The 226,667-nt window shown below is 62.8% G+C and carries 212 protein-coding genes and 4 tRNA genes (2 of these 216 only partly in view); 137 read left to right on the forward strand and 79 right to left on the reverse strand.

Translation table 11 applies throughout. The features are described 5' to 3' along the window. Positions 1 to 322: the 5' portion of a M48 family metalloprotease gene (locus GL4_RS08410; protein WP_045366620.1), read on the reverse strand. Its footprint begins 1,109 nt before the window's first position; the window shows 322 of its 1,431 coding nt (coding positions 1–322); it begins with the start codon at positions 320 to 322; its stop codon lies beyond the left edge, outside the window. 269 nt (positions 323 to 591) lie between these two features. On the opposite strand from GL4_RS08410, the gene GL4_RS08415 reads away from it, so the two are divergent. Further along, entirely contained in the window at positions 592 to 1,701 is a 1,110-nt protein-coding gene (locus tag GL4_RS08415) for a pyridoxal phosphate-dependent aminotransferase (RefSeq protein ID WP_045369793.1), read from the forward strand. An 81-nt stretch (positions 1,702 to 1,782) separates the two neighbouring features. On the opposite strand, the gene GL4_RS08420 is transcribed toward GL4_RS08415, so the two are convergent. Beyond that, on the reverse strand, positions 1,783 to 4,665 hold the full coding sequence (locus tag GL4_RS08420) for an Rne/Rng family ribonuclease (protein WP_045366624.1): 2,883 nt from the start codon (positions 4,663 to 4,665) through the stop codon (positions 1,783 to 1,785). Positions 4,666 to 5,322: 657 nt separating this feature from the next. Here GL4_RS08420 and GL4_RS08425 point away from each other — a divergent pair. The 3 genes from GL4_RS08425 (at position 5,323) to prfB (ending at position 10,571) form a co-directional block, all read left to right on the forward strand. Next, positions 5,323 to 6,555 (forward strand): N-acetylmuramoyl-L-alanine amidase, encoded by a 1,233-nt coding sequence (locus GL4_RS08425; RefSeq protein ID WP_082025575.1) that lies wholly within the window; start codon positions 5,323 to 5,325, stop codon positions 6,553 to 6,555. Between the two features lie 147 nt (positions 6,556 to 6,702). After that, complete coding sequence (locus tag GL4_RS08430; protein ID WP_082025576.1) at positions 6,703 to 9,330, forward strand: penicillin-binding protein 1A; 2,628 nt, start codon at positions 6,703 to 6,705, stop codon at positions 9,328 to 9,330. Between the two features lie 121 nt (positions 9,331 to 9,451). Further along, a protein-coding gene (gene prfB / locus GL4_RS08435; RefSeq protein WP_425283168.1) for a peptide chain release factor 2 occupies positions 9,452 to 10,571 on the forward strand; the annotation gives its coding sequence in 2 pieces (ribosomal slippage) (positions 9,452 to 9,517 and positions 9,519 to 10,571; 1,119 coding nt in all). Positions 10,572 to 10,655: 84 nt separating this feature from the next. Here the strand turns inward: prfB and GL4_RS17765 are convergent. Next, complete coding sequence (locus GL4_RS17765; protein WP_172653324.1) at positions 10,656 to 11,060, reverse strand: bactofilin family protein; 405 nt, start codon at positions 11,058 to 11,060, stop codon at positions 10,656 to 10,658. A 636-nt stretch (positions 11,061 to 11,696) separates the two neighbouring features. Here GL4_RS17765 and GL4_RS08445 point away from each other — a divergent pair. Beyond that, positions 11,697 to 15,383: a YhdP family protein gene (locus tag GL4_RS08445; RefSeq protein ID WP_045366636.1), complete on the forward strand. Its 3,687-nt coding sequence runs from the start codon at positions 11,697 to 11,699 to the stop codon at positions 15,381 to 15,383. Here the strand turns inward: GL4_RS08445 and tyrS are convergent. Together tyrS and GL4_RS08455 are read right to left on the reverse strand one after the other, a co-directional pair. After that, positions 15,380 to 16,633, reverse strand: a complete 1,254-nt coding sequence (gene tyrS, locus GL4_RS08450) for a tyrosine--tRNA ligase (RefSeq protein ID WP_045366639.1) — start codon at positions 16,631 to 16,633, stop codon at positions 15,380 to 15,382. The genes GL4_RS08445 and tyrS overlap by 4 nt on opposite strands. A 144-nt stretch (positions 16,634 to 16,777) precedes the next feature. Further along, positions 16,778 to 17,461, reverse strand: coding sequence for an alpha/beta hydrolase (locus GL4_RS08455; RefSeq protein WP_045366641.1), 684 nt, complete (start codon positions 17,459 to 17,461; stop codon positions 16,778 to 16,780). Positions 17,462 to 17,770: 309 nt separating this feature from the next. Between GL4_RS08455 and GL4_RS08460 the strand changes: the two genes are divergently transcribed. From GL4_RS08460 to GL4_RS08490, 7 genes are all read left to right on the forward strand, one after another. Next, the gene (locus GL4_RS08460) at positions 17,771 to 18,922 is read left to right on the forward strand and encodes a cysteine desulfurase family protein (RefSeq protein WP_045366644.1); all 1,152 of its coding nucleotides are present in this window, start codon (positions 17,771 to 17,773) and stop codon (positions 18,920 to 18,922) included. Between the two features lie 54 nt (positions 18,923 to 18,976). After that, positions 18,977 to 20,449, forward strand: coding sequence for a Fe-S cluster assembly protein SufB (sufB, locus tag GL4_RS08465; RefSeq protein ID WP_045366647.1), 1,473 nt, complete (start codon positions 18,977 to 18,979; stop codon positions 20,447 to 20,449). A gap of 63 nt (positions 20,450 to 20,512) precedes the next feature. Then, positions 20,513 to 21,271, forward strand: coding sequence for a Fe-S cluster assembly ATPase SufC (gene sufC / locus GL4_RS08470; RefSeq protein WP_045366649.1), 759 nt, complete (start codon positions 20,513 to 20,515; stop codon positions 21,269 to 21,271). A 12-nt stretch (positions 21,272 to 21,283) separates the two neighbouring features. Beyond that, positions 21,284 to 22,630: a Fe-S cluster assembly protein SufD gene (gene sufD, locus GL4_RS08475; RefSeq protein WP_045369796.1), complete on the forward strand. Its 1,347-nt coding sequence runs from the start codon at positions 21,284 to 21,286 to the stop codon at positions 22,628 to 22,630. An 18-nt stretch (positions 22,631 to 22,648) separates the two neighbouring features. After that, entirely contained in the window at positions 22,649 to 23,899 is a 1,251-nt protein-coding gene (locus GL4_RS08480; RefSeq protein ID WP_052464794.1) for a cysteine desulfurase, read from the forward strand. A 32-nt stretch (positions 23,900 to 23,931) separates the two neighbouring features. Continuing rightward, complete coding sequence (locus tag GL4_RS08485) at positions 23,932 to 24,423, forward strand: SUF system Fe-S cluster assembly protein (RefSeq protein WP_425283169.1); 492 nt, start codon at positions 23,932 to 23,934, stop codon at positions 24,421 to 24,423. 82 nt (positions 24,424 to 24,505) lie between these two features. Further along, entirely contained in the window at positions 24,506 to 24,871 is a 366-nt protein-coding gene (locus tag GL4_RS08490; RefSeq protein WP_244462593.1) for a HesB/IscA family protein, read from the forward strand. A 19-nt stretch (positions 24,872 to 24,890) separates the two neighbouring features. Here GL4_RS08490 and GL4_RS08495 read toward each other — a convergent pair whose 3' ends face one another. Then, on the reverse strand, positions 24,891 to 26,336 hold the full coding sequence (locus GL4_RS08495; RefSeq protein WP_045366656.1) for a DEAD/DEAH box helicase: 1,446 nt from the start codon (positions 26,334 to 26,336) through the stop codon (positions 24,891 to 24,893). A 245-nt stretch (positions 26,337 to 26,581) separates the two neighbouring features. Between GL4_RS08495 and GL4_RS08500 the strand changes: the two genes are divergently transcribed. Then, positions 26,582 to 27,055 (forward strand): methyltransferase family protein, encoded by a 474-nt coding sequence (locus tag GL4_RS08500; protein WP_045366659.1) that lies wholly within the window; start codon positions 26,582 to 26,584, stop codon positions 27,053 to 27,055. 31 nt (positions 27,056 to 27,086) lie between these two features. On the opposite strand, the gene parE is transcribed toward GL4_RS08500, so the two are convergent. From parE to phnD, 6 genes are all read right to left on the reverse strand, one after another. Further along, the gene (gene parE / locus GL4_RS08505; protein WP_082025580.1) at positions 27,087 to 29,153 is read right to left on the reverse strand and encodes a DNA topoisomerase IV subunit B; all 2,067 of its coding nucleotides are present in this window, start codon (positions 29,151 to 29,153) and stop codon (positions 27,087 to 27,089) included. A 150-nt stretch (positions 29,154 to 29,303) separates the two neighbouring features. Next, entirely contained in the window at positions 29,304 to 31,400 is a 2,097-nt protein-coding gene (locus GL4_RS08510; RefSeq protein ID WP_045366664.1) for a PhoX family protein, read from the reverse strand. Positions 31,401 to 31,473: 73 nt separating this feature from the next. Then, positions 31,474 to 32,289 carry a phosphonate ABC transporter, permease protein PhnE gene (gene phnE, locus GL4_RS08515; RefSeq protein ID WP_045366666.1) on the reverse strand — a complete coding sequence of 272 codons (816 nt, stop codon included), beginning with the start codon at positions 32,287 to 32,289 and terminating at the stop codon, positions 31,474 to 31,476. After that, a complete protein-coding gene (gene phnE, locus GL4_RS08520) occupies positions 32,289 to 33,092 on the reverse strand; it encodes a phosphonate ABC transporter, permease protein PhnE (RefSeq protein ID WP_045366668.1) in 804 nt (267 codons plus the stop codon). Before phnE (GL4_RS08520) ends, phnE (GL4_RS08515) begins: the two co-directional genes overlap by 1 nt. Continuing rightward, the gene (gene phnC, locus GL4_RS08525) at positions 33,089 to 33,919 is read right to left on the reverse strand and encodes a phosphonate ABC transporter ATP-binding protein (protein WP_045366671.1); all 831 of its coding nucleotides are present in this window, start codon (positions 33,917 to 33,919) and stop codon (positions 33,089 to 33,091) included. Before phnC ends, phnE (GL4_RS08520) begins: the two co-directional genes overlap by 4 nt. A gap of 102 nt (positions 33,920 to 34,021) precedes the next feature. Further along, positions 34,022 to 34,966 carry a phosphate/phosphite/phosphonate ABC transporter substrate-binding protein gene (gene phnD, locus GL4_RS08530; protein WP_082025782.1) on the reverse strand — a complete coding sequence of 315 codons (945 nt, stop codon included), beginning with the start codon at positions 34,964 to 34,966 and terminating at the stop codon, positions 34,022 to 34,024. Between the two features lie 140 nt (positions 34,967 to 35,106). Between phnD and GL4_RS08535 the strand changes: the two genes are divergently transcribed. Then, the gene (locus tag GL4_RS08535) at positions 35,107 to 35,661 is read left to right on the forward strand and encodes a thioredoxin family protein (RefSeq protein ID WP_045366673.1); all 555 of its coding nucleotides are present in this window, start codon (positions 35,107 to 35,109) and stop codon (positions 35,659 to 35,661) included. 102 nt (positions 35,662 to 35,763) lie between these two features. Then, positions 35,764 to 36,069, forward strand: coding sequence for a hypothetical protein (locus GL4_RS08540; RefSeq protein WP_045366675.1), 306 nt, complete (start codon positions 35,764 to 35,766; stop codon positions 36,067 to 36,069). Between the two features lie 164 nt (positions 36,070 to 36,233). Here the strand turns inward: GL4_RS08540 and glnA are convergent, their stop codons facing one another. After that, positions 36,234 to 37,643, reverse strand: coding sequence for a type I glutamate--ammonia ligase (gene glnA, locus GL4_RS08545; protein ID WP_045366677.1), 1,410 nt, complete (start codon positions 37,641 to 37,643; stop codon positions 36,234 to 36,236). Positions 37,644 to 37,758: 115 nt separating this feature from the next. Next, positions 37,759 to 38,097, reverse strand: coding sequence for a P-II family nitrogen regulator (locus GL4_RS08550; RefSeq protein WP_045366679.1), 339 nt, complete (start codon positions 38,095 to 38,097; stop codon positions 37,759 to 37,761). 292 nt (positions 38,098 to 38,389) lie between these two features. On the opposite strand from GL4_RS08550, the gene GL4_RS08555 reads away from it, so the two are divergent. The 7 genes from GL4_RS08555 to GL4_RS08585 all read left to right on the forward strand — a co-directional run bounded on the left by GL4_RS08555 (position 38,390) and on the right by GL4_RS08585 (position 45,661). Then, a complete protein-coding gene (locus tag GL4_RS08555) occupies positions 38,390 to 39,877 on the forward strand; it encodes an NAD(P)H-hydrate dehydratase (protein ID WP_172653325.1) in 1,488 nt (495 codons plus the stop codon). A gap of 132 nt (positions 39,878 to 40,009) precedes the next feature. After that, positions 40,010 to 41,740, forward strand: a complete 1,731-nt coding sequence (locus tag GL4_RS08560; protein ID WP_045366682.1) for a tetratricopeptide repeat protein — start codon at positions 40,010 to 40,012, stop codon at positions 41,738 to 41,740. Between the two features lie 54 nt (positions 41,741 to 41,794). Then, positions 41,795 to 42,523, forward strand: a complete 729-nt coding sequence (locus GL4_RS08565) for a (5-formylfuran-3-yl)methyl phosphate synthase (protein ID WP_045366684.1) — start codon at positions 41,795 to 41,797, stop codon at positions 42,521 to 42,523. A 61-nt stretch (positions 42,524 to 42,584) separates the two neighbouring features. Next, a complete protein-coding gene (locus GL4_RS08570) occupies positions 42,585 to 42,989 on the forward strand; it encodes a dihydroneopterin aldolase (RefSeq protein WP_045366686.1) in 405 nt (134 codons plus the stop codon). Between the two features lie 2 nt (positions 42,990 to 42,991). Beyond that, complete coding sequence (locus GL4_RS08575; protein WP_045366688.1) at positions 42,992 to 43,654, forward strand: amino acid kinase family protein; 663 nt, start codon at positions 42,992 to 42,994, stop codon at positions 43,652 to 43,654. An 11-nt stretch (positions 43,655 to 43,665) separates the two neighbouring features. Continuing rightward, on the forward strand, positions 43,666 to 45,066 hold the full coding sequence (locus tag GL4_RS08580) for a DUF6513 domain-containing protein (RefSeq protein WP_045369803.1): 1,401 nt from the start codon (positions 43,666 to 43,668) through the stop codon (positions 45,064 to 45,066). Between the two features lie 19 nt (positions 45,067 to 45,085). Then, positions 45,086 to 45,661, forward strand: a complete 576-nt coding sequence (locus tag GL4_RS08585; RefSeq protein ID WP_045366690.1) for a DUF447 domain-containing protein — start codon at positions 45,086 to 45,088, stop codon at positions 45,659 to 45,661. A gap of 4 nt (positions 45,662 to 45,665) precedes the next feature. Here the strand turns inward: GL4_RS08585 and GL4_RS08590 are convergent, their stop codons facing one another. Next, positions 45,666 to 46,733, reverse strand: a complete 1,068-nt coding sequence (locus GL4_RS08590; RefSeq protein WP_045366692.1) for a GlxA family transcriptional regulator — start codon at positions 46,731 to 46,733, stop codon at positions 45,666 to 45,668. 132 nt (positions 46,734 to 46,865) lie between these two features. Here GL4_RS08590 and GL4_RS08595 point away from each other — a divergent pair, with 132 nt between their 5' ends. Continuing rightward, a complete protein-coding gene (locus tag GL4_RS08595) occupies positions 46,866 to 47,438 on the forward strand; it encodes an OsmC family protein (RefSeq protein WP_197539031.1) in 573 nt (190 codons plus the stop codon). Positions 47,439 to 47,478: 40 nt separating this feature from the next. Here GL4_RS08595 and GL4_RS08600 read toward each other — a convergent pair whose 3' ends face one another. The 3 genes from GL4_RS08600 to GL4_RS08610 form a co-directional block, all read right to left on the reverse strand. Then, positions 47,479 to 47,991, reverse strand: a complete 513-nt coding sequence (locus GL4_RS08600) for a DUF1697 domain-containing protein (RefSeq protein WP_045366694.1) — start codon at positions 47,989 to 47,991, stop codon at positions 47,479 to 47,481. A gap of 21 nt (positions 47,992 to 48,012) precedes the next feature. Then, a complete protein-coding gene (locus GL4_RS08605) occupies positions 48,013 to 49,176 on the reverse strand; it encodes an acyl-CoA desaturase (protein ID WP_045369807.1) in 1,164 nt (387 codons plus the stop codon). A 107-nt stretch (positions 49,177 to 49,283) separates the two neighbouring features. After that, on the reverse strand, positions 49,284 to 50,300 hold the full coding sequence (locus tag GL4_RS08610; protein ID WP_045366696.1) for a hydantoinase/oxoprolinase family protein: 1,017 nt from the start codon (positions 50,298 to 50,300) through the stop codon (positions 49,284 to 49,286). A gap of 98 nt (positions 50,301 to 50,398) precedes the next feature. Between GL4_RS08610 and GL4_RS08615 the strand changes: the two genes are divergently transcribed. Beyond that, positions 50,399 to 51,181 (forward strand): HisA/HisF-related TIM barrel protein, encoded by a 783-nt coding sequence (locus tag GL4_RS08615; protein WP_045366698.1) that lies wholly within the window; start codon positions 50,399 to 50,401, stop codon positions 51,179 to 51,181. 107 nt (positions 51,182 to 51,288) lie between these two features. Here GL4_RS08615 and fae read toward each other — a convergent pair whose 3' ends face one another. The 8 genes from fae to GL4_RS08655 form a co-directional block, all read right to left on the reverse strand. After that, positions 51,289 to 51,798 (reverse strand): formaldehyde-activating enzyme, encoded by a 510-nt coding sequence (gene fae / locus GL4_RS08620; protein WP_045366700.1) that lies wholly within the window; start codon positions 51,796 to 51,798, stop codon positions 51,289 to 51,291. A gap of 210 nt (positions 51,799 to 52,008) precedes the next feature. Beyond that, on the reverse strand, positions 52,009 to 52,857 hold the full coding sequence (locus GL4_RS08625) for a triphosphoribosyl-dephospho-CoA synthase (RefSeq protein ID WP_342016305.1): 849 nt from the start codon (positions 52,855 to 52,857) through the stop codon (positions 52,009 to 52,011). Continuing rightward, positions 52,854 to 53,789 (reverse strand): RimK family alpha-L-glutamate ligase, encoded by a 936-nt coding sequence (locus GL4_RS08630; protein ID WP_244462594.1) that lies wholly within the window; start codon positions 53,787 to 53,789, stop codon positions 52,854 to 52,856. The genes GL4_RS08625 and GL4_RS08630 overlap by 4 nt, the downstream gene beginning before the upstream one ends. A gap of 17 nt (positions 53,790 to 53,806) precedes the next feature. Beyond that, complete coding sequence (gene mch / locus GL4_RS08635; RefSeq protein WP_045366702.1) at positions 53,807 to 54,772, reverse strand: methenyltetrahydromethanopterin cyclohydrolase; 966 nt, start codon at positions 54,770 to 54,772, stop codon at positions 53,807 to 53,809. A 111-nt stretch (positions 54,773 to 54,883) separates the two neighbouring features. Continuing rightward, the gene (locus GL4_RS08640; RefSeq protein WP_208430878.1) at positions 54,884 to 56,005 is read right to left on the reverse strand and encodes an ATP-grasp domain-containing protein; all 1,122 of its coding nucleotides are present in this window, start codon (positions 56,003 to 56,005) and stop codon (positions 54,884 to 54,886) included. A 7-nt stretch (positions 56,006 to 56,012) separates the two neighbouring features. Then, positions 56,013 to 56,912: an NAD(P)-dependent methylenetetrahydromethanopterin dehydrogenase gene (locus GL4_RS08645; protein WP_244462595.1), complete on the reverse strand. Its 900-nt coding sequence runs from the start codon at positions 56,910 to 56,912 to the stop codon at positions 56,013 to 56,015. A gap of 111 nt (positions 56,913 to 57,023) precedes the next feature. Continuing rightward, positions 57,024 to 58,079: a beta-ribofuranosylaminobenzene 5'-phosphate synthase family protein gene (locus GL4_RS08650; RefSeq protein WP_045366708.1), complete on the reverse strand. Its 1,056-nt coding sequence runs from the start codon at positions 58,077 to 58,079 to the stop codon at positions 57,024 to 57,026. Positions 58,080 to 58,115: 36 nt separating this feature from the next. Next, positions 58,116 to 58,499 carry a nuclear transport factor 2 family protein gene (locus GL4_RS08655; protein WP_045366710.1) on the reverse strand — a complete coding sequence of 128 codons (384 nt, stop codon included), beginning with the start codon at positions 58,497 to 58,499 and terminating at the stop codon, positions 58,116 to 58,118. A gap of 128 nt (positions 58,500 to 58,627) precedes the next feature. On the opposite strand from GL4_RS08655, the gene GL4_RS08660 reads away from it, so the two are divergent. From GL4_RS08660 to pabB, 6 genes are all read left to right on the forward strand, one after another. Next, positions 58,628 to 59,014 (forward strand): 4a-hydroxytetrahydrobiopterin dehydratase, encoded by a 387-nt coding sequence (locus GL4_RS08660; RefSeq protein ID WP_045366712.1) that lies wholly within the window; start codon positions 58,628 to 58,630, stop codon positions 59,012 to 59,014. A 180-nt stretch (positions 59,015 to 59,194) separates the two neighbouring features. Next, positions 59,195 to 60,268, forward strand: coding sequence for a molybdopterin-binding domain-containing protein (locus GL4_RS08665; RefSeq protein ID WP_045366714.1), 1,074 nt, complete (start codon positions 59,195 to 59,197; stop codon positions 60,266 to 60,268). Beyond that, a complete protein-coding gene (locus GL4_RS08670; RefSeq protein ID WP_045366716.1) occupies positions 60,268 to 61,905 on the forward strand; it encodes a formylmethanofuran dehydrogenase subunit A in 1,638 nt (545 codons plus the stop codon). Before GL4_RS08665 ends, GL4_RS08670 begins: the two co-directional genes overlap by 1 nt. Before the next feature lies 1 nt (position 61,906). Then, positions 61,907 to 62,815 carry a formylmethanofuran--tetrahydromethanopterin N-formyltransferase gene (fhcD, locus tag GL4_RS08675; RefSeq protein ID WP_197539032.1) on the forward strand — a complete coding sequence of 303 codons (909 nt, stop codon included), beginning with the start codon at positions 61,907 to 61,909 and terminating at the stop codon, positions 62,813 to 62,815. Further along, on the forward strand, positions 62,812 to 63,615 hold the full coding sequence (locus GL4_RS08680) for a formylmethanofuran dehydrogenase subunit C (RefSeq protein ID WP_045366718.1): 804 nt from the start codon (positions 62,812 to 62,814) through the stop codon (positions 63,613 to 63,615). Before fhcD ends, GL4_RS08680 begins: the two co-directional genes overlap by 4 nt. Before the next feature lie 92 nt (positions 63,616 to 63,707). Beyond that, complete coding sequence (pabB, locus tag GL4_RS08685; protein ID WP_045366720.1) at positions 63,708 to 65,531, forward strand: aminodeoxychorismate synthase component I; 1,824 nt, start codon at positions 63,708 to 63,710, stop codon at positions 65,529 to 65,531. Between the two features lie 115 nt (positions 65,532 to 65,646). On the opposite strand, the gene GL4_RS08690 is transcribed toward pabB, so the two are convergent. Further along, a complete protein-coding gene (locus GL4_RS08690; protein WP_156137472.1) occupies positions 65,647 to 66,132 on the reverse strand; it encodes a hypothetical protein in 486 nt (161 codons plus the stop codon). Between the two features lie 396 nt (positions 66,133 to 66,528). Between GL4_RS08690 and GL4_RS08695 the strand changes: the two genes are divergently transcribed. Next, complete coding sequence (locus GL4_RS08695) at positions 66,529 to 67,500, forward strand: AEC family transporter (protein ID WP_045366724.1); 972 nt, start codon at positions 66,529 to 66,531, stop codon at positions 67,498 to 67,500. Here the strand turns inward: GL4_RS08695 and GL4_RS08700 are convergent. Beyond that, positions 67,497 to 68,054, reverse strand: coding sequence for a sigma-70 family RNA polymerase sigma factor (locus GL4_RS08700; RefSeq protein WP_045366726.1), 558 nt, complete (start codon positions 68,052 to 68,054; stop codon positions 67,497 to 67,499). The two genes, GL4_RS08695 and GL4_RS08700, sit on opposite strands and share 4 nt — an antisense overlap. 1 nt (position 68,055) lies before the next feature. Then, positions 68,056 to 68,295: a NepR family anti-sigma factor gene (locus GL4_RS08705; protein WP_045366728.1), complete on the reverse strand. Its 240-nt coding sequence runs from the start codon at positions 68,293 to 68,295 to the stop codon at positions 68,056 to 68,058. A gap of 236 nt (positions 68,296 to 68,531) precedes the next feature. Here GL4_RS08705 and GL4_RS08710 point away from each other — a divergent pair, with 236 nt between their 5' ends. Then, positions 68,532 to 69,323 (forward strand): response regulator, encoded by a 792-nt coding sequence (locus tag GL4_RS08710; RefSeq protein ID WP_045366729.1) that lies wholly within the window; start codon positions 68,532 to 68,534, stop codon positions 69,321 to 69,323. Positions 69,324 to 69,355: 32 nt separating this feature from the next. On the opposite strand, the gene GL4_RS08715 is transcribed toward GL4_RS08710, so the two are convergent. Beyond that, positions 69,356 to 69,565: a DUF3309 family protein gene (locus tag GL4_RS08715; protein WP_052464265.1), complete on the reverse strand. Its 210-nt coding sequence runs from the start codon at positions 69,563 to 69,565 to the stop codon at positions 69,356 to 69,358. A 126-nt stretch (positions 69,566 to 69,691) separates the two neighbouring features. On the opposite strand from GL4_RS08715, the gene GL4_RS08720 reads away from it, so the two are divergent. From GL4_RS08720 to GL4_RS08740, 5 genes are all read left to right on the forward strand, one after another. After that, the gene (locus tag GL4_RS08720; RefSeq protein ID WP_052464267.1) at positions 69,692 to 70,039 is read left to right on the forward strand and encodes a response regulator; all 348 of its coding nucleotides are present in this window, start codon (positions 69,692 to 69,694) and stop codon (positions 70,037 to 70,039) included. 87 nt (positions 70,040 to 70,126) lie between these two features. Further along, positions 70,127 to 70,282 carry a DUF1328 family protein gene (locus GL4_RS17205; RefSeq protein WP_045369819.1) on the forward strand — a complete coding sequence of 52 codons (156 nt, stop codon included), beginning with the start codon at positions 70,127 to 70,129 and terminating at the stop codon, positions 70,280 to 70,282. Positions 70,283 to 70,307: 25 nt separating this feature from the next. Beyond that, positions 70,308 to 71,141, forward strand: a complete 834-nt coding sequence (locus GL4_RS08730) for a sensor histidine kinase (protein ID WP_156137474.1) — start codon at positions 70,308 to 70,310, stop codon at positions 71,139 to 71,141. A 157-nt stretch (positions 71,142 to 71,298) separates the two neighbouring features. Beyond that, on the forward strand, positions 71,299 to 71,802 hold the full coding sequence (gene msrB, locus GL4_RS08735) for a peptide-methionine (R)-S-oxide reductase MsrB (protein WP_045369824.1): 504 nt from the start codon (positions 71,299 to 71,301) through the stop codon (positions 71,800 to 71,802). Positions 71,803 to 72,205: 403 nt separating this feature from the next. Continuing rightward, positions 72,206 to 73,429 carry an efflux RND transporter periplasmic adaptor subunit gene (locus GL4_RS08740; protein WP_052464271.1) on the forward strand — a complete coding sequence of 408 codons (1,224 nt, stop codon included), beginning with the start codon at positions 72,206 to 72,208 and terminating at the stop codon, positions 73,427 to 73,429. Here the strand turns inward: GL4_RS08740 and GL4_RS08745 are convergent. The 3 genes from GL4_RS08745 to GL4_RS08755 all read right to left on the reverse strand — a co-directional run bounded on the left by GL4_RS08745 (position 73,411) and on the right by GL4_RS08755 (position 78,345). Continuing rightward, the gene (locus GL4_RS08745) at positions 73,411 to 76,536 is read right to left on the reverse strand and encodes an efflux RND transporter permease subunit (protein WP_045366731.1); all 3,126 of its coding nucleotides are present in this window, start codon (positions 76,534 to 76,536) and stop codon (positions 73,411 to 73,413) included. The two genes, GL4_RS08740 and GL4_RS08745, sit on opposite strands and share 19 nt — an antisense overlap. A 202-nt stretch (positions 76,537 to 76,738) precedes the next feature. After that, positions 76,739 to 78,007, reverse strand: a complete 1,269-nt coding sequence (locus GL4_RS08750; RefSeq protein WP_052464273.1) for an MFS transporter — start codon at positions 78,005 to 78,007, stop codon at positions 76,739 to 76,741. A 262-nt stretch (positions 78,008 to 78,269) separates the two neighbouring features. Then, positions 78,270 to 78,345, reverse strand: a tRNA-Asn gene (locus tag GL4_RS08755). 227 nt (positions 78,346 to 78,572) lie between these two features. Between GL4_RS08755 and GL4_RS08760 the strand changes: the two genes are divergently transcribed. After that, positions 78,573 to 78,827, forward strand: coding sequence for a hypothetical protein (locus tag GL4_RS08760; RefSeq protein WP_045369830.1), 255 nt, complete (start codon positions 78,573 to 78,575; stop codon positions 78,825 to 78,827). A 21-nt stretch (positions 78,828 to 78,848) separates the two neighbouring features. On the opposite strand, the gene GL4_RS08765 is transcribed toward GL4_RS08760, so the two are convergent. Then, positions 78,849 to 78,922, reverse strand: a tRNA-Cys gene (locus GL4_RS08765). 374 nt (positions 78,923 to 79,296) lie between these two features. Between GL4_RS08765 and GL4_RS08770 the strand changes: the two genes are divergently transcribed. The 5 genes from GL4_RS08770 to GL4_RS08790 all read left to right on the forward strand — a co-directional run bounded on the left by GL4_RS08770 (position 79,297) and on the right by GL4_RS08790 (position 88,080). Next, a complete protein-coding gene (locus GL4_RS08770) occupies positions 79,297 to 80,760 on the forward strand; it encodes a TolC family outer membrane protein (protein ID WP_244462596.1) in 1,464 nt (487 codons plus the stop codon). 150 nt (positions 80,761 to 80,910) lie between these two features. After that, positions 80,911 to 82,170, forward strand: coding sequence for a DUF2497 domain-containing protein (locus GL4_RS18100; protein ID WP_045366735.1), 1,260 nt, complete (start codon positions 80,911 to 80,913; stop codon positions 82,168 to 82,170). Between the two features lie 158 nt (positions 82,171 to 82,328). Next, entirely contained in the window at positions 82,329 to 85,064 is a 2,736-nt protein-coding gene (locus GL4_RS08780) for a valine--tRNA ligase (protein ID WP_045366737.1), read from the forward strand. A gap of 318 nt (positions 85,065 to 85,382) precedes the next feature. After that, the gene (gene ilvD / locus GL4_RS08785; RefSeq protein WP_045366739.1) at positions 85,383 to 87,107 is read left to right on the forward strand and encodes a dihydroxy-acid dehydratase; all 1,725 of its coding nucleotides are present in this window, start codon (positions 85,383 to 85,385) and stop codon (positions 87,105 to 87,107) included. Next, complete coding sequence (locus GL4_RS08790) at positions 87,094 to 88,080, forward strand: tetratricopeptide repeat protein (protein WP_052464275.1); 987 nt, start codon at positions 87,094 to 87,096, stop codon at positions 88,078 to 88,080. Before ilvD ends, GL4_RS08790 begins: the two co-directional genes overlap by 14 nt. A 40-nt stretch (positions 88,081 to 88,120) precedes the next feature. Here the strand turns inward: GL4_RS08790 and xth are convergent, their stop codons facing one another. Both xth and erpA read right to left on the reverse strand, forming a co-directional pair. Continuing rightward, the gene (gene xth / locus GL4_RS08795; protein ID WP_045366741.1) at positions 88,121 to 88,903 is read right to left on the reverse strand and encodes an exodeoxyribonuclease III; all 783 of its coding nucleotides are present in this window, start codon (positions 88,901 to 88,903) and stop codon (positions 88,121 to 88,123) included. Positions 88,904 to 88,970: 67 nt separating this feature from the next. Further along, the gene (gene erpA, locus GL4_RS08800) at positions 88,971 to 89,303 is read right to left on the reverse strand and encodes an iron-sulfur cluster insertion protein ErpA (RefSeq protein WP_045366743.1); all 333 of its coding nucleotides are present in this window, start codon (positions 89,301 to 89,303) and stop codon (positions 88,971 to 88,973) included. 98 nt (positions 89,304 to 89,401) lie between these two features. On the opposite strand from erpA, the gene GL4_RS08805 reads away from it, so the two are divergent. The 14 genes from GL4_RS08805 to GL4_RS08870 all read left to right on the forward strand — a co-directional run bounded on the left by GL4_RS08805 (position 89,402) and on the right by GL4_RS08870 (position 104,722). Then, positions 89,402 to 90,610 (forward strand): deoxyguanosinetriphosphate triphosphohydrolase, encoded by a 1,209-nt coding sequence (locus GL4_RS08805; protein ID WP_045366745.1) that lies wholly within the window; start codon positions 89,402 to 89,404, stop codon positions 90,608 to 90,610. A gap of 82 nt (positions 90,611 to 90,692) precedes the next feature. Continuing rightward, positions 90,693 to 92,450 carry an arginine--tRNA ligase gene (argS, locus tag GL4_RS08810; protein ID WP_045366748.1) on the forward strand — a complete coding sequence of 586 codons (1,758 nt, stop codon included), beginning with the start codon at positions 90,693 to 90,695 and terminating at the stop codon, positions 92,448 to 92,450. Positions 92,451 to 92,741: 291 nt separating this feature from the next. Further along, positions 92,742 to 94,466, forward strand: a complete 1,725-nt coding sequence (locus tag GL4_RS08815; RefSeq protein WP_045366749.1) for an SPOR domain-containing protein — start codon at positions 92,742 to 92,744, stop codon at positions 94,464 to 94,466. Positions 94,467 to 94,517: 51 nt separating this feature from the next. After that, on the forward strand, positions 94,518 to 95,567 hold the full coding sequence (nagZ, locus tag GL4_RS08820) for a beta-N-acetylhexosaminidase (protein ID WP_045366750.1): 1,050 nt from the start codon (positions 94,518 to 94,520) through the stop codon (positions 95,565 to 95,567). Continuing rightward, positions 95,564 to 96,421, forward strand: a complete 858-nt coding sequence (locus GL4_RS08825) for a segregation and condensation protein A (protein ID WP_082025583.1) — start codon at positions 95,564 to 95,566, stop codon at positions 96,419 to 96,421. The genes nagZ and GL4_RS08825 overlap by 4 nt, the downstream gene beginning before the upstream one ends. Positions 96,422 to 96,844: 423 nt before the next feature. After that, a complete protein-coding gene (scpB, locus tag GL4_RS08830; protein ID WP_045369835.1) occupies positions 96,845 to 97,567 on the forward strand; it encodes an SMC-Scp complex subunit ScpB in 723 nt (240 codons plus the stop codon). Between the two features lie 76 nt (positions 97,568 to 97,643). After that, the gene (locus GL4_RS08835) at positions 97,644 to 98,771 is read left to right on the forward strand and encodes an ABC transporter ATP-binding protein (RefSeq protein WP_045366751.1); all 1,128 of its coding nucleotides are present in this window, start codon (positions 97,644 to 97,646) and stop codon (positions 98,769 to 98,771) included. Positions 98,772 to 98,893: 122 nt separating this feature from the next. Beyond that, entirely contained in the window at positions 98,894 to 99,121 is a 228-nt protein-coding gene (gene tatA, locus GL4_RS08840; RefSeq protein ID WP_045366752.1) for a twin-arginine translocase TatA/TatE family subunit, read from the forward strand. 63 nt (positions 99,122 to 99,184) lie between these two features. Continuing rightward, complete coding sequence (tatB, locus tag GL4_RS08845; RefSeq protein WP_052464277.1) at positions 99,185 to 99,691, forward strand: Sec-independent protein translocase protein TatB; 507 nt, start codon at positions 99,185 to 99,187, stop codon at positions 99,689 to 99,691. 32 nt (positions 99,692 to 99,723) lie between these two features. Continuing rightward, complete coding sequence (gene tatC / locus GL4_RS08850; protein ID WP_045369838.1) at positions 99,724 to 100,518, forward strand: twin-arginine translocase subunit TatC; 795 nt, start codon at positions 99,724 to 99,726, stop codon at positions 100,516 to 100,518. A 107-nt stretch (positions 100,519 to 100,625) separates the two neighbouring features. Next, on the forward strand, positions 100,626 to 101,921 hold the full coding sequence (gene serS / locus GL4_RS08855; RefSeq protein ID WP_045366753.1) for a serine--tRNA ligase: 1,296 nt from the start codon (positions 100,626 to 100,628) through the stop codon (positions 101,919 to 101,921). Between the two features lie 47 nt (positions 101,922 to 101,968). Further along, a complete protein-coding gene (surE, locus tag GL4_RS08860; protein WP_045366754.1) occupies positions 101,969 to 102,742 on the forward strand; it encodes a 5'/3'-nucleotidase SurE in 774 nt (257 codons plus the stop codon). A gap of 123 nt (positions 102,743 to 102,865) precedes the next feature. After that, positions 102,866 to 103,474, forward strand: a complete 609-nt coding sequence (locus GL4_RS08865) for a protein-L-isoaspartate(D-aspartate) O-methyltransferase (RefSeq protein ID WP_045366755.1) — start codon at positions 102,866 to 102,868, stop codon at positions 103,472 to 103,474. 129 nt (positions 103,475 to 103,603) lie between these two features. Beyond that, a complete protein-coding gene (locus GL4_RS08870; RefSeq protein ID WP_172653327.1) occupies positions 103,604 to 104,722 on the forward strand; it encodes a M23 family metallopeptidase in 1,119 nt (372 codons plus the stop codon). Between the two features lie 26 nt (positions 104,723 to 104,748). On the opposite strand, the gene GL4_RS08875 is transcribed toward GL4_RS08870, so the two are convergent. Continuing rightward, the gene (locus tag GL4_RS08875; protein WP_045366757.1) at positions 104,749 to 105,606 is read right to left on the reverse strand and encodes an ATP-binding protein; all 858 of its coding nucleotides are present in this window, start codon (positions 105,604 to 105,606) and stop codon (positions 104,749 to 104,751) included. Between the two features lie 139 nt (positions 105,607 to 105,745). Between GL4_RS08875 and yajC the strand changes: the two genes are divergently transcribed. Genes yajC through GL4_RS08895 form a run of 4 tightly spaced genes read left to right on the forward strand, consistent with a single transcriptional unit; the run spans position 105,746 to position 109,603 of the window. Further along, positions 105,746 to 106,093: a preprotein translocase subunit YajC gene (gene yajC / locus GL4_RS08880; protein ID WP_045366758.1), complete on the forward strand. Its 348-nt coding sequence runs from the start codon at positions 105,746 to 105,748 to the stop codon at positions 106,091 to 106,093. Positions 106,094 to 106,141: 48 nt separating this feature from the next. Further along, a complete protein-coding gene (gene secD / locus GL4_RS18015) occupies positions 106,142 to 107,755 on the forward strand; it encodes a protein translocase subunit SecD (RefSeq protein WP_045366760.1) in 1,614 nt (537 codons plus the stop codon). Positions 107,756 to 107,766: 11 nt separating this feature from the next. Continuing rightward, entirely contained in the window at positions 107,767 to 108,735 is a 969-nt protein-coding gene (gene secF / locus GL4_RS18020; RefSeq protein ID WP_045366762.1) for a protein translocase subunit SecF, read from the forward strand. Between the two features lie 52 nt (positions 108,736 to 108,787). Then, complete coding sequence (locus GL4_RS08895) at positions 108,788 to 109,603, forward strand: phytoene/squalene synthase family protein (RefSeq protein WP_045369839.1); 816 nt, start codon at positions 108,788 to 108,790, stop codon at positions 109,601 to 109,603. Between the two features lie 3 nt (positions 109,604 to 109,606). Here the strand turns inward: GL4_RS08895 and trmFO are convergent, their stop codons facing one another. After that, positions 109,607 to 111,037: a methylenetetrahydrofolate--tRNA-(uracil(54)-C(5))-methyltransferase (FADH(2)-oxidizing) TrmFO gene (gene trmFO / locus GL4_RS08900; RefSeq protein ID WP_045366764.1), complete on the reverse strand. Its 1,431-nt coding sequence runs from the start codon at positions 111,035 to 111,037 to the stop codon at positions 109,607 to 109,609. A gap of 244 nt (positions 111,038 to 111,281) precedes the next feature. Here trmFO and GL4_RS08905 point away from each other — a divergent pair, with 244 nt between their 5' ends. Beyond that, positions 111,282 to 112,043: a hypothetical protein gene (locus tag GL4_RS08905; protein WP_156137476.1), complete on the forward strand. Its 762-nt coding sequence runs from the start codon at positions 111,282 to 111,284 to the stop codon at positions 112,041 to 112,043. 12 nt (positions 112,044 to 112,055) lie between these two features. On the opposite strand, the gene GL4_RS08910 is transcribed toward GL4_RS08905, so the two are convergent. Both GL4_RS08910 and GL4_RS08915 read right to left on the reverse strand, forming a co-directional pair. Continuing rightward, positions 112,056 to 112,805 (reverse strand): ion transporter, encoded by a 750-nt coding sequence (locus GL4_RS08910; RefSeq protein WP_045369840.1) that lies wholly within the window; start codon positions 112,803 to 112,805, stop codon positions 112,056 to 112,058. Between the two features lie 237 nt (positions 112,806 to 113,042). Beyond that, a complete protein-coding gene (locus GL4_RS08915) occupies positions 113,043 to 113,486 on the reverse strand; it encodes a hypothetical protein (RefSeq protein ID WP_156137478.1) in 444 nt (147 codons plus the stop codon). Between the two features lie 180 nt (positions 113,487 to 113,666). Here GL4_RS08915 and GL4_RS08920 point away from each other — a divergent pair, with 180 nt between their 5' ends. The 13 genes from GL4_RS08920 to GL4_RS08980 all read left to right on the forward strand — a co-directional run bounded on the left by GL4_RS08920 (position 113,667) and on the right by GL4_RS08980 (position 123,510). After that, positions 113,667 to 114,518: an aspartyl/asparaginyl beta-hydroxylase domain-containing protein gene (locus GL4_RS08920; RefSeq protein ID WP_045366771.1), complete on the forward strand. Its 852-nt coding sequence runs from the start codon at positions 113,667 to 113,669 to the stop codon at positions 114,516 to 114,518. Between the two features lie 28 nt (positions 114,519 to 114,546). After that, entirely contained in the window at positions 114,547 to 115,029 is a 483-nt protein-coding gene (locus GL4_RS08925) for a YpsA SLOG family protein (RefSeq protein WP_045366773.1), read from the forward strand. Between the two features lie 132 nt (positions 115,030 to 115,161). Continuing rightward, positions 115,162 to 115,620, forward strand: coding sequence for a Gmad2 immunoglobulin-like domain-containing protein (locus GL4_RS08930; RefSeq protein WP_045366775.1), 459 nt, complete (start codon positions 115,162 to 115,164; stop codon positions 115,618 to 115,620). 130 nt (positions 115,621 to 115,750) lie between these two features. Then, positions 115,751 to 116,014, forward strand: coding sequence for a GlsB/YeaQ/YmgE family stress response membrane protein (locus tag GL4_RS08935; RefSeq protein ID WP_045366777.1), 264 nt, complete (start codon positions 115,751 to 115,753; stop codon positions 116,012 to 116,014). 412 nt (positions 116,015 to 116,426) lie between these two features. Then, positions 116,427 to 117,008 carry a cell wall hydrolase gene (locus GL4_RS08940; protein ID WP_208430879.1) on the forward strand — a complete coding sequence of 194 codons (582 nt, stop codon included), beginning with the start codon at positions 116,427 to 116,429 and terminating at the stop codon, positions 117,006 to 117,008. A 108-nt stretch (positions 117,009 to 117,116) separates the two neighbouring features. After that, complete coding sequence (locus tag GL4_RS08945) at positions 117,117 to 117,296, forward strand: hypothetical protein (RefSeq protein WP_045366779.1); 180 nt, start codon at positions 117,117 to 117,119, stop codon at positions 117,294 to 117,296. A 299-nt stretch (positions 117,297 to 117,595) separates the two neighbouring features. Further along, a complete protein-coding gene (locus GL4_RS08950; RefSeq protein ID WP_045366781.1) occupies positions 117,596 to 117,841 on the forward strand; it encodes a hypothetical protein in 246 nt (81 codons plus the stop codon). 101 nt (positions 117,842 to 117,942) lie between these two features. Next, positions 117,943 to 118,206 (forward strand): hypothetical protein, encoded by a 264-nt coding sequence (locus GL4_RS08955; RefSeq protein WP_045366783.1) that lies wholly within the window; start codon positions 117,943 to 117,945, stop codon positions 118,204 to 118,206. 207 nt (positions 118,207 to 118,413) lie between these two features. Beyond that, positions 118,414 to 119,829: a magnesium transporter gene (gene mgtE, locus GL4_RS08960; protein ID WP_172653328.1), complete on the forward strand. Its 1,416-nt coding sequence runs from the start codon at positions 118,414 to 118,416 to the stop codon at positions 119,827 to 119,829. Positions 119,830 to 119,940: 111 nt separating this feature from the next. Then, entirely contained in the window at positions 119,941 to 121,338 is a 1,398-nt protein-coding gene (locus GL4_RS08965; RefSeq protein WP_082025586.1) for a mechanosensitive ion channel family protein, read from the forward strand. Between the two features lie 72 nt (positions 121,339 to 121,410). After that, entirely contained in the window at positions 121,411 to 121,680 is a 270-nt protein-coding gene (locus GL4_RS08970) for an HdeA/HdeB family chaperone (RefSeq protein WP_052464284.1), read from the forward strand. Between the two features lie 127 nt (positions 121,681 to 121,807). Next, positions 121,808 to 122,308 carry a hypothetical protein gene (locus GL4_RS16725; RefSeq protein ID WP_052464287.1) on the forward strand — a complete coding sequence of 167 codons (501 nt, stop codon included), beginning with the start codon at positions 121,808 to 121,810 and terminating at the stop codon, positions 122,306 to 122,308. Further along, complete coding sequence (locus GL4_RS08980) at positions 122,305 to 123,510, forward strand: HlyD family secretion protein (RefSeq protein ID WP_045366789.1); 1,206 nt, start codon at positions 122,305 to 122,307, stop codon at positions 123,508 to 123,510. Before GL4_RS16725 ends, GL4_RS08980 begins: the two co-directional genes overlap by 4 nt. 14 nt (positions 123,511 to 123,524) lie before the next feature. On the opposite strand, the gene GL4_RS08985 is transcribed toward GL4_RS08980, so the two are convergent. After that, a complete protein-coding gene (locus GL4_RS08985; RefSeq protein ID WP_045369848.1) occupies positions 123,525 to 124,202 on the reverse strand; it encodes a DsbA family oxidoreductase in 678 nt (225 codons plus the stop codon). Positions 124,203 to 124,374: 172 nt separating this feature from the next. On the opposite strand from GL4_RS08985, the gene GL4_RS08990 reads away from it, so the two are divergent. Further along, positions 124,375 to 124,971 carry a L,D-transpeptidase gene (locus GL4_RS08990; RefSeq protein ID WP_244462597.1) on the forward strand — a complete coding sequence of 199 codons (597 nt, stop codon included), beginning with the start codon at positions 124,375 to 124,377 and terminating at the stop codon, positions 124,969 to 124,971. A gap of 137 nt (positions 124,972 to 125,108) precedes the next feature. Here the strand turns inward: GL4_RS08990 and GL4_RS08995 are convergent, their stop codons facing one another. Both GL4_RS08995 and GL4_RS09000 read right to left on the reverse strand, forming a co-directional pair. Beyond that, positions 125,109 to 125,309 carry a hypothetical protein gene (locus GL4_RS08995; protein ID WP_045366791.1) on the reverse strand — a complete coding sequence of 67 codons (201 nt, stop codon included), beginning with the start codon at positions 125,307 to 125,309 and terminating at the stop codon, positions 125,109 to 125,111. A 209-nt stretch (positions 125,310 to 125,518) separates the two neighbouring features. After that, positions 125,519 to 125,995, reverse strand: a complete 477-nt coding sequence (locus GL4_RS09000) for a hypothetical protein (RefSeq protein WP_045366793.1) — start codon at positions 125,993 to 125,995, stop codon at positions 125,519 to 125,521. Between the two features lie 275 nt (positions 125,996 to 126,270). Here GL4_RS09000 and GL4_RS09005 point away from each other — a divergent pair, with 275 nt between their 5' ends. After that, positions 126,271 to 128,016 (forward strand): putative bifunctional diguanylate cyclase/phosphodiesterase, encoded by a 1,746-nt coding sequence (locus tag GL4_RS09005; protein ID WP_052464294.1) that lies wholly within the window; start codon positions 126,271 to 126,273, stop codon positions 128,014 to 128,016. Positions 128,017 to 128,161: 145 nt separating this feature from the next. Here the strand turns inward: GL4_RS09005 and GL4_RS09010 are convergent, their stop codons facing one another. Then, positions 128,162 to 128,392, reverse strand: a complete 231-nt coding sequence (locus GL4_RS09010; protein ID WP_045366795.1) for a hypothetical protein — start codon at positions 128,390 to 128,392, stop codon at positions 128,162 to 128,164. Positions 128,393 to 128,783: 391 nt separating this feature from the next. Between GL4_RS09010 and GL4_RS09015 the strand changes: the two genes are divergently transcribed. Continuing rightward, entirely contained in the window at positions 128,784 to 129,098 is a 315-nt protein-coding gene (locus tag GL4_RS09015) for a hypothetical protein (RefSeq protein WP_156137483.1), read from the forward strand. A gap of 194 nt (positions 129,099 to 129,292) precedes the next feature. Here the strand turns inward: GL4_RS09015 and GL4_RS09020 are convergent, their stop codons facing one another. Beyond that, complete coding sequence (locus GL4_RS09020) at positions 129,293 to 130,189, reverse strand: radical SAM protein (protein WP_045366799.1); 897 nt, start codon at positions 130,187 to 130,189, stop codon at positions 129,293 to 129,295. Between the two features lie 233 nt (positions 130,190 to 130,422). After that, positions 130,423 to 130,857 (reverse strand): CBS domain-containing protein, encoded by a 435-nt coding sequence (locus tag GL4_RS09025; RefSeq protein WP_156137484.1) that lies wholly within the window; start codon positions 130,855 to 130,857, stop codon positions 130,423 to 130,425. Positions 130,858 to 131,165: 308 nt separating this feature from the next. Here GL4_RS09025 and GL4_RS09030 point away from each other — a divergent pair, with 308 nt between their 5' ends. The 4 genes from GL4_RS09030 to GL4_RS16730 all read left to right on the forward strand — a co-directional run bounded on the left by GL4_RS09030 (position 131,166) and on the right by GL4_RS16730 (position 134,062). Further along, positions 131,166 to 131,438 (forward strand): GIY-YIG nuclease family protein, encoded by a 273-nt coding sequence (locus tag GL4_RS09030; RefSeq protein ID WP_045369856.1) that lies wholly within the window; start codon positions 131,166 to 131,168, stop codon positions 131,436 to 131,438. A 714-nt stretch (positions 131,439 to 132,152) separates the two neighbouring features. Further along, complete coding sequence (locus tag GL4_RS09035; protein ID WP_045366801.1) at positions 132,153 to 132,737, forward strand: hypothetical protein; 585 nt, start codon at positions 132,153 to 132,155, stop codon at positions 132,735 to 132,737. After that, positions 132,730 to 133,326, forward strand: a complete 597-nt coding sequence (locus GL4_RS09040) for a hypothetical protein (RefSeq protein WP_045366803.1) — start codon at positions 132,730 to 132,732, stop codon at positions 133,324 to 133,326. The genes GL4_RS09035 and GL4_RS09040 overlap by 8 nt, the downstream gene beginning before the upstream one ends. A gap of 1 nt (position 133,327) precedes the next feature. Continuing rightward, positions 133,328 to 134,062 (forward strand): hypothetical protein, encoded by a 735-nt coding sequence (locus tag GL4_RS16730; protein ID WP_052464298.1) that lies wholly within the window; start codon positions 133,328 to 133,330, stop codon positions 134,060 to 134,062. A gap of 2 nt (positions 134,063 to 134,064) precedes the next feature. On the opposite strand, the gene uvrA is transcribed toward GL4_RS16730, so the two are convergent. Together uvrA and GL4_RS09055 are read right to left on the reverse strand one after the other, a co-directional pair. Further along, the gene (gene uvrA / locus GL4_RS09050) at positions 134,065 to 137,007 is read right to left on the reverse strand and encodes an excinuclease ABC subunit UvrA (RefSeq protein ID WP_045366805.1); all 2,943 of its coding nucleotides are present in this window, start codon (positions 137,005 to 137,007) and stop codon (positions 134,065 to 134,067) included. Positions 137,008 to 137,089: 82 nt separating this feature from the next. Continuing rightward, complete coding sequence (locus tag GL4_RS09055) at positions 137,090 to 138,658, reverse strand: AAA family ATPase (RefSeq protein WP_045366807.1); 1,569 nt, start codon at positions 138,656 to 138,658, stop codon at positions 137,090 to 137,092. 110 nt (positions 138,659 to 138,768) lie between these two features. On the opposite strand from GL4_RS09055, the gene GL4_RS09060 reads away from it, so the two are divergent. Beyond that, complete coding sequence (locus GL4_RS09060; protein WP_425283170.1) at positions 138,769 to 139,323, forward strand: DUF2585 domain-containing protein; 555 nt, start codon at positions 138,769 to 138,771, stop codon at positions 139,321 to 139,323. Positions 139,324 to 139,431: 108 nt separating this feature from the next. Here the strand turns inward: GL4_RS09060 and GL4_RS16735 are convergent, their stop codons facing one another. Then, positions 139,432 to 140,043 carry an MAPEG family protein gene (locus GL4_RS16735; protein WP_052464300.1) on the reverse strand — a complete coding sequence of 204 codons (612 nt, stop codon included), beginning with the start codon at positions 140,041 to 140,043 and terminating at the stop codon, positions 139,432 to 139,434. Positions 140,044 to 140,365: 322 nt separating this feature from the next. Between GL4_RS16735 and GL4_RS09070 the strand changes: the two genes are divergently transcribed. Continuing rightward, positions 140,366 to 140,839 carry a single-stranded DNA-binding protein gene (locus GL4_RS09070; protein ID WP_045366811.1) on the forward strand — a complete coding sequence of 158 codons (474 nt, stop codon included), beginning with the start codon at positions 140,366 to 140,368 and terminating at the stop codon, positions 140,837 to 140,839. A 108-nt stretch (positions 140,840 to 140,947) separates the two neighbouring features. Here GL4_RS09070 and GL4_RS09075 read toward each other — a convergent pair whose 3' ends face one another. Next, on the reverse strand, positions 140,948 to 141,436 hold the full coding sequence (locus tag GL4_RS09075) for a bacterioferritin (protein WP_045366813.1): 489 nt from the start codon (positions 141,434 to 141,436) through the stop codon (positions 140,948 to 140,950). A gap of 524 nt (positions 141,437 to 141,960) precedes the next feature. On the opposite strand from GL4_RS09075, the gene gyrA reads away from it, so the two are divergent. Then, complete coding sequence (gyrA, locus tag GL4_RS09080; protein WP_045366815.1) at positions 141,961 to 144,726, forward strand: DNA gyrase subunit A; 2,766 nt, start codon at positions 141,961 to 141,963, stop codon at positions 144,724 to 144,726. Between the two features lie 17 nt (positions 144,727 to 144,743). On the opposite strand, the gene GL4_RS16740 is transcribed toward gyrA, so the two are convergent. Then, positions 144,744 to 145,478, reverse strand: a complete 735-nt coding sequence (locus GL4_RS16740; RefSeq protein ID WP_052464302.1) for a Crp/Fnr family transcriptional regulator — start codon at positions 145,476 to 145,478, stop codon at positions 144,744 to 144,746. A 343-nt stretch (positions 145,479 to 145,821) separates the two neighbouring features. On the opposite strand from GL4_RS16740, the gene GL4_RS09090 reads away from it, so the two are divergent. The 7 genes from GL4_RS09090 (at position 145,822) to tgt (ending at position 151,135) form a co-directional block, all read left to right on the forward strand. Beyond that, the gene (locus GL4_RS09090; protein ID WP_045366817.1) at positions 145,822 to 146,538 is read left to right on the forward strand and encodes an OmpW/AlkL family protein; all 717 of its coding nucleotides are present in this window, start codon (positions 145,822 to 145,824) and stop codon (positions 146,536 to 146,538) included. 187 nt (positions 146,539 to 146,725) lie between these two features. Continuing rightward, positions 146,726 to 147,220, forward strand: a complete 495-nt coding sequence (gene coaD, locus GL4_RS09095) for a pantetheine-phosphate adenylyltransferase (protein WP_045366819.1) — start codon at positions 146,726 to 146,728, stop codon at positions 147,218 to 147,220. Between the two features lie 30 nt (positions 147,221 to 147,250). Beyond that, the gene (locus GL4_RS09100) at positions 147,251 to 147,895 is read left to right on the forward strand and encodes a peptidylprolyl isomerase (protein ID WP_082025589.1); all 645 of its coding nucleotides are present in this window, start codon (positions 147,251 to 147,253) and stop codon (positions 147,893 to 147,895) included. A 109-nt stretch (positions 147,896 to 148,004) separates the two neighbouring features. Continuing rightward, complete coding sequence (locus tag GL4_RS09105; RefSeq protein ID WP_425283193.1) at positions 148,005 to 148,412, forward strand: peptidylprolyl isomerase; 408 nt, start codon at positions 148,005 to 148,007, stop codon at positions 148,410 to 148,412. A gap of 38 nt (positions 148,413 to 148,450) precedes the next feature. After that, on the forward strand, positions 148,451 to 148,906 hold the full coding sequence (locus tag GL4_RS09110) for a DMT family transporter (RefSeq protein ID WP_208430880.1): 456 nt from the start codon (positions 148,451 to 148,453) through the stop codon (positions 148,904 to 148,906). Positions 148,907 to 148,922: 16 nt separating this feature from the next. After that, positions 148,923 to 150,008 (forward strand): tRNA preQ1(34) S-adenosylmethionine ribosyltransferase-isomerase QueA, encoded by a 1,086-nt coding sequence (gene queA, locus GL4_RS09115; RefSeq protein WP_045366823.1) that lies wholly within the window; start codon positions 148,923 to 148,925, stop codon positions 150,006 to 150,008. Continuing rightward, positions 150,005 to 151,135: a tRNA guanosine(34) transglycosylase Tgt gene (gene tgt, locus GL4_RS09120; protein WP_045366825.1), complete on the forward strand. Its 1,131-nt coding sequence runs from the start codon at positions 150,005 to 150,007 to the stop codon at positions 151,133 to 151,135. The genes queA and tgt overlap by 4 nt, the downstream gene beginning before the upstream one ends. A gap of 3 nt (positions 151,136 to 151,138) precedes the next feature. Here the strand turns inward: tgt and GL4_RS09125 are convergent, their stop codons facing one another. Further along, positions 151,139 to 152,092, reverse strand: coding sequence for a DMT family transporter (locus GL4_RS09125; RefSeq protein ID WP_045366826.1), 954 nt, complete (start codon positions 152,090 to 152,092; stop codon positions 151,139 to 151,141). Between the two features lie 156 nt (positions 152,093 to 152,248). On the opposite strand from GL4_RS09125, the gene GL4_RS09130 reads away from it, so the two are divergent. The 5 genes from GL4_RS09130 to GL4_RS09150 all read left to right on the forward strand — a co-directional run bounded on the left by GL4_RS09130 (position 152,249) and on the right by GL4_RS09150 (position 155,422). Next, the gene (locus GL4_RS09130) at positions 152,249 to 152,656 is read left to right on the forward strand and encodes a dihydrofolate reductase family protein (protein ID WP_045366827.1); all 408 of its coding nucleotides are present in this window, start codon (positions 152,249 to 152,251) and stop codon (positions 152,654 to 152,656) included. A 172-nt stretch (positions 152,657 to 152,828) separates the two neighbouring features. After that, positions 152,829 to 153,137: a hypothetical protein gene (locus GL4_RS09135; RefSeq protein ID WP_045366828.1), complete on the forward strand. Its 309-nt coding sequence runs from the start codon at positions 152,829 to 152,831 to the stop codon at positions 153,135 to 153,137. 208 nt (positions 153,138 to 153,345) lie between these two features. Next, positions 153,346 to 154,620, forward strand: a complete 1,275-nt coding sequence (locus GL4_RS09140; RefSeq protein ID WP_045366830.1) for a PQQ-dependent sugar dehydrogenase — start codon at positions 153,346 to 153,348, stop codon at positions 154,618 to 154,620. 107 nt (positions 154,621 to 154,727) lie between these two features. Then, a complete protein-coding gene (locus GL4_RS09145; protein ID WP_045366832.1) occupies positions 154,728 to 154,982 on the forward strand; it encodes a hypothetical protein in 255 nt (84 codons plus the stop codon). 224 nt (positions 154,983 to 155,206) lie between these two features. Beyond that, a complete protein-coding gene (locus GL4_RS09150; protein WP_045366834.1) occupies positions 155,207 to 155,422 on the forward strand; it encodes a hypothetical protein in 216 nt (71 codons plus the stop codon). A gap of 672 nt (positions 155,423 to 156,094) precedes the next feature. Here GL4_RS09150 and GL4_RS09155 read toward each other — a convergent pair. The 3 genes from GL4_RS09155 to GL4_RS09165 form a co-directional block, all read right to left on the reverse strand. Further along, positions 156,095 to 156,286 carry a hypothetical protein gene (locus GL4_RS09155; protein WP_045366836.1) on the reverse strand — a complete coding sequence of 64 codons (192 nt, stop codon included), beginning with the start codon at positions 156,284 to 156,286 and terminating at the stop codon, positions 156,095 to 156,097. Positions 156,287 to 156,537: 251 nt separating this feature from the next. Beyond that, positions 156,538 to 157,878 carry an ATP-binding protein gene (locus GL4_RS09160; protein WP_045366838.1) on the reverse strand — a complete coding sequence of 447 codons (1,341 nt, stop codon included), beginning with the start codon at positions 157,876 to 157,878 and terminating at the stop codon, positions 156,538 to 156,540. 6 nt (positions 157,879 to 157,884) lie between these two features. After that, positions 157,885 to 158,538, reverse strand: coding sequence for a response regulator transcription factor (locus tag GL4_RS09165; RefSeq protein WP_045366841.1), 654 nt, complete (start codon positions 158,536 to 158,538; stop codon positions 157,885 to 157,887). Positions 158,539 to 158,702: 164 nt separating this feature from the next. On the opposite strand from GL4_RS09165, the gene GL4_RS09170 reads away from it, so the two are divergent. The 5 genes from GL4_RS09170 (at position 158,703) to GL4_RS09190 (ending at position 164,299) form a co-directional block, all read left to right on the forward strand. Next, a complete protein-coding gene (locus GL4_RS09170) occupies positions 158,703 to 159,758 on the forward strand; it encodes an efflux RND transporter periplasmic adaptor subunit (RefSeq protein WP_045369867.1) in 1,056 nt (351 codons plus the stop codon). A 3-nt stretch (positions 159,759 to 159,761) separates the two neighbouring features. Beyond that, positions 159,762 to 162,926 (forward strand): efflux RND transporter permease subunit, encoded by a 3,165-nt coding sequence (locus tag GL4_RS09175; RefSeq protein WP_045366843.1) that lies wholly within the window; start codon positions 159,762 to 159,764, stop codon positions 162,924 to 162,926. Further along, positions 162,926 to 163,237, forward strand: coding sequence for a DUF3240 family protein (locus GL4_RS09180; protein ID WP_045366845.1), 312 nt, complete (start codon positions 162,926 to 162,928; stop codon positions 163,235 to 163,237). Before GL4_RS09175 ends, GL4_RS09180 begins: the two co-directional genes overlap by 1 nt. Next, positions 163,234 to 163,545 (forward strand): hypothetical protein, encoded by a 312-nt coding sequence (locus GL4_RS09185; RefSeq protein ID WP_156137486.1) that lies wholly within the window; start codon positions 163,234 to 163,236, stop codon positions 163,543 to 163,545. Before GL4_RS09180 ends, GL4_RS09185 begins: the two co-directional genes overlap by 4 nt. A gap of 172 nt (positions 163,546 to 163,717) precedes the next feature. Next, positions 163,718 to 164,299 carry a Spy/CpxP family protein refolding chaperone gene (locus GL4_RS09190; protein WP_045366849.1) on the forward strand — a complete coding sequence of 194 codons (582 nt, stop codon included), beginning with the start codon at positions 163,718 to 163,720 and terminating at the stop codon, positions 164,297 to 164,299. Between the two features lie 170 nt (positions 164,300 to 164,469). Here GL4_RS09190 and GL4_RS09195 read toward each other — a convergent pair. Beyond that, positions 164,470 to 164,545 (reverse strand) — tRNA-Lys (locus GL4_RS09195). A gap of 215 nt (positions 164,546 to 164,760) precedes the next feature. On the opposite strand from GL4_RS09195, the gene GL4_RS09200 reads away from it, so the two are divergent. The 5 genes from GL4_RS09200 (at position 164,761) to GL4_RS09220 (ending at position 169,709) form a co-directional block, all read left to right on the forward strand. Beyond that, positions 164,761 to 165,042 carry a DUF3311 domain-containing protein gene (locus tag GL4_RS09200; RefSeq protein ID WP_045366851.1) on the forward strand — a complete coding sequence of 94 codons (282 nt, stop codon included), beginning with the start codon at positions 164,761 to 164,763 and terminating at the stop codon, positions 165,040 to 165,042. Then, a complete protein-coding gene (gene mctP / locus GL4_RS09205) occupies positions 165,039 to 166,577 on the forward strand; it encodes a monocarboxylate uptake permease MctP (protein ID WP_045366853.1) in 1,539 nt (512 codons plus the stop codon). The genes GL4_RS09200 and mctP overlap by 4 nt, the downstream gene beginning before the upstream one ends. 63 nt (positions 166,578 to 166,640) lie before the next feature. Beyond that, positions 166,641 to 166,937: a hypothetical protein gene (locus tag GL4_RS09210; protein ID WP_045366855.1), complete on the forward strand. Its 297-nt coding sequence runs from the start codon at positions 166,641 to 166,643 to the stop codon at positions 166,935 to 166,937. Positions 166,938 to 167,345: 408 nt separating this feature from the next. Then, on the forward strand, positions 167,346 to 168,332 hold the full coding sequence (gene ypfJ, locus GL4_RS09215) for a KPN_02809 family neutral zinc metallopeptidase (RefSeq protein WP_045369868.1): 987 nt from the start codon (positions 167,346 to 167,348) through the stop codon (positions 168,330 to 168,332). Between the two features lie 162 nt (positions 168,333 to 168,494). Continuing rightward, entirely contained in the window at positions 168,495 to 169,709 is a 1,215-nt protein-coding gene (locus GL4_RS09220; RefSeq protein WP_045366857.1) for an amino acid ABC transporter substrate-binding protein, read from the forward strand. Positions 169,710 to 169,736: 27 nt separating this feature from the next. Here GL4_RS09220 and GL4_RS16745 read toward each other — a convergent pair whose 3' ends face one another. After that, the gene (locus GL4_RS16745; RefSeq protein ID WP_156137490.1) at positions 169,737 to 170,726 is read right to left on the reverse strand and encodes an SPOR domain-containing protein; all 990 of its coding nucleotides are present in this window, start codon (positions 170,724 to 170,726) and stop codon (positions 169,737 to 169,739) included. A 259-nt stretch (positions 170,727 to 170,985) separates the two neighbouring features. Between GL4_RS16745 and glmU the strand changes: the two genes are divergently transcribed. From glmU to GL4_RS09245, 4 genes are all read left to right on the forward strand, one after another. After that, a complete protein-coding gene (glmU, locus tag GL4_RS09230; RefSeq protein WP_045366859.1) occupies positions 170,986 to 172,335 on the forward strand; it encodes a bifunctional UDP-N-acetylglucosamine diphosphorylase/glucosamine-1-phosphate N-acetyltransferase GlmU in 1,350 nt (449 codons plus the stop codon). Between the two features lie 142 nt (positions 172,336 to 172,477). Beyond that, positions 172,478 to 174,298 carry a glutamine--fructose-6-phosphate transaminase (isomerizing) gene (gene glmS / locus GL4_RS09235; protein ID WP_045366861.1) on the forward strand — a complete coding sequence of 607 codons (1,821 nt, stop codon included), beginning with the start codon at positions 172,478 to 172,480 and terminating at the stop codon, positions 174,296 to 174,298. Between the two features lie 44 nt (positions 174,299 to 174,342). Beyond that, positions 174,343 to 175,413 carry a tetratricopeptide repeat protein gene (locus tag GL4_RS09240; RefSeq protein WP_045366863.1) on the forward strand — a complete coding sequence of 357 codons (1,071 nt, stop codon included), beginning with the start codon at positions 174,343 to 174,345 and terminating at the stop codon, positions 175,411 to 175,413. A gap of 235 nt (positions 175,414 to 175,648) precedes the next feature. Further along, positions 175,649 to 176,464, forward strand: coding sequence for a DUF502 domain-containing protein (locus tag GL4_RS09245; protein WP_082025592.1), 816 nt, complete (start codon positions 175,649 to 175,651; stop codon positions 176,462 to 176,464). Positions 176,465 to 176,506: 42 nt separating this feature from the next. Here GL4_RS09245 and GL4_RS09250 read toward each other — a convergent pair whose 3' ends face one another. From GL4_RS09250 to GL4_RS09270, 5 genes are all read right to left on the reverse strand, one after another. Further along, positions 176,507 to 177,928: a DUF1254 domain-containing protein gene (locus GL4_RS09250; RefSeq protein WP_045366865.1), complete on the reverse strand. Its 1,422-nt coding sequence runs from the start codon at positions 177,926 to 177,928 to the stop codon at positions 176,507 to 176,509. Between the two features lie 92 nt (positions 177,929 to 178,020). After that, a complete protein-coding gene (locus tag GL4_RS09255) occupies positions 178,021 to 179,646 on the reverse strand; it encodes a DUF1254 domain-containing protein (RefSeq protein WP_156137492.1) in 1,626 nt (541 codons plus the stop codon). Between the two features lie 104 nt (positions 179,647 to 179,750). Continuing rightward, positions 179,751 to 180,002 (reverse strand): hypothetical protein, encoded by a 252-nt coding sequence (locus GL4_RS09260; protein ID WP_045366869.1) that lies wholly within the window; start codon positions 180,000 to 180,002, stop codon positions 179,751 to 179,753. A gap of 32 nt (positions 180,003 to 180,034) precedes the next feature. Continuing rightward, positions 180,035 to 180,313, reverse strand: coding sequence for a hypothetical protein (locus tag GL4_RS09265; protein ID WP_045366871.1), 279 nt, complete (start codon positions 180,311 to 180,313; stop codon positions 180,035 to 180,037). Positions 180,314 to 180,371: 58 nt separating this feature from the next. After that, on the reverse strand, positions 180,372 to 180,896 hold the full coding sequence (locus GL4_RS09270) for a hypothetical protein (protein WP_045366873.1): 525 nt from the start codon (positions 180,894 to 180,896) through the stop codon (positions 180,372 to 180,374). A 93-nt stretch (positions 180,897 to 180,989) separates the two neighbouring features. Between GL4_RS09270 and GL4_RS09275 the strand changes: the two genes are divergently transcribed. Further along, on the forward strand, positions 180,990 to 181,955 hold the full coding sequence (locus GL4_RS09275; protein WP_045366875.1) for a helix-turn-helix domain-containing protein: 966 nt from the start codon (positions 180,990 to 180,992) through the stop codon (positions 181,953 to 181,955). 11 nt (positions 181,956 to 181,966) lie between these two features. On the opposite strand, the gene recG is transcribed toward GL4_RS09275, so the two are convergent. Further along, positions 181,967 to 184,111, reverse strand: coding sequence for an ATP-dependent DNA helicase RecG (recG, locus tag GL4_RS09280; protein WP_045366877.1), 2,145 nt, complete (start codon positions 184,109 to 184,111; stop codon positions 181,967 to 181,969). Positions 184,112 to 184,263: 152 nt separating this feature from the next. On the opposite strand from recG, the gene GL4_RS09285 reads away from it, so the two are divergent. Both GL4_RS09285 and mfd read left to right on the forward strand, forming a co-directional pair. Further along, positions 184,264 to 184,539, forward strand: a complete 276-nt coding sequence (locus GL4_RS09285) for an FAD assembly factor SdhE (RefSeq protein ID WP_045366879.1) — start codon at positions 184,264 to 184,266, stop codon at positions 184,537 to 184,539. A 28-nt stretch (positions 184,540 to 184,567) separates the two neighbouring features. Then, the gene (gene mfd, locus GL4_RS09290; protein ID WP_045366881.1) at positions 184,568 to 188,083 is read left to right on the forward strand and encodes a transcription-repair coupling factor; all 3,516 of its coding nucleotides are present in this window, start codon (positions 184,568 to 184,570) and stop codon (positions 188,081 to 188,083) included. On the opposite strand, the gene GL4_RS16750 is transcribed toward mfd, so the two are convergent. Beyond that, positions 188,080 to 189,690, reverse strand: a complete 1,611-nt coding sequence (locus GL4_RS16750; protein ID WP_052464315.1) for an AMP-binding protein — start codon at positions 189,688 to 189,690, stop codon at positions 188,080 to 188,082. The two genes, mfd and GL4_RS16750, sit on opposite strands and share 4 nt — an antisense overlap. Before the next feature lie 57 nt (positions 189,691 to 189,747). Further along, complete coding sequence (locus GL4_RS09300) at positions 189,748 to 191,481, reverse strand: extracellular solute-binding protein (protein WP_082025785.1); 1,734 nt, start codon at positions 191,479 to 191,481, stop codon at positions 189,748 to 189,750. 346 nt (positions 191,482 to 191,827) lie between these two features. On the opposite strand from GL4_RS09300, the gene GL4_RS09305 reads away from it, so the two are divergent. After that, complete coding sequence (locus GL4_RS09305; RefSeq protein WP_045366885.1) at positions 191,828 to 192,571, forward strand: invasion associated locus B family protein; 744 nt, start codon at positions 191,828 to 191,830, stop codon at positions 192,569 to 192,571. A gap of 151 nt (positions 192,572 to 192,722) precedes the next feature. On the opposite strand, the gene hspQ is transcribed toward GL4_RS09305, so the two are convergent. From hspQ to GL4_RS09320, 3 genes are all read right to left on the reverse strand, one after another. Continuing rightward, the gene (gene hspQ / locus GL4_RS09310; RefSeq protein WP_045369875.1) at positions 192,723 to 193,055 is read right to left on the reverse strand and encodes a heat shock protein HspQ; all 333 of its coding nucleotides are present in this window, start codon (positions 193,053 to 193,055) and stop codon (positions 192,723 to 192,725) included. 56 nt (positions 193,056 to 193,111) lie between these two features. After that, complete coding sequence (locus GL4_RS09315; RefSeq protein WP_082025593.1) at positions 193,112 to 194,029, reverse strand: lysophospholipid acyltransferase family protein; 918 nt, start codon at positions 194,027 to 194,029, stop codon at positions 193,112 to 193,114. Between the two features lie 192 nt (positions 194,030 to 194,221). Then, positions 194,222 to 195,466, reverse strand: coding sequence for an FAD-dependent monooxygenase (locus GL4_RS09320; RefSeq protein ID WP_045366887.1), 1,245 nt, complete (start codon positions 195,464 to 195,466; stop codon positions 194,222 to 194,224). 603 nt (positions 195,467 to 196,069) lie between these two features. Here GL4_RS09320 and GL4_RS09325 point away from each other — a divergent pair. From GL4_RS09325 to GL4_RS09340, 4 genes are all read left to right on the forward strand, one after another. After that, positions 196,070 to 197,419, forward strand: coding sequence for an OprO/OprP family phosphate-selective porin (locus GL4_RS09325; RefSeq protein ID WP_045366889.1), 1,350 nt, complete (start codon positions 196,070 to 196,072; stop codon positions 197,417 to 197,419). Between the two features lie 245 nt (positions 197,420 to 197,664). Further along, on the forward strand, positions 197,665 to 198,429 hold the full coding sequence (locus GL4_RS09330; protein WP_045366891.1) for a TerC family protein: 765 nt from the start codon (positions 197,665 to 197,667) through the stop codon (positions 198,427 to 198,429). A 253-nt stretch (positions 198,430 to 198,682) separates the two neighbouring features. Further along, positions 198,683 to 199,651 (forward strand): pentapeptide repeat-containing protein, encoded by a 969-nt coding sequence (locus GL4_RS16755; protein WP_052464320.1) that lies wholly within the window; start codon positions 198,683 to 198,685, stop codon positions 199,649 to 199,651. Positions 199,652 to 199,664: 13 nt separating this feature from the next. Continuing rightward, a complete protein-coding gene (locus GL4_RS09340; protein WP_197539034.1) occupies positions 199,665 to 200,696 on the forward strand; it encodes an alpha/beta fold hydrolase in 1,032 nt (343 codons plus the stop codon). Positions 200,697 to 200,704: 8 nt separating this feature from the next. Here GL4_RS09340 and GL4_RS09345 read toward each other — a convergent pair whose 3' ends face one another. Together GL4_RS09345 and GL4_RS09350 are read right to left on the reverse strand one after the other, a co-directional pair. Beyond that, on the reverse strand, positions 200,705 to 201,205 hold the full coding sequence (locus tag GL4_RS09345) for a GNAT family N-acetyltransferase (protein WP_045366894.1): 501 nt from the start codon (positions 201,203 to 201,205) through the stop codon (positions 200,705 to 200,707). A gap of 52 nt (positions 201,206 to 201,257) precedes the next feature. Further along, a complete protein-coding gene (locus GL4_RS09350; protein ID WP_156137494.1) occupies positions 201,258 to 201,419 on the reverse strand; it encodes a hypothetical protein in 162 nt (53 codons plus the stop codon). A 199-nt stretch (positions 201,420 to 201,618) separates the two neighbouring features. Here GL4_RS09350 and GL4_RS09355 point away from each other — a divergent pair, with 199 nt between their 5' ends. Next, entirely contained in the window at positions 201,619 to 202,158 is a 540-nt protein-coding gene (locus tag GL4_RS09355; RefSeq protein ID WP_045366898.1) for a tetratricopeptide repeat protein, read from the forward strand. 41 nt (positions 202,159 to 202,199) lie between these two features. Here GL4_RS09355 and GL4_RS09360 read toward each other — a convergent pair whose 3' ends face one another. Further along, positions 202,200 to 202,682: a macro domain-containing protein gene (locus GL4_RS09360; RefSeq protein WP_045366900.1), complete on the reverse strand. Its 483-nt coding sequence runs from the start codon at positions 202,680 to 202,682 to the stop codon at positions 202,200 to 202,202. Between the two features lie 131 nt (positions 202,683 to 202,813). Further along, positions 202,814 to 202,903 (reverse strand) — tRNA-Ser (locus GL4_RS09365). A gap of 84 nt (positions 202,904 to 202,987) precedes the next feature. Between GL4_RS09365 and GL4_RS09370 the strand changes: the two genes are divergently transcribed. The 3 genes from GL4_RS09370 to GL4_RS17505 all read left to right on the forward strand — a co-directional run bounded on the left by GL4_RS09370 (position 202,988) and on the right by GL4_RS17505 (position 205,656). Continuing rightward, a complete protein-coding gene (locus tag GL4_RS09370) occupies positions 202,988 to 203,938 on the forward strand; it encodes a YihY/virulence factor BrkB family protein (RefSeq protein WP_052464324.1) in 951 nt (316 codons plus the stop codon). A gap of 182 nt (positions 203,939 to 204,120) precedes the next feature. Continuing rightward, on the forward strand, positions 204,121 to 204,261 hold the full coding sequence (locus GL4_RS17210) for a DUF3096 domain-containing protein (protein ID WP_082025595.1): 141 nt from the start codon (positions 204,121 to 204,123) through the stop codon (positions 204,259 to 204,261). Positions 204,262 to 204,603: 342 nt separating this feature from the next. Further along, entirely contained in the window at positions 204,604 to 205,656 is a 1,053-nt protein-coding gene (locus tag GL4_RS17505) for a hypothetical protein (protein ID WP_045366902.1), read from the forward strand. A 32-nt stretch (positions 205,657 to 205,688) separates the two neighbouring features. On the opposite strand, the gene GL4_RS17510 is transcribed toward GL4_RS17505, so the two are convergent. Together GL4_RS17510 and GL4_RS09385 are read right to left on the reverse strand one after the other, a co-directional pair. After that, positions 205,689 to 206,576: an alpha/beta fold hydrolase gene (locus tag GL4_RS17510; protein WP_045366904.1), complete on the reverse strand. Its 888-nt coding sequence runs from the start codon at positions 206,574 to 206,576 to the stop codon at positions 205,689 to 205,691. A gap of 134 nt (positions 206,577 to 206,710) precedes the next feature. Further along, positions 206,711 to 209,404, reverse strand: coding sequence for a lytic transglycosylase domain-containing protein (locus tag GL4_RS09385; RefSeq protein WP_045366906.1), 2,694 nt, complete (start codon positions 209,402 to 209,404; stop codon positions 206,711 to 206,713). A gap of 393 nt (positions 209,405 to 209,797) precedes the next feature. Here GL4_RS09385 and dapA point away from each other — a divergent pair, with 393 nt between their 5' ends. Genes dapA through GL4_RS09400 form a run of 3 tightly spaced genes read left to right on the forward strand, consistent with a single transcriptional unit; the run spans position 209,798 to position 211,704 of the window. Beyond that, a complete protein-coding gene (dapA, locus tag GL4_RS09390; RefSeq protein ID WP_045366907.1) occupies positions 209,798 to 210,676 on the forward strand; it encodes a 4-hydroxy-tetrahydrodipicolinate synthase in 879 nt (292 codons plus the stop codon). Between the two features lie 21 nt (positions 210,677 to 210,697). Continuing rightward, complete coding sequence (smpB, locus tag GL4_RS09395) at positions 210,698 to 211,168, forward strand: SsrA-binding protein SmpB (protein WP_045366909.1); 471 nt, start codon at positions 210,698 to 210,700, stop codon at positions 211,166 to 211,168. A 17-nt stretch (positions 211,169 to 211,185) separates the two neighbouring features. Then, a complete protein-coding gene (locus GL4_RS09400) occupies positions 211,186 to 211,704 on the forward strand; it encodes a peroxiredoxin (protein ID WP_045366911.1) in 519 nt (172 codons plus the stop codon). Between the two features lie 40 nt (positions 211,705 to 211,744). Here GL4_RS09400 and GL4_RS09405 read toward each other — a convergent pair whose 3' ends face one another. The 3 genes from GL4_RS09405 to GL4_RS09415 all read right to left on the reverse strand — a co-directional run bounded on the left by GL4_RS09405 (position 211,745) and on the right by GL4_RS09415 (position 213,631). Next, positions 211,745 to 212,152, reverse strand: a complete 408-nt coding sequence (locus GL4_RS09405) for a DUF3775 domain-containing protein (protein WP_045366913.1) — start codon at positions 212,150 to 212,152, stop codon at positions 211,745 to 211,747. An 84-nt stretch (positions 212,153 to 212,236) separates the two neighbouring features. Next, positions 212,237 to 212,887: a uracil-DNA glycosylase gene (locus GL4_RS09410; protein ID WP_045366915.1), complete on the reverse strand. Its 651-nt coding sequence runs from the start codon at positions 212,885 to 212,887 to the stop codon at positions 212,237 to 212,239. Positions 212,888 to 213,010: 123 nt separating this feature from the next. Beyond that, positions 213,011 to 213,631 carry a LabA-like NYN domain-containing protein gene (locus tag GL4_RS09415; protein ID WP_045366917.1) on the reverse strand — a complete coding sequence of 207 codons (621 nt, stop codon included), beginning with the start codon at positions 213,629 to 213,631 and terminating at the stop codon, positions 213,011 to 213,013. Positions 213,632 to 213,729: 98 nt separating this feature from the next. Here GL4_RS09415 and folK point away from each other — a divergent pair, with 98 nt between their 5' ends. From folK to recO, 10 genes are all read left to right on the forward strand, one after another. Then, positions 213,730 to 214,296 (forward strand): 2-amino-4-hydroxy-6-hydroxymethyldihydropteridine diphosphokinase, encoded by a 567-nt coding sequence (folK, locus tag GL4_RS09420; protein ID WP_082025597.1) that lies wholly within the window; start codon positions 213,730 to 213,732, stop codon positions 214,294 to 214,296. A 48-nt stretch (positions 214,297 to 214,344) separates the two neighbouring features. Further along, positions 214,345 to 214,755 carry a DNA-directed RNA polymerase subunit omega gene (rpoZ, locus tag GL4_RS09425; RefSeq protein WP_045366919.1) on the forward strand — a complete coding sequence of 137 codons (411 nt, stop codon included), beginning with the start codon at positions 214,345 to 214,347 and terminating at the stop codon, positions 214,753 to 214,755. Between the two features lie 143 nt (positions 214,756 to 214,898). Then, entirely contained in the window at positions 214,899 to 217,124 is a 2,226-nt protein-coding gene (locus tag GL4_RS09430) for a RelA/SpoT family protein (protein ID WP_045366921.1), read from the forward strand. Between the two features lie 71 nt (positions 217,125 to 217,195). Then, positions 217,196 to 217,762 carry a DUF2062 domain-containing protein gene (locus tag GL4_RS09435; protein ID WP_156137496.1) on the forward strand — a complete coding sequence of 189 codons (567 nt, stop codon included), beginning with the start codon at positions 217,196 to 217,198 and terminating at the stop codon, positions 217,760 to 217,762. Between the two features lie 31 nt (positions 217,763 to 217,793). Beyond that, positions 217,794 to 218,579 carry a pyridoxine 5'-phosphate synthase gene (locus tag GL4_RS09440; RefSeq protein ID WP_045369882.1) on the forward strand — a complete coding sequence of 262 codons (786 nt, stop codon included), beginning with the start codon at positions 217,794 to 217,796 and terminating at the stop codon, positions 218,577 to 218,579. After that, a complete protein-coding gene (acpS, locus tag GL4_RS09445; RefSeq protein WP_045366923.1) occupies positions 218,576 to 218,980 on the forward strand; it encodes a holo-ACP synthase in 405 nt (134 codons plus the stop codon). Before GL4_RS09440 ends, acpS begins: the two co-directional genes overlap by 4 nt. A gap of 123 nt (positions 218,981 to 219,103) precedes the next feature. Next, positions 219,104 to 219,859 (forward strand): signal peptidase I, encoded by a 756-nt coding sequence (gene lepB / locus GL4_RS09450; protein ID WP_045366924.1) that lies wholly within the window; start codon positions 219,104 to 219,106, stop codon positions 219,857 to 219,859. A gap of 4 nt (positions 219,860 to 219,863) precedes the next feature. Next, a complete protein-coding gene (rnc, locus tag GL4_RS09455; RefSeq protein ID WP_045366925.1) occupies positions 219,864 to 220,577 on the forward strand; it encodes a ribonuclease III in 714 nt (237 codons plus the stop codon). Further along, the gene (gene era / locus GL4_RS09460; protein ID WP_045366926.1) at positions 220,570 to 221,484 is read left to right on the forward strand and encodes a GTPase Era; all 915 of its coding nucleotides are present in this window, start codon (positions 220,570 to 220,572) and stop codon (positions 221,482 to 221,484) included. Before rnc ends, era begins: the two co-directional genes overlap by 8 nt. A 61-nt stretch (positions 221,485 to 221,545) precedes the next feature. Next, positions 221,546 to 222,277: a DNA repair protein RecO gene (recO, locus tag GL4_RS09465; RefSeq protein ID WP_045366927.1), complete on the forward strand. Its 732-nt coding sequence runs from the start codon at positions 221,546 to 221,548 to the stop codon at positions 222,275 to 222,277. A gap of 23 nt (positions 222,278 to 222,300) precedes the next feature. Here recO and GL4_RS09470 read toward each other — a convergent pair whose 3' ends face one another. Continuing rightward, positions 222,301 to 223,830 carry an RNA-directed DNA polymerase gene (locus GL4_RS09470; RefSeq protein WP_172653329.1) on the reverse strand — a complete coding sequence of 510 codons (1,530 nt, stop codon included), beginning with the start codon at positions 223,828 to 223,830 and terminating at the stop codon, positions 222,301 to 222,303. Positions 223,831 to 224,082: 252 nt separating this feature from the next. Here GL4_RS09470 and parC point away from each other — a divergent pair, with 252 nt between their 5' ends. Beyond that, the gene (gene parC, locus GL4_RS09475) at positions 224,083 to 226,335 is read left to right on the forward strand and encodes a DNA topoisomerase IV subunit A (protein ID WP_045366930.1); all 2,253 of its coding nucleotides are present in this window, start codon (positions 224,083 to 224,085) and stop codon (positions 226,333 to 226,335) included. Here the strand turns inward: parC and GL4_RS09480 are convergent. Continuing rightward, positions 226,332 to 226,667: the 3' end of an arginyltransferase gene (locus GL4_RS09480; protein ID WP_045366932.1), read on the reverse strand. 420 nt of this gene lie beyond the right edge of the window; the window shows 336 of its 756 coding nt (coding positions 421–756); the start codon falls outside the window, past its right edge — the gene reads right to left on this strand; its stop codon occupies positions 226,332 to 226,334. The genes parC and GL4_RS09480 overlap by 4 nt on opposite strands.

Below are 226,667 nucleotides of genomic sequence, written 5' to 3' on the forward strand. Positions count from 1 at the left end.
TCACCTGGTTCGGCGTCTCCGAGATCATAAGCGTCCCGGCATGCATGAACATGTTGTGCCCATCGACCACGAACGCATTGAAGTTCTTGTCGTTGACGAGGTGGATCTTGATGTTCTGAGAGCCGAGGCCGGCGGCTTGGAAAATCGGGCCGGCGTATTCGCGGATCAGCGCCTCGGTTTCCGCGTCGCGAATAAGGCCCCCGGCCTTTGCGGCGCTGGGTGCGACCAGTCCTGCGATCAGAGTTGCCGTCAGCGCCAAACGCGACAGCGGCGGTTTGCGTCGGGAAGAGGGTTTTGCCGTGAGTTGGGCCAGGATCGGCATGGTGGAGGAGATCGTATTGGCTCGGCTGTTTTGCGAAAAGACGCTGTTTTCTTTTGCCTCACGAGGGGGCTACGTTGGCACGCCGTTAATGGCCCCCGCCATTGCCAAGTTCGTTTTGCTTGAGGCCTGATTACGGCGACAACGTGACACCCGCCAGCCCGCTAAACATCAACAATGCGCGAGGGGCGCAAGCCGTGAGCAGTCCGTCCGAGTTTTCATCGTTGCCCCGGCCGCCGGCCGCAAGCCGACAGATCGATCCCTTCATTGTCATGGATGTCATGCGCGAGGCCAACCGGCGCGAGCAGGCCGGCGAAGACATCATCCACATGGAAGTCGGACAGCCCGCGACGCCGGCGCCGCGCGCCGCGCGCGAGCGCGTCCTGAAGGCCATGGCGGAGCACAATCTCGGCTATACACTGTCGCTCGGTCTCCCGGAGTTGCGTGAACGGATCGCCGTCTATCTCAAGTCGCGCTACGGCGCCGACGTGGAGGCCGAACGCATTATCGTCACGGCGGGCTCGTCTGCCGGATTCGTGCTGGCCTTCCTTGCCATTCTCGACCATGGCGATGGTTTCGGATTGCCGTCTCCGGGCTACCCCTGCTACCGCCAGATTCTGAAGGCGCTGGGGTTTCGGCCTCATCTGATCGAAACGTCGGACGCTGGCCGCTGGATGCCGACCACCGCCGATGTGGACGGGCTTGCGGCCGCCGGCGCCGCAGGCTTGCTGCTGGCGAGCCCGAACAACCCCACCGGCACCATGGCCAAGGGCGCGCGTTTGAAAGAGCTGGCCGACGCGTGCACGCGGCACGGGCTCTGGCTGGTTTCCGACGAGATCTACCATGGCCTCGAATACGAGGTGCCCGCAGAGACGGCGCTTGCCTATTCGGACTCCGCCATCGTGGTGAACAGCTTCTCGAAGTATTTCAGCATGACCGGCTGGCGCGTGGGCTGGCTCGTCGTCCCCGAAGCCCTGACGCGCACCATCGAGCGGCTGGCGCAGAACCTCTATATCGCGCCGCCCACGGTGTCTCAGGTTGCGGCGCTCGGCGCCTTCGACGGCATTGACGAACTCGAAGAGATCAAGAGCCGCTACGCGCGCAACCGTTCGCTTCTGCTGAACGAACTGCCGCCGGCGGGACTTTCGAACATTCTACCTGCCGACGGCGCGTTCTACCTCTACGCCGACATTGGCGATCTGACCGACGACAGCGCGGCCTTCGCGCAAGCCATGCTGCGTGACATCGGCGTGGCCGCGACACCGGGTATCGACTTCGATCCCGAACGGGGAAAGTCCTATCTTCGGCTGAGCTATGCGGGCGCGGAGCTTGAGATGCGGGAAGCTGCACGGCGCATCGCCGCGTGGCTGAAGACGCGCTGAAACCGGTTTCGACGCCGGCGAAAAAAGAGGCGCCAGAAGGCGCCTCTTAGAAGATCTCGTTTCGAACGCGTCGAACGCTGACTAACCGCGCGACCACCAGCCCTTACGCTGGCGCTCCGGCTCCTTGCCTTCGCTCTCGATGCGAATTTCCGGCTTCGGGTCCGGCTCGACAGGTTCGTCCCGTGACGAGGCGATGCTGAGCGCGGGCTCCGGGCTGCGGGACGCAGGCTCGGATGATTGTTCGGCGTCATCGTCGTCCTGCTCCTCGGCCGTGGTCTCGGCGACGTACTCGCTGACCGAGACCTCGCGAACCGGCGTGTCCTCGGAAGGCGCGTTGTCCGCCGGTGTGTCGGCTCGATCCCGATTGTCTTGGGTTTCGGCATTGTGCATGGAAACAGGCTCGGAGGTCGTGTCACTCGTCTCGGAGTCCGCGGAGCCCGTATCGCTGCTCGCAACAGCGTCGTCACTTTGCGCGTCCTGCTGATCGGGCGACTGATCCGAGGCATTGCGCTGACCGCGCCCGCGACCGCGTCGGCCGCCACGACGCCCTCTGCGGCGTGATTTGCGGGGTTGCTGCTCGGAATCGCCGTCGGCCGCTTCGTTGTCCGAACCGCCGGCCGCGGCTTCCTCGTCGGAGGACGAGGCCTCGGCCGTCTGGCTCTCGGTGTCGGAATCGCCTTCGCCGCGGCCACGACCACGGCCCCGCCGCCGTCGCGAACGCCGCTTGCCGGACTCCCCGTCGCCGTCTTCGGCTTGCGAAGCCTCTTCGCGGTGATGCGCCCAATCCATTTGGACGACGGCACTGTCGCCGGACGCCAGACTGCCTTCCGTGGAACGCTCGATGACGAACTGCGGGATATGCAGGTCCTTATCGGCCTCAACGGTTATGGGTACCTCGTAGCGCGCCTCGATATCCTTCAGGTGCGCACGCTTCTGATTGAGAATGTAGAGCGCGACATCGACCGCGGTCGTGGCGCTGAGCGGCACCACTCCGTCGGTGATGAGGCGGTCTTCGATCGACCGCAGAATGTCGAGCGCGACCGACTCCACCGAGCGTACGATACCGGTGCCCTGGCACATGGCGCAGGCATTGGTCGAGCCTTCGAGAACGCCGGTCCGCAGGCGCTGACGCGACATTTCCAAGAGGCCGAAGGCGCTGATGCGTCCAACCTGGATACGCGCCCGGTCGTTCTTCAGTGCGTCTTTCAAGCGACGCTCGACTTGCCTGTTGTTGCGGCGCTCGTCCATGTCGATGAAGTCGATCACGATGAGGCCGGCAAGGTCGCGCAGGCGCAGCTGCCGCGCGATCTCTTCGGCGGCTTCCATATTGGTCTTGAGCGCGGTGTCTTCGATATTGTGCTCGCGCGTAGCCTTGCCCGAGTTCACATCGACGGAGACGAGAGCTTCCGTCTGATTGATGACGATGTAGCCACCTGACCTAAGCGTCACTTGCGGAGAGAACATCGCCGCCAATTGCCGCTCGACCTGATACCGAATGAAGATCGGTTCCGGTTCCTTGTAGGGCTTCACATTCTTGGCATGGCTCGGCATGAGCATGCGCATGAAGTCCTTGGCCTCGCGGTAGGCGTCGTCGCCGGCAACCAGGACCTCGTCGATGTCCTTGTTGTAAAGATCGCGGATCGAGCGCTTGATCAGGCTGCCTTCCTCGTAGACGAGGGCAGGGGCCGTCGAGCCCAGGGTGAGGTCGCGAACGGTCTCCCACAAGCGCAGTAGATAGTCGTAGTCGCGTTTGATTTCGGTCTTGGTCCGCTGAGCGCCGGCGGTGCGAATGATCAGCCCCATGCCTTCCGGCACCTCGAGCTCGCCCGCGATCTCGCGCAGACGCTTGCGGTCCGTCGGTTGGGTGATCTTGCGGGAAATACCGCCGCCGCGCGCGGTGTTCGGCATCAGAACCGTGTAACGGCCCGCGAGGGAAAGGTAGGTCGTGAGTGCCGCGCCCTTATTGCCGCGCTCTTCCTTCACCACCTGAACCAGAATGATCTGACGCCGGCGAATGACCTCTTGGATCTTGTAGGGGCGGCCGCGACGGCGTCGGGCGCGCTCAGGCAATTCCTCGAGCGCATCCTCCGAACCCACGGACTCGACGCGATCCTTGGCCGACTTACGGCGGTCGCCACGCTCGTCGTCGTCCGGGTCGTCATCGTCGGAGTCGTCGTCATCGTCGGACTCGTCGTCGTCGGCATCGTCGTCCGAGTCTTCGCTGTGATCGCTGTCGTCATCGGCATGGTCTTCGGCGTCGGCATCGTCGTCCGAGGACTCCGGCTTACGCGCCTCGACAACATCGTCGTCAGAGGCATCTTCGCTTTGCGGCCCGTCATTCGAGGCTGCAGCCTCGGCATCGTCTTCCTCGGCCGGCGCCTCTGCGGGCTCGGACACTTCGTGGACCAGATCGGAGGCCTCGAGCTGGATATCGGAGCCGTCATCGTCGTCGCGTTCGTCACGCGGCGTCGTATCGACCTCGTCGTCATCGTCGAGTTCGAAGGTCGCAATCGGCAGCGCGTTCAGGGAGGACGTGTCGTCGTCCGCCGCGGTCTCCTGCTTGCGTTCGTCCCTGCGGGAGTCTCCGCGGCCGCGCCCACGGCGCCGGCGTCCGCGCCGGCGTCCGCCGCTCGACGCGGCATCGTCCTCTGCCGCCTCCTCGGCGGAGGCACGGCTTTGCTCGGCGGCCTCCTCTTCGAGGAGCGCTTGGCGATCCGCAACCGGGATCTGATAATAATCGGGATGAATTTCAGTAAAGGCCAAGAAGCCGTGCCGGTTTCCGCCGTAATCGACGAAAGCGGCCTGGAGAGACGGCTCTACCCGCGTGACTTTTGCGAGGTAGATATTGCCTCTTAGCTGTTTTTTACTTGCGGATTCGTAATCAAATTCCTCGACACGATTTCCCTTTACGACGACCCGGGTCTCCTCCGGATGCGCCGCATCGATAAGCATCTTGTTTGCCATGTTGTATGTTCTCCGCCGCGCGGCGTTCGGCGGTGAACGGCGTCAGCCGTTTCGCCGGGCCCGGGCCTAAGGGCCGCGCGGACCTAATGTAAGTCGTCCATAAATGCAGACGATGCCCCGCCGAAAACCCGTCTACGGGGCTTCGGGGAGCGGACTGTGTCAGCCGCCGAGCACAAAGGGGCAATGGGAAAGCACCGTGATTCCGGTAGCTTAACTGGCCGCCCTGACTCTGCATCGCGATTTTCCTAAGGGCCGCAATTCAAACGCTGAGGCCCGTTATGTGCTAAGGCGGCACTTAATCCTTCAATTGCCGCCGCATTCCTGCGTCAGAGCCGCTTTTCGAAGGCTCGACGCGCCAAATTGGTTTTGCCCGTCCCGCCGATCAGCGTCCAAGGGCTTGAGACTCATTGACATGAGTCACCCACTATTAGGGTGTTGCCGGGATATTTGGCAAGTGCCGTCAGTCAGATCGGCCCTGCATCACAACGGACGCTTAACCAGACGTGGTTAATAATTGGGTCCTGCCGAGGATCGATTTGGGGCACCACGAGGCCGCAAAAAGGTCTCCGGAGCCGCTCAATGTGAACGAAACGGCTCTCGTCGCGTTTGGTGCGCAAGGCAGAGTGCGAGTAGGTCAAGTAGGACGAAATGCGCATCATGCGACATTTGGCGGGGAGAGCATTGGCGTTGCTTCTGGCGCTCCCCGTCGGAACCCTTGCGTTCGCGACCGCCACTCTACCTGCAAGGGCCGAACGCGGAGCGGTCGCGCAGGACGCGCGCCTGGCCGGAGATCGCGAGCGCACCCGCTTCATTGCCGATCTGTCCAAGAAAGTCGATGTGAACGTGTTCGCCCTCGGCAATCCCTACCGGGTCATTGTCGACGCCGCGGATGTCAGTTTTCAGATGCCGGACGGAATAGGCAACGAGAAGCGCGGGCTCGTCACGGCCTTTCGCTATGGGCTCTTCGCACCCGGCAAGTCGCGCATCGTCTTGGACATCAGCGGTCCGTTTCTGATCGATCGTTCCTTCGTGCTCGGGGCGCGCGACGATCAGCCGGCACGGCTCGTGATCGACCTCGTGCCGACGGACGAGAAAACCTTCCTGGCAAGACAGCAGGAGCAGCGCAGCAAGGCAGCAGAGTCTGAACCAAGTCCCATGCCGCTGGCGATGGCGCCGTCAAGCGATGAAAAGCCCGTCGTGGTCCTGGATCCCGGTCACGGCGGTGTTGACCCGGGCGCCAAGAGCGCCAACGGCGTTCAGGAGAAGGACGTGGTTCTGGCGTTCGCCAAGCGGCTGCGAAAGAAGCTGGAAGCCACCGATCGCTATCACGTGTACATGACACGGGATGACGACACGTTCCTGCCGCTGAAGGAGCGGGTCAAATACGCCCGGGAGAAGGGCGCCGGCTTGTTCATTTCGCTCCACGCCGACTATTTTTCGGCGGAGATCGAAGACGTGCGCGGCGCCACGGTCTTCACGCTCTCCGAGGAAGCAAGCGACGAAGAGGCGAGGGCCTTAGCCGCCAAGGAGAACCTTTCGGACGCGATTGCCGGTGTGGAGCTGCCGAAGGACTCCGACGAGGTCGTCACGAATATCCTGATCGATTTGGCCCAGCGCGAGACCAACAACCGCTCGGTGGTGATGGCCCGGTCCATTGTGGGGGAACTGGCCGCGAAGGGCCGGCTCCATACCAAGCAGCTGCGCTCTGCAGGCTTCCGGGTCCTGAAGGCGCCGGACGTCCCGTCGGTCCTCTTGGAACTCGGATTCCTGTCGAACGAGGAGGACGAGAAACAGCTCACCTCGGAGGTCTGGCACGAGCGCATGGCGGGAGCCATCAGCGACGCCGTCGACAATTATTTCAAGAAACGTCTCGCCCGAGCCCCGTTCTAGCCCCAGGAGCGGCCGGTAGGGGCCTGCGTCGGTGGCCCGGAATCCCCGGATTCCACGGGACTAGTGCGTTTTGTTGCCATATTCTTGGGTAGGTTGAAGTTGGGACTCCCGCTGGTTTGGCAGGCGGGGCAAATCAGTAGAGCTCACATGGACATTACGGCACCGGTCAAGCCCCCTAAGCAGGGGAAAAAGAAGAAGCGCGGCGGGTTTTTCTTGCGGCTCTTAGGCTTTGTCTTTGCCGCGTGCATGATCCTGTCTATCGCCGTCGCGGGCGCGGTCGCCTTCGTCCTGTGGAAGGTCTCCCAGGAACTGCCCGACTACGAGAATCTCGCCCGCTACGAGCCGCCGGTCATGACGCGCATTCATGCCGACGATGGACGCCTGATCGCCGAGTACGCGCGCCAGCGCCGCATCTACGTGCCGATCACGGCTGTGCCCAAGCGGGTCATCGACGCGTTTCTCTCCGCCGAGGACAAGAACTTCTACCAGCATGGCGGCTTGGATATTCAAGGTATCGTTCGCGCGCTCGTCGCCAACCTCAGCGCCATGCAGTCGGGTGGCGGCGGAAAGCAGGGCGCTTCGACCATCACGCAGCAGGTCGCTAAGAACTTCCTGCTCACGAGCGATCAGAACATCGAACGCAAGCTGAAGGAGGCGATCCTCGCTATCCGTATCGAGCGTGCGTTCACGAAAGACCAGATCCTCGAGCTCTATCTCAACGAGATCTATCTCGGCGGCGGCGCCTACGGCGTCGCAGCCGCGGCTCAGCGCTATTGGGACAAGGCGCTGAACGAGCTCACGCTGGAAGAGGCGGCCTATCTGGCCGTGCTACCGAAGGCGCCCAGCCGCTACCATCCCATCAAGCACCAGAAGCGTGCTCTCGCCCGTCGTAACTGGGTTATCGACCGGATCGTCGAGAACGGCTATGCGACGCCTGAAGAGGGCGAGGCCGCCAAGGCAAAGCCGCTGACCGTCCTTGCAAAAAGATACGGTCCGCGCATTCACGCTTCGGAGTATTTCGCCGAGGAAGTCCGCCGCGAAATTCTGGACCGTTTCGGAGAAGACAAGCTCTACGGCGGCGGATTCTCGGTTCGCACGTCGCTCAATCCCCGCATGCAGGCGATCGCGCGCGAAGCGCTCGTCGACGGGTTGACGAAATACGACCGTGCGAATGGCGGCTGGCGCGGCCCCGAAAAGACGATCGATATCTCCGGTGACTGGGGCAAGACCCTCGCCGACATTCCGGTTTGGAGCGATATCGAGCCGTGGCGGCTCGCGGTCGTGCTCGAGGTGAGCAACACCGATGCGAAGATCGGGCTGCGTCCAGGCCGCGACAAGCAAGGCCAACTGGTCACGGAACGCGAAACCGGCACCATCCCGGCAGCGCAGGTCCGGTGGACCAGAAAGCCGATCAAGTCAGCTCTGAAGCCGGGCGACGTGGTCTACGTTGCCCCGGTAGAGAAGACGGCGAAAAAGGAGGAAGGGGACGAGGAGACAGAGTCGACCGAGACCGAAGTGGTGGCAGGCGAATGGTCTCTCCAGCAAGTCCCCAAAGTCAGTGGTGCGCTTGTGGCGATGGATCCGCATTCTGGCCGCGTTCTCGCCATTGCCGGCGGATTCAGCTTTCACCAAAGCCAGTTCGACCGTGCCACCCAGGCTCTGCGGCAGCCGGGCTCTTCGTTCAAGCCGCTGATCTATCTCACGGCCCTGGATAACGGGTATGCGCCGAACAGCGTCATTCTCGACGGACGCATCTGCGTGAGCCAAGGACGCGGCATGCCTCCCTGGTGCCCGAAAAACTATTCCGGCGGCGGGGCTGGACCCTCGACGCTGCGCCGGGGCATCGAGAAGTCGCGGAACCTGATGACGGTGCGACTGTCGCGGGATATCGGCATGCCTGTCATTGCAGAATACGCGCGGCGGTTCGGCGTCTACGACAATCTGATGCCGGCGCTGTCCATGTCTCTTGGCGCAGGCGAGACCACGCTTCTCCGCATGGTGACGGCCTACTCGATGATTGCGAACGGCGGCAAGAAGGTCGAGGCGACGTTTATCGACCGTATCCAGAATCGCTATGGGCGCACGATATGGAAACACGACAAGCGCGACTGCGACGGGTGTGCGGCGCGCGAATGGACGAACCAGGCTGAGCCGGAACTCGTCGAGGTCAAAGAGCAGGTTGTGGACCCGATCGCGGCGTTCCAGATGGTCGGTATCATGGAGGGCGTCGTGACGTCCGGTACGGCCCGGCGTTTGGCATCCCTCGGCCGGCCCATTGCGGGCAAGACTGGGACGACCAACAACTACAAGGACGCCTGGTTCATTGGGTATACGCCGGACCTCGTTGTCGGCTCCTATGTGGGATACGACCAGCCGAAGCCCATGGGCCGCAGCGCGACGGGCGGCGGTCTTGCGGCGCCGATCGTGAAGCAATTCTTTGAAGAGGCCTTGGAAGGTGTGCCACCGAAACCGTTCCGCGCTCCCCCGGGCGCGATCATGGTGCCTGTGAGCCATCAGACCGGCCTGCCGGCCCGAAAAGGTCAGCCGGGAACCGTCATGGAAGCGTTCAAGCCTGAGCAGGTCTCCGCCGCCGCAGCTGCTGCCGCGCAGGGCGCTCAGGACGATGAAGGCGGGCAGGGCGAATCCTTCCCGAACTATCCGACTGCGGCCGCAGCGCCTGCCGCGGCGCAGCAGCAGGCTGCGAGCCCGCCGCCGGCGGCCCAGCCACAGCCTCAGCCCCGCCGCCAGAGGCGTGGATTTTTCGGCCGTTTCTGACCGGCGACTAAGGGCATCGGCGGCAATCCGATGATATGAGAGAGCGTGGGTGCGGACCGGTTCCGCGCCTGCCTTTGTTCCACGAACCAAGAAGACATCAAGAAGACATTACGAGGATAGGATGCGAGCGGAAACAGAGGCGCTTGTAAACGAGATCAAAGAGTCGCTCTCCTTGTTGCGGAGGCATCTTTGACCCTGACCAAGCAAGGGCACGCCTGACGGAGCTCGACCGCGAAGCCGAAGATCCGGATTTCTGGAACGACGCCGCGCGCGCGCAAGGGCTGATGCGCGAGCGCCAGCAACTCGAGGCCGCACTCGCCGCCTACGACAGCATTCGGACGGAACTCGACGACAATCTGACGCTTGCCGCACTCGGCGAGGAGGAGGGCGACGAGAGCATTGTCACCGAGGCGGAGGACTCATTGCGTACGTTGCGCAAGGAGGCGCACAAGCGCGAGGTCGAGGCGCTGCTTTCAGGCGAGGCCGACGCAAACGATGCGTACGCGGAGATTCATGCGGGCGCTGGCGGCACGGAGAGCCAGGACTGGGCTCAGATGCTGGAGCGCATGTACATGCGTTGGGCCGAGAACCGTGGCTACAAAGTCGAGCTGATCGGCGAAAGCCCTGGCGAAGAAGCGGGCATCAAGTCGGCGACCATTCTGATCAAGGGGCTGAACGCTTATGGCTGGCTCAAGACGGAGTCCGGGGTGCACCGCCTGGTGCGCATTTCTCCATTCGACTCCAATGCGCGCCGTCACACGAGCTTTGCCTCGGTCTGGGTCTATCCGGCGATCGACGATGCGATCGAGATTGATATCGAGGAGAAGGACGTTCGGATCGACACGTATCGTGCGTCGGGGGCGGGCGGTCAGCACGTGAACACGACGGACAGCGCCGTGCGTATTACACACATGCCGACGGGGATCGTGGTGCAGTGTCAGAACGAGCGGTCGCAGCACAAGAACCGTGCGACCGCGTGGTCGATGCTCCGTGCACGTCTCTACGAAGCCGAGCTCAAGCGCCGCGAGGAGGAAGCAACGGCTTCAGCCGCATCCAAATCCGAGATCGGCTGGGGGCACCAGATCCGCTCCTATGTGCTGCAGCCCTATCAGTTGGTGAAGGACTTGCGCACGGGCGTAGAGAATACGAACCCGCCGGCAGTTCTGGATGGAGACATCGACGGATTCATCGAGGCGGCTCTGGCAGAGCGGATCAGTGCCGACGCCAAGACGAGCGCTTAACGGCAAACCCGTGACTAAAAAAAGCCGTGGACGGGAGCCCGCCCACGGCTTCGGAATTTCTGCCGACGCTGTCAGTAGCGAGTGCTACTCGGCGGCGTTGCTCGAGAACGGGTTGCCCGCGGACGGCGCGGGCGCACTGTGTCCGGCGCCCGAGGATTCATCAGCGAGCGGGTTGTCCGACCGGCGGGACTTACCTTCGAAGTAGGCGCCTTGCTCGATCGCCAGACTCTGGTGATAGATGTCGCCCTCGACATGGGACTGGGACTGAAGACTGACGCGCAGTCCCCGGATGGATCCCAGAACCTTCCCGCGGATGACGACGTCTTCGGCGATGACGGAGCCGTCGACCTGGGCCTTGTCGCCTAGGAGGAGGGAGCCGCAGTGCACGTCGCCCTTAATCTGACCGTCGACCTGAATCTCGCCTTTCGACGACACGTTGCCCTCGATCGTGAGGTCCTCGCCGATGATGGACGGGATCATCTTTCCCATCGCCGGACCCGCTGGCTTCGGCGGGGACGAGGGCCTCTCGGTGAACGGTGACGATTTGGGTTCCGGAACAGGGCTGGGCCGTTCGCCACCCAGCTTGGCCATTGGACTGCTCGGCTCAGGTTTCTTTGTGAACATCGCTGGGCTCTCCCCCTCAAAACGCGTGACGCAGCGCGCAATACAACCCGGCATTCGGGCCCACACAACCAAAGCCGTTACGCCCATAGAAATTCGCTATGGCGGCGTAGACGACCAAGGCGCAACACCCTGTTGCTCCGTAAACTTTATCGTTTCCGGCCTGTCTTGTCATGTTGCTTATCATTGCCTTGCGCTAGGGTGTGCCTAGTTCTGCTTAGAGCTTGATTCGCCTTGGTTTAGCCGATTTTGAACCATCTAAATCCAACGAGACCTTAGCGTTGCCTCGCGCACATGGTAACGACACGCTTGCGCCAGCGCGCGCCGGACATGTTTCCTTGTACCGGAATTACGAGACAGGCGGGGCTCAGATCGCCTCGGCTCGATGGCCTGGGTACGCAGCGGGCAGAGAATGCGATGCCGCGGAGGCGAAGCATGCGAAACAGCGTCCCTAACTCGAGCGCGGCATGGAGACCCCGGCACGTCATTGGGGTCTGTGACTGAATGGACGAACAGATCGCAGGAGCCCTCGCCAAGATTACCAAGCATGGCGGCAAGGCCATCCGGACACTGCCGGAGCAAGGACGCCAACTGGTCAAGGCCGTCCCGGCGCCGGTGCAGGTTCAGCTGGCAAGACTGTCGTCTCGCGGCGCCCATGTGTTCAGGGAGATTTTCGCCGGGGTTTTCGTTCTTGGGCTGATTGTCATCGTCTTGGGCTATGGGCGTCTGTCGCGCGGGCCCATTTCGCTGCCGGGCCTCGTGCCGCCTATCGAGCATGCGATCAACGATCAGTTGACCGACCTGACGGTGAAAATCGATGACGCTGTTCTCCAGCGGAGCGAACACGGTCCTGGCGTGGTCCTGCGTTTGCGCGATGTCCGCTTGATCGACACGGAGGGCGAGGTCGTGGCGCAAGCGCCGCTGGCTGCGGTCGGCCTCAGCGGCTCGGCGCTGCTGTCGGGCAAGATCGCGGCGGGCAGTGTCGACTTCATCGGATCGCGGTTGCTCATGACCTATAACGAGCAGAACGGCCTGTCTTTGGCCTTTTCCAAACCGGGCGAAGATGGGGCTCCGCTCATGCGGGGCCCGATCGCTTCGGACCCGCAAACGGCCGAGCCGCCGGTTGAGCCCGCGAAGAGCGCCAAGCGCTTCAATCTGACCAATGCCGTCAATGAAGCGTTCCAGCGTGTCCGCCGGTCCGACACATCCTACCTGACGCGCTTTGGCCTGAAGGACTCGATCGTCGTCCTGTACAGGGACGGTGCGCAGACTTTCTGGCAGGTGCCCGACTTCGCACTCAACCTGGAGCACCACGATCGCCGGAGCGTCCTTGTCGGCAATGCCAATGTGGCGTCGAGTCGTGGCGATTGGCAGTTGGAGGTTCGCACGGCCCAGAAGGCCAACACCAAGGGGCTCGAGACGCAGATTTTGGTCAACAACTTGGTGCCCTCCGGAATCGCCGGCAACTTCCCGACGATCGGCTTGCTGCGGGCGTTGGATATGGCCGTGGACGGCGAAGCCTTGGCGAATCTGGCGCCCAACGGAGACTTCATTGGCGGAGAGGCGAAGGTCCGCTTGGCGCCTGGCCAGATCACCCCGCCCTGGGATCCGGATACGCCCGTGCGGATCGAGCGCGGCGAACTCACGCTTCGCTACATCAAGGAGACCCGAGTCATCGAGCTTGCCCCGTCCACGCTGCGATGGGGCGAGAATTCTCATGCGACTTTCAGCGGTGCGTTCGTTCCGGTCTTCGATGAGAAGAATGAGGTTCAGTCCTGGAACTTCGACATCAAAGCCGACGACTCTGTTCTCGGTGTCGAGGAGTTCGGCCTCGGTCCGACCGAGGTCGATAAATGGCTTTTGAAAGGCAGCGTGTCGGCCGCGGACGGCAGTGTGAGGATCTCGCGCTTTGTCATCCGGGCGGGCGACGCGGAGATCGTCGCCAAGGGCGAAATCAAGGACACGTTCGGCGACCCCGCGGTCCGGTTGTCCGGCACGATCAGCCCGATGCCGATGGAAATGTTCAAGCAGATCTGGCCACGGTTTCTCGCCGGCGCGGCGCGTCAATGGGTCTTGGAAAATGTCGAAGGCGGCCAGGTTCTGGGCGGCTCGTTCAAGGTCGCGCTCAAACCCGGAATGCTCGACGACATCAAGCAGCATAGGCCCATTCCCGCCGAGTCCGTCCAGATGGACCTGAAGTTCACCGATACGGCGGTTGCGTATATTCCGGAACTGCCGCCCGTCCATACGGGCGAGGGCACATTGAAGCTCGCCGGCGCGCAGTTCTCGGTGGACATCCCCGCAGGCAAGGTCACGGTGTCCAACGGCATGGAGATCGACGTCAGTGACGGGCGGTTCTTCGTCGCGGACATCCGAGACAATCCGAATATGGGCGTTGTGACATTCCGCGGAGCGGCGCCGACGCCGGCGGTTACGACGCTTCTCGATTACGAGCCATTCGGTTTCATCACCGGCGTGGGATTGAAGCCGGACTTTCTCGGCGGTACGGCCACGGGCGAGTTCACCTTCAATATTCCGCTCGTGGAGACCCTCAAGCCCAGGGACATCAAGATCGCGGGCGTGGCGCACCTGCAGAATGCCATCACGCCGGGCCTCGTCGGGGATCTTGCGATCGAGGGTGGGGTTGTCGACGTCAACCTAACGAGCGAAGGCGTCAGCGCGTCGGGCAATGTGACAATCAAGGGCGTGCCGGCGTCGGTGCACTGGCAGCGGCTCTTCTATGCGCCCGAGAGCGATCAGCCGCCAATCTCGGTGACCTCGATTCTGGATGCGGCATCGCGGGACAAGCTCGGCCTCAAGGTCAACGACATCGTCAAAGGCCCCATGCCGGTGACGCTCTATCTCAGCGGTCTGAGCAAAGGGACAGGTCAGCCGGATACGTCGAGGATGACGATGGTCGGTGACCTCACGGATGCCGAGCTCCTGTTCCATGCCTTTGGTTGGAAGAAACAGCCCGGTCAGGAGGCGAAGCTCAGCTTCGTCGTGAACAAGAAGCCCGACGGCTCGACGGATCTCGAGGACTTTCAGATTACCGGAAAGGATATTGCGATTTCCGGACAGGTTGCCCTGGACACTGACAATGCGATTACGGCGCTCTCGTTTCCCAAGTTTGCGGTCGGCACGCTCACGGAAATGTCCATCCAGGCGCAGCGGCGTGACGACGGCGTGATGCAAATTCATGCCGAGGGTCCGTCCTACGATGCGAGAGAGTTTTTCCGCACTTTGATTTCCGCCGATCAACTGACGGACAGCGCCAGGGCGGAATCGGACGATGACACGAATATCGATCTGACGGCCAAAATCGGTCGGCTCGTTGGATACGACAACAGCTACGCGACGGATGTGGACGTTGCTCTGACGAAGCGCGCGGGCGAACTGGTCGCTCTCAACGGCCGGGGCCTTCTCGGTGGTCAGAAGTCGGCCAATGTCGAGCTTCAGAATAGTAGTGGCGCCCGAGTCCTCGTGGCCAACGCGGACGACGCCGGCACGGCCTTCCGCCTGATCGGCTTCTACCGCAGCATCCAGGGCGGTATTGCATCGCTGCGGGTCAACATGGATGCGGGAGGCGTTCGGAAATCCGGCACACTGCGTGTCCGTGATTTCGCTATCGTCGGCGACAGTGTCGTCGCCGATGTCCTCAGCGATCCGAGTTCGGCGGCGGCGCTCGGTCAGCACCAGCATGACGTCAAACGTCGGATCGTGTTCCGGCGACTGCGCGCGCCCTTCATCGCCGGCGGCGGAAAGTTCCAGCTCGACGATGCCTATGTGAACGGTCCTGAACTCGGTGCGACATTGCGTGGAACGATCGATTTCAATGCGCGGAAGCTCGACTTGGGCGGAACCTACGTGCCGCTTTACGGACTGAACTCGGCCTTAGGCGCGGTTCCCGTTCTCGGGCGCGTCCTGGTCGGCCGGCAAGGCGAGGGCGTCGTGGGCATCACCTTCGCCATCAAAGGCAAGCTCGACGACCCGACCGTGCTGGTCAATCCGATGTCGGTGATGACGCCCGGCATCTTCCGCCAGATTTTCGATTTCAACAGCGGCGTGCCCCAAGGGACGACATCGGCTGGCGCGGAGACGTGGGAAGAGAACACCGGCACGGAAAGGTCCCGCAAGAAGCGGCGTCTGCGTCCGCTGCAAAATGCGCGAGAGCGGCGGGGTCTGAACTAGACCGGCCGGATCAGGGCGTGACGCTTCTTGCCGAGCGACAGCTTGATCACACCGTCCGCGGTGAGGTCGGCCGGAGTCAGGACCTGCCGTTCGTCGTTCACCGGGACATCATTAACCTTCAGCCCGCCACCCTTGACCTGGCGGCGCGCCTCACCGGTGGATTTCACGAAACCCGCCTGAACGCTGGCCGTGAGCACGCCGAAGCCGTTTTGAAGCTCCGCCTGCGAGATTTCGATCGTCGGCAGTTCGGACGCGAGTTGCCCCTGTTCGAACGTGGCGCGCGCTGTCTCCGCCGCCTGGTCCGCCGCCTCGCGTCCGTGAACGAGCGCCGTCGCTTCCGTTGCGAGGATCTTCTTGGCGTCGTTGAGTTCGGCGCCCTCAAGTGCGGCCAGCCTGTCGATCTCGTCGAGCGGGAGTTCTGTGAAGAGCTTGAGGAAGCGCGGCACGTCTGCGTCCTCGGCGTTCCGCCAAAACTGCCAGTAGTCGTAAGGTGACAGCATGTCGGGGTTGAGCCAGACAGCGCCGTCGGCCGTCTTGCCCATCTTGGCGCCGGAGGCGGTCGTGAGTAGGGGCGTGGTCACGCCGAACAATTCGACCCCGTCGGTCCGCCGTCCGAGTTCGATGCCGGTGACGATATTGCCCCATTGGTCGGACCCGCCCATTTGCAAGCGGCACCCTTCGCGCCGGTGCAGCTCCACGAAGTCGTAGGCTTGGAGCACCATGTAGTTGAATTCGATGAAGCTGAGATTCTGCTCACGGTCGAGCCGGAGCTTCACCGAGTCCTGGCTGAGCATGCGGTTGACGCTGAAATGCCGCCCGTAGTCGCGCAGGAATGAAATGTAATTCAGCTTTTCCAGCCACTCGGCGTTGTTCAGGAGGATCGCATCGCGATCCCCGGTTCCGAAGGTGACGAACTTCGAAAAGACCCGCTGAATGCCCTCGATATTCGAGGCGATCGTCGCGTCGTCAAGCAGCTTGCGGGATTCGTCTTTTCCCGAGGGGTCGCCGACCTTCGTCGTGCCGCCGCCGATCAGCACGATGGGCCGGTGTCCCGTCTGCTGCAGCTTCCTCAGCAGCATGATGCTGACGAGATTGCCCACATGCAGGCTGGGGGCCGTGCAATCGAAGCCGATGTAACCGGTGATGATCTCTTTGCGGGCAAGCGCGTCCAGCCCGGCCTCGTCGGTGCACTGGTGGATATAGCCGCGTGCGGAAAGCTCGTGAAGAAGGTCGGACTTTGCGGTGCTCATCGTCGGACGTGCGGAGTGTAGCGAATGGAATCGAGCGCGGCGTGCGCCCGCCCGAGCGTCTAACAGGTTTGGCGCGTCAATGCACGATCACGAATGCACGCTCGCAATCAGGGGCACCTGCCCGCGGGGGCGGTGTCAGGCAGGCTACGCTGCCGACTCCTTCTTGGCCTTGCCCTTTTGCGGCCTGGGCTTGCCGAGGCGCTTGTCGAGGTAGCCGTCGATGACCTCCATGAGGCCTTCCATCTGGTCTTCGAAGAAATGGTTGGCATCGGGGACGGTCGCATGATCGACGATGGCGTCCTTCTGTGTCTTCAGCCTTTCCACGAGCCCGCGCACGGATTCAGTTGGAACGACTCGATCTTTCGCGCCATTGACCATCAGGCCTGAGGACGGGCAAGGGGCCAGAAACGAGAAGTCGTAGAGGTTCGCGGGCGGCGCGACACAGATAAAGCCCTCGATTTCCGGGCGACGCATCAGAAGCTGCATGGCGATCCAGGAGCCGAAGGAGGCGCCTGCAATCCAGCACGACGGGGCGTCGGCATTGTAGGCCTGAAGCCAGTCGAGCGCAGTCGCCGCATCCGCGAGCTCGCCAGGACCGTTGTCGAACAGGCCTTCGCTGCGGCCAACGCCGCGGAAATTGAAGCGCAGTACCGAGAAGCCCCGCTTTTGGAACGCGTAATACATGTGGTAGACGACCTGATTGTTCATCGTCCCGCCGAATTGCGGGTGGGGATGCAGAATCAAGGCGACCGGAGAATTTGCTGCCGGCTGATGGTGGTAGCGGGCTTCGATCCGGCCGGCTGGGCCGCTAATATTGACTTCAGGCATAAATGTTAGAGCCTCGGCTAGTCTGCGGAGCAGACAGGATTGTTCCTGCGTATATGGGGCCGGTTTTTTGGATTTTCAGGCTCCGCCGCGCGATTGCCGCCGCCGCATTGCTTGACTTGGCCCGGTCCGAATCCTATAACACAAGAGATTAGAATTGTTCCAAACAAGGCCGTTCCGATCAAGCTGGGCGCAAGGAACGAGCCGACTGTCAGGCCGGGCTTCTTAGCACGGGCTACAGGGGCTCGTGCAAGCGATAACCGCCTAGAAGGGCCTACGGGGCTGAAATCAGTCCTCCGGCTTCGAAAGAGCATGAACCAGCGCGCCTATCTCGACCACAATGCGACTGCTCCCTTGCGGCCAGAAGTCCGCGAGGCGATGAGCGACGCGTTGGCCCTCGTGGGCAATCCCTCGTCCGTCCATGCGGAAGGGCGCGCTGCTCGGGCGGCGGTCGAGGAAGCCCGCGTCAAGGTCGCCGCTCTCGTCCATGCTCGGCCCGAAGACGTTATCTTCACGAGCGGCGGTACGGAGGCGAATGCGCTTGCGTTGGCACCGCCGGCGGGCGGAGGGGCTTGGAAGGCATTCATTTCGTCGATCGAGCATCCTTCCGTCCTGGCGGGCGGGCGCTTCGGCGCCGGCGCACGGACAGTTCTGCCGGTGACGAGCGCTGGCCTCGTCGATCTGGAGAGCCTTGCGCGGACGTTGGCCGAAGAGGTCCCGGAGGGAAGCCGTCCTTTCGTGTCGTTGATGGCGGCGAACAATGAGACAGGCGCCGTACAGCCGGTCGCGGAGGCAGCCGCGGTCGTCCACGAAGCGGGTGGCGTTCTGCATACGGACGCGGTCCAGGTGGCCGGGCGGCTGCCGCTCGACATGAGCGCGCTGGGCGCGGACCTCTTGACGCTTTCGGCCCACAAGATTGGCGGGCCAAAGGGTGTCGGCGCCGTGGTTATGGCGGAAGGCGCGAGCGTTCAGCCGCTGATGACCGGCGGCGGACAGGAAAGCCGCCGCCGTCCGGGCACGGAGAATGTGGCCGGCATTGTCGGCTTCGGGGTTGCCGCGGACCTGGCGGCCAAGGAGTTGCCGGCTATGGGCGACGTCGCACGGCTTCGCGACGCGCTCGAAGAGGGCGTGCGGACCATCGCGCCGGACGCTGTGGTTTTCGCGCACTCCGTGGCGCGGTTGCCGAATACGTCGTTGATTGCGGTGCCGGGCCTGAAGGCGGAAACGCTGGTGATCGGTTTGGACCTCGCCGGCGTATCCGTCAGTGCCGGAAGCGCGTGCTCGTCCGGCAAAGTCGAGACGTCGCACGTACTGACGGCGATGGGAGCGGCTCCGGAGGCGGCGCGTGCCGCGATCCGGGTCAGCCTTGGTTTTCGCAGTTGCGATAACGATATCCAAAGCTTCCTAGGTGCGTTTGGCGACCTCGTGAAACGGCTTAGGAAAGACGAGAAAGCAGCGGCGTAGCGCAAGGTCGCCGTTCCGGCCGCTCTAGATCGAAAAGAGATTGGGAAGAAGACGATGCCTGCAGTCGAAGAAACCGTTGAACGCGTCAAAGAAATCGACGTCGACAAGTACAAGTACGGCTTCTCGACCGAAATTGAATCGGTCATGGCCCCCAAGGGGCTGAACGAAGACATCGTTCGTTTCATTTCGGCCAAGAAGGGCGAACCCGAATGGATGCTCGAATGGCGGCTTGAGGCTTACAAGCGCTGGCGCACGATGACGGAGCCGACCTGGGCGAGGGTGCACTATCCGAAGATCGACTTCGAGGATCTCTACTATTACTCGGCGCCAAAGAGCACCGAAGGGCCGAAGAGCCTCGCAGAGGTCGATCCGGAACTGCTCAAGACCTATGAGAAGCTCGGCATCCCGCTGAAAGAGCAGGAAGTGCTCGCGGGCGTCCAGGGCGCGCCGAAGGTGGCTGTCGATGCCGTCTTCGACAGCGTCTCCGTGGTCACGACCTTCCGCGAGGAGTTGGCCAAGGCCGGCGTGATCTTCTGCTCTATTTCCGAGGCGGTGAAGAACCACCCCGATCTCGTGAAGAAATATCTGGGATCGGTCGTGCCGATCACGGACAATTTCTACGCGACGCTTAACTCGGCCGTGTTCTCCGACGGATCGTTCGTATACGTGCCGGAAGGCGTCCGCTGCCCGATGGAGCTGTCGACTTATTTCCGCATCAATGCAGAGAATACGGGTCAGTTCGAGCGCACGCTCATCATCGCCGACAAAGGCTCCTACGTGAGCTATCTCGAAGGCTGCACAGCGCCCATGCGCGACGAGAACCAGCTGCATGCGGCGGTGGTGGAACTGGTCGCGCTGGAAGATGCCGAGATCAAATATTCGACCGTCCAGAACTGGTATCCGGGCGATGCACAAGGCAAGGGCGGCGTGTACAACTTCGTGACAAAGCGCGGCGACTGCCGCGGTGATCGCTCGAAGATCTCCTGGACGCAGGTCGAGACCGGATCGGCCATCACCTGGAAGTATCCGTCCTGCATTCTGCGCGGCCATGGCAGCCGCGGCGAGTTCTACTCGATCGCGATCTCGAACGGCTATCAGCAGGTCGACAGCGGCACCAAGATGATCCATCTCGGCCGCGACACGTCGAGCCGCATCATCTCCAAGGGCATCGCCGCTGGATATTCCGACAACACCTATCGCGGTCTTGTCTCGGCGCATCGCAGGGCCACGAACGCGCGGAACTTCACCTGCTGCGACTCGCTTCTCATTGGCGACAAGTGCGGCGCGCACACGATCCCGTATATCGAAGCGAAAAATTCCTCGGCTACGTTCGAGCACGAGGCGACCACGTCGAAGATTTCCGACGATCAGCTCTTCTATTGCTTGAGCCGTGGCCTCTCAGAAGAGGAAGCCGTGGCGCTCATCGTGAACGGCTTCGTCCGCGATGTGCTGCAGCAGCTGCCCATGGAGTTCATGGCCGAAACGCAGAAGCTGATCGGCATTTCGTTGGAAGGCAGCGTGGGTTAGTCCGCGCGCGTTCTTCCATCCTCGCAAAGCGATTCAAGACCAAGACTTTAGAAAGACCAATTGATGCTTGAGATCAAAAACCTCCACGCCAAAGTCGACGGGCGCGAAATCCTGAAGGGCCTCGATCTGACGCTGCCGGCCGGCGAGGTCCACGCGATTATGGGCCCGAACGGCTCGGGCAAGTCGACGCTGTCCTACGTGCTCGCGGGCAAGGAAGACTACGAAGTCACCGAAGGCTCGGTCACCTGGAATGGCCAAGACCTGCTCGAAATGGAGCCGGACGAGCGCGCGGCCGCCGGCGTCTTTCTCGCCTTCCAATACCCGATGGAGATTCCGGGCGTTGCGACCATGACCTTCCTGCGAAGCGCCGTGAACGCAGTACGCAAGGCGCGCGGCGAGGAGGAATTTTCGACGCCGGACTTTCTGCGCACCGTGAAAGAGAAGGCGAAACACCTGAAGATCGATATCGAGATGCTGCGCCGGCCGCTCAATGTCGGATTTTCCGGCGGCGAGAAGAAGCGCAACGAGATCCTGCAAATGTCCTTGCTGGAGCCGGGGCTGTGCATTCTCGACGAGACGGATTCCGGTCTTGACATCGATGCCTTGCGGATCGTCTCCGAAGGCGTGAACGCGTTGCGGTCGCCGGAGCGCTCCATGCTCGTGATCACCCATTACCAGCGGCTTCTGAACTACATCGTGCCGGACAGGGTGCATGTGCTGTCCAAGGGCCGCGTCGCGCGCTCGGGTGGCCCGGAGCTTGCCATTGAGCTCGAGAAATCCGGATACGCCGACTACGGCCAAGACGAAGCCTCGGCGGCGTAAAGGAGCATGCTGATGGACGTACCCGTCCAACAATTCACGACCAAGGCCGAGCAGGACCTGCTCGATCTCTTTGAGCACGCGGCGGACGCATTGCCCGGCGATGCGGCGATCGCAGCCGCTCGGAAAGGCGCGATCCAGACTTATGCGGGTCTCGGCTTGCCCCATCGCCGCGTCGAGGAATGGAAGTACACCGATCTGCGCGGTGCGCTAGACAGCGTGCCGCCGCTTCTGGCCGAAGCGGACGTTGCCGTGAGCGACGCTGATCTGGAAATGGCCATCGGCAAGGCGTTCATGACGTTGCCGGCCTACCGTCTGGTCGTTGCCGCCGGCGAGTTCCGCGCGGATCTTTCGGATGTCGAGGGCTTGCGCAAGGCCGGTGTGGAGATCGCGCCGCTCGCGCAGATGTTGGAGTCTCCCCCTTCGTGGCTGAAGGCGAGCCTCGAGGAAGCCGGCGGCCGTCGTGACGATGTGGTGATCGCGCTCAATACGGCCCTGATGACGGCAGGCGTCGCTGTGCGCCTGCCTGACGGCCTGACGCTGCAGAAGCCGATCCACCTGATCCATCTCGACGCACCCGGCAAGGCCGGCTCGATCTACACGCGCAACGTTGTTGTCGCGGAGGAGGGCGCCTCCGCGACCCTCATCGAGAGCTTCGGCACGTTTGGTGTCGCAGGGCTACAGCGCAATGCTGTCACGACGGTGTCACTGGCGGCGAAATCGGCGATTCATCACCTCAAGCTGCAGCGCGAAGCCCTTGAAACGATTCATCTGAACGTGTGGGCGGCCACTATTGGTGCGGAGGCACGCTACAACGCGTTCCAGGTCTCGATGGGCGCCGCGCTGGCGCGCAATCAGGTCTATGTCCGCTTCGACGGCGAGAACGCCACCACGGATATTTCCGGCGCTACCCTGGCGCGCGGGACCCAGCATTGCGACACGACGCTGGTGGTCGAGCACAACGTCCCGGCCTGCGAGAGCCGCGAACTGTTCAAGCTCGTCCTCAACGACGAGGCCCGGGGCGTGTTCCAGGGCAAGATCATCGTGGCCAAAGACGCCCAAAAGACCGACGGCAAGCAGATGTCCCAGGCGCTGCTCCTGTCCGAAACGGCCGAGTTCGACTCGAAGCCGGAGCTGGAGATTTTTGCCGACGACGTCGTCTGCGGTCATGGCGCCACGTCGGGCCAAATCGACGAGGAACTCCTCTTCTATCTGCGCGCGCGCGGCCTTCCCGAGGCGCAGGCGCGGGCACTGCTGATCCAGGCTTTTGTCGGCGAGGCATTCGAGGCCTTGGACGATGAGGTCATTGGGGAAGCATTCACCGCCGTTGCCGCCGAGTGGCTCGGCACGCCGGCGCAGTAGGGGAACCCGATGAACGTCATGTCCCCATCGTCCAGTGATTCACAAGCGGCCTCGTTCGACGTCGAGCGCATCCGGGCGGATTTCCCCATCCTGTCGCAGACGGTGCATGGCAAGCCGCTGACCTATCTCGACAATGGCGCGTCGGCGCAGAAGCCGCTCCAGGTGATCGACGCGATCACTCAGGCCTATTCGGCCGAGTACGCGAATGTCCATCGGGGGCTTCACTATCTGTCGAATTTGGCGACCGAGAATTTCGAGAAGGCGCGCGGCAAGGTGCGGGCCTTTTTGAACGCGGCCCACGACGAAGAGATCATCTTCACCCGGAACGCGACCGAGGCGGTCAACCTCGTGGCCTCGTCGTTCGGATCGCCGCGTATCGAGGCGGGCGACGAGATCCTCATCACGATCATGGAGCACCACTCCAATATCGTGCCGTGGCATTTCCTGCGCGAGCGCCAAGGCGCGGTACTGAAATGGACGCCGGTCGCCGACGACGGAACGTTCCTGCTCGATGAGTTCGAGAAGCTGATTTCGCCGCGCACGAAAATGATCGCGATCACTCAGATGTCGAACGTGCTCGGCACGATTGTTCCGATCAAGGAAGTCGTGCGGATCGCTCACGATCATGGCGTGCCCGTGCTGGTCGATGGCGCGCAAGGGGCGGTGCATCTACCTGTCGATGTGCGCGATCTCGATTGCGACTTCTATACCTTCACGGGCCACAAGCTCTATGGCCCCACGGGCATCGGCGTTCTCTACGGGAAGAAGAACCTGCTGGAGGCCATGCGGCCGTATCAGGGCGGCGGCGAGATGATCGGCTACGTCACCACGGACGAGGTCACTTACGCGACACCGCCGCATCGCTTCGAAGCGGGCACGCCGGCGATCGTTCAGGCGATTGGGCTGGGTGCCGCGATCGACTATGTCGAGTCCATCGGCCGGGAAAACATTGCCGCCCATGAGCACAAGGTCTTGGCCTACGCCATGGATCGGCTGAGCGAATTGAACTGGTTGAAGATCTACGGTCAGGCTGAAGGGAAGGGCGGGATCGTCTCTTTCGAGGTCGATGGGGCCCACCCGCATGACGTCAGCACCATCCTGGACCGCTACGGTGTGGCCGTCCGGGCCGGCACACATTGCTGTGAGCCGCTGCTGGCGCGTTTCGGTGTCACCTCGACATGCCGGGCATCTTTCGCCATGTATAATACCCAAACCGATGTGGATCGATTGGTGGACGCGCTGCACAAGGTGCGCGCCATGTTCGCCTAGGGCTAAGGTGGGCCCTAAGGAAGGCTTCCCAGATGATTGAAAAGACTCAACGAAGCGAAGACGCAGACATCCCGAACGAAATGTCGCCGGGGCTCTCTCAGTCCGTGCCGGGTCATATTCAGTCTGCGGCTGAAGCGCGTGAGGCTGGCGATCCCGGCGCTGCGCCGGATCCTTCGCCCTTTGCCGAGGACGCGCCGTCTTCGATTCCGCCCGATGAGCTCGAGCGGCTGCACGGCGATCTCGTCAGCGCGTTGAAAACGGTGTTCGACCCTGAAATTCCCGTCGATATCTACGAGCTCGGCCTGATCTACAAGATCGACGTCGATGACGACCGGAATATCGAAATCGAGATGACACTGACGGCGCCGGGCTGTCCGGTTGCAGGCGAAATGCCCGGCTGGGTCCAAAACGCGGTCTCGTCCGTGCCGGGAGTCGGGCAGGTCGACGTCAATTTGGTGTTCGATCCGCCTTGGGACATGTCGCGGATGTCCGACGAGGCGCGTCTCGCCCTCAATATGTTCTAGGCCTTTGAGATTCTAGGCACTTGAAGTGCCAGGGAATCCGTCCCATTTTTGAAGCATGACCAATCGACCGCGCCCCCAAGCCATGAGTATCACCGAAGCCGCTGCCGAGCGCCTGCGTAAGCTGGGTGCCGCCTCGGGCCCGGAGATGGAGGCCGTTCGCATCGGCATCAAGAACGGTGGTTGTGCCGGCATGGAGTACACGATGGAGTACGCCGCCGAGCGCAAGCCCCACGATGAAGTCGTCGAGGACAAGGGCGTGACCATCCTCATCGATCCGTCGGCTCTGATGTTTCTGCTCGGAACCGAGATGGACTACCAGGTCAGTCAGATGCGGTCGGGGTTCGTTTTCAACAACCCGAACCAGACCAGCGCCTGTGGCTGCGGCGAGTCTGTGATGCTCAAACCCGCAGGTCAGCCGGATCCCCAGCCGGCGAATATCGCGGAATAGCCGCGCTATCCGAAAAAACCTAGGTTGCGCGTACGGGCCGCATCATGAATGCGGGGACGTGGTCGCCCATGCCCACGGGCTGCTTATCGCGGCCTTGGCCGGACCGGGACTTGCCTGCCGAATTCGCTTTCGCCTTGGATGCAGGTTTCGGCGCAGGTTTCGACTTGGAGGCCGGTCGCGCATCGCCGTCCGTGGACTTGCGGTCGGCTTGCTGCTGCTTGGCCGGTTCGGCGGTCTTCGCCTCCGACGACTTCTGACCGCTGCGGCGGGACCGGCCCCCGCGGCGGCGTCCGCGTCCGTTATCACGGCCGGCGCTCTTGGCTTCCTCGGCCTCCTGCGGATCAGGCTCACCATCGACCCACGCGATTTCCTCGCGCAACAGGGCCTCGATCGCCTTCAGGGCCTTGTGGTCCTTCGGCGTCACAAGCATCGCGGCGTGACCCTCACGTCCAGCTCGGCCCGTGCGCCCAATGCGGTGCACGTAGTCCTCGGGATGGACCGGAACGTCGTAGTTGAAGACATGGCTCACTGCCGGAATGTCGAGCCCTCGGGCGGCCACGTCGCTGGCGACGAGGAGGGGAATCTCACCGTTACGGAAGGCATCGAGCGTTGCTGTGCGCTGCCGCTGATCCATGTCGCCGTGCAGCGCGCCCACAGTGAAGCCGTGACGCTGCAGTGACCGAAAAACGACACCCACATCCTTCTTGCGATTGCAGAAGATGATGGCGTTCTTGACGTCTTCCTCCCGGATCAAGCCGCGCAAGGCTTCGCGCTTCTCGGCCGGTTGATCGCCCGTCTTCTTCAGACGCTGCGTGATCGTCGATGCGGCCGAGGCGGGCCGGGCGACTTCGATGCGCTCCGGCGTATGCAGGAAATTGTCCGCGAGGCGCTGGATTTCGGGCGGCATGGTCGCGGAGAAGAAGAGAGTCTGCCGGGTAAAGGGGAGGACCTTGCAGATGCGCTCGATGTCCGGGATGAACCCCATATCGAGCATTCGGTCCGCCTCGTCGACCACGAGAATCTCGATGCTGTTCAGCAGCAGCTTGCCGCGTTCCATATGGTCGAGGAGGCGGCCCGGCGTGGCGATCACGACATCGGCGCCACGGTCCAGTTTCTTGTTCTGCTCCTCGTAGGAGACGCCGCCGATCAGGAGTGCGACGGTCAGCTTGTGGTTCTTGCCGAGAAGTTCGAAGGCTTCGGCGACCTGGGCGGCGAGTTCGCGTGTGGGTTCCAAGATCAGCGTTCGCGGCATCCGCGCTCTGGCCCGTCCGCGTTCGAGGCGCGTCAGCATGGGGAGCACGAAGGAAGCCGTCTTACCGGTACCGGTTTGTGCGATCCCCAAGACATCGCGGCCAGAGACGGCCACGGGTATCGCTTGGGCTTGAATAGGAGTCGGCGTATCGAACCCGGCCGCTTCGACCGCAGATTCGACTTTTGGGCTTAAGCCAAGATTTGAAAAGCTCATGAGTTAGCAAAAATGCGACGCTGGCACTGGCCTTGCGTCTTGTTCTATCGCTACAAAGATTAGCTGTTACGTTTGGCCGGACGCGTTCAACACAGCACCCGATCGTTACGGCCACATGACCGTTGATAGCTTGAGAATGACATAGGCGGCATTGCCGAAACGCGCAAGGGGCAAAAGTTCGCAGTTGTTCCGAGCGTTAAGAACATCGCACCGCGCCTGGCGGTTTCAACAGGATAGAGAAGTCGATGAGGAAGAAAGACTACGCCGACGTTGCCATCAAGCCGCCGATCCTATTTCTCGGCGCTCTTTTGCTTGGCTACGTTCTGACGCTCTGGTTCCCGATCGGGCCGGGCCTTGCGAGGCCGAACGGGCTCGGGCTCACGGTTGGACTGGTCTTCGTAGCGGTGGGCTTCGTCCTGGCGATTCTTCCGGCCCGGCGGTTCTACAAGGCCGGGACCAGCGTCGCACCCGGTGAGCCGTCGACGGTGCTCGTGAAGGAGGGCATCTACAAGGTCACGCGGAACCCGATCTATATCGGTCTGATCCTGATCTATTTCGGCCTGTGCCTGGTGCTCACCAGTATTTGGATGCTGCTGCTGCTCGTCCCGGCGACGATCATCCTCCACCGGGGCGTGGTGAAGCGCGAGGAAGACTACCTCAGCTGGAAATTCGGCGACGCCTACCGCAGCTACATGAGCCAGGTCCCGCGCTGGCTCTGAGGCCGCCGGCGCGCACTCACCGCAGATTGCGTCAGATATCCAGGTCTTCGGTTTCGGCGAAGGCAGCCCGTTCTTGGATGAATTTGAATCGGGCCTCGGGCTTGTTGCCCATGAGCTGGTCGACGGTCTTGGTGGTGCCGGGCCGATCCTCGTCGTCGATCTCCACGCGCAGCAGGGTGCGCGAGGCCGGGTCCATGGTCGTCTCCTTCAGTTGCTTGGGAAGCATTTCACCCAAGCCCTTGAAACGACTCACGTCGACCTTGCCGCGGCCGTTGAAGACCTCCTTCATCAGCGCGTCCTTGTGGGCCTCGTCACGGGCATAGGCGGTCTTGGCGCCCTGGCTCAGCCGGTAGAGCGGCGGCACGGCGAGATAGAGGTGACCATTCTCGATGAGGCCCTTCATCTCCTGGAAGAAGAAGGTGATCAGGAGCGAGGCAATGTGCGCGCCGTCCACATCCGCATCGGTCATGACGACCACCTTCTCGTAGCGTAGATCTTCCTCCCGGTACCGGGTCCGGGTATTGCAGCCGAGCGCCTGGATGAGATCGGCAAGGAGCTGATTGTCGGCAAGCTTGGCGGAGCTCGCACTGGCGACGTTCAGGATTTTCCCGCGCAAGGGCAGCACGGCCTGGGTGGCCCGGTCGCGGGCCTGCTTGGCGGAGCCGCCCGCGGAGTCGCCCTCGACGATGAAGATCTCGGTGCCTTTGGCCCCCGTGGATGAGCAGTCGGCGAGCTTGCCGGGGAGCCGAAGCCGCCGCGTGGCGGTCTGCCGGCTGACCTCCTTCTCCTTGCGGCGGCGAAGACGTTCCTCGGAGCGGTCCACCACCCAGTCAAGCAGCTTGCCGGCTTGGTTTGGATGTCCGGTGAGCCAGTGATCGAAGGCGTCGCGCACGGCGTTTTCGACGATCCTGGCGGCTTCTTGCGTGGCCAGGCGATCCTTGGTCTGCCCCTGGAACTCTGGCTCGCGAATGAAAACCGACAGCATCGCCGCGGCGGTACCGAGCACGTCGTCGCCCGTCACCTGCGAGACGCGCTTCACACCCGTGAGCTCCCCGTACGCTCTCAGGCCCTTGGTGAGGGCGGCGCGCAAGCCCGCTTCGTGAGTGCCGCCGTCGGGCGTCGGCACCGTGTTGCAGTACGAACTAATGAATCCGTCCGCGCTCGCGACCCAGGAGATCGCCCATTCCACCGAGCCGTGGCCTTCGGCCTTTTCCACGCGGCCCGCGAATATGTCATTGGTGACGGTGGTTTGGCCGTTGATGCTGTCGGCGAGAAAGTCCTTGAGCCCACCCGGGAAGTGCAGTTCCGCCTTTTCGGGAACGTCGCTGCCGGCGGAGATCAGGGATCTGTCGCACGACCAGCGGATTTCGACGCCCCGGAACAGATAGGCCTTGGAGCGCGCCATGCGGAACAGGCGGACTGGCTTGAACGCGGCGCCTTTGCCGAAGATTTGCGGATCGGGACGGAAGCGCACGCGTGTGCCCCGACGGTTGTTGATGGAGCCGAGATTTTCCAAGGGGCCGTCTGGAATGCCGCGCGTGTAGGTCTGCCGGTAAAGCTTCTGGCCGCGGGCGACTTCGACCTCCAGGCTTTCCGACAGCGCGTTAGCCACAGACACGCCGACGCCATGCAGACCGCCGCTCGTGGCGTAGACCTTCGAGTCGAATTTGCCGCCCGCATGCAGGGTCGTCATGATGACTTCGAGCGCGGACTTCTTCTTGAATTTCGGGTGAGGGTCGATGGGGATGCCGCGGCCGTTGTCCGACACCGTCAGCGTGCCGTCCTTATCGAGCGATACCTCGATCCGGCTGGCATGGCCCGCCACCGCCTCGTCCATGGCGTTGTCCAGCACCTCTGCGAAGAGGTGGTGCAGCGCCTTTTCGTCGGTCCCGCCGATATACATGCCCGGACGTTTCCGGACGGGCTCAAGACCCTCGAGAACCTCAATATCCGCGGCGGTATACCCGTCCTCGCCACCACTGCTCCTCGCCTTGTGCTTTGCTGGCGCCTTCTCTTGCGTAGGCTTGGCGCGCGCGGCGTTGGACGGCGGGGCGTCGAACAGGTCGTTCGCGGCTGAGGATTTTCGTCTCGGTGCGATCGGTGGAGTCCTCCTGGCGGGGGCGCGTCGGCACCCTCGAAAAACAGAGAATCAGTGACGTTTGGAACGCGATTCTAGCTCGCACGGAGACCCGGCATTTTCAAGGGCCACGGTGTCTCCCGCTCAACGGGCGCCTAAAGCCGGCCGGCATCAGCCGCCGATCTTGCCGCCGCCCGTCCGGGTGATGGCGACGACGGAGGGGCGGGGAGGCATATTCTCCTGGAAGTCCGGCCATCGGGTCGCGGGGTTGTCGAAGCTGGCTTCCTTGCTGCAGTCGAACTTGGAGTCGGTGCGGCCGTCGCAGTAGCCTTTCATGCCGTCGGCGCCGGGGTGCTGCACCGCGACGAACAGCGTTTCGCCGTCCGGCGTGAAACAGGGCCCGCACAGTTCGGCGCCAACGGGGACACGGAAGAACATGCGCGGCGTCCCGCGCCGGATGCCGTGTGTCTCCAGGGCGTAGAGTCCGTCCGCGTGCATGGTCTGCTGCCAATACCGGCCCTGGTCCGTAGCGATCCACAGCCGGCCCTGACAATCCACCGTGGCATTGTCGGGCGAAACGAACCAGCTGTTCTTGGATGTCGCGGCATTCCAATACGCGCCGAGTTCCACGCGATCCGGGTCGCCGCACCGGACCAGGATGTCCCAGGTGAAGCGGTTGGCGCCGAAATCCGCGTCGTCGGGGATGATTTCGATGACGTGGCCGAATCTGTTGTTCGCGCGGGGATTGGCGCGGTTCACGGTCGACGCGTTCCGCTCGACGTTGTTGGTCAGCATGACGTAGACGCGCCCCGTCTTCTCGTTGGGTTGCACGTCTTCGGGCCGGTCCATCTTTGTGGCCTCGACCTGATCCGCAGCCAGGCGAGCGTCGATCAGGATGTCGGCTTGGCTGCAGAACCAGCCATCGCCACTTTGCCGGTCGCCACCGCAATTCTGGGGCGTGAGGGCGACCCACTCACCGGTGCCGTCGTCATTGAATCTGGCAACGGAAAGCGTGCCCGCCGACAGCAGCTTCATGTTCTCGGCCTTCTTGGACGCGTCATCGACATACGTCCCATCGCTGACGAAGCGATAGACGTACTCGCTCTTTGCGTCGTCGCCTGTGAAAACGACGGCCTTGTTTTTCTTGCTGAGGACGGTTTCGGCTCCCTCGTGGAAGAAGCGCCCGAGCGCGGTGTGCTTCACCGGCTTTGAGTGCTTGTCGTAAGGGTCGATTTCCACAATCCATCCGAACCGGTTGGGTTCGTTCGGTTCCTCGTCGACATTGAAGCGGGGGTACTTTCGGCCCCACGGCGTGCCCCGCTTGGGAACCTGATAGCGCCTGTAATTTGCCGGATAGTCCGAGTGATCGCCTTCGATATGCGGATCTCCGTTGGCGTCTTTCTTCTCAGTCCAGAAGAGGTAGTGGAAATTTTCCTCCGCAGCCAGATAGGTTCCCCAAGGCGTCTTGCCGCCGGCGCAGTTGGCGACGGTGCCACGCAAATTGCGTCCGTCGGGATCGTCCTTGGTGCGGAGCCTTTTAAGGGCTTTCTCGTCGTTCGCGACCGGACCATCCAGGGCCATCGGCTCGTTTGCGGTGATGCGCCGGTTCAGGGGGCTGCCGTAGACGACCGTCCACTTGCCATCGAGCTTCTTGATCTCGACGACGCTCACGCCCAACGCGGCCATTTCGACGTCCACCATATCGTCGTCGACGGAGTCGCGGTTCTTGTCGTCCTTGAGGGTCTCGACGCCCGGGAACATGTGCGTCGCCTCGGCATATTCGTGGTTGACGCACAACAGTCCGTGCTCGCTGCTTCCGTCGATCGGGAAGTACGCGATGTAATCGTTGTTGTAGCCGAACCGTTCACGTTGCTCCGAGCCCGACTGCTTCAATGGCTCAAAGGGCGCGTCTTCCTTCGGCTTGCCGAGATGATCGCCCCAGCTGAGAAGAACGAGCGCGTCGTACCCTTCGGCGACATGATGGTTGTCATCGGCGCCGGCCTCTATCTCGTCGAAGGCGAAGCTGGGGGGCGTGAACGCGCCGGGTTCGCTCTCCGCCACACAGGCGGTCTTGGGAGCGGCGAGGGCAGCCGGGCCGAATAGCGCCGTGGCGGCGGTAACGCCGAGTGCGCCTTTGACAAAGTCGCGGCGGTTATACCGGCGGGCGATGACGTCGCCAATCGTGTCCCCGTCGGAAGGACTGGCCGGCGTGTCGTCGATCGCCTCCATGGCGGCAGCCCAACTGGGAAGATCTCGGGAACCCGGCATCGACGACCTCCGTATGCACATCCAGGCAAGACAGCCTGCACGCGTAGTATGACAGCCATGCAACCGTCGTGGACTAGATGATCGCCGCGCGAACCTTCGCTGAGACCCACTCAGACACGGCGACCGTGGCCAGAATAACGATGAAGATGACGGTAACCTCGGCCCAGGCCAAGGCACACAGGGGATATTGGAGCTGAAGCCCGATGCCGCCCGCACCCACGAGCCCGAGGATCGTGGACTCGCGGATATTGATGTCCCAGCGGAACACGGAAATACCCGCGAACGCGGGCGCGATCTGAGGCCAGACGGCATAGTCCATGATCTGCCAGCCCGAGGCGCCGGTCGCACGCACGGCCTCGACCTGGGTCTCGTCGATCTCCTCGATAGCCTCGTAGAGCAGCTTGCCGATGAAGCCGATCGACCGCAGGGCGATGGCGATGATGCCGGCGAGGAGGCCCGGCCCGATGATCGCGACCAGCAGCAGCGCCCAGATCAGCGAGTTGATGGACCGCGAGGCCACGATGATCAGCAACGCCAGTGGGCGGAGCAGGGCCGCGCTCGGCGTCGTATTGCGGGCCGCCAGAAACGCGACGGGCGTCGCCAGCACGATCCCGAGCCCCGTTCCCAGCGTAGCGATATTGATCGTGTCCCAGAGGGGACCCCAGAGGCGATCGAGATAGGACCAGCGGGGCGGCCAGGCGCGCGACAGCAGATCGGCGGCTTGCCGTGGGGCATCCTCCACGAACAGCCAGATCGTGTTCTTGTTCATGACCTGCCAGCTGAAAACGAACAGGACGGCGAGCGCGAGCCAGCCGAACCAGATCGCCCATTGGGCGAGCGGCGTGCGGCGCTGCCACAGAAGTCGGCCGTCTTGCGGGGTCACCGGCATCACTGCACCCACCTACGTAAGTGGCTGGACGCGTATTCGGCGACGAGCACCACGGCGATGATCATGAGGAGGATCGCGCCGGCGGTGTCGTAGTCGTAGCGCGACATGGCCGTGTTGAGCGTGGCGCCGATGCCGCCCGCGCCGACAATGCCGATCACCGCGCTCTCGCGGAAATTGATGTCGAGCCGGTAGAGCGACAGGCCGATCAGGCGCGGCATGACCTGAGGCTGAATGCCGTAATTGACGACCTGCCACCACGTCGCGCCGGTCGCCCGGATGGCCTCGGCCTGCGCCTCCTGGATGTCTTCGATGTCTTCGGCCAGCAGCTTCGCCATGAAGCCGATCGTGGCGAAGGAGAGAGTGAGGAAGCCGGCGAAGGGTCCGAAGCCGAACATGGCGACGAACAGAATGGCGATGATGATTTCCTGGAACGCGCGAGAAAGGGCGATGATGGAGCGGCAGACCGCATAGACGGGCAGGGGCGCGATATTGCGCGCGGCGCCAAGTCCAATGGGGATAGAGATGAGGCAGCCGACCAGGGTGGACGTCACCGTCATGGTCAGGCTCTCCACCATGCCCTGCCAGATATCACGCGAGCGCGACGTGAAATCGGGCGTGAAGAAGCCTTCGAGGACGCGCCAGCCATTGCTGACCCCGTCGAGCACGCGCTGCCAGTTGACGTCCAGCGTCGAGAGTGCGGCGATCAGATACAGGACCAAGCCGAGATAGAGCCCCCAGCGAAGCCATGTATTGCGGATGAGCTGCGGTCGGGACCAGCCGGCGGACGGCGCGGCGGGCCTCATGTCAGCCCGGCCATGCGTTCTTCGCGGTCGTGCCGGTCTTCGGGCGTATCCGGAGTCGCCGCTTGCTCGTCGGCGTGGATCTGCGTCCAGTCCTCTTCGCCGTAGATCTCAGTGAGCACCGCCCGGTCAAGTGCCGCGGGAAGGCCGTCGAAAACGATCTCGCCTGCGCTGAGGCCGATGACGCGATCCGCGAACATCTTGGCCAGCGGCACATCATGCATGCTGATGATCGCCGGCAGGCCGCGCTCGCGGCAGACCTCGCAAATGAGGCGCATGATCTGGCGCGCGGTCTTGGGATCGAGCGACGCGGTCGGCTCATCCACCAGAAGCAGTGCCGGGTCCTGTTCGAGCGCCCTGGCGATGCCCACCCGCTGCCGCTGGCCGCCGGACATGTCGCTTGCCCGCTTGTCGACATGGTCGGCCAGCCCCACGCGGTCGAGAAGCGCGAAAGCCTTGTCCACATCGCCTTGCGGAAAGCGCCGCAGGAACGAGCGCCAGAAGGGCACGTAGCCAAGCCGCCCGGACAGGACGTTCTCCATCACGGTCAGCCGCTCGACCAGCGCATATTCCTGGAAGATCATGCCCATGAGCCGCCGGGCGCGGCGGAGGCCCCGGCCGCCGAGACGCGTGATGTCCGTGCCGTTCAGTTCGACGGTACCGCCGCTCGGTTTCACGAGACGGTTGATGCAGCGGATGAGCGTGGACTTGCCCGAGCCGGAGGGCCCGATCAGAGCCACGACCTGACCCGCCGGCACGTCGAAGGAGACGCCCCGCAGCGCCTCATCGCCGCCCTTGTACCGTTTTGAAAGTGAGGAAACGCGCAGCATATCCTGTCCGGGCGACGCCTGTCGGGCCGTGGGTGGCGCGCATCGTAAGAGAAAGGGGGGAGCCGCGCAAAGACGCCGTCAAACCCTGCCGCAACGGCCAGTCTAGTTGCAGGTATAGGTGACGCCGTTGGCTTCGTCGATCTGGCGGATGACGGCCCAGTCGTCCTTGAACGAGATCGGGATGAACTTGGTGTCGCCGGATTTCGAGAACTCTTCCAGCAGCTTGGTGCCTTTCCAATCGAAGGAGAAGAACGCTTGCCTGATCTTGTCCTGAAGTTCGGGCGTGAGGTTGTAGGCCACGCCGAACCCCGTCGTGGGGAACGTCTGCGAGGTGTAGATGGTCTTGAGTTGGTCTTCCGTGACGAGGCCTCGGTCGATCATCCGGGCCTTGACCGAGTTGGCGACAGCGGCCGCATCGTAGTCTTTGTTGGCCACGCCGAGGATCGAGTTGTCGTGCGCGCCGGAGAAGCGGGGCGTGAAGTCCTTGTCGCGCTCCAAGCCGAATTCGGACTTGAGCAGCGCCGATGGCGCCTTGAACCCGGAGTTCGACGTCTCCGCGGTGAAGGCGAGCACGCGTCCCTTCAGGTCCTCGGGCTTCTCGATGCCCGAGCCCGGATAAGTGATGATCTCCATCTCGTAGCCAAAGCTGCCGTCATCGCTCGCCATCATGGTGAAGGGCCGGAAGCCGGCGCAAGCCACTGCGAGCGGATTGGAGCCGGTGTTCACACCGGCCACGTGCAAACGTCCGGCCCTCATGGCTTCGATCTGCGCTGCGTTGGACTGCACCGGAAAGAACTGCACGGGTTTGCCGGTGACCTCGGACAGGTGGTCGAGAAACTCTTTCCACACGTCCACGTAGACCGCCGGATCCTCCACCGGCGTATAGGCGAAAATCAGCGTGGACGGATCGACCTGGTTCGCGGGGTCCGCCGGAATGTCGGCGATCAGGTCGCCGTCATTGTCCTGGTAGCGGCTGTCGAGCTGGAAAGCCGCATTGGCCGGCAGGCACAAAACCGCCGTAAGGATCAGCGAAACGAGAAAGCGCATCATCATGGGAGCCGTCCTTCGGTTTCCGTCCGCAGATCCCCGCGCGCTCATTGGTTTTTGCGCGGCAGCGGGACTTATAGACACACACGATGGCTGACGCTAATGGCCCGTCGTGACCAATTTGCGAAGAGGAGAGAGCCGTGGCCGAACGTCCCCCTGTCTGTGATTTTGGTTGGAAGGCCCCTGGCTTCTGCCTGGTCGGCGTCGACGGCAAGACCCACACGCTCGACCAGTTGAAGGGGCCGAACGGCACGCTCGTCGCCTTCATCTGCAACCACTGTCCCTACGTCATCGCCGTTGTCGACCGCATCGTTCGCGACGCGCGCGAGCTGGAAGCCCTCGGTGTGAACACGGTTGCGATCTGTTCGAACGACGCAACGACCCATCCGGACGATTCATACGACAACATGAAACGCTTCGCAGAGCAGCACGGCTTCACCTTCCCGTATCTCCACGACGAGAGCCAAGACGTCGCCCATGCCTATGACGCGATGTGCACGCCCGACTTTTTTGGCTTCAACGCCGATCTCGAACTGCAATACCGCGGCCGGCTGGACGCAAGCGGCCGCGATCCCGCGGGCCCTGACGTCAGGCGGGAGCTGTTCGAAGCCATGAAAAAGATCGCGGAAACCGGGCGCGGGCCAAAGGATCAGACCGCCTCCATCGGGTGCTCGATCAAGTGGAAAGCGGCCTGACGCCGCCGCCGCAATTAACCAGCACTTAAGCGTATCGCTTTCCCGTTTCTTTACTCGCTGCTCCCTAAAATTCGTGTCGAATTTGAGAGGATCTCGAGCGTCATGCTGATGCGTTACGCAGCAATTGCCGGGGCAGCCGCCGCCACACTGTTTGGCGCCATTAACTTTGGCGCCGCAGACGCGGACGTGATGCTTGTCGACGCGGGGCACGGCGGGCTCGGCGCCGACGCTCCGGTGTGGGTCCTCGCCATGGTTGTAGGGGGCGCGGTTTATTCGATCTGCCGTGAGGCGACCGTCAGCGTACCGCCAGCGTTCGGAGCTTGGGCCGGCGATAACAAGACGTGGCTTTTTGCGGGTTCAGCACTTCTGGTTCTTGCGGCCTTCGCGCTCGGAACCGGTACGACATAGAGCAGTTTGGGGGAGCCTGGTAGGAACCGAATGGTTTTCGCATCCGACGGGGGAATGCGGAAGAATAAGGCCATAGGTTCCGCAAGGCCGGGCGAAGAGAAGGGGGCGTCCGCATTTCGCGGCCGCCCCCGATTTCGTTTAAAGCGTATTGTGCCGGGGTACGGCTAGACGCTGTAGTACATGTCGTACTCGACCGGGTGAGGCATCATCTCGAAGCGCTCCACCTCTTCCATCTTCAATTCGAGATACGCATCGATCGCGTCGTCGGTGAACACGTTGCCCTTCTTGAGGAAGGCGCGATCCGCGTCCAACGACTCGCACGCCTCGCGCAAGGAGCCGCTGACGGTCGGAACCTTCTCCAGCTCTTCCGGCGGGAGGTCGTACAAATTCTTGTCGATCGCCGAACCCGGATCGAGCTTGTTCTCGATGCCGTCGAGGCCGGCCATCAGCATCGCCGAGAAGGCGAGGTACGGATTGGCGGTCGGATCGGGGAAGCGGACCTCGACGCGTTTGGACTTCGGACCCGTGCCGAGCGGGATACGGCAGGACGCGGAGCGGTTACGCGAGGAGTAGGCCAGGAGCACCGGTGCCTCATAGCCCGGGACCAGCCGCTTGTAGGAGTTGGTGCTCGGGTTGGTATAGGCGTTCAGCGCCTTGGCGTGCTTCAGAATGCCCGCGATGTAGTGCAGGGCGGTATCGGACAGATCCGCGTATTTGTCGCCCGCGAAGGTCGGGCCGCCGTCCTTCCAGATCGACTGATGCACATGCATACCCGAGCCGTTGTCGCCGAAGACCGGCTTCGGCATGAAGGTGGCGCTCTTGCCGTAGACGTGGGCCACGTTGTGGATCACGTACTTGTAGATCTGCATGGCATCGCCGGTCTGGATGATGGGACCGAACTTGATGCCAAGCTCGTGCTGGGCCGCGCCCACCTCGTGGTGGTGCTTCTCGGTGACGACACCCATCTCCGCCATGACGGAGAGCATCTCCGACCGCAGATCCTGCGCGGAGTCGACCGGCGGCACCGGGAAATAGCCGCCCTTCGTGCGCGGACGATGACCGAGATTGCCCATCTCGTATTCCGTGCCCGTATTGGTCGGCAGTTCCGTCGAGTCTACCCGAAAACCGCAATTGTACGGCTCGGCCGAGAAGCGCACGTCGTCGAATACGAAGAACTCGGCTTCGGGGCCGAACACCGCCGTGTCGCCCACGCCGGTCTGTTGCATATACGCCTGAGCCTTGCCGGCGATGCCGCGCGGATCGCGCTCGTAGGGCTCGTTGGTCAGCGGCTCGAGAACGTCGCAAAAGACGGCGAGCGTGCTCTGCGCGAAAAAGGGATCGATGACGGCTGAATTGCAGTCCGGCATCAGCTTCATGTCGGACTCGTTGATCGCCTTCCAACCGGCGATCGAGGAGCCGTCGAACATCACGCCTTCGGCGAACGCTTCCTCGTCCATGAGGCTCGCATCCATCGTGACGTGCTGCATCTTGCCCCTGGGATCAGTGAAGCGCAGGTCGACGAATTTGATCTCTTCGTCTTTGATCTTTTTGGCGGTGCTACTTGCGTCTGCCATTTTCTCTCCCTTCCACGAATGACACCCTCGCCGCCTCGTACGAGGCGGCGACAGGTTGCTCCAGTTATGTGAGAGTTATGAGTGAAATGGGGCAGATGGGCCAGTCTAATTGCGATTAGATGGCATCGTCCCCGGTCTCGCCGGTGCGAATGCGCACGGCCTCCTCGACCTGGGAGACAAAGATCTTTCCATCGCCGATGCGGCCGGTCTTCGCCGACGACACGATTGCGTCGACGGCCTTGTCGACCATGTTGTCCACGAGCACGAGCTCAAGCTTCACTTTTGGCAGGAAATCCACCACGTATTCGGCGCCGCGATAGAGTTCGGTGTGACCCTTCTGACGGCCGAAGCCCTTGGCTTCAGTGACGGTAATGCCCTGAAGACCAATCTCCTGAAGAGCCTCCTTCACTTCATCAAGCTTGAACGGCTTGATGATCGCTTCGATCTTTTTCATTCTCCGTAATACCTCCCAGTCTAGTGTTGCAGCGCCTTGCCGCGTCGTGCACCGCCTCGCAGATCGTAGTCAGGACCAAGCCTTAGCACACCCTATGCCAATCTAATGGGCGGACGATTAATACACAGAATCATCATCTTAGAAGATTTACGCAAAATGTGGAGGCGACGCGGGTCAAGTTGATGGCGACGCAATAGGCAGTACGCATAAAAACTAGGCAGATGCAACGCCCCCCAAGACTTCACCGGCCAATGGCTTGGTGTTTCGAAGCTCTCATCTCGTAGGCAGGACGATGCTGGAACTGTTAACCGCGAAAGAAATGGGCCACGCCGACAAACTGGCTATAGAAGGCGGGGTTGCTGGCGCTGTCCTCATGGAGAACGCTGGCCGAAGTGTCGCCGACGAGGTCTCGCGCCGGTTTCCAGACGCCTCGACAGTCGCGATACTTTGCGGCCCAGGTAACAACGGGGGCGATGGCTTTGTCGCGGCGCGCCAGCTTTTGGAGCGCGGTTATTTCGTTCGCCTCGGCTTCGATGGCGATCCGAGCAAGCTGCCGGAAGACGCAGCCGCCATGGCGGCGCGCTGCACGGGCGCCATTCACCCTCTCGATCCCGTCTTGTTCGAAAAGGCGGATGTCATCGTCGATGGCTTGTTTGGCGCGGGTCTCGCGCGGCCCATCGATGGCAAGTTCGCCGTCCTGATCGATGCGGCGAACGCGAGCGGGATTCCGATCATCGCCATCGACGTGCCGAGCGGCATCGACGGCACCACCGGCATGATCCTGGGCACGGCGATCCGTGCACTGAGTTCGGTCACCTTCTTCCGGTTCAAGCCAGGGCATTTCCTGATGCCCGGCCATCTGCATTGTGGCGAACTCCACCTCGCGGATATCGGAATCCCGGACGAGGTGCTCGAGACGGTGAAACCGACGCTCTATGCCAATGAGCCGGGCTTGTGGCTCGACCGCTATCCGTGGCCGACGGTTCTGGGCCACAAATATCTGCGGGGCCATGCCGTTGTGGCTTCAGGGCCTGCCGATGCGACGGGAGCGGCCCGGCTGGCCGCGCGCAGCGCCTTGCGGGCCGGGGCAGGGCTCGTGACGGTCGCATCGCCCCGCAATGCGCTGGCCGTGAACGCAGCGCAATTGACAGCGGTAATGCTTCGGGAGGCGGACGGTCCTCAAGGGCTCGAGGCACTTCTCTCCGACGCCCGCAAGAACGCTTTCCTGATAGGGCCCGCCCACGGCGTTGGCGAGGAAACGCGGCAGATGGTGTTGACGGCCCTGAGGGCCGAACCGGCTGTGGTGCTGGATGCCGATGCGCTCACCTCATTCGCGGAAAAGCCTGAAGAGCTGTTCGATGCCACTCGGGGCCGAAAAGCCCCGGTCGTGATGACGCCGCACGCGGGCGAGTTCGCGCGGCTCTTTGGCGATATACCGGAAGCCTCGAAAGTCGACCGGACACGGACTGCCGCATCGCGCTCCGGCGCCACCGTGATCCTGAAAGGTCCCGACACGGTGATTGCAGCCCCCGATGGGCGCGCCGCCATCGATACGAACGGCACGCCGTGGCTCGCAACGGCAGGCTCGGGCGATGCGATGGCGGGGATGGTGCTCGCTATGCTGGCGCAGGGCCTTGGCGGGTTCGATGCCGGCTGTATCGCCGTTTGGATGCACGGTCAGGCGGCGAAACTCTTCGGGCCCGGTCTGATCGCGGAGGATCTTCCCGAGCTGATCCCGGAAGTCCTTGAGGACCTTGAAGAATATGGGAATTGCGGTTAGGGGGCACGGCGCGGTTTTCGCGACCGTTTGTTGACATACTCGTCCGTTATGAGGGACATCTAGACGCGGCACCGCATCGCGTTGTGCCGTCAGGGTTCTGGGAACCGCCTAAGCGAAGGATCGCTCGCGATCATGGGCCGCAATCGCCCCTCAAAGAGCCGTCTGCACATAAAGACACTTGTCCTCGGCGCCGCCTTCGTCGCGGCTGCGGCAGGGATGGCCGACGCTGCTGATCAAGTACTGTTGCGCGCGCGCGAGGGCGCGGCAGCCATGCTCCGCGGACAGTACGATCGAGCCGTAGCGCTGTACGACGAAGCCGTCGGTACGCCCGACGTTTCCAAATTCGTCCTCGCCAGCATCTACAGCGACCGCGGTGTCGCCAAATGGCGGATGAAGCAGACGAAAGAAGCGATCGACGATTTCAACGAATCCATCCAGCTCGCGCCAGACAATGCCATCGTCTACAACAACCGCGGTAACGCGCTGATGGATCTCGGCCATCCGGAAGAGGCCATCAAAGACTTCGATCGCGCGATAGTCTTGGATCCCAACTACGGGGCAGCCTACAACAACCGCGGCAACGCCTATGCCGCTCTGCAAAACTACGACGCCGCCTTCCAGTCCTTCCGCAAGGCCACGGCACTCCTGTCCCGCACAGCTGCGCCCTATAACGGGCGGGGGCGCGCTCACATGGAGCGGGACCGGTACCACGCCGCGCTGCGCGACCTTGACCGGTCGATCAAGATCGATCCCAAACTCGCGGCGGCTTACCGCAATCGTGCAGCGGTCAATTTCGAGCTGGGTAATTATGCCGACGCCGCCGAGGATGCGACGGAGGCTCTCGATCTCGAGCCCGAGCAAGACAAGGCCAAGCTCTTCATGCTGAGGGCGCGCGCATATGCGGCAGAGAACAGCTTCCGCGAGGGCATTGCCGATTTCGATCGCGTTCTCGACCTCGAGCCGGAAAAGGTCGATGCCTTCATGGAACGCGGCGAGCTACTCGCCAAGAACAAGCGCTACGATGCGGCCATCGAGGACTTTACGAAAGTCCTCGAATTGGAGCCGAAGAACGCCAAAGCCTATGCCCTGCGCGGCGAGACCAAGCTCTATGACCGGAAGGCGGACGAAGGGTATATCGACGTCAACATCGCGCTCATCCTGGAGCCCGACGACCCGCGGGCGCTTCGCATAAGAGGCGACATCTTCCGCGAGCAGAACCGAACCGAGAATGCGGTCGCCGACTATCAGAAGGCAGCGTCGTTGGATCCGTTTGACGAAGAGGCGCGGGCCGCTCTGGAACGGCTTAAGGCGCCGGTTCCCCCCGACACCAGGAAGCCCTTGGGCGAGCCCGTCGCCGGCTGGATCATCACCGAGAAGTCTCCGGGGCGTTACGTGGCGACGAACGCCGACTATCGCGGCGTCACAGTCCCCATGGAGATGTTCGGTGCAGGAAAGCCGAAGCTCCTGGCATGGGATAAACTCAAGGGCGCCCAGTCGAACATAGGGCTTCTGCGATACGACGCGGGGACGCCGACCGGCGATGGCAGCTTTGAGTATGTCGCCGTCATCGACACGAGGAAGCAGGAGGTCCTGGCGATCGAGCCCGAGCGCTGGGGCGACAAAGCGGCGACTTGGACATGGCAGACAGCTTCGCTTTCGGTCACGGACCCGGACGGAAATGTCAGCGAAGTGGCGTTGCGGCCGGAACGGACCCGGAGTGCGCCGGTGGCGCGGCGCCGGCGCGACGACGGCGGTGGCTTCTTTGGGTTTGCGCAGCAGCAACCCCAGCGTCAGCAGCCTCGCCAGCGTGCGCGCCGCAGAGGTGGACAAGGCGGGAGCCCGCTCGACTGGTTGTTCCGCTAATGGGCCGGCATACGTGGCTGGCAGAGCGGCGCTTTCCGGGATAACACGTCAGGGATGACTCACTTTCTTGCCAGCGTCCGGAACGCGGCGGAGGCCGAATGTGTCCTCGCCGCGGGTGCCGACATCGTAGACCTCAAGGAGCCCGACGAAGGGGCGCTCGGCGCCGTCGCGCCAAGCGTAGTCCGCGCGTGCCTGAGAACGATTGGCGGGCGCAAGCCTGTCAGCGCGACCGTCGGCGATCTGCCCATGAACCCAGCGGTCGTCACGGATGCCGTTGCGGCCACGGCCGAGCTTGGCGTGGATACCGTCAAACTCGGGATTTTGGTAGGTGGCGATCCGTGGGGCTGTTTCGAGGTTCTTGGGAGCCTGGGGACGCCTGCGGATCTGGTCCTGGTTTTCTTCGGCGATATGCCAACGGACATCGATCCGGTCGAAGCAGCGAGGGCAAGCGGTGCAAACGGTGTAATGCTGGACACTGCCGGAAAGGAACGAGGATCGCTAACCGACCATATGACGTTGGGCGAGATCGGGCGCTTCGTAGACAGGGCGCACCACGCAGGACTGCAGGTTGGTCTCGCCGGCTCGCTCCGCCCCCACCATGTGCAGCCGCTGCTTGGGCTTAGGCCTGACGTAATCGGCTTTCGAGGGGCGCTGTGTGAGCAGAGTGCGCGTGGGTCTAACCTCGATCCCAACGCTTGCGCCGAGATCGGCCGGCTCGTGGCCGCCGGGGGAACGGCCACGGAAGCCCGTTTCGAGGCGCACGCAACCTCCGCGGTGTGGTAGAGCATCAACTCAGTTCGGCCGAGAGAGCCGGGCAGAGGCGAGGAGGAGACCGGAGCGCGGAATGGAACGAAGACTGGGACATGTGAGTACGGCGAGCGCCACTGGTGAGCCCTTGGACCGCATTTTCGTGCACGATTATGTGCTCGAAGTGGAAATCGGCGTTCACCACAATGAGAGGGGTGTCACCCAGCGCGTTCGCTTTTCGGTCGACATCGACATTAAGTCGGATCCCACGGCCCTTGAAGACGATATCGACCGGACCCTGGACTACGACTATGTCATCAACGGCATCAAGGCGATCATCTCTCGCGGTCACATCAATCTCGTCGAGACACTCGCCGAGGACGTCGCGCAGCATTGCATCTCTCATCCGCGCGCGGAGCGCGTCGAAGTGATGATCGAGAAACTCGACAAGGACCCGGGCTCGGTGGGCGTTCAGATCGTCCGGAGTAAGCAGGAGGCCTAGACATGCGCGCAGCATTGCAGGCCTCCGCGCCGGCTCTTGAACCGGACGACTTCCAGCCCGCCGTGGTGAAGCTCGGCGGCAGTATCGTGCGTGGCGGTACACTTGCTGGCTGGCTCGAAGTGATCGCGGATGTGCAGCGTCCGATCGTGGTCGTTCCGGGCGGAGGCGCGCTCGCCGACGAAGTGCGGCATTGTCAGCGCCAATTGGGTTTCGGCGACGCGACGGCCCATCGCATGGCGCTGTTGGCTATGGATCAGCTCGCCTGGGCCATCGCCGGTATGACGCCGGGCTACGAAGTCGGCTCGACAATCGAAGATCTCCGCAAAATCCATCGGCGGGGCCTCGTCTCCGTTTGGGCGCCGTCGGTTTATCTCGCGGACCGGACGGATGTCGAAGCGACCTGGCGGTTGACCTCCGACAGCCTTGCGTTGTGGCTCGCAGGTAAACTCGGTGCTCAATCCTGCTGCGTCGTAAAATCAGGGTCGATTGCGCATCGGCCGCTAAGCGCGGATTCGCTGCGTCATGACGGTATTGTCGACGAGGCCTTTCCGGCCATGCTTCGAGAGACCGGCGTCTCCGCTGCGATGTTCGGACAAGGCGATGAGAGCGATCTCGCCGCCTTTCTTGCGGGTGAGAGCCCGGCGCCAATGCCGGTCACCGCGTGAGCGTGCCGGGCATGGCCGAGAAAATCCTGTTTCTGACCGGACACCTGGCGGAACCGCGCTTGAAGGCGGTTCTCGAAGGCATGAAGCCGGAATTCGAGTGGCGCGTCGAGGACATCGGCGTCAAGGTCGCGGCGCTCATGACCGAAGACATCATCATGCGGCGGCTGGAAGATGCGCGCGGCGCCGACAAGATCCTGTTGCCCGGCCGTTGCCGCGGCGACTTGGACAAGCTCTCGGCTCACTACGGCGTGCCTGTCGAGCGCGGACCTGACGAGGTGAAGGACATCCCGGTCTTTTTCGGCCGGGCGCGCCGGGCCTCCGACATGTCGAAATACGACATCAACATCTTCGCCGAGATCATCGACGCCACGGCGATGAGCGTCGAGGATATCCTCGCCAGTGCCGAAGACTACAGTCATCGCGGTGCCGACGTGATCGACCTCGGCTGTCTGCCGGATACGCCGTTTCCGCATCTCGAAGACACGGTGAAGGCCCTCAAGGAATATGGCTACAAGGTCAGCGTCGACTCGGCCGATCCCGAAGAGCTCCTGCGTGGCGGACGGGCAGGGGCCGACTACCTGCTCAGTCTCGATGAGACGCGGCTGCACATCGCCGACGAGGTGTCCTCCGTACCCGTCCTGATCCCCGCCACCCACGGAGATATGGACTCGCTGCGCCGGGCCATGGCGGTGCTGGACGAGAAGGGGCTGCCTTACCTGGCCGATCCGGTACTCGACCCGATCAATTTCGGCTTCATGACCTCGCTGGAGCGCTATGCGCAATTGCGCCGGGAGCGGCCCGACGTGGACATCCTGCTAGGCACCGGCAATCTCACCGAACTGACTGAAGCCGATACGACGGGTATCACTGCGACCCTGATCGGGATCGCATCGGAGCTGAACATAAAGAACGTGCTTGTGGTGCAGGTGAGCCCCCATACGCGCAGAACCTATGAGGAGCACGACGCGGCAAGGCGCTTGATGTTCGCGTCGGGCGCCGACGGCGAGTTGCCGAAGGGCTATACGGACGAGCTGTTGGGGCTGCACGCGAAGCGTCCGTTTCCGTTGACGCCCGAGGAGATCGCCGAGAACGCCGCCGCCGTGCGGGACAAGAACTTCCGCATCGATGTCGCCGAGGATGGCGTGCACATTTACAACCGCGACGGTCACCACGTAGCCGAGGACATCTTCGAGTTCTTTCCCAGACTGGACCTCGAAGGCGACGCAGGGCACGCCTTCTATCTGGCGGCCGAGCTGGCCAAGGCGGAGATCGCCTGGCGTCTCGGCAAGCGCTATGCCCAGGACGAGCCGCTCGATTGGGGCGTGGCCGCGGACAAACCCAGTGAGGACAGGACGCGCCTCAAGGAGGCGGGCCACACGCTTGCCATCAAGAAGAAACGGGAGGAGTCTTAATGTCGCTCGAGGTGCCGGCATGCCCATGATCCGCGAATGCATCGTCACGACGGTGAGCGACGAAGGAAAACTCCATATCGCCCCGCTGGGGCTTATCGAAGATGGCGACGGTTGGGTCATTGCACCGTTCCACCCGTCGACGACCCTCGACAATCTCAGGGCGACCCCGTTCGCGGTCGCGAGCTTCACCGACGATGTCTTGGTCTTTGCTGGCTGCCTCACCGGCAACAAGGACTGGCCGACAAGGCCGGCCCGGCACATTCCGGGTGCATTCCTGGAGAACGCGCTGGCTCATCTCGAGCTCGCGGTCGAGCGCGTGGAGGAGGACGACCTGCGCCCGCGCTTCCATTGCCGTATTGTGTATGAAGGCAATCATGCCCCGTTCAAGGGGTTCAACCGGGCCCAGGCGGCGGTGATCGAAACGGCAATCCTGGCCACCCGCCTCAAGATGCTGCCTCGCGAGAAGATCGAGACGGAACTGGCCTATCACCAGATCGCCGTCGAGAAGACCGCAGGGCCCCGTGAGCACGAAGCTTGGCGCATCCTCGTCGAGAAGATCGAGGACTTCTACAAGCGTAGCGCGACTTCTGATTGAGCAATTACGCGCTGGCCGAATCCGGCAGCGCGACGTCTGCTGCTTCCGTAGCGCGGGCAACATCCGCAAACGGCCGGAACATGCGCCGGTAAGCGCCCGGCGTGAGACCTGTCGATCGCTTGAAGAGCCGGCGAAAGAAGGCGAGGTTCTCATACCCCAACTCAGCGGCAATTTGCTCGAACGCGGCAGAGTCCGTCTCGAGGTGGCGTTTGGCCTCTTCGACACGCAGGTTCTGGACATGACCGATGAGGGTTGTGCCCGTGGCGATCTTGAACCGACGCTTCAGACTGCGCTCAGGAATCTCGGCGAAGGCGACGACCTTCGCGACGGCGTTCCGATCTTTGTAATGCGCCGCGAGCCAGTCCTCGCACTTGCGGACGACTGAGTCCGCATGGGACTGTTGGCGAACCAACGACGCGTAGGGGAGTTGGCCCTCGCCATGCCATTTGAGCAGGTAGACCTTGGCGATCCGCAAGGCTTCGCCGGGACTACAATGGCGCGCGATGATGTGGATTGCCAAGTCGTGCCACGAGGTCGTCCCGCCGGCCGTTACGATTCGGCCCGATGCGTCGGCGAAGCAGAGATTCGGCTCGGGACGAAACTTGACCTTGGGATAGTGCGTGCGGAACAGGTCCTCGTAGCCCCAATGCGACGTAGCCTCTTTCGCGTCGAGCAGGCCCGTGGCGGCAAGCATGATCGATCCGGAGCAGGCGGAGTAGATCGCACTGCCTGCGCGGTAGCGCTTCCGGATCCATTCGAAGAGCTCCGGATATCGGTTCTTGAAATCGTCGTCAGGCGCAAGCCAGAGTTCCGGCAGTATGACAATGTCTGCCGCAGGATCGTCGTCGAGCGACAGGTCGGGCGTGACCGGGACACGGTTGCCGCATGAGAACGGTGTTCGGGTGATGGACACAATTCGGGGACGGATGGGATGTGTCTGCTCGCCGCCGGCCAATTGCTGCCAGAGATTTCCGGCGGCCGCCAGGACATCGACCATCCCGTAGAGCGCGGAGCCTGCGGTCTCCGGCACGGCAACGATGAGCGCCTGAAGGGGCTCTTTTTGCTCGTTCATGCCGAGATGTTGGCACAAATGGACCCCTTTTGACAAAAACCGATCTGAGTGGAGCCGTTTGGCGTCTTTACCTTCTGTCTTACACGCAGGGTCAATGGCTGGCCCCGCGCAAGACGACAGGAGGAAGAGATCATGACGATGCACGAAACGATCACGATGAACGGACTGGATGTGAACGCCGCCCAAGCCACGATCGAGGCCCTGAAGGCTGACTCGAGCTTGGCCAAGTTCCAGTTCCGGGCGCGCAACAAATGGGTGTCTGGCGGTGAAAACCGCTCCACCATCAAGGATTTTTACGGTGCGGGGCGCGAGGACACATCCCGGACCGCGGACTTTGAGTTTGTGAACGGGGAGCCGCCTGTGCTGCTCGGCAACAATGAAGGCGCCAACCCCGTGGAGTTCCTGCTGCACGGCTTGGCAGGGTGCGTGACGACCACGCTTGTCCTTCACGCGACAATGCGGGGCATTGCCATTCGCGAGCTCTCCACGGAGCTGGAAGGCGATATCGACCTGCAGGGTCTTCTGGGGCTCGATCCCGACGTGGCGCCCGGCTACCGGGAGATCCGCATTCGCCTGCATATAAATGCGGACTGTTCCGAGGAGGAGCTCGAAGAACTCATGGCCTGCGCGCAGGCGCATTCGCCCGTTTGCAATACGGTTTGCCGGCCCGTGCCGGTCGTAATTGAGAGAGTAAAGGACGAGTGACGGTCAGGCGCGGTCCGCGCCGATGCATGCGGACCGCGCCTCAGATTTCGTCGGCCATCGAGGCGAGTTTCGCCACTGTGTTTATGTTGCGGGCCGTGCCGTGAGCAGCTGCGGGGACCTTGAGTTTCGACCGCCCCATGCCGTCCGGATAGTGGATGTAAATCTCGCGTTTCCCAAGGTGAAGGGTCTCGTTCTTCTGACCGGAGACAGCATCAATATCGCGAGCACCGGGTGCGCCATCGAGAAAGAGCACCATGACTTTGTTCGGTGATGCATCGCGGAAGGGGTTGCCCGCCAGAATCGCCGAAAGCTCGTACACGGTCCGCACGAACACGGCGACGGGCTTCCCCGCATAGGCCTCAAGCGCCTCTTCGAGCTTGGCCTTTACGTCAGGCTCCGTGGCGTCGCTAGAGAAGACGACGTTGCCGGACGCGATATAGGTGCGTGGGGAGGAAAAGCCGGCGCGTTCGCATAGCGTTAAGAGATCGCGCATCGCCAGCTTGCCGGTGCCACCGACATTGACGGCACGGAGCAGGGCGGCGAACGCTGTCATGGTCGCCGCCCTCGCTGAGCGCTAGGCGCGTGCCTTGGCCGGTTCGGTGAGGTAGGAATTCACCGACGACAGCAACAGGTGATAGGCGCGGTCGACAATTTCCTCGAGCGACTGGGTGCGCGCGAATATCTTGTTGGCCTTGGCCATGAGCTCTTCGCGGGTCGGCAACTGCGGCACGTGTACATGCGCCAGAGCGTCATGGGTGCGGCCCTGCGCGCGCGCCAGGGCGTCGCGCAGCGCGTCAAGCTCCACGCCGTTCAGCGTGTTGGAAATGGTGCTCGCGATGCGGGCGGAATTGAAATGACCGGCGAGCTGTTCGGCCGCACGGTTGATGACGCCGACGCCTAGGCCATGCTCGTTGCGGACGACCTTCTTCGGCGGCATGCGCAGATCCCAGACGATCCCCACCCAGGACAAAGCCTTGAGGATGTAATAGGTCGGATCCCATTCGTACCAGCGGAAGCCCTGCCGCACGCTGCTTTGGAACGCGTGGTGATTGTTGTGCCAGCCTTCGCCCATGGTGAAGATGGCCAGGAGCCAGTTGTTGCGGGAGTCGTCGCCGGTCACGTAGCGCTTCTTACCGTGCACGTGGGCCAGCGAGTTGATGCAGAACGTGCCGTGATAGACGGCCACCGTGCTCCAGAAGAAGCCGACGAACAGCCCCGGCCAGCCGGCGATCAGGAAGCAGATCACGGCCAAAGCGACGGCCGGAACCAGCGGGTACTTGTCGAGCCAGCGAAGTTCCGGATAGCGCATGAGGTCGGCGACCTTCTCCGCGTCGAAATCGTCATGCTGCCGGGCGAAGATCCAGCCGAGATGGCTGTAAATGAAGCCGTGCTGACGCGGGGAATGAGTGTCGAGTTCGGTGTCCGAATGCAGATGGTGATGCCGATGCTTGGCGGCCCACCAGAGGACGCTCTTCTGTGCGGTGCTTTGACACAGAACTGCCAGGACGAACTGAAAGGCCCGGCTCGTGGAATACGCCCGGTGAGAGAAGAGGCGGTGATAGCCCGCGCCAATGGCGAAGATGCGGATCCAGTACAGGGAGATGCCGAGAATGGCGGCCTCCCAGGTCACGCCGGACCAAATGGCGCCGAAACAGGCAAGATGTACCAATAAAAAGGGAATCGCCGACGGGTAGACGATATCGTCATGCACGTCGACGGGCTGCGTCTCACTTGCCATATTCGTCATAAATCCTTTGCAGTTCAATTCACTAACAGCGCGAAACGGTATCGGAAACTTCGAGAATCAAAGCCTTGCGCTATCTCAATGTGGGAAATGTCTCGCCCTCAAGCAAGCTGTGCCACGGCGACGGCCGGCGCGCAACGGGAGACCATCTCTTGGGCCTCCTCGGCGCACGGGGTCAAGTCGGCGAAATCCCGATAGGGACGGCCCAGCCGGCCGGCGAGGGCGACCGCCAAAAAGCGCCCGCAACCGGCCCCGACGATGGGGGCCTCGAGGCTGAGATCGTCGCGCTCGATCACCGCACGGGCGTCGGCCTCGACCTGGTCCAGGAGGCGCCGGGCCAGGAAATGGGCCAGGGCCCTCCAGGCCACGATGTCCGCGTCCTCGGCGTCGCGCCCCAGCATCCGGGCCAGACGCGCCGCGCTTTCTTCCAGGTCCTTGGCCCGATTGTCGGCAGACGGGAAGGGGTCGGCGTCCTCCGGCAACTCACCGGTGAGCCGGTAGACGTCGGCCATGGTGGCGAAGCGCTCGGCCGCGAGGCCTTGCATCCGGCCCTTGAACGGCGCTTGCGAGGCGATTGCCATCACCGGCGTGCGGACGACGCCGCGATAAATCAACTCACCTTCCGTCAGGCGGTCGCCGTCGGTTCGGCCTGCCGCGCAAGGGCGGCCTTCTTTGAAGGGAATGATGTCCGTCGTTGTCGTGCCGGCATCGACCAGAAGGCCGCTCTCTTCGACGGTCGCCGCGAGGGCGGCGCTGGCATGCCAGTTTGCCGAAGCCACGCCCTGCCAGCCGGTAACGGCGCCATGTGCATCGACAAACCCGCCGAGACTGTAGAAGCGGACCTCGTCGCCGACCGCCTTGCGCATCAGACCGACGAGATAGGCAACGCCCTCGTAGCGGCTGGCGAAGACGTCGGAGAGTTCGCCGGTCATGGTGACGGCGTGGCTGGCATTGCTGTCGCCGACGAGCCCGAGGGCTTCCTCGACGGCGAGATCGAATTTGCGGGGCTCGGTGAGGGCGGGGCAGGGAATCTGCGTGACGGACGCCACCCGGCCGTCCTCGACCCGCGCCAGCTTCACGTTGACGCCGCCCAAATCCCACCCAAAACGAATGGCCATTGAGACCCCATTTCCTCCGAAGTGATTACCCACGACGTCATTTCCCCGGACGCCGATACGCGGCATGATAGCTACGAGATTCGAAAGGCACATTTACCATGGCGCCGACATCCGAAATTTCCGGGAATCAGCCCACTGTCTCCTTCGCCGTCGTACCGGTGCTCGATCTAAAGGACGGCGACGTGGTGCATGCGCGGGCGGGCAAACAGGCGCGGGCGGGAAAGCGCGCGGATTACCGCCCGATTGCGACCCCATTCGGGCCGCCGCACGATGCGCCGGCTATCGCCAGAGCGCTTCTCGGTATCACCTTCTCGCCGGTTCTGTACATCGCCGACCTCGACTCGATCCTGGGGCGCGGCAACAATTTCGAGCTCGTTCGGGCCCTCGCCGATGCGGTTCCCGAAACCGACCTCTGGGTCGACGCCGGTTTCTCGAACCTGGACGATTGCGCCTTTTGGCTGCCCCTCGGGGCGACCTTGGTCGTGGGTAGCGAGACCATCGGCAGCCTCGACGACTGGAAGGCGATGTGCGGGAGTTTCGGCCGCAATCTGGTCCTGTCGCTCGATTTCGACGAGCAGGGGCTGCGGGGGCCGAAAGAGTTGATGAGCCAGCCTGACCTCTGGCCTGACCGGGTCATTCTCATGAGCCTCGGCCGCGTGGGGACCGAGACGGGCCCCGACCTCGATCTGTTGCGCAAGGTCGTCGCCAGCGCCGGCGACCGGCACGTTTATATCGCCGGCGGTATAGCGACCAAGGACGATCTGGCCACAGTCATGGATGCGGGCGCGAGTGGTGTGCTCGTAGCGACGGCGCTGCATTCGGGTGCCATCGGACAAAAAGAAATCGCCGCCCTCTGGGGAGGACGGCGATCTCAAGTCTGACAAGCGGTCAACCCCGCGAATTAGAAACCAAGTTTCTTGAGCCACCGACGTATCGGGCCCGGCTCATCTTCGCCACCGGAGGTCGCCCGATCCGCAGCTTCTCCTGTTCAACCAGCGGCGAACGGGTGGGCGGCAGAGTCCTTCTTGGCGGTGACTTCCGAAGCCTTCGGCTCGCCGGCGACGGCGCGGGCGATGGCTTCCTTGGTCGCCTGATAGTTGAAGTCCTGGATCTTCTTGTCGTCTGCGGCTTCCCAGTGAATGAAGACGCCAACGCAGACATAAAGATCGTCAGCCTGGTCAGCCGGGATAACACCCTCGGCGACGGAGTCAGCAACGGCCTTGGCAACCGCGTACTGAGCGGGGCCAAACATCTGAACAGCCTGACGGGCGTCCTTGATGGTGACCTTGTTGTAAAGGATCGTGGCCGGCTTGCAGAGCAGGTTCGGAGCAACAACGGCGAGCAGCGTGGTGAAGCCGTCCTTGTTGTTCGTCAGCGCGTTGCAGAAGGCCGACTCGGCGGCGCTGCCACGCGGGCCGAGAATGAGATCGATATGGGCAACTTCGTTGCCATCGCCGACGAGCGACTCGCCGATGCATACACCAGTGATTTTGGCCATGAGGCCCCCTCCCTAGTACGTGAGACGTGATCAAAACAAAACAAAGGCACCGCCGGATTGCCAGCGGAACCAACGGAAGAGCACAGGATGCGCTCCAGCGTTCGCAGCCCCACTCGGGGCTCCGCGAGGGTGAACATAAGGCCGGACCTGAAGGATGCAAGCCGATTGTTCGCTGTTCAGACCGATTTGGGCCGATTTCTTTGTAGGAAGTTACCCGCCGATAAGGGCGCCCGCGAACACCGTTGCAACCGTAAGGTCCGCCGATGTCCCGGGATTCAGGCCGCGCTCCTTGAGCGAGGCGTCGAATGCGGCCAGGGGAGCCGCCATTTCCTGCGGCATGTGTGTCTGCGAGAGCCCCGCTTCTATGGGCCGGGCCTCTTCGAGGACGTCGCTGGCCGTGTGCGTTCCGAATTTCCGTTCGATCAGCGTGTCGGGGATATGAGCCAGAAACCCGAGATAGACATACGTCGTGACCCAGGGGACATCGCCCCACCGCTCGGTTCCGCCCGCGCGCCATTTGAGGCCGAGATCGAAAATGTCGACGAAGTCGTGCGCATAGTTCCAGGCGATCCGGTCGTGGGACTGGGCGGCGCGCATGGCGTCGAGCAGCGTTATGTCTGGGTCTGAAGTGACGTCATGCTCGCGAGCCGTTCCAAGCCCACCGGGCTCGGCCATCCGGATCGCGCGGTAGGCGGCCTTGGCATCTTCAACCGTCAACGACGTGAGGACCAGGGTGAGAGCCTGTCGCAAACCGGCTCCCGCGGAGACAAGTGCGGCCTGGGCGAGAGGGGCGGCGAGCAGAATGATGCCGAGATTGGTGTTGTGGCTGACCACAGCACGCGTGGCCTCGACCGCCGCTTCGATGCGCTGTCCAACGCTGAGCCCCGCCGCGGCGATGGCCGGTGCGGCAGCGGCTGCGCTTCTCTCGAAGTCGGCGACCTCCATGCCGTGGCCGTCCGCGTGACGATGGACGTTCCCCGGCTTCAGGGCGTCGAGTTCGGCCATGCAGGCGTTGTGGAAGGCAGTCGCAACGGCATCGCTGGTCAGCGGCGCGCTCACGCTTCACCTTGCGCATTCTGAATGCTTTCGGGCAACGCCGCGGCGAGGAACGCATCGACCACGGTGTCGGAGAGCCTGAGGCTCGTGACTTTCTGCAATCCATTCCAAGCCGGCATGGAGTTGACCTCCAGGACGAGAAAGCGTCCGTCGCGTCCTTGGATAATATCAACGCCTGCGTAGTCCGCGCCAACACAGGATGCGGCCCGCACGGCGAGATCCGCAAGCTCCTGGCTGGCGATCGCGGCTTCCGCGCGCGCGCCGAGCTTGATGTTGGTGATCCAGTCCTCGCCGTGGCGGATCATCGAGGCGACAACGCGCCCGCCGCAGACGAACAAGCGCCAATCCTGGTGGTGTTCCTGAGCAGGCGGGACGAACTCCTGCAGATAGTAGACGCCATCGACGGCTTCGGGAGGGGACAGGTCATTCGCCGTTTCGAGCAAGCGGATGCCTTTGCCCTGAGCACCGAAGAGCGGCTTCTCGACAGCCTTGTGGCCCTCCGATGCCAGGCGTGACACGAGTTCTTCCGCGGTCGCGCGGTCGACGCCCGCGAAGGTGCGCGGGGTCGGCAGGCCGGCCTTCTGCAGAAAGAAGGTGGTCGTGGACTTGTCGACGCAGCGCTCGATAGCCCGGGCATCGTTCCAGACCGTAACCCCAAGCTCCCGCAAGGCGTGCAGCAGCCCGAGATAGAGCGTCACCTGCTCGAAGCTGCCGCCCGGAATGAAGCGGACGAACGCGCCGCGCGGGCAGTGGTTCCCAAGCCCGGGGATCGAAAGGCCCGTGGCCGTCTCGGTGGAAAAGCCGCACTGGGCGAGGGGCGCGACCAGGGGCCGGATGCCCCGCCGCTCGAACGCGCGCTTGAGGCTCTTGCCGTGCCAGTCCCGTCCATCGCCGAACAGGACGATGGTCGGAGTTATGGGCATCTCGTGGGTCATCGCCCCTCGATCGTCCCTTACGAGAACGACCGATTGAGGACGGCGTCATCGATGGCGCCGCCTTCAAAGCTCTTGCCGGTCGACAGGCACGTCACCGTTACCTTCGCCGGACTGAAGAGCATGGGATCGATCTGGTAGAAGTCACCTTTGACGGCCGCGAAAATCTCCGCGAACGGCTTGCCGTAGTCCTTCGAGTTCTTACTCGGCAGTTCCTTGGCGAGCTTCTTGGCCGCCGCTTCGTCGCCTTTCACGTAGAGCTGCGCGCGGCCGCCATAAATAATGGCGTCATTGGTGCGGCCCATGGCTTCCACGAAGCCCGGAACGGGCGGCGGGATCGGAACCGTCGCCATGCCGTCGACGATATCCTCGAGCGGGAAGTGCAGCTCGTGGGCCTTGTGGAGCGCGACTTCCAAGCTGCGGCCGGCGACTTGTACCGAGCCCGCAAGGCTCGATGTCGGCGCAAACAGGAAGGTCAGCTTCTCCGGCGGCAGGCCGCAGGCTTTGGCCACGTCCTCGACGAGCGCGGCAGGCGGCGCGTTGTCGGCTTCGAGCACGAGCACCGCGGTCTCCGCCTTGTCGCGATAATCGAGCTCCTTAAAAAGCGGTTCCGACGATCCCATCGCGCGGGCGGGACCCGACCCCAGCATGTAGAAATCTTTGCCGTCGGCATCCTTGCCCGAGATGCTCCAGCCTGCGTACTGCGACCCGAGGCAGGCGAGAACCGGCTGGCTCGTGTGTACTGAGATCAGGAAGGGCCATTTATCGCTGGTAGAGGCCGTCTCGAACGAAACGACGCCGAGTCCGGCGAGGCAGATTTCGGCGAGGCGGCGCCCCGCTTCGAGGCCGCCCACCGAATTCACGCCGCAGTCGATCAGCGTTTCCCCCAGAGAGCCTTTGGATACGCCAACGCGCAATGCATCGGCATTGTCGATCAGGTCGCGCACCAGTGGGGCGACCTGAGTATTCAAGCTTGGTTTTGTCATAGGATCCTTTGTATTCGGCGGGTCGTCTTCTTATTGCGCATGTCAGTCCCGGACCGATCAGTCGTCGACACGTCCATTATGGGCGGAAAATCGATCCGTGTACGATGGATTTTAGACCACATTCAATGCCGCCAGTAGCTCTCTGGCGCGCGTTTGAACGAGGCTGCGAGCCTCATCCCCCGATTCCGCCCGCGCCAGTAGAGTGCATATCGGGCGCTCTTTGTCGATCTGTTCTCCGGGTTTGGGCAGATCGGCGGCCCCCTCCGGCCAGACCATCCGCTGGGGAATGGTAAGGGCTTCGGGCGCGAAGACGATCATCGAGGCGGCTGCTTCTTCGAAGGCCGGTACCTCAGCGGGGAGTTGATTGTGCAGTGCAGCGTTCACATGGACATCCATCAGCGGCAGCGATGCGTGTTCGAAGATGTCGAGCGTCGCTCCCGGCCGTGGATTGACCTCGAGCAAGATCGGCGCGTCGGCATCGAGCAGGAAATCGGCGCTGTTTAGACCTTTCAGCCGGAATTCCGCGGTCACCCCTGCGACGATCTCGCCCATGCGTTTGGCGGCCTCGGCCCCGAGCCGCGCGGGTTGTGCTGCACCGCCATAACGCCACGGCCTGCCGGGGGCCGGTGCGCCCCATTGTTCGCTGAAGCCGAGCACGGCTGCCTGAGTTCCGTCACCCGCGAAGAGGGCGGAGATCGGCCGCCCCGGGACAAGTCTCTGAAAATAGGCATTGGTTGTGGGTGTCCGGCCGCGGGCCGGTGCGATATGGCTCCCGCCGGCGCCGCCCGGCCGCTTGGCAACCCAACCCTCGGGATCGGGCGGCGGCTCGAGGCGTGTTTCGGGATGGGGGATGGCCATCCGTTCCAGCGCCGCGAAAAAACGCCCCGGATCGTTGATTTCGGAGACGGTTGCGGCGTCATTGCCGACAATCGTCCACCGCGCCGCGATTCTCGCCAGAAGCTCTGGCCGGTCCTCGAATCCCGAGCCATAGACCAAACCGCGCGGTGGGGAGGGCGCTTCCGCGCAAAGGGCGTCCAGGATGCGGTCTAAGGAGTCCCATTGGAAGCCGTGGGCGATATCGCCTGGCACTTTGCGCGCCCGGTGAGCGAGGGCCTGGGTGTCAAGGTCGGCGAAGAAGTCAGCGACCAGCGGTACATACCCTGCATCGGCAGCAGCTCGGGCCAACGCGCGGCCCGAGACCGCGACGATGAGGAGCGAACCGCGCGCGGGCACCGGCAATTTAGGAGGTGAGCTCCTGAGCCAATCGGTATGCGGCGCGGAAGTCGAGATAGACCGGCTCTTTGGCCTCGATCATCTCTTTGAACATGCCGATTTCTGTCTTGTACTTGATGTCGCCGATCGCCAGCGCGCCAATGCCGACAGCGCCGTCCGCACCCTCCACGGGGACACCGTTGTCCTTAATGCCGACGCCTTCGATGCCTAGCGGCGGAACGGCATTCACGTCTGCGACGACCTTGAGGTTCTTCGCGGGCTTGAACTGCTCGAGGCCTAAGATCTGGCGCCCGGCGGGACCCGCCGAGAAGATGACGTCGGCGCTCTGCGCGAGCTCTTCCTTCTGTTCCTCAGTCGTGCCGTCCGCGTAGCCAAGATCGACGTTGAAACGGTCATTGGCTTCCATGGTCAGGCGGCGCACGCGCTCCGGCCCGTCATAGCCGACGAGAAACGCCTTGGCTCCGTCCATCGAGGCGATGACGGCGGAGGCGAAGGCAACCACGCCCGTGCCGCCATAGACGATGACGCGCTTGTCCTTAAAGTCCGTGTCGAAGGTCTTCTTAAGAGCCGTCTTGGCGCAGGCGACCATGGCCGCGGCCGTGGTGAAGGATCCGGCCGGATCGGCGAACACCGATACCTCGAACGGCGGCACCATTGCCTTCTTGGCCTTGTCCATCATGTCGAGCGATTCGATGGCCCGCTTGCCGCCGATGAAGACGGCCTGGCGTTTGATGCCCTCGGGGCTGCGGGAGAAGATGGCGTCCTGCACGAGGCCGTAAATGTCCTCGATCGTGGCGTTCGTGTAGGGAATGGCGTGATCGTAGCCGGCGTCGATTCCCATGTTGATGTCGAACGGGCTCATATATTTGAGCGGCGTGATCATGTGCAGAATACGTGGCGGGGCCATCGCTGCCATCTCCCCAGACTTATGCGGCCGGCGCGCTCATCCGCTCGATCGGCCGGCTGTGTTGCTCTTGTGACTTCCGCTTTAGCACATCGGGCGGGACTGGAAAGAACCTCAAACGCCTGTTGCGCCCAGATTATTGCTCGAGGTCAGGTGCGAGACAGTGATCTCGGCGCCTTCGTTGCGCCCCTTGGCGATCACGAGTTCCAGGGCTGACCCGCCGTCGTGCACGCCTGCGACCTCGGCGGCGATGGCGAGCAGGCGTTCCGCCTCGGTCTCCGAAACGGCAAATGCAAAACCGGTCGGTCCCCAGGAACTCTGGCCCAGCCCGGTAACGCCGTCCGCCCGCAAGGCTTCGAGGACCGCGCCGACGCGCGGACTGGTGAAGATGCCGCCTTGGCTCGGCGCGAAATAATCGCCCATGCGTGCTTGCAGGTATCCGACCTCCTCGCAGAAGACGTCGAAACTCTCGTTCTGCAGCGCCGGCAGAGCGCGTTCCAGAACCCGTCGTTCCAGGGCTGCCCGCGCATCTTCGGAATACGCGGGTGCGGTTTCGAATGCCGCGACCTCGTCGGCACCGTCGAGGCCCTTGGACTGCGGATCGAAGATCAGCAGGGTCCGCCACTGCTCCGGGAAGGGGACCCGTGCCACGAGCTGCGGCAGGGCGCCGTCATACGGCCCGCTGTCCAAAACCGCACCGCCCGCTTCGAAGGTCGCGATGCCGATCCCGGAGCGCGCTCCGCGTCCCAGAATGCCAGCGATCTCCGGCGCGGACAGACGTAGTCCTTCCAGCGCCCCGAAGGCCGCGCCGACGGCGAGCGCGAGCTGGGTGCCGGAGCCGAGCCCGGCATGAGAGGGGATGGATTCCGCGACATCCAAGCGATAGGTGCGGTCGATGCCGCAGGCCTCGGCGACCGTCGCGAGGTAGCGCGCCGCGCGCTCGGCCTCAGGCCCCGTCACCGAGGTTTCGCTCGCCCGGTGCAGCGTCAGCCGCGTCCACGGCTGGTCGAGCGACAGCCCGAAGCTGCCGAAGGGGCGCGCCGTCCGTCCGCTGGGGTCGAAAAAGCCGAAATGCAGACGCGCCGTCGTGGCGACGGACACGGCCGGTTCGGGGTTTTCGTCGCGGGTTTCGTCTTGGGACTGGGACAACTCAGCTAACGTCGTTTCCATACGGGACAAAATTTCTTGGGCACCACAACTCGAGCACTAGAACATGCCATTCGGGTTCGCCGAACTTTGGGGCGCAACTTGAAGGACGTCCCAGTGCTCGACAACCTTTCCCGCATCGTCCAGCCGGAAAATGTCGATACCGATCCAGTCTTGATCGCCGGGCCATTCCTGGAGGCAATGCAGCACCACGAAATTCCCTTCGGCCAGGACCCGCTTGAAGGTCACGCGCTTGCCGGGATATCGGCGGTGCATCTCCTCGAAGTACTCGATGAACCCGTCTTTCCCATCTTTCACGTGTGGGTTGTGCTGGGTGTAGGTGTCGCCAACATAACGCGCGACGGCTTCAGCTGGGCGGGACTGGTTGAAGGCCAAGTCGTAGAAGGCCATGGCGGTCTCTTTATTGCGTTCAATGTCGGGCATACGCGTTTCCTTCGACCCGCCTCCATTGATCCGCTCAAGGCCCGCCGATATGCTCGGTGTGGCTACGGTTTAATGAGCGACGCAAAGGTTCCAGATGTTGCGGCGCACTGTTTCAAAAGACGAGAGCGATGGCAACGAAAGAGCGCACCTACAGCGATGCAGAGGTTGAGGAACGGCTCAAGAAAGAGCTTCCTCACTGGTATCTCGAAGATGGCTGGATTCGCCGCAAATATAAGACCAACAGCTGGAAGGGCACGCTGATGGTGATCAACACCATCGGCCATCTGTCCGAAGCGGCCTGGCACCACCCGGACATCACCGCGTCCTACGCCTGGGTCGAGGTGCGGCTGATGAACCATGCGGCAAAAGGAATCACCGACAAGGACTTCGAACTCGCTAAGAAGATCGAGGATGTCGTGCACTGGCAGCCTGGCGCCGAAGGCGGTTCCCTGGAAGGAACGCCCGAGGACGACATGCGTTTCTCCTATATCAAATACGACAAGCCAAAGACCTAGCCGTTCACTCGCCTGCGTCATCCGCAGGGGATGTTGTCTGCGCGCGCCGATCAATCTCGATATGGTGCCGGATGACTGCAAATTTGTCCCCGAACGGGAGCGGCCGCGCTTGCGCCAAGGGAACCACCTGTTTATCTGTGTAACGAGTTCAATAAGAAGACTTCGGGGAGGACAACGAGTTTGGACAGCACGCTCCAACGTGCAGCGGATTTACTCGCGCAAGCACGTCTCCCGGTTTTCGGCGGTCTCTTTACCGATGTGAATGGCGCCACGGCGGCGCTGGCCCTGGCACAGAAACTCGGCGGTGTGGTCGACCACGCCGCGAGTGACGGCATGTCCCGAGCCGCACGCGTGATGCGTGAGACAGGCTCGACGCCAGCGAGCTTTGGCGAAGTCCGCAATCGCGCCGACACGGTCATTCTGATTGGCGACGGTCCGCGCGAACGCGACGCCGATCTCCTGGAGAAGCTGTTTCCAGCGAAGAACCTGCCGCGCCCGGGCGACAATAAGCGCGAACTGATTGTCGTCGGGACGAAAAAGGGAAAGACGCCCGCCGGCGTCCGGACCACCGAGATCAATGGCAAGAACGCACTGCCGGAACTGGTGGCCTTGCTGGCGGCTGCCACCCGTGAGTTGCCGTTCGAGATTCGCGACGACGCTCTCGGCAAGAAACTCCTGTCAGCAGCCAAAAGGCTGCGCGACTCGGCCTTCGCGGTGTTCGTCTACGATCCGGCCGAGCTCGAGGAGCCGGTGCTGCATACTGTGCTTGAAACCGTTCGCTTGCTCGTCAAGACGACCCGTGCGGCGACGCTTTCTATGTCCGTGCCCGGAAACGGCGAAGGCGTCAATCTCTGTTCTATCTGGACCTGCGGCCTGCCGGTACGGACGAGCTTTGCCGGCGACACACCAGAAAACAACATGTGGGCCTTTGAGACAGAGCGCCTCCTCAAGAGCGGCGAGGCCGATGCCCTCGTTTGGATCGACGCGCTGGACGGCGCCGAAGCAGCGCCGCCGACGCGGGCCTTTCGGGGTATCCCGTCCGTCGTGCTGTCGTCCAAACCCGTGAAGGTTGGCCGAGACGATGTGGTGATCGAAGTGGGTGCGGCCGCCGCCGACCACGATGCCGCGGTCTACCTGCCGCCCATCGCGGGCATCGGCGTGGTCAAGGCCACGTCCAAAAAGTCCGACAAGCCGACCGTGGCTGATGTGTTGAATAAGATCGGTGCGCTGATCGACGAAAAGGGAGCCGCTTGATGCTCATCCAGCTTAAGGGCGGCCGCGTGATCGATCCCGCGAACAATCGCGATTCCGTGGGCGATGTTTATCTGGAGGACGGCCGCGTTGTCGCGGCGCCGGAGGGGCGCGAGCCCGACGAAGTCCATGACGTCTCCGGCAAGATCGTCATGGCGGGCGCGATCGACGTGCACTCGCACATCGCCGGCACCAATGTGACGCTTGGCCGGCAGTTGATGCCCGAATTGCCGATCATCGCCGCTTCTGAAGGTCAGCCCTTCGGGCCGTCTCCCGCGGCCTGGGGCTCCTATGCCACCGGCGTTCGCTACGCGGAGATGGGCTACACCACGGTGATCGAGCCTGCGATGATCCCGACCCACGCCGTTCAGGCGCACAAGGAGATGGCGGCGATTCCAATTATCGACGTCGCAGGCCTCGTGGTTCTGGGCAACGACGACTACACGCTCAACCTGCTGCGCAAGGGCGACGTCAAAAGCGATGAGCTGAAAGACTATGTCGCTTGGACCTTGGCCCACTCGAAGGCGCTCGGTCTCAAGGTCATCAACGCTGGCGGTTCCGAGGCCTTCAAGTTCAACGCACGTACGTTTGATCTCGATGAGGAGGTGCCGGAGTACGGCGTCACCTCGCGGGGCATCGTCGAGGCGATGCAGCAAGTCATCGCCGATCTCGGCGTGCCGCATCCGCCTCACGTTCATACGAACAATCTCGGGATCGCGGGCAATGTCGATACGGCCGTTGCGACGTTGAAAGCGACCGGAGGTCACCCGATCCACTTGGCGCATATCCAGTTTTACGGCTACGGCAAGGAAGGCGATAAGAAGTTCTCGTCGGGCGCACCGGCGCTCATGGAAGCGATCAATAAGCACAAGAAGGCGACGGTCGATGTGGGTCAGGTCATGTTCGGCCAGACCATCACGATCTCCGGCGACGTGCTGCGCCAGTTCGACGGACGCCGCGCCGCCAACCCGAAGAAGTGGGTGATCAACCAGGCCGAAGGCAACGGCACGGGCGTCGTGCCGTACAATTACAAGAAGAAGAGCTTTGTCAACGCGCTCCAATGGGCCATCGGCCTCGAGATTTTTTTGCTCGCGGAAGACCCGTGGCGGGTGCTGTTCTCGACCGACCATCCCAACGGTGCGTTGTTCACGCGCTATCCGGAGATCTTCCATCTGCTGATGGACAAGAACGAGCGCTCCCGCTGGTTCGATGCGCTGCCGGAAGCGTCGCGCCAGGTGTCGGGGCTGGCCGGTATCTCGCGCGAGATAACTCTGTCCGAACTGGCGATCATGACGCGCGCGGCGCCGGCGAAAGTTTTGGGCCTGACCGACCGCGGTCATTTGGGTCCGGGCGCCGTGGCGGATGTCGCCGTTTACGCCGACCAGAAGAACAAGACGAAGATGTTCTCCGCTGCCGACCTCGTCTTCAAGTCAGGCAAGCTCGTCGTGCGCAAGGGCACTGTCGTCGATGTGAGCTGGGGGCGGTGCTTCCACGTCGATCCCGGTTTCGACCGTCAGATCGTGAAGCGCGTGCGTTCCTTTTACGAGACCTATTATGGCGCCGACCCGTCATGGTTCGGCGTGACCGAAACCGTTTCCGATCGTCCCGATCGGTTCGCGACCATTCGTTGTGCGAGCTGACATGCCAGAGCTGAAAGTTAAAGGCGTCACCATTGTCGAGACGTTCGCGGAAGCCTTCCCCATGGTTGGCACGCGCGTCATCATCACCGCGCCGACCGCCGAGTGGGCGATGATCTCCGCCCGCACCATGACGGGTTTCGCGACGTCCGTGATCGCCTGCGGCGCCGAAGGCGGCATCGAACGCCCATTGTCGAAGTCCGAAACGCCGGATGGCCGTCCCGGCGTCGCCGTGCTGCTGTTTACGATGGATGCGAACATGCTGCAGACGCAGCTGCGCAACCGGGTAGGGCAGTGTGTGCTGACGAGCCCGGGTTCGGCTTGTTACGCAGGGCTAGATGGCGAGAAGTCGCTGAAGCTTGGCTCTTCGTTGCGGTTCTTTGGCGACGGTTGGCAGATGTCGAAAGTCGTCGGCGGCCGCCGTTACTGGCGCATTCCCGTCATGGGCGGCGAGTTCGTCTGCGAGGAAAAGACCGGCATGACCACCAAGGCCGTGGGTGGCGGCAACCTTCTCGTCGTCGGCAAATCGCACAAGGCGGTGCTCGCGGCGTGCACGCGGGCTGTCAAGGCCATGGCCGACGTGCCGGATGTGATTACGCCGTTTCCAGGTGGCATCGTCCGGTCCGGCTCGAAGGTCGGATCCAAATATGCAGGCCAGATCGCATCGACGAACCATGCCTACGCGCCCGGCCTTAAATGGCACAAGGATTCGGAACTGCCGCCGAGTGCGGAAGCGGTCTTGGAGATCGTGATCGACGGGCTGACGGCGGATGCGGTCCACGAAGCCATGGAAGTGGGCATCCATGCGATTGCCAAGGGTGGCGCGCGCGAGGGCATCACCCACATCACGGCCGGCAATTACGGCGGCAACCTCGGGCCCCATCACTTCCACCTTAAGGAGATTGTCGGGTGAGCGCGCTTAGTTTCGAGCTCAAGGGACGGCCTGACCAACGGCTGGACTTGTCGTCGTTGGTTCCAAGCCGTCTCGACGGCCTAAACCGCAAAGAGATCGAGGCGTTGTCGGTAGCGACCACGCGGGAGACTCTGACGGTCGGCGACGCCTTTAAGGTGAAGGGCAGGGATGTCCAGAATATTCACTTCGCCGGCACGGACGATCGTTGCGACAAGATCGGCGCAAAGCTCGCCGGTGGCGAGATCTTGGTCGATGGCGATGCTGGCATGCTGCTCGGCGCGCAGATGAAGCGCGGCAAGATCGCGGTGGAAGGCAGCGCGGGCGTTTCCGCCGGCGCGAGCATGTCCGGCGGCGAGATCAGCGTCCGGCGCGACGTGGGCGATCAGGCCGGCGGCGTCGCCTTCGGCGAGACCTTCGGCATGAAGGGCGGGTTTATTTCCATCGGCGGCGACGCGGGGTCGCTTCTGGGCGAGCGTCTGCGTCGCGGGCTCATTGTGGTTGGTGGCAAGGCCGGCGACTACGCGGGCGGCCGGATGATCGCCGGCACGCTTCTGCTTCAAGGCGGCGCCGGCCGCTACGCGGGCTACGGCAACCGCCGCGGCAGTCTCATCTTTGCCGACAAGCCCCGCCACCTCATGCCGACCTATGTGGATAGCGGCGTTTTGGAGCTCGACTACCTGCGCCTGCTGGAGACTTGGCTCCGCGAGCAGGGGCTGCGGATCCGCCTCGGCGGCCGCGCCCGCAGGCTCATGGGCGATATGGCCGTTCTCGGCAAAGGCGAAATGCTGATCCTCGAATAGGTCGAGACAGTACTCGCCGGCGGCACTTGACGCCGGATGGGCGCTTCCCCTTTATGCTGGGCGTTTAAGCTGGGTCGCCTTGCACTTTCTTCATGACGTCTTCGCCTTTCGTTCTTCTTGATGACAGCCTCACCTCCGGTGAGCGCAGCCTGCTGTTCGAGCAGGCCGAGGAGATCGTCTGCGTCGACACGCCCGAGGACGTCGATGCCGGCCTTCAGCGTATTTCGGACGGGCTGGCGCGCGGGCTCCATGCGGCCGGATATTTCTCCTACGAACTCGGCTATTGCCTCGAGCCGAAACTGGCCGGGCTTATGCCTCAGAACCGCTCGGTGCCGCTGTTTTGGGTGGGCCTTTTTGGGGAACCCAAGCGGATGGGAGACGAAGCTGTCCGCCACTGGCTCGGCGAGCGCGGCGGGGCAGGGCACGCCAAGATCTCAAACTTGGAGCTGTCCTGGACCCGCGAGGAGTACGGACGGGCGTTCAGGACCGTTCAGGACTACATCGCCGCCGGCGACGTCTACCAGATCAATCTCACCCAGAAATATCTGTTCGACTTCGAGGGCGATCCGATTGCGCTGTATGCGGCGCTGCGCCGGAGGCAACTGGTCGCCTATGGGGCGCTGATCGAGACGCCGGACGTTGCCATTCTCTCGCTCTCGCCGGAGCTGTTTTTCCGGCGCGAGAATCAGCAGCTCTCCACGCGGCCCATGAAGGGCACCGCCCCGAGAGGCCGGACACCGCGCGAGGACGCGCGCCTCAAAACCTGGCTCGCCATGGACGAGAAACAGCGCGCGGAAAACCTCATGATTGTGGATCTGCTGCGCAACGATCTCGCGCGGGTCTCGCGGATCGGGTCGGTGGAGGTGACGGACCTGTTCACAGTCGAGACCTATCGCACCGTCCATCAGATGACTTCGGGGATCACCTCGGAACTCCGCTCCGACATGGAGCTCGCCGACATGCTCCGCGCACTGTTTCCGTGCGGCTCCATCACCGGTGCGCCGAAGGTTCGGGCTATGGAGATCATCCGTGAAGTGGAGAAGGAGCCCCGCGGAATCTATACCGGTGCCATCGGCACGATCGCGCCCTCCGGCGAATGCCAGTTCAACGTGGCCATTCGAACCGCAGTTCTGTCGGGCGGGCGGGGTGAGATGGGCATTGGTGGTGGCATCGTCGCCGACTCGAAGGAAGACTCCGAGCATGCGGAGTGCCTCCTCAAGGCGCAATTCCTGACCGAGTCCGGCGGGCCGTTCGAACTGATCGAAACGCTGCGATGGCAGAGCGAGCGCGGCTATCACCTCCTCGAGCGGCATCTTCTGCGGCTACAAGCGTCAGCGGCCTATTTCGGCTACCGCTACGACCGGAAGACCGTAGTCGCGGCATTGGAAGCGGAGGCCGTCAAGATCACCTCGCCCGTGGCGATGGTGCGGCTGCTGCTGTTCGAGGACGGGACAGTGCAGGTCAGTTCGCGTGAGATCGAGTTGCCGACCAAGGACACGGTCTGGCGCTTCGTCATCTCGGACCAGCGCGTCGACGAGACGGACCCATTCTTCTATCACAAGACCACGCGGCGTCAGTTCTACGACCGGGAGATGGAGCGGCAGAAAGACCTCACCGGGTGCGATGAGGTCGTCTTCCTCAATAAGCGCGGTGAACTGACGGAAGGCACGCGGACAAATCTCTTCGTGGAAAAGGACGGGCGCTTGTTCACGCCCGCGCTCCGCTGCGGACTTCTTCCCGGTACGTTGCGCGAGGAACTCCTCGATCTTCCGCGCGCCGCCGCCAGCGAAGCCGTCCTGACAGAGGCCGATCTCAAGCGAGCCGATCGGGTTTATCTCGGCAATTCGGTTCGGGGGCTGGTTCGTGCCGAGATCTCGAAGGATTCCGGAGGTCCGGACCCGGATCGCTTGGGCTGATCGCCTGCTGGGCTGAAGAACCAATAGGCGCCCCCAAAAGAAAATGCCCAGATCCGAAGATCTGGGCGCTTTCCGGTGTGCGCTCTGCGTTGCGCTCCCCACGCGTTCAGTCGCGTCAGGTCGTCTTGGAACTCTTGTCGTCCGTGCTGTCCTTGGTCCGTTCCGTCTGAACCTTTTCGGCGGCCTTGCCGAATGACGCGGCGATCTCAGACCAAGCGCGCAGAAAACCGTTGCCCACTTCCTGAGCGCCCTGACGGAGCGGTTCGGCGCGGTCCCAAAGTTCGCGGGCCTTGTCCTTGGCCATTGCGGCGGACTTCTTACCTTGCTCGGTCAGCGTCGCCTGCGTCTGGTCCGCTTGGTCGAGGGCCATCTTTTGCAGCTCTTCGATCTGTGCGGCGGTCGTATTGCGATAGGCATTGGCGCGGCTCAGCACATCTTGGAAGCGCAATTCCATATTACCGAGAACGGTTTCGCCGAGGGCACCGGCGTGATCGCGCAGGGACTTCACCTGGTCGCCGAGCGTTTCCAGGTCGCGCTGCAGATCATCCCACTCTTTTTCGGCCAGCTTGGTTTTGTCGGTCTTCATAGGGTCGTTTGTCATGTTTGTCTTCTCAGTCTCTTGGACATCATCGGTCATGGCGGGTCTCTTGAGGCTTGGACGAAGAATCAACTGTCAGTGTGTTCGTAGCGCAATCAAGTGACGATAGGACAATTCCCCGCAACTCCTTGTCCTGGAACAAGGACTTGACCTCTACAGCAAGACCGACCGCTTTAGGGGCGGTACGGTCGAACCTGAAACAGGACCTTGTTCGAAGCCTCCAGGGTATCTCTGGTGATACTTACACATTTGGTCTGTTACGCCAGACATCAAGGGGGACAGTGTTGATTTGAAGGGCGCCTGTCGTAGCCTACCGGGCGTCCGGCCAGGGCAGGGACGAGTCGCGGCTCCACTCGCCGCGGCGCGGGGACCGGCGTCACAAATCAATTCGGGGGACCGATGCTAGGACAGATTCTCAGCGCGCTGCTGCCAGCGATCATCACCATTATGCTCGGCTATTTCGCGGCGTGGCATCACGATTTCTCGCAAGACGAGGTGCCGACGCTCAACCGCATGGTGATGACCTACGCCCTGCCGTTGGCCTTGTTCGTCGGTGTCTTCGGAGCTGGACGCGCGGATTTGCTGTCCAGTGTGCCGCTCCTCATTTTTCTCCTCGCTGCGATCGTCGGCACGTACATATTCGTGCTTCTGGTTGCCGTTTTCCTTTTTCGTCATCCGCCTGGCTTGAGCGCCCTTCGGGCGTTGATGGCGTCTGGGCCGAGCACGGCATTTGTTGGCGTTCCCGTACTGGGCTACCTCTACGGTGCGACCGCCAACATTCCGATCGCGGTTGGCAGTATCATCGTGGTGATCTTCCTTCTTCCGGCGACTCTCGTTTTGTTGGAACTCGACGCGGCACGAGGCCAACAGGCGCTCGCTGGGGCGGATGGCGCGTCAACCGCACCGCCGCACCGCGTCGATATTCCGGGAACGATCATGAAGTCGCTCAAACAGCCAATCGTTTGGCTGCCAAGCGCAGGAGTCGTCATGGTGCTTCTGGGCGTCGACCTGCCGCAAGTCGTCGACCAGTCCTTGTCCCTGCTCGGACATTCCTCGTCCGGCGTAGCCTTGTTTGCGTCGGGAATCATTCTTGCCGGGTACAAGGTGAAGTTCAGTGTGCCCGTCCTAAGTCTCGTCTTTATTAAGAACGTGCTGCAACCTGCCGTGGTCTGCCTCGGAATGCTGGCGCTGGGCTTTCAGAATCCAATCTTGGGCCAAACCGTCGTGACCACCGCACTCCCTGCAGTCGCCCTCGTGGTGATGTTGGCGGTCCAGTTCCGCACGGCAATTCCGGAGGCCGCATCGGCGCTGCTGATCTCAACCTTCGGCTCGTTGCTGACCATCAGCCTGTTTATCTGGCTTGTTGGTTAGGCGCTTCGGGACGCGGGGAGGGTGTCGGCGGCGACCAGGTCGGACGGGCTGTCTTCGTCGGCATCGATATTCAGGGACTCAGCGATGCGTCGGCGGGCGCGATTGACGCGGCTCTTGATCGTGCCGACGGCGCACCCGGAAATCTCCGCGGCTTCCTCGTAGGAGAAGCCGGCCGCGCCGACCAGAATGAGGGCTTCGCGTTGATCGTCAGGAAGCTCCGATAGGGCCTCCTCGAAGTCGCGCATGTCCATGTGGCCGTGTTGCTCGGGGCTAGACGACAGCCTGGCCGCGTACGCGCCATCGACGTCCTCGACCTCGCGCTTCTTCTTGCGGCGTTCCGAAAAGTACGTGTTCCGAAGAATCGTGAAGAGCCAGGCTTTGAGGTTCGTTCCCTCCTGGAACGACGACAGATTGTTCCAAGCCTTGTAGAGCGTCTCCTGCACGAGATCGTCCGCCCGTTCGCGGTCACCGCAGAGCGACACGGCGAAGGCCCGCAGGCTGCCGATTTGGGCGACGAGCGCGTCTTTGAGGCCCGGTGAAACGGTCTCTGGCAAGTTACTTCTCTCCGCTGTCGTCGAGATCCTTGAGAAGTCTCAAAAGGTGCTCGGGAACCGGTTCCTCGGCGACAGAATCGAACATCGCTCGAACCTGTCGTCCGATATGGGCCTGGAGGGCGGGGGACATACTTGCATCCGGCTGGGCGGGTTCGACGATTCCATCGTCTGGCCGCTGGGTGCTCTTACTGGCGTCGACAGACATGCGCCTTTGAGCCTTGTCCTTGTCGTCTTCGGTCACAACGGTTCCTTATCGGTACGATCAGCACGCCGATTGTAACCGATAACCGCTGCACATCTGCACCGGAAAAACCCGCAATCCTTCAATCGGTTCCAAGGTCAAGACGATTTTGCCAAAGTTTCGTGGCAGCTTTTTGCCGGGGAGCGACCCAGCGCATTGTTTCTTTCGTCTCCGTGTGTGAGACAATGGGCGGTCGATTGGCCAGTCTTTCAGGCTCTTTTGGGGATCACCGTTCCATGCAGTTGTCTCAGACTATCGCGCCACATTTGCCCTTGCTCCGGCGGTTCGCGCGTGCCCTCGCTGGCTCCCAAACCGCGGGCGACGCCTATGTCGCAGCGACACTCCAGGTTTTGGCGGAGGATCCGTCGTTGTTCGACAACAAACTCGATCCCCGGGTCGCGCTTTACCGCACATTCGTCAGCATGTGGAACTCCGTCGGCCTGAACCTCAAGACCGAGGTTTTCGACCGGGGAGACTCGCCGGTCGACCGGCAGTTGGAACAGATCACCCCGCTGGCCCGGCAAGCATTCGTGCTCTGCTCGGTGGAAGGATTCTCGGTCGACGAAACGGCCGATATCCTCAACACCACGCCCAGCAACGTCCAGGCGCTGCTGGACGACGCGGGCCGCGAGATCGCGGCGCAGGTCGCCACCGATGTGCTCATCATCGAGGACGAGCCCATGATCGCCATGGACCTCGAAGCGATCGTCGAGGGGCTTGGGCACGAGGTGGCGGGCGTTGCCCGGACCCATGCCGAGGCGGTCGACGCGGCGTCGAGCAAAAAGCCGGGCCTGGTTCTCGCCGATATTCAGCTCGCCGACGGCAGTTCGGGACTCGATGCGGTCAATGAGATCCTGGGGTCGTTCGAGGTGCCGGTAATCTTCATCACGGCCTATCCGGACCGGCTACTCACGGGCGAGCGTCCCGAGCCGGCCTTCTTGATCACCAAGCCCTATCAACCCGATACGGTGAAGGCGATCGTCTCTCAGGCGCTGTTCTTCGAGCAGCACGCCAAACGCAAAAGCTGATTGATAACGGGGCGTCGCGGCGTCTCGCGGCGCTAGATTTTGCCGAGGAATTTCAGCACGAGCAGCAAGACGATTATCAAACCTACCAGACCGGCCGGGAACGCCCCCCAGGCGCGGCTATATGGCCAAGCGGGCAATACGGCGAGCAAAACCGCGACCAAGATAATGAGGAGAATTGTTGAGCCCATTTCGTCTCTCTGAGCGTGGTTCTTTGCGATGACCCTCGGGATCGCGCCGACCATAGACTATTCTCCGTGTGACGCTAGGCTTCGACGGTCCGCAATTATCCGCCCGGCTGGCGAAACCGATTGCCGGTCCCCACGTTTCCGTAGGGACAATGCCCGTTCGAGGCACAGGAAGGATTCGACGTGATCAATCCAAATCCAATCCTTGTGGTGGAGGACGAGTTTCTCATCGCGCTCGATATCGTGGCGGCTCTCGAAAATGCGGGTTTGGCGGTTGTCGGCCCCGCAAGCACGGTCAGCGATGCCCTGACGGCCATCCAGAGCCGTCCCTTGCGCGGCGCCTTGCTCGACGCGCATCTGGGCGGCGAATCTGCCAGCCGTATCGCGGACGTGTTGACGGCGCGCGGACTGCCCTTCGCCTTCGTCAGCGGCTACGGGCGTGAGAGCCTGCCTCCGGCCCACAATGCGGCGCCTCTGGTTCGAAAGCCGTTCACGGACCAGGAGATCCTGGCCGCGGTCGCCGGGTTTTGACAACCGCGCCGTGCAACGATTCGGTGGGTGAGGCGTTTGGCGTAGGCGTGACCGCGCTTGGACGAATTGGGGTTGGGGTAACAGATGTTGCTAACCTGGGCGATAATCTTTGCAGTCGTGGCGATCGTCGCCGGCGTGTTCGGATTCGGCGGCGTCGCATCCGCTGCGGCCGGCGTCGCGCGGGTTCTGTTCTTCATCTTCCTCCTGGTGTTCTTGGTCACGCTTATCGCGGCGCTCGTATAGCGAGCTTAGGCACGCAGGTCTTTCTGTGAGCGGCGTTTCCTTCATGCAGGCGCAGACGACCACGGCCACGGGGACGGCTCTGGCCGTCGTCGGGGTTCTGTTGGCCTGCGGGTTGCTGTTCTACCTTTTTGTCGCGCGCAAGAACCGGCAGTCGCGCGAGACCGCCCGGCGACAGCTGGAAGCCGACCTCGAGCGGCGCACGATGGAGCTGGCCGAGGCGGAACAGCAGTTTGGTGCCGAGCGGTCGGCGAGCGAACAGCAGCTTCGTCTCCTGCTCCGTGAACTGACACACCGGTCCAAGAATCTTCTGGCCGTGATCCAGGCCATTGCTCGTCAGACAGCGCGGCAGACAGCAACCGTAGACGAATTTCTCGACCGGTTTGGCGCGCGGCTTCATGGAATCGGAATGTCTCACGACCTACTTGTCGCGGACGACTGGCAGGGAGCCTCGTTGCGCATGCTGGTGGAGCAGCAGTTGGAAAAGCACATCGAAGGTCCCGGCCGGCAGGTTACGATCGAAGGTGAAGACGTCGTGCTTAAGCCCGAAGCCGTACACAACCTGGGCATGGCGCTCCATGAGCTGACCGCGAACGCGGAGAAATACGGCGCGCTCTCGATGCCGGAAGGCGCTGTGCATGTGGGCTGGCAGGTCTGCGAGGACGAGAAAACCCTGACGCTCGTTTGGGCGGAAAGCGGCGGTCCGGAGGTGGAAACGCCGTCAAGTTCCGGCTTCGGGCGCGCGATGATCGAAAACATCGTCGGCAAGGCCCTCGCCGGCGAGGTTGCTTTGGCATTCCCGGTCGAGGGCGTCCGCTGCGAGATCGTGATCCCGACAACGCACATCACATCCCGAGGGTAAGGAGCCGCCGAGCTCCGCATCCCGAGCAGTCCCGATAAAGCTCTCGTGAACGAGTGTGCGCCGAAGTTGAATTGAACGTCCGGCCGCAATCCTTAGATTCCAAGCATATCCATTGGCTTTGACGATCACGACAGCCGCTAATGGGGAAGGAGCCATGATGGTATCGCGACGACACATTCTCCTCGGCACCGCGGGCGTAGCTGCGGCTGCGGTTGGCGGCGCGGTTCTGCTGCGTGGGTACAGTTCCCCGGTGACTGCCGCCACGGAAGGCAAGTTCGAGATCACGAAAACGCCTGAGGAGTGGCGCGAAGTGTTGACGCCGCAGCAATATGCGGTGTTGCGCGAGCATGACACAGAGGCGCGCTGGACCAGCCCGCTCAACAATGAGAAGCGTGAGGGCACGTTTGTCTGTGCCGGGTGCGAGCTGCCGCTCTTCAAGTCGGAAACCAAGTTCGAATCCGGCACGGGTTGGCCGAGTTTCTATGCGCCGATCGACGGCAATGTCGGCGTTCAGCAGGACTTCAGCTGGGGCATGTCGCGCGACGAGGTCCATTGCCGCCGCTGTGGCGGACACCTTGGGCACGTCTTCAATGACGGGCCGAAACCCACCGGTCTGCGCTATTGCATCAATGGCCTATCGCTCAAGTTCGTACCTGCCTAAAGCCCTCTATTCCTCCCTGACCGACTGCGGCGTGGCTTCGTTTGAAGCCGCGCCAATTCTTTTTCTGGTCGGGGACGCGGCTTTTCGGAACCAACCCTCTAGGTGGACGTTCTGATCCCGTGGCGGGGTCTGTAATGCGTACCCCGCTCGCCGTACGGGTAATACGGGGGTGAGGGAGTCGGATACGGCTCCCCTCGCTCGTACTCAGGACGGCGGCGTCCGAAGACGCACCATGTCCCGCCACGCCCATCTTCGCCACTGGTTTCAATAGATTCGCGCGCTAGTGCATCGTTGCGCTCGGCGGCACCCAGGACCAATCCGCCGGTCCCGTAATCAATCTACGCGTTCTGCCATGGTACCCGGCACGCTTGGCCGGACAGCGCCAAAAAAGTAGGATCGGCGCATGAGCTTGACGAAATCCAAAATGCAGAGCTGCCGGCAAGTGTGCCAGCATGGGTGGCGAGATGGGCGAGGGCTCCGGCCGGGGGCTCTATGGGTTGCGCTCTGCCTGCCGCTTCTCCTTGCGGGGTGCGATGCCAGCAACTCCAAACCGAAACAAGAAGCCAAGCAGCAGGTCGAAGTCGCGACGGCGGCGTCCGCTGAGATTCCGCTCGTCGAGGAGTTCGTGGGTCAGACGGCCGCCGTCACGTATGTCGATGTGCGCGCGAAGGTCCAAGGCTATCTGACGGAGCGGCCTTTCGTCGAAGGCTCGGATGTCAAGAAGGGAGACGTCTTGTTCGTGATCGACCAGCGGCCGTTTCAGGCCGAGGTGAACCAGAACAAGGCGGAGCTGGAGCAGAATCAGGGCCGGTTGGACTTCGCGAAGGAACAGCTCGCGCGATACGAGAAGCTGAAAGACGAAGGAACGGCCTCGGTACAGAAATACGAATCGACGCGCGCCGAAGCCATCGAGGCGGCCGGCGAGTTGGCGGCCAGTCAAGCGGCACTGCAGAACGCCCAGCTCGACCTGGACTATGCCACCATCACCTCGCCGATCGACGGACGCGTGAGCAACACGCTCGTAGATGTCGGCAACCTTGTGAGCGCGGAAGATACGCTGCTCACCACGGTGGTTCAGCTCGATCCGATCTACGTCTATTTCAGTCCAAGCGAAGAGACTTATCAAAAGATGGTGCCGTTTCAGGCGAAAGGCCCGCTGAAGGTCTCGATGGTGCTGTCGTCCGGTGAGGCCTTTCCCCAGGAAGGCACCGTCGACTTTGTCGACAACAAGGTCGATCCCAACACCGGCACGATCAAGATGCGCGCGGTCATACCCAATCCCGACAAGACCCTACGGCCCGGTCAGTTCGTGACGGCGAAGGTCACGCTTGCGGACAAGCACCAGGTTGTCTTGATCCCGGCGGAGGCCGTCGCCCAGGACGAAGGCGGCCACTACGTCTATGTGGTTGGCAAGGACGACACGGTGAACCGGCAAGACGTGACCATTGGGCCCGAGTACCAAGCGAGCTACGTCATCGAGAAGGGCGTGAAGCCAGGCGACCGCGTTGTCGTCACGGGGCTACAGAAGGTCCATGCGGGAGCGGCAGTCGAGATAGTGGAACCGGGAAGCAACGGTCCCGGAAACACGGGCGCGGACAAACAGGACGCTCAGGCCGCTGACGGTTGAGACGGTCGAGCAGGTCTGCTTCGTAGCCGCTCGACCAGCACGTAGAAGACCGGGACCACGAATAGGCTCAGGATGGTCGCGGCGAACATGCCGCCAAACACCGCCGTGCCGAGCGAGTGCCGCGCGCTCGACCCCGCGCCCGAACTGAACACCAGGGGCGTCACGCCGAGGATGAACGCGAAGGCGGTCATTAGGATCGGCCGTAACCGGATCCGTGCCGCTTCGATTGCGGCCTCTTCGATGGATAGGCCTTCGGCACGCCGGCGGCGTGCGAACTCTACGATGAGAATGGCGTTCTTGCTCGCCAAGCCGATGAGCATGATCAGCCCGATCTGGCAGTAGATGTCGTTGCTCAGTCCACGCAAGGCTTGCGCTCCAAGCGCACCGAGCATGGCGAGCGGGACCGCGAGGATCACGACGAACGGCGTGGACCAGCTCTCGTACTGCGCGGCGAGGCAAAGGAAGACCATGAGAAGAGCCAGGACGAAGATGTAGGGCAGGACGTTCCCGGCCTTGATTTCCTGGTAGGCGTTGCCGGTCCACTCATAACCCATGGTCTTCGGCAGGACGTCCGCCGCAACGGCTTCCATGGCCTGGATGGCCTGATTGGAGCTGTAGCCCGGTGCCTGCGATCCGTTGATCGGCGCCGACCGGAACAGATTGTAGTGGCTGATATTGCGAGCGCTGACCTCGGCGTTCAGGGTGACGAGGCCGGACAGCGGGATCATGTCGCCCTTCACGTTTCTCACATAGATTTTCGAAATGTCCGTAGTCAGCGCACGGGCGTCCTTCTCCGCCTGCAGATAGACGCGGTAGACGCGGCCGAACTTGTTGAAGTCGTTCACGTAGTAGCCGCCGAGATAGACCTGGAGCGCGGTGAAGACCTCATTGAGCGAGACGCCTTGGCTGAGAACCTTGTTGCGATCGACATCGATCCGGTAGCCGGGGGTCCGCGCGGAGAACGTCGTGAAGAGGCCCTGGAGCTCGGGGCGCTTGGACGCCTCCGCGATGAAGGCTTGCGTAACGCTCTCCAGTTCCGTCAGTGTGCCGCCGGCATAATCCTGAAGCTCGAACTGGAATCCCCCGGTGGCGCTGAGCCCCGGGATTGATGGCGGATTTACAGCGTCGACCTCCGCCTCTGCGAAGCTGGCGAACTTGGCGTTCAGTGTCGGGAGGATGTGGGTGAGCAGCTGCTCGTCGGCGGCTTTGCGCTCATCCCACGGCTTCAGGATGGCGAACAGCGAGGCCGTGTTGGGCGCCGAGTTCGAGTTGAGCAGGCTGAAGCCGCCAAATGCGATCACGTGCCCCACACCCGGTGTCTCCATCAACGTCTTCTCGATCTTCTCCATGACCTTTTGGGTGCGTTGAAGCGATGTTCCTTCAGGCGTTTGCAGGAGGACGATGAAGTAGCCTTGGTCCTCGGGGGGGACGAAGCCCGTGGGCACCGTCTTGAAGAGGTAGCCCGTGGCGAGCAGCGCCACGAGGAACAACCCGACGACCAGCACCCAGCTTTTGATCAAGAAGCCGACTATCCGCTCGTATCCTCTGTTAAGTCGCGCAAAGCCGTTGTCGAACCATGCGAACAATGGATGCTTCTTCGTACCCTCGTTCTTCAGCAAAACGGCACAGAGGGCTGGGCTCAAGGTCAGCGAGTTGAGCGCGGAGATCGCGACGGCGAAAGCGATCGTCAGGGCGAACTGTTTATAGAGCCCACCGGTGATCCCCGGCGTGAAAGCAACAGGGACAAACACGGCCATGAGGACCAGCGACGTTGCGATGATCGGCCCCGTCACCTGTTTCATCGCCTCGTTTGCGGCCTCATGGACCTCGATGGCCTTGCTCTCGAGATTCCGCGCGACGTTCTCGACAACGACGATGGCATCGTCGACCACGAGGCCGACGGCGAGCACCATGCCGAAAAGCGTCAGCGTGTTGATCGAGAAACCGACGGCTAGCAGCGCGGCGAGTGTCCCGATGAGGCAGACCGGGATCGTCACGACCGGAATAAGCGTCGTGCGCAGTCCGTGCAGGAACATGAAGATGACGAAGACGACCAAGGCGATGGCAAAGCCGAGCGTCGTCAGCACTTCCTTGATCGACGCCCGGATGAAGCGCGTCGTGTCGTAGATGATCTCGTATTCGAGGCCTTCGGGAAACCGCTCGGACAGCTGCGCCATCTTGGCCTCGACCTCATCGGCCAAGTCGATGGCATTGGCATCGGGAAGCTGGAAGATGCCGAAGGGCAGGGCGGGCTGGCCGTCGACATTGGCCGTCTCATCGTAGAGCTCGGCGCCCAGTTCCACGCGGCCGATGTCGCTGATCCGCACGATGCGTCCGTCGGACTCGGCGCGAACGATAATGTCGCCGAACTCTTCGGCCGTCTGCAGCCGTCCCAGCGTCGACAGGGTAAACTGGAAGACCTGCCCCTCGGGCGCCGGCTGTTGGCCGAGAGCGCCGGCGGCGACAACCTGGTTCTGGTCTGAAACGGCTTTGGTCACATCCTCGGCCGTCACGCCGAGGCTCGCCATCTTCTGGGGGTCGAGCCAAATGCGCATGGCGAATGTGCGCTCGCCGAACATTTGCACTTCCCCAACACCGGGAATGCGCTTCATGACGTCGAGGATGTGGATGGTGATGTAGTTGCTGATGAACAGCGTGTCGTAGCGGCCGTCGGGTGAATAGAGGTTCGGCGCCAGCGTGATGTCGCTGGACTGTTTCGTCACGGTGACGCCGGCCTGGACGACTTCGTCGGGCAGTTGGGACGATGCAATTTCGACATTGTTCTGAACATCGACGGCGGCGATATCGAGGTCGTATCCCGTCTCGAACGTGACGGTGATCGTCGACGTGCCGTCGTCGGAACTGACCGACGACATGTAGACCATGCCTTCGACACCGTTGATCTGTTCTTCCAGAGGTGTGGTGACGCTGTCTTCGACCGCGCGGGCATTGGCGCCGGTGAAGGTTGCCGAGACCACGACCGTCGGGGGTGCGATTGGCGGATACTGGCCGATCGGCAGGAACGGCATGGAAACGGCGCCCAGCACGACGATCACGATCGCCAGGACGGTCGCGAAGATCGGCCGGCTAATGAAAAACGCGCTCAAAGACCATGCTCCCCCGGCGCGCCATTGGGCAGCGCCGTCACGCACTGCGGCCAGCGGATGGCCTCAAGTGTTCGCCCCAAGCGACCATAACGTGATGGAGGCGGGGAAGCAGACGAAAAAGTTGGAAGGCTGCATGAAGTTCACCGGCCACTGCAGAGACATTGGACAAGACGTTACATGTCACGGCCGCCCGGTCAGACCTCTAAGGGTCACGTTCGGCTTGGATATTCTCTTGGAGCTCAAAGATCGGCTGCGTCCCGTGCCCGATTGGCGGCAGTGGCGCGAAGGTGGCGCGCTCCTCCTCGGCAACAGGCTCCAGGATCCGGACCCTGATTAGGGCGAATACAGCCAGAACCGTGTGGATGACCGCTGTAAACAGAAACAGCGCCGCTATTCCTGCTTTCGCGATAAGAACTCCAGCGAGCAGAGGGCCGACGGCTGCGCCGATGCCGAATGCCATCAGCAGGCGGCTGCTCACCTTGACGAAATTCGTCGGATTGGCCCTGTCGTTCACATGGGCCGTACAAAGTGGGTAGACGGTCAGAGCCGCCGAGCCCCAGACGGCCCCAACGCCAATGAGCACAGCATTCAACGGCTCCCGATAGAGCAAGAACAACGACGCGGCCGCTGCGGAGACCAACGAAACTCCCGCGATCACCCAGCGCCGATCCAAGTGATCCGAAAGTGTTCCGATCGGCCACTGGCTCAACGCACCGCCAAGAACGGCAAACGCCATGAACAGACTGACTCCCAGGCTCGAGCCGCTCTGAGCCTGCGCGAACACTGGCGCGAACGTCCAGAAGGCGCCGTTGGCAAGCCCGGCAGCGAGACAGCCGACCAGGCCAACTGGAGCCGTGCGATAGAGTTTGACGAAATGGACGCCCGCCGGCGCCGGAACCGTGGGGATTGCGCCGGTCGTCAGGGCGATGGGCACGAGTGAAACCGAGATCGCTATCGACGCCAAAGCGAAGAGAGAGAACGCGGTGGGCGAGTCCACGGAAAATAGAAGGTTCCCGCCAACGATGCCGAACCAGCCCGCAACCATGTAGAGACCGAAGACGCGCCCGCGGGTCTCTGAACCGACCTGATCGTTCAACCAGCTCTCGACGACCATGAAAAGCCCGGCAAAGCAGAAGCCGACGAGGGCTCGTAAGACCAGCCAGGTCAACGGTGTTACGGCCAGAACGAAGACAAGCGTACCGCTCGCGGCCATCGCGGCGACGGCGGCGAATGAGCGAATATGTCCGACTCGCGATATCAAGGCTGGCAGGAGCAGGCAGCCGGCGATGAAGCCCACGTAGTAAAGCGTACCTAGCCCTCCGATGATGGGGACCGAAAAGCCCGCCTGTTCTCCGCCAATAGGGATCAGGACGGTTAGCAAGCCGCTGCCGACGGACAACAGCACGGTGGCCAGCAACAGATAGTGCAAGGAGGCGCTTGAAGTGTCTGCGCCGGCTCGTTCGTCAGTCATGAGTGATCACAATTTCTACGGGATGCGCGGTGCGTGCTTGGCGATTGGAGCAATGGGGCTGCCCGGTCGGCATGTTCTCCAGGCCGACCCTCGGTGCCACATATGCGTCGCCAAGAAAAGAAATCCATATCCGGCTGTTTCGCATGCAGACTGACCGGCGCTCACGGTTCCGGGTGCGCACGCTGTCCGCCCCGGTGCCATGCATCGCGCGTTCGCAAACGGTGCAAAGCCGAATACGAGAGGCGAATCTTTTGGAGTGAGGTGGCTCCCCGGGCCGGACTCGAACCAGCGACCCAGCGGTTAACAGCCGCTTGCTCTACCAACTGAGCTACCGGGGATCAGGGGCAGGGCGGTCAGTCCCGCGCCGTGCCGAAGCGCTAGATAGCAAAACGATGACGTGCTTTCCAGCGCTTTACGCGCCATCGACGCACCGAACGTGGTGATGGTTGCCGCGCGCGCCGGGAGGTCTTATCTCCCGCATCGGCCCGGTTCAAGTCGAATTGGGTAATTTCTCAATCAGGCGGATGGGCGCGTACGCACCGCCGTGGAAGCGATACGTCAAACTATGGCCCCTAAGGTCCGCATTTTCGACCGCCGCATTCATCTTCCGAAATCCAAACCCATGCGAATCGGATTGGGCACGATCCTGATCGGCGGCGGCCTCTTGGGCTTCCTTCCTGTCCTCGGCTTCTGGATGATTCCCTTGGGGTTCTTGGTTCTATCCGTCGATCTGCCGGCCGTGCGCCGCTGGCGCCGTCAGTTCACCGTGTGGTGGAACCGGCGCAAGGACGAGAAAAATGTCGATGGAACAGAACCTTAGGCGTTAGCGCCTGAAGGTTGTTGGAGGCCACGCCCGGAATCGAACCGGGGTATACGGATTTGCAGTCCGCTGCGTCACCACTCCGCCACGTGGCCATCGGGCTGGACTTTCTAGCGTAGTTATCGCGCGTGTCCAGCAACTCTTTGGTTTGGAATACGATCCCACAGCTTAATCGGAAGTAACGGCCCGTCCGGCGCCGCGGCGATAGACAAGACACACTCGTGCCGGGTCAAGTACTCTCCGCAATGGATGAGGATTCGACATCCATTGTTGGGGGACGAAACATGGACAAAAAATGTCGGGATGCGCGGCGTTTGGCCACTGTTGCGGCGATCCCACAGTGCATTGAGTTTTTTGGGGAAATGGGATGAGACGAGCCCTTCCTGGGTATCTTTCGGCGGCTGGGTTGCTGTAATGTGAGGCAGGTCGGCGGCCGGGGCTCCGTTGACCGTTGGGAGCAGGATAAAGCGTGTTTGGTTTGCATGGCAGGTGGCAGACGTTGCGCCGCGCGGCACGGTCGTCGCGTCGTGGCGTCTTTGCGCTCAGTGTTTGGCTCGTCGCGTGCGGTCTGTCGATGCCGGCCGCTGCCGAGTCGTTGGAACAGGCGCTTGCCGACGCCTATCTTCTCAACCCGGTTCTAAATGCCGAGCGCGCCCGGTTGCGCGCGATCGACGAGCAGGTCGCGCTGGCCAAGTCCGGGTTGCGTCCGACGATCACCGGCTCCGGATCGACCGCCTACAATAATCAAAACAGCAATTTGCGGGGCAGGGCGAACGTGCTCTCCTCCTTCGGCGGCGGGATCGGTTCGAGCGGCGTGACCCATCCCCACGGCTATGCCCTGACGCTCTCGCAGCTGTTGTTCGGCGGGTTTCAGAATTTGAATGCCATCCGCGAGGCCAAGTCCCTCGTGCAGGCCCAACGGGAGACCCTGCGCCAGGTCGAGCAGACGGTGCTCCTCGATGCCGCGACCGCCTATGTGAATGTGGTTCGCGATCAGGCGGTGGTGCGCCTTCGCGAGAACGATGTGCAGGTGCTGACCGAACAGTTGAAGGCGACCCGCGACCGGTTCGATGTCGGCGAGGTCACAAGGACCGACGTGGCCCAGGCCGAAGCACGGCGGTCCGAAGCGCTGGCCACTTTGGCATCCGCTCAAGCCAACCTGAAGATCAGCCGGGCGACGTACGAGCAGGTGATCGGTCATCCGCCCGGCACGCTGAGCGCCCCGCCGTCGATCCGTCACCTGCTTCCGAACTCGCTTGACGAGGCCATGACGCTCGGGGACGGCGAGAACCCGGTCATCCTTACGGCCGTCTACAACGAAGAGTCGTCGCTCTACGCCGTCGAGCGGATCATGGGCGAATTGCTCCCCTCAGTCTCCCTCGAGGCCCAGTACGAGAAGGCTTTCGACCAGAGCAGCACGATCAGCGATATCGAGACGACATCCGTGACCGGACGCCTCAGCGTCCCGCTCTATCAGGGTGGTGGCGTCTCGGCCCGGGTGCGTCAGGCCAAAGAGACGAACAATCAGTTGAAGCGCGAGGTCGAGAATGCGCGCCTGAGCGTCCATGCTGACGTCATCTCCAACTGGGGTATTCTGCAGTCGTCCGGGCCGGCGATCCGCTCTGCTGAGGCTGCCGTTGGCGCCAACAAGATCGCCCTGACGGGCGTTCGCGAGGAAGAGAAGGTCGGCCAGCGCACCACGCTGGATGTCTTGGACGCTCAGCGGGAGCTCCTAAACTCCCAGATTGGGCTTGTTTCGGCGCTCCGCGACCGGGTCGTCGCAGAGTATTCGCTATACAGCGCCATCGGCCGGATGGATGCACAAACCCTTGGACTTTCAGTTCCTTACTACGATCCGTTCGAGCATTACGAGATCATCAAGAACAAGCTTTGGGGCCTTGCGCCGCCCGAGCCGCCGCTTGCCGATAACTGAACAAATCTCCCGCCCCAACGTTAACTATAGACCTCAATGTCCGTGCCAAGCGGAGACTTGGGCGTTAGCATTGTGTTAAGTTATTGATAAGTTGGTCCTGGTGGTCTTCGCCGGGCACTATCAGTTTGAGAGGCGGCAAGGGATTAAGTAATGAGCAGCACCGAGCGCGCTCCCGAACCGACGATGGAAGACATTCTTGCTTCCATCCGCCGGATCATCACCGACGATGACACAAGCAAGGCGCCGGCCGACAAGGCCGCGGCCCAGTCCGAGGACGAGGGGCTGGAGGGCGAAGCCGACAATCAAATCATCGACGACATCGCCCGTGTTCTGACCTCCGGTGGCGACGCACCGGCCAATGAAGACGAGGAGATCATGGATCTCACCGGCGAACTTGGCGGTCTGGAGCTTGTCGAGGAGGAGCCCGAAGAGCTTTCTGAGGCAGCCGAAGTTGTCGATACGACGCCTGAGTTTGTGGATTCGATCGAGGACACCGAGGACCTCCTGGCACTGGACGATGTCCAGCCGGACGTCCTCGAGCCAGACGTTCTTGAGCCCGATGTCCCGGAAGCGGACGTCGAGATGGTCGAGACGGTAGAGGTGGTTGAAACGGTCGAAGTCGCTGAGTTCGCCGAGCCCGAGGAAATGGAGCTTCCGGTGGAAGAGACGGCTGCTCCCGAAATGCCGCCGATGGCGCCGCCGCCGCTCCCCGAGCCCGTTGCCGAAGCAGCGCCCGAGGCCCCCAAATTGTCGGCGAGCGAGGAAGCTGCGACGGCCCTTGAGCGCGCAATTGCAGCGCTGAAGGCCGGACAGTCTCCGGCCGCGGCCCCGCCGCCCGCCGCCGCGCCCGTACCGAGTTTCACTGCGCCGGCGCCCACCGAGACAAGTGCCGAAGCGGAATCCGATCAGCCGCCGACCGGCGTCATCCCGCTTCCTGCCGACATTCCGATGGCTGTTCCGATGGAAACGCCCACGCCGGAGCCGGACACGCACCCGGATCCCGACGTCGACTCCGTTCTCGAAATGGCAGAGGGCGCGTCCGGCGACGAGCCGTCTGGCGAGGACGAACTTGTCCTGATGGACATCGAATCCGAGGTCACGATGGTTCCCGAAGAGGCGGAGCCCGAGCAGGAGACGGAGAGCGCTCCTTTCTGGCCACCTCAGGATGCCGAGCCGGCGGAGCCCGCACCGGCGCCGGTGTTCGCACCGTCAGCCGCAGACATTGCGCGGGAAACTGTCTCGGTCGCCACCAACGGTGCCGTCCCGCACGAGACGTCTGGGGGCAAATCGTTGGAGGACAGCATCAAAGAGATGCTTCGTCCGATGCTGCGCGAATGGCTCAACGAGAACATGCCGCGCATGATCCGTGAGGAACTGGACTCGGACGCGGTACAGCGCGGACAGGACTGATCCCCGCCCAAACTCGGGCAGACCGTCGCGTCGGCACAGACGAACATTGACAGCATGGAAGCAGCGGTCGTAGGACCCGCAGGCGCAGTTTTTCGCCCAGCATCGCGGTGCTGGGCGGTTCTTTAGAACTTTACGTAGCCAGGCGTCCACGACCATCCATGCTCGACAAGACATACCAACCGAAGAATTTCGAAGGCCCCGTTTACGAAGCGTGGGAGCGCGCGCGCGCATTCGCCGCAGGCCGCGGCGATCGCGAGGACGCGCGGCCGTTTGCAGTCGTCATTCCGCCACCGAACGTCACGGGGTCGCTCCACATGGGGCACGCCCTCAACAACACGCTTCAGGATGTTCTGGTCCGGTTCGAGCGTATGCGCGGGCGCGATGTCCTCTGGCAGCCCGGGACCGATCACGCGGGCATCGCCACGCAGATGGTCGTCGAGCGTCAACTCATGGAACGGCAGGAGCCAAATCGGCGGACCCTGGGCCGCGAGAAGTTCATCGAGCGCATCTGGCAGTGGAAGGAAGAGTCCGGCAACACGATCATCGGTCAGCTCAAGCGGCTGGGCTGCTCGTGCGACTGGTCGCGCCAGCGCTTCACCATGGACGAGGGCCTGTCCAAGGCCGTTCGCAAGGTCTTCGTTGAGCTGCACGCCGCCGGGCTCATCTACAAAGACAAGCGCTTGGTGAACTGGGACCCGCAGCTCCTGACGGCGATCTCCGATCTTGAGGTCGAGCAGGTCGAGAGCAAGGGACATTTGTGGCATCTGCGCTACCCGATCGAAGGCATGACCTTCGATCCGGAAAACCCGTCGACCTTCATTGTCGTCGCCACGACCCGTCCCGAAACCATGCTGGGCGATACCGCCGTCGCGGTCCATCCGGACGACGAGCGCTACAGGCACCTGGTTGGCAAGAACGTCATCCTGCCGGTGGTGGGGCGGCGCATTCCGATTGTCGCGGACGAGTACTCCGACCCCGAGAAGGGCTCGGGCGCCGTGAAGATCACGCCGGCGCACGACTTCAACGACTTCGAGGTCGGCAAGCGCCACGGTCTGCCCATGATCAACGTCCTGAGCAAGGACGCGCGTCTCGATATCGGTCCGGAGACCGACTTCATGCTCGGCGTCGAGATGACGCCCCAACTCGAAACCAAGGTGCTCGAGTGGAATGGCGTGTTCCGGTTTGCCGCGCGGACCATGATCGTCGAGTGCATGGAGAACAACGACTATCTCGAGAAGATCGAGCCCCACGTCCATGCGGTGCCCCATGGCGACCGCTCCGGCGCGGTGATCGAACCCTTCCTGACCGATCAGTGGTATGTGGACGCGGCGACGCTCGCCAAGCCTGCCATCGAGGCCGTCCGCAGCGGACGCACGACCTTCGCGCCGAAGAACTGGGAGTCGACCTACTTCCATTGGATGGAGAACATCCAGCCCTGGTGCATCTCGCGTCAGCTTTGGTGGGGGCACCAGATCCCCGCGTGGTACGGCCCGGACGGCGAAGTCTTCGTTGCCGAAAATGAATCTGCTGCCAAAGCCTTGGCGAAAGAGCATTACGGCAAGGATGAACCTCTCACGCGGGACGAAGATGTCCTCGACACGTGGTTCTCCTCGGCGCTGTGGCCGTTCTCGACCCTCGGCTGGCCTGACAAGACGCCGGAACTCGCGCGCTATTACCCGACCGACGTTCTGGTCACCGGCTTCGACATCATCTTCTTCTGGATCGCGCGGATGATGATGATGGGCCTGCATTTCATGGACGAGGTTCCGTTCCGCGACATCTACATCCATGCGCTGGTCCGCGATGCGAAGGGCCAGAAGATGTCGAAGTCCAAGGGGAACGTGATCGATCCCCTAGAGCTCATCGACGCCTATGGCGCCGACGCGCTGCGATTCACGCTGGCGGCCATGGCGGCGCAGGGTCGCGACATCAAGCTTTCCAGCGGCCGGGTCGAGGGTTATCGCAACTTTGCGACCAAGCTCTGGAATGCGTCCCGCTTCGCCATGATGAACGACTGCATTCCGGTCGAAGGCTTCGATCCGAAGAGCGCGCAAAGCACGCTGAACCGCTGGATTGCTGGCGAGATGGAGCGCGCGGTGTCGGCCGTAACGGAGGCGCTCGAGGGTTTCCGTTTCAACGAAGCCGCCGGGGCCATCTACCACTTCATCTGGCACATCTACTGCGACTGGTATCTCGAGCTCATCAAGCCAGTTCTTGCCGGCGAAGACGAGGCGGCCAAGGCCGAGACGCGCGCCATGGCGGCGTATGTCCTCGACACGGCGCTGCAGGTGCTGCACCCGTTCATGCCCTTCGTCACCGAAGAGCTGTGGGAGAAGCGCGCCCCCGAGGGGACGCCCCGTCAGAGCCTTTTGATGCTCACCGACTGGCCCACACACCAGGGCCTGCAGAACGCGACAGCCGACGAGGAGATCGGATGGGTCATCCGGCTCGTCACCGACGTCCGGTCGGTCCGGGCCGAAATGAACGTTCCCGCGGGCGCCAAAGTCCCGCTGGTGATCACGGGTGCCGACGACAAGACGAAGGCCCGCATCGCCGCTCATCTCGAGACCGTGTCGCGGCTGGCCCGCATCGAGAGCATCGAATTGGCCGATACGCCGCCGGCGGGCTCCGTCCAGATCGTTCTGGACGAAGCCACGATCGCCCTGCCGCTGGAGGGGGTCATCGACATCGACGCCGAGGCCGATCGGCTGAAGCGCGAGATCGACAAAGTCGGCGCCGAGATCACGCAAATCGACGCCAAGCTCGCCAACGACAAATTTGTGTCCCGTGCGCCACAGCACGTGGTCGAGGAGCAACGGGAACGGCGGGCGGACGCGGAGGCTACGGCCAGTAAGCTGACCCAGGCCCTCAAACGGCTGGAAGCGGCGCTTTAGCGGCAAAATAAAGGCCCTGCGGTGATCTGTTGGGGCCTTTTCAAGCAACAGTGAGGCGCTCATTTGGAGCGCCGGATGCCGCTCGCTTGGCAGTGTGACATCGAATATCTTCGACTGTAACTGAAATACAACAGCGCGACAGCCTCACGCCTCGTTTGCGCCATAAAACTTTGTGAAATCGAAACCAGTACAGAGGACAATGGGTCCGTTGGGCACTCGCGAAATAATGCGAGGCAGACAGACCAGGGAGAGACTGGCCGACACGCTGGGCTAAGACGGAATACCGTCAGCGCTGCCGTCGTTGGCTGGCAGCGAGCAATGGACGCCAAGACGTTCGATAAATCACGTTTGCCGAGCCGGCACGTGACCGAAGGGCCTTCGCGGGCTCCGCATCGCTCATACTATTATGCGATGGGGCTGACGCGCGGCCAGATTCATCAGCCATTCGTCGGTGTCGCCACGTGCTGGAACGAGGCCGCTCCGTGCAACATCGCCCTGATGCGTCAGGCTCAGGCGGTCAAGCAGGGCGTTGCGGCCAAGGAAGGCACGCCGCGCGAGTTCTGCACCATCACGGTGACTGACGGTATCGCCATGGGCCACCAGGGCATGAAGTCCTCGCTGCCTTCGCGTGAAGTGATCGCCGACAGTGTCGAGCTGACCATGCGCGGGCATTGCTACGACGCGCTTGTCGGCCTTGCCGGCTGTGACAAGTCGCTGCCGGGCATGATGATGGCGATGTGCCGGCTGAACGTTCCTTCGATTTTCATCTATGGCGGATCGATCCTGCCGGGCACCTTCAAGGGACGCCCCGTTACGGTCCAGGATCTGTTCGAAGCCGTCGGCGAGGTCTCGATCGGCAACATGTCGCTCGAGGATCTGGACGAGCTGGAACAGGTCGCATGCCCGTCGGCGGGCGCCTGCGGCGCACAGTTCACCGCGAACACCATGGCGACCGTTTCCGAAGCGATCGGGCTGGCGTTGCCGTACTCGGCCGGCGCGCCGGCGCCTTACGAAATTCGCGACCGGTTCTGCATGGCAGCGGGCGAGAAGATCATGGATCTCATCGCGCTCAACATCCGGCCGCGGGATATCGTCACGCGGCAGTCCTTGGAGAATGCCGCGGCCGTTGTCGCCGCCTCGGGCGGTTCGACCAACGCGGCGCTGCATCTTCCGGCCATCGCCCATGAATGCGGGATCGAGTTCGATCTCTTCGATGTCGCCGAGATTTTCAAGAAGACGCCTTACATCGCCGATCTGAAGCCCGGCGGCAAATATGTGGCCAAGGATCTGTTCGAAGCGGGCGGCGTGCCGCTGCTGATGAAGACGCTTCTGGACAACGGCTATCTGCATGGCGACTGCATAACCGTCACGGGTCGGACGATCGCGGAAAATCTTTCCAAGGTCGAATGGAACCCAGACCAGGATGTCGTGCGTTCTGCTGATAACCCGATCACACCGACAGGCGGCGTGGTGGGGCTCAGGGGATCGCTGGCGCCCGATGGGGCCATCGTCAAAGTCGCAGGTTTGAAGAACCTGAAATTCCGTGGGCCCGCGCGTTGCTTCGATAGCGAGGAAGAGGCATTTTCGGCGGTGAACGCGAAGAAGTACAAGGAAGGCGAGGTCATCATCATCCGCTACGAGGGTCCTAAGGGCGGCCCTGGTATGCGCGAGATGTTGTCGACCACCGCCGCTTTGTATGGCCAAGGGATGGGCGACAAGGTCGCGCTGATCACCGACGGCCGGTTCTCAGGCGCCACGCGCGGGTTCTGTATCGGTCATGTCGGTCCTGAAGCGGCCGTGTGCGGTCCCATCGGCTTGGTGCGCGACGGCGACATGATCACGCTCGATGCCGAGGAAGGCATCATCGACCTCGAAGTCAGCGAGAAAGAGTTGGCCGAGCGCGCCAAGGATTGGACGCCGCCATCCCCGAATTTCGAGAGCGGCTGCATCTGGAAGTATTCGCAGCTCGTCGGAGCGGCACGCGAAGGCGCGGTGACCCATCCCGGCGCCGCCGCGGAAGGGAAGTGCTATGCCGATATTTAGCGCATCCCAACTTGGCAGCGCGCTTGCGGCCTTCATCGTCCTGACGCCGGCTGGCGTCGGCAGCACTGATACGCCGCCGCCGTTTACGTCGGCGACCGAAGCCTACCGGCAGGGCGTAACGGCGCTCAATACGGGCCGGACAGAGTCGGCGCTTCCCGCGCTCGAATATGCGGCCGGGCATGGCGTGCTCGGCGCGCAGCTCAAGCTGGCCCGGATCTATGCCGAGGATGGCGCCGTCCCGAAGGATGAGTCCAAGGCATTTCGCTACTATCAGCGCATTGCCGATCAGTATGCGGACGTTCCGGCCTCTAGCCCAATCGCCCAGTATGTGGGCGAGGCCTTTTGCGCTCTCGGCCAGTACTATGTCGAAGGGATCGCGGAGCTGCCGCTGCGTGCCGATCCGGCCTACGGCGCCGGATTGCTGCGCCATGCCGGCGCCTATTTCGGTGATGCGGAAGCGCAGTACCAGCTTGGGCGGCTCTATCTGACAGGCACGGGCGTCGAAAAAAATCCGGGCATCGCTGCCAATTGGCTGACCATGGCTGCGCGGAAGCAGCACGCAAGCGCGCAGGCTCTTCTCGGCGAGATGCTTTGGAGCGGCGAGGGCGTCGGACAGCAGCAGGCGCAAGGTCTCGCGCTGCTCATGCTGGCCCAAGAGAACGCCCGCAAGACCCGGGAAGAGGCGAATTGGATCGCCGAGACCTATGACAGGACGATCGCGATTGCGGATCGGGTTACGGTGCGGCAAGCCGAGGCCATGCTGCCCCGGCTAGGCGGCTCTCAGCGTACGGCCACGGCCACCGGTTTGCCGTCCGCACCGTCGGCGGTGCGCGCCGGGACGATTACACGGCAGCCATTGCTTTCGGCGCGTCCCGAGCCGCGGCTTGGTCCCGTCGATCTTGGGCCGCCTCCGCCCATGGGAATGTCGGTTGGTTTCGGCACCCCGAGCACAAGCATCGGCGGACTGCAGTAGGCGGCGGTCAGGCGACGGCGTCGGGCCTCACAGAGGCGCCCTAGACCGACAACTCCATGACGACCGGCACATGATCCGAGGGCTTCTCCCAGCCCCGCGGCTCCGCGTCGATATCGCACGACACCAACCTGTCGGCCGCTTGCGGTGACAGGAGAAGGTGGTCGATGCGAATGCCGTGGTTCTTCTGCCAAGCGCCCGCTTGATAATCCCAGAAGGTGAATTGGTGCGGCTCGTCGTGGCAGGCGCGGAATGCGTCCGTTAGACCGAGATTGAGCAGGCTCTGGAACTGCGCGCGCGTCTCCGGGCGGAATAGGGCGTCGTTGACCCACGCAGCGGGGTCGTACACGTCCTCTGGCGTGGGGATCACGTTGTAGTCTCCCGCCACGACGAAGGGCTCTTCGTACGTCAGCAGCTCCTTGACCCGGCTCCGGAGCCTCTCCATCCACGACAGTTTGTAGGGAAACTTGTCGGAGTCGATCGGATTGCCGTTCGGCAGGTAGATGTTCACGACCCGCACGACCCCCGACGGAACCGAGAACACGCCTTCGATATAGCGTGCCTGCGCGTCGCCGTCATCGCCGGGCAGCCCGCGGATCACCTCGTCGAAGGGAATCTTCGAGAGCAGCGCGACGCCGTTGAAGCCCTTTTGGCCATGGACGGCGACGTTGTAGCCGAGCTCCTCGAAGATCTCGGCCGGAAAGTTCTCGTCCACGCTCTTGATTTCTTGGAAACAGGCGATGTCGGGCGAGGCCGCGCCGAGCCAAGTCTTCACCGTTTCGAGACGGGCCTTGATGCCGTTGATGTTCCAAGTCGCGATCTTCATGCATCCACATAGCCATGGCCGGGTGCATCGGGCAACCGCGAGCGTGCGAAGCTGGGGATGATTTGCGCTAGATCGAGAAGCTGGTGCCGCAGCCGCAAGAGGCGGTCGCGTTGGGATTGTTGATCTTGAACTGCGCGCCGATCAACTCGTCGATGAAATCGATCTCGGAACCCGCGATGAACGGCACCGACGTGGGATCGATGGCGACCGTGGCCCCGTCACGCTGGATGAGCATGTCGTCGGGCGCGGCGCTCTCGATCAGCTCAAAGTGGTATTGGAAACCGGAGCAGCCGCCACCCTCGACGCTGACGCGGAAAAGCTCCGCGTTTTCGTCCTCGTTCACAAGTTCCACGATGCGCTTGGCGGCGCTTGGACTAATGGTAATAGACGGCTCGGACATCTTCAGATAGCCACTCCTTCATGGATTAATGATGGGAATGGCCAACCGCATTGTCAATTGACGAACCCGGAAATAGAGCGGCTGAAGAGTGGGACGCCATGGCGTCTGACGCGCCGCGGGAAGCGGCCGCGCCTGCGTTCCAAGGCGGTCTTGCGCCGTACGCTCAAGACGTGCGCAAGAGCCGGGGGCGCCGGCTTCCCGAAGAACCGAGCGCCACGCGCCGTCCTTACGCGCGCGATCGCGATCGCATCCTCCACTCGACCGCATTTCGCCGCCTGAACCACAAGACGCAGGTATTCATCTATCACGAGGGCGACCACTACCGCTCCCGTCTCACCCATAGCCTCGAAGTCTCGCAGATTGCGCGCAGCATCGCGCGGGCGCTCCGCGTTGACGAGGATCTGACCGAGGCGGTCGCGTTGGCCCATGATCTCGGGCATCCGCCGTTTGGGCACGCGGGCGAACGGGCGCTCGACGCGGCCATCGCCGATGCGGGCGGGTTCGATCACAACGCCCAATCCTTGCGCGTGGTGACGAAGCTCGAACGGATCTATGGCGGCTTCGACGGCCTGAACCTGACATGGGAGACGCTCGAAGGGCTCGTGAAGCACAACGGTCCATTGGGCGGGGAGGGGAAGCCCGTCCCGGAGCCCATCCTGGACTATTGCGCGATGCACGACCTGGAACTCGGCACCTACTCGTCCATAGAGGCGCAGATAGCCGCGCTCGCCGACGACATTGCCTACAACGCCCACGATATCGATGACGGCTACCGGGCGGACTGTTTCACGTTCGCCGAGCTTGCCGGCATCCCCTTGGCGCGGCGCTATCTGGATGCGCTGGACGAGACCTATCCGGGCCTCGACCCGACACGCCGGCTGTACGAATTGAAGAGGCGCCTGATCACCGCAATGGTCGACGACCTGCTCGAGGAGACCCGACGGCGAATTGCCGCGCTGCCCGCGGAGACGGCCGACAGTGTGAGGGGGGCGAAACGCGAGACCGTGGCGTTTTCCGAGGCAATGCGGGCCGAACTCGAACAGCTTCATGCCTTCCTGTTCGATCGCGTCTATCGCCACCCCCGCGTGATGCGGATCATGGGCGCGGCGGAGGACATCGTCGTGGAACTGTTCAACCGTTATACGCACGATCCAGGCGCGTTGCCCCCCGAATGGCGCGACGCGGCCCGCGGGGACGACCCCCGGGCCACGGCCCGTCACGTGGCCGACTTCATTGCCGGGCAAACAGACCGTTACGCCATCGCCGAGCACCGCCGCTTGTTTGACGCGACACCGGATTTGCGATAGTCGCGCGCCCACGCATGATCCGGAAAAGTGGGTGCCGGTTTTCCGATAGGATCATGCGCTAAAGAGTTTTTCCGGAGCATTCATGGACGTATTTTCTGGGTTCCACGGCCACGTTTTGGCGGCCGTTCAGCAGTTGAAACACGACGGCATCGTGCCGAAGGACGCCAATGTTGACGGCATAACCTTGGAGTCTCCCAAGGATTCCAGCCATGGCGACCTTGCGACCAACGCGGCCATGGTGTTGGCCAAGCCCGCGAAGCTTCCGCCGCGCGCGCTGGCCGAACGGATCGTTCCCTTACTGGCCTCCGATCCCTTCATCGAGAAGGTGGAGATCGCGGGACCCGGCTTCATCAATATGACGCTGAAACAGAGCTTCTGGCCGAGCGTGTGCCGCATGGTGCTGGAGCAGGGCGATAGTTTCGGCCGTAGCGCTATCGGCAAGGGCGAGGCGGTCAACGTCGAGTACGTGTCCGCCAATCCGACCGGGCCCATGCATGTGGGCCATTGCCGCGGCGCCGTGTTCGGCGACGCGCTCGCCAATCTTCTGGCCTTTGCCGGCTACGACGTGACACGCGAGTACTACGTCAACGACGCGGGCGCGCAGGTGGACGTGCTCGCGCGTTCCGCCTTCCTGCGCTACCGCGAGGCGCTCGGCGAGGACATCGGCGAAATACCCGAGGGTCTTTACCCCGGCGACTATCTGAAGCCCGTGGGCGAGAAACTTGCGAGCAATCACGGCCGCGACCTGCTCGACATGCCGGAAGCCGAATGGCTCCCGCCTGTGCGGAATCTTGCCCTGACGGCGATGCTTGGCATGATCGAGGACGATCTGGCCCAGCTCGACATCCGTCACGACGTATTCTTCTCCGAGCGCTCGATGACCGACGGCAAGGACGAAGTGGGCGACACCATCGCCGATCTGACGTCGAAGGGGCTTGTCTACGAGGGGCGCTTGCCGCCGCCTAAGGGCAAGGTCGACGAGGATTGGGAAGACCGGATCCAGCTTCTGTTCCGCGCGAGCGAGTTCGGCGACGATCAGGACCGGCCTCTGGTCAAGGCGGATGGGACGTATACCTATTTTGCCGCCGACATCGCCTATCACTACGATAAGTTCAGACGCGGCTTTAGGTCGATGATCGACGTGTGGGGGGCCGATCACAGCGGTCACATCAAGCGCATGCAGTCGGCGCTCAAGGCGCTGACCGACGGCCAGGCCGATCTCGACGTCAAGATTTGCCAGCTCGTGCGGTTGTTTCGGGCCGGCGAGCCTGTGAAGATGTCCAAGCGTGCGGGGACGTTCGTGACATTGCGGGACGTCGTGGACGAAGTCGGCGCCGGCCCGGTTCGGTTCATGATGCTGTACCGGAAAAACGATGCGCCGCTCGATTTCGACTTCGCGAAAGTCACCGAGCAGTCGCGGGATAACCCGGTTTTTTACGTCCAATACGCTCACGCCCGGGCAAGCTCAGTCCAACGCAATGTTACCGAGGCGTTTCCGAACCTTGCGCTGGAGGGAGAACAATTGGCCTTAGCCGACCTCGATCGGTTGACGGATGAAGGCGATCTCGCGCTCATCCGCCGTATCGCCCAGTTCCCGCGGATCGTGGAAGCTGCTGCGGAGGCTCACGAGCCCCATCGGATCGCGTTCTATCTTTACGATCTTGCTGGAGACTTCCATGGTCTCTGGAACAGAGGCAAAGACTTGCCACAATTACGTTTTATTCACCAAACTGACCGAGAGTTAACACGTGCCCGTGTTGCGCTTGTGGTAGCCACACAGCGGGTCTTGGCGTTGGGTTTGGGGATCCTCGGCGTTCACGCTTTGCAAGAATTGCATTAGCGTAGCGCGAGAGCGCGGGGTGGTTCGAGGGAAGTAACCATGTCCACGCAAGATGGTGGGTTTAGCCGCCAATATGGCGGAACTTCCGCATTCGATTCAAACTGGACCGAGGGCGTTAGCGCCCGAGGGCAGAACGCGACAAGCACGCCTGGGGTTCCATCGTGGGGGACAGGCCAGGCAAACACCGGAAAGAGTGAGGTACCTTCTATGGTTCAAGGAGCCGGCCGGCCAGGTCAGCCAAATCCCGGACAGCGGTCCATTTTCGGAAATGGTGGCCCTTCGTTTGCGCAGATGCCGTCCTTCACGCCGGTGACACGCGGTGCACCGCAGCCCGCAGCTCCTGCCCAGCCCGCCGCGCCGCAGCCGGCTCCCGCAGCCTTCAGCCCTCCACCTCAGACGTTTGCCGACCCGGCACAGCGGCAGCCTCGGGCACCGCAGCCCCCCCAGGCCTTTTCGGGTCCTCCCCCGCATCATTCTCAGCCCCATCCGCAGCCTCAAGCCTATTCGGCGCCCACGGCCCCGCAGACCGGCACGCAGAGCAGGGAGCTTCCGGACTTCGGCTCCGTTAATCCGGGCTTCCCGGATTCGATTTTCGGCGACGTCAAACTCGGCGCCGGCGTCGAAGACGCGGACCTGGCGGATGGCGGCTTCCCCGAAGAGGACGCCTCGTTCCCGGACCCGTCCACCGCGGGCCATCACGCTGAACCTACGGGTTACGATGCCGCGCGACATCAATCTGAGGCCTACCAGCCCGAAGCCTATTCACACCAGCATCCCGGCGCCTACGAGCCGCAGCAGCCCGAAGCCTATGCGCAGCCCATGCCGGGTGCTGACGATGCAGCCATGTATGCGCAATACGGACATCAGCAGGATGCCGCCTACGGCCAGGAAGCCGCGTACGGTCAAGAAGCGTCTTACGGCCATGACGCGTCGTACGGCCAAGAAGCGTCGTACGGTCAAGAGACGCCTTACGGCCACGTGCCGCCGGCCGATCCCAGCAGGCAGTTGCAGACGCTCGATCCCAATTACGGGCAGCCGCCCCATATCCCGCTTGGCGATCCGGGCGCCGGTATGCCGGGTGGGCATCAGGACTTTCTCGACGACAGCGGTGACGCGGACTTCATGGACGCCAGCATTGCCGCGGCGGACACGGGCCTCAAATCCAAGATCATGGGCACCCTCAAGGGCCGCAGCACCGTCATGGTCGCCAGCGCGCTCCTGGGCGCTATCGCCCTCGGTGGTGCGCTCGCGTACGCCTACAAGCAGAGCGGCGGTGCCATCGGTAGCGGTGACGCGCCGATCGTGACGGCCGACGCCTCTCCCGTGAAGGCCGCGCCGGACTCCCCGGGCGGCAAAGAGTTTCCGCACAAGAACAAGCTGATTTACGACCGCTTGACGAACGGCGCTAGCCCTGAGTCCGAGCGTCTTGTGCCGCGTCAGGAAGACGTGGCCGTACCGGCGCTGCCGCCGGCAACCGCCACGGCCGGTCTCCCGGATTCGGTCGCCACGGCCGGGCCCGCCGGCGACACGGGCGGCCCGCGTAAGGTTCAGACAATGGTTGTCAATCCGGACGGGTCGGTCGAGGCCCCCGCCGCCACCGCGGCAGCCGATCAGGCTACAGCTCAGGCAAACGCCGCCGCCGCGCAGGCCAACGGCATGATGGCGCAGCCGAACATGATGCCGGTTCCGTCCATCCAGCAGCCGGCAGCCGCGCCGCAGCAGATGGCCGCCGCGGCGCCTACAGCGGCCACGCCGGACGCATCGTCTTCCTATGTGGTTCAGCTCGGCTCCACCAAGAGCCAGACCGATGCCCTGGCGAACTTTGCCGACGCTCAGCAGAAATATCCGAGCCTTCTCGGCAGCTATCAGCCGCTCGTCCGCAAGACCGATCTCGGACCGAAAGGGACGTGGTATCGGCTTCAGGTCGGACCTCTCGCCGACAAGGACGCCGCCTACCGGCTTTGCGGCCAGCTGAAGGCCAAGGGCCATGGCGATTGCCTGGTGATGGCGCAGTAGGACAGCCACAGACTGCTTGACCGTGACGCGTCCTGGGGCTAGCCCCGGAGCATGGCATTCAAGGCTTTCATCTCGGGGTGTGCGACCACGGCCCTGACGACCGCCGAGCGCGATCTTTTCGCAGCGGAGCGCCCCTGCGGTCTCATTCTGTTCAGGCGGAATGTCGAGAACCCTGGCCAGGTCCAGGCGCTTGTCTCCGACTTCAAGCAAGCGGTCGGGACGGAGGACGTCCTCGTTCTTATTGATCAGGAGGGCGGACGCGTCCAGCGGCTGCGCCCACCTTTTTGGCGGGAGATGCCGCCCGCGCAGGTGTTCGGCGATCTCTATGCGAAAGACGAATTTGCGGGGCGACGCGCGGCTTTCGCGGCGGCGCGCTTGATGGCAGCGGAACTCCACGACCTCGGTATCAACGTGGACTGCGCGCCCTGTATCGACGTGCGCCATCCGGGCGCTCACGACATCATTGGTGATAGGGCCTTTTCCACAGATCCCCAGACCGTTGCGGTCTTGGGCCGTGCCGTGATGAACGGCATGCTGGCCGGGGGCGTCTTGCCGGTCATCAAGCATGTGCCGGGCCACGGGCGGGCTTTAGCCGACAGCCATAAGTCGTTGCCCCATATCGATGTTTCGCGCGACGCCCTGGAGGCTGTCGACTTCCTGCCCTTCCGGGAACTGCAGGACGCGCCCTTGGCCATGACGGCCCATGTCCTGTTACCCGCCTATGACGAGCGGAACCCCGCGACGCTGTCTCCGGCTATAATGAAGGAAGTGATTCGCGATCAATTGGGACTGACCGGTTTGATCATGACCGACGACATCTGCATGAAGGCGCTTTCGGGGACACCCGGGGAGTTGACCCATGCAGTCATCGAGGCCGGATGCGACGTGGCGCTCCATTGCAGCGGCAAATTCGACGAGATGGTCGATGTCGCAGGCGCGGCCCCGGAATTGGCCGGAGAGTCGCTCGATCGGTTCGAGAATGCGTTCGCGTGCCTCTACGATCCCGAACCGTTCGATGAAGCCGAGGCGATGGCCCTGGTGAACGAAGCCGCCGCGATACGCGTTGCGGAAGTAGGTGCCGATCCGACGGAGCAGGTATGACCGAAGACGGCGAGACGGATCAGACGGAAGGCCCTGACGGCGGACCCGAAGTGGCGCATGCGGCTGTTGCAGCCGATGCCGCTAGCTGGGAATTCGCCGAGCAGGACACAGACGAGGACGAAAAGCTCCGCGTGGACGTTGAGGGCTTCGAGGGCCCGCTCGACCTTCTTCTGGCCATGGCGCGCACACAGAAAGTGGACCTCGCCAAGATTTCCGTTCTCGATCTTGCCCGGCAATATCTCGAGTTCATTGACGAGGCCAAACGCCTGCGTCTGGAATTGGCCGCGGACTATCTCGTGATGGCCGCGTGGTTGACGTTCTTGAAGTCGAAGCTGCTGCTGCCGCCGGAGCCTTCGAACGAAGACGAACTCTCGGGCGAGGAACTCGCGGCGATGCTCGCCTTCCGGCTGCAGCGTCTCGACGCCATGCGCGATGCGGCCGCGCAGTTGATGACCCGCAAGCGCCTTGGCCGGGACGTGTTTCCGCGCGGGGAGCCGGAGCCCATTCGCGTGACGCGTACCAGCGTGTACGACGCCAACGTCTACGACCTCCTGAAGGCCTACGCGCAGCAGCGCCAGCGAAATGCAGTGCGAACGCTGCACATGGAGAAGCGGACGGTCTGGTCGTTGAAGGAAGCGCGTGACGAACTGGAACGTCTCCTGGGCATGGCCTGCGACTGGGCGCCGCTCGATCAGATTCTGGCGGAGTTCTTGGTCGAGCCCGAAATCAGGCGTACGGCGCTGGCATCCAGTTTCACGGCGACCCTCGAGATGACACGCGAGGGGGCGCTGGAGATCCGCCAGGCGAAGTCGTTTGCGCCGCTTTTGGTGCGCCGGCGAGGCGAAGCAGGTTAGCGGGCGGCGGACAGGCGCCGTTCGATCGAGTTGGTGGAGTCCGATTAGCGAGGGTTAGCGTCGACGGAATTCAAAATCGCGAAGGGGTGCGCTATGTCGAAGCCCAAACTGTCGCCATCGAAGTCCGCTCGGATCAAGCGGGAGGTCTCCCGGAGGATCCCGGCGAAGACTGGGGGGCCGACGCTCGCAGAGGTCCTGAACGGCCTGTCGGATTTCGCGCACACCCTTCGCGAGAGCGAAGCGACGCTCCAGCAATTCGATGAGGTTTTGAAAACGGTGGGCGCAGATCCCACGAATGTGTCGCACTTGGAGGCGAAAAAGACGGTGATAACTAAAGGCGCGGGGGCGCAAATGTCGGCAAAGCAAGCGGAAAGGGTAACTGACGTGACGGCAGAAAGGGATGAGCAGGGCGCGGATGCGCCGATGCTGCCACTGCCGTCCAACGTGATGGCGCTGCCGTCGGCTGACCGGCGGGAGAAGCTGCGCATCATCGAGGCCCTCCTGTTCGCGGCCAAGGAGCCCCTGAAGGAGAAGGAACTGGCTCTCCACTTCGGAGCCGAAGAGGACGTTCAGGCGCTCTTGGAGGAGCTCCAGGGGCTCTATGCCGGGCGCGGCGTCAATCTCGTCCGCGTGGCCGGGAAGTGGGCCTTCCGGACGGCGGACGACCTTTCCTACCTCCTGGAGCGCCAAGCCGTCGCACAGCGGCGTCTGTCGCGCGCGGCGCTGGAGACCTTGGCGATCATTGCCTACCACCAGCCCGTCACCCGGGCCGAGATCGAAGAAATTCGCGGCGTCTCGACGTCGAAGGGGACGCTGGACGTGCTCCTGGAGACCGGGTGGGTCAAGCTCAGAGGCCGCCGCCGGGCGCCGGGCCGGCCCGTGACCTACGGCACCACGGACGACTTCCTGGAGCATTTCGGATTCGAACAGATTCAGGATCTTCCGGGACTGCGGGAACTCAAGGGGGCCGGCCTCCTGGATTCGAACCTGCCGCCGGGCTTCTCGATGCCGAGCCCGGACGATGCCCCCGAACTCCGTGAGGACGAGGACCCGCTCGACGACGAAGAGGGCGAGGAGCCGCTGGGCGCCGACGACGACGACGTTCTCGCAGAGGACGAGCCTGCCGAGACTGAGCAGAGCGACTAGGCGACGCTTGGCCGTGACGCCGCAGCGCTGCATTGAAGCGTTGCGTATCCGGCTTCGGGTCGCGTAGACCATTGCAATGCTCAACGTATTCAAGGCTCGGGCCGGGGGTGGCGCCAACGGCCCGCTCCGGACCGGACGGGGGAAAGCCGCCGTCACCTTCGCGGCTCGTCTCGGCGTCGATCATGTTTCCCGCCGCTACGGCCAGTCCTTCGCGCTCAAGGATGTCACGCTAGAGGTAGAGCCAAGCAAGATTCTCTGCCTGCTCGGGCCCTCGGGCTGCGGTAAGACGACTCTGCTTCGGATCATCGCCGGCGTGGAGGCGCCGACCAGCGGCGTCATTCGGCTAGAAGGCGATGAGGTGGCGGGGCCCGATCGCTTCGTGCCGCCCGAGAAGCGCGGTGTGGGGCTCATGTTTCAGGACTTCGCCCTGTTTCCGCATCTCACGATCCTGGACAACGTCGCCTTCGGCCTGCGCGCGCTGACGAAACAGGAAGCAAGGGCGGAAGCGCACGCGGCGCTAGAGCGCGTCGGTCTCGCCCACTACGAGAACGAGTATCCGCACATCCTGTCTGGCGGTCAGCAGCAACGCGTGGCGCTCGCCCGCGCCATTGCGCCGCGTCCGGGCGTTATCCTCATGGACGAGCCGTTCTCAGGGTTGGACTCGCAACTGCGCGAGAGCATGCGCGAAGAGACCCTGGCGATCATCCGGGAGTCGCGCGCAACCTGTATCGTCGTCACCCATGACGCGGAAGAGGCCATGCGCATGGGCGACGTCATCGCCCTGATGCGCGAGGGCCGTGTCGTGCAGATGGGCCCGCCGCTGGACCTATATCGCACGCCCAAGGACATTTTCGCCGCCCGCACATTCTCCGATCTGAACGAGTTGCCGGCACGCGTGCAAGGCGGACGGGCGGAAACGCCGCTCGGCACTTTCGCGGCGCCGGACTTCGAAGACGGCACGAGCGTGATCGTGTGCGTGCGGCAAGGGGGAATTCGTCTGCTCGAGGCGGGGCAAGGAACGCCAGGGCGCGTACTGGACTCGCGCTTCCTCGGCGATGTGGGGCTGCTCGAGATCGCCGTGGACGGCGTCGCGGCGCCCGTCCTCGTGCGTGTGCGTGAAGCGGACATGCCTGTGCGCGGTACGGAACTCGGTGTCGGTGTCGACGAAAGCGCGGTGCTCATCTTCGCTGGGCAGGACGACTAAGCGCCCAATTTGGGCTCCCGGACCGCTGCTTGCGGTGCGGGGTTCTTTGCTGCCATAGTGCGGCCAAATCGTTGAAACGTATGGCGTGATCTCCGCACCAGGAGACGGCCACGGAGGTCGTTATGGGACCAAGTTGGTGGCAGATTCTGATCGTCCTGCTTCTGTTCGTACTGCTTTTCGGCCGGGGCAAGATCTCCGACCTGATGGGTGACGTTGCGAAGGGCATCAAGAGCTTTAAGTCGGGACTTGCCGACGACGAGAAGGATGCCGAGGACGCCAAGGTCATCCAACACGAGAGCCCGGTGCCGCCGTCGAAGGCGCACAAGACCGAAAAGCAGAAATCGAGCTAGGCGCGGCGCTTTCGCGAGGCCGGACCGGTCCGCGCGCGCCCTCGCGACACGTGCATCAAGCCCATGCTGGACATTGGTTGGTCGGAACTGTTGGTGGTCGCCATCGTGGCGATCGTGGTGGTCGGCCCGAAGGACCTACCCAAGCTCATGCGCACGGTCGGCTTCTATGTCGGCAAGGCGCGGCGCGCGGCTGCTGATTTCCAGCGCCAGTTCAACGAGGCCATTGCAGAGAGCGAAGCGGACGAGGTCCGGAAGAACCTCGAGGCGATCCGCGCCAATATGGGACCGGCGCCGGACCTCAACCAGCCGATCGGCAAGCCGCTGATGAGAGGCCCTTCGGCGCCCGTCGAAACCGATTTCGTGACACCGCCTGAGACGACGGCCAAAGAACCCGCGCTGCCCGAGCCGCCGGCCAAGCAGGCGGCGACGAAGAAAACACCGGCCAAGAAGACTACTGCGAAGAAGACCCCGGCAAAGAAGGCCCCTGCAAAGAAGAAGGCGCCGGCCAAGAAGTCCGGCGCGGCCAAGAAGGCAGCACAGGCCGGCGACAGCGGCGAGCCCAAGCCGTGACCGACGAAAAAGCTGTTACCGATGAAAATGCCGTGAGCGACGAAGAAGACATCAACGACAGCAAGGCGCCGCTCATCGATCATCTGATCGAGCTGAGACGGCGGCTCTTATGGGCGCTCGCCGCGACCTTCGTCGCATTCCTCGTGTGCTTCTGGTTCGCCAAACCCATCTACAATCTGCTGCTGTGGCCGTATCGCTGGGCCGCAGGCGTCGATGCACCCATCGAGCTGATCTACACGGCGCCCCAGGAATTCTTCTTCACCCAGGTCAAGCTCGCCCTGTTCGGCGCCATTTTCATCGCCTTCCCGGTGATTGCCTCACAGCTCTACATGTTCGTGGCGCCGGGCCTCTATCGCAGCGAACGTAAGGCGTTTCTGCCGTTCCTGATCGCGACCCCCATCCTATTCCTGATCGGCGCCGCGCTCGTCTATTTCGTGGCCATGCCGCTCGCCATGACGTTCTTCCTGTCGATGCAGGAGACCGGCGACAGCGGGGTTCAGATCCTGCTGACTGCGAAAGTCAGCGAGTACCTGTCCCTGATCATGATGCTGATTATCGGTTTCGGCATCTGCTTCCAGCTGCCGGTTCTACTCACGCTGCTGGCGCGGGCAGGGCTGGTCGGTTCCGGCACGTTGAAGCACTACCGGCGCCACGCCATTCTCGGCGTGTTTGTCGTGGCCGCGGTGCTGACCCCGCCGGACCCGGTCAGCCAGGTGGCTCTGGCGGTGCCCACGCTGCTTCTCTACGAGATCTCGATCATCGCCGTACGCATGGTGGAGAAGAAGCGGGCGGCGGCTGAGGCGCCATCCACGGCACCGTCGTCTTAGGGCAAGCGCCCTAGCTTGCCCATAAGTCCGGCTGACAAGGCAGGATAGGGGCCTTATACGGGGGCGGAACCCTGTAATGCGCCGATCAGCCGAAAGAGACTTCACCCGTGCTTGACGTCAAATGGATACGCGAGAACCCCGACGCCTTCGTGGCCGGGCTTGAGAAGCGGTATTTCGAGCCCGCGCCGGCCGAGATTTTGAATCAGATTCTGACCCTCGATTCGCAACGCCGCGAAACGATTCAGCAATTGCAGGACCTCCAGGCGCGCCGCAATGCGGTCTCCAAGGACATCGGCAAGGCCAAGAAGGACAAGAACGAGGCCGAAGCCCAGCGCCTGATGGACGAGGTCGCAGGGCTGAAAGAGACGATCCAGAAGGGCGAGGAAGACGAGCGGGCCCAGGATCAGGCCTTGCGCGATCTCTTGGCCGGCATCCCCAACATGCCGGCGGATGATGTGCCCGTGGGCCCCGACGAGGCCGCCAATGTCGAACTGCGCAAAGTCGGCGACGTTCCGAGCTTCGAGTTTGCGCCCAAGCAGCATTTCGAGATTGGCGAGGCGCTCGGCCTCATGGATTTCGAGACGGCGGCCAAGCTGTCCGGTTCCCGCTTCGTGGTGCTGAAGGGGCGGCTGGCCCGGCTCGAACGCGCACTCTCACAATTCATGCTCGACCTGCACACGGATCAGCACGGCTACACGGAAGTGAATCCGCCGCTCTTGGTGCGCGACGACACCATGTTCGGCACGGCCCAATTGCCGAAGTTCGAGGAAGATCAGTTTCCTGCAGGCGACGGGTATTGGCTCATTCCGACCGCCGAAGTGCCGCTGACGAACCTGGCGCGCGAGGACATCGCCGACGAGGCGAGCCTCCCCATGCGTGTCACTGCGGGCACGCCGTGCTTCCGGGCAGAGGCGGGCGCAGCGGGGCGCGATACACGCGGCATGATCCGCCAGCATCAATTCACGAAGGTCGAGCTGGTCTCGGTGACGACGCCCGAACAATCAACTGAAGAGCATGAGCGCATGACCCAATGCGCCGAGACCGTGCTGCAGAAGCTCGGGCTGCCTTATCGCGTGATCGTTCTCTCGACCGGCGACATGGGTTTCTCCGCGCAGAAGACCTACGACATCGAGGTCTGGCTGCCGGGCCAGGACATGTACCGCGAGATCTCGTCCTGCTCGGTCTGCGGCGACTTCCAGGCCCGCCGCATGAATGCGCGGTATCGCCCGAAGGACTCCAAGCAGGCGCGCCTCGTGCATACGTTGAACGGGTCCGGCGTCGCCGTGGGCCGCGCGCTCATCGCCGTGCTGGAGAACTACCAGGAAGCCGACGGCAGCGTCCGCGTGCCGGAGGTCTTGCAGCCTTATATGGGCGGGCTCACCAAGATCGAAGCACCGGCGTGAATCAAGGTCGCAGCAAGGCAGGCAAAGCACCGGAAACGACTCGAAGAATGCGCATCCTGATTACCAATGACGATGGCGTCGAAGCGGCCGGTCTGGACGTGCTGGAGAAGATCGCCACGGACCTCACGGACGATGTCTGGGTGGTTGCGCCGGAGACGGACAATAGCGGTGCTTCCCACTCGCTGACCCTTGCCGAACCTTTACGCATGCGCGAACTCGGCAAGCGCCGCTATGCGGTTAAGGGTACGCCGACCGACTGCGTAATCATGGGCGTGCGTTATCTCCTGAAGGATCAGCCGCCCGATCTCGTGCTGTCCGGCGTCAATCGCGGTCAGAACCTCGCGGATGACGTGAATTATTCCGGGACCGTCGCCGGCGCCATCGAGGGCTCGCTGCTCGGCATCCCGTCCATCGCCATGAGCCAAGCGATCAGCAATTACGATCACGGTGTGCCGCCTTGGGATACGCCCATGGTCCATGGCGCGGGCCTCGTGCGGAAGCTGCTCGACGCAGGCTGGCCGACGGGATCGGTGATCAACGTGAACTTCCCCGATTGCGCGCCGGACAAGGTGAAGGGGGTGGCGGTAACCGTGCAAGGGTTCCGTGACACCGCATTACTCGATATCGACGACCGCATGGATACGCGCGGCAAGGCCTATTACTGGATCGGGATCGCCAAGCGCGGGCCCAACCCGCCGAAGGGCTCGGACCTGTGGGCGGTTCGCTCCAACCTGATTTCCGTCACGCCGCTTTGCCTCGACTTCACCGACCACGGCGCGCTACCGGACTTGGCTTCCGTCTTGGAAGAAAAGGATAAATAGTCCTCATCCAGCCGTGCTAGTGCTTACCCGGAGAGGCAAGAATCGGCCGATACTGACCGTGAGACCCGTCCCGGGAGGAGGTGGACCCTGGATACGGACGCGCAAAACCAGATCGGGCTGATCATGCAGCTCCGGCGGCGCGGCATTCGCGATGCCGACGTCTTGCGCGCCATCGAGCGCATCCCGCGCGAGCTGTTCGTGGACGAGGCTTTCTCCGAGCACGCCTATCAGGACATTGCGCTCCCCATCGAGTGCGGGCAGACGATCTCTCAGCCGTTCGTGGTCGCCTTCATGACCGAAAAGCTGGATCTCAATCCAACCCAAAAGGTGCTGGAGATCGGGACGGGGTCCGGCTACCAGGCGGCGATCCTGTCCCAGCTTTGCCGTCGCGTTTACACTGTCGAGCGCTGGCGCGAATTGCAGAAGGCGGCCGAGGCCCGGCTCGCCGAACTGAAGATCACCAACGTCACCACGATCATCGGCGACGGCTGGCTCGGCTGGCCGCCGCAAGCGCCGTTCGACCGCATCATTGTTACGGCTGCCGCGCTCGATGCGCCCGCTGCGTTGCTCGACCAGCTGAAAGACGGCGGACGGATGATCATTCCGCTGGGAGAAAACCGCGACACGCAGCAGCTCGTGCAGATCGACAAGACGCCCGAGGGCCTCGTCGAGACGCCGCTTTTGCCCGTACGCTTCGTGCCGCTCGTGCATGGACGCGTGAAGCGCGATTAGATCTACGGCGCGAAGCTGCCCTTGGTCGAACTTTCGAGCGTCCGCCGGCGGCTCCTTAAAGCCTTGTTTACTGGCCAGGGGCTTAACTGACCTCATTGAGTATTGCGTGGGGGCCAGCGAAGTATGCGCGTGGCATATAAGCCGGAGTTCGTCCGGGGGATTTCGTGCGCCGTTTTGGTGCTGGGGACAGCGATTGGCGTCGCGGGTTGCAGCGACGACTCTACCCGCTTCAACTATCCCATGCTCGGCATGGGCGATCCCAACACTGTCGATTACTCCACAACGTCATCCATACCGCCGCAGGGTGGCTTCCAGCAGGGCAGCTACAATGCGCCGGCGCCCCAGCGCACGGCCGCCTACACGCCGAGCCAGACCCGCTATTACGGCTCACAGACCTCCGCGCCGGCTCCGAGCGCGTCCTACGCCTCCGGTCCGCGCGTGACCGTGCAGCAGGGCGATACGCTCTCGAGCCTGTCGCAACGCTATGGCGTTTCGATCGGAACGATCCAATCCGCGAACAATCTCGCCGATGCCCGGCTAAGGCCGGGGCAGGTGTTGGTCATGCCCGGCGCGAACATGGCCGGGGCGACGCGCACCGCATCGAGCACGCCAGTGGCTCCGGTTGCGCAACCCGCGCCCGTCGCGCCACCGGCCGCGCCAGTGGATCAAGCCTCGGCTCAAACCTCGAACGGGCCGGCCGTTCCGGCGATGCCGGCCATGCCGGCGACGCGTAAGGTCAGCACGACCACGATTTCGGCACCGGCGGATGGCGCTGCAGCGCAGAGCGCTCCGGCGGCGTCCGGAACAAGCGTGACGAGCAACGGCCAACTTCCGACGCCCGATCCGCTTTCCGGCAACAGCTTCCGCTGGCCGGTCAAGGGACGCATCATTTCCGGCTTCGGCACCAAACCTGACGGCGGACACAACGACGGTGTCGACATCTCGGTACCGCAAGGCACGCCCGTGAAGGCCGCCGAGAACGGCGTCGTGGCCTATTCGGGGAGCGAGCTGAAAGGCTACGGCAACCTCGTCCTGGTGCGCCATGCCAACAACTGGGTTTCGGCCTACGCCAACAACGAGCAGCTCTTGGTGAAGCGCGGCGACAAGGTCTCGCGCGGCCAGGTGATCGCCAAGGCAGGGACCAGCGGTTCCGTCAGCCAGCCGCAGGTTCACTTCGAACTGCGCAAAGGCTCGCGTCCCGTGGACCCGACCCAGTACATGAGCAGCATGGCGGCGCAGGCCGATTAGCGCGAGGCTGCGCTACAGCGTCTTGTCTACAGGGTCTTGCCGAGGCGGCCCGCCAAATCCTGAATGAACTGCCAGGCGACGCGGCCCGAACGGCTGCCGCGCGTTGTCGCCCATTCCAGAGCCTCGCGGTCGATGTCGAGGTCCGGCGCTTCGAGCCCGTAATGGTCCGCGTAGCCGCGAACCATGGCGAGATAATCGTCCTGGCTGCAGTGGTGAAACCCGATCCAAAGCCCGAACCGGTCCGAGAGCGAGACCTTCTCCTCCACGGCTTCGCCCGGATTGATGGCGGTCGAGGATTCGTTCTCCATCATCTCGCGCGGCATCAGGTGACGCCGGTTCGATGTGGCGTAGAGGACGACATTGGCGGGGCGGCCTTCGATGCCGCCTTCCAGCACTGCCTTGAGCGATTTGTAAGAGTTGTCGACGGCCTCGAAGGAGAGATCGTCGCAAAACAGGATGAAACGGTTTTCGGGCGCGGCGCGTAAAAGGCCGAGGACCCGGGGCAGGGCGGCGATGTCTTCCCTGTGAATCTCGATCAGCTTGAGATTCGGGTGGGTTTGGTTCAGTGCCGCATGGGTGGCCTTGATCAAAGAGCTCTTGCCCATGCCGCGCGCGCCCCAAAGGAGCGCGTTGTTGGCGGGTAGCCCGCGCGCGAAGCGTTCCGTATTCGCGAACAAGAGGTCCTTGTTGCGATCGACGCCCTTGAGAAGGGGGAGCGGCACGTAATTGACCTTGGGAACCGGCACAAAACTGGCTGTTTCCGCTTGAAACAGAAATGCGCCCGCGTGAGAGAAATCCGGGTCGGCGGGCGCGGCTGGTCCGAGCCGCTCCAGGGCGCGCGCGAGGCGCTCCAAAACCCCCGAAATCGGTTCCTGAAAGTTCATAAGGGCACCGTTGCAAAGGCGGGCAAGCTCAGTATAGTCGCGCACAATCGCGCGCTGGAGCCTGCTCGCACAAACGCTTGCGAGACATGCCAAATCGGCCAATTCCGGCCATCCTTAAGCCAACCGGGAGAGACGAGCAATGAGTGGTTTTGCCTATGCGCAGGCGGGTGGTGGCGGTTTGGAGGCTCTCAACAGCCTGCTCATCCCGACCATTCTCATCATCGGCATCATGTATTTCCTGATGATCCGGCCGCAGCAGAAGCGGATGAAGGAACATCGGGCGATGATCGAGGCGCTCCGCCGGGGCGATACGGTCGTGACGTCCGGTGGAATCATTGGCAAGGTCACCAAGGCCGACGATGCCGAGTTGCAGGTCGAGGTGGCCGACGGCGTTCGGATCAAGGTCCTGCGGACGTCGATCTCCGAAGTGCGCGGCAAGGGGGAGGGTGCGACCCCGGCCAAATCCGAATCCAAGACGGCCGAGTAGAGCCCGAAGCAAAGAACCGTCGACTGACCTGGAGTTACAAATCCGGCTATGCTGCATTTCCAAAAATGGAAGGTGATACTCGTCGGCGCCATCGTGCTCGCCGGCTTCATCTTCGCAGCTCCCAATCTGTTTCCGTCTTCCGCCTTACAGGGCCTGCCGAGCTGGGTTCCTCACAAGCAGGTCAATCTTGGCCTCGATCTTCAGGGCGGAGCGCATCTGCTTTACCGCATCGACGAAACGGAGCTTGTAGACGATTGGCTCGACACGATCCGCGGTGATGTGCGTGAGACCCTACGCAGCAATCGCATCGGCTATATCGATCTCGAAATGAATTCCGCGGATCGCTCGGTCTCGGTCCGGATCCGCAAGCCCGAGGACGTCGACAAGGCCTATAGCGAGCTGAGGAAGCTCGTGGCGCCGGTCGGGAACGATGTGTTCGGCGGCTTCTCCGGCAACGATATGGACATCGCGAAGAGCGGCGACCAGATCACGCTGACGGCTACGGAAGTCGGCTTGAACGAGCGCATCAGCTCGGCGATCCAGGCCTCGATCGAGACCATCCGCCGCCGCGTGGACGCGTTCGGAACGACCGAGCCCAGCATCCAGCGGGAAGGGCGGGACCGCATTCTGGTACAGGTGCCGGGCGTCTCGGACGTGCAGCGCCTCAAGGGCTTGATCGGCGAGACCGGTAAGCTCGAATTCAAGCTCGTTGATCCTTCCGTGAACGCGGCGGAGATCGCGATGACCAAGAAGGTCCCGCCAGGCGACGAGCTGCTCTATTCCGAGGACGAGCCGCCGATCCCGTACGTGCTGAAGGACCGGGTCCTGGTAAGCGGCGAAAACCTCGTCGACTCTCAGCCGGGCTTCGATGCCCGTAACGGCGAGCCCGTGGTGAATTTCCGGTTCGATGCGGCGGGCGCGAAACGCTTTGGCCGCGCGACCCAGGACAATGTGGGTCTGCCCTTCGCCATCATCCTCGATAACAAGGTCATCTCCGCTCCCGTCATCCGTGAGCCTATTCTAGGCGGTTCTGGCCAGATCAGCGGCAACTTCACTGTCCAGGAAGCGAACGATTTGTCGGTCCTGCTGCGTTCCGGCGCGCTGCCGGCCAAGCTGAGCGTGATCGAAGAGCGGACCGTGGGCGCGAGTCTCGGCGCCGACTCCATCGATAGCGGCCAGAAGGCCGCCATCGCCGGGATGGTTCTGGTCGTGCTGTTCATGTTTGCTGCCTACGGGCTGTTCGGCGCCTTCGCCAATATCGCCCTGCTGGTGAACGTGGCGCTGATCTTCGCTGTGCTGTCGCTCATGGGCGCCACGCTGACGCTGCCCGGTATCGCGGGTATCGTGCTCGTAATCGGCATCGCGGTCGATGCGAACGTGCTCATCAATGAGCGCATTCGCGAAGAGATCCGGGCAGGGAAATCACCGATCGCGGCCGTCGATTCGGGCTATTCGCGCGCGCTCATCGCCATCATCGACTCGAACGTCACGACGCTGATCGCGGTGCTCGTGCTGTTCTGGCTCGGCTCCGGTCCCGTCCGCGGCTTTGCTGTGACGCTCACGATCGGCATTCTCGCATCGATGTTCACTGCCGTGACGGTGACACGCATGCTGGTTGCGGCTTGGCTGCGTTGGAAGCGGCCCAAAGAACTCCCGCTTTAGAGGAAGCACTCATGTTTCGCGGCATCACATTCGTTCCGCCCGACACCAAGATCGATTTCGTCAGTCAACGTGCGATCAGCTGGTTCGTTTCGGCTTTTCTCACGGTCGTGCCTCTCGTGCTCGTCGCGACGGTCGGGCTTAACATGGGCATCGATTTCCAGGGCGGCACGCTGATCGAGGTGCAGACCAAGGAGAATCCGGCGAAGCTTGCCGATATCCGCGGGAAGATCAGCGGTCTCGGGCTCGGCGAGGTTCAGATCCAGGAGTTTGGCGCGCCGGACGAAGTGCTGATCCGCATCGCCTCGCAGCCCACCGAGGAAGAGCAGCAAGCCTCGATCGCGAAGGTCAAGGAGGCGCTTGGAGACAGCGTCACCTATCGCCGTACCGAGATCGTGGGGCCGACGATTTCCTCCGAGCTGATCGCCGGCGGCACGCTGGCGGTCGTCGTCGCGATGATCGGCATCTTGATCTATGTGTGGTTCCGGTTCGAATGGCAGTTCGCCGTCGCCGCTATCGCCTCGCTGGTGCACGACGTCACCGCAACGATCGGCCTTTATGCGCTGCTGCAGCTCGAGTTCAACGTCTCGAGTATCGCGGCGATCCTCACCATCATCGGTTACTCGCTGAACGATAAGGTCGTCATCTTCGACCGGATTCGCGAGAATCTGCGGAAGTACAAGCGTATGCCACTCGTGGAGTTGCTGGATCGCTCGATCAACGAGATGCTGTCGCGCGCCATTCTCACCCACGTCACAACTTTGCTTGCGATGCTGCCCTTCCTGTTCTTCGGCGGCGAGGCAATTTACGGATTTGCCGTCGCCATGTGCTTCGGCATCGTCGTGGGGGCCTATTCGTCGATCTTCGTCGCATCGCCCATGCAGCTCATCCTCGGCGTGCAACGCGAGGCGTTTTCCGGAAGCACGAGTTCGGCCAAGGGCAAGACGGAGAAGGGCGATGCAGAGGCCGCGGCCGGCGCGTAAGCTTTGAGGCCATGAGGTGAAGGAGCGGGAGCGAGACGCGACGGTCCAGCGGATGGCCCGTAAGGCTGATCCCGACCGCGCCATCGCCGCGCTCTTCGCACCAGCTTCGGTTCGGGACGATCTCTTCGCACTCTTTGCGCTCAACGGCGAATTGGCCCGCATAGCAGAGCAGGTCAGTGAACCGGGCCTCGGCGCTATAAGGCTCCAATGGTGGCGCGACGCCCTCGAGCGGGCCGAAGCAGGCGAGGCAACAGGCCATCCCGTGGCGGATGCCTTCGGCGATGTCCTGGCGCGCCGCAACCTCTCGCGGGAACGGATAGCCGGGCTGATCGATGCGCGCAGCTTCGATATCGGCGAGACCGTCATGCCGGACACGCGCACATTAGACGCCTATCTGTTCGATACGACTGGGGGGCTATTCGCGCTTGCCGCGGAAATCGTCGGCGCGGAAGGAGAGAACCAGAGCCTCATCGCGCAGGCCGCAGGCCAAGCCTATGGGCGGGTGCGGGTCATGCGCAGCCTGCCTGCGCTGGCCGCCAAGGGCCGGACCTATCTTGCCGCGGATGCACTGGAGAAAGCCGGAACGGCACCCGCCGACATCTTCGGCGGCAACACGACGCCTGGACTGATTGCGCTCCTTGGCGATATGCGTGAGGAGGCGCGGGCGTCTCTGCAAGAGGCGCGCTTCCACTTGCGTGGCGCGGGTATGAAAGGGACGGGGCTCGATGCGGCAGGCCAGACGGCCTATCTGCCGCTCGCCCTCGTGGAGCCTTATCTCAAGGCGCTCGCCAAGGTGAAAGATCCGCTCCACGACATCGCGCGCATCAATCCGCTCACGCGCCTTTGGTGTCTCATGCGGGCGCGGTAGGGACTACTCCGCGGCGACGGAACGTGCCTCGCCCAGCCAGCTTTCCAAATCCGCGAGCGCGCGTGCCGACATCGCGTTCTTGCGCGCGAGCGCCTTGGTTTGGCGCCGTCCGTCCGCGCGCGGTTCCTTCGTCTTGGGTTGGCGCGGCGCGGTGATGGGCGGAAACAGACCGAAATTCACGTTCATGGGTTGGAAACTGCGGCTGCCGCTCTCGCTTTCGACACTCAAATGCCCGCCGGTGATGTGGGTAAGCAGGGCCCCCAGTGCGGTCGTGGGCGGCGGCGGCGTCACGGCCTGTCCCAGCCATTCGGCCGCGGCGAAGCGCCCGGCGATCAGGCCTATCGCCGCGGACTCCACATAGCCTTCGACCCCGGTGACTTGGCCGGCAAAGCGCAGGCTTGGCCGCGCCTTGAGACGCAAGCTGCCGTCGAGCAGGACGGGACTGTTCAGGAACGTATTGCGGTGCAGCCCGCCGAGCCGCGCGAACTCGGCGTTCTCGAGGCCTGGGATCATGCGGAACACGCGCACCTGCTCGGCATATTTCAGCTTGGTCTGGAAGCCGACCATGTTCCACAACGTGCCGAGCGCGTTGTCCTGACGAAGTTGGATGACCGCGTAGGGTTTCTCTTCAGGGCGATGGGCGTTGGTGAGGCCGACGGGCTTCAACGGTCCGTAACGCAGCGTGTCGGCGCCGCGCTCCGCCATCACCTCGATTGGCAGGCAGCCTTCGAAATAGGGCGTCTTCTCGAAGTCCTTGAACTCCGTTTTCTCGCCGGCGAGGAGCGCCGCAATGAAAGCGTCGTACTGCGCCTTGTCGAGGGGACAGTTGATGTAGTCTGCGCCCGTTCCACCGGGGCCGACCTTGTCGTACCTGGACTGGCGCCAGCACACATCCATGTCGATGGACTCGAAATGCACGATCGGCGCGATGGCATCGAAGAACGCCAGTTCCTCCTCGCCCGTCAGGTTATCGATCGCCTTGGCGAGGGGCTCGGACGTCAAAGGACCTGTCGCGACGATCACGCTACGCCATTCTTCCGTGGGCAGGCCGGCGATCTCACCACGGACGATCTCTACCAGAGGGTGGTTTTCCAATGCCTCGGTGACGGCCGTGGAAAACCCGTCGCGGTCGACAGCGAGTGCGCCACCGGCCGGCAGCTTGTGGGCGTCCGCCGAGGCCATGACGATCGACCCGGCCCGGCGCATCTCCTCATGGAGGAGTCCCACGGCGTTGGCTTCGAAGTCGTCGGAGCGGAAGGAATTCGAGCAGACGAGCTCGGCCAGCCCGTCCGTCTTGTGGGCCTCGGTCTGACGCTCGGGCCGCATTTCGTGGAGAGTGACGGGCACACCGGCCTTCGCGAGCTGCCAGGCCGCTTCGCTGCCCGCAAGCCCGCCGCCGATCACATGAACTGTCTCTGTCGTTGCTGTCGTCATTGGCGTAGCTAGTCCCGCCAGCCCGTCTGTTTCAAGCGTTTTGGCCGGGAAAAATGGCCCGTAGGCGGCGTTGAGGGGCCGTTCACGGTCTCGCGCTCATTCGATCTATCCTGTGAAGTGGCCGGAAACCTTATTTGCCGGACGTTCTTGCTTGTCGTGCCAGGGCGTCGCAGGGTGCAATTAGCCAATGCCGAAAGCGGGCAATTTCGGCAAATTTGAGCTTTGTGGGAGACGTCGCGTCATCATGTCATCGGTTACCGTAGTCTGGAAAGGCAATTGCCGAAGCACGGATGCGCGCGCGCGTCTCTTGGACTGTCTGCATCGGCTCGCGCGCTTGAGCGACGGCTATTTGCGCCCCACCGAACGACCGCACCTGACGGTCGTCGGGGAAGAAGATGCGCTGCCGCGCGCCAAACGCTGCAAACGCCCAAATATCGAATTGATCGACGAGACGCGGCAAGGCGAGATCCTGGTGTCGTCGGACATCACCGATCATCCGGAAACGCTGCTTGCGCGAGCCAGTGAAGCGGGCCTCCCGATCCGCACCGGAAAGGATGGGCACACGAAGCACATCGTGCTCGATGCGGTTCGGCTGCATGGCATCGACTTCCGGCTGTTCGACCCGCGGGGGCTATACCCGCACGATGATCGCATGAGCTTCGTGTTTATCGAGTGTCCGGAACACCACTTCCTCGACGGACGTCTGGTCAAGATCACAGAGGAGTACGGCACGACAGTGTTGTCGTGCCCGAGCCTACGGTTGAAATCCTACCTGGAGGATTGGACCGACTGCCTGTTCTCCTGGGTTCGCTTCTTTCTGATGGGCGATCTGTGGTGGGCCCGGCACGAAGACCTGCAGGGCTATCACGATTATCGCGGCGTGTTCGAGATCGTGCAGACGACCCGCGGAAGCGCCGAGGCGGAAGACGCGACGTTCGATGCCGTGCTGTCCACATTTACCCAGCATGCGGAGCATTGGCGCTGCGAAGTGCAGCGGACAGCCTAACGGCTCGGTGCGCTAGAAGCGTCCCTCGTCTGGAATGTTGAGTTTCTCACCGCATGCTTTGCAGTGAACGGCATCCACTTCGTGCCGCTGCAATCCACAGCCTGGGCAGGGGTAGCGCACTTTCTGCGGCCGCAAGAGCGTCTGCAGCAGGCGCAAGAATAGCGTCACCCCGAAGATCATGATCGAGACGGCAATCAGCCGGCCAAACGAGCCCTCGAGCGTGATGTCTCCAAAGCCGGTCGTCGTGAGCGTAGTCACCGTAAAATACAGGGCGTCGACATAATTGCCGATCGCCGGATTGCGATAGTGCTGCGTCTCGTAGACAAGGCCCGTCGTAATGAACAGGAAGACGATGATGTTGATGACGGCAACGACCGTCTCTTCGTTGCGGCGGAAGAAGGGGAAATCAACGCGCAAGTTCGACAGAAGTTGGTAGGTGTGCAGTAGGCGGACCGTTCGCAGAACGCGCAGGAAGCCAAGGCCTTCGCCGACGATTGGCGCCAAGAACGATAGGATGGCGACGATATCCGCCCAGGTGGAGAAATGTGTGAAGTCACGGGCAGGGTGCGGGCTAACCCAAAGGCGGGCGCAGAATTCGATTAGGATGAGAACACCGAAACACACATCGAGATACTCGATCCAAGGTGCGTCGGGCGTGAACGAAGTGGCAATGATAAAGGCGATGGTGATCAGATCGAAGACGACGATGCCGTACCGAAATCGATGGGCCGCCCGGCTGTGACCGTGATAGAGCAGCCGCATTCGCTCGCGGAGCGGCTTTTCTTTCTCTTTGGCGGTGTGCTGCTCCTTTGGCTCGACGGCTTCGGCCGTGTGCTCGCTGCCGGAGTGGGCTGCCTTCGATTGTGTCGTTGGTGCGGATGTCATTTGGGTGGAGTGAAGCCCGCGTTGCCTATGCCGAGTCCCGATGGGCAGTAATATAGGCTGCGACCCCATTAGTATAGAATCCCGGGAGCACAGAACATCGACCTTCGTGTCCGGTCACGCCGCAGTTCCCTGAACGGGCCGTCCCGCACCGAGGAGGCGCAAGAGTACCGCAGTGCCCAAGCCCCAGGTCGCATTCAGCATCATCGAGACGAGATAGCGCGGCCACAGGGCCGGTGTCTCGAGCCCCTTCACGACCGGGACGATGAAGAAAGCCACCAAGGGCAGCGCGATGGCCCCGGCGAGGATCCAGGACAGCCAGTAGGCCGGGCCGCTGATCCTGGCCAGGAACGGTGAAAACGCCAGGCCCCAAAGCCCGCCCCAGAAGGCCTTGGACAGCAGGGAAGGAACCCCGAGCGGCGGCACCGGGTCGGTCGGCCAAGCCGGCCGGCTCATGGGAATGAGGCCGATGTGGTTGAAGATGGACCAAAGCCCCTGGTGAAACAGGAGCGTTGCCAGAAACCCGGCGACGAAGCCCAACAGCAGCAATCTCAATGACATCTTACCCTCTATTTGCACCCGTCCGGCCCCGTAGGCTCTGCTTAGAACTAGTCCAGTCCCAAGTGCGGCCCCTGGTATTGCCGCCGCAAGGGATCTTCTATCAGCAGGCTTGGACATCGTCACAGGAATGGCTTAATTCGGGGGCCGTATCGAGCAGATTTGATCCAGGGGGTAGTGCCGATGGAGCGTGCGACAAAGAAAGCGATCAGGCGGTTTGCGATCGCCGGGGTGGTGCTGTTCCTCGGCCTCGTCTTCCTGCCGCTGCTGACGATTTTCTATCTCGGCTGCGGTCTGATCGACGTCATGCGCAACAAGCGCCGCGATGCCATGGTGTTCCGGAAGTACTTCCTGGGAAACGGCATCACCACCTGGCTGCTGTCGCCGCTGAATCTGTTCGTCGATCTTATCAGCTACCGCAACAAGGGCGTCTACAAGCACGACGACCTGCCGCCGGAATGGCGCGAAGAAGTGGACCAGGTCCTCAATGTCTTCCGTGAGCAGAAAGATACGATCCTTACCGAGATCGACGAGTCTTTCGAGGAAGGCCGCCGCGGCATGTACGTCTATGAGTGGTACGGCAAGCGGAAGGAGCATTCCGTCGAGGCCCTGAAGCGGGACTACAAATACGTGAAGACCATCGCCGTCTCGGTGTTCTCGGGCAAGGAATCCACCTCGTTCCACTATGGGCCGCTTCGGATGACGTTGCGCGTGTTGTATAACCTGACACCTGTCGATACGGACCAAGTCTATATTCAGTGCGGTTGGGAAAAGCACTTCTGGCGCGACGACCCGCTGTACATTTTCGACGACACGCTCATCCACCGCTCGGTCAACGACTACGACGCGCGCCGCTTCGTCGTGTTCATGGACATCATGCGTCCCACGGCGCATCCGGTATTCCTCGACAAACTCATTGCCGGTGTGTCGGTCCTCGTCGAGCGCGCCAACGCTGTCTTCTACAAGAACTGGAAGATGCTGCGTCCCGGAGCAAAGAGCACGGAGCCTCCGGCACCGCACTCCGAAGCCGCGTAGCCTGCGCAAACCCGCGGAGAATTCGGCGATGGTGACCGTGATCTCCGGGGGGCAGACGGGACCTGACCGTGCCGCCCTCGAGGCGGCGATCGCCACGGGCACGCCCTATGGAGGCTGGTGTCCGAAGGGCGGATGGGCCGAAGACATGCCCGAGCCGCCGGGACTCCTGGCACTCTATCCCAACCTGCGCGAGACACCATCCGACAAGCCTGAGCAGCGCACCGACTGGAACGTGCGGGATTCCGATGCGCTGCTCGTCCTGGTCGGACGGGAAGGGCTTGGCGTCTCAACGGGAACGGAGCGCGCGGTGCGCCATGCGGTGAGCTCGGGCAAGCCCGTTTGCGTCGCAAGCGTTGCAGAGCAAGAGGCAGGAGACAGGGTCCGGGCCTTCTTGAGGCCGTTCACGGGTAAGCCCGTCTGCATCGCCGGTCCGCGGGAGAGCGAGTCGCCGGGGCTCCAGGCAGCAGCCTTGAGCAAACTGCAGCCTGTTCTGGCGGCGCTGATCAACTGAGCACCGCCCCCAATCTTCGCCAGCGCGGCCGGAACTCCATGGCCCGTCGTGAATTGGGTCCATATAGGGGCAGGGCCCGTCTTATGGCTTTGGTCCGGGCTTTGCGGAGAGTGACGACCTGAGGAGGAAACAATGACGCATGCCACGAGGCGAATGATGGTTGCGGGTGGGGTCTTCGGTGCGAGCCTGATGCTCGCCGTCTTGCCCGCGGTTGCGATGGGCAGTCTCGTCGAAGGCGAGGAGACAGACAATTGCTCGAACGCGGACGGCGCCTTGGACGAGGCGGCCTTCGTGATCGCCACGGGTCCGAAACCGGGTGAGCGGGTCGAGAGTGGGTTCGACGTGACCGGATGCTCGCGGACTTTCGAGAGCAATGTGCAGTGGAAGCTTCTGGCGCGGGACGGCTCGGTGCTTGCGAGCGGCCATACGACAGGCGGCGGCGTCGATGGTCCTGGGGCGTTCAGTTTCAGTATTCCGTATACGGTCACCGTCCAGCAACTCGGCCATCTCGAGGTCTTCGAAGAAGATGTATCCGACGGCGAAGGCTTCCCGCCGGGCCGAACCGTAATTCCGCTGGTCCTGAAGCCTTAAGGTTCCGACGGCCACGGAACGCGGCGCGGTTGGATTTGCTAACAGCCCGTCGATTGGCGCTAAGCGCGGCCGGCGATGTGATAGGCTGTGCCGTCTTGATGAGTACGATTCTTCGGCAAAGGGGGGAACAATGCTGGAAGCACTCATTATCATCCTGGTCGTCGGCGCCATTGCCGGCTGGCTGGCGGGTCTCCTCGTTCAGGGCACCGGATTCGGCCTTCTGGGCGATATCGTCGTCGGAATCCTCGGTGCCCTCGTCACCGGGTTTTTCCTGCCTCAGGTGGGAATTGTCCTGGCGTTCGGCGGCGGCATTCTCGGATCGATCATCGCGGCATTCATCGGCGCGGTGATACTTCTGGTCATCGTGAAGTTGATCAAGAAGCTGCTATCATAAAATACCGAGTTAGTTCAGCTGATTAGCTGCCTCGGACGCCGCTCCACCGATGGGTGGGACGGCGTCTTTCGGTGTCGGACCTTGTGTGGGCGCGGCTGAGCCGGTTGCTGCACTGCAACATCGGCCTCCACGCTGGGCCACTTTGCCGCAGTTTGTAACACACAGGCCACGTTTTCGTCACAAGCTGAACCTGCCCTCGTCAGAATTATCGAGCAAAAGCCCCGTCCTCAGCGGTTTAATCCCGCACAGTGTTAACAACTGTTGAGGAATATCTATGAGGGGTCAGAGACTCTTCGGCGTGAAGAGCCTTTTGCTTGTCTTGGTATTGCTTGGACTGGCAGCGCCTGCACACGCTGGTGACGTGGCGCGAAATGACAAATTGTTCGTTGCGTCGCACAACGCCAAAGCCGGATTGGTCGCGGCTGCTGAGGTCGTCGCTCGGCATAGCGTGATCGACGGCTTTGACGACCTGGCCGATGCCGGCACTGCCGAGGACGGCGTGTCGTCGGCAGCGCTGGAAGTTGCCGCGCAGGGTGCAGGTGATCAGAACGTCGCCGATGCGAATTTTGCGCGCCAGCTTCGGTGCTTGGCCGAGGGGATCTATTTCGAAGCCCGCGGTGAGCCTTGGCGCGGCCAGCTGGCTGTCGGCCGGGTGATCTTGAATCGGGTTTCGAGCAAGCACTATCCCAACACCGTTTGCGGAGTGGTTTATCAGAACAGCCATCTTCACAATCGCTGTCAGTTCTCCTTTGCCTGCGACGGCAAGGCCGACCGGATCCGCGATGCCAAGGTTTGGTTTAGTGTCCGCGGATACGCCGCTTGGCTGATGGCCAATCGGCCGAACGAGCGGGAGGTGAGCGAGTACCGGGTCCTGGCGTCGCTCCAGACCGCGACCCACTACCACGCGGACTATGTCAGCCCGAACTGGGCCAAGCATTTCGAACTGACCGCGCGTATTGGCCGGCACATTTTCTATTCCGATCCAAGCGCGTAGCACCGTTTCGAGGGTGGCGGCCGGCCCGGTCGCCACCCTTGTAATTCCCCTTCCGCAGCATATCTCTAGGCCGTTAGCATCTTCCTTTCGCTGACACGGGAGAGAACTATGCGATGGCTGCTGATAGTGCTCGCGCCGCTTGCACTCGCGGGCTGCGTGACGGACCAGGGTCCCGCATTGCCGATGACCCTTGCGCCGGCCGAAACCGCCCAAGCCGCCTGCCTGACCTATGGCGACACGCCGACCTTCGGCGAATGTAGTCCTGGCAACACCGCGACGGACCAGTAGCGCCATGCCGCCCCGGAAGAGGGCAGGCATTCCGACCGTGGTCACCGCTTCACAGTACGATTAGGCCAACCTGGCAAGATTTTCTGCGGGGATTGACCTGTCATATGTCGAGTGGGTGCTTGCTGGCGCGCCCGCGAGCGGCTACCACAACGCGCCATGACCAAACAGAGCGACAGGAGTCGCCACAGCCTCGTCGGCAATGAGACGGGGCGCAGACACGAAGACCGGCTATCGGGACTTCCATCGGGACTTCCTCTGAGTTCAGGGCGGGGAAGACGCGATCCATGAAGCGCCGAGCCATGTTCAGCAGCCGTCTGGAGCGGCGCCGGCAAGTTCGCCGGTTCGCGCGGCTCGTCGGCGTGACGGTGTTCGTCATCGGGCTTGGGCTTGTCGCCGTGTTCGCGGTTCAGGGCTTGGACTTTCTAGGCATCGCCGAGGCGGATCGCCTGCCCTTGGGGGCGGTGGTGCTGGGGGCCATAGGCGCGGTCTTCGCGCTCTCCCTCGTGGCCTATGCTGCGGTGCGCATGTTCAGCCGTATCGACTAGCGCGCCTGTAAACTGGCGCATCGTGACAAGTGACGAACCCTCTCCAAGCGATCTAAACTGTCCTCCCGCCGAAACGAGCGGGACAATGGGAGGGATTATCAATGGATCTTACGGGCCTACTGGTGCAGGCCGTCTCCGGTGCTGTCGGTGGCAGCGCCGCGGGTGCGGCTGCGAAGAACTATTCTCTCGGAGCTGTTGGGAATGCGATCGCCGGCGCTGTCGGCGGCGGCATCCTGGGTCAGCTGATGGGCAGTTTTGCTGGTCAGATGATCGAAGGTTGGGTGGGCGATATCGTCGGCGGTGGCGTTGGCGGTATTGTCTTGACGCTCATCGCGGGCCTCATTCGCAATATGACGTCCAAGTAAGTTTGGTCATGGGCCGGGGCGGCGTTCGTGCTGGGCGCCGCCGCGGTCTTGTTGCCAACGTCTCACAGACATCCTTCGTCCTTCATAATCGTGTCGAGCGGCTTCGCCAAATTGACCGGCATTGATAAGTGCGGCAGGCCTGCTCCCGTGCGTCCCATGATGGAATTCCGCGCCGCGCCGGACGGTCGCACGATCTCGAGGTGAATCTTGGCCGAGTCCGATTCTGCATTGGATCTGAAATGGGTGCCGGAAGACGAGGGCGCCGCGGATGGCGCAAACGACGCGGTCGTCGGCGCGATCCGGCAGCTCATCCGTGACAAGAACAAGAAGGCCGTTCGCAAGGTTCTCGCGCATTGGCCGCCCGAAAATATCATGGAGCTCCTCGTCAGATTGCCGTTGAAGGCCGCGCGCAAGCTGCTGGAAATCCTGCCGGACCAAACCTCGTCGCGCGTTCTGTCGGAACTGCGGCCGCAATACCGCGCGGCAATCACACGAGACGAAACGGTCGAACGTCTGCGCGAGCTGATCCGAAGGATGCCGCCCGAAAACGCGCTCGATACATTTCGGGATTTGCCCGACGATGTTCAGGACCGGCTCGGTCCGGACCTCAAATCGTTCGAAGGCATCCAAGCCTCCAGAGCCTTCGAGAAGGAGAGCGCCGGCGAGATCATGCAACGGCGGCATGTCGCGCTTGCGCCGGACCGCTCGGCCGCCGAAGCGGTTGAGGCACTTCAACGTGCATCGGACATGATCGGATCGGTCGATACGGTTTTTGTCATCGATGCCGACAACCGCCCCATCGGTGCCTTCAAACCGCGTGCATTGCTGCTGGTTCCCCCGGACACACCGCTCTCCAAAATCATGTCGCGCGAGTTTCCCATCGTCTCGTCGGCCACGGATCAGGAAGAGGCGGCGCTCGCGACCGCCGGTACGGAGTTTAAGAGCCTTCCCGTCGTCGACAACGACGGCCGGCTCGTCGGGCAGATCACCACCAAGATGCTGGCGCGGGTCGTGGCGGAAGAAGCCGCCGAGGACATGCTGAAGCTTGGTGGCGTCAACGAAGATGCGCGCCCGACCGACTCCGTTCCGAAGATCCTGCGCAACCGGTTGCCGTGGCTGCTGGCCGGACTGGTCGGCGCCACGATCGCGGCCCTCATCATCGGATCCTTCGAAGAGGAGCTCGAAAAGGCGGCAATCCTCGCGGCTTTCATCCCGGTCGTGATGTCGATGGCCGGCAATGCCGGCCTGCAGGCGTCGGTGGTTTCGGTTCAAGCTTTGGCGATGGGATCGAACTGGCCTGGGGACCGTTTGATCTATCGCTTTGGCCGTGAGCTTCTCGGCGCGCTCCTCAACGGGGCGATCGCCGGGAGCATTCTCGCGTCGCTGATCCTTGGAGGTTCGCTGGTCTTCGAAGTCGCCGATCCTGTGCGGCTGGCATTGGCGACGTCCATGTCTTTGCTCACGGTTACCACCATCGCAGCGATTGTCGGGTCCTTCGTGCCGCTGGCACTCAACCGACTGGGTATCGATCCGGCAGCGGCGACAGGCGTTTTCATCACGACAAGCAACGATGTCGTGGGCGTTCTGGTCTACTTCCTAATGGCCAGTACGTTCTACTTCTAAGGGGAAGAGCCCATCTCCAGGCACTTCGATGGAACGGTGCCAAGGGGGCTTTACAGGCGAGCGGAAAGGGCTAGTAAGGGTCTGCAATTGGAACGGGAACTAGGGGGAAAGATGCTGCGCTTCATAGCCCTTGCCGCATTGCTGCTGGGCAGCATTACAATTTTCGCTGCGGCACAGCCGTCGCTCGCGCAGGATGCCGCCTCGGCACCGGCGCAGACCGCTCCCGTCTTCTCCAGCAAAGTCACCGATCCTCAAGTGAAGCTCGACGACCTCGAACTTCTCATGGTTCCGATGACCGTGGACGAGCTCAAGGCACTGGCCGGCAAGTGGCTCGACATTGTGAAGTCCAAGACTGAACAGGTGGTCGATGCGCAAATCGCCGTTTCGAAAGCCAATGGCGGCGCGAAGAGCTCCCAGCGCGAAACGCTGACGAAACTCTACGCGGAACGCAACTACCTCTTCGATCGCTACACGGCGGTCGTCAACGCCTGGGAACGGAAGGGCGGCGACGCTAAGGAGATCGCGGTCTATCGCGACTACCAGAACGCCATCTTTCTTGAAGAGACGCGCAAGGCGGACATCAAGACCCTCATTGCGTGGGCCATGGATTGGATGAAGGCCGACGATCGCGGCCTGATGTTCGCGAAGAACGCTGCCATCGTCATTGTGGCGTTTCTGGCGCTGATATTTGTCGCGCGGATGGTCCGGGCGATTGTCCGGCGCTGGATCGGTCATGTGCCGAATATCTCCGACCTGCTGCAAGCGTTCATCGTCGGAATTATCTATTGGATCGTTCTGGCCGTCGGTTTGATGCTGGTCTTGTCGGGCCTCGGCGTCGATGTCACGCCGCTCTTCGCTGTGTTCGGCGGTGCTTCGATCATCGCCGCCTTCGCCATGCAGGACTCGCTTAGCAATCTGGCGTCGGGCCTCATGATCATGATCTATCGCCCGTTCGACGTGGGCGACTATGTGGACGTTGGCGGCGTCGCCGGAACGGTGAAGAGCACCAATATTTTCGCCACGACAGTGACCACGCCGGACAATCAGGTCATCGTCATTCCAAACAAGAATGTCTGGGGCAACGTCATTACGAATGTCACGGCCAGCGAGACGCGCCGCGTCGATCTCGTCTTCGGCATTGGCTACGACGATTCCATTCCGGAAGCGCTGAAAGTCCTCGAACAGGCTGTCGAGGCGCATCCGCTGGTCCTGAAGGATCCCGCGCCGACGATCCGGGTCAACGAGCTTGCGGACAGTTCGGTGAACCTGATCTGCCGTCCTTGGGCAAAGACATCCGACTATTGGACCGTCTATTGGGATCTGACGCGATACGTCAAAGAGCTGTTCGACTCCGTCGGAATCTCGATCCCATACCCGCAGCAAGACGTACATTTCATTCCGGTAGATCCAAACAAGGCGTCGACGCCGCCAGTTCTCGAGAAGACGCCCTCTGTCGATAGAGAATCGATATCCTCAGGGGATCAGGGTCACGCTGGTGAGGACAAGTAGATGTCAGGGGTGCCACACATGCATGAACGTCTAAGGTCACTAGGAGTTGCCGGGAAGTGCCTCGCGTTTGCCATGGCTCTGTCCGTCCCGTTCGGCGCCACGGCCTCGGCGCAGGTCACGATCGATGTCAGCAAGATCACTTGCAATCAGTTCGCGCTCTACAAGGTCTCGGACCCGGATACGATCGCGGTTTGGCTCCACGGCTACTACAGCGGCAAAAGAGGCAACACCGTTGTCGAGGTCGAGAAGCTCAAGGCCAATGCCAAGAAGCTGCGCGATTACTGCCTCGAGAATCCCGACACGAACCTGCTCACTGCGGTCGAGTCACTGATGAATCAATAGGCTTGTTTGGGGCAGCCGAGCGGCCAATTCTGGTTTGGCGGCAGGGGGGACGTCCTTGAAAGCGGAAACGACCACGGGCGGGGAGGCGCAAACGGTTCCATGGTGGACAGCGCCAGGACACACGGACATGACGTCTTTCATGGCGCTGATCCTGTTGTTCCTCCTGGTTTTTGTTGTCTTTCATTTCTATGCACGGTTCGACAAGTTTGCCGAAGAGCATAACGAAGGGACGCCGCTGAAGACGACGATCCCGACGCTTTTGATGATCGCGTTCGCTTACGAGATCTTCCCGCCGCTAAGCCATTTCAGCATTCTTCTTCCCATGGCGTTGATCGCGACGGCGCTGGCACGCGACTTGATGCTTTGGTTCGAGCCGCAGAAGGAACACATCCTCAAGGGTGAGCTCGAAAGCGCCATGCTCGACGAGTTGCATCGCGAGCATCTGGGAGAACATGACCACACGGGCAGGCGGGTGCCGGATGAACAGGAACAGACGCCTCCTTCAACGCAGACGCCCAAGCGAAAGGCGCGAGCGTCGAAATCCGATCAACCGGACGAGAGCGGGGGCAAGCCGGACAGCGCTCCTGCTGAAAAGGAATCGTCTGCAAATGGAGGGTCGGAAGCGTGATCGAGCTTACCGTAACCTCCATCCCCTTCGTTCTGCGCATCATGTATCTGCGTTGGAAGGGCATCCCGATCACGCTCTACAACGTCCACATCGCGCTGTTCGCGTGGTTGGCATTGGCGTTCATCGTTTTCTTCACTGTGTTTTACTACTACCCGAAATCCTACACGGGCTTCGTGCCGTTTCGCACGGTTCCGGTGGTCAGCGAGAACGGCGGCACCGTCACGAGCATCGAGGTCGACAACGGAACTCGCGTGAAGCCCGGCCAAGTTCTCTTTACCGTGGATAGGACGACGGAGGAGGCGGCAGTCAAGACCGCGGAACTCAAGCTTGCGGAAATCGACAAATCCGTCGCATCGGCCGAGGCAGAAGTCCATTCGGCGCAAGCGTCCCTCGACCGGGAAAAGGCGGAGCTTCAGCAGGCCGTCGAGGTGTTCGAGGATCAAGCCGAGCTGAAGAGGCGCAAGTCGCCCGCCTATAACGAGCGCCGCTATCAGGCCGCCGTCGCCGACAAGGCGGCCGGCGAGGCCAAGGTCGCGCAATCCGAGGCGCTCCTGGACGAGGCCAATCTGCAGCTGACGGAGGTGCTGCCTGCGCAACGCGAGAGCGCGAACGCTCAACTCGAGCAGGCCCAGGTCGAACTTGCAAAGACGACGGTTCGATCGCAGGTAGACGGCGTCATTGATCAGGTCACCTTGCATGTGGGTGCTCGTGCCGCCCAGTTCGCCTCGAACCCGGCAATGCTCATCATTCCCGACCGGGACGAAGCCCACCCGAAACGGGTGGTCGCGGGCTTTTCGCAAGTCTCGCGCTCGGTCCTCTATGTCGGCATGCCGGCCGAGGTCGCCTGCGATACGAATTTCAACGTGGCGATGGTGGATTCCGTGCTGCCGGCGCGTATCAGCGCAATCCAGCCGGAAATTGCCGCCGGTCAGCTCGCGCCCACGGGCCGACTCATTGAGCCTTCCGAGTTCTCAAAACGCGGCGAGGTCGTCGCGGCGATCGAGATGGTCTATCCGGAGCATGAAGAACTCCTCGTCAACGGCAGCGGCTGTATCGTGCAGACCTACGACCGCAATCTTCCCCACGGTATTCTCGGCCATATCCTCGGCGGCCTCGGCATCATCAAGGCGTGGGGCCTTCGCATCAAGGTCTGGATCGCGCTCGTAACGGGCATCGGTCTTGCGGGCGGGGGCGGGCACTAGGGGCACGGCGCCGTCTAGCACCAGCTTGCACCGTCCTGCGCGGGGCCCCGCAGAAGCTCCTGCACATTGGCTTCCAGCAGCCTGTATCCCACATTGCCGAACAGTTTTTGCCGCCCGTCGTTCATCAAGAACGTCGGGCTCCCTGCGATGCCGTTCTCTGCGGCAAGACCGTAGTCGATGACAAGGGCGGCCAGCGCTTCGGAGGAGCGCAACCTCCGCTCGATAACGTCGGCGTCTATTCCGAGCCTGGCGGCGATGTCGCGCTGCACGGTCCAATCTCCAATATCCAGGGCCTCGGCGAAAAAGGCATGGCGGATGTTGCGGGCGGCGCGGGTGGTCAGCCGGTCGAGATACGGGGGCGACGGCGCGCCGTCGCTGCGTTCGACGAGTTCGACGGCTTTCAGGAACTGATGCGGGCTTGCCGAGGTGCGTGGGCGCCCGCGAAGCCAAACCTGGTCGCTGACAACGATGTGGGGAAATCGCGCGGCAACCTCTTTGAGGTGCTCGTTGAAGTGCTCGAAACCGCCTTTGGCTTCGATCTTGCCCCACGCATCGGGAAACACCGAACAGTAGCGGGGCACGATTTCGATCTGATCGCCAAACTGCGCCGCAAGCTCGTCCAGCCGCCGCTCGGCCACGTAGGCCCAAATACATAGCACGTCGGAGTAATAGGAAATCTCTACCTTTGACATCGGCACCCTCTTATATAGCCGCTGCACTTTAGGCGTTGCCAGACCACGCGGCCTTGCGCCTACTCAAAGCCACCCTATATGGGCATCTGTGGGTCACGCGATCGTGCGGGCCCGCCGGATTGCGTCATGCTATGATGACTATGGCTGACGTGCCATTGCGGGAGGGAACGCCATGGTGGGGAGCCCCACGACACGAAGAGGACTGGGACGCCGCCGCTGGTTGGCGGGTGCGCTGATTGCGGCAACTCTCAGCATGCTGACCACCCCGGCGCTCGCTGCGATTCTCATCAACATCGACAAGCCCACCCAATCCATGACCGTCTCCGTGGATGGAGAAGTGCGCTATCGCTGGCCCGTCTCCACGGGCGCCACGGGGTATTCGACTCCCACGGGAAACTACAGCGCCTTTCGCATGGAGCGGATGCACTATTCGGATGAGTGGGACGGCGCTGGCATGCCTCATTCGATCTTCTTCACCACGAGAGGCCACGCTATCCACGGCTCCAATCATCCCGGCATGGGAACGCCGAGGTCGCATGGCTGCGTGCGGCTTTCGCTCAACAATGCGGCGACGCTCTACAATCTTGTCGAGCAGCACGGTATGGCGGGCACGAAAGTCGTGGTTGCCGGCTCCGACCCCGCGGGCAATTGGGCCGCCAGCTCCGCGCCGCCGGCGGTCCGTACTTTGGGATCCCCCGAAGGGACGGGCTACACCGAGACGCGCGAGCGTCGCGGGCCTTTCCGCGGTCTCTTTAGGCGCCGCCGCTAACGCCGCCGAGCTGGCACATCCGGCAAAGGCGGGTCGGCCTTCTCGCTTTCACGCACTTCCGGCTAGCCTTCTTTGGGCAACTGGAGCACGGCGTCTTGCTGCGTCGGTGTTTCACCGCCAGAGTTCTTGGCCCCAAACTAACCCTTCGCCATGAGCTGGTCGCGCCGGGCCAAGAGGGCATCGAGCTTCTCCTGCTGGTCGGCAATTCGCGCGGCATTGCGCTCTTCGTCCGCTGCGCCTGAAAAGGCGGCGGCCTGTTCCATCAGCTCGCGTAGATTGTCTTCGACGACCTGAATGCGCCGTTCCACTTCGTCCAGGCTGAGATTTTCAATGCTCATGGTGTCTCCTTGAAAAGGCGTCTCCGTGGCTCCCAAGCGCCGAGTCTAACGACGTCGCGGTGACGAATGTCTTGATTCAAAGCAAACGTGGCTTGGCGCCTCGCAAGCCAGAAGAGTGGGTCAAAAGCGAGCCCTGACAAGAGGGAAAATGCGAGCCGATACCAACGTCGTCAGCGCCGCCGGATGTATGGCGTGGTAGGCGCCAGCGCTCAAGGCCTCGCCGCATTCGCTTTGCAGGCACCGAAATCTCGAAGCGCCTCACCGAGCGAAAGGCTGAGCCGCGCGGTCGCTTCGTCCATGAGTCGCGACCGGCCCTCGCGGAGTTGGCCGATGGCCGTCTCCAGCTCGGCAAGCCTGTCATTCAGCCGCTCGATCGCAGGGTCGAGTTTGGTGCGCCCTTGCGCTGCTTGCTCCTGAAGAGCGGACCGCAACGACTGGACCTCCGTGGTCAGCTGGTCGAGCTTCGCCATGACCCGCGCGGGCTTGACGTCGACGCGGGACAGGACGGCGTCGGTCATGGTCGCGGCAACGTTCTCGGCTAAGTGAGTAACTTTTGCCGTCGCTACAAGCGCGAAAAGCGCCGCGACAATCACCAGGATGGCGGTGCCATTGAGCAGGGCCAGAAGGAGTTGGCCCGGGAGTTGTCGCAGGCGCGAGGCGAGGTCGCTGGTGTGCGGATCGGGCATCTCGGCTCCTTTGGTGTGCGGTGCTCATAAAGGCTAAGCAGGGGGGCGTTCGCGGCTCCGAGTTTAGCCCGCAGATCCGGCATCCGACAGTGATCGCTTCGGTGGCGCTCTGGTCCGGCATCGTTAACGCCCAGTTAACGATGCGTGGGAAGCTCGCGAAGTGATGGCCCCTGTTTATTAATCTGTGGTCTGTTTGAATAGCCCTGTAGCTGCGAAGTGAACTACATTAGGATTGCACCGCAGGATTGCAGCGCGCCCTGTTGGGAGTTGTGAGAATGGCACCGAATGACAGCTTTACGCGCAACGGGCTGGAAATAAGCCGAAGCGAGTTCGTGCTGGAGAGCACCACTGACAGTGTTGCGGTACTCGATCGCGACTGGCGCATTCTCTACCGCAACAGACAAGCAATCGATCTTCTGAAGGGCCGCGACATCAGTATCGGAAGAAGCCTCTGGGAGGCGTTCCCGGAAGCGTTCGGCGGTCCATTTCATCAGAACTACACATGGGCGCTTGAGCACCAGAAGCCGGTGGTATTCGAAGAGTACTTGGCCTCGATGAATATCTGGTTCGAGGTTCATGCCTACCCGAGCGAGGAGACACTCACGCTGTTCTTCCGTGATGTCACGGAGAAGAGGCGCATCCGGGAGCAACTGACCTATCTTGCGCGGCACGACACGCTCACAGGCGCTTACAATAGAACGTATGCCCATGAGCGATTGGACGCTCTGCTTGAAGAGGTGCGCCGCAAAGATCAAGAGGCGGCGGTGCTGTATATCGACCTGGATCACTTCAAGGAGGTCAACGATAGCTATGGGCATCCCTTCGGCGACGCGCTTCTTAAGGCAGTCGCAACGAGGATCAGGAGCCTTGCCAAGGACGACGATATCCTTGCGCGGCTGGGCGGCGACGAGTTTCTGCTGGTAACGCGTCACACGAGGCCGACGGAACGTCTGGAACGGTTGGCGGACAGCCTTATCGAGGCTCTCGGCGCGCCTTTCCATATCGACGACTGTCAGGTGGAAATCGGCGCCAGCATCGGCATCGCGAGGGTTCCCAAAGACGGAAGCCAGACCGAGGAACTGCTCCAAAATTCGGATGCGGCGCTGTACTGGGCAAAGCGTGAGCGCAACAGCTATTGCTTTTTCGGGCAAGAAATGGCCGAGAAGGAGAGGGTGCGGCAAGAACTCAGAGCGGATCTGACACGCGCTCTTGATGGAGGGCAGTTGAAGCTCCATTACCAGCCGATCTTCCACGTCCGCTCCGAACGTCTCGTCAAATTTGAAGCGCTCCTGCGTTGGCATCATCCGGAACGCGGGCTCGTGTATCCGGGTGAGTTCATTCCGCTCGCGGAGGAAACGGGACTCATTACGGCCATCGGCGATTGGGTCATGAAGGAGGCTTGCGCCGAAGCCGCGACCTGGCCCCAGAACGTCGGCATTGGCATCAACCTCTCGCCCGCGCAATTTCGGCAAAGCCTTCCGTTCAAGATCGCGGATACACTCCAGAAGTCCGGCTTGCACCCGGACAGGCTCTACCTGGAGATCACCGAAACGGTTCTGCTTCAGAGCACAGCCGAGAATTTCGCTCTACTGGAACAGCTCAACTCTCTCGGCGTGAAGGTGGTGCTGGACGACTTCGGATCCGGCTATGCCTCGCTGGGCTACTTGCGCGAGTTTCCATTCCACGAGATCAAGATCGACCGGACGTTCGTGGCCGACGACAGTCCCCAGGCCCAAGCCATTCTCGACTCCGTTACGCAGCTCGGTCATGCACTGGGCGCGCGCGTCACCGCCGAAGGCGTCGAGACCATCGCGCAGCTGGAACGGGTGCGCGGGATCGGCTGCGACAAGGCGCAAGGCTTCCTGCTCGGCCGTCCGGTCGCCGCATCGGAGGTGCACAAATTCATTCGGCTCGACAGCGCCCCCGATGTCATCCCGCATCGTGTGAGCTCGCGGAAGAGCACCTTTCGGACCATGCATCAGCCGGTACGGCAAACGAGGCTCAGCGGCGTCTTCCGCTGACGGGAAGGCTCGGCGTCGACACCCACGCACCGACACCCCACAAAAGCCCCTGCGCGACAAACCGGCGCCGGACGCAAGAGAGGCGCCGATGCTTTTGCGCCGGCGCCTCCAGGTGTTCATTCGCGAATGAATACCGGTGGGCTTGCTAGCCCTCTTCAGCTTCCTCCATCGGATCGGGCTCGGCCGGAGCGTCGTCCATGCCCTCGTCGGCCGGGGCCTCATCCATCATGTCATCGGCCGGTGCCTCGTCGGTCATCCCTTCCTCGGCCATGGTGCCTTCTTCCATGTCGTCCTGAGCGAAAGAGGGGGTCGACAGGGAGGCGGACCCAAGCAGTAACGCCGTTCCAAACATCAACGCACTAAAGAGCTTGAGCATTCTCTTCGTTCCTTCGATTAGAGGCGCGGCCAGTCGCCGCGCAACGGAAAGTAGTGGGTCAAAAACGTCCCCTGACAAGTAGGAAAATGCAGACGTTCCGCGGAAAAACGCTGGAGGAAGAAGATAGTTCCCTGAGCGGGATCGGAACCGGACACCGCGCGGTTCTCGAGACCGTTCCAGCGTCCCGGCCGGACCGGCGGCGCAGGCGAGACGCCGTGTTCCCGGCGGCGCTCCGCGCGTTCGTGACATGCATTTCACACGGACTGCGCCTATGCTCGCCTCAGCCCTGAACGGGCTCAACGGGAACACGGCGGGCGGGACGGTGTTTGCCTCGTGGGTTTGCCGCGTATGCAACCCCGCCCAGCCGAAAGTCGAACATAGGGAGAGCGTCATGCCATATCTATCCGGTGTCCTAACCGGGATCATCCTCACCATCGTGGTCGTCTTCCTCATCGATCATGTGGGCGACGAGCCGGAAAGCCGCGACATCGTCAATTGGGACTATGTTGGCGGCGAACTTGGCCAGTCCGCGGGCAAGGTCGCCGACGAGGTGCGCGAGGAAGTGCACAAGGCAACGGCGCCGGAACCGGCCGAAGCGCCTGCGGCGGCACCCATGGCAGCGCCGGAGCCCGCGCCGGAGCCGGCTTCCGAGGCCATGCCTGAGACAGCGCCGGCCACGCCGCCCGCGACTACCGACACGCCATAAGGCTTCTTTGTTTGCCCTACCGCGCTAACGCGCTACTTGAGGGCATTGTCGTTTGCCCTATCGCCTAGCGGCTACTTGAGGGCATTGTCGTTTGCCCTACCGCGCTAGCGCATTACTTGAGGGCTGGCTTTTTTGCGCGCTACCGCCTGGCGGCTGCTTGAGGGCGTGAGTGTGCGGTCTTGGAGGCCGCGCGCCTAAAGCCCACGGGCCCAGGCCGGCCTCAACGGGGCCGCGTCCGGCGCGGCGATGGCAGCGCGCAATTCTTGCAGCAGGCGCGGCTTATCGGCGCCGAGCGTGCCCTTCAGGATCAGCCAGTTCGAGGCGTGATCGCTGCGGAAGACTGTCCGTTTCAGCTCTAGCTGGGACAGGAACCGCTCCATTTCCTGCATCAAGGCCAGCACGCTGAGCGGCTCGAAGTCGCCGAAATTTTCACGGAAGCGTGCCTCGCCTTGGGGGAAGCTGACCACAAGCGTGGCGAGATATTCAGGCTGCACGGCATTCATCAGCGCGGCCGAGTTGTCGGCGTGCTGAGCCGACAGCGCCTGGCCGCCGAGGCCGTTGAGGATCATCACCGAGCGTTTGATCCCCGCCTCCTGCAGCTTCTGCAGCGACTCCCGCGTCGTCTCGAAGGTCTCGCCCTTGTTGACCCGCGCCAGGACGTCGTCGTCGCCGGATTCCGCCCCCACATAGACGAGCGACAGGCCGAGATCCCTCAGCTCCCGAAGCTCCGCCACCGATTTCTTCCGCAAGTTTCGCGGCAGGCAATAGCTCGAAACCCGCCGGACGCTCGGCAGCTCCTTCCGAACCGCCTCCAGAATGCCCACGAGCCGGCGGGTCGACAGCGTCAACGCATCGCCATCGGCCAGGAAGAGGCGCTCGACGCCGTTCCCCAGCCTTTCGGCGCAGTCCCGGATGTTGGCGAGCACTTCCTCCTGATCCCGCGGACGGAAACGCTTCTGCGGGGCGGTGTACATTTCGCAGAACGTGCACTTGTTCCAGGAGCAGCCGTCCGTGACAGGCAGGATCAACGACTGCGCTTCGCTCGGCGGGCGGTAGACGGGTTCGACATAGCGGATGGGGAGGGCGGTCATGGGTTCGCCAGCGGTTCCGATACGGGTGAAGCGGTGAGGGTAGAGTTTACTGTAAACAAGCGTGCCGAGGCTAATGTTTGCTCCCCGCCGTCATACCCGCGAAAGCGGGTATCCAGTAACCCGTGCCGCGCCGGGTCCTTCGCCCTCGAGAGCCACGGTCTGGCAGCCGCGCGTCCTCTTTCGAACGAGCGACGTGCACAGCGCACGGCAGGTCTCTGGGCCATGGACACGTTTCAGGCCCGCCCCGCGACATAGTCCTTCAAGGCGTTGGCCTCCATCTCCATCTCGCCCAGCCGGTATTTGACCAGGTCCAGCATGTTGATGATCCCCGCGAGCGTGCCGTCCTCCGTCACCGGGATATAATGGATCTGATGCTCGTCCATGAGTTCCAGCACCCTGGACAACGGCGCGCCGATGTCGACGCTGACGACGTCGTGGGTCATCAGCTCGCGCAAGGGCCGGTCGACCACATCGCGGCCATGGGCTTTGAGCCCTTGGGCGATGTCGCGCTCCGTGATGATGCCGAGAATTTCGCTGCTGTCGTCGGTGACGACAAGGGCGCCGACATCGTCGATGTCGAGCTGGTTGATAACGTCATTGAGGGTGAGATCGGACTTGATGACTGGGACAAACGAGCCCTTGCCTTTGATCAGGCGTTTGACGCTCATCGGACCACCTCCTTCTCCGGGACGTGACGTTTCCTCCGCATGAACCGTGGCGACCGCCAAACGGCGGCCAAAGATATTGGAAGGCCCGGCGGTCTTTTCAAGGCCGGCCCGCCGCCTCGTTGGATACCCCGATGGCTTTCTTTGCGCGCTACCGCCTAGCGGCTGCTTGAGCGAGTCTTTCTTGCCCTATCGCGCTAGCGCGCTACTTGAGGGCGGCAAGGAACCTCTCTTTGTCATCGCCCGGCTTGACCGGGCGATCCAGTACTCACCAATTTAGCGATGTGAAAGACCATCGCTACTACGTCTACATGCTCGCGAGCCGCATCGGCGGCACGCTCTACGTTGGTGTGACCAACGATCTCATCCGGCGTATTCACGAACACAGAACCAAAGCTGTTGAAGGCTTCACCAAGCGATACGGCGTTGCGCGACTCGTCTACTTTGAACAGTTCGACGACATCACGGTCGCGATCGAACGCGAAAAGCGGCTCAAGAAATGGAGACGCGCGTGGAAGGTCAAGCTCATTAAGGAGCATAATCCCAACTGGGACGACCTCTACGCATCGATCACAAGCGCCTGAGTCTACTGGATGCCCGCCTTCGCGGGCATGACAGCCGAGAGTCAAATGCGCACGCCAAGGCATCCCGTCGCGTAGACACGACAAGGGCGCGGCAGATTCTCTACGTCTCAAAACAACAGCCCTCACGCAGTGGGGACTTCGTCCCGAAGGGACTTGCGGGGCGCTGGTCGGCCGCCGTCCTGTATTAGTATTGGGCAGCCTTCCGGCGCCCCGCATGGCGTTTGGACAGTGCTTCGCACACGCTACTAAACCTGCGCGAAGCTCGCCTCGACGCCGCAGCGATGTTTTAGAGCCCCATGCCGCACGGCTTACCTCCAGTGGCACAGGCACGCGCGAAGCGCACGCACCTCACCCGACGACCCACGCGTTACAACGCAGGTGGGCGGATTAGGGACCCCCGAGGCTGGTCCGTTAGCCGCGACGCGGTTGTCCGGGCTTGCTCATTCTCATCGGGCCCATCCGTACCGCGCCACCCCGGGCGCTGCATCCCCCGCCCCGAGAGCAGACGGTCTGCAGCTCGCGTCCTCATCGAACGAGGGATGAAGGCAGTCTACGGCAGGCTTCGGGGAGGGGGATAAGAGTTTTTGAGGTGCGGACGTCAGCCCGGGGCCGCGGGCCATCATTTATCTAATCACAAAATGTCAGGCGCATCTTGAAATCCAATGAAGCACGTCATATATAATAAGAAACTTAGTTCATAGAAAAGGATTTTCGATGGCCAAGATCTATCGGGCTCTCCCACCCGAGGCTGAGTCGACATCGGGGGGCACAGCTTCGCTTGGTGACAGCAACGCCGCAAAAGCGGAGTTCGAAGCAATGAAGATAATCCACCAGGTACTTGAGCCCCTTGCCCCGCAGGCAAGGGAGCGCGTGATCAAGTATATTGTCAGTCTTCTTGAAATCGGTGTGACGATTGCCGAATCCGGAATCACGGACACCAGCGATGCCGATGTGGCGGCAGCCGATGAAGCTGCCAAGAGTGCGGCCTCATATTCCTCATTTGCAGACCTATACGATGCGGCCGATCCAGAAACTGGCGCGGAGAAGGCTTTGGTCGCTGGCTATTGGCTTCAAGTCTGCGAGCAAAGTGACACGTTCACGGCCCAGGCCGCAAACAAGCTGCTCACAAACCTCGGGCACAAGATCGCCAACATCACGCTCGCCTTCGCTCCGCATCAGACTTCTAGGCCGGCTTTGGTGCTTCAGGTGTCCAAGAGTGGAAGAAGTCAGCAGGCGCGTAAGACCCTGAAACTAAGCCGAGCGGGCTTAAACCGAGTTGAGGAGATGATCAATGAATAGCGACACTGATCCGGCCAAGATTCATATTGACTTGCGGCGTGGCGTAATCGAGGCCGAGGGGGACGCTGCCTTCGTGAAGGAAGTCTACGAGGACTTCAAGGCGAAGGTCCTTGAGGCAAAGCTGGAGCCCCTTGCGCCTCAGCCGTCAAGCAGTATGGCACTCAATCCGCCACCCGAGATTGACCAACCGACTGCAAAGACCAAGGGCAAGACTAAGAACAAGGCCAAGGGCAAGGGCGCTGCGTCCGCAAAGAACGGCAAGTTGGACAAGGACCTGAATCTCTATGGCGGCGACGGCGCCCCCTCGCTGAAGGACTACCTCGCCGGTTTCGAGGTCAAGAACAACAAGCACAAGAACGTTGTGTTTATCTCGTACCTCAAAGACAAGCTTGAGCTTGAGCCTATCAATATCGACCACATCTTTACGTGCTACCACGTTGTGGACAAGCTCCCAAAGGCGCTGAGGCAGAGCCTCTACGACACCGGTGCTGATGGCTACATCTACTTCTCGGTAGACGACCCTGACATCACCCTCGCTCCAGGCGGCATGAACTGGCTCAAGGATAACGTAAAGCCCCAGGCAGCCTGACATGAGCGCGATTAGCGATACGACCCTTCAGATAGCGTTGAAGAGCAGTGCTGATCAGCAGACGGCCGTGCTGACGGTACTAGCTGCGCTAAACCAACCATCGTCAGTAAAGGAGATACAAGACAAGGCGTGGGCAGTTGGGCTGCGGAAGATGAAGAAGTGGAATGTGGGTCAGGTACTCAAACGGGCAGATGACCGAGGCTTTGTGTCTCGTCTGCCAGAAGGCTGGATGCTGATGCCCGCAGGGTTGGATGAACTTCGTGGAAAAGGCGTTCCCCTAAAGCCCAAGCTCATCGCTGATGCTACGCACAACCTACACACCCACATTGCTTCGATCACCGACCCCATCCGTAGGGCCTTCGTCCAGGAGGCAATAGACTGCTTTGAGGCCGGTCTCAACCGAGCTGCTGTGGTACTGTCGTGGGTAGGCGCGGCTTGGATTCTTCAAAATCACGTTCTCAACAACGCACTCAAGCCGTTCAACGCTTCTCTGGCAGCGCGCTTCCCCAAAGCCAAAACGATCAAGACGATCAAGAATTTCGTGCCCCTCGGAGAAGCTGACTTTTTACAGGTATGCGAGGACGCGGGCATCATCGACAAGGCTGAAAAGAAACAGCTTCAGCAGCGTCTTGACCTGCGCAATGACTGCGGCCATCCCAACAATCTTACGATAGGCGAGCATCAAGTCGCTAGCCATCTCGAATTCCTACTCCAGAACGTGTACGAAAAATACTGAAGCTACTCCGCAGCTTCGGCCTTCTTCCGTGGGCTGCGTTTCCCGCTAGCGGCTTTTTTGGCGGGCGTCTTCGCCGCGCTGGAGCCCGAGGCTCCGCGTCGGCCCAACAGCTCCTTGAGATACTGTCCCGTGTAGCTGTCCTTGACGGCCGCCACTTCTTCGGGCGTGCCGGTGGCGACTACGTGTCCGCCGCCGTCGCCGCCTTCGGGGCCGAGATCGATGATGTGGTCGGCCGTCTTGATCACTTCGAGATTGTGCTCGATAACGATCACGGTGTTGCCTTGGTCGACCAGCTCGTGCAGCACCTCGAGCAGCTTCGCCACGTCGTGGAAGTGCAGGCCCGTGGTGGGCTCGTCGAGAATATACAGTGTACGTCCCGTCGCGCGCTTGGACAGCTCCTTGGAGAGCTTGATGCGCTGGGCCTCGCCGCCGGACAGCGTCGTCGCCTGCTGGCCCACATGGATATAGCCGAGGCCGACCCGGGCGAGGGTGAGGAGCTTGTCGCGCACGGACGGCACCGCCTTGAACAGCTCCGCCGCCTCGTCCACGGTCATGTCCAGCACGTCGGCGATGGACTTGCCCTTAAACTTGATCTCCAGCGTCTCGCGGTCGTAGCGCTTGCCCTTGCACACGTCGCAGGTGACGTAGATATCCGGCAAAAAGTGCATCTCGATCTTGATGACGCCGTCGCCCTGGCAGGCTTCGCAGCGCCCGCCTTTCACGTTGAACGAGAAGCGGCCCGGCTTGTAGCCGCGCGTCTTCGCCTCGGGCAGCTCGGCGAACCATTCGCGGATGGGCGTGAAGGCGCCCGTATAGGTGGCCGGGTTGGAGCGCGGCGTGCGGCCGATCGGGCTCTGGTCGATGTCGATGACCTTGTCGAGATGTTCGAGCCCCAAGATCTCGTCGTAGTCGCCGGGGAGCTCGCGCGCGTTGTTCAGCTTGCGGGCCACCGCGCGGTAGAGCGTCTCGATGAGGAAGGTGGATTTGCCGCCGCCCGAGACGCCCGTCACGCAGGTGAAGAGGCCGAGCGGCAGCTCCACGTCGATGTCTTTCAGATTGTTCTCGCGCGCGCCCTTGACTTTAAGGGCGCGGCCACGCTTCGGCTTGCGGCGCTCCTTGGGCAGTTCGATCTGCCTCAGCCCCACGAGATACTGTCCCGTGAGACTGTCCGGGGACTGCATGATCTGCGCAGGGGTCCCTTCGGCCACGACCTTGCCGCCGAGCGCGCCGGCGCCGGGACCCATGTCCACCACGTGATCGCTTTCGAGGATCGCGTCCTCGTCATGCTCGACCACGATCACCGAGTTGCCGAGATCGCGCAGGTGCTTCAGCGTGTCCAGCAGGCGGGCATTGTCGCGCTGGTGGAGGCCAATGGACGGCTCGTCCAGCACGTAGAGGACGCCCGTGAGGCCGGAGCCGATTTGGCTGGCGAGGCGGATGCGCTGGCTCTCGCCGCCGGAGAGCGTGCCGGAGGCGCGGGCGAGAGTCAGATATTCGAGACCGACGTCGTCGAGGAATTTCAGCCGCTCGCGGATCTCTTTCAGGATGCGTTCGGCGATTTCGTTTTGCTTATCGGTCAGTTCGCCGGGCAGGGCGTCGAACCATTCCTTGGCTTCGCGGATGGAGAAATCCGACACTTCGCCGATATGGAGCCCGGCGATCTTCACCGCGAGCGCCTGCGGCTTCAGGCGGTAGCCGAGACAGGCCTCGCATGGCTGGTCGGACTGATAGCGCTCCAGCTCCTCGCGCACCCAGTTGGATTCGGTCTCGCGCCAGCGCCGCTCGATATTGGTGATCACCCCTTCGAAGGGCTTCTCGGTCGTGTAGCGGCGCACGCCGTCGTCATAGGTGAACGCGACCTCGTCGATGGAGCCGTAGAGCACGATCTCGCGGAAGTCTTCGGGGAGGTCCTTCCACGGCTTCGTCATGGGCTGCTTGTAGTGCTTGGCGACGGCCTCCAGCGTCTGCTGGTAATAGGGCGAGGTGGCGGACGTGCGCGTCCAGGGCGCGATGGCGCCGCGGTTCAGCGACAGGGAATCGTCCGGCACGACGAGGTCCGGCTCGAAGAACAACTCCGTACCAAGCCCGTCGCATTCGGGACAGGCGCCGTAAGGGTTGTTGAACGAGAAGAGGCGCGGTTCGATCTCCTCGATGGTGAAGCCCGAGACGGGGCAGGCGAACTTCGCCGAGAAGATGATGCGCTTGTCCTCGCCAGGCCCGCGCTCGTCGGCGAACTCGGCAATGGCGATGCCGTCGGAAAGCGACAGCGCGGTCTCGAGCGAGTCCGCGAGCCGTGCAGACATATCGGACCGTACCACGACCCGGTCCACCACCACGTCGATGTCGTGCTTCAGCTTCTTGTCGAGCTTCGGCGCCTCGGAAATCTCGTGGAACGCGTTGTCGATCTTGACCCGCTGGAAGCCTTTCTTCTGCAGCTCGGCCAGTTCTTTGCGGTACTCGCCCTTGCGGCCGCGCGCGATCGGCGCCAGCAGATAGAGCCGCGTGCCTTCGGGCAGCGCCAGCACCCGGTCGACCATCTGGCTCACGGTCTGGCTCTCGATGGGCAGACCCGTGGCGGGCGAATAGGGGATGCCGACCCGCGCCCAGAGCAGGCGCATATAGTCGTAGATCTCCGTCACCGTGCCCACGGTCGAGCGCGGGTTCTTGGAGGTCGTCTTCTGCTCGATGGAGATCGCCGGCGACAGACCCTCGATATGGTCCACGTCCGGCTTCTGCATCATGTCCAGGAACTGGCGCGCGTAAGCCGACAGGCTCTCCACGTAGCGCCGCTGCCCCTCGGCATAGATCGTGTCGAAGGCGAGCGAAGACTTGCCGGAGCCGGAGAGGCCCGTGATGACTACGAGTTTTTCGCGCGGCAGGTCGAGGGACACGTTCTCGAGATTGTGTTCCCGGGCGCCGCGAATGGAGATGGATTTTGCCGTCATACTGCGGGGTAATGTCGGGGGATGCGGCCCCGCACGCAAGGCATAAGAGGCCGCAGGCGGGCGTTGTCCGGGCCATTTTTCATCAGGACAGCAGCGCCAGCTTCTTCAGGCGCGAGCGGATCGCGCCCGGTTTCCGCCCCAGGATTTCGGCAATTGCGGTCGGGCTTTCGCCCACATGGTGCAGGCGGCGCAGTTCCTGCTCCTCCGCCTCGGTCCAGGGGGCATAGGCCTTGCCGTGGGTTTGGCGCAGGGTGGCGACGTCGTAGCTCTTCCCGGCCGCATCGGCCGCGCTCCCCGCATGCGCTTCCATGAAGGCCTGCTGCCGCAGATCGAGCTCTTTCGGCCCCAGACGCTCCATGGCTTGAAGCGCGTCCTCCGACGCACTGCGGAACTCGGCGTCCTTCTCGATGGCCTGCGGGTGGACCTGCAGCGCGCGCTCGTTGAGCCCCAGCAGCTGCAGCCCTTTGAGGCTGCGCAGGCGGGAGAGGGCGACATAGCCCTGTCCGAACTCGAAGGCCTTTGACAGATCGATCACGGCGGCATCCAGCGACATGCCCTGGCTCTTGTGGACGGTGATGGCCCATGCCAGCCGCAAGGGGTGCTGGGTGATGCTGGCCCGTTCCGAGCCGCCTTCCTCGATCTTCCAGGTGACGGGCTCGGTGACGATGCGCTTGCCGGCTTTGGTGCGCACGACCGGGTTGCCGGTTTCGGCGTCGAAGTCCTCGACCAGCCCCAGCGTGCCGTTGACGTAGCGTCCGGCCGGATCGTTCTTGGTGAACATCACAACGGCCCCCAGTTTCAGGGCCAGCGTCTCCGGCGACAGGCACCCCCGCTTGAGGGCGTCGATGGCGAATTGAGCGCCTTTGCCAGTCATGGGGAAGATATGCGGTTCACCCTCGAGCTTCGCGAGCTGCTGCCGGTTGATGTCGTCCACGGCGGCGTTGTGCGTGAAGAGCCGCGTCCGCGTGGGCGGCAGCGTATCGTGTGCGACGATGCGCGCGGCGAGACGCTCGCGGTGAACATCGGTGCAGGCGTTGGCACGGATCGCATCGAGAATATCGAGGAAGGGGCGATCTTCCTGGCGATGCTGTTCGGACAGATAGCAGACGGTGGGATCGAGATCGCGCCAAGCGGCGGAGCCGTGGGCAAAACTCGCGTCTGCCTCGTCTTCGTCGCCGCCGAATTGCAGCATGCCGTCGTCGGACTGCCGGCGCACGACCGGCGGCAGCTGAAAGAAATCGCCGACCAGCACGACCTGAAGGCCGCCGAACGGGGCGTTCGTCGCCCGCACATGGCGGCAGACCGTGTCCGCCAAGGTCAAGGTCCGGGCGGGCAGCATGGACACTTCATCGATGACGAGGACTTTGGTCTTTTCGATGCGTCCGGCGAGGCGGCGGTTGCCGGCGATAGTGTCCAAGTCGCGCCGGGAGAGGGCGCTTTTGACGCCGACGCCGCTCCAGGCATGGATGGTGACCCCATGGCCGTGCGTGGCGGCGATTCCCGTCGAGGCTGTGTAGGCATAGGGGATGCCCGCCTCGGCCAGGTCCTCCAGGTAGCGGTTCACCGTGTGGGTCTTGCCGCTGCCCGGCCGGCCCGTGAGGAAGACGCTGGCGCCGGTCTTGAGCAGCTCCAGGGCCTCGTCTTGCGTCATCACTGTCTCCTATCGCGCGCACTCTCCGAACTGGAGATGGCGGGGAATGAGTTGTACCCATTCAAACGACATCAAGGTCCGATTCGCGAGCGCTAACAAAAACCATGACCATGACCCGCACCCAGTATGTCATTGCCGCCGGTCTGATCGTGGCGACCGCACTCGTGCTTTACGCCATGGGCCATCCATGGATCTGCAAATGCGGCACCGTGAAGCTCTGGCACTTCCAGGTGGTGAGCTCGGAGAACTCCCAGCACATCTTCGACTGGTATACGCCTTCGCACATCATCCACGGCTTCCTGTTCTACTTCCTGTTCTGGCTGATCGCGCCGCGGGCCTCGTTGGGCACGCGGCTGCTTCTCGCCATCGGCGTGGAAGCCACGTGGGAGGTCGTGGAGAACACGGACTACGTCATCGATCGCTATCGCGAGGCCACGGTGGCGCTCGACTATTACGGCGACAGCGTCCTCAACTCGGTGAGCGACATCCTGTTCATGGTCTTGGGCTTTGTGCTCGCAGCCCGGCTGCCGGTGTGGCTCACCGTGACCATCGCCATCGGCTTCGAGGTCTTCACCGGGATCATGATCCGCGACGGCCTCGCTCTCAACGTGCTGATGCTGTTGTGGCCGAGCGAGACGGTGCTGCGATGGCAGAATAGCCGGTGAGTTCAGGCGCGTGTCATGGTTCGAGGCCCAGCCAGCATCCTGCGGCGCGAGGGCGATAGCCCGAGCCTCGAAGGACCGGTGGGCACCTCACCATGACGGATGCTGCTGCTAGAGCGGAACCCGGATCCCGAACACCATGATCAGGATGAGCCAGACATAGGCGATGACGGTCGGGTAGAACGTCACGCCAAAGCCGAAGGCCCGGAGGTACGGGTTCTTGTGGTAGCCGACCCAGAACAGTATGCGGCCGAGCACGAACAAGCCCGTCAAGATCGGCAGCGTGCGCGCCTCCTCGATGGGGCAGTACATCGCCAGCCCGGCGTTGGCGATGAAGTAGGCCGTGAACTGCTCAAACGTGTTGAGGATGAATTTCGTGTTGATCTCGACCGGCGAGTTCGGCTTCGGCGTCGAGCCGACGAACATGGAGGGGTCGAGCCGCTGCGCCGCAACGATGCAAATACCAAGGACGCCGGGAAGGATCGCTACCACGGCGTCCTTGATGACAAGGGCGAGCCGGTCGGCGATGCCCCATGCTTCGGGCGTCCAATCCCAAAACGTCTTGCCGGCCGCAAAGACGGCCGCTGAAAACAGCCAGTTACCAACCAGCGTGGCGATGAAGGGCCACTGCATGGCGGTGAAGCCGAAATACTTGACCCGTGGGTCGCGCCGCTTGCCCTTACGGCGCGTGGATGTCTGTCCCTGGCGGACCTGCCGCTGCATCGTTCTTGCTTTTCCTGGATCTGGGGCAGGCGCCCTCGGAGGATGAAGTGCGCTGCCAAATATTCTCTGTCGTTTTGTTTAGCCATAGGGCGCACGCCAGGGAATAACAAGAGGGCAACATGGTAGACGATTGAGAACAAAACAGGTACATTCGACCTGCATTGCCGTCGTCCCCCAGGTTGTGGACAGGGAGGAAAGGCGGGCGATGCGTCCTGGCACGCGGGTGCTCATGCGCCTATCGTGCCGGATTGGCCGTCGCGGGCTCGAAGCTCGCGCGGACCGGGATTATTTACAGCGGCTCGTATGCGGGGAGGTCGGAAACATGGCCGGATCGGTCAACAAAGTCATTCTCATCGGAAACCTCGGTGCCGACCCCGAAGTGCGCCACACTCAGGACGGCCGTCCCATCGTCAATCTGCGCCTGGCGACGACCGAGAGCTGGCGCGACAAGAACTCGGGCGAGCGCCGCGAGAAAACCGAGTGGCACCGGGTGGTGATCTTCTCCGAAGGGCTTGCGCGGGTCGCCGAGCAATATCTGCGCAAAGGCTCGAAAGTGTATGTCGAGGGATCGTTGCAGACCCGCAAATGGGAAGATCAGTCCGGCCAGGAACGCTACACCACCGAGGTCGTTCTGCAGGGCTTCAATTCGACGCTCACCATGCTGGACGGACGCCAGCAGGGTGGGGGCATGAGCGAAGGCGAAGGCGGCGGCGGTGGCGGCGATTTCGGCCGCACCAAGCCTCTCAGTGGCGGCGGCTCGTTCAACAAGGAACTGGACGACGAGATCCCGTTCTAGATCTTGGGCGCGTTTCCCCGGGCGCGGCTCCCAAATAAGCGCGAGCGTCGTGGCGCGGGGCGCCGCGTGACGTAAGCCACGCCGGCGCTGCAGCCACGATCGCGGGGCTTAGGCGTCGCCGGACGACTCGACGCCGGAGACGTATTTGGAGCTGAACGTTTCCTCGCCCAGACGATCCAGCAGGCTCAATTGCAGCTCGAGCCAGCTCTTGTGGCCTTCCTCTTCCAGGACGATTTTTTCGAACAGCGTCCTCGTGCCGACATCGGACTGTTCGCCGGCCTGCATGGCGGCCTCGGTGTAGAACGCGATCGCCTCTTCTTCGTCGGCGAGATCGGCTTTGAACATCTCCTCCAGGGATTTCGCCTTGACCGGCTTCTTGTAGAACGTGAGTTCCGGCTCGCCGTTCAGGAAGATGATGCGGTCCATGTATTCGTTGGAGTGACCCAGCTCTTCCGTCATCTCCTCGCGCATCTGCGCCGCCAGCTTGTCCAGTCCCCAGTCGTCCAGCGTATGGGCGTGAAGCTGGTACTGGTGCATCGCCGACACTTCCATCGACAGCGCCTTCTGCAGGTTCTTCATGGTCGTTTCGTTGCTCATCGTGTCATGTTCCTTTTCGTCAGGGCCTCGATCGGGGCGCCATGATCCCCGGCGCCAGTTTCTGGAAGGTCAATATCCGAACGGTCGAGACCGGTTGAAATTCCTGTCTTGGTTGGTCCCAAACGAACCAGATCCTTCAGATGGGATCTTGATCGCGGTCTTCAATGCGACTGGAAAGCGCGCTCACGGGGCGGCGGACGTCCGGGAGCATGCTCCAACAAGGAGCCGATTCGGATATCCGCTTTCCCCTTGGAGCCCCCATGAAGCGGCTGCCGACGGCGTCTCAAATCGCGCTTGCGCAGCGCCGAATCCACCGGCCCTATTTGCCGCACCAAGTGCTTTGGCAAGTATCTGTAATTGCAGGGTAAAATACTGCCAATAAGAGGCCGTTGGCGGTTGCAGAATCGTAGCGAAATCAGCTATAGAAACAGCTTCTCGAACGCATCCTAAGAACCCCGCGCGGCTAGAGCATCGGCGCGCTTGGGAGTGCGTTCTCCGACCGATTTTAGAAGGCATTTCCGTCCTTGGCTGACGAAGAAGACGAAGGCGTCGAGGGACCATCCTCCTCCGATATCCGGCCGATTTCGCTCATCGATGAGATGAAGCGCTCCTATCTCGATTACGCCATGAGCGTGATTGTGTCGCGTGCGCTGCCCGATGCGCGTGACGGCCTGAAGCCCGTGCACCGCCGCATCCTGTATTCGATGCGCGAGAACAACTACACGCCGGACCGGCCGTACAACAAATGCGCGCGCGTCACCGGCGACACGATGGGTAAGTACCACCCGCACGGCAACCAAGCGATCTACGACGCGCTGGTGCGGCTTGCGCAGGACTTCTCAATGCGGCTGCCGCTGCTCGACGGGCAGGGGAATTTCGGCTCCATCGACGGCGATCCTCCGGCGGCGGAGCGTTATACCGAGGTGCGGCTGGCCAAGCCCGCCATGGCGCTGCTCGACGACCTGGAAAACGACACGGTCGACTTCCAGCCCAACTACGACGGGCGCGAGAGCGAGCCGGTCGTTCTGCCGGCCAAGTTCCCGAATCTGCTCGTCAACGGTGCCGGCGGCATCGCCGTCGGCATGGCCACCAATATCCCGCCGCACAATCTCGGCGAGGTTTGCGACGCCTGTATCGCCTATTTGGACAATCCGGCCATCGAGATCGACGAACTGATCGACATTATTCCGGGTCCGGACTTTCCGACCGGCGGGCTCATCCTCGGGCGCCAAGGCATACGCTCGGCCTATCACAAGGGCCGCGGCTCCGTGATCATGCGCGGACGCGTGCACGTGGAGGAAGTCCGGAAGGACCGCGAAGCGCTCATCGTCAGCGAGATTCCCTATCAGGTGAACAAGGCGTCGATGGTCGAGAAGATCGCCGAGCTCGTCCGCGACAAGAAGATCGAGGGCATATCCGACATTCGCGACGAGAGCGACCGTCAAGGCATGCGGGTCGTCATCGAGCTGAAGCGCGAGGCCATGGCCGACGTGGTGCGCAATCAGTTGTACCGCTTCTCGCCGCTCCAGAGCACGTTCGGCTGCAACATGGTGGCGCTGAACGGCGGCCGCCCCGAGGTGCTCAATCTCAAGGACTTGATCCGGGCTTTCACCGACTTCCGCGAGGAGGTCGTCGGCCGGCGCATCAAACACCTGCTCAAGAAGGCCCGCGACCGCGCCCACGTCCTCGTCGGCCTGGCCATCGCCGTGGCCAATATCGACGAGGTCATCGCGGTGATCCGGAAGGCGCCGGATCCTTCCTCGGCGCGCGCGCAGTTGATGGAGCGGGATTGGCCGGCCAAGGACGTCGCCCCGCTCGTGGAGCTGATCGCCGATCCTCGCCACAAGGTCTCGGCGCAAGGCACCTACAAGCTGTCCGAAGAGCAGGCGAAGGCCATTCTCGATCTTCGGCTGCAGCGGCTCACGGCGCTCGGGCGCGACGAGATCGGCGACGAGCTGAAAGGGCTCGGCACGCAGATCGCCGAGTATCTGGAGATCCTGCGGTCGCGCTCCCGCATCGTCGATATCGTCAAGAGCGAACTGAACGAGCTCAAGGAGCAGTTCGGCACGCCGCGTCGCACCGAGATTACGGAGATGATGGGCGAGGTCGAGGACGAGGACCTCATTCAGCGCGAGGACATGGTCGTGACCGTGTCCCACAAGGGCTACATCAAGCGCGTCCCGCTCACCGCCTACCGCGCGCAGCGCCGGGGCGGCAAGGGGCGCGCCGGCATGGCGACGCGCGACGAGGATTTCGTCAGCCGTCTGTTCGTCGCCAACACGCACACGCCCGTCCTGTTCTTCTCCTCGCGCGGCATGGTCTACAAGATGAAGGTCTGGCGTTTGCCGGCAGCGGCGCCTCAGGCGCGCGGCAAGGCCCTCATCAATCTGCTGCCGCTGGGCAAGGACGAGATCATCACCACGATCCTGCCGCTTCCCGAAGACGAAGCGTCCTGGGAAAAGCTCGACGTGATGTTCGCCACGAACGACGGCGGGGTCCGCCGCAACAAGCTCTCCGATTTCATCGAGGTCCGCCAGAACGGCAAGATCGCCATGAAGCTGGAGGAGGGCGACCGCATCGTCGGCGTCGAGGTCTGCAACGAGCGGCAGGACGTGCTGCTCACGTCGGCCGACGGCCAAGCCATTCGCTTCCCCGTGAGCGATGTCCGCGTGTTCAAGGGCCGGCAATCGTCCGGTGTCCGGGGCATCAATCTCGGCAAGGGCGACGAAGTCATCTCCATGGCCATCCTGACCCATGTGGACGCCGACGCGGCCGAGCGCGCCGCCTATGTCCGCCAGGCCAACATGGTGCGCCGAGGCGGCGAGCAGGAGCCGGATATCGAGCAGGAGACCGAAGGCGCCGAGCCCGTGGCGATCAGCCCCGAGCGCTACGCCGAGCTCAGCGCCCACGAGCAGATGGTGCTGACGATCTCCGAGAACGGCTACGGCAAGCGGTCCAGCGCGTACGAGTACCGGGTGTCGGGCCGTGGCGGTAAGGGCATCATCGGCATGATCGTGAACGAGCGGAACGGCAAGCTCGTCGCGTCGTTCCCGGCCGATGACAGCGACCAGCTGATGCTCGTGACCGATCGCGGCCAGCTGATCCGCGTTCCCGTGGACGGCATTTCGGTTGTCGGACGGTCGACCCAAGGCGTCATCGTCTTCGATACGGCCGCGGACGAGCGTGTCGTCTCCGTCGAGCATATTCCGGACGAAGCCGGCAACGGCGACGAGAACGGCGATGGCGATGCTGACGTGGCGCCCGAGCCGGACGGCGGGGAGACCGGCTAAGGGTTCAGCCCAGTGGGTTAAGACCTCGGCCCGTTAGTATTCATCCGCGGTGCGGACATCAGCGACGCCGATGCCGGTGACAGGGCGGCGAGAGCCGGCAGGTCCCGGACGAATACGGTATGGCGGTCCGGCTGGGACAACAGGCCTTCGCTGCGCAGCCGCGACATGATCCGCGACAGCGTATCGGCATTGAGCCCGAGATACTCGGCCACCTCGCTGCGGCTCAGCGGCAGCTCGAAGACGACGCGCCCCTCGGAAGCCGGAACCCCGATTTGGGTCGCAAGCTCGATCAGAAACGCGACCAGCCGCTGCGTGCTGTCGAGTTGGCCCACTGCCGCGAGATGAATGGCCTGGCGTGCCGATTGGCGGGCGACGGCCATGTCGAAATAAGCGCGCGCATCTGCATTCGCCTCCAACAGCCTCGCGAAGGCGTCATAGCGGTACCGCAGCACCTCTCCGGCGGTCAGCGCGACCAGATCGGCTCCCGGTCCCGGCGGGGCGAAAGCCGAGCGGAACACGTCGCCGGGATAGAGTAGGGTGATCCCCTGACGAAGATTGTCCGCAACGGTTAACCGGAACAGCAAAGTCGCCATACGGACGACGAAAACGGTTTCCTCGCCGCCGAGCGTAAGCGGGAGTGCTTGTCCGGGCCTCGTCTGGACGAGTGTGCCGTGCTCGGCAAGCTCGGCCGGCAGCGTCGCCTGCCAGTCCGCGCTGGGCCCGGCGTCTGCCGGCGAGAGAGGGGCGGCCATTATCAAGCTGTCTGTTGTCACATGAGTACCCTGCGCGGCAGTGCGGACACTGCCCGTTGTCGATCCACTCATGACAAGAACGCGCGAATCGGACCTTGACGCCGATCAAGCCCCAGGCCCGAGAAAGGCACGGAGCCCGCGCATCAGTCACGTGCAACGTCTTGACTAGGATCAAGAAAAACTGTGTCGCGGCTGCAACAGATGCCTCGCGAGCCGACAATCGCTGACCTTGGTCAGGCAAGAGGTGTGATCCATCCTGGCGTGTCTTCGGTAACCGTCACATGAAAAGAGGGAACAAACGTTAGGGGGCCGTAAGCGGCCCCCACAATGACTGGGGGACGTTATGAAGAAGATCCTGAGCACGCTGGCGGCTGGTCTCGCCCTTGCTGTGTCGTTCAGCGCCGCGCCGCATCAGGCAATGGCCGGCGACAATCACGGCGACATCATGATCCGCGGTGTGGTGACCGGCGTGCTGCCGGATACGGATGCCACCGTGAAATTGAATGGCTCGCGCATCCCGGGTGCGGGCGCCGACGTGAGCGACGAAGTCATCCCGGCGATGACCATTTCCTACTTCTTCACCGACAACATCGCCGTCGAGCTGTTCTGCTGCTTCGCGAAGCACAGCATTGACGCGACCGGCAGCATCGCCGCGCTGGGTGAGATCGGTGACACCTGGATCTTTCCGCCGGCCCTCACGGCTCAGTACCACTTCAACCCCGACGGCACCTTCAAGCCGTATGTCGGCGTTGGTATGCAGTACATCGCCTTCTTCGACGAGGACAGCAAGCTTGGCCCCGGCACCAGCCTCGGCATCGACGATGGCCTCGGTTTCACGCTTCAGGCCGGTCTGGACGTCGCCGTCGGAAACGGCTGGTACCTCAACGCCGATGTCAAAAAGACCTGGCTCAACACGAACGCCCGGTGGGGCGGCACGGGCGTCACGGCCGATGTCGACCTCGATCCGCTGATCGTTTCCGCCGGTTTCGGCTACCGCTTCAATCTGAGCGATATCCTGGGCGGCCACGGCAGCACGACCGCCTACCAAGACCTGAAATAGTCTGACACATCGGCAATAGCTGGATTTTGGGCCCGGTGGGGACACCGGGCCTTTTTTGCGTCCGCTCCCCAGATCACGCTGCGCCCTTGCCGACACGCCCCCGGCACGGCTAGAAGGGGCCGCATGGGGTCACGGCGCCCCCCAGCCCCAACGAAAGCTGCGCACGGACAAGAGGAGCGCGAACGTCATGCGCATCGGTCTTTATCCCGGGAGTTTCGATCCCGTCACCATGGGGCACGTGGATATCGTCCGCCGCGCGGCGCGGCTCATCGACCGGATGGTGATCGCCATCGGCGCGCATCACAGCAAGGGGCCCTTTTTCACGGAAGAGGAACGCGTGGCGCTTGCCAGCGAGTCTCTCAGCCCGGTCGCCGGCGACCTTGGCATCGAGCTCGAAGTCATGGTCTATGACGGCCTGACGGTGGAGGCGGCCAGAAGCGTCGGTGCCACCGTTGTGTTTCGCGGTCTGCGCGATGCGGGCGACTTCGACTATGAAATGCAGATGGCGGGGATGAATGCGGCCCTTGCGCCGGAGATCGAAACCGTCTTCCTTGCCGCATCGCCGGGGACACGCCATATCGCGGCCAGTCTCGTCCGTCAGATTGCCGCAATGGGCGGCGATGTCTCACCTTTCGTACCGGAGCCGGTCAATTTGGCCCTAGCGCGCAAGCTTGCACCCTAATCTTTAGAGACCAATAAACGAGGAAACCCCATGACCACCAGGACCGTCGTCCTCTTCGCGGCAACCCTGCTGATTTCTGCCACAATGGCTGAGGCCCCATCATCGGCGGCAAGTCTCGGTGACCCCGCATCGCTGAACGCGCGTGCGCCAGACAGCTACAAGGCGAAGTTCGTGACCTCCAAGGGCACCTTCGTCATTCAGGTGAACCGCGATTGGGCGCCGCACGGCGCGGACCGCTTCTACAACCTGGTGAAGGCCGGCTTCTACAATGACGCGCGCTTCTTCCGCGTCATCGACGGCTTCATGGTCCAGTTCGGCATCAGCGGAAACCCCGACGTCTCCGCCGCCTGGAGCAACGCGAACATCCCCGACGATCCGGTCCGCGAATCCAACGCGCGCGGTACGGTCACGTTCGCCACGGCCGGGCCGAACACGCGCACCACCCAGGTCTTCATCAATTTCAACAATAACGCCGGGCTGAACAGTCAGGGCTTTGCGCCGTTCGGAAAAGTGATCTCCGGCATGGACGTGGTCGATTCGCTCTACAAGGGCTACGGCGAGGGTGCCCCGCGCGGCAACGGTCCCAACCAGGCGCTGATCAAGGCGCAAGGGAACGCCTATCTCGTCACGCAGTTTCCCAAGCTGGACTACATCCAGAAAGCGACCATCGAGTAGACGGTCCGGCCCCCCGAAGCCAAACGACAAACATGAAGGAGCCCGACACGTGGCCAATCCCGAAGACACACTCATCATCGAAACGAGCAAAGGCAATGTCGTGGTCGAAATGCGCCCCGACCTTGCGCCCAATCACGTCGCTCGCATCAAGGAACTCGCCCGCCAGGGATTCTACGACGGCGTCCCGTTTCATCGGGTGATCGAAGGCTTTATGGCCCAGACCGGCGATCCGACCGGAACCGGCGCAGGCGGTTCGGGTCAGAAGCTCGCAGCCGAGTTCAACGCCGAACCCCATACCCGTGGCGCGGTGTCGATGGCGCGGGCACAGTCGCCGGATTCGGCGGACAGCCAGTTCTTCATCTGCTTCGACGACGCCACCTTCCTCGACCGGAAATACACGGTCTGGGGCCGGGTGATCGAAGGCATGGAGAACGTCGATCAGATCAACCGGGGCGAGCCGCCGGCAAGCCCGGACAAGATCGTGTCGGCCAAGATCGCCGCTGACGCCACCGGATGACCGGCGGGCGAAACGGCAAGCCCAAGGAGCGCGCGGCGATGTCCGGTACTGCAATGTTGCTGACGCTGGTGGCCCTGGCCACCGGCGCCATGATCGCCATGCAAGCGCCGATCAACGCGGAGCTTGCCGCACGCCTCGGGCATCCGCTCTCGGCCGCGCTGTGGTCTTTTTGCGTCGGCACCGTGGCCCTCGCCGTGGTCGTGTTGCTCTTCGCGCGCGGGAGCACGGATCTTAGCGCGCTGCGGTCCATGCCGCTGTATATGTTGATCGGCGGCGGGTTGCTTGGCGCCGTCTATGTGCTGGTCAACTTGGTTTTGGCGCCGAAAATTGGCGTTGCCGCGTTGATGGCTCTTGCCATTGCGGGACAACTGGCCGCCGCGCTTCTCCTCGACCGGTTCGGTCTTTTCGATCTTGCTCAACGGGAACTCAGCGTTGGGCGCGTGTCGGGCGTGGTGCTGGTGCTGGTCGGCGCGCTTATGGTTCGAATGCTCTAGCCCCGACGGGGAGTCCTTGCGAACAGACCTTTTCGATTTTGAACTACCCGATGGACTGATCGCGCTGCGCCCGGTGCATCCGCGCGACGCCGCGCGACTTCTCGTCGTTCACCCGGGCGATCCCGACGTCCTGGCCGACAAGGTCATGGCGGAGTTGCCGTTGTTGCTCGAGCCGGGCGATGCGCTCGTCTTCAACGACACGCGCGTGATACCGGCGGCGCTGCAGGGTGTGCGGACGCGCGGCTATGCGACCGCCCAGATTTCCGCGAACTTGATCGAGAAGCTGGACGATCACCGCTGGAACGCGCTGGCGAAGCCGGGCAAGCGGCTGGAGCCCGGCGACCGCATCCAGTTCGGCAAGGACAACGATGCCTGTGCCCTCGGCAGCCTTACCGCCACGGTCGAGGCCAAAGGGGAGGACGGTCTGGTCACGCTGGCGTTCGATCTGAGCGGACCCGCGCTCCACGATGCGATCGAGGCGGAAGGGGCCATGCCGCTGCCGCCCTATATCGCCGCGCGGCGCGCGCCGGACGACCAGGACCGTACGGATTATCAAACGACGTTCGCGCGCGAAGAGGGGGCGGTGGCCGCGCCCACGGCGGGACTGCACTTCACGCCGAAATTGCTCCAAACGCTCGAGGAACTCGGTGTCGTGATCTATTTCGTGACGCTGCATGTGGGGGCGGGCACGTTCCTGCCTGTCCGCGCCGAGGATACGGACGACCACCACATGCATGCGGAGTACGGCGAGGTATCGACGGAAACGGCGTTCGCCTTGAATGCGGTCAAGTCGCGCGGCAACAGGATCGTGGCCGTCGGGACGACGAGTTTGCGGCTGCTCGAAGCCGCCTCCGACGAGTTTGGCACGCTGAAGCCGTTCCACGGCGAGACGGACATATTCATCGTGCCCGGCTATCGCCTGCGCTTCGTGGACCGCCTCTTGACCAATTTCCATTTGCCGAAATCGACGCTGTTCATGCTCGTCAGCGCCTTCAGCGGGCTCGAGACGATGAAGCGGGCGTATGAGCACGCGATCGCCGAAGGATATCGCTTCTATTCCTACGGCGATGCGTGTCTGCTGACCCCGAAAGACCAGGCGTGACCGTCCCCTTTACGTTTGCGCTGAAGGCAACCGACGGGCGCGCCCGCACGGGCGTCATCCAGACTCAGCGCGGAGAGATCCGCACCCCGGCCTTCATGCCCGTCGGGACACAAGCCACGGTCAAAGCCATGTTCATCGAGGACGTGGCGGCTGCTGGCGCCGATATCATTTTGGGCAATACCTACCACCTAATGCTGCGCCCCGGCGCGGAGCGCATCGCCAAGCTCGGCGGCCTCCACAGCTTCATGCACTGGGACAAGCCTATCCTGACCGACAGCGGCGGCTATCAGGTCATGTCCCTCGCGAAGCTCCGCAAGATCACCGAGGAGGGCGTCACCTTCAACTCGCACCTGGATGGAGCGCCGGTCTTCCTCACGCCGGAACGCGCCGTCGAAGTCCAGTGCCTGCTCGGAGCAGATATCCAGATGGCGCTCGACGAATGCACGCCGTTTCCCTGCAGCCGCGAGGAGGCGCGGGTGTCGCTCGACCTGTCGATGCGCTGGGCCGAGCGCTCGAAGGCCGCGTTCGAGACGATGAGCGCGCCGGGGCAGGCCCTGTTCGGGATCGTGCAGGGTAGCGTCTTTCCGGACATGCGGGAGGACTCGGCGAAGACGCTCGTCGGCATCGGGTTCCCCGGCTACGCGGTCGGCGGCCTTGCCGTCGGCGAAGGTCAAGAGGCCATGTTCGACACGCTGGATGCGACGACCCCGTATTTGCCCGAAGACAAGCCGCGCTATCTCATGGGCGTCGGCACGCCGCTGGACATCCTCGGCGCGGTCGCCCGCGGCATCGACATGTTTGACTGCGTGATGCCGACCCGGTCGGGCCGTCACGGCCAGGCCTTCACCTGGGGCGGACGTCTCAACTTGCGGAACGCACAGTATGCCGAGGATCTGACCCCGCTCGATGCGGACAGTGCCTGTCCGGCTGCGCAGTACAGCCGCGCCTATCTGCACCACCTCGTGAAGGCAGGGGAGATGCTGGGCGCCATGCTTGTGAGCTACGCCAATATCCAGTTCTACCAAGAGCTCATGGCCGGCGCTCGCGCCGCCATCGCGAACGGCACGTTCGCAGCCTTCGCCGACGACATCCGCCGCCGCTACGCCAGGGCCGACGGAACGGACTAGCCGTTATTGCGGCGGTTCGAATTCGGCGCCGGCGGAGCGCGCCGCGCCGCGCTTGCGTTCCCGTTCCTCGGCGATGCGTTCCCGCGCCAGGAGGTAGAGCCCGGCAAGGATGACGATCGCGGCGCCGGCGACGGTCCACCAGGTTGGGACATCGTCGAAAATGACGAAGCCGAAAGCGGACATCCAAATGAGGCCGAGATAGATATACGGCGCCAGCACGTTCGCGGGCGCGAGCCGGTGCGCCAGGATGATGATCCAATGGCCGAGCCCGCCCCAGAATCCGAGCGATGCGAGCAGCAGCCAAACCCACCACTGATCCGGCCACTGCCAATACAGGAGGCCCGGCGGCGTCATGATCAGCACGCCCACGAGCGGCGTATAGGTCTGGGTGACCGCCGGCGGGTCGTAGGCCGCGAGGTAACGGGTCGCGATATTGAACAGCGCATAGCCGAACGTCGCGCCAAGCGTGAACAGCATCGCCCAGTGCACGTCGCCGATGCCCGGGTGCATCACCACCAGCACGCCGATAAACCCGGCGAAGATGGCGGAGGCGCGGTGCCACCCGACCCACTCGCCAAGCAGGGGTCCGGACAGCGCGGCGACGAGGAGCGGCATCAGGAAGAAAATCGCGATGTTCTGATCGAGCTGGAGATACTTCAGCGCGATGAAATTCAGCGCCGTCGTCAGGATCATCAGACAGGACCGGATGAACTGAATGCCGGGCTTTTCGGATCGTAACGACGGCCGCAGCGCGAAGGGCCAAAGGAACACGGCGCTGAACACGACGTGCCAGACAAAGCGCATCCAAACCACCTGCGCGACCGGGAGCTTCTGCGTGTCGGTCAGATATTTGGCGGTCGTGTCGAGTGCCGCGATGCACAGCGTGGCGAGCACCATGAGCCCGATCGCCTTGACCACTTGGTTCTGATAGGGATTTGAGACGAGTCGGGGCGCCATGATGTTCCGTGCTTCCGCGCCTTCACCGTCGGCGCCGTGTTTCGATACGCTGTCCTGTTGCGGCGAGCTGTCTCGTCGACGACTTCTCTTGCACCATTCCTTGCCAAAGAGCTATCTGCCGATAAAACAAGTGGCCCGACCAGATGGAGGAACCACGTGGCCGACATACGCGCGATCATTGCCATTGGACAGAGGGGTCAACTCGGCCTGAACGGCGTATTGCCTTGGGAGGGCAACAAAGACCGTGAGTATGTCGCCGATGTTGCCCGCTTCTTCGATGTGACGCGCGGTCACGTGGTCATCGCCGGTCCCACGACCATCTCCGCCTTCCCGGAGTACGCCTATAAGGACCGCACGATCGTCGAGATTCGCTCGATCCACCATCCGGAGGAGGTCTTCGGGTGGTTTCCGGACCGCGTGGTTTATGTGGGCGGCGGCCCGCCGGTTTGGGACGTGTATGCGCCCTATATCCGCCATTGGGACATCAACAGGCTCCCCTACGATGGTGAGGCCGACAGATGGTTCGACCCGGCCTGGCTGGTCGCAACCCCGGGCGACGCTTGAGGCTTCCTGCGACACCGTGGCGGTCTGCCCAAAAAAGCCGCCTTTGGCCGATAATGGCCAGGGAGAGGGTTTTTGCGGGTTGGGGCGTCGTCCTACAATGAGCAACGGTGGGTAGGGCCGCATCATACGGGGCCGGACAGGTCTGAAAACAAATCAGATCGAGCCGGACATTGTGTTCGCGAGGGAGACGACGATCGCTGCCACGGAACCAGAGTTTACCGCCGAACAGATCGGTTGGCGCTTCACGCTCGGCGCAGTCATTCTCGTCGGAGCCTATGTCGCGTGGCCGATCATCCCGTTGGTGATGGCGACGGACCTCGATGCCGGTCTCAAGGCGGGAATCTCTGGGGTCCTCGGCGCAACGCCCTTCATGTCGAAATTCGTCGCCATCGCCATCATGGGCCGGCCCGCCTACTACTTCCTGAAGCGCAAAGTCTATAAGCGCCTCCGCCGCCGCCTCGCGGACGCGCCGGCCGAGTAGGGCGCCTTCTGGTGCACGCGCCCAGCGCACCGACGCAAAGTTGATCCCCACAACGGTTGCAAGCACCCCGGAGATAATCGGGCTGTTTCGCCGTAAGGCCGGGAACTATTCGCAAAAGGAAGGTGATCCGTTCCGGGCGCATGTTCGTTTAGCGTGAGACTCCCGCAATGAGCGGGATCAAGAAGGCAAAGTCATGGGAGGAAATTCGATGAAACGGCACCTATCCCTCTTGTCGTTGGGCGCGCTCGTCGCGGCGGCGTTGCCGCTCTCGGCAGCGACTGCGGCCGATGCTCCAAAACTGACGCACACCAAAGTCTTGTCGGGTCTCGAAAATCCGTGGGACATGGCATTCCTGCCCGATGGAACCATGTTCTTCACTGAAAAGTGCAAGGGCCTGTCGGTCCGTCTTCCTTCCGGCGACGTCAACAAGCTCCTGGGCATGAAGGGCAGTGAAGGTTACCCGAGCAGCGGCGAGGACCTGTTCTGCGAAGGTCAGGCCGGCATGCAGGGTGTGGCGATCGATCCTGCGTTCGACGAGAACCGGACGATCTACGTCTTCTCGACCTCCAACAAGACAGCACCCGGAACCAACCGCGTGATGCGGCTGACGGTGAACGACGACTTCAGCGACGTTTCCGACCGGACCGACATTGTCGACGATATTCAATACAAGCCCGAGGCCACGGACCATCCGTTTGGCGGTCCGGGCGCCCATAACGGCGGGCGCCTGCGCTGGAATCCGGGCGATGGCTATCTCTACGTCACCACCGGCGATACCCATAACGGCGTGGTGCCTCAGTCCCCGACACTGATCGGAGGCAAAGTGCTTCGGATCGATCGGGACGGTAAGCCCGCCGCCGAGAATAAGCCGCCGGAAGGGTTCGATCCGCGCATCTACACCTATGGTCACCGCAATCCGCAAGGTATCGCCTTCCGTCCGGGCACCAATCAGCCGGTGACGGCCGAACACGGTCCATGGCACTCGGATGAGGTCACGGCGCTCGAGCTTGGCGGCAATGGCGGCTGGGATCCGCGTCCGAACATGGCTGGCCGCGACGATTGTCCCGACGACTATTGCGGCTACATGCCGAACCAAATGGAAGGCATGGATCCGAAGGAGCGGTCGAAGTTCACGCCGATGACCGATACGAAGACCTATCCCGATGCGATGAAGCCAGCTTGGAACAACAATCATAAATCCCAAGGCACATCCTCCGCCGCCTTCCTGGACGGCGAACAGTGGGGAGCATGGGACGGACGTTTGGTTGTCGGCGTCATGGGCATTGGCTTCGGCGGTACGCCGGTCGGTCAGCGCATCGACGTGATCGAACTGTCCGAGGACGGCAAGACCGCCGAGGAGGTCGTCACGATGTCCTTGCCGATGGCGGCCGGCCGTTTCCGGTCCGTGGTCCAGGGGCCGGATGGCAGCCTCTACGCCGCAGTGGACGAGGGTGACATCCACAAGCTGACGCCGAAAATGTAAGCTCTCTCGACGACTGAGTGGAAAGCCCCGTGCTGATCGAAGCAGCGCGGGGCTTTTTTCGATGACATTGCCGCGTCGCGCGCAGACGGCTGCACAGGGAGGCGACGATGAAGGGGTTGGTTTGGGCGCTGTACGTGTTGATGCAGGATCCTGGCGCCGCGGCGGCGCCGAGCGATCAGATGCAAGGTGATAGGACCCTGGCGTTCACCGGTGTGACCTACCTGAACAAGGCATCTTGCGCGAACGATTCGGCCACCTTCACGAAGATGCCGGTCCGAGACAAGCTGGTGGGCACCGCGTTCGGTACGAACGTGACCTATGTCTGCGTGATCCAGCCCAAGCCGGGTCATTATAGAGAGTAGAGAGCGCTGAGCGGGGCCGCATGGTTTCGTCCGACCACGGATCGCGCGAGCGACACCGAACGTCGCCAAACCAAGCGTCGAATTCTGCTCAAATCGGCTTCACCTTTGGGTGAACGTCTGTGTGCGTTCACTGTCGCCAAGTTGAGTTTCCAGTGAACACTGATCGGTGCTCTGGTTTCCCTGCGAGGCAATAACGCCTTGCGCGAAAACTAGGAGAGACCCCCATGAAGAAGACACTGATCATTGCGACTGCGCTCGCCGCCTTCGCCACCCCCGCTCTGGCGATGGGTCCGTTCTATGTCATGTTCGACAACACGACGAAGAAGTGCGTGATGAGCCAGACGGCGCCGACCGACACCGCGAAATTCGCGATGATGGGCGAGTACAAGACCGAGGCCGACGCCAAGATGGCCATGCATGGCATGACGAAGTGTAAGTAACTTTCATGCTTCCGGTCGCCGCGATGCGCGGCGCCGGACCGAGCTTTGGCTGCACAGCCGCTCCCGGTTGCCGGGGGCGGCTGTGTTGCTTTGACGGGCTGGATTGCGCGCTGGATGAGACAGCGGGAGAGGGCGGTCAGTCCCGAAAAAGGGGCCCCAAAAACCAAAAAACCCGGCTGGGCGGACCCAGCCGGGTTTTGGCAATTGCCGGAGAGATAGGCGTACGCGCTATCTCATCGTCAATGTTGTTTAGCCAAGCTTCAACGGCTCGACAACAACGGCCTTCTCGTGATGGCCGAAGCAGCCGCCGAGGCCGATCGTGGCAGAGATAATGATGGCAGTAGCAATAAGCAGACGCATTGGTTGGTCCCCCGTTTCTGTCTGTCGATTCTGAGGATGACTATATCGCGTTTGCCGGGAAATGCTGTGATGTTTTGGCCACGGTATGGCGCAAAGTGATACAAGGTCTTCGGGCGCGACTCCGGCGATTTTGGCCGTTTTTATTCGAAATCCAGGCGTTTCAAGACAGGAGCCAAGCGGCAAGACGATTGCCGTAGCCCGGCAAAAACCGGCCGCGTGCATGCTTTGTCCGCACACGCAGTACGAGCAGGAACGCGGATCATAAGACTGCGGCTCAATAGAACGGCGTCCGCCATAGGATGCGCCTCTCGACTAGAGCCGAAACGGCCAGAGCATGAGCCCCAGCAGCCAGAGAATGATCTCGAAAGCCTTGATGATCGCGACGACCACGTCCGAGGCGAACCACCAGATCACGATAATCGCGGCCCCCACGACGAGTGCGGACATGAGCCAGACCCCGAGGTGCCTGTGCAGCGTATCGATCAAGGTTTTGCCGTCGGCCATGGCATGGATGCTCTGAGAGGAAAGGGTATGGCGAAGCAGGCAGCAAGACAGCCGGCTCTGCCCCGGCCTCTTATTATATCTGAAGAGCCCTAGCGTCTCTTCGCGACGTAGGCACGTCGCGACGATAGCACGGCAGCTTCGACAACGCGCGGAACGGGATGCGCGTTCCCCGTGATTTGCGGTGGGAGAAGGCCCTCGGGCGGAGGCGAGCACAGCCGGTGCGGGGCCGTTGGTTAGGGCTTAGGCCTCAGTCAGCCCTCTGACGGCAGGATGAGCTCGACGCGAAGGCCTCCGAGGTCCGATTCCCCAAGTCTCACATCGCCGCCGTATAGGCGCGCCAGGTCCCGCACGATCGCAAGCCCCAATCCGGATCCGGCCGCGCGGGAGTCCCAGCGCTCGCCGATATTGAAGACGACGTCACGCGCTTCTGGCGGGAGGCCCGGCCCATCGTCGTCGACGGTCATTCCGGTCGCATCACCGCCGATACAGGCGATTCTCACTGTCGACCGGGCGTGTTTGCAGGCGTTGTCGACCAGGTTGGCCAGCATCTCGTTGAGGTCGGCAGGATCGCAGGCCAAGCGGTGCCCTTCCGGCACGTCGACCTCGATCGAGACCGACTCGCCCTTGTAGAGGCGGCCCAGGGCCGAGGCGACCTCGAGCGCCGCCTTGCGGGGGTCGGCGACGACCCCGGGGGTCGAGCGCATGGCGACGGCGCGCGCACGGGCGATTTGGTAGTCGATATGGGACTGCATCTTCCGGCACTGGCTCAGAATCGTCGACGACGCACGATCCTGGCCTTCGTCTCCCAGCCGATAGGCTTCGTCCGTCACGATGGCGAGCGGTGTCTTCAGACCGTGGGCAATGTTCCCCGCTTGGGTGCGGGCGCGCTGAATCAAGTCGCCCGTCGAGGTGAGCAGTCTATTGAGGTCATCCACGAGCGGCACGACCTCCGTTGGAAACTGACCGCTCAGTTGCTTCGCGTGTCCCGAGCGCACATCGAACAGAGCTGTCCGCAGTTGCCGCATCGGCTTCAGCGCATACAAGATCAGAAGTGTTGCGGCGCCGACGAGAGACAGGCCGAATGCGGCGAGCGACATGGTGAGCGTCTTGTTGAAGCTCGAGACGACCGCATCGAGATGACGTTCGTCCGTGCCAATAATGAACCGCTCGGGAGTCGCGCCGGGATCCTTCCACACGCCTTTCTCCATGGCGATGAGGGGCCCCGTCGGTCCTTCGATGAGGTGGGTGTGTACGCCGATATCGTTCGGCGCGTCGGGCGGCATGTGGAGGGCTGGGCCTTCGAGCGACTCAGACCGCGCGAGCACTTTGCCGTCCTTTTGCACCTCCCAGTAAAAGCCGGACAGCGGAACGTCGTAGCGCGGGTCGCTGAGGTTGCGCTGTAGATGCAAGGTGCCGTCTTCGTGAAACTCGGCAAGCCGCTGCAACTCGTCGAGATGCACATGTAGCTCGTCGTAGAACTGCGTGGTTACGTGATGTTTGAAGATCGCCGACAACACGAGACCAGCGCCGATCGTCCCGAGGGCGATCCACAACGAGGCGGCAAGGATGAGTCTGCTCTTGAGGCTCGTCATGACGGTCTAATCCATCCTGTAGCCGAGGCCGCGGACCGTCGTAATGATGTCAGAGCCGAGTTTCCGGCGCAGGCGGCTGACATACACCTCGATGGTGTTCGATTCCCGGCTGTCCTCGAGCGCGTAGAGATGCTCGGCCAGTTCCGCCTGCGAAACGATCCGGCCGATCCGATGCAGGAAATAGGTCAACATCTTCATCTCGCGCGCCGTCAGTTTGACGGGCGTTCCGTTCAGCAAGACGCTGCCCGACCCGGTATCGAGCTCTATGCCCCGATGGGTTAGGACTGCGCTCGCGATGCCGGAAGCGCGGCGGACAAGCGCGCGCAGACGCGCGGCCACCTCGGGTACGTGAAACGGCTTCGTCACATAGTCATCGGCGCCGGCGTTGAGACCGTCCACCTTCTCCGCCCATGTGCCGCGCGCGGTCAGGATCAGCACGGGGAGGGTGCGGTGGGCGGCGCGCCAGCGTTTGAGGACATCGATCCCCTGCATCTCGGGCAAGCCGAGATCCAGAACGGCGGCCGCGTATTCCTCGTCGAGACCCATTGTGTAGCCGTCAGTGCCGTTGTCGGCGCGTTCGACCGTGAAGCCGGCCTGAGACAGACCGGCCATCAGCCTTTTGGCAATCTCGTTGTCATCCTCGACCAGCAGGACGCGCATGGGGAGCCTTTCGCTTCGTAACCGCCGAGCTTCTAGCACGCGCTACCTGAAAGGAACCTGAAAAGCCCTTTCAGGGTCCTGCAAGGTTCCGTTCAGGTTGGTTTCAGGTAGCGCCTATAGCCCTGTCGTTGGCCGGCAATTTCGCGGCCAGGACGGAGCTAGATATGCGCGTTTTGCCTTTGATGTGCGTCGTCATTTTTACAGCGGTTACGGCTTGTGCGGCCTCGGCTGAAACGAAGACCGTGACCCTGTCAGCCGATCAGGTGCGCCGCCTCGACATCAGGGTCGAGTCCGTGCGGCCTGCCGAGGCTGAAACCTTGGCGACACTTCCCGGCACCGTCATTCCTCCCGTCAATTCGCGCATCGTCGCGACGGCCCCGTTCGCGGGCACCCTGACCCAGGTCCATGTGCTGCCCGGTCAGCGCGTGAGCAAGGGCGAAGCGGTCGCCAGCATCTCTAGCCGCGATCTCCTCGATGTTCAGAGCCAGCTGTCACAGGCCGAGGCCGAGCTGCAAATGGCGGACGCGGTTGCGCGGCGCAAGCGGCTGCTCGTGGACAAGCGCTTCCAAAATCCTGTCGTGGCCGAAGAGGCCGAGGCGCAAGTCGCGAAGATCAAGGCGGTCATTGAGCAGTATCGGCGGACCTTGGCCCTCAACGGGATCTCGTTGGGCGCGGACGGGGCGTATTCGATTCCCGCCGCCGCCGACGGAACGGTCGTGGAGGTCAACGCCATGCCCGGAGAGATGATCGAGGCGATGGGGCCCGTTGTGACCATCGACACCAGCGATGAGCTGTGGGTCGAGGTCCAGGTCCCGGCGCGCCTGCTGCCCGCGATCGAGCTGGGCAGTGCCATCCAGATTGCCGGCGGTCCGAAAGGGCGCGTCGTATCGATCGGCAAGTCGCTTCAGGGCGTGACCCGGTCTGCGATCCTCTATGCGGCGGTTCCCTCCAATAGCGGCCTCCTGGCAGGGCAGCTGGTTTCGGTCCTGCTTCAAAAGCCCGCGGACGGTGGAGCTTTCTCTGTTCCCAGCAAGGCTGTTGCGCGCATCGATGGACAAAGCGCTGTGTTCGTACGCAACGACGCCGGTTTCGCGATCGCGCCGGTGGAGTTGCGCGGCAAGTCCACCGAGGCGGCGACGATCGTCGGAAACATCCCGTCCGATGCCATGGTTGCCGCGAGCGGCCTCCCCGAACTCGAGCAAATGCTGGCGGGAGACTAGGGGATGCTGCGCCGTCTGATCGAATTCTCGCTCACGCAGCGTGTCTTCATGCTGCTCGTCTATGCGCTGGTGGCGGCTGTGGGCGTCTACGCCTTCCGCACGATTCCCATTGACGCCTTTCCCGACATCTCGCCGGTCCAGGTGAAGATGATCCTGAAGGCGCCGGGGATGACGCCGGAAGAGGTCGAGACGCGCGTCATCACACCAATCGAGATGGAACTGCTCGGCATTCCGGGCCAGACCATCCTGCGTTCGTCCGCGAAATACGGCGTTGCCGACATCACCCTCGACTTCGAGGAAGGCACCGACCTCTATTGGGCACGGCAGCAAGTGGCCGAACGTCTCGCGGGCGTTCGCGCCGATCTTCCGGGCAGCGTGACCGGGGGCCTCGCCCCGATCTCCACGCCGCTGTCGGACGTATTTATGTTCACGATCGAAGGCGGCGAGCTTTCGCTCGAGGAGCGGCGCAGCCTTCTGGATTGGACCATCCGGCCGGCACTCCGCACCATTCCGGGCGTCGCGGACGTGAACGCGCTTGGCGGTATGGTGCGCACCTTCGAGGTGGCGCCGAACAGCGCCGCGCTCGCCGATGCGGGTCTTGGCGTTTCCGACCTGGCCGCGGCCATCGAGGCCAGCAACCGCAATGACGGCGCGGGCCGGCTCAGCGAAGGCGAGAAAGCGCTCGTGGTGCGCTCGGAAGGGGCGATCACGACGCCGAAGGATCTCGAGCAGATCGTGCTCAAGATGGACGGCGCGCGTGTCCTCCGTCTCGGCGATGTCGCCACGGTCGGAATCGGCAACCTGACGCGTTACGGCGCCGTGACCGAGAACGGCAACGACGAGGCCGTCCAGGGGCTGGTGCTGTCTCTTCGCGGTGCCGACGCCAGCGCGATCGTCCAGGCCGTGCGCGAGCGCCTCGACGAGTTGAAGCCGAGCTTCCCGCCGGGCGTCACCATCGACGTCTTCTACGATCGCTCCGACTTGATCTCGAGTGCCGTCGGCACGGTGACCAAGGCGCTCCTCGAGGCGACGGTTCTGGTCGTCATCCTGCTGGTGGCGTTTCTCGGCAACCTGCGTGCCGCCTTCGTGGTGGCGCTGACGCTGCCGTTCGCCGCGCTCCTGACCTTCGTCATGATGCGGCTGTTCGGCATGACCGCCAATCTCATGAGCCTCGGCGGGCTCGCCATCGCCATCGGCCTGATTGTCGATGCTGCCGTGGTCGTCGTCGAGAACACGGTCGAGCGCCTGCAGCACGCCAAGCCCGATTCCAAGATTCCAAAACTCAACGAGGTCTATAGAGCCGCCAGCGAAGTGGCTACGCCTGTGACGGCCGGCATCATCATCATCTGCCTGGTGTTCTTGCCGCTGCTCTCGCTGTCCGGCTTGGAAGGCAAGTTGTTCGGGCCCGTGGCGCTTACGATGATCATGGCCCTGAGCGGCTCGCTCGTGCTGTCGCTGACGCTCATTCCGGTCCTGTCGTCGTTTGTGCTCAAGTCCGGCGCGCATGCCGAACCGTGGCTCGTGCGCATGATGACGCGCGGCTATCGCGCACTGCTGAAGGCCTGTCTGCGGTTTCCTCTGCCGGTGTACTTGCTGGCTGCGGCCGGACTTGCCGCGCTCGTCGTCGCCTATGGCGCGATCGGCAAGACGTTCATGCCGACGATGGACGAGGGCAACGTGATCATGCAGATCACGAAGCATCCCTCGATAAATCTGCAGGCCAGCATCGACGGCGATCTGTCGATCCAGCGCGCCCTTAAGGAAAAGGTGCCCGAAGTCGAGCGCATTGTCGCGCGCGTGGGATCCGACGAGCTCGGTCTCGACCCCATGGGTCTGAACGAGACGGACATGTTTCTCGTCCTGAAGCCGAAGGACGAGTGGCGCGTTCCAGACAAGCAATGGCTGGTCGAGCAGTTGCGGACGGCCATGGCCGATCTTCCCGGTTACGAGTTTGCGTTCACGCAGCCGATCGAGATGCGCACCGCAGAGATGCTGACCGGATCGCGCGGCGACCTCGCAGTCAAGATCTTCGGCCCCGACCTCCAGGTGCTGTCGGACATTTCCGCGAAGATTCAGTCGACGCTGCGCGGCGTGCCGGGCGCCGCCGAGGTGTCGACGGTCGCCAATGACAGCGTCGACTACATGCAGATCGCCGTCGACCGCCTGGCCTCCGGCCGGACCGGCTTGTCCGTTACGCGGCTTCAGGACGAATTGCGGTCGGTGATCGAGGGCGCGCCGGTCGGCCTGGTCGCGGAACCCGGACGGCGCACGAACATCGTCATTCGCGGCAGCGAAACCGTCCGCGAGGATCCCGACATCTTCGCTATGACCCAGTTCGCCGCGGGCGATGGCGGCCTCGTGCGCGTGGGCGATGTCGCCCAGCTTGAGCGCGTTGCAGGGCCCATCAAGATCAGTCGGGAAAACGCATCGCGGTTCGCCGTGGTGCAGGCCTACGTGACCGGCCGCGATCTCGTCGGGTTTGTCGAGGAAGCACAGCGCGCGGTCGCCGAGAAGGTTCAGCTGCCGCAGGGCTACCGCCTGGTCTGGGGCGGTCAGTTCGAGAACCAGCGCCGTGCGGCGACGCGTTTGTCCATCGTCATTCCGATCGCGCTCGTCCTGATCTTTGGCGTTCTGTTCGCGACGCTGCGTTCCATGCGGCAATCACTGCTGATCCTCGCCAACGTCCCGTTCGCCCTTGTCGGAGGATTGCTGGCCCTTTGGCTGTCCGGCGAATACCTGTCGGTTCCGGCGTCCGTGGGCTTCATCGCGCTGCTCGGCATCGCGGTGCTCAACGGCTTGGTGCTGGTCAGTCACTTCAACGAACTCCTCGCAAACGGGATGGCGGTTCGCGACGTCGTCTACGAAGGGGCCGTGCGCCGGCTGCGTCCGGTGATGATGACCGCCAGCATCGCCGCGTTCGGGCTTGTGCCGCTGCTGTTCGCCACGGGGCCTGGTTCGGAAATCCAGAAACCTCTGGCGATTGTCGTGATCGGCGGGCTCGTGAGCTCGACGGCGCTCACACTCATCCTGCTTCCCATCCTGTTCCGGCGCTTTGGCGTTGCGGACCTTTCATCCCGCACATCTGACGGAAAACTCTCATGGACCAATCCCTTTGCAAGCTCACGCTTGTCTGCCCCCCGGACAGCGCCGACCACATCGCCGAGCTGATGCTGAATTTCGAGCCGCCGCTGCCGGGATTCACGACGTGGGCTGCCGAAGGCCACGGTTTCGGTTTCGCCGACGCGACCGTCAGCGAGCGCGTGCGCGGGCGTGTGAAGCGCACCGTGATCGTGGCCGTGCTCGGCCGAGGCGCCGCCGCCGACGTTCTCGACCTAATCGAGCGAAAGGGCGCCGTCGCCCACCTCTCTTACTGGATCGAACCTGTCGATGGCTTTGGGCAGATGCAGCGGACTGACCCGACGCCAGAACAACGTGACGAGAAACCTAACCCCCAACCCAACCCGGAGGCCAAACAATGACCACCTACCGTCCAACCACACCCGTCAGCGCACGCCGGTTGCAGCCGCTCAGAGGAATGGTGCTCGCAGCGATGACCGCCGCTTTGCTCGGAGCGCCTGCATTCGTCCCGGAGGCACGCGCGGCGTCGTCTCAAACAGCGGCGGCTCAGCTTGAGCCCGCAAACTGGTTCGGCGCGAAGCGCAAGTCCAAGAAGACCAGCAACGTCAAAAGCAGCGATGCGAATGCCGGTCGAGGTAGCTGCTGGGAATACCGGCGCCATGGAGGGCGGTGGAAGCGAGTGAATGTCTGCTTCCTCGAAGGCAAATAGGCGGCTCGCGTTCCCCAAGCCGGTAAGGACCGTCCAAACGGGCTCTTACCGCCAAGCCGTTGGTCACGTGTGATCGCTTGTTGGCTTCCATGACCGGTGAAACGTCTTCCGCCGGTTCCCATATTATCGACAGCGGTTGCAGGTGACCTGAACGTAGTAAGAGGAGGATCACATGAACAGAATTCGTATGGGTCTGCTAGCGGCAGGCATGACGCTTGCGGTCGCGGCAACCCCGGCGCTCGCTCAACAAGGCGGCCAAGGCGGCGGTATGATGGGCCAGGGTGGTGCCGGTGAAGGCAAGGGCATGATGCAAGGTGGCAAGGCGCAAGGCGGCATGATGGGCCAGCGCAAGAGCAGCTGCCCGAAGATGGGCGGCATGATGGGCCACGGAATGATGGGCAAGGGCATGATGGGGAAAGGCATGATGCATTCCCGCCCGATGATGGAAGCGCGTCTTGCCTATGTGAAAACGGACCTGGAGATCACCGATGCTCAGATGGACGCCTGGAACGCCTATGCGGACGCGTTCCGGAAGCGCCACGACGCCATGGCAAGCATGCACACCGACATGATGGCGGCCAAGAACGACGGCACGGCCGTGGAGCGGCTGGATGCCCGCATCAAGGCGACCGAAGCCAAGCTGGACGGCTTGAAGGCTCTCAAGGCGCCGACCGACGGCCTCTATCAAGTGCTGTCGGATGAGCAGAAGAAGAAGGCGGATGCGCTGCTGGGCAGCGGTTGCGGCATGATGTGAGACCCAAGGTTGGACAACCTTCCTGGCTGTCCAACCAGTCCGCCTTGTGTCGGGCCACCCCGAAAATCGAGATTGTGAGCGCGAGTCGCGCGGGCTCCGAGGCGCCGACACAACGGTCGAATGGCTTGTATCAGCTGGAATCCGGTCTTCCGCTAAGCCATTGAGAATATTGGTGAGCGCGCTGGGACTCGAACCCAGGACCCTCTGATTAAAAGTCAGATGCTCTACCGGCTGAGCTACGCGCTCCCACCAAGCCGTCCATATGGAGCGGGAGGCAGGGCGAGGTCAACACGCTAGGCCGACGTTTGCCCGATTCTTTCGCCGCAGGGGCGGGGGCGCCGCTCCCGGGATCGCGACGGGACACGCGAAATGGGCCTGTTCATCCGCCCTCACCATTCAGTATGGTCCCGTCCGGCCCTACCGGGCCCAAGGACCGGAACGTGGGGAGTGGGGGAACAGTCATGAGCATAAAGGCGAAGCACGGCTCTCCGTGGCGATATTGGCCGCGGCTGCTGTTGATCATTCCATTCGCGCTCGTCGCCTGGGTTCCCCTTTACAACCGCATCGAACCCACTCTCTTCGGTATTCCATTCTTCTACTGGTATCAGCTGGCCGCCATCATCGTGGGCGCCTTGGTGGTGATGGCCGTCTACTACCTCGACCGGCGTGAGACGTTCGCGGCGGAGCAGGCCGGCGATAAGACGAAATCCGGTACGGACGCGGGACGCGGAGGGCGCCCGTGAACTTCGACCTGACCGCGACCATCGTCTTTGTAGCCCTGTTCGTTTTCGTCACTTGGGTCGGCTTCGTCGCCGCGCGTTGGCGGAAAGCGGATCTCGATCAGTTGCACGAATGGGGACTCGGAGGCCGCCGCTTCGGCACGATCGTGACGTGGTTCCTCCTCGGGGGCGATCTCTACACGGCCTACACCTTCATCGCCGTGCCCGCGCTCGTGTTCGGTGTGGGCGCGATGGGCTTCTTCGCCGTGCCCTATACGATCATGATCTATCCGATCCTGTTTCTGGTGTTCCCGCGTCTGTGGGTCATCGCCAGACGGGAAGGGCATGTGACGGCGGCGGACTATATCCGCTTCCGCTTCAACTCGCGTTTACTGGCGCTGGCGGTCGCCATGACGGGTCTCGTCGCGACCATGCCCTATATCGCGTTGCAGCTCGTCGGCATGGAAGTAGTGATCGGCGCGCTCGGTTTCGACACGCAAGGCTTTGCCGGACACATCCCGCTCATCATCGCCTTCATCATCCTGGCCGCCTTCACCTATACGAGCGGCCTGCGCGCGCCGGCGCTGATCGCCGTGGTGAAGGATATGCTCATCTTCGTCACCATCTTTGCGGCGATCGTGATTATCCCGGCCAAGCTCGGCGGCTACGGCGCGATCTTCGATGCGGTCCCGCAAGCCAAGCTGACCCTGACGCCACCCACCGGCGACTCGCTCGGCAATTTCAGCGCCTACGTGACCCTGGCGCTCGGCTCGGCGCTGGCGCTGTTCCTGTATCCGCATTCGATGACGGGGATTTTGAGCGCCTCGAGCGGCCGGGTCATTCGGCGCAACGCCGCCGCGCTCTCGGCCTATTCCTTCATTCTGGGCTTGATCGCGCTGCTGGGCTACATGGCCATCGCGGCCGGCGTCGATAAGAACCCGCTTCACGCGGCCGGCTTCGAACGCTACGGGGCAAATTTCGCCGTGCCCGCGCTGTTTCTCGACATGTTTCCAAGTTGGTTCGTGGGCGTCGCTTTCGCCGCGGTGGCCATCGGCGCGCTCGTGCCCGCGGCGATCATGTCCATCGCCTGCGCAAACCTGTTCACCCGCAATCTCTATAAGGAGTATTGGCGGCCGCACTGCAGCGACGCGGAGGAAGCGCGTGTCGCCAAGATCGTGTCGCTCGTGGTGAAGGTGGGCGCGGTCGTCTTCATTCTGGCGATCCCCACCAGCTATGCGATCCAATTGCAGCTCCTCGGCGGCATCTGGATCATTCAGCTTCTGCCGCCGATCCTGCTCGGATTGTTTACGCGGGGCTTCAACGCGCACGCATTGTTGCTTGGCTGGGCGGCCGGCACCGCGGTGGGCACGTACATGGCCGCCAGCCGCGGCTTCGTGTCCTCCATCTACCCGTTCGAGGTGCTCGGACTAACGGTCCCCGGCTATGCGGCGCTCTACTCGGTCATCGTGAATCTTCTCGTGGCCGTGGCGTTGAGTCCCGTGCTGGATCGCCTTTGGCCGCAGGCCGAACCGCTCGACCGGGCCCCGATTCGCCGGTAGGCTCCGAGCTGCTGTCTTTCCGCCATCGGGCGGGGAGTGAGCCTGCGATAGGGAGGGATCGTCATGGCACAACACAATCCGCAGAGCCGCGGCTACTTGCTCATCGTCCTGGCGGCGATTGTGGTCTGCTTCGTGATTGCGCAGCTCATTCTTGGCGGCGGCGAGAGCGACACGCACACCGCGACGGATGCCGCGGGCAGCCACCAGGCAGAGGCATCGGACCCGGCACACGAGGAGACGATGTCCGAGGAGGTCCCGCCCCGCATGCAAATGGGCGGCGGAATGGACGACGGCGTGTCGCCGCCCGACGAGATGCAGGACGACAGCACGCTCGACGGAGCGCCAAAGGAAAATCCCTAAGCTTGGCGCAAGGCGTTTGCGCAAATCGGGAGTTTGAAGCGGGGATGTCGGCGTGACCTCCGCCTGTTCCGGAAGCCAAAAAGGAAGAGCCCCGGCGCGGGGAGTGCCGAGGCTCGTACGCATTACACAGAACGCACTACCTGCCCAGACCGAACTCTACTGGGCAGGGGGATCATGGCGAGTCCCTATGGCAGTTCTATGACGATTCGTTGTCAGTTAGCTTAATAGCCACAGCCATTTGCGCCGGGACGCTCAACCCGTTTGATGACGTCCTCAGATGGCCGGAAAGTCCGCTGCATGGCCGCGCAGAGGCGGCCGCAAGAGACCCCGCGCGAGGTGTCTTGTGCCATACGGTGACGCATGCAAAATGCGCGTGGCGCATCTGAAAAGCTTCGCGAGGACAACGATATGCGGTGGCGCGGCCAGCGGCAGAGCGAGAACGTTGAAGACCGGCGCGGGAGTGGCGGCGGGGTCTTCCGGTTTCCACTTCCCGGTGGCGGCGGGATGCGCTTTCCGTCGAGCGGCGGCGGTGGCGGCAAGGGTGGCGGCATCGGCCTCCTTGGCCTCCTGATAATCCTTGGTCTCGTGCTGTTTTTCGGGTTCGATCCCGGCTCCCTCATGCAAGGGTCTGGACCCACCGGCGGCAGCGGATCGGGCTTCCCCGATATTCGCCTGCCGCAGCAGCCTCGGACCACCAACCTTCCGGCGCCCGGCACGCAGGGCCAAATCGCCAAGCCCCAATCTTCGAGCGAAGACGATCTCAAGAGCTTCGTCTCGGTGGTTCTCGCGACCACGGAGGATGTTTGGAACAATGTCTTCAACCAGCTCGGCGGGAGATACAGGGAACCCCGGCTGGTCTTGTTCGAGGGCTCCGTTCGCTCTGCCTGCGGTACGGGCATGTCGGCCATGGGGCCTTTCTACTGCCCGGCGGACGAAAAAGTGTATATCGACCTCGATTTCTACCGTGAACTGAAGAACAGGTTCCGGGCCCCCGGCGACTTTGCACAGGCTTATGTGATCGCCCATGAGGTCGGGCACCACGTTCAGAAGGTTTTGGGAATTGCCGACAAGGTCGAGGCGGCGAAACGGCGGATGGGCCGCAGGGGCGGCAATGCCCTGCAGGTCCGCATGGAGTTACAGGCCGACTGCTTTGCCGGGGTTTGGGCCCACCAGATGCAGGCTGACAAAGGACTGATCGAGCCGGGCGATATCGACGAGGCTCTGCAAGCGGCCAGCGCCATCGGCGACGACCGTATTCAGCGCCAGACTCAAGGTTACGTGGTTCCCGATTCCTTCACCCATGGCTCGTCGGAACAACGGGTGCGCTGGTTTCGCCGCGGATTCCAGAGCGGTCAGCTTCAAGCCTGTGATACGTTCAACACTGATCAACTATAGCACGAGGTCTGAAGAGACATATCGCGCTTAGTGTGGTGCGTTGTCCCCCGAGTCAGCGTAAGCTGTAATTTCTGAGCGAGGTCAACGAGGTGCGGTCTCTTGGCTGACCCAATAATCAATAATCAATAAGCGGGGGGCCAGTTGGGTATTTGCCGGTGGTTGGTGGCCGCAGCGTTTTTCGCTGTCTCGGCCCATGTCTGGGGCGTGGCCGACGCGTCGGACGATGAAGTTGTTCTTGGCACGACGCTGCCGTTGACGGGGGCCCACCGTCGCAGCGGGGCCAATACCAAAAATGGATACGAACTCGCCATCCGCCAGGTGAATGGGCGGGGCGGGATTGTCGTGCGCGGAAAGCGCTATCGCCTTAAGGCGCGCTACTACGACGACAACTCGGATCCCTTGCAGGCGCAGGAACTGATCGACCGTCTGATTCACACGGACGGCGTAAAGTTCATCCTCGGCCCGTATCACGGTGGGCAAAATCGCGCCGTGCTGACGACGATCGAGCGCAACCGTGTTCCCATGGTCGACGCGCATTCGGTTCCGCGGAAGCAAGGCGCCCGGGGCAGCACCTATTCTTTCGCCGTCGCCGCGACGCCAGATCAATACTTCACACCCGCGCTGGAATTCGCTGCTGCTTTTGCCGAGAAGTTCGGAAAGGCCGCGAACGGGCTGAGGATCGGCATGGCGACCGAGGACGATACGTTCTCGCGCGAAGTGCGCGCCGGCATCCTGTCCGATGTTCGGCGACTCGGCATTGCTTGCATCATCGACGACCAATTGCCCGAGAACTTCGAGAGCATGGCCGCGACGTTGGATAAGGTGAAAAAGCTCAAGCCCGACATTTTTTTGGTGTCGGGGCACGACGAGACGGCCGTGACGGCGGTAACCGAAATCGAGAAATCAGGCGCAGGCTTGCCGATGGTTGCGGTGACCCATTGCGAAACCGCGCGACTCGCACAGTCGGGTAATCGCTCCTCCAACTTCGTCTTTTGCCCGGTGCAATGGGATCGCGCGGCGAAGCACAAGGGTGCTCTGTTCGGGACGAGCGAAGAATTCGCGCGTCTATACGAGAAGACCTTCAATGATGAGCCGACGTCCGTCGCGGCCCAGGCCGCGGCTGCGGTCTACGTTTTTGCCGATGCATTCAAGCGTGCGCAAAGTTTTGAGCCTGAAGAAGTGCGGGACGCGATCTCGGCCACCGACCTCGATACGTTTTTCGGACACATCAAGTTCGACGCTCAAGGCACGAACAGCAAGAAGTCGTTGATGCTCACGCAGATCATCGACGGAGATTATGTGCTCATCGCACCGCATGCCTGGGCGGAGCAGGAGCCGGTCATCACGAAACCGGCGGTCACCGATCAAGCGCCATAGCCATCCGTACGTGACGCGTCCGGCGCCCTAGAGAGCATCTCCGGCGAAGACGGTCGCCGCGCAGGGCCGGTCCGCCCGCTTGAACAGCGAGCAGGCGCCCTCGGCATCCTGGGCATTGGCGAACGGCCCGGCAATCAGACGCCAGGCATTGTCCGGACCGCGAACGCGCCGGGGCTGAAGCCCTGCGACCAGAGCCGCGTGTTTCGTGAGATATTCTCGCCATAGCGGGCGCAGCTCGTCGCGCTTTTCTACGCTCCCTATTTCGATGCCGTATCGCGTGGAGCCGTCATTGGCCGCCGGGGGCAGGGCGACTGGATCCAAGGCCGCGACATCGGTGCGCTCCTCGACGACCGGAGTCTGCGCCGGTGCAGCGGGTGGGGCCGCGGCCGTGACGGGAGGCGCAGGGGGTGGCGGTGCGGCTTCAGCCGGTTTGGGGGGCGCGGGAGTCTCGGCAACGGCAGGCTTCGGCGGTTCGGGCGCGGCCATGGCAGGCTTCGGCGGCGCTGGCGGGGCAGCAGCCGCGACAGGTGGCGGCGCCGGCTTCGGCTCCGCCGCAGCCTCAGGCTTCGGTGCAGGAGCGGGCTCGGCTTGCGGCGCGGGCGCGGAGGGCGCGCCGGAAACGGCAGGAGCGGCTTTAGGCAACGGTTCCAGTTTGACAAGCGGGCGCGGCGCCGATGTCGAGACGGAGTTGGAGGGCGGCAGTTTCGCGGCCGGTCCAATGAAGCTCTCGATCGGGCGCAGCCGCTTGTCCAAAGTCGCAAGATGCTGTGAAAGCGTTTGGAGATTGGCGTCGATAACGCCCAGTTGTTCCGCCGACAGGCCTGCTTGGGCGGCTGGCGCGGCCGCGGTGGGTGCAGACGGCGCGGGCGCGGCCGTCTGGGCCGTCCGGCTGACAGCCGGTGCGGCGCCGGTGAAAAGCGTGAACAGGTAGTATGCGGAGAGGCCGCCGAGGGCGATCCACAGTACGGAGACCACGGTCCGGACCGTACCGGACGCGCCAACACGCCGTCGTGCCATGGGAAACCTCCTCTCGCCGTGCCCGCGGCGCTCGCCGCCGGCCGTATCCCGTCAGATCATTGTGCCGAAGCTGCAAATCGGAGATTACCCGCTTCATTCCAGGGGTCAATTTTTCCCGTACCGTAACCGTTTAATGCCAAGAATACCGGTTCGGCGTGGTGGCCCTTCGCCTCGCTATGCACTAGATAGGGCGCGGTTTCTGTAAAACGCGGGGGTGCCGGTCCGGCCTCCCGAAAGCGCATAGGGTTTACGAAGTCAGATGACACAGGCACTCGCCGTCGTCCTTGCCGCGGGCAAAGGCACCCGGATGAAGTCGGACCTGCCCAAGGTCCTCCATCGCCTGGCCGGTGCGCCCATGCTCGCGCACGTGCTCGGAGCCGCCGTGTCGGCGGGCGTTACGCGCGCGGCCCTCGTGATCGGCCCTGGCATGGATGCGGTCGGCGAGGCGGGCTTGTCGATCGTGCCCGAGGCCCAAGTCTTCGTACAGGCCAATCAAATGGGCACCGCCGATGCGGTGAAGTCGGCTGCGCCGGCCTACGAGGCGGCCGGCGGTCCCGTGCTGGTGCTTTACGGCGACACGCCGCTCCTGCGGGCCGAAACACTGAAGGCGGTCCTGGGCGAATTGGAAGCGGGCGCCGATCTCGTCGTCATCGGTTTCGAGGCGGCCGATCCGACCGGCTACGGCCGTCTGCTCTTCGACGACAAGAGCCGGCTTGCGGGCATTCGTGAAGAGAAAGACGCCACCCCCGCCGAGCGCGCGCTGACGCTCTGCAATTCGGGCATCATGGCCTTCCGCTCCGGGAAGACCCTGGTGGGACTCATCGCGCGCATCGGCAACGACAACGCTAAGGGCGAATACTATCTCACCGACGCGGTCGGGCTAGCGTATCAAGACGGGCTCCAGACGCGCGTGGTCCTGTCGAACGGCGAGGAGGTTCTCGGCGTCAACTCGAGGTCAGAGTTGGCAGTCGCCGAAGCGCTGGTACAGCGGCGGTTGCGCGCCGCCGCCATGGAGCAGGGCGCAACGTTGGTCGCTCCCGAGACCGTCTTCTTCAGCTATGACACCGTCGTCGGCCGCGATGTGCTCATCGAGCCCAATGTGATCTTCGGACTCGGCGTCACGATCGAAGACGGCGCGACCGTCAAAGGGTTCTGTCACTTCGAACAATCGCGGGTCGGTGCGAACGTGACCATCGGGCCGTTCGCGCGGCTGCGTCCGGGCGCCGATCTGGCGCCGGGGTCCCATGTGGGTAATTTCGTCGAGATCAAGAATTCGCACATCGCCGAAGGCGCGAAGGTCAATCACCTCACCTATATCGGCGACGCCACCGTGGGAGCGAAGGCCAATGTCGGCGCCGGAACCATTACCTGCAACTACGACGGCTTCGCCAAGCACAAGACACAAATCGGTGCGGGCGCGTTTATCGGATCCAACAGTTCGCTCGTCGCACCCGTCAAGATCGGCGACGGAGCCTATATCGGATCGGGCAGCGTGATCTCGAAGGACGTTCCCGACGATGCGTTGGCGCTATCGCGGGCAAAGCAGGAAGAACGCGACGGCTGGGCCGCGAAGGTTCGGGAGCGGCGCAACCGGGACAAGTCCAAATAGGTGTGGTCCGAGACTCTGCACCGCGCAGCCCGCAATAAAGCGATACAGCTCGTGAGTTGCGATGAAGCCTGCGCATGGCTAGCAACACTTAAGACCCGGAAAACGCATGGTGTATGACGAGACGATAAGGGGGTAGGGGACGATGTGCGGAATTGTTGGCGTCCTCGGTAAAGGCCCCGTCGCCGAGCTGCTGGTCGATGCGCTGAAGCGCCTGGAATACCGTGGCTACGATTCGACGGGCATTGCGACCGTGGGCGCGCGCGATATCGAACGGCGCCGCGCCGAAGGCAAGTTGCGCAACCTGGAAGCTTTGCTGTCGAGCGAGCCGCTCGCGGGCAACGCCGGTATCGGCCATACCCGTTGGGCGACCCACGGGAAGCCGAGCGAGGCCAACGCTCATCCTCACATGACTGACGACGTGGCGGTCGTCCACAACGGCATAATCGAGAACTTCCGCGAGTTGAAGGCCGAGCTCCAGGCAGAGGGTGCCGCCTTCACGTCCGACACGGATACGGAGGTCATCGCGCATCTCATCACGCGCGAGCTGCGTGACGGCAAAGACCCCATCGCCGCGGTCCATAAGGTGCTGTCCCAACTTCAAGGCGCGTTCGCGCTCGCGATGATCTTCAAGGGCTACGACGATCTGATGATCGCCGCGCGGCAGGGCAGTCCCCTGGCTATCGGCTATGGGAACGGCGAGATGTTCGTGGGCTCCGATGCGATCGCGCTCGCGCCCTTCACCGACAACATCGCCTATCTGGAAGACGGCGACTGGGCTGTCGTCACGCGCGAAGGCGTCACCATTCATGGGCGCGACGGTGCCGTGGTGGAGCGCGGCGTCGTCAAGTCTGCGGCCACCGGGCTCATCGTGGACAAGGGCAATTTCCGCCACTTCATGGCCAAGGAAATTCACGAACAGCCGGAGGTCGTCGGCCATACGCTAGCGCACTATTTGGATCTTGCGTCCAATCAGGTCGCGCTGCCGGACTTGCCCTTCGACTTCGCCAGTATCAGCCGGATGTCACTGTCGGCCTGCGGTACCGCCTACTATGCGTGCTTGGTGGCAAAGTATTGGTTCGAGCGCTGGGCGAAGCTGCCGGTCGATGTCGATATCGCCTCGGAGTTCCGCTACCGCGAGATCGCGATGGACCCAGGCGGCGCCGCGCTGTTCGTGTCCCAATCAGGCGAGACGGCCGATACGCTGGCCTCGCTCCGCTACTGCCGGGAGCAGGACCAGCATGTCCTGTCCGTGGTCAATGTGCGCGAGTCCTCGATCGCACGCGAATCGGACGGAGTGCTGCCGACGCTCGGCGGCCCCGAGATCGGCGTGGCCTCGACGAAAGCCTTCACCTGTCAATTGACCGTCCTCGCATGCTTGGCGATCGCGGCGGGCAAGGCGCGGGGCACGATCGGCCCGGAGCTCGAGGCCGAACTCGTCGAGGCGCTGGTGGAGGTGCCCCGGCACATGGCGGAGGTCCTTCGCGACGAGTCGCCCTACGAGGAATTGGCCCATAGCCTGTCGAAGGCGCGGGACGTGCTTTATCTCGGCCGCGGCACAAGCTACCCGATCGCGCTCGAGGGCGCGCTCAAGCTCAAGGAGATTTCGTACATCCACGCCGAAGGCTACGCCGCGGGTGAACTCAAGCACGGCCCGATCGCCCTGATCGACGAGAGCGTGCCGGTCATCGTGATCGCGCCGCGCGACGAGCTTTTCGACAAGACCGTCTCCAACATGCAGGAAGTCGCGGCGCGGGAGGGCAAGATCGTCCTCGTCAGCGATGCGGATCCCGCCAGCGCCGGCTGCGCGGTACAAACCACGCTGGCGGTCCCGACCGTTCACCCTTTCGTATCGCCGTTGGTCTATGCTGTTCCGGTTCAATTGATCGCGTATTACACGGCGGTCTTCATGGGTACCGATGTGGATCAGCCCCGAAATCTCGCAAAGTCTGTCACGGTCGAGTAGACTCCAGCCTCGGATTTGCCTGATTTCTTTGATTGAGCAATGGCATGGCGGATAATCAGGACACCGTCCGGCCGCGGAATTTGGGCAGCGTCGGACACCTCTTGCGGCTTCTCTCCGGAAGGCTTGCCCCTACACTCGGGGTGGCGCTGGGGGTGATGTGCGCTGTGGCCGCGCTGCCGGACACCGCCTTCTCCCAGGACATCGGTTTGCGGCGCGGCGAAGCCTCGCTGAGCGCCGGTCAATTCACGGATGCGGCACGCCAGCTTTCGGCGACCGTCAACGACCCGGACGCTACCATCAATCAGGTAGCGCAGGCCCTTTATCTGCGTGGCATCGCTTACCGGCGCGCCGGCTATCCGGGCCAGGCCGCGGCCGATCTCGGGGCGGCTCTGTGGCTCGGACTGCCGTCCTCAGACAAGGCGCGCGCCTATGTGAACAAGGGCCTTGCCTACCAGGCCGCCGGGATGGAGAGCCAGGGCGCATCGGCCATGGCGCAGGCGCGGCGCTACTCCAGCGCCAGCACCGTGCAAAAGCTGATCGCTCAGGACGGTGGGGTCGGTCCTGTCGCGACCGGGGGCGTCTCCAGCCTCATTCCCAGCGTCCCCAGCATACCCAGCCCCGGCGAAGTCTTCGAAAAGGTCGTCCCGAGTTTCGGCGCGCCGAAGACGGCGTCGCAGACCGAAGGCGAAGCAGCCCCGGCTGAGAACACGGGAATTTGGAACAAGATCGTGCCGAGCTTCGGGGCGTCCAATACGGCAGCGCAGAGCGCGACCGCGCCGGCCGGTGAGGGCGCTTCGGCGGCGGCCCCGCAGGCAGCCCCGACCTCGGGATGGGATGCGTCGGTGAGCGAAGGATCGGGCGGCAATGCCGTTTCGCGCTGGTGGGAGTCGGTCGCGGGCGGCGGCGCCCCGGCCGCACAGACAGCACCGGCCCCGGCGGCTCCGAGCGCGCCTGTGGCGAAAACGACCACGGCGACGCGGTCCTCGACGGCATCCTCCGCGCCGGCACAACCCCAGGCGGCACCGACTTCGGGTTGGGATGCTTCGGTGAGCGAAGGATCGGGCGGAAGCGGGGTCAAGCAATGGTGGAATTCGGTCACGGGCGGCGGTCAATAGACCCCAAAGGCGCGCATTCACTTCGATCCATAGACTGGTCATGACTTTCATCCCAATAGGCGCCCTCAGTGCAGACCCACCCGATCCGATCAGTCCAAGCCGCAAATGGGCACTTGTCAGCGCTGACAAGTTCGGCCATGCGTCACGGGCGGTCTTGGTCGCAGGTGCAATCCTGTCCAGACCCTGCACGTCGTAGTTCCCTCAATTTGGATTTTTCCCGAAGCCACACCCAAAGATGACCAATTCAGACGACAAGAACGCGGACCAGAACCCCGAGCACCACGATCCCGATTTTCCGGGTCTCGACGAAGACGATCACAGCCTGTTCGGCGCGCTCGAGCCGACATCCTCGCATTTCCTGGCGCGGCTTCGCGGCTACTTCCTCACGGGCCTCATCATCGTCGGGCCCGTGGCGATCACCATCTATGTGGTGTGGTGGTTCATCAACCTGGTCGACGGGTGGGTAAAGCCGCTCATTCCGAACTCGTACCTGCCGGACAACTTCCTGCCGTTCAATGTGCCGGGCGTCGGTCTGGTCTTCGGCATCGTCGGCCTGATGCTCATCGGCGCGCTGGCCGCGAACCTGTTCGGCCGGACCGTCGTGAGCTACGGCGTCATCCTGCTCGACCGCATGCCGGTCGTGCGCGGCGTGTACCGGCTCCTAAAGCAGATCTTCACCACGGTCTTCTCGAAGCAGGGGACGTCCTTCAAGCGCGTGGGCCTCATCGAGTTCCCCCGGAAGGGCCTCTATGTGATCGTGTTCGTGTCCGGCGATCCGCCCGGTGAGGTCAAGGAGAAGCTCAACGGTGAGGAACTCATGACCGTCTTTATGCCCAACGCGCCGAACCCCACGACTGGTTTCGTGATGTTCATGCCCGCAAAGGACGTGATCCTGCTCGACATGGCCATCGACGACGGCGCCAAGCTCGTCATCTCCGCCGGCCTCGTGGCGCCGAAGCAGAGCAAGCTGAAACAGCTGGCCGAGCAGGTGAAGAAGAAGCAGGGGGCGCCAACGGTCGTACCCCCAAAAGAAGAAGAGCCCGCCGCGTAGGGCGAGCTCTTCGGAGACGATCGTCGTTGAAGCGGCTGGCGCTTATTCCGCGCCCGCCTTCGTCACAGGCGGCGGCGACCACTTGCCTGTCAGCGCGGCAGACTTCGGCGCGTAGAGACGCATGGTCAGGTTGAACGGACCCTTGGGCGCCGGCAGCCAGTTCGCTTCCTTGTCCTTCCCAGGGCTCTCGTTCTGGAAGTACAGATCGAGCGATCCGTCGTCGTTGTACTTGAACGGCATCCAGTTCGAGACGGCGAACCGGTTCAGCGGATTGGCAACCTGGAAGCCTTTCGGGTCGTACAGCGTGATGGACCAGAACGCGTCGACGGGGGGAATCTCGTCCTTGTCGAAGTGGATCGTGTAGTTGTTGGCGCCGTCCAAGGGCTTACCGTCTTTGTCGCCGAAGTTCAGCGGATAGACGGCATCTTCCGGTACGTTGGCCCCCAGGCCCTGTTGCGTGATGATGGCGCGTTTCAGATAGTAATTGCCGTAGACTCCCATCGTGTCGGTGTTCATCGACCAGTAGTTCACGACTTCGGCCAGTCTCGGCAGCTTCCACGCCATCAGCTCTTGCGCCGCCTTCGGCGCTTGCGTGATGGCCGCCTTGACGACCGGATCGGCGTTTTCGAAGTCAAAGCTCTCGCCGCGCACAAGGCCGAGGCGCTCCATGCGGGAAATGATCGGCTGATCGGTGAAGTGCGGCGGGTGCAGCTTCAGAAGCTCGGCCGCATACGTGAAGAACTTCTCGCCCGACATCGTGTCGACCTGGGTCTTGGGCGGCGTCTTCATGTCGATATCGGGATCGATCTTCTTCGGTGCCGGTTTCCAGTCGTCGTTGTCGACCTCGGACAAGGGCCGGAGCTTGAGTCCGTCCTGAATTTTATGGACCGCATCGTAGTCGTCTGGACCATCCGTCTTGATGCGCCCGATAATCCAGACATACGGCGTCGGCGCGTCAACGCGCAGGGTGCCCTTCGGCAACCCTAGTTTCTCGTCGAGCTTCTCCCGAACGTCGGGGCGCCAGCCAGGCGGCGCAACAAGAAGCGTCTGCGCCTCGGTGCCCGTGGTGCGCCAGCCCGGGGAAACGAAAACGTCGGTCCACATATCGAGCATGGGCAGGAGATAGTACCGGCCATCGGTGTTCGGCACGGAAATAACCATCGGCTCGTCGGTGAGATCCAGCCAAGCAGCCGAATAGAGCGTATCGAAGTTCGGCCGCACCACCGTCTTCATATCTGCCGTGGGGTAGGCCGGTACGTTGACGAACATGTTCTCGGGGCCCGCAAACGCGCTGACCTTGTCCACATTCGTGGATTGCCGGCGAGTCAGGTCCATCGTCACCAGCGAGTAGAGGTAAGCATAGGCCTCAGTCGCGATGGCATTGGCTTCGTCCTGCGTGATTGCCTTTGCCGGTGTCGCGGCCACGGCCGCTGCCATGGCGGCGGGCAGAACCACGTTTCGCATTCGTCGGAATGCAGATCCGAGGGTGAACACGGTTGAAGTCTCCTTCTGCTGGGTGTTTTTCAAGTTTGCCAAAGTCGGTGTGATGCAGACGTTTAACGCCCGTTGTCGGTGACGAGTTCGATCTCGCTCGGCCGCCAGCTCTTGTCGAAGAACGACGCCAGCGGGCTGTAGAGGCGAAGGATGACGACCCAGCCCTTTTGAGGATCCGTCTGGATCCAGTTGGCGCGCTCCACGCCGTCGGGCTGCTCGGGAGAGAACCAGACGGTGGTCGAGCCGTCTTCAGCGGCCTTAGCCGCAGGCGACGGATAGTTCTGGGACCCGGCGCGAGGGTACTTTTGCGGCGTCTGCAGCATCGAGCGTGTTTGATTGTCGTAGAGGGTAAATGACCAGAAGGCCCCGGCGGGTATGCCTTTGGGGAGGGTCACCTTGTAGGTCTTGGCGCCGTCGAAGAAGTCGCCGTTTCCATCCTTGCTCGCAAAAAGGTACTGCGAACCGACACCTGTCAGCCGCATCGCCATTGCGGGCGTAATACCGGTCGCCATGTAGAAGAACGACGTCCGGGCATCGTTTTGCTTATAGCCCGTCGGCGGATAGGGCTTGGCGCCATCCTTGGTGATCTCCGGTAGCGGCGTCTCGAAGTTGTACCCGCCGGCGAAGAGCGGGTTCCACCACTGCGAATTTTCATAATAGAACCACTCCGGATTGCGGGGAGCGAAGCCGAGGGTGCGACCGGTCGCGTTGGCCGCGGCCACAGCGTCCGTCAGGATCTTCTTCATCCTGTCGTCCGGTGCAAAGTCTTGCCCCTTCTTGATTCCGATCGCGGCAATCGGCCCCATGAGTTCGGGGTCAAGCACCGCCGCGGGTTCGCTCTGCACGAGGCGGTCCAGCATTTCGTAGTAGCTGAAATCATTCGGCGGGATTGTGTTGATGGACAGCCCAGTACCTTCATGGAAAACAGGTGTTTTGGGCTCGGCGTTGCGGCCGAGTTCGACACCGCCTTCCAAGTAGCGGGCAATTGACAGTCCAACGCCTCCGGGCGCGTAGGGATAGATTTTCAGGTTGTCCTTGATGACTTTGACGGTGGGCGCAGGGTCATCCTTTGTCAGAAAGGAGCGACCCAGAATGATGACTCGGTTTGTTTTCGAGTGCCCGATGTAGAAGCCGTCTTGCGGCAGGTAGCCCTCATAGCCAGGTCCCACCAGCAGGTACTTGCCGCCCTCGCCACGGTCGGGGCCGGGCCGGCCGAAATCGCTGACCCACCGGAACCACATGTCGTCGAAAGTGCCGAGCGCGTCGGGCGGCGTTTCCACGACCATCGGTCCCTTCGAGAGATCGACGAAGCCAAGGTAGTAAACCGTATCCGCATTTGCCGTCAGGAACAGAGAATCGGAATCCATGAGCTCCGAGAACAGGAGGATCTCATTGTCCTTGATTCCCGCAGCCTCGAACCCTTCGAGCACCGCCTGCATGCTCACGCCCTTGAATGTGTCGGTAAAGGCACGGAATGCATAAGTGAAATCGAGATTGTCGTAGACCGCGGCGGCAGTATCAGCGCTGGGGGCGCCGTCTTTGAACTCAAGCGTGCCGATGCTCGTTTCGACCTTTTCGGGTGTCGACACGGACTCCAAAGTCTCTTGAGTAACCTGCGCGGCGGCGGGATTGATTATGGTGATGGTTGCGGCGATGCTGGCCACAAGCATGGAACGGACGGGGCGCATGACGTGTCTCCTTGGCACTTTTGTGGGGCTCGCTCAGGTGAGCCTAGACAGCAAAACGGCGCGGGAGCAGCCGCCCCCGCGCCAAATGTAACGGCCGAGTGTGACTAATAAAGGTCGCGGCCGGCATCCTCGGAGGTGCCGATCGCATCGGTTTCCTCGTCGGTCGGCGTCGTGGTCTCTTTGAAGGTCTCCTTCAACTTGTCCATGAAGGTCTCCTCCTTGGGAGCTTCTTCCGCCGGCTCGGCGGCCGTGGCGCTGTCGCCGGCGGCCTCGTCTTGAGCGTGAACCGGTGCCGGAGCCAGTCCGAAACCGACTAGCAGAAGACCGGCACAAAGCCCTGCAAGCAACTTTGTCATCTGAGTTTGCCCTTGAGAATTTGCTTTCACTGCTATGGCCCTGCGACTAGAGGGTGTGCCTTGGCGTCCGCTTCCTCAGAAGGCGTCAACTCGCCCGCTTGCTCAAGCGCCTTGATGCAGTCAGGCGACAGCTCATGGCCGTGCTGGCGCATGCACAGTGTCAGCAGCTCCGAGCCGATGCCGTCTTCGTTGCAGTACTTCCGATAGTCGACGTCGCAGTACTTTTCCTCCGCCGGAGTCGGCTCGCCGGCGAAGGCCGGAATGGCGAGAGCACCGGTCAGGACGGCGGCGATTGCTAGAATTTTCGTCATGTTTTCCTCACTAGAATAAATGGCAGTGTCAGCTTCTACATCCGTGCAACAAGGGGCGCTAGTAAAGAGCGGCGCGCCGGAACGTACGCCGCGCGACGCCCGCGTAGGACAGCGGTGTCAAAGGCCGGCCGATAATGTCGATGAAGACGGCGACCTCGGTGCCTTCGGCCGGCATCTCGCCTTCGATCACCTTGACCGTGTATGTCAGGGTGTCGTTGTCTAGGACCGGGTCCTTGAGCTCGACGACTGTCTGTTTCATCGTCTTGCCGTCGATAATGGAGACGTCGGCGTTCGGCGGATCGGACTTGAAGCTGTCCTTGCCCTCGCTCCAGAACGGGATGAACCTCGCCGTCTTCATGTTGCCGGCGATGCGCTCCGGACGGTCCGTGAAGAACAATGTCACAGGACTGACATTCTCCAGTTTCAGCGTGTTGGTGTCCGGGTCGAACGCCATGCTCTTGGCGGTCTGCACGAACAGGAAGTCGGCCTTCTTCTCCTCGGCGGCGTTGGCGACGAAGACGCCAAGAATAAGGAGGGTTGCTGCCAGCGCGGTGCCTACAGCACTGCGAGCTCGTATCGTCATCTCGGGGGTTCCCTCTAGGATTGTAAGCGCGTGACCCTATGCAGGGGCTCGGCTATAAGTCTTGCCATCTGGTGCCAAAAGGAACGGTCACGAATGTTGCAGGAGAGTTTTGCGCACAACCCGCGGACGCTGCTGCATATCGCACCGTATCTGCTGAGCCGTTCGGTCCCGCCAGCCGACATATTCAAACGGGTCGGTGTTTCGCCATCCGCGCTCCTGAATGCCGATGGCTGGGTGCCGCGCGATCTATGCTTCGCGCTCGGCAATGAACTCTATGCCGTCACCGGCGACCGTTTCCCCGGGGCCGATATCGGGCGCAGGTTCAGATTGACCGATCTCGGCACGTGGGGCGTCGCCGTCAGTGGAGCCCGCACGGTACGGGAAGCCTGCCAAACAGCCGTAAGCGGTGTCGGCCTCGTCCACCAAGGGACAGATCTACGGTTTGATGCCGACGGTGCCTCTGGCGTCCTGAGCATGTCGTTCGCCGGCCGCTCAGCCGCGCATCCACAACAGCACATCCTCGGCGCCCTTGCGGTTCTGCGCGGCATCGCGCTGCGTGCAGGCGTGCCGGAAGCCGTCGGCGCGCAGTTTGTCCAGCCTTACGAACGGGCAGGGGACCGGCTCGAGGAAACCTTCGGGCCCTCGCTCGCCTTTGGCTGTGACCGCGATGGGATCGTCGTCGACCGGGCCATCCTGGACTTACCGCTGCCGCCATTCGACCGGGCGACGCGGACCACCGATCCGTTGGAGACTGCCAAGCGCTTGGGCCTGTTCGTCAAGGAGCTTCTTCCCTATGGCGGCGTGACGATCGATCGCGTCGCCCGCCTGTTGCATCTGAGCCGGCGAACGTTGCAGCGGCGGCTTCGAGACTTTGGCTTCTCGTTCGAAGAGCTCGTCGACGACGTGCGGCGTGTAGAAGCCATCCGCCGGGTCGTCATAGGCGATGAGTCCGCGCTCGAAATCGCCTTCATGCTCGGCTATTCGGATCAGGCGCATTTCAGCCGCGCCTTTCGCCGGTGGACGGGGCTTTCGCCGCGGGACTATGCACGGCGCATCTAAAACACCCGCCGCTAGCCCGCGCGCATCAGCTTGACCGCGTCGTCCCGCTCGAAAAGGTAGAGCAGGAGCCGCAGCCGTTCACCGCGCTCGCCCTCGAAACGCGGCATGCGGGTCAGGCAAAGCCGCGCCTCGTCGCGCGCCGCCGCGAGTAGGTGCTGATGCTCGGGCAGTTGCGCGATCCGGAAGGCAGGAAGCCCGCTCTGCCGCGTGCCCAGCACTTCGCCGCCGCCGCGCAGCCGTAAGTCCTCCTCCGCGATCACGAAGCCGTCTTCCGTGTCGCGCATCACGTTGAGGCGCTCACGGGCGATTTCGCCCAAGGGGGCCTTGTAGAGGAGCACGCAGGAGGACTGCGCGGCCCCGCGCCCCACGCGCCCGCGCAATTGGTGAAGCTGCGCCAGGCCGAAGCGCTCCGCATGTTCGATGATCATGATCGACGCATTGGGAACGTCGACACCCACCTCGATCACGGTCGTGGAAACGAGCACGGACAGTTCGCCGGCCGCAAAGCGCGCCATGACGGCGTCTTTCTCTTTCCCCTTCAGCTTGCCATGGACCAAGCCAACCTTGTCCCCGAAGCGCTTGCGCAAATGGGCGAAGCGCTGCTCGGCCGCGGCGAGGTCGAGCGTTTCGGATTCGCCCACGAGCGGACACACCCAGTAGACCTGTGCGCCGGTGTCGACGGCGCGCTCGATCCCGTCCACGACCTCGTCGAGCCGCTCCAGGGGCACCGTCCGCGTCAGCACGGGTTTGCGTCCCGGCGGTTTCTCGTCGAGCCGCGACACGTCCAGGTCCCCGTAGCTGGTCAGGAGCAGCGTGCGCGGAATGGGGGTCGCCGTCATGACGAGGAGTTCGGCGCCCGCGCCGACGCCCTTCGCCTGAAGGGCGAGCCGCTGGTGCACGCCGAAGCGATGCTGCTCGTCGATCACCGCAAGACCGAGATCCTTGAACGCGATCGCCTCCTGAAACAGCGCATGGGTGCCGAGCAGGATGTCGATCTCGCCTGCCTTCAACGCGTCGAGGATCGCCAGCCGTTCCTTACCCCGTTCACGTCCTGTAAGAAGCCGCACGCGAAGACCGGCGGGCGCGGCGAAGCGGGAGATGGTGTCGAAGTGCTGGCGTGCCAGGAGCTCCGTCGGGGCCATCAACGCGGCTTGGTGGCCGGCTTCGACAGCCGTCGCCATGGCCAGCAGCGCGACGATCGTCTTGCCGCTGCCGACGTCGCCTTGCAGCAGACGCAGCATATGGAGCGGATCGGCCATATCCGCGTCGATCTCCGCGAGGGCGCGCGTCTGCGCGCCCGTCAGCGCAAAGGGCAGGGCCTCGAGGATTGTTTTGCGAATCTGGCCCCTCGCGGTGATTGGCCGGCCCGCGCGGCGCTTCATCGATTGGCGGAGGATGGCGAGGGCAAGCTGGTTGGCGAGAAGCTCGTCATAGGCGAGGCGCTCGCGCACCGGATTGGCCGGCAGGAAGTCGTGTTCGGTCTTGGGCGCGTGTAGCGACCTGATGCTCTCGGCGAACGAGAGCCAGTCGTTCTTTTTGAGATACGCCTCGTCGATCCACTCGGGCAAGTCCGGCAAAGCCTGCAGCGCGCCGTGGATGGCTTTGCGCAGGCTCGTATTGGAGAGACCGGCCGTCAGCGGGTAGACCGGTTCGAACTCCGGCACACCGCCGCCTTCCACGGGGGCAACGTGGTCGGGGTGAGGCATTTGCAGCCGGCCGTCATAGGATTCGAGCCGGCCGGAAATAATCCGGGTCTCGCCGACGGGAAGCAGGCGTTCCAGGTAGCGCTGGTCCGCCTTGAAGTAAACGAGGTCGAGGGCGCTGCTCTCGTCTTCCACCAGGATGCGATAGGGCGAGCGGCGCCCCTTTCGTCCGCCGCCCGGACGATGCTCGGCCACCCGCACGGTCAACGTTACGATCTGTCCCAGCGGGCTCTCGGCGATCGACGGCGTGTGGGCCCGGTCGATGAGCCCGACGGGAAAGTGCCAGAGAAGATCGATCAGGCGGGCATGGCCCCCCGTATCCGCACTTCCGGCACCCTTGGGCCCGAGGCCTTTGGGCGCTAAAAGTTTATTCAGCAGCCCTTCGATTCGCGGGCCGACGCCTTTCAGCGTGCGTACGGGTATGAAGAGCGGATTGAGCCGGGCCGGGCGCATGGGCCTAATCTATCAGGCGATTCGGGACGGGCTTGGTATCCCAATGCGCGGCTTTTGGATCGCAGGGCCGATGCTTTGAGTGGCGTGGCGCGGCCTTGACATCGAAAGGGCCGCTCTGTCTAACGCAGCAACGAGGATTGGAAGCTTGGATCATGTCGAGTGATCTTGGAATGCGGCGTCGCCGGGCCGTCTGGCGGGCTTCTCACAGGGGCACGAAGGAGATGGACTATCTGCTCGGCCGCTTCGCCGAGCAAGCCGTCGACAGCATGAATTCCGACGAGATCGCCGTCCTGGAGCGCCTGATCGACATGCAAGACCCGGAAATCGAGTTGTCCGTCTATGAGGGATACTCGCTGGGCGACAAGGATCTGGACACGCTGATCGTCCTGATCCGCGAGTTCCACAATTTTCCGGGAACCCGGCAGTAGCCGCGCCCGCCGAGTAAGCCGTAGCGTGATGAGTCCCAAAGATCCTTTGCCAGCCCTGCCTGTCGACCGCCTACTGGGCGGACAGTGCGCCATCGCGAGCGGCGTGCCCGAAGGGCTCGATGCCTTGCTCCTCGGGGAGCTGGCGCGCCATGCGGGTGCGCCCATTCTGCATGTGGCGCGGGACGGGCAGCGCGCGGCGACGCTCGAAGAGGCCATCCGGTTTTTCGCTCCCGATGTGCGTGTCCTGAGTTTCCCGGCTTGGGACAGCGTTCCCTACGACAGGGTCGGGCCCAACGCGGAGATCGTCGCCGATCGGATCGAGGCCTTGGCCGCCCTCGCGGCCCGGAAGGAGGGTGACACGACCCCGCTCGTGCTGCTGACTTCCGTGAACGCCGTCGTGCAGCGCGTGCCGCCGCGCGCCTTCATCGAGGCCTCCAGCCTGAACCTTCGCGCCGGCAATGTCTTGAATATGGGCAAGCTCGTGGAGCGGCTCGAATCCGCCGGCTATGTGCGAACCGGCACCGTGACCGATGCGGGACAATACGCGGTGCGGGGCGGCATCCTCGATCTTTTCCCGCCGGGCGGCCAGCCGGTGCGGCTCGACTTCTTCGGTGACACGCTGGAATCCATCCGCGCCTTCAACCCGGAATCCCAACGCACGGAGTCGCGCATCGAGGCGATCGACTTTCTGCCCATGAGCGAGGTGGCGCTGACGCCTGAAGTGCGCAGCGGGTTTCGCCAGCGCTATGTGGAATTGTTCGGGACCGTGAAGGGCGACGACCCGCTCTATGAGGCCATCTCGGCGGGCCAGCAGCACCAAGGCATGGAGCATTGGCTGCCGTTGTTCCATGAGCGGCTCGACACGCTGTTCGACTATCTGGCGGGCGCCGTCGTCACACTCGATCCGTTGTCGGACGATGCGCGCGAAAGCCGCCTGGAGCAGGTGGCCGACCACCACGACGCCCGCGCCGAGGCACTGGAGCGCAAGGCGTTCGGCGCGCCGCCGTATCATCCGGTCCCCGCCGACAGCATGTTCCTGACCGAAGCCGAGTGGCAGGGGCACTTGAGCGCCGCACCGCACGTGATCGCCTTCGACACGTTCGAGCGCCCGGAAGGCGACGGTGCAACAGTTGTGTCTTTCGGCGGCCGGCAAGGCCGGTCGTTCGCGCCGGAACGCCAAACCGAAGGCGCGAACGTCTTCGACGCGGTGGTGGCGCACACCAACAAGCTGATCGCGGCGAAGAAGGTCGTCGTCGTTGCCTGCTGGAGCACAGGTGCCCGGGAGCGGCTTGCGGCGCTGCTTGCGGAACACGGCCTGGACGGCACCGTTCGGGTCGAGACTTTCCCGGAAGCTGTTGCCGCGCCCCACGACGTCGTTGCCGTCGCCGTGCTGCCGCTCGAGACCGGGTTCGAGTCGCCGGGCCTCGCCGTCATCGGCGAGCAGGACATTCTGGGCGACCGGCTGGTGAGGAAACAGCGCAAGCCCAAGGCATCCGATGCGCTGACGGAAGCCTCCAGCCTCACCGTGGGTGATCTCGTCGTGCATGCCGATCACGGTATCGGCCGCTTCGTCGGGCTCAGCACGATCGAGGCCGTGGGCCAACCGCACGATTGTCTGGAGCTTCACTATCAAGGCAACGACAAGCTCTATCTGCCGGTCGAGAATATCGAGCTCCTGACTCGCTACGGCTCCGACGAGACCAATGTCGTGCTCGACAAGCTCGGCGGCGTTGCGTGGCAGTCGCGCAAGGCGAAGCTGAAGCAGCGCATCCGCGACATGGCCGAGAAACTCATCAAGGTCGCCGCGATGCGCGAGTTGCGCACGGCGCCGTCGCTCGCGCCGCCCGACGGCACATATGAGGAGTTCGCCGCGCGCTTTCCCTACGACGAGACCGAAGACCAGATGGCCAGCATCAACGCGGTGCTGGACGATCTGGCGAGCGGACGCCCCATGGATCGTCTCGTCTGCGGCGACGTTGGCTTCGGCAAGACCGAGGTGGCGCTCCGGGCGAGCCTCGTGGCCGTGCTCGCCGGAAAGCAGGTGGCCGTCGTCGTGCCTACCACGCTTCTCGCCCGTCAGCACTACAACACGTTCGTCGAGCGATTCCGGGGATTTCCCGTCCGCATCGCGCAGGCCTCCCGTCTCGTATCGGCTAAGGATCTGAGCGCGACCAAGGAGGCCTTGAAGAAGGGCGACATCGATATCGTCATCGGGACGCACGCGCTGCTCGGCAAGTCGATCGAGTTCGCCGATCTCGGTCTCCTCATCATCGACGAGGAGCAGCATTTCGGGGTCAAGCACAAGGAACGCCTGAAAGAGCTGCGGGAAGACGTGCATGTGTTGACGCTGAGCGCCACGCCGATCCCGCGTACACTGCAGCTCGCCATGTCCGGGGTGCGGGAGATGTCTCTGATCGCGACCCCGCCGGTAGACCGGCTCGCGGTGCGCACCTATGTGTCGCCCTTCGATCCCATGACGTTGCGCGAGGCCTTGCTGCGCGAGCGCTTCCGCGGCGGGCAGACCTTCTTCGTCGTGCCGCGCATTTCCGATCTCGACGAGGCCGCCGCTTTTCTCCAGGAGCACGTGCCGGAGCTTCGTGTCGCGCGGGCGCACGGTCAAATGGGTTCGACTGAACTCGACGACGTGATGAACGCCTTCTACGACCGGCAATACGATGTGCTGCTGTCCACGACCATCGTCGAGAGCGGGCTAGATATTCCGTCCGCCAATACTCTCATCGTTTGGCGCGCGGACCGGTTCGGGCTCGCACAGCTCTATCAGCTGCGCGGGCGCGTGGGCCGTTCGAAGATCCGCGCCTACGCCTATTTCACCATTCCCGCCAATGCGCGCATCACGCCGGCGGCGCAGAAGCGCCTCAAGGTGCTGCAGTCCCTCGATACGCTGGGGGCCGGGTTCATTCTCGCGAGCCATGATCTCGACTTGCGCGGCGCGGGCAATCTTCTCGGCGAGGAACAGTCCGGCCACATCCGCGAAGTCGGTTTCGAGCTTTACCAGTCGATGCTGGAAGAAGCCGTCGCTGCCTTGAGAGAGGGCGAGGGGGCCATGATCGAGGATCAGTGGAGCCCGCGTATCAATCTCGGCACCTCGGTTCTCATCCCCGACGCGTATGTGCCCGACCTGCAGGTTCGACTCGGGCTCTACCGGCGCCTGTCGGGTGTCGAGACCCAAGAGGCTATCGAGGCCTTCGCGGCCGAGCTGATCGATCGGTTCGGTCCGTTGCCGGACGAAGTGCGTCATCTGCTGGATGTGGTGGAGATCAAGAGCCTGTGCCGGCAGGCCAATGTCGAGCAGATCGATGCGGGCCCCAAGGGGCTTGTGGTGGCGTTCCGGGGCAACGAGTTTGCAAATCCGGAAGGGCTTATGCGCTTCATCAGCAAATATTCGCGCAAGACCAAGGTGCAGCCCGATCAGAAGCTCGTCTTCTACGGCGATTGGCCGAGTGCGGAGGATCGTTTGATCGGCGCGCGGGAGTTCCTGAAAGAGCTCGCCAAGATCGCGGAAGCGGCCAAGGCGGCGGCCTAGATCTGCTTCAGAATCTGATCGCGTAAAATGCGGCCGTGCGTATCGCGCGGGATGCTGCGCACGATCAGTAGCTTGTCGGGCAGCTTGTAGGACGCGACGCTGCGTTCATTGAGAAAGTCCCGAAGCGCCGCCAACGAAACCGGCATGGACGGGTCCGGAACGACGGCGGCGAAGATCCGGTCGCCCATGACGGGGTCGGGCAGGACGAAGCACGCGGCATCGAGAAATCTCGGAAAGGCCTGGTAAAGCCCGTCGAGTTCGGAAGCCGCAATCGTGAACCCGCCATGGTAGACGAGCTCGGGATCGCGCACGACGTGAAGACGGTCATTTCGCGTCTCGCCGGCCATGCCGGTTTCGACGAACCCTTGTGTATTGCGATCGGCAGTCTCGCCTGACGTTGCCGCAAGCGAACGGACTTTCGGCACCAACGGACCCCGAACGGCGATGGTCTTGGCGCCCGGCTCTGTCCCGGCCACGAGCGCCGTCTCGAGAAACGTGGTGGTCTCTCCCTGGTCCGCCATCTGGAATACGCCCGACGGCAGTGTCCCTCGGACGAGCCGCCGACTGTCGCGCTCGATCAGGCAAGCGAGATCCCCCAAAGGATAGAGATCGAAGCCGCCGCGTTCCGCCGGTGCTTCCGCAGACAGCCGTTCACCAAGGTTCGGCACGGACCAGACCCTGCCGACGTGCCGAAGGGCGCATTGGGGATCGGTCACGATGCCCTCATCCAAAAGCCGGTCCAGAACCGTGCCGGGCAGGGCGGTCACGGTCGCGCCCGTGGTCAAGATCTGCTGGACGAACACGGCATGGTCGAACGGGTCGTGCAGCGCCAGGGCGGTCCCGCCGATCAGCCACGGTGCGAGCCCCAAGGCGATGCCGATGGGCCCCGCGAGCGGATAGGGATTGAGAAGCACGTCGTGCCGGTCGAGGGACAACGCCATGACGGTCATTGCGCCCTGTAGCAGCAGGGCCTTCTCGTCGCGGAACAGGGGGACGACAGGTTCGCCGGCGCGGGCCGTGAAGGTGATCAGCGCTGGCCCAGAGTTCGCACGCGGCCCGAAGCCCGCCGGCGGGCCATCCAGGATCGCATCGTCGAGAGACGAGACACCGTCGGGAAGATCGGCGCCGAAGCCCATGACAAAGCGGATGGACAGCCGGGTGGCCGCAACGTCGCGCAAGAGGTCGGCCGGGCGCTCGCCGGCGCAACTCGACATGCCGATGAGCGCTGCCGGTTCCAGCATGTCGCACGCCTTGGCAAGCTCCGTGGCGCGCCACAGCATCGGAACGGCGGCGACGGTGAGCCCGGCACGCCAAGCGGCCAGCAAGGTGAGCGGAGATTCGACAAGGTTCGGAAGCTGAACGACGATGCAGTCGCCGGGGGCGAGACCCAGATGCGCAAAATACGCAGCCATCGCCTCGACGGCGATTTCGGCCTCGCCGAACGACAAGCGCCGGGGCGCGGATGGCGCCAGAATCCGGCGGTTCGGAGGGTCGAGCAGTGCAAGAGCGTCAGGTGCCTGCGCCGCATGCCGCCGCAACAGTCCGGCCGGCGTAATACGGGCATTGTCTTGCGGTCTGTTGGGCTGTGGTGCGGCTAGGCTCGTCATCGTCCAAATTCGTTTGCGGCTCAAGGTCGTTGTCGGCGCTTACTAATTCATCGAGTGCTACGGCTTTCGGGTTCCCCTGCGGCCATCCTGATCTTGGTCGTACCACCACGTATCGACTTGGTAACCGTAGAGCGGAGTCTCGTTCGGCCGTTGCAGCCGGGTCCAGCGGGCGACCCACTGATCCGGTAGATAGAATAGCGGCACGACGTAGTCACCGGACAGGAGAACCCGGTCCAAGGCCCGCACGGCTGACACGAAATCCTCCCGTGTCTTGGCTTCGAGCATAGCGGCGATCATCGCATCGACGGCCTCGTTCTCGACCCCCGCCAGATTGAACGACCCTTCCGTCTTGGCAGCCTGGCTGCCCCAACGGAACGACTGTTCGTTGCCGGGGGACAGCGAGGCGCCCCAATAGTTCGGGATCATATCGAATTCGAAGGTCTGCTTGCGGCGCTCATACTGCGCGGAATCGACTTGGCGGATGCTGACATCGATGCCCACCCTCTTGAGCGCATCCGCATAGGTGAGGAGCAGGCGTTCTTGCGAGCGGGTGCGCGCCAGGATCTCGAAGGTGAACGGTTCGCCCGTCTCGGCGTTGACGAGCGTGCCGTTGCGCAACACGTAGCCCGCCTCGTTCAGCAGCTTGAGCGCGGCGATACGGCCCTCGCGATTCTGGCCGGCCCCTTCGCTCGCCGCGAACGAAAACGTTCCGTCCATGATCTCGGGCTTCACGGCGTCGGGGAAGGGGGCCAGGAGCGCGCGCTCGGTCGCATCCGCCGGGCGGCCATGGGAGGACAACTCCGAACGCGCGAAATAGCTCTGCGTATAGGCGAAGAGGTCGTGATAGAGCGTCCGGTCGATCCAGGTGTAGTCGAAGAGCCGGATCAGCGCCTGCCGCACGCGCGGATCGGCGAAGATCGGGCGGCGCGTGTTGAAGACGAGGGCCGACATGCCTGCCGGCGTCTCGATCGGCAGGGCTTCGGTCACGACCTTCCCCTGGCGCAAGGCGGGAAAGTCATACCCTTGCGCCCAAAGATTGGGCGAGAGCTCCTCCCGAAGATCGACGAGCCCGGACTTGAACGCCTCGAACATCGAGCTGGCGTCCCGGAAGTAGTCGACGCGGATCTCATCGAAATTGTAGCGGCCGCGATTGACGGGCAAGTCGCGCCCCCAATAGTTGGGATTGCGCTTGAAGGTGAGGCTCTTGCCGGGGTCGACCGCGTCCACGACATAGGGCCCGCTGCCGAGCGGCGGATCGAGCGTGGTCTGCTCGAAGCTCTCGGGCGTGAGCGCATGGCTCGGGAGGATCGGCATCAGGCCCATGATCAGCGGCATTTCCCTGTCGCCGGAGTCGTCGAAGGTGAACCGGACCGAGCGCTCACCCGTTTTTTCGACCTTCACGACCTTCTTGTAGTAGGAGCGATGGTTCGGACGCCCGTGGTCCCGCAGCACCGCATGGGAGAAAATGACGTCCTCCACGGTAATCGGGGTGCCGTCCGAAAACTTGGCCGCAGGGTTAAGCGTGAACTCGACCCAGGACCGGTCCGGGGGCGTTTCGATGGATTCGGCGATCAGGCCGTACAGCGTAAAGGGCTCGTCATAGGCCCGGGCCATCAGGGTTTCGTAGACGTATTCGCGCACGCCGTCGCCCGAAACACCCTTCACGATGAACGGATTAAGGTTGTCGTACGAGCCCTGCTGGGCAAATCGGGCCTGGCCGCCCTTGGGCGCGTCTGGGTTGGCATAGGAAAAGTTTGAAAAATCGGCATGCTCAAGGGGCTCGCCATGCATGGCGATTCCGCCTTTGGGGTCCGCCAGGGCTCCTGCAGGGCAGAGCAGGAGTCCCGCGGTCAGGAGCAAAATAGGGGCTTTCAACGATGACCTTGGATGGCTATAGATGCCAGCGCGTTACGCTATTGAGCTAAGGGTAACATTCCTAACCAAGAAATCTTATGCCGTACCTAATCCTTCCCCAATCTAGATCATCGGAAGATTGAGAGTGCGGCGAGCCCGAGACAGCGGTTGTTAGCCACGCCCGCGCCGCATTTCGGGTATTGACCCTAACGAGAGAGAATGGGCACCGGTAGGGCCGGCGGATCATTGCCAGTCCAAATATAGAGAGAGGAAAGGTCGTTTGATGATCTGGTCCAAGGATCGCTGGAATAGTATTGGCCGCACTGCGGCGCGTCATGTGCTGGGCGCAAGTCTCTTGGTGCTCGGCATCACGTCCGCCAGTGTGCTCGCGACGGCCCAGCAGCCCAATTCCTCCGCCGCACCAAAGGGTGGCGCTGCGGCGCCGGCGGCGTCTGCGCAACCGTCCTGGGTCAAGCTATGCGTGAAGAACGAGCAAACCGGCAACAAGCAGATCTGCCTGATCCAGCACGAGACCTTCGATCCCAACATGGGCATCGTGATGGTCTACGCGGCCATCCGTACCGTGGAAGGCGATCCCCAGAAGCAGTTCATCGTTCGCATGCCGACGGTGTACTCGCTTGTCATGCCGACCGGCGCCCAGGTTGTTGTCGACAAGGAGCAGCCGACACCGATGGCGTTCTCGGTCTGCTTCCCGGCTAGCTGCCAAGCCGACATGGAACTGACGGACGATCTCCTGGCCAAGATGCGGTCGGGGCAGCAGATGGTCGTCGCGGCAATGAACGTGCAGAAGAAGACCATGGCTTTCCCGGTTCCGCTCACCGGCTTTTCCGCGGCTTTCGATGGCCCGCCCACCGACACCGCAGCCTACGAGCAGCAGCGCCGCCAGACGATCGAGATGTATCGCCAGCGCCAGCAGGAACTCGCCGCCAAGGCCCGTCAGGGTCAAGCCGGCGGCGCCCAGCAGCCTGGTGCGGCCCAGCAGCCCGGCGCAGCGCCGCAGCAATAGAGCAGCGGGCGGATCGAGCCCGTCCAACACAGTTCAGCGGGCCGCGCAGGATTACCTGCGCGGCCTTTTTTGTGGCCGCTGGGGATCTTGCGCGGTTCCAGTGTTCAAGGACGTGAGGAAACCAGCCGGCGGAACGGCGGCAGGGGCCGGATCAATGTTCCTGGACGAAGCGGAAGCGGAACACGCCGTCTCGCAGGTCCTCGAAGAACTCCGGGATTTGCGGGTGCCGCAAGGGCTCGTCGGACTCGTCCGGCAGCAGGTTCTGCTCCGAAACATAGGCCACGTATTCCGTTTCGGCGTTCTCCGCGAGCAGATGATAGTAGGGCTGGTCCTTTGCCGGCCGAACGTCCTGCGGAATGGACGCGTACCATTCTTCGGTGTTGGAGAAGGTCGGGTCCACGTCGAAGACGACTCCGCGGAAGGGATAGACCCGGTGGCGGACGACTTGACCGATCTGAAATCGTGCGTTTCGAACCGTAGACATCATTCCACAGATAAGATCGCGGGTGCGGGACAGTGTCAACGCGGGATCACAAGACCTTAGGACCAGCGGCGATTTGACCACATGAACTGTTCCGGGTTCTCCCGGATCCATACTTCGAAATAGCGCTGGATCGCGGCCGTGATGGCGCGAATGTCCTCGGCCTGATTCTTGGTGCGGGGGATCCTGAGCTCATTGACGTTGACGTCGAACACTGAGCGGTTCCCGATGCGGACGCACCGGCCGATCCAGATGCGGGCGCCCACCCGGCGCGCGATCATGGCGGCGATCGGCATGCTCTTGGCGAGATGGCCGAAGAAGGGGACTTCGATTCCGTTGCGGTCGTACAGGTCCGAGATGAAGCCGAGCCGGCCGCCCTGGCGGACATAGTCCATGATCAGCCGCGCGGTCTTCTGTGTCTCGTCGTCGCCAGCGGTGCGGCCGCGGCCGAAAAGCCCGCCCGGATAAAGGGCTTGGCGCTGCCGCCGAAGATAACGGTCGACATAAGGATTCTTCACGGACCTGTAGACGCCGGCCGGGCGGACGCCCGCGAGGGTTACGGGCCACATGCCGATTTCCCAGTTGCCCATATGCATGGTCACGATCAGAGCCGGACCCATCTTGTCCTTGTAGCGCCCGATCCAGTGGCCGTTGGTGACGTGCAGCCGGCTCGGATCCTTGATGATGCGGTCGATGTTCATCGTCTCGACCATGACGCGGCCGAGATTGTCCCAGGCGGCAACGGCGATGCGCTCGCGCTCCTCGAGCGACTTCTCGGGAAAGGCACGTTCCAGATTGGCCAGGGCGCGCTTGTGGCGGCGGTTTCGCTTGCCCAGGACCCGCCAAAAGAAGGCGGAGATATCGCAGGCGGTATCGAGCGGCACGAGACGGACGAGTCCGATCAAAAACCGAAGACCCGCATACTCGAGCCGGTATTTCAGATCGGTCGCGATGGACGTGTCGAGTGAGTTCGCCAAGTGTCAGCCTTCGGTCGTTCGATTTACGTGGGAAGCGCCGGGACGGTTTTGGGCGGCGTCGGGAAGCGCAACGTCTTGAAGAAACTCCGAAGCGACGTCAAGCGGGCAGGCTGTCGACGGGGCGCATGAGGCGGGGCAGATCGGCGGGCGGCGTCGGGAAGCGCAACGTCTTGAAGAAACTCCGAAGCGACGTCAAGCGGGCAGGCTGTCGACGGGGCGCATGAGGCGGGGCAGATCGGCGGGCGGCGCAAGTCCAGCCTGCATCACCATCCGCTTCAGAGGCGCGAAGGCGTTGAGCCCGGTCAGAACCGCGCTGCGTGCCAATTGCACGGGAAGAAGCTTGGTCAGCAGGGAGCGGCCCAAAAGATCGACACCGACCGTGCGCGACAGGACATCGAGCTGACGCGCCTTGGCGTATTGGGCCAGAACCGGCGCTCCGCCGGGATCCCGGTCATGCCGCAAGGCATCGGCGACGCAATCTGCAAGCGCAGCGGCATCGCGAAGGCCGAGGTTGAGGCCCTGGGCGCCGATCGGCGCCATAATATGGGCAGCCTCTCCCACGAGAGCCGTGCGGTTGGCCGCCATTTGCTTGGCGGTGAGCCCCGCGACGGGAAAGCTTGCACGCGGACCGACGTCGGAGATCACCCCGAGGGTCTCGTCGAAGCGCTCTTGGAGCCGCGCGGCGAAGCTGGCCTCATCGAGTGCCATCAAGTCTGCGGCGTCCTCCCGGCTGGTGACCCAGACCAGGCTGGACGTGTTTTGATCCGGTGTCGGCACGCTCGTGACCGAGCCGCCCTCCCGGTGGAGCTCCGTCGCGACCCCTCGATGGGGCAGGCTGTGGCGAAAGCTGGAGGCGATGGCCGCCTGCTCGTAGCGGACGTCCCGCGTTTCGATCTTCGCCGCCTGCCGGCAGATCGAGCGGCGGCCGTCGGCGCCCGCGACGAGACGGCACGCGAGCCGGTTTCCGGACGGGAACGTCAGCATGGCCCGGTCGGGGCCGAGGTCTACTGTCTCGACGGGCTCGGGCGCGAGACGCGGCAGAACTGCGCGCGCGCGCTCGTAAAGGACCGTATTCAAGGCGGTGTTCGCTATGTTGAAGCCGAAGCTGTCGAGCCCCAGCTCCCGGGCTTCGAAGGCGATATCCGGCGAGCGCAGCAGGCTGCGCGAGGCATCGACGATCCGGATGGCCGTGAGCGGCGCTGCATCCGGCAGCAATCGCTCCCACACGCCGAGGCGCTTCAGGAAGTCCACGGAACTCGTCAGCAACGCCGCCGTGCGGGTCTCGGGTCTAGCGGACGCGGTCGCCGGCGGCGGGGGGCCGGCGAGGGCCACGGCCGCGCCCACGTGGTGGAGTGCAAGGGCGGTCGCGATGCCGGCGGGACCGGCGCCCACCACGACGACATCGAACATCGGACTATCCGGCGGGAGTGCACTCATCGACGATCCTTCCTCCCTCCTGATAGCGCAGCACGGCCCGCGACGCACGGGTCAACATCGCCTTGACTGCCGTCGTTTGGGCGCGTCGGCCACGTCGCCTGAGAGAGGTTCCGGCGTGGGAATCGCTGAGTTGCGATCTTACCTACCGAAAGGTCTCCTAAGTGCTTCTGCAAACGCAATATTCTGAGCGTATTGCGCGCAGGCAGGATATCCGCTCGCGCAACGCGGGTTTTGCACCGCAACAGAGCGCAAAACTCGCTGGAATCGTGCAGGGCGCAGCGCCTGCGACAGGCCGCCGCGCACTGCCGCGCGGATAGAGAAAAACTACATAGGAACAATGACTTACGCACCTTCCATGCAGGCGGTCGAGAAGCGCTTTTTTGTGCCGCGGGAGACCGCCGTGGCCGATGTGCAACAGCCCTGAGTGAAATCCGGGATGTCGCCGGAGTGTCACACACCCGTCATGGCTCGGGAAATAGAACGTTAACCGAGGTTCGCAGGAAGCGGGCTTGCTGAATTGCTGGGTGCAAGAGGGACGAAGACACCTCAGCTCAGTGACGAAGCCAGATCGTAAGTTTAACTCTATAAGAGTGGAGAGGGGTCATGATCGGGGGACTTAAGAAAGTCGGTCTTACTTTGTTTGCGAGCGCCAGCGCGTTTGCAATTCTTGCTTCGGCAGCGCCGGTTGCCAAAGCGCAGTACATCACCCGGGCGGAGTTCGAGGAATACAAGAAGTCTCAGCCCGTCGTGAAGTGGAAGGGCGCGCCGCAGATTTCCAGCGCTGACGGCAAGTTCAGCTTCAAGGTTCGCGGCCGTTTGCAGATCGATTACAACTCGATCGACCAGGATGAGCCGATCACCGGCGATCCGGACATCAACGACTGGGAAGCGCGCCGTGCGCGTCTCGGCGTCGAAGGCACGATCTGGTACGACTGGAAGTACAAGTTCGAAATAGACTTCGCCGGTAACGAAGTCGACGTCAAGGATGCCTACATCGCGTACGCTGGCTTCAGCGACTGGAACAATCTCGAGATCCTGTTCGGTCAGTTCAAGATCGCCAACTCGCTCGAAGGTATGACCAGCTCGCGCTACATCACCTTCATGGAGCGGGCCTTCTTCATCGAGGCCTTCGAGGCTGAGCCTCGCGCTCTCGGCGTCGGTCTGCATGCCGGTAGCGACGACGACTTCGGTTGGTCGTTCCAGACGAGCTACAACGGACCGAACATCGGCGACGACGGTGTTTGGGATGACGGCCCGTCGATCTGGGCTGTCCGCGGTACGGTTGCACCCGTCAACACCGACGATGCCATCGTCCACTTGGGTGCCAGCTATCGCAGCCGCAACAACGGCACCGAGGAAGGCGTTTCGGCTCTCTACAACTACGAAGCTCGCCCGGGTCTCCACCTGGCGGACAAGTTCGTCGAGACCGAGCCGCTCGGCGAATCCGACCAGTACTGGGGTCTTGAAGGTGCCGCCGTGTGGCGCCGCTTCTCGGTCCAGGGTGAATATGCCGAGCTGTCGACCGATGTGCCGCAGTACTACAAGAGCATGTCCTCCCGCAGCATCAACCCCGACTACAACGGTTGGTATGTCTTCGGTAGCGTGTTCCTGACCGACGATATGCGGAACTACGAAGCCGATAAGGGCGAGTTCGGCCGTGTTAAGCCCAACAATCCCTTCGATCTGAAGAACGGTGGCTGGGGCGCCTGGGAACTCGCAGGCCGCTGGCAGCAGGTCGATGTGGGTGCCGATGCCTCGGCGCTTCTCGCTGCCGGTCATGATTGCGACAAGTGCGGTGACGAAGAAGGCTGGACCATCGCGCTGAACTGGTACCCGACCGCGTACACCCGCCTGATGTTCAACGTCATCGGCACCGATATCGGCGGTGAGTTCAACGACAACGACGGCGCTGACATCAGCGGCTTCGGAATGCGCGGTCAGATCGACTGGTAAGTCGAGACAATCTGACAGCGAAGATATCCCCTTTCGCCAAACTGCCGCCGCCCCTGTCCCGGGCGGCGGCCTTTTGCTCGGGGAAAGGCTGATAGAGATAGGCCCGCCGGTTCGACCGGCGGGCCTTTCTCGTTCAGGAGCGCCCAGCCAGCCCCCAGAGACCGAAACGGGCGATAGACCCAATACGCCTATCTGAGTTATGCAGGAGACCGGGGTGCAACGGACGCGACGCCGGTCAGAGCTTCATGACTCTTGTCGAATTTCTCACCGATCCGCATGTCTGGGCGAGCTTCCTGGCCTTGAGTGCGATGGAGATCGTGCTCGGCATCGACAACGTCGTGTTCATCTCGGTGATGGTGCAGCGGCTCCCGGCGGAGCAACAACTCGCCGCGCGCCGTATCGGCCTGATGCTGGCGCTGGTGTTCCGCGTCATCATGCTTGGCTTCCTCGCCTGGTTCATTCACATGACCACGCCGATCTTCACGGTGGGGGAGTACGCCTTTTCGTGGCGCGATCTCATTCTGCTGGCGGGTGGGCTATTCCTCCTGGTGAAGGGTACCCGCGAAATTCACGATGGGATCGAGGGGGGCGGCGACGAGATGGGATCCGGACCCATCGTGGCCTCGATGACCGCGGCGGTCGTGCAGATTGCCGTTATCGATCTCGTCTTCTCGGTGGATTCGATCATCACGGCCGTGGGAATGGCGGAGCACGTCGAGGTGATGGTCGCGGCCGTGGTCGTGGCGATCGCCGTGATGTACGTCGCCTCGGGCCCGGTGGCCGCCTTCATCGACCGACATCCGACCACCAAAATGCTCGCTCTGTCCTTCCTGCTGCTGATCGGCGCCGCACTCGTGGCCGATGCCTTCCACTTCCACATTCCGCGCGGCTACATCTACTTCGCCATGGCGTTCTCCGCAGGCGTCGAGATGATCAACGTTCTGGCCAGCAGGAAGCGGCGAACGGCCGAGGCCGACGACGGTCCGCCGAAGCCGCCGTCGGAGGCCTAAGGAGAGGCGCTGTTTGTGGCGCGGCGTTGCTGCAAAGCCACGCCGCTGCGGTGGCGGGCGAAGGCGATCGGCGGTACAATCGTGCTCGTCCCGGTGGGTATTGTGGACAAGCAGAGCGCTGCTAGAAAACTGTTACATCCACCCGGTACGCCAATCGGACACGCATATTGGTTGCACTGCGCATTTTTTAGTCGCACCGCACAAAATATCGCGTTGAGCCGATTGCCTTTCCCGTAGTACGCAGAGTCGCGAAATGACAATTCCGGAGCACATAGAGATTCTGCGTCGCGGCCCCCGCGTTTGGAACGCGTGGCGTGCCGAGAACCCGTCGATCGTGCCTGATCTCGAGGGTATCGCCTTGAGCATCGGCGACCGGCAGTTGGGCCCGATGAACGGCGGCCCGATCAATCTGTCGCGGGCGCTTCTGGCCGATGCGACGCTCTATTTCGCCACCCTGACCGGCGCGGACATGCGCGGCGCGGACCTGACGAACGCGGACCTGCGCGGGGCGCGGCTCGAGGGCGTGGACCTGACCGGCGCGGACTTGGCCGGAGCGAATCTCGACGGCGCGACCCTCGCCGGTGCCGTGCTGAAGGCCGCCAATCTCAGCGGTGCGAGCCTTACCGATGTCCGCGATTTGACGACCGATCAGATCGGCGAAGCCGAGGGAAACCTCGGGACGATTCTTCCGCACGACCTGCAGCGGCCGGCCCTTTGGAGCGTTGGCCAAGGCGTCCTGCATATCGAAACGGCGCGCGACGCGGTGGGAGAGGCGGCGTACGAAGCGCCCGGTGCCGAAGCACCTGCGGAACCTGCACGCACGTCCTTCTACGCGGTCGCGGAACCGGAAGAGACCTATCAGCAGGAAGAAGAAGCACCCGAACCGGCCGCCTACGTTGAGCCTGAGCCGGAGCCGGAGCCGGAACAAGTGGAGATCGCACCTCATGCGGCGCTTCCGGCGGAGCCCGATCCCGAGCCGGTCGAGGCGCAGCCCGTCGAGAGGCGGACCTTCTCACCGGCGCCGACGCTGCCCAAGGTGCACGCCAGTCGTCCGCAGCCCGCGCCGGAGCGCTTTGAGCCTCAGCGCTCTGTGATGCGGTCGAACGGTCACGATGCGACCCACACCGAGCCGGGCGATAGCGAGAACAAGCATGTCTCATGGCTCGTGGGTGGTCCGCGTCGCACTGGCAGGCCGGCGCGCAACTGGCGCGATCGCGCCTAGTCCAACCTGCCGCGTGGCGCGTTCCCATTTCAATTCATTGGCATTCGCGGCGTTCGTCCCACTCTGGCTCGCGTTCGTGCCGGCACAGGCCGATGAGGCGCCTGTCGCCGAAGAACCAGTCTTCGATGCGCGCCTGTCCGGCTACGCGTATCCCTTCGAGGTCCACATCCTGGCGCTGAAGAGCCAGCGACAGGACCTCGAAATGGCGTACATGTACCTGCCGGGAAAGGAAGATGCGCCGACCGTGGTCTTGCTGCACGGGAAGAACTTCAACGGAGCCTACTGGCGCCAGACGGCTGAGTTTCTCGCAAGCCGCGGCTACGGCGTGCTGATGCCCGATCAGATCGGTTTTGGGAAATCCTCCAAGCCTGTGGCCTACCAATACAGCTTCAACCAGCTTGCCGCGAACACGGCCGTACTCATGGACGCCCTCGGAATAAAGAAGGCCGTTATTGTCGGTCATTCCATGGGCGGCATGCTCGCCGCACGCTTCGCGCTTGCCTATCCCGAGCGAACGAGACGCCTCGTGCTGGTCAACCCGATCGGGCTAGAGGACTATCTCGACTACACGACCTATCCCGATATCTCCGCGGCTTTCGAGCGCGAGAAAGCCCTGACCGGTGCCGATATCGTCGCGTACCAGCGCAAGAACTATTACGACGGCGCGTGGAGCGATGCGTACGACGCGCTCACGATCCCGTTGCGCGGCTGGATCAATGGCCCCGACTCCGAGCAGCTCGCCTATGTCTCGGCGCTGACCTACGACATGATTTTAACCCAGCCGGTGATCGACGATCTCGAGCGCCTCGCGGTGCCCACCACGTTGATCATCGGCACACGCGACCGGACCGGCCCGAACAGGGCGAACAAGCGGGCGCGGGTGTCGCGTGAATTGGGTCGGTACGACCGGCTCGGCAAAGACGCTGCATCACGGATACCGGATGCGCAATTGATCGAACTCGATGGGTTAGGGCATCTTCCTCACATCGAGGACTTCGGGCGCTTCAAGGATGCGCTGCTGCAAGCGCTAGATGCCGGCCAATAGGGGTGCCGCTACCCTGCCAGATCGAACGCGGGGGCGTAGCGGATCTCGCCGGCCGGTGCTTTTCCCGTGAAAACGATCCGTTGGATGTAATGCGTCGGCAGCCCGCCATAGCTCAGCGTGCCGTCGCTTTCGAAGCCCAACCGGCCATAGAAGCCCGGGTCCCCAAGCACCACACAGCCGGCGGCGCCCTTCATGCGCAGATCGGTGAGGCCGCGATTGACCAATGCCGAGCCGATACCCTGCCGCTGGTGCGCCGGTTGAACCGCGAGCGGCCCCAGACCGAACCAGTCACCCTGCTGGTGATCGATGTCGACCGGTGAAAACGCAATATGGCCGACAAGCGCGCTGCCGAGTTCGGCGACGAGGGAGAAGCTCAGATCGCCGCCAGTCCTCAACGCGCGAACGATAGCCGCCTCGGCATGACCGGTGTGAGATTTGGACGCAAAGGCGCAATCCACGACGCGGTCGATCGCGGTTTCGTCCGACGGGGTTTCAGGGCGAATCTCCATAGTAGATGCAGAATAGAGCGTAGCAAACGGGAGGAGGAAGGTTGGCGCCGCCCTATCGCTTTTTGGGCTGTTCGTCTTGTTCGGCGTTCCGTCGAATCCGCTCTTCTTCGACGAGGCGCTCCAGATCCTTGTCGACGGCGTTGGACGATTCGCCCAAAGCGGCGGCCCGTTTGCGTCGCGCGCTTTCCCGGGCGAGAAACGCCTCCAGCTTCAAGTCGCTGTTTTTCTTGTCATTTTCCATAAATCGTCCTCGGCCTGTGAGGCGCTCGAAAACGCGCCCGGCGGATTGTCGTCGAGAAAGATGACAGTTGGATGCAAGTCGCCGGCGAGCGTTTGATGCCTCTTCAGGAGGGCATTGATCCGTGGTCAGAGCCAATGCGTATCAGGAGCGCAGACCAACACTGGAGCAAGCCATGTTGAGATCGGTTTATGTTGCTGGCGCCGTACTCGGCGCCGCCATCTTCGGAATTGCGGGCAGCGCCGCGGCGCAGTCGCTCGAGGGCGCCATGGCCACCTATTATCGCGGGGACTATCCGGAGGCCATGCAGGCCATGACGCCGTTCGCGAAGGACGGCGACAGGCACGCGCAGTATTTGATCGGGTACATGCACGAGCGGGGGCAGGGTGTGCCGCAAGACTACGCCGAAGCCGCAAACTGGTACGCGCAAGCCGCCGAGCTCGGCCATCCCTTCGCCCAGAACAATCTCGGCGTTCTCTACAAACACGGCCGGGGCGTGCCGAAGGATCTCGTCGCCGCCTATGCCTGGTTCGGGCTGGCCGCCGAGGGCTACCAGGCGGCCGAGTTCGGGCATCGCGAGCGCGCGCTGGCGAACCAGCAAGACGTCGCCGCTCGGATGACCGGGGAGCAGCTCACCGAGGCGAAGAAACGCATCCAAGAGCACCACGCGAACGATCCCGGACTACCCGAGTACCGTCCGCCGAATGTCCGCTGAGACGGAGCCGCCCCGCGCCGCAGCCGGCACATAGGTCGTGCCTAGAATTCGGCCGCCTTCACGTCTTTCTCGTAGGTGTCGTAGACGATGACGGGGATCCCGAGATCGCCCAGATGGCTCTCGATGAGCGGTTCGACTTCTTCCCACGGCAGGCCGCCGACACCCGTCGCAAGCTTGGGCAGCGCCACCGACGAGATGTTCTCCTTTTCGAGAATGGCGCGCAGCTCTTTCAGTGCATGACTGACATTGTGTGCGGTCGCCTTGCCCGGATGAGCTTTTTCGTCAGGCGCAGGTTCTTGCGTCATCAGGTTGATGACGACCCTTTCGGGGCCGGCCCAGAGCCAGGCATGACCGGGCTTCGGGTTCTCCTGGTGACAGTAGTGGCGAAAATCTTTTGCCATGGCCGGATGCCGCTCGCGCAGTGCCAAAGCGAGGCCTTGGTTGAAATGATCGTGGGGGGCGACGCCATGGGCAATGGCCTGGGCATCGCTCAAAAGAATGTCGCCGCGAACTTTCGTGATCAATGTGCTACCTCTTGAAATAGGGGGATCGGGCGAACCGCTCGATACCGTAAGAGTAGCCTTTGCGGCCCGGTCCGGCCTTGCGCCTGATCAATGAGGCTCGCCGACGGGTAGCGGCACGACAATCATAGATTTGGCGGAGGGGGTGGGATTCGAACCCACGAGACGGTCGCCCGCCTGCCGGTTTTCAAGACCGGTGCCTTCAACCACTCGGCCACCCCTCCGGAAAGTCCGCCCGCTGCATCTTGCGCTCGACAGCGAAGCGCGGTCTCCTTGCGAGTCGGAGGCACACATTCCTTCATGACGTCATGAACCGCAAGTCCAGCGAAACCGGCGACGCCGCGCCAGTCGGCAATGACAGCCCGAGCGCTCCGGAGCCTGCCCCCGAGCGCCATGGCGAGCACAGTTACCGCCGGACAAGAGCATTCGGGCGCATCGTCAAGGACGTCGGGATCAGCACCGGCCGGGACCACCTGTCCGTAGTCTCGGCAGGCTGCGCATATTACGCGCTGTTTGCGATCTTCCCGGCGCTCACGGCGTCGATCTCACTCTACGGCCTGACGGCCAATCCCGAGAATGTGGAGCGCCAATTCGACATCTTCCAGACTGTGCTGCCGCCCGAGGCCTATGCGATCGTGCTCGATCAGATCAAACGCATCGCCGAGACCTCCGGCCAGACTCTGGGCTGGGGTTTTGCGGCGGGACTTTTCGTCGCGCTCTGGAGTGCGAACCACGCCACGCAAGCAATGTTCTCGGCACTGAACATCGCCTATGGCCAGCCCGAGCGGCGCGGCATCGTGCACTTCTATCTAGCCGCTGTCGGATACACGTTCATCGCCATTGTCGGCGTCACGGCCATGCTGTTCGCGATCATCTCCGTACCGCTGCTGTTCGAGAACTCGGGGCATCCGCATGTCTTCCAGATGGCGGTCACCTATCTGCGCTGGCCGGTGTTCTTCCTGCTGACATTGTTCTTGCTGGCGCTGGTCTATCGCTTCGGCCCGAGCCATGAGGACCCGCAGTGGCATTGGGTGACGCCGGGATCCATCTTCGCGACGGCGGTTTGGCTGCTCGCGTCGTTGGGCTTCTCGTATTACGTCTCGAATTTCGCAAACTACGGCAAGATGTATGGGTCGCTGGGCGCCGTGATCATTCTGCTTTTCTGGCTCTATATCTCGTTTTACATCGTCCTGATCGGGGCGGAGATCAATGCGGCGGTCGAGCGGGAAAGCGGGAAGAGAGCCGCAGCCGCCGACTGATTGCCCGACCCAAAAAGTCCTTTGCGCTGCGGCGGCTGACGGCGCTTTCACTAAAAATTCCACAGAATTTCTTTGTGGTTTCCCTATCGTTCCTGCGGGGACAATCGGCAATCGATCGCTTATGCTTGGCGCACCGGACGCCGCGCGAATGCGCTCAACTGGGGGAGGTCAAACTAAAAGCCATGGATCCTGTACTTCTGAATCCGCTTATTGCACTAGTCGCGGGTATTCTCATTTTGCTAATGCCTAGAATTCTCAACTATGTCGTTGCGATCTACCTGATCGCGATTGGCATCATCGGTCTTGCGCAGCACCTGCAATAGTTTAGCTGCAGTAACGACAGATTGGAGAGGCGGAAAGCACCCCTGTTGCTAGGGTGCTTTTCCACTCTTTGAGAATCGGGCAGACGAACTGCGCTCTGGAACCGGCTGTCGGCATCGCCTATATTTTTCACTCAACCGAATCTCGGGCCGAGCGGGGTGCCGGCCAGGATCGGGTAAACGTTACACAGTCTGTTCGAGGGCGATCGGCGCTCAGCGCGCGTGGGTGCGCGCGAGTATCTGACGATAGCTCGTTGCGATAATGAGGATATGAAGCGAGTGATGGGCCGAGCGAGTCGAGTTTGCCCCTGGCACGGGAGTGGTGCGCGTAGGTGTGCCGCGGCCATGACCTTGACGCTCGCGCTGGGTGGACTGTTCGGGCTGCTCGTGCTTCCGTCGGCGAATACGTTCGCGGCTGCCGACACGGACGCCCGCGAAGAAACCATCGAGAAGTCGCCGCCGAAACCGGATGCGAAGCCACGGGCCAAGGCGGCAAACAAGAATGCCGCCGAGACGGCAGCCGATGAAAGCTGGTTCGCTAATCTGAACAACTCCAAGCTCACGCTCCGAGGCAGCGCTCCGTCCGAAGAGGACCGGCAGACATCACTCGGCATGGTCAAGGCGCATTTTCCGAACCTCACGATCGAGGACAAGGTGGCCGTCGCCGAGACCGGTCAGCCGCGCGAACAGTGGCTTGCGGGGGTCAGTTTCGGTCTGCAGCAGCTGTCGCTGATGTCGAGGGGAAAAGTGCTCGTCGAGGGCGGCGCACTGACCTTAAGCGGCGAAGCGGCTAATGCCGAACAGTATGGAAAACTCAAAAAGGCTTTGGCCGGGACATTGCCCGCCGGGCTGACCATCAAGAACAACACCGTCCGTCCGCCGGTCGCCGACCCGTTCGTGTTTCAGGCCGACCTTGGGCCCAACGCTTTGAGCCTGGCGGGAAGCGTACCGAGCGAGGGCGCGCGTAAGAACGTTCGCGATCTCTCCAGGCAGTTGTTCGAGCGGCCGGGTCTGGACGATCGATTGGAAGTGGCCTCCGGTGCGCCGAAGAATTGGGACCAGGCGGTCGCCGCCGCCCTGCGGGCCCTGTCGCGGCTCGAGACCGGCAAAGTCGCGCTTACCGGCGTGGCGGTGAGCATCGAAGGCATCGCGCCCGATCACGGTACCGCCGTCGCAGTGTCGTCCCAACTCCGGCGTGATCTGCCCGAACGGTTCTCGACGTCCGAGAGCATCAAGTGGAAGGAAGCCGCCTCTCACCTGAATCTGGGTACCGACTTGGAAACAGCACAGGACGTCGCGGCCACGATCATTCCACGGATCAAAGTGCCGTCCGAGCAGGGCACCCGCTGGCGCAGCGGCTCGCTGCCTCCGCTGATTCCGCTCGGCAACGGACGCTGACACAGAGACACTGACGCGGGGCTCGGTCGCCCCTAATCGTTCACCGCGAAAAACGACGCGATGGCCTCGATCTGATCCCGCTCGGCCAGCGTCGGCGCATGTCCTTGTTCCGGAATCGTCATGGAGCGCAGGTTGGGGTGGCGCTCGACCATCTCGTTCAGCGTTTCGGCACTGAGAATATCCGAATACTCGCCGCGAATGACAAAGGTGGGCATCTTGCTCAGGGCGATGAATTCCGGCCAAAGGGGCGGGAAGGGCCGGCTGAGGTCGATCGTGCTCATGGCCTTGGCGAGCTTGCGGTCGTAGGACAGAACGAGGCGCCCTTTGCGCTCTTCGAAAACGCTGCGGGCCATCTGGTCCCACTGGGCGTCCGTATTGCCCGGGAACCCGCGCTCGTTAATATCCCGCATGATCTGCATGGCGTCCGCCCACGTCTTTGGCGTCGGCATGCGCCGGACATAGTTCACGATCCGCGCAAGGCCTCTCGTCTCGATCACCGGACCGATGTCGTTGAGAACGACTGGTCCCATGACGGTCGGCCGCGCGGCCGCCATGAGCATGGTGACGATTCCGCCCCGGGACGTCCCAACGATTCCGACCTGGTGCAGGCCCTGAATGGTCAGGAAGTCGAGGACGTCGTCCAACTCCACGTTGGGCATGTAGTTGCGCCAGTTCGAATCGAACTCCGACTGACCGCGTCCGCGATAGTCGAGGCAATAGACATTCCGGGGCGTTTCGGGATGGGTGGAGAGATAGGTGGCCAGGGTATGGAAGTCCCGCGAATTGCGGGTCAGCCCTGCGAGGCAGACGACACTGCGATAACGTTCGTCCGGAGCCGGGTAGTGGCGCGCGTACAGCCTCAAGTCGTCCGACGAGGCATAGTGGATGTCGTGCCAAGGCTTGGTCTGAAGATCAAGCATAGTCCATCGCCAATTGGGGGAAGCACCCTCAGTGTAACCCGTACAATGCGTACCGGAACGCATCGCTCGCTTTCGGTACCTTGATGGCGGATCAATGCTTAAGAAGTCAACTGCGCAAGCGGCTTGGCGGTCCCTTAAGGTGTTTTTGCCGTGGTTGAGACCGGCTGGACCGAAGCGGTCTCGGAAGGAGGCACGCGGCGCCCCCTGTTGAGATCCTGGACCAGGTGGAGGGCTTTTTCAGGACCGGCGAGGCGGGAGCGATAGAGCTGCAGCGTCTCCATGATCTTGATGACGTAGCGCCGAGTCTCCGTGAATGGGATGCGCTCGATCCAGTCGACCGGGTCCACATCGGGATCTCTGGGGTCGCCGTAGATCCCGACCCACTCCTTCACGCGGCCGGGACCGGCGTTGTAGGCCGCTAGAGCCATGAAGTAGGAACCGTCGTAGCTGTTGATCAGGTCGCTGAGGAACGCTTCGCCAAGCTGCGTGTTGTACGCCGGGTTCGTCAGCTTCGACTTGGAGTAAGCGACCTTGTAGCGGCGCGCCACGCCCCGTGCGGTGGCCGGCATGAGCTGCATCAGGCCGCTCGCGCCGACAGGGCTTTGCGCAGCGGCGTTGAACTCGCTCTCCTGACGGGAGAGGGCATGGACCAGGGCCGGATCGACCCGTTCGTCCAGCAGGCTCTTGTAGTTGGGCATGACCCCGACGGGCAACGCGTAGTCGCCCATGGGGAGGTCGCGGTTGAAGGCGATCTTGGACAGGCGCAGGGCCATTTGCTTATGGCCGACGGCTTTGGCGTATTCTGCCAGCAAGACGACTTCAGGTGCCGTTTCGAGCGTACGCGAAAGCGAAAGCAGGAATTGCGGCGTCACCCAATCCACACCGACGGCGCGAGCCACTCCGAGGGCGCGGACCGCGTTGTTCGACATGAACTTGTCGATGTCTTTCTGAGTAGGCACCGGCGTGGCCGTGACGTCGAGCCGGGCAGGGCGCGGATCGAGCGCCTGACGGCCGAGTTGGCCGTAGAAATATTGCGGATACTTGGCGGCAACGTGGAAGTGAACGGCGGCCGACCCGCGATCACCGAGCACGAGGGCCGTGCGCCCGAGCCAATACTCGGAGCGGGAGATGTCCCGTGAATCGGTCGCAGCGCGGCGCATGGAGATGAAGTGGCGCAGGGCCGTTTGCGGCTCGTCGAGATAGCGCAGCGCCACCCAGCCGGCCAGGAACTCGGCCTCCACATACTCGTCGGCGAGCTTATGCCGCTCTGCTGCCAGTCCGTGCTTGGCAGCGATTTCGTATGCGGTACGCGGCTGTCCGTCGTTCAGCGCGGCCCGGACGTTGACCCGGCGCTCGATCCACCACTCCTTCATGTCGAGCAGGAGGTGCGGTTCCAACGGTACGTCCAACAAGAGCTTCCAGGCGGTGAGCCGCTGCTCCTTGTCCATCGTCCGGCGCAGCCATTGGATATTGTTGAAGCGCAGCCCGAGATCGGATTTGACCGCATCGGCCGGCAGCGCCTTGAGGAGCTTGCCGGCATTGTCGTTGCGCTTGACCACGGCAACGCGCGCCTGGACCTTCTTCTGCTCTGCTTCCGGCAGGTTCTTCGCCACGCGCAAGGCAGCGCTGCACATATCCGACTTGTCCGGGTAGAGCAGGACGTCGATCCGGGCGCGGTGGTCCTCGGCATCGAGCATGTCGCCGAACTCGCTGAGGATCTTCTTTTCGGTATCCTCGCCGAGATCGTCCTCACGCCAGGCCGCATCCACGGCCTCCTCGGCGCGCTCCTTGTCGCCTTCCTTCAGATACACGCTGGCAAGGGCTGCCCGGCCTGCGCCGGTCTGAGGTTTGGACTTCTTGAAGAACGCCTTGATACGTTCCGGCGAGGCGTCGGAGAGGAATAGCGACGCTTCGGCTTTCTCGCGCAACGTCTCGAGGCGAGGCCACATCGGATGGGTTTTGCGATAGGCCTCCACCGCCTCGGCCTCGAGATAGGTGCTCTTCGTGTAGGAAAAACGGTACCAGAGCGCGAAGTCGCGCGCGGCCGGATCGTCGATCTTCGCCAGCGTATCGTCGATCGTTCCCTGATGCCGCATCACGAAGCGGACACGGTTGGCATCGGAACTGCTGAGTTCGTAGTCGAGCAGCGGCTTAAGGATCGAAGCATAATCGAGCGCGGGTTCAGGCGCCGGCGGGAACGTTGTGTCGCGGCGCGGATGAATGTCGGGTTCGGGCACGGTGTCCGGCATGAACGACGCGGGCGCTGCGGCCATCTTTTCGGCGTCGTCGCTCTTGTCGTCCGCCGCGTCGTCGGTCTTTTCCGCCGTGTCCGTCTTGTCGCCCGCGGGCTCGTCCGGGGACTCGCTTGCGGCCTCGGAACCGTCGGCGGCAGGCTTGTCGGTTTTTTCCGCGGACTGCGCCGGCTCCTCAGTGCGCTCGGGAGCGGCGGAGGGTTCCGGCACCGCGGCCATCGTCGTGGTTCCGCCGGTCTGGGGAGAAGCCTTCGTCGCCGTTGTCTGGTTCTGAGGTGTGGCGCCGACTGCAGTCGGAGCCGGCTGTGCGGCCGAGGACTTCGGAATGGCCGTACCCGCCGTCGCTTCGATGGGGCCTCGGAGCTTCGGCTCCGCAGCCGACTTGGGCATCTGTGCTTGAGGGGCCGCAGGGTCGGCGGCGGCCGAGGCCGACTCCGGATCGGCGGGAACCGTTGCCGGCCGGTCGGGGTTACGCTCCGGAAGTGCGACGGATTCCGATTTCGCGATCGCGCACGTTGGAATGGCCCAAGCAAAGGCCATGAGAAGCGCAAAATTGTACGCGTATGTGCGTTTCATGATCGGCGATTTGTTACCGGCTACGACCCGCGCCCAGCGCTTAAAACGTCCCCCACTACCCAGGAGCCGCGGCGGGTAAAGTCCGCGCAGTTTAACGAAAGTCTACACTGTCTCAAAGATTTCGGCGGAAAGATGACTGCGCTGCGCCTGGAAAGGCAAGGCTCCTTGCCAACAGGGCATGCTAACACGCCAATGCAGGGCACTTATATCATGTAGGGCGCCGCATCGTGCCAGTGGCCTGTTTGTGCCCTGCGTGCCGTCCGATATCCGCAATGGCCCGCTTGCCCGGCCAATCCCGACCTCCTATTGTCCCGGCCCACCGAGAGATAATGAAACGAACAATTGCCTCCGCGCCTCCGATCGCGCCAAGGAGTTTGAGTTGTGACTATGCCGATGTTTCAGGGTTCGATTACGGCCCTCATCACGCCCTTCAAGGACGGTTCCGTGGACGAGGCCGCCTTCCGCAAACTTGTGGAGTGGCAGATCGACCAGGGCACGCACGGGCTCGTGCCGTGCGGAACGACCGGCGAATCGCCGACTCTCGATCATGACGAACACCGCCGCGTCATCGAGCTATGCATTGAGGCCGCGGCGGGCCGAGTGCCCGTGATCGCCGGAACCGGCTCCAACTCGACGGCCGAAGCCGTCGAACTGACGCGCCATGCCAAGGCGGCCGGCGCCGACGGCGCGCTGGTCGTGACGCCGTATTACAACAAGCCGACTCAAGAGGGCCTTTATTTGCACTACGAGGCCGTCAACGCGGCCGCTGACATCCCGATTGTCATCTACAACATCCCAGGCCGCAGCATCGTGGACATGTCGGTGGAGACCATGGCGCGGCTATTCAAGCTGAAGAACATCGTCGGGGTGAAGGACGCGACGGCCAATCTCGCGCGCGTCAGCCAGCAGCGGGCGGCCATGGGCCACGAGTTCATTCAGCTCTCCGGCGAAGACGCCACCGCGCTGGGCTTCATGGCGCACGGCGGGGTGGGGTGCATTTCGGTGACGTCCAATATCGCGCCTGCGCTCTGTTCCGAATTCCAGCTCGCTTGCCTTGCGGGAAACTTCAAGCGGGCTTTGGAGTTGCAGGACCGGCTTATGCCATTGCATGAAGCCTTGTTCGTGGAGTCGAACCCGGGACCGGTGAAGTATGCTGCCGAGAAGCTGGGCGTGTGCGGAAGCGCGACGCGCCTGCCGCTCGCGCCCATCACCGATGCGACGCGAGCCCGTGTCGACGCGGCCATCGAGGCCGCCGGCCTGAAGCCCATCTAGGATCTTGGAAGGGCCCAAACCATGGCGCCGAAACGCGAGAGCGGAAAGCTCGTCGCCGAGAACCGGCGGGCCCGCTTCAATTACGAAATCGAAGATACGATCGAAGCCGGCATAGTCCTTACCGGGTCGGAGGTGAAATCCCTGCGCACGGGCAAGGCCAATATCGCGGAGTCGTACGCGTCCAACGAGAACGGCGAGCTCTACCTGATCAACTCCCGTATCGATGAGTACAAGGGCGCTGCCCGGTTCGGCCACGAGCCCACGCGGCACCGCAAGCTACTTCTGCACAAGAAGGAGATGGCGCGGCTGCTTGAGGCTATTCAGCGCCAGGGCATGGCGCTCGTGCCGTTGCGCCTCTACTTCAACGCGCGGGGCATCGCCAAGCTTCTGCTGGGGCTCGGGCGCGGCAAGAAGGTGCACGACAAGCGCGAGACCGAGAAGGCGCGCGATTGGAACAGGCAAAAGGGCCGGCTATTGCGCGACAAGGGCTAAGCGCTGGAGTTCATGTTGTGAACGAACGAGGACCGATCCAATTGACGCCGGGCCTGCCGCTTCCCGCGGTGACGCTGCCGGCGACGGACGGCTCTCACATCTGCCTCGCGACGCTGCCCGGACGCAGCATCGTCGCAGTCTATCCCTGGACCGGCCGGGACGGCATCCCCAACCCGCCGGGCTGGGACGACATCCCAGGCGCCCACGGCTCCACGCCGGAGCTAGAAGGGTTCCGCGAGATGTTTGAACTCATCTCTCATGCCGGCGCGCGCCTATTTGCGGTCAGCGGACAGAGCACGGCGTTTCAGCGCGAAATGGCGCTGCGTCTCGAACTGCCGTTTCCGATTCTGAGCGATGCGGGTGGCGCGTTGCGGCACGCGCTTCATTTACCCACTTTCGAAGCCGGTTCGGAGACCTATCTGAAACGACTCACCTTCGTAGTGTTGGACGGGCAGGTCGAGCATGTCTTTTTTCCCGTCGCGGACCCGGAAGCGCACGCGGCCGAAATCGTCGATTGGCTGAAATCGAGAGGGTAAGGGAAGGGCCGTCTAATCCGGGTCGTCAGTCGCAAGGAACTCAGTCGCCCATTGCGTCGTCTTCGGCATCCTCGACGGAATAACCCAAGGCGCTGAGACCCTCTTCGAGATAATCCGAGAGCAGCGGCATGCCCAAAAGGTAATCGGCCGTACGCTTGTTGTGCTCCGCGCGGGCGGTCTCCAACGCGTCCTCGAGTTCGTCGGCGGCAAAGGAGCCCCGGCCGATCCAGGCCAGCGCGACCAGGCTGACCTGCTCGTCGACGTTCATATCCTGAATGAAGCTCCGCAATTCGGCGACAGTGGAGTCGTCCGCGAAATCCTCGAGGATGGAGTCGGCGTCGTGGTCAGACGAGTCGCCGTCGTCCCAGGCGCCGACTTTCGCGTCGTATTCCCGTGCCTTGACGATGACAAAGCCGACCTTGGTCGGTGATATCTCCAAGCCTGCCATAGGATCTGCGCCGAAGACCGGCTCCTTCTGCTAGGGCGTCGCGTCTACACCGAAACCATGCCTGAGTTAGCCCATGCCAGCAACTCAGTCTCTCAGACTTGCTGCCGCATCCGCGACGACCTGTTCGAACATTTCCGGGGTCAGCCGTCCCGTATTGGTGTTGAGGCGCGAGCAATGAAACGTGTCGAACAGAAGGAGGCCGCCGGGCAGTTCATGCCGGGCCCCGTGGGCGAACGGATAATCCCGCTTTTTGACTGCGAAGCTCGTCAGGATGCTGTCATGGGCAACGCGACCGATGGCCAAAAGCGCGCGCAAATTCGGCAGGGCCGCCTTCCGCCCTTCGAGAAACTGGCGGCAGCACTTGATCTCGCTGCCCGTCGGTTTGTTTTGCGGCGGGACGCAGCGCACGGCGTTGGTGATCATGCAATCGACGAGGTTGAGCGCTTCGGGTCTCAGGACGTCGTGCTCGCCTTGGGCGAGGCCCGTCTTCAGGAGGGTGGGATAGAGAAGGTCGCCGGCGAAGTCGCCCCAAAACGGTCGCCCCGTCCTGTTTGCGCCTTTCAGTCCGGGTGCCAGGCCCACGATGAGCAGCCGCGCGGTATCCGGCCCGAAGGACGGGACCGCGCCGTTGAACCAGTCCGGATGGGCCGCCGCATTCTCGTGGCGGAACGCGACCAGGCGTTCGCACAACGCGCAATCCGTCTTTGGCTCGGCAATTTCGTTGACAGGCACCATGCGCGGCGAAGCACCTTGAAGACTTGGGAGTTGCCATGGGTAGCCTTGCGGCTGCGAGAGAGCAACGTGCATGGGGATAACGCGTAAGGCGACACCGGGCGTCAGGGCAGGTGCGTGGTCGGCTCAGGTCTCGACGAAATCGGACGGGTCGTAGGCTTCCGTGGCTTCCGTGGCTTCCGACTCGTTGTCCAGCCGGCGGCGCTGGGAGCGATCTGAGGTCGTGCGGCCAATCTCGTGCTGCAGGTCGGCCAGGTCGATGAATTGATCCGCCTGCCGACGCAGCTCGTCCGCGACCATGGGTGGATTGGTCGAGAGCGACGATATCACGCTGACGCGCTTGCCTTTGTGCTGCAGGGACTCGACCAGGGAGCGAAAGTCACCGTCGCCCGAGAAAATCACGAGGTGATCCAAATGCTCGGCGAGCTCCATGGCATCGACGGCGAGCTCGATGTCCATATTGCCTTTGACCTTGCGCCGCCCCGTGGCGTCGACAAACTCTTTGGTCGGCTTCGTCACCATGGTGTAGCCGTTGTAGTCGAGCCAATCGATCAGCGGACGTATCGAGGAATATTCCTGATCCTCGGCCAGGGCCGTGTAGTAGAGCGCGCGCACAAGCTGTCCTTTGGAGCGGAATAGCGCCAGCAGCCGCTTGTAGTCGATATCGAAGGAAAGGGTCTTTGAAGCGGCGTACAGATTCGCGCCGTCGATAAACAAAGCAATCCGTTCCGTCGGATAGAAGTGCATCACGGGTCCTAACGATCAAATTACGTGTTGGTACGGGAAAACAAACGCGTACAACGAGTTACTTTCGTTTAGGGGCGGAGGCTCCGCAATTGGTCGCAATGTCTCAGATACTGGTCGGAATGGGGGCGAACTATCCGGGGCCGTGGGGTGTGCCCTCCGACACGCTCAATCGGGCGCTGCGCGAACTTGACGACAAGGGCGTTACGCTCCTCAGGGTCTCGGACTTCTACGAGACGGCGGCTGTGGGCCGCGCGGGCCAGCCGCCTTATGTGAACGCGGTCGCGCTTATCGAGACGGCGATGCCTCCGGACGCTTTGCTGCGCCGGCTGAAACAGATCGAGCGGGCCGCCGGGCGTCGAGGCGGAAGTCCTTGGGGACCGCGGAGCCTCGACCTGGACATTCTGGACTTCAAGGGGCGCGTCCAGAACTGGCAGGGCGCCGCGCCGCGATTCTCCCGGGCCGGACCGCGCCCGTTGGTTTTGCCCCATCCCTGGATCGAAAAGCGCCCCTTTGTGCTCCGTCCGCTCCTGGATGTGGCGCCGCATTGGCGCCATCCGGTGACAAAGGAGTCGGTCTCGGCCCTGTGGCGGCGTGTCGCGCAAGGGTGGGAAGGGCAGGTTCTCAGGGTCCTGGCTCCCGAGACACGACTTGCCACGAGCGCCTGATTTGCATACATAGAGTCCAAATTCCTCCCATTCCAAAAGGATTTTCAGATGGCTCGCGTCACCGTCGAGGACTGCGTCGACAAGATTGAAAACCGCTTCGAGCTCGTACTTCTGGCCAGCCACCGCGCCCGCACCATCTCGGCCGGTGCTCAGCTGACCGTGCCGCGCGACAATGACAAGAACCCCGTCGTTGCCCTGCGCGAGATCGCCGAAAAGAAGTTCACCCCGGACGACCTCAAGGAAGATTTTATCCACTCCATGCAGAAATACGTGGAAGTGGACGAGCCCGAGGCCGAAGCCGTTCCCGCTCTCACGCAGGATGCGCGTATGCCGGTTCTCGGTCAGGACGATCAGTCCACCGACACCCAGATCGACCGGATGACCGAAGAAGAGCTTCTGCGCCGCATGGCGACCCAGGCGCCTTCGGATGGCTCCAATGCGGGACCGCGCGCGCGTTAGCGGACAGACAAGACACCGGCGAGATGACGCACCGCAGCCCTCGCCGGACCTCGTTCTCATACGCGACATTAGATTTGCGGCAACTCTGGTTCTCCTAGGGCCTTGTGCTGCCACGGTCTGGCGCGCCATTCTGGCGGGCTGAGATGACCCGCCAATACGAACTAGTTGAACGCATACTGAGCTATCAGCCCTCGGCCAACGAGGCCTTGCTGAATCGCGCCTATGTCTATGCGATGAAGGCGCACGGCAATCAGAAGCGTGCGTCCGGGGCGCCATATTTTTCGCACCCGCTGGAAGTAGCGGCGATTCTGGCCGACATGCGCCTGGACGATGCGACGATCGCCACGGCGCTTCTGCACGACACGATTGAGGATACCGAGGCGACGCGCAGCGAAATCGATGCGCTGTTCGGCGCGGAAATCGGCACGCTGGTCGACGGCCTCACCAAGATCAAGAAGCTCGACCTCGTCACCAAGAAGGCGGAGCAGGCGGAGAATTTCCGCAAACTTCTCCTCGCCATCTCGAGCGACATCCGGGTTCTCCTCGTGAAGCTCGCCGACCGCCTGCACAATATGCGGACGCTCGAGCACATGAAGCCGGCCAAGCGCCGGACCATCGCCGAAGAGACGATGGACATCTACGCCCCGCTTGCCGGCCGCATGGGCATGCAATGGCTGCGCGAAGAGCTCGAGGATTTGTCGTTCCGCTGGCTGAACCCGGAGGCCTACGCCACTGTATCCGAGCGGCTGCGGGCCCTGCGCCAGGACAACCAGGGCCTCATCGACGAGATTCAGGGCGCGCTGACGTCGAAGCTCAAGGCCGCGCGGGTGAAGGCCATCGTCGCCGGGCGGGAGAAGAAGCCCTACGCCATTTGGAGCAAGATGGAGCGGAAGCAGATCTCCCTTGAGCAACTGTCTGACATATATGCCTTCCGCATCGTCGTTCCCAAGGTTCCGGACTGCTACCGGGCGCTGGCGGTAGTTCACACGACCTGGCACACCGTGCCGGGGCGCTTCAAGGACTACATCTCCAATCCCAAGCAGAACGACTATCAGTCCATCCACACGACGATCGTCGGCCCCAAGCATCAGCGCGTGGAACTGCAGATCCGGACCGAGGAGATGCACTCGATCGCCGAGTACGGCGTCGCGGCCCATGCGCTCTACAAAGAGGGGGGCAGCGGCAAGCGGGTCCCAGCTCAAGATTCAAGCGCATACAGGTGGTTGACCCATCTGGTTGGTATTCTGCTCGAAGGCGACAACCCGGAAGAATTTCTGGAGCACACCAAGCTCGAGCTCTTCCACGACCAGGTCTTCTGCTTCACGCCCAAGGGACGGCTGATCGCGCTCCCGCGCGGCGCCAATTGCATCGACTTTGCCTATGCCGTCCACACCCAGGTGGGCAACACGGCCGTTGGCGCCAAGATCAACGGTCGACCCATGCCGCTCGCCTCGACGCTGCGGAATGGCGACGAGGTCGAAATCGTCTGTTCCGAAGCCCAGTCGCCGCCCGTGGCCTGGGAGCGCTTGGCGGTCACCGGCAAGGCCCGGTCCGCCATCCGCCGGGCCTCGCGCGACGCCGTGCGCCTCCAATACGACAAGCTCGGCCGGGAGATCCTGGATCGGGCCTTCCGCCGGCACGGTCAGACCTTCAGCGAGGAGGCGATCGCCAAGGCATTGCCGCGCTTGTCGCAAAAGACGGCCGAAGACGTGGTGACCGCCGTGGGCCGAGGCGAGCTGTCATCGGGTGATGTGTTTCGCGCGGCCTTTCCGGAGGAAATCGCCGGCCCCATGCCCAAGCGCCGCCGTCAGGTGAAGCGCAGCGAGGAAGGTTGGTTCGGTCTCGGCAAGGTCATGGGACTGAAATTCCGCTGGCCGGGCTCAGCGGGCAAGGAGCGCAGTGAAAGTCACGCGGGCCCGGAAAGCATCCCGATCCGCGGTCTGAAGAGCGGACTTCCCGTGCACTTTGCCGATGGTGGGGCCGTCCCCGGCGACCGCATCGTCGGGATTCTATCGCCGGGACACGGGATCACGATCTATCCGATTCATGCCGCCGCACTGCAGGCGTTCGACGACGAGCCCGAACGGTGGATCGATGTCACCTGGGACATCGACGAGGACAATCCCCAGCGCTTCCCCGCCAAAATTGCGGTGACGGCCATGAACGAGCCGGGCAGTCTGGCCCAGATCGCGACGGTGATCGGCGAAGTGGACGGCAATATCCAAAATATCAAGATGACCAACCAGGTCGCCGACTACACGGAGATGCTGATCGACGTGGATGTGTGGGATCTGCAGCATCTCAACGAGATTCTGACCGGCTTGCGCGCCCGAGATGTCGTTAGCAGCGCCACGAGATCGGAAGACTAACGGCCCGCAAGATACTGGCGCAAAGCGCCAAATAACCCCAAATATGTTAGGTCACGCGCCCGTAGGCACGAATGCGGGTTTTCGCCTGCAACGAGGTAGAGATGCTGTTCAAGCGCCGTGAGGCGGAAAGTTGGCTGAACCGGGTTCGGGTGTCGTTGTGGCCGCGCCGCAGTTGGGGCCGCTCGACACGCTATGTCGTACACCGGGTGCGCCGCTTGAGCGCGACGCCCCATGCGGTCGCCTTAGGCTTCGCCGCCGGTGTATTCATCTCCTGCACGCCTTTCATCGGCTTTCACATGATCCTTTCCGCCACGCTGGCGTGGATCGTCGGCGGCAGCATCGTCGCCGCGCTGCTCGGCACCTTCATCGGCAATCCGCTGACCTATCCGCTGTTCTGGTTCAGCAGCTACGAAGTGGGCTCGCTCATGTTGGGCCGGGGCGAGAACAAGGTCGAACTCGATCTTTCGGCCGGCATCTTCCAAACCGAGCAGATCTGGACGCTTTTAAAGCCGATGACGCTCGGTTCGATACCCATCGGCATTGTGCTGGCCGCGCTGTGCTATGCCTTGGTGAGGCCCGCCGTGAATGCCTACCAGCATCGGCGCCGCGATCTTCGCTCCGCGAACGAGGTCGTGTGAGCGCGCTGGAAGGAGAGGCAAGGTGGAACAGGTGACACGCGCGCCCAAGATCCGGCTGGGGATCAATATCGACCATGTCGCGACGCTGCGAAACGCGCGCGGCGGCGTGCTGCCCGATCCCATTCGGGCGGCACAGCTTGCCGCGGATGCCGGCGCCGACAACATTACCGCTCATTTGCGCGAGGACCGCCGGCACATCCGCGACGAGGACATCGCCCGGTTACTCGCCGAGGTCGACTGCCCGCTCAACATGGAGATGGCCGCGACCGACGAGATGACCGGCATCGCGCTCGCGGCGAAGCCGCCCTGGACCTGTCTTGTGCCCGAGCGGCGGCAGGAAAGGACGACCGAAGGCGGTCTCGACGTCGTCGCACAGCACAACGCCTTGGCGCCTGTTGTCGCCTCATTGGCGGACGCCGGAATCCAGGTGTCGCTCTTCATCGGGGCGGAGCGCGCACAGATCGAGGCGGCCGCCCGGCTGGACGTGCCGGCGATCGAGATTCACACGGGCGGCTGGTGCGACGCGATCGCCGAAGGCCGTAAAGCGGACGCCGAGGCGGAATGGCAGGCTATCGTCGACGGCGCCGCCTATGCGCATAGCCTCGGCCTCGAGGTCCATGCCGGCCACGGTCTCAATTATGTCACCGCGGAGAAGATCTCGACGATTCCGCAAATCGTCGAACTCAATATCGGCCACTTCCTGGTTGGCGAAGCGGTCTTTGTCGGCCTCGGCGAATCCATCCGGCGGATTCGAGCGGCGATGGACCGTGGACGTGACTCCTTGCGTCTCGGCGAGGGGGGGCGTGTGGCGTCATGATCATCGGCCTCGGCAATGACATCATCGACATCAGGCGCATCGAGAAGACCATCGAGCGCTATGGGGAACGCTTTCTCATGCGCGTCTTCACCGAGACCGAGCGGCTGAAGTCCGACCGGCGAAAGCTGCGCGCCGCATCCTATGCGAAGCGCTTCGCAGCCAAGGAGGCCTGCGCCAAGGCGCTCGGCACCGGATTCAGCCGCGGGGTCTTCTGGCATGATCTCGGCGTGGTCAATTTGCCGTCGGGGCGTCCGACCATGGCGCTCACGGGGGGTGCCGCGCGCGTCTTATACGAGCTTCTCCCGGACGGCCACGACGCCCAGATCGACCTCACCATTACTGACGATTTCCCCACGGCCCAGGCGATTGTCATCATTTCGGCGATTCGGCGGTCGCCATAAAATTGCGCCAGTAACCGCGTCCTTGGTTTGCTCAGGACCTGGGGAGGGGCTATAGGGGCTCCGACAACACTTGCTGAAAGGGTCGTCCGCTGCGCGGACGCGCACCCTTAAGGAGAGCGCCGCATGAGCGTGGACGCGGAAAAGACGGCTTCAAAGGGAAGTAACTGGGAGACGGTTCGCGTCGTCATTCACGCGCTGATCCTGGCGCTGATTGTGCGCGTGTTTCTGTTCCAGCCATTCAACATCCCGTCGGGTTCGATGATTCCGACGCTGCTCATCGGCGACTACCTGTTCGTCTCGAAATACACCTACGGCTACAGCCGCTATTCCTTTCCCTTCGGTCTGAACCTGTTCTCGGGTCGCGTCTGGGCGGCGGAGCCGAAGCGCGGCGATGTGGTGGTGTTCAAGCTGCCCCGCGACAACGAAACCGACTACATCAAGCGCGTCATCGGCTTGCCCGGAGACGAGATCCAAATGATCCACGGTGTACTTCACATCAACGGCGAAGCCGTGGACAAGAAGAAGGTGGGCGACTTCGTCACCGAAGCCGTCGGCGGGCGAGAGCGTCATTTCACCCGTTACATGGAGACTCTTCCGAACGGGGTCACCTATCCGGTGCTCGACCTCGTCAACGAGGGGGTCGGCGACAACACCGATGTCTACGAGGTGCCCGAAGGCCATTTCTTCATGATGGGCGACAACCGCGATAACTCCACCGACAGCCGCTTTCTGTCCGAGGTCGGTTTCGTGCCCTTTGAGAATCTCGTTGGCAAAGCGCAGGTCATCTTCTTCTCCATCGACGAAGATGCCAGCTTCTGGCAGGTCTGGCGTTGGCCGACGGATGTCCGGTGGGACCGCATATTCAAGACGGTGAACTAGGCTCGTGGCCAAACGGCGCATCTCTGATGTCGGTGTCCTTGCCGAGCGCATCGGACACAAATTCAACAAGCCCTCGCTGCTGACCTTGGCGCTGACGCATGCAAGTGCGCGCCCCGGCTCCAAGCCGAACGAAGACAACGAGCGCCTAGAGTTTCTCGGCGACCGCGTGCTGGGCCTGTCGATCGCGCAGTTGCTGTCGGAACGCTATCCCGAAGCCAGCGAAGGCGAACTGGCGCGATGGTTCAACCATCTCGTCCGGACTGAGACTTGCGCGGAAGCCGGCCAAAGCTGGCACTTGGGCGACTTCATCTTGATGAGCGGCGGGGAAGCCGGTTCCGGCGGACGGCGCAAGAAGACGATTCTCGCCAATGCGTGCGAGGCGGTGCTGGGCGCGGTGTTCTCCGATGCTGGCTACGACGCGGCGCGCGAGCTTGTCTGGCGCACCTGGGCGCCGCATCTTGCCGAGTTGAAGGAGGCCGCGCCGGACGCCAAGTCGGTCTTGCAGGAATGGGCGCAAGGACGTCAGTTGCCGCTCCCCAACTATATCGAAATATCGCGCGAAGGCCCCGACCATGCGCCGCTCTTCACGGCGGAAGTGCATGTGGAAGGCGTGGCGCCCGAGCGCGGCGAGGGCTCGAACAAGCGCGCGGCCGAGCAGGCCGCGGCGCTGGCGATGCTTCTGCGGGAAGGCGTCTGGCAGGCTTCCGCCAATGACTGACACTTCCGACGTCTCGACGCGGTGTGGCTTCGTCGCGCTCATCGGCGCGCCCAACAGCGGCAAGTCCACGCTGACCAACGCGCTGGTCGGCGCCAAGGTCTCGATCGTCACACACAAGGCGCAGACCACGCGCGGCCCCGTGCGCGGCATCGTGCTCGCAGGCGACGCGCAGGTTATCCTGGTCGATACGCCCGGCATCTTTCAGCCCAAGCGCCGGTTGGACCGCGCCATGGCGCAGGCGGCCTGGGAACGGGCAGGAGATGCGGACATCGTCGCTCTCGTCGTCGATGCGGCGCGCGGACTGGACGAGAAGCTGGAACCCATTATCGAGCAGCTGCCCGAGCTGAACCGCCCCGTGATCGCCGTGCTCAACAAGATCGATCTCGTAAAGAAGCCGGACCTGTTGAAGCTCACATCCGACATTCTAGGTCTCAAGGCCTTTGCGGAGGTTTTCATGGTGTCGGCTCTGACGGGCGACGGCGTCGACGATCTCCGGGCCTATGTCGCGAACGCGGTGCCCGAAGGACCATGGCTGTTCCCTGAAGACCAGCTCTCCGACGCCTCGCTCCGGCAGACCGCCGCCGAGATCACACGCGAGAAGCTGTTCCTTCGCCTCCATGAAGAACTGCCGTATGCACTGACGGTCGAGACGACCGACTGGAAAGTGCTCAAGGACCAGAGCGTGCGCATCGAGCAGACCATCTTCGTCGAGCGCGAGAGCCAGCGCCGCATCGTGCTCGGCGCCAAGGGACAGATGATCAAGGAGATCGGCCAGGCCTCGCGTGAGGAAATTTCCGAGATCGCCGGCGTCCCCGTGCATCTGTTCCTGTTCGTGAAGGTGCGCGAACGTTGGGGCGAAGACCCCGAACGCTTTCGCGAGATGGGCCTCGACTACCCTAAGAAATAAGCCGGTTCACGCTGCTCTCGGCGGACTAGGCAAAGCCACGACACTTAGGCCAAGCTGCGGAATGGACTGGAGCGACGAAGGCATCTTCTTGAGCGGCAAGCCGCTCGGCGAAGCGAACCTCATTGCCGAGGTCCTGACGCTCGAGCACGGCCGTCACTTGGGCCTTGTGCGCGGGGGCCGGTCCCGCCGCGTGCGCCCCACGCTCCAGCCCGGGAACCTCGTCCGCGTGACCTGGCGCGCGCGGCTGGCCGAACATCTCGGCGGCTACAATGTCGAACTGATGGAGGCGCACGGGGCCCGCGCGCTTGACGACCCGCGGGCGCTTGCGGCGATCGGCATGCTCGGGGAGTTCGTCAAGCTGCTGCCGGAACGCGACCCCCATCCCGAACTCTACGCCACCACGCTCCACGTCCTGCGGTCCTTCGCCGAGCCGGACATCTGGCCGGCGCTGCTCGTGTACTGGGAGATGCAATTGCTCCAGGAAATCGGCTTTGGGCTCGATCTCACGTCCTGTGCCGCGACGGGGAGCACGGAGGAGCTTGTCTATGTCTCGCCGAAATCGGGGCGGGCGGTCAGCCGGGAAGCCGGAGCGCCTTACGCGGACAAGATGCTGCCGCTGCCGCAATTTCTGATCGACAGTTCCGCTTCGCTCGCCCCTACGGACGTGGTCGCGGGCTTTGCGCTTACCGGGTTCTTTCTGGAGCGGGACGCGCTGGCGCCTCACGGCCTCAAATTCCCCGATGCGCGGATGCGCCTGCTCGATCTCCTGCGGCGGGAGCCTCACGCTGCTTGAGGCGACTCACTGGGGGACATATGTTAGAAGTAATCCAGCATTTCATCGCTTGGCTCGAGGTCAGCGCTAGATTTAGAACGCTCCCTAGATTTCTTTTCGCCTGAGGCTTTCTTTTGGAATCGTCTCCGAACAACGCTGATACTCGAGACATCGAGCAATTCGTCATCCAAAAAACTGACGTCCTTCGAGAACATTTTTCCTAAGACATCATCATTTTTTACTGCCGCGACCAGCTCGCGGTCTGTGGTCCATTTGCGCTGAACAGCCTCGTAGACGAACAGCCAATTGTTGCTATTGACCCCGTTCTGTTTTGCTTCGGCTCGCCACCCCCACTTTGCAAGATTTGTCTTTAGAAGGCCTTTTTGGATCAAAAGACCCATTATCGAGAAAATGATTGAGTTTGGACGTGCATCCGCCGCCGCGAGATCCTTATCATCGAGTTGTAATTTCAATACGCCGCAGACAACCAGACACCACGCGACTTCGAAGTCGTCGCGATGCTTTAAGTGCGTGTCGAGCATAGTTGTCACCCAGCGCTTGATACGGCCTGAGAATTCCGGAGATCGGCAACGCTTCTGATTGTTGATTAGGAATTCGGCTACATGGGACGTGCAGAATGGGAAATCGCGGGCAAGTCTCAGAAGAGCAACTAAGATCGTTGAGAAATTCTCTTCGATGTTTTTCAGAGACAGCAATCGCCGACAGGCCCACGTTGCCGGCAATGCTGACGCACTCTCATCACAACAGTGCAGACTAAATTCGATTAGCCGCTCGATATCACGACCTTGGTCAGCTGGATTGATGTCTGAAACAGTCAGAGTCTCGAAATCGAGCTTCCATCTCTCCGTGAAGAGCTTGTAAGAACGAACGACCCCACTTTTTTCTTCGTTGAGATGTAGATTGTAGTTGTCCAGTGCTCGGCGTAGTGCGCCAAGAATGGACATGCCTTCAGCCTCATCGTTCGCACCAATGAAGAAATCATCCATAAGCCGAAACGATCGGTCACCAATCAGATAGGGCTGCAGCTCCGGCTCGTGCTCTACGCCCGCCAATAGAATCTCGGCGAGTACCCGAGAAGTGTCTGGCCCGACGGGGATGCCAAAAGTCTCCCTGGATTGGCCAGCCTGCATTGCGAAGTCGAGCTGACTGGACCAGTGGCGGTGCAGCCGCCTCTCGGCGAGCAATTGCTTCGCTTTGGACTTTCCGAGAACCGCCCATGGCAGAGAATGGGTGTATATTGTGTAGAAAAATCGAGAAACGTCGGCTTGCACGACATATTTGTAGTCAGATGACAGTTTAGCTTTTCGTGTCCTAGCTTCTTTGAAATCAAGTCCTTTGAATGCTTTATCTCTTTTTATGTCCTCGGACGTATCGTATAGCGACACCCCGTTGTCACAGAGCAAACGTTTTATTTCGGACCTATTGTTACAAAGTGCCAGACAAGTAGCTATTTGCGCCTTTGGATGAACGAGAGCTAGCAAGCGTCGGTTGCCATTGGTGCGAGGAATAGAAAAATTGACATATTGAGTGCTCTGACGAGTGAGCGCGCCCATCTGTGCTTTTAGAGTAGCGTAATCATCTCTGCAGAACTGAGAGAACGATTTTGTTGTGATAATTGGAGGTAATTCGGCTGGAAGGTACGCGGTACGCATTAATGCGTACATGAAGTCCCTAAGGTTCGACGACCGCGCAGCCATCCCCAACATTTACCGCAGAGTTCACCACAACCCAAGATAGATTTAGACTACCTGCTCGACGTGAGAGCAGTCCTTGAGGCGACTCACGCGATGGGTTAGCCAAACGGTATGGGAAAACGCGCGACGCCCCCCGAGCAGGGGCCTATTGAGCCGATCAATCTGAAAGAGGCGCTGGAAGAGCGCTATCTCGCCTACGCCCTGTCCACGATCACCCACCGGGCGCTACCGGACGTGCGCGACGGGCTGAAGCCCGTGCACCGGCGGCTACTCTACGCCATGCAGCAGTTGCGGCTGCAGCCGCAGGGCGAATTCCGCAAATGCGCGAAGATCGTCGGCGACACGATGGGCAACTTCCATCCCCACGGCAATCAGGCGATCTACGATGCGCTGGCGCGGCTGGCGCAGGATTTTGCCGTGCGCTATCCGCTCATCGACGGGCAGGGGAACTTCGGCAATATCGACGGGGACAACCCCGCCGCCGACCGCTACACCGAAGCGCGGCTGACGGATATCGCCGCGCGGCTCCTGGAAGGCATCGACGAGGACACGGTCGACTTCCGCCCCAATTACGACGGGCGCGAGATGGAGCCTTCCGTGCTCCCGGCGAACTTCCCAAACCTGCTCGCCAACGGCGCCTCCGGTATCGCCGTCGGCATGGCGACGAACATCCCGCCCCATAACGTGGGCGAGCTCTGCGACGCCGCGCTTCATCTCATCAAATTCCCGAACGCCACGGCCGACAAGCTCGTGTCCTTCGTGCCGGGGCCGGATCTGCCCACCGGCGGCATCATCGTCGAGCCGCGCGAGCAGATCGTCGACGCCTACAAGACGGGGCGGGGCTCATTCCGCTTGCGCGCGCGCTGGGAGAAGGAAGACGCCGGGCGCGGCACCTATCAGGTTGTCGTCACCGAAATTCCCTATCAGGTGCCCAAGGCGCGCCTCGTTGCCCGCATCGCCGAACTGCTGCAGGCGAAGAAACTGCCGCTGCTTGCGGACGTGCGCGACGAGTCGGCCGAGGATGTGCGGTTGGTGCTGGAGCCGAAGAGCCGGAGTGTCGATCCCGCGTTGCTTATGGAGTCGCTGTTCAGGCTGACCGAGCTCGAGACGCGCATCTCGCTCAACATGAACGTCCTGAGCGGAGGCAAAATCCCCAACGTGCTGGGCCTGCGCCAAGTCCTACTCGAATGGCTTGAGCACCGGCAGGAAGTGCTGGTCCGCCGTTCCAATTTCCGCCTGTCGAAAATCGACCACCGGCTGGAGGTGCTGGAAGGCTATCTGATCGTCTATCTGAACCTCGACCGGGTCATCCAGATCGTGCGGGAGGAGGACGAGCCGAAGCCCGTCCTGATGAAGGAGTTCAAGCTCACCGACGTTCAGGCCGAGGCCATCCTCAACATGCGGCTCCGCGCCTTGCGGAAGCTGGAGGAGATGGAGATCCGCCGCGAGCACGACGATCTCACCAAGGAACGCAAAGAGCTGAAGGCGCTCCTCAAGTCCGAAGACAAGCAGTGGAAGCGCATCGCCGACGAGATCAAGGAGATCAAGGACGCGTTCGGCCCGAAGACCGAGCTTGGCCGCCGCCGCACCACGTTCGACGAGGCGCCCGACGACGTGGCCGACGTTCTTGCGGAAGCGATGATCGAGAAGGAACCCGTCACCGTCGTCCTGTCCGATAAAGGATGGATACGGACGATCAAGGGGCACAACACCGACACCTCGAAACTGTCGTTCAAGGACGGCGACAGGTTGAGGCGGCTTCTTCTCGCACAGACCACGGACACGCTCCTGTTGTTCGCCACGAACGGCCGCTTCTATTCGCTGGCGGTCGACAAGCTGCCGGGCGGCCGCGGTCACGGCGAACCGTTCCGCCTGATGATCGACATCGAGGACGCGGGCGACTGCGTCGAGCTGATCGTCCACGAGCCCGGCCGGAAGCTGATGGTCGCCTCGACCGCCGGCTACGGTTTCATCGTCGCCGAAAACGACGTGATCGCCATGACCCGCAAGGGCAAGCAGGTGCTGAACGTGAAGGGCGACGACGAGGCCGCGGTCTTGGCGCCCGTGTCCGGCGACAGCGTCGCCGTGATCGGCGACAACAGAAAGCTGCTGCTGTTTCCCCTTTCGGAATTGCCCGAGATGCCGCGCGGCAAGGGCGTGCGCCTGCAACGCTATCGCGACGGCGGGCTCGCGGACGCGAAGACCTTCTCCAAGAAGGAAGGGCTGGTCTATATCGACGCGGCGAACCGCAGCTTCACCCTGTCGTCGGCGGACCTGCGCGACTGGTGGGGCGCGCGCGCTGCGGCCGGCCGGCTGCCGCCACGCGGCTTTCCAAAGTCAGGCAAATTCGGCGAGAAGTTCTAGCGCTTGGGGGCGCTGGGGCTGGAGCCCCGTACCCAGCCTCGGGACGTCAGCCGTTCCTGGGGCTGGAAGCGCTCCTTGTAGCGCATCTTCCGCGAGCCCTCGATCCAGTAGCCCAGATAGACATACGGATAGCCGACGGAGCGGGCGTACTCGACATGTTCGAGGATCATATACGTGCCGAGGCTGCGCTGGGCGAAAGCCGGGTCGAAGAAGCTGTAGACCATGGAGATCCCGTCGCTCAGCCGGTCGCACAGCGCCGCCGCGACCAGCGGTGTCTCGCCGGTGACCGGGTCCGGCTTCTGCCGGTACTCGGTGATGAACGTCTCGACCAC

This window comes from Methyloceanibacter caenitepidi (assembly GCF_000828475.1).
Lineage (GTDB): Bacteria > Pseudomonadota > Alphaproteobacteria > Rhizobiales > Methyloligellaceae > Methyloceanibacter > Methyloceanibacter caenitepidi.

What these genes read in the sequence shown, in the direction of transcription:
- GL4_RS08415 (WP_045369793.1), top strand. Translation starts at nt 592, where the DNA reads ATGGATGTCATGCGCGAGGCCAACCGGCGCGAGCAGGCCGGCGAAGAC.
- GL4_RS08420 (WP_045366624.1), bottom strand. Translation starts at nt 4,665, where the DNA reads ATGGCAAACAAGATGCTTATCGATGCGGCGCATCCGGAGGAGACCCGG.
- GL4_RS08425 (WP_082025575.1), top strand. Translation starts at nt 5,323, where the DNA reads ATGCGACATTTGGCGGGGAGAGCATTGGCGTTGCTTCTGGCGCTCCCC.
- GL4_RS08430 (WP_082025576.1), top strand. Translation starts at nt 6,703, where the DNA reads ATGGACATTACGGCACCGGTCAAGCCCCCTAAGCAGGGGAAAAAGAAG.
- GL4_RS17765 (WP_172653324.1), bottom strand. Translation starts at nt 11,060, where the DNA reads ATGGGAAAGATGATCCCGTCCATCATCGGCGAGGACCTCACGATCGAG.
- GL4_RS08445 (WP_045366636.1), top strand. Translation starts at nt 11,697, where the DNA reads ATGGACGAACAGATCGCAGGAGCCCTCGCCAAGATTACCAAGCATGGC.
- tyrS (WP_045366639.1), bottom strand. Translation starts at nt 16,633, where the DNA reads ATGAGCACCGCAAAGTCCGACCTTCTTCACGAGCTTTCCGCACGCGGC.
- GL4_RS08455 (WP_045366641.1), bottom strand. Translation starts at nt 17,461, where the DNA reads ATGCCTGAAGTCAATATTAGCGGCCCAGCCGGCCGGATCGAAGCCCGC.
- GL4_RS08460 (WP_045366644.1), top strand. Translation starts at nt 17,771, where the DNA reads ATGAACCAGCGCGCCTATCTCGACCACAATGCGACTGCTCCCTTGCGG.
- sufB (WP_045366647.1), top strand. Translation starts at nt 18,977, where the DNA reads ATGCCTGCAGTCGAAGAAACCGTTGAACGCGTCAAAGAAATCGACGTC.
- sufC (WP_045366649.1), top strand. Translation starts at nt 20,513, where the DNA reads ATGCTTGAGATCAAAAACCTCCACGCCAAAGTCGACGGGCGCGAAATC.
- sufD (WP_045369796.1), top strand. Translation starts at nt 21,284, where the DNA reads ATGGACGTACCCGTCCAACAATTCACGACCAAGGCCGAGCAGGACCTG.
- GL4_RS08480 (WP_052464794.1), top strand. Translation starts at nt 22,649, where the DNA reads ATGTCCCCATCGTCCAGTGATTCACAAGCGGCCTCGTTCGACGTCGAG.
- GL4_RS08485 (WP_425283169.1), top strand. Translation starts at nt 23,932, where the DNA reads ATGATTGAAAAGACTCAACGAAGCGAAGACGCAGACATCCCGAACGAA.
- GL4_RS08490 (WP_244462593.1), top strand. Translation starts at nt 24,506, where the DNA reads ATGAGTATCACCGAAGCCGCTGCCGAGCGCCTGCGTAAGCTGGGTGCC.
- GL4_RS08495 (WP_045366656.1), bottom strand. Translation starts at nt 26,336, where the DNA reads ATGAGCTTTTCAAATCTTGGCTTAAGCCCAAAAGTCGAATCTGCGGTC.
- GL4_RS08500 (WP_045366659.1), top strand. Translation starts at nt 26,582, where the DNA reads ATGAGGAAGAAAGACTACGCCGACGTTGCCATCAAGCCGCCGATCCTA.
- GL4_RS08510 (WP_045366664.1), bottom strand. Translation starts at nt 31,400, where the DNA reads ATGCCGGGTTCCCGAGATCTTCCCAGTTGGGCTGCCGCCATGGAGGCG.
- phnE (WP_045366666.1), bottom strand. Translation starts at nt 32,289, where the DNA reads ATGCCGGTGACCCCGCAAGACGGCCGACTTCTGTGGCAGCGCCGCACG.
- phnE (WP_045366668.1), bottom strand. Translation starts at nt 33,092, where the DNA reads ATGAGGCCCGCCGCGCCGTCCGCCGGCTGGTCCCGACCGCAGCTCATC.
- phnC (WP_045366671.1), bottom strand. Translation starts at nt 33,919, where the DNA reads ATGCTGCGCGTTTCCTCACTTTCAAAACGGTACAAGGGCGGCGATGAG.
- phnD (WP_082025782.1), bottom strand. Translation starts at nt 34,966, where the DNA reads ATGCGCTTTCTCGTTTCGCTGATCCTTACGGCGGTTTTGTGCCTGCCG.
- GL4_RS08540 (WP_045366675.1), top strand. Translation starts at nt 35,764, where the DNA reads ATGCTGATGCGTTACGCAGCAATTGCCGGGGCAGCCGCCGCCACACTG.
- glnA (WP_045366677.1), bottom strand. Translation starts at nt 37,643, where the DNA reads ATGGCAGACGCAAGTAGCACCGCCAAAAAGATCAAAGACGAAGAGATC.
- GL4_RS08550 (WP_045366679.1), bottom strand. Translation starts at nt 38,097, where the DNA reads ATGAAAAAGATCGAAGCGATCATCAAGCCGTTCAAGCTTGATGAAGTG.
- GL4_RS08555 (WP_172653325.1), top strand. Translation starts at nt 38,390, where the DNA reads ATGCTGGAACTGTTAACCGCGAAAGAAATGGGCCACGCCGACAAACTG.
- GL4_RS08560 (WP_045366682.1), top strand. Translation starts at nt 40,010, where the DNA reads ATGGGCCGCAATCGCCCCTCAAAGAGCCGTCTGCACATAAAGACACTT.
- GL4_RS08565 (WP_045366684.1), top strand. Translation starts at nt 41,795, where the DNA reads ATGACTCACTTTCTTGCCAGCGTCCGGAACGCGGCGGAGGCCGAATGT.
- GL4_RS08570 (WP_045366686.1), top strand. Translation starts at nt 42,585, where the DNA reads ATGGAACGAAGACTGGGACATGTGAGTACGGCGAGCGCCACTGGTGAG.
- GL4_RS08575 (WP_045366688.1), top strand. Translation starts at nt 42,992, where the DNA reads ATGCGCGCAGCATTGCAGGCCTCCGCGCCGGCTCTTGAACCGGACGAC.
- GL4_RS08580 (WP_045369803.1), top strand. Translation starts at nt 43,666, where the DNA reads ATGGCCGAGAAAATCCTGTTTCTGACCGGACACCTGGCGGAACCGCGC.
- GL4_RS08585 (WP_045366690.1), top strand. Translation starts at nt 45,086, where the DNA reads ATGCCCATGATCCGCGAATGCATCGTCACGACGGTGAGCGACGAAGGA.
- GL4_RS08590 (WP_045366692.1), bottom strand. Translation starts at nt 46,733, where the DNA reads ATGAACGAGCAAAAAGAGCCCCTTCAGGCGCTCATCGTTGCCGTGCCG.
- GL4_RS08595 (WP_197539031.1), top strand. Translation starts at nt 46,866, where the DNA reads ATGACGATGCACGAAACGATCACGATGAACGGACTGGATGTGAACGCC.
- GL4_RS08600 (WP_045366694.1), bottom strand. Translation starts at nt 47,991, where the DNA reads ATGACAGCGTTCGCCGCCCTGCTCCGTGCCGTCAATGTCGGTGGCACC.
- GL4_RS08605 (WP_045369807.1), bottom strand. Translation starts at nt 49,176, where the DNA reads ATGGCAAGTGAGACGCAGCCCGTCGACGTGCATGACGATATCGTCTAC.
- GL4_RS08610 (WP_045366696.1), bottom strand. Translation starts at nt 50,300, where the DNA reads ATGGCCATTCGTTTTGGGTGGGATTTGGGCGGCGTCAACGTGAAGCTG.
- GL4_RS08615 (WP_045366698.1), top strand. Translation starts at nt 50,399, where the DNA reads ATGGCGCCGACATCCGAAATTTCCGGGAATCAGCCCACTGTCTCCTTC.
- fae (WP_045366700.1), bottom strand. Translation starts at nt 51,798, where the DNA reads ATGGCCAAAATCACTGGTGTATGCATCGGCGAGTCGCTCGTCGGCGAT.
- GL4_RS08630 (WP_244462594.1), bottom strand. Translation starts at nt 53,789, where the DNA reads ATGACCCACGAGATGCCCATAACTCCGACCATCGTCCTGTTCGGCGAT.
- mch (WP_045366702.1), bottom strand. Translation starts at nt 54,772, where the DNA reads ATGACAAAACCAAGCTTGAATACTCAGGTCGCCCCACTGGTGCGCGAC.
- GL4_RS08645 (WP_244462595.1), bottom strand. Translation starts at nt 56,912, where the DNA reads ATGGCCCCGCCACGTATTCTGCACATGATCACGCCGCTCAAATATATG.
- GL4_RS08650 (WP_045366708.1), bottom strand. Translation starts at nt 58,079, where the DNA reads ATGGAAACGACGTTAGCTGAGTTGTCCCAGTCCCAAGACGAAACCCGC.
- GL4_RS08655 (WP_045366710.1), bottom strand. Translation starts at nt 58,499, where the DNA reads ATGCCCGACATTGAACGCAATAAAGAGACCGCCATGGCCTTCTACGAC.
- GL4_RS08660 (WP_045366712.1), top strand. Translation starts at nt 58,628, where the DNA reads ATGGCAACGAAAGAGCGCACCTACAGCGATGCAGAGGTTGAGGAACGG.
- GL4_RS08670 (WP_045366716.1), top strand. Translation starts at nt 60,268, where the DNA reads ATGCTCATCCAGCTTAAGGGCGGCCGCGTGATCGATCCCGCGAACAAT.
- fhcD (WP_197539032.1), top strand. Translation starts at nt 61,907, where the DNA reads ATGCCAGAGCTGAAAGTTAAAGGCGTCACCATTGTCGAGACGTTCGCG.
- pabB (WP_045366720.1), top strand. Translation starts at nt 63,708, where the DNA reads ATGACGTCTTCGCCTTTCGTTCTTCTTGATGACAGCCTCACCTCCGGT.
- GL4_RS08690 (WP_156137472.1), bottom strand. Translation starts at nt 66,132, where the DNA reads ATGACAAACGACCCTATGAAGACCGACAAAACCAAGCTGGCCGAAAAA.
- GL4_RS08695 (WP_045366724.1), top strand. Translation starts at nt 66,529, where the DNA reads ATGCTAGGACAGATTCTCAGCGCGCTGCTGCCAGCGATCATCACCATT.
- GL4_RS08710 (WP_045366729.1), top strand. Translation starts at nt 68,532, where the DNA reads ATGCAGTTGTCTCAGACTATCGCGCCACATTTGCCCTTGCTCCGGCGG.
- GL4_RS08715 (WP_052464265.1), bottom strand. Translation starts at nt 69,565, where the DNA reads ATGGTCGGCGCGATCCCGAGGGTCATCGCAAAGAACCACGCTCAGAGA.
- msrB (WP_045369824.1), top strand. Translation starts at nt 71,299, where the DNA reads ATGGTATCGCGACGACACATTCTCCTCGGCACCGCGGGCGTAGCTGCG.
- GL4_RS08740 (WP_052464271.1), top strand. Translation starts at nt 72,206, where the DNA reads ATGAGCTTGACGAAATCCAAAATGCAGAGCTGCCGGCAAGTGTGCCAG.
- GL4_RS08750 (WP_052464273.1), bottom strand. Translation starts at nt 78,007, where the DNA reads ATGACTGACGAACGAGCCGGCGCAGACACTTCAAGCGCCTCCTTGCAC.
- GL4_RS08760 (WP_045369830.1), top strand. Translation starts at nt 78,573, where the DNA reads ATGGCCCCTAAGGTCCGCATTTTCGACCGCCGCATTCATCTTCCGAAA.
- GL4_RS18100 (WP_045366735.1), top strand. Translation starts at nt 80,911, where the DNA reads ATGAGCAGCACCGAGCGCGCTCCCGAACCGACGATGGAAGACATTCTT.
- GL4_RS08780 (WP_045366737.1), top strand. Translation starts at nt 82,329, where the DNA reads ATGCTCGACAAGACATACCAACCGAAGAATTTCGAAGGCCCCGTTTAC.
- ilvD (WP_045366739.1), top strand. Translation starts at nt 85,383, where the DNA reads ATGGACGCCAAGACGTTCGATAAATCACGTTTGCCGAGCCGGCACGTG.
- GL4_RS08790 (WP_052464275.1), top strand. Translation starts at nt 87,094, where the DNA reads ATGCCGATATTTAGCGCATCCCAACTTGGCAGCGCGCTTGCGGCCTTC.
- xth (WP_045366741.1), bottom strand. Translation starts at nt 88,903, where the DNA reads ATGAAGATCGCGACTTGGAACATCAACGGCATCAAGGCCCGTCTCGAA.
- erpA (WP_045366743.1), bottom strand. Translation starts at nt 89,303, where the DNA reads ATGTCCGAGCCGTCTATTACCATTAGTCCAAGCGCCGCCAAGCGCATC.
- GL4_RS08805 (WP_045366745.1), top strand. Translation starts at nt 89,402, where the DNA reads ATGGCGTCTGACGCGCCGCGGGAAGCGGCCGCGCCTGCGTTCCAAGGC.
- argS (WP_045366748.1), top strand. Translation starts at nt 90,693, where the DNA reads ATGGACGTATTTTCTGGGTTCCACGGCCACGTTTTGGCGGCCGTTCAG.
- GL4_RS08815 (WP_045366749.1), top strand. Translation starts at nt 92,742, where the DNA reads ATGCCGTCCTTCACGCCGGTGACACGCGGTGCACCGCAGCCCGCAGCT.
- nagZ (WP_045366750.1), top strand. Translation starts at nt 94,518, where the DNA reads ATGGCATTCAAGGCTTTCATCTCGGGGTGTGCGACCACGGCCCTGACG.
- GL4_RS08825 (WP_082025583.1), top strand. Translation starts at nt 95,564, where the DNA reads ATGACCGAAGACGGCGAGACGGATCAGACGGAAGGCCCTGACGGCGGA.
- scpB (WP_045369835.1), top strand. Translation starts at nt 96,845, where the DNA reads ATGCTGCCACTGCCGTCCAACGTGATGGCGCTGCCGTCGGCTGACCGG.
- GL4_RS08835 (WP_045366751.1), top strand. Translation starts at nt 97,644, where the DNA reads ATGCTCAACGTATTCAAGGCTCGGGCCGGGGGTGGCGCCAACGGCCCG.
- tatA (WP_045366752.1), top strand. Translation starts at nt 98,894, where the DNA reads ATGGGACCAAGTTGGTGGCAGATTCTGATCGTCCTGCTTCTGTTCGTA.
- tatB (WP_052464277.1), top strand. Translation starts at nt 99,185, where the DNA reads ATGCTGGACATTGGTTGGTCGGAACTGTTGGTGGTCGCCATCGTGGCG.
- surE (WP_045366754.1), top strand. Translation starts at nt 101,969, where the DNA reads ATGCGCATCCTGATTACCAATGACGATGGCGTCGAAGCGGCCGGTCTG.
- GL4_RS08865 (WP_045366755.1), top strand. Translation starts at nt 102,866, where the DNA reads ATGCAGCTCCGGCGGCGCGGCATTCGCGATGCCGACGTCTTGCGCGCC.
- GL4_RS08875 (WP_045366757.1), bottom strand. Translation starts at nt 105,606, where the DNA reads ATGAACTTTCAGGAACCGATTTCGGGGGTTTTGGAGCGCCTCGCGCGC.
- yajC (WP_045366758.1), top strand. Translation starts at nt 105,746, where the DNA reads ATGAGTGGTTTTGCCTATGCGCAGGCGGGTGGTGGCGGTTTGGAGGCT.
- secD (WP_045366760.1), top strand. Translation starts at nt 106,142, where the DNA reads ATGCTGCATTTCCAAAAATGGAAGGTGATACTCGTCGGCGCCATCGTG.
- secF (WP_045366762.1), top strand. Translation starts at nt 107,767, where the DNA reads ATGTTTCGCGGCATCACATTCGTTCCGCCCGACACCAAGATCGATTTC.
- GL4_RS08895 (WP_045369839.1), top strand. Translation starts at nt 108,788, where the DNA reads ATGGCCCGTAAGGCTGATCCCGACCGCGCCATCGCCGCGCTCTTCGCA.
- trmFO (WP_045366764.1), bottom strand. Translation starts at nt 111,037, where the DNA reads ATGACGACAGCAACGACAGAGACAGTTCATGTGATCGGCGGCGGGCTT.
- GL4_RS08905 (WP_156137476.1), top strand. Translation starts at nt 111,282, where the DNA reads ATGTCATCGGTTACCGTAGTCTGGAAAGGCAATTGCCGAAGCACGGAT.
- GL4_RS08910 (WP_045369840.1), bottom strand. Translation starts at nt 112,805, where the DNA reads ATGCGGCTGCTCTATCACGGTCACAGCCGGGCGGCCCATCGATTTCGG.
- GL4_RS08915 (WP_156137478.1), bottom strand. Translation starts at nt 113,486, where the DNA reads ATGTCATTGAGATTGCTGCTGTTGGGCTTCGTCGCCGGGTTTCTGGCA.
- GL4_RS08920 (WP_045366771.1), top strand. Translation starts at nt 113,667, where the DNA reads ATGGAGCGTGCGACAAAGAAAGCGATCAGGCGGTTTGCGATCGCCGGG.
- GL4_RS08925 (WP_045366773.1), top strand. Translation starts at nt 114,547, where the DNA reads ATGGTGACCGTGATCTCCGGGGGGCAGACGGGACCTGACCGTGCCGCC.
- GL4_RS08930 (WP_045366775.1), top strand. Translation starts at nt 115,162, where the DNA reads ATGACGCATGCCACGAGGCGAATGATGGTTGCGGGTGGGGTCTTCGGT.
- GL4_RS08935 (WP_045366777.1), top strand. Translation starts at nt 115,751, where the DNA reads ATGCTGGAAGCACTCATTATCATCCTGGTCGTCGGCGCCATTGCCGGC.
- GL4_RS08945 (WP_045366779.1), top strand. Translation starts at nt 117,117, where the DNA reads ATGCGATGGCTGCTGATAGTGCTCGCGCCGCTTGCACTCGCGGGCTGC.
- GL4_RS08950 (WP_045366781.1), top strand. Translation starts at nt 117,596, where the DNA reads ATGTTCAGCAGCCGTCTGGAGCGGCGCCGGCAAGTTCGCCGGTTCGCG.
- GL4_RS08955 (WP_045366783.1), top strand. Translation starts at nt 117,943, where the DNA reads ATGGATCTTACGGGCCTACTGGTGCAGGCCGTCTCCGGTGCTGTCGGT.
- GL4_RS08965 (WP_082025586.1), top strand. Translation starts at nt 119,941, where the DNA reads ATGCTGCGCTTCATAGCCCTTGCCGCATTGCTGCTGGGCAGCATTACA.
- GL4_RS08970 (WP_052464284.1), top strand. Translation starts at nt 121,411, where the DNA reads ATGGCTCTGTCCGTCCCGTTCGGCGCCACGGCCTCGGCGCAGGTCACG.
- GL4_RS16725 (WP_052464287.1), top strand. Translation starts at nt 121,808, where the DNA reads ATGACGTCTTTCATGGCGCTGATCCTGTTGTTCCTCCTGGTTTTTGTT.
- GL4_RS08985 (WP_045369848.1), bottom strand. Translation starts at nt 124,202, where the DNA reads ATGTCAAAGGTAGAGATTTCCTATTACTCCGACGTGCTATGTATTTGG.
- GL4_RS08990 (WP_244462597.1), top strand. Translation starts at nt 124,375, where the DNA reads ATGGTGGGGAGCCCCACGACACGAAGAGGACTGGGACGCCGCCGCTGG.
- GL4_RS08995 (WP_045366791.1), bottom strand. Translation starts at nt 125,309, where the DNA reads ATGAGCATTGAAAATCTCAGCCTGGACGAAGTGGAACGGCGCATTCAG.
- GL4_RS09000 (WP_045366793.1), bottom strand. Translation starts at nt 125,995, where the DNA reads ATGCCCGATCCGCACACCAGCGACCTCGCCTCGCGCCTGCGACAACTC.
- GL4_RS09005 (WP_052464294.1), top strand. Translation starts at nt 126,271, where the DNA reads ATGGCACCGAATGACAGCTTTACGCGCAACGGGCTGGAAATAAGCCGA.
- GL4_RS09010 (WP_045366795.1), bottom strand. Translation starts at nt 128,392, where the DNA reads ATGCTCAAGCTCTTTAGTGCGTTGATGTTTGGAACGGCGTTACTGCTT.
- GL4_RS09015 (WP_156137483.1), top strand. Translation starts at nt 128,784, where the DNA reads ATGCCATATCTATCCGGTGTCCTAACCGGGATCATCCTCACCATCGTG.
- GL4_RS09020 (WP_045366799.1), bottom strand. Translation starts at nt 130,189, where the DNA reads ATGACCGCCCTCCCCATCCGCTATGTCGAACCCGTCTACCGCCCGCCG.
- GL4_RS09025 (WP_156137484.1), bottom strand. Translation starts at nt 130,857, where the DNA reads ATGAGCGTCAAACGCCTGATCAAAGGCAAGGGCTCGTTTGTCCCAGTC.
- GL4_RS09030 (WP_045369856.1), top strand. Translation starts at nt 131,166, where the DNA reads ATGCTCGCGAGCCGCATCGGCGGCACGCTCTACGTTGGTGTGACCAAC.
- GL4_RS09035 (WP_045366801.1), top strand. Translation starts at nt 132,153, where the DNA reads ATGGCCAAGATCTATCGGGCTCTCCCACCCGAGGCTGAGTCGACATCG.
- GL4_RS09040 (WP_045366803.1), top strand. Translation starts at nt 132,730, where the DNA reads ATGAATAGCGACACTGATCCGGCCAAGATTCATATTGACTTGCGGCGT.
- GL4_RS16730 (WP_052464298.1), top strand. Translation starts at nt 133,328, where the DNA reads ATGAGCGCGATTAGCGATACGACCCTTCAGATAGCGTTGAAGAGCAGT.
- uvrA (WP_045366805.1), bottom strand. Translation starts at nt 137,007, where the DNA reads ATGACGGCAAAATCCATCTCCATTCGCGGCGCCCGGGAACACAATCTC.
- GL4_RS09055 (WP_045366807.1), bottom strand. Translation starts at nt 138,658, where the DNA reads ATGACGCAAGACGAGGCCCTGGAGCTGCTCAAGACCGGCGCCAGCGTC.
- GL4_RS09060 (WP_425283170.1), top strand. Translation starts at nt 138,769, where the DNA reads ATGACCCGCACCCAGTATGTCATTGCCGCCGGTCTGATCGTGGCGACC.
- GL4_RS16735 (WP_052464300.1), bottom strand. Translation starts at nt 140,043, where the DNA reads ATGCAGCGGCAGGTCCGCCAGGGACAGACATCCACGCGCCGTAAGGGC.
- GL4_RS09070 (WP_045366811.1), top strand. Translation starts at nt 140,366, where the DNA reads ATGGCCGGATCGGTCAACAAAGTCATTCTCATCGGAAACCTCGGTGCC.
- GL4_RS09075 (WP_045366813.1), bottom strand. Translation starts at nt 141,436, where the DNA reads ATGAGCAACGAAACGACCATGAAGAACCTGCAGAAGGCGCTGTCGATG.
- GL4_RS16740 (WP_052464302.1), bottom strand. Translation starts at nt 145,478, where the DNA reads ATGGCCGCCCCTCTCTCGCCGGCAGACGCCGGGCCCAGCGCGGACTGG.
- GL4_RS09090 (WP_045366817.1), top strand. Translation starts at nt 145,822, where the DNA reads ATGAAGAAGATCCTGAGCACGCTGGCGGCTGGTCTCGCCCTTGCTGTG.
- coaD (WP_045366819.1), top strand. Translation starts at nt 146,726, where the DNA reads ATGCGCATCGGTCTTTATCCCGGGAGTTTCGATCCCGTCACCATGGGG.
- GL4_RS09100 (WP_082025589.1), top strand. Translation starts at nt 147,251, where the DNA reads ATGACCACCAGGACCGTCGTCCTCTTCGCGGCAACCCTGCTGATTTCT.
- GL4_RS09105 (WP_425283193.1), top strand. Translation starts at nt 148,005, where the DNA reads ATGCGCCCCGACCTTGCGCCCAATCACGTCGCTCGCATCAAGGAACTC.
- GL4_RS09110 (WP_208430880.1), top strand. Translation starts at nt 148,451, where the DNA reads ATGTCCGGTACTGCAATGTTGCTGACGCTGGTGGCCCTGGCCACCGGC.
- GL4_RS09125 (WP_045366826.1), bottom strand. Translation starts at nt 152,092, where the DNA reads ATGGCGCCCCGACTCGTCTCAAATCCCTATCAGAACCAAGTGGTCAAG.
- GL4_RS09140 (WP_045366830.1), top strand. Translation starts at nt 153,346, where the DNA reads ATGAAACGGCACCTATCCCTCTTGTCGTTGGGCGCGCTCGTCGCGGCG.
- GL4_RS09145 (WP_045366832.1), top strand. Translation starts at nt 154,728, where the DNA reads ATGAAGGGGTTGGTTTGGGCGCTGTACGTGTTGATGCAGGATCCTGGC.
- GL4_RS09150 (WP_045366834.1), top strand. Translation starts at nt 155,207, where the DNA reads ATGAAGAAGACACTGATCATTGCGACTGCGCTCGCCGCCTTCGCCACC.
- GL4_RS09155 (WP_045366836.1), bottom strand. Translation starts at nt 156,286, where the DNA reads ATGGCCGACGGCAAAACCTTGATCGATACGCTGCACAGGCACCTCGGG.
- GL4_RS09160 (WP_045366838.1), bottom strand. Translation starts at nt 157,878, where the DNA reads ATGACGAGCCTCAAGAGCAGACTCATCCTTGCCGCCTCGTTGTGGATC.
- GL4_RS09165 (WP_045366841.1), bottom strand. Translation starts at nt 158,538, where the DNA reads ATGCGCGTCCTGCTGGTCGAGGATGACAACGAGATTGCCAAAAGGCTG.
- GL4_RS09170 (WP_045369867.1), top strand. Translation starts at nt 158,703, where the DNA reads ATGCGCGTTTTGCCTTTGATGTGCGTCGTCATTTTTACAGCGGTTACG.
- GL4_RS09175 (WP_045366843.1), top strand. Translation starts at nt 159,762, where the DNA reads ATGCTGCGCCGTCTGATCGAATTCTCGCTCACGCAGCGTGTCTTCATG.
- GL4_RS09180 (WP_045366845.1), top strand. Translation starts at nt 162,926, where the DNA reads ATGCTGAATTTCGAGCCGCCGCTGCCGGGATTCACGACGTGGGCTGCC.
- GL4_RS09185 (WP_156137486.1), top strand. Translation starts at nt 163,234, where the DNA reads ATGACCACCTACCGTCCAACCACACCCGTCAGCGCACGCCGGTTGCAG.
- GL4_RS09190 (WP_045366849.1), top strand. Translation starts at nt 163,718, where the DNA reads ATGAACAGAATTCGTATGGGTCTGCTAGCGGCAGGCATGACGCTTGCG.
- GL4_RS09200 (WP_045366851.1), top strand. Translation starts at nt 164,761, where the DNA reads ATGAGCATAAAGGCGAAGCACGGCTCTCCGTGGCGATATTGGCCGCGG.
- GL4_RS09210 (WP_045366855.1), top strand. Translation starts at nt 166,641, where the DNA reads ATGGCACAACACAATCCGCAGAGCCGCGGCTACTTGCTCATCGTCCTG.
- ypfJ (WP_045369868.1), top strand. Translation starts at nt 167,346, where the DNA reads ATGCGGTGGCGCGGCCAGCGGCAGAGCGAGAACGTTGAAGACCGGCGC.
- GL4_RS16745 (WP_156137490.1), bottom strand. Translation starts at nt 170,726, where the DNA reads ATGGCACGACGGCGTGTTGGCGCGTCCGGTACGGTCCGGACCGTGGTC.
- glmU (WP_045366859.1), top strand. Translation starts at nt 170,986, where the DNA reads ATGACACAGGCACTCGCCGTCGTCCTTGCCGCGGGCAAAGGCACCCGG.
- glmS (WP_045366861.1), top strand. Translation starts at nt 172,478, where the DNA reads ATGTGCGGAATTGTTGGCGTCCTCGGTAAAGGCCCCGTCGCCGAGCTG.
- GL4_RS09240 (WP_045366863.1), top strand. Translation starts at nt 174,343, where the DNA reads ATGGCGGATAATCAGGACACCGTCCGGCCGCGGAATTTGGGCAGCGTC.
- GL4_RS09245 (WP_082025592.1), top strand. Translation starts at nt 175,649, where the DNA reads ATGACCAATTCAGACGACAAGAACGCGGACCAGAACCCCGAGCACCAC.
- GL4_RS09250 (WP_045366865.1), bottom strand. Translation starts at nt 177,928, where the DNA reads ATGCGAAACGTGGTTCTGCCCGCCGCCATGGCAGCGGCCGTGGCCGCG.
- GL4_RS09255 (WP_156137492.1), bottom strand. Translation starts at nt 179,646, where the DNA reads ATGCGCCCCGTCCGTTCCATGCTTGTGGCCAGCATCGCCGCAACCATC.
- GL4_RS09260 (WP_045366869.1), bottom strand. Translation starts at nt 180,002, where the DNA reads ATGACAAAGTTGCTTGCAGGGCTTTGTGCCGGTCTTCTGCTAGTCGGT.
- GL4_RS09265 (WP_045366871.1), bottom strand. Translation starts at nt 180,313, where the DNA reads ATGACGAAAATTCTAGCAATCGCCGCCGTCCTGACCGGTGCTCTCGCC.
- GL4_RS09270 (WP_045366873.1), bottom strand. Translation starts at nt 180,896, where the DNA reads ATGACGATACGAGCTCGCAGTGCTGTAGGCACCGCGCTGGCAGCAACC.
- GL4_RS09275 (WP_045366875.1), top strand. Translation starts at nt 180,990, where the DNA reads ATGTTGCAGGAGAGTTTTGCGCACAACCCGCGGACGCTGCTGCATATC.
- recG (WP_045366877.1), bottom strand. Translation starts at nt 184,111, where the DNA reads ATGCGCCCGGCCCGGCTCAATCCGCTCTTCATACCCGTACGCACGCTG.
- GL4_RS09285 (WP_045366879.1), top strand. Translation starts at nt 184,264, where the DNA reads ATGTCGAGTGATCTTGGAATGCGGCGTCGCCGGGCCGTCTGGCGGGCT.
- mfd (WP_045366881.1), top strand. Translation starts at nt 184,568, where the DNA reads ATGAGTCCCAAAGATCCTTTGCCAGCCCTGCCTGTCGACCGCCTACTG.
- GL4_RS16750 (WP_052464315.1), bottom strand. Translation starts at nt 189,690, where the DNA reads ATGACGAGCCTAGCCGCACCACAGCCCAACAGACCGCAAGACAATGCC.
- GL4_RS09300 (WP_082025785.1), bottom strand. Translation starts at nt 191,481, where the DNA reads ATGCATGGCGAGCCCCTTGAGCATGCCGATTTTTCAAACTTTTCCTAT.
- GL4_RS09305 (WP_045366885.1), top strand. Translation starts at nt 191,828, where the DNA reads ATGATCTGGTCCAAGGATCGCTGGAATAGTATTGGCCGCACTGCGGCG.
- hspQ (WP_045369875.1), bottom strand. Translation starts at nt 193,055, where the DNA reads ATGTCTACGGTTCGAAACGCACGATTTCAGATCGGTCAAGTCGTCCGC.
- GL4_RS09320 (WP_045366887.1), bottom strand. Translation starts at nt 195,466, where the DNA reads ATGAGTGCACTCCCGCCGGATAGTCCGATGTTCGATGTCGTCGTGGTG.
- GL4_RS09325 (WP_045366889.1), top strand. Translation starts at nt 196,070, where the DNA reads ATGATCGGGGGACTTAAGAAAGTCGGTCTTACTTTGTTTGCGAGCGCC.
- GL4_RS09330 (WP_045366891.1), top strand. Translation starts at nt 197,665, where the DNA reads ATGACTCTTGTCGAATTTCTCACCGATCCGCATGTCTGGGCGAGCTTC.
- GL4_RS16755 (WP_052464320.1), top strand. Translation starts at nt 198,683, where the DNA reads ATGACAATTCCGGAGCACATAGAGATTCTGCGTCGCGGCCCCCGCGTT.
- GL4_RS09345 (WP_045366894.1), bottom strand. Translation starts at nt 201,205, where the DNA reads ATGGAGATTCGCCCTGAAACCCCGTCGGACGAAACCGCGATCGACCGC.
- GL4_RS09355 (WP_045366898.1), top strand. Translation starts at nt 201,619, where the DNA reads ATGTTGAGATCGGTTTATGTTGCTGGCGCCGTACTCGGCGCCGCCATC.
- GL4_RS09370 (WP_052464324.1), top strand. Translation starts at nt 202,988, where the DNA reads ATGAACCGCAAGTCCAGCGAAACCGGCGACGCCGCGCCAGTCGGCAAT.
- GL4_RS17210 (WP_082025595.1), top strand. Translation starts at nt 204,121, where the DNA reads ATGGATCCTGTACTTCTGAATCCGCTTATTGCACTAGTCGCGGGTATT.
- GL4_RS17505 (WP_045366902.1), top strand. Translation starts at nt 204,604, where the DNA reads ATGACCTTGACGCTCGCGCTGGGTGGACTGTTCGGGCTGCTCGTGCTT.
- GL4_RS17510 (WP_045366904.1), bottom strand. Translation starts at nt 206,576, where the DNA reads ATGCTTGATCTTCAGACCAAGCCTTGGCACGACATCCACTATGCCTCG.
- GL4_RS09385 (WP_045366906.1), bottom strand. Translation starts at nt 209,404, where the DNA reads ATGAAACGCACATACGCGTACAATTTTGCGCTTCTCATGGCCTTTGCT.
- dapA (WP_045366907.1), top strand. Translation starts at nt 209,798, where the DNA reads ATGTTTCAGGGTTCGATTACGGCCCTCATCACGCCCTTCAAGGACGGT.
- smpB (WP_045366909.1), top strand. Translation starts at nt 210,698, where the DNA reads ATGGCGCCGAAACGCGAGAGCGGAAAGCTCGTCGCCGAGAACCGGCGG.
- GL4_RS09405 (WP_045366913.1), bottom strand. Translation starts at nt 212,152, where the DNA reads ATGGCAGGCTTGGAGATATCACCGACCAAGGTCGGCTTTGTCATCGTC.
- GL4_RS09410 (WP_045366915.1), bottom strand. Translation starts at nt 212,887, where the DNA reads ATGGTGCCTGTCAACGAAATTGCCGAGCCAAAGACGGATTGCGCGTTG.
- GL4_RS09415 (WP_045366917.1), bottom strand. Translation starts at nt 213,631, where the DNA reads ATGCACTTCTATCCGACGGAACGGATTGCTTTGTTTATCGACGGCGCG.
- folK (WP_082025597.1), top strand. Translation starts at nt 213,730, where the DNA reads ATGTCTCAGATACTGGTCGGAATGGGGGCGAACTATCCGGGGCCGTGG.
- rpoZ (WP_045366919.1), top strand. Translation starts at nt 214,345, where the DNA reads ATGGCTCGCGTCACCGTCGAGGACTGCGTCGACAAGATTGAAAACCGC.
- GL4_RS09430 (WP_045366921.1), top strand. Translation starts at nt 214,899, where the DNA reads ATGACCCGCCAATACGAACTAGTTGAACGCATACTGAGCTATCAGCCC.
- GL4_RS09435 (WP_156137496.1), top strand. Translation starts at nt 217,196, where the DNA reads ATGCGGGTTTTCGCCTGCAACGAGGTAGAGATGCTGTTCAAGCGCCGT.
- acpS (WP_045366923.1), top strand. Translation starts at nt 218,576, where the DNA reads ATGATCATCGGCCTCGGCAATGACATCATCGACATCAGGCGCATCGAG.
- lepB (WP_045366924.1), top strand. Translation starts at nt 219,104, where the DNA reads ATGAGCGTGGACGCGGAAAAGACGGCTTCAAAGGGAAGTAACTGGGAG.
- era (WP_045366926.1), top strand. Translation starts at nt 220,570, where the DNA reads ATGACTGACACTTCCGACGTCTCGACGCGGTGTGGCTTCGTCGCGCTC.
- recO (WP_045366927.1), top strand. Translation starts at nt 221,546, where the DNA reads ATGGACTGGAGCGACGAAGGCATCTTCTTGAGCGGCAAGCCGCTCGGC.
- GL4_RS09470 (WP_172653329.1), bottom strand. Translation starts at nt 223,830, where the DNA reads ATGGGCGCGCTCACTCGTCAGAGCACTCAATATGTCAATTTTTCTATT.
- parC (WP_045366930.1), top strand. Translation starts at nt 224,083, where the DNA reads ATGGGAAAACGCGCGACGCCCCCCGAGCAGGGGCCTATTGAGCCGATC.